Consider the following 230686-nt stretch of genomic DNA (forward strand, 5'->3'; position numbering starts at 1 on the left):
TCTCATGGCTTCTTGCATCACAGCTCGTCATGTTTGTTGTTTATCTGTTATTTTCTAAATATGTTCCAACCCGTGAAGTCAGTTTACCTCAGCAGCTTAAATCGTCTTGGTGGCTTATCGGATACTATGTCATGATGCTGGTTTTCTCTTATACCGGATCTTTCGGAGGAGGACTTGGAATTTTATCCAATCCTCTCGACCTGATCCTGATTGCAATAGGATCACTTGGTATCTTCTATTGGGCAAAATATTCAGGCCTGCCTGAAGCATTGATTGATGATGACGAAACCGATGATGCTGCAAAGCAAGTTCAGCCTGCCAGCCCATAAGAAAAAGGCCTTGCTTTATGCAGGCCGTTTTTTTATGGAGACAGCATGAATTCATCTTGAATCAGAGATGTCATTCAAATTCAATTTGTAAAGCTTATCATCCTTCTTAAACCGTACTGCTCGCCCATCCCTATTGTTCATGACAAAATACATCGCTTCTCCTTCGATAAACACATCCCGGATTCGTCCATATCCATTGATGGCTGTCTTTAATTGTCCGGAGCGGATTGAATAAGACTTCACACTTTCACCGCCAAGCTCACCGAAATAAAGAGTGCCGCCGGAAAAAGCCAATTCGAGCAGGAAACCAGCCATACAAATAGAATGAGACAGCAGAAAGAAACAATTTTCTTCCACTAGATCTACTGTATTTTTCCAATGGGTTTAGGTGGAGAGATTCAAGATAAAAATTCCGCTGGATTCAAGCCAAGCTCGCTGCAAATTTCTGCTACCGCCTGTTTTTCTGAAGGATCGAAGTTTCCATCAGCAAAACCGATTGCCACACAGTACCGGACAACAAGCCTTCCTACTTCAGGCTTGCTTCTTACATTTCCAAGAGCTCTCATTGCTTCTGCACGTCCAGTCATCCAATCTCTTTCCAGATTCATTACAAACTGGTTGAACCGCTGATTCACTTTCGCTGTATCAAATACACGCAATTCCTGGCTATTATTAAAAAACTCGTTTACCTTTTGCCGTTCGGCTGAAGAAATATGCCCATCCGCCAAACTCACTAATGCACAGCCTGCTACAATGGCGTCCATAACATCCTGGCTTTTAAAGCGCTGCAGGAGCTCCTGTGCATTTCGCTTCTGTTCATTGGCCCAGGCCGCGAAATCCTTCTGATCAGGAGACCATTTATGCATACATTGGTTGCAGTTAAATTGCACTTTGCCGCCGCCGATAAAGCCTCCGAGCAATCCAACCGGTCCAAGCACGAGCCCGCCCAGTGCTGCTTTCCCGATACCAAAGCCTTTCTTTCCGGCAGCTACATTTTGGGAGTGGCATCTTGGACAAGAAGTGGTCCTGCCTGCAGTATGAACCTGTCCGCCTGGATAAGAAGACTGCGGAGCCACTCCATAGCCTTGTGAGCCAGAATACGTCTGTGCTGATGGAGACCCTTGCTGATATGGATTGGAACTGATGCCCGGTGACTCTTGATAAACGCCGGAAGAATAACCTCTACTTTGATTATACTCAGGCTGCGGCTGGAAGTTTTGCTGGAATAATCCTTGCGGTGGATGATTCGGCTGTATGTATCCTGATCCTTGAGGCTGGCTATATCCCGCTTGGGTAGCCGGTTCATCATCTATAGTCACACCAAAATTTCTGCAAAGCGCTGACAGACCCCCGCCAAATCCGCTCCCAATTGCATTGAATTTCCATTCATTCTGATGTCTGTAAAGTTCTGCTGCCACAATTGCTGTTTCCACTGAAAACTCTTGGCCCAGTTGATATCGGATAAATTCCATCCCGGTATCTTCGCTGAAAATGCGGACATAGGCATTGGAAATTTGACCAAAGTTCTGTCTTTTTTCCGCAGCATCATGGATAGTGATGGTAAAAGCGATTTTTTGGAGATTTTGCGGTACCCGGTTAAGATCTATAAGGATTAGCTCATCATCCTGCATTCCTGCGCCCGTCCGATTATCACCGCAATAAAGAACTGAGCCCGATGCACCGTTTGGATTGTTATAAAATATAAAGTCGTTATCAGAAGGGACCTTTCCATTTTCCCCGAGCAGAAAGACGGATGCATCTAAATCAAACGCAGAGCCCCCCATCTGATTAATGTCCCATCCTAAGCCGACAGCAATTTTTGAAAGACCGGGGTTTGTCTTTGTCAAATCTACTTTTTGTCCTTTTCTCAAGCTTACACCCACAGGTACCTCTCCCTTTCTTCATAAGGTATATTATCTCTATCATTCTACCATTATTTCATTCCATCCCCAAATTATTACAATAGTCTTAATCAAAAAACCAGCAGGATTCACTCTGCTGGTTCGATAACCGGTTACTTATGAGAGAAAGGGCATTTTCCCTTTATTGGTTCAATATCATCCCCGATGAAATACTGTTTCCACTCATTATGATCCACATCACCGTAATGACTGATGTCAGGATGTGTCGGAAGCTGATCCCACTTTTCAACTCGCTCTCTCACTTTTTCCCTGGACATAATTCCTCCCTTTTCCGTTCCTTCAAGACCTTCAAAAATCATCCTTGGCTGAAACCCCAATACGAGACTGTTTCCAAGGTGCCTCGTTTTCCTCTGCTTGTAGGCAGGTGCATTTCCAAAAATGAAAAATGGTTCTCCATTAAAATGAAAATCCCATAAATGATGATCTGGATCCTTAGGCGCTTCTGCTGGCCATGGCTTCGGATCATGTTCATGAAGGTACTGCAAAATATCCCAAAAACGTTTCCTATATAAATCAAGTTCCCCTTCCTCTTTTTCAGGTTCCATAAACACGAATAGACCGTGCCGCGTATACGGCGGTTCTTTAAAGAGGGTTAAAAACTGCTCAACGGCCTTAGGAAGGTTTGACCAATCCTCTCTTGTTATGTATGCATACCGCAGCTCTCCTTTTTTTTCGGCCTTCATTCCGAAATAGCAAGGAAAAGTTGCGTCTGTAACTACGCCATGAAAGGTCTGATATTCATCGATCACCCATTGAGGCACAACTTCGGGATTCGTCATATCCTCCTTAGTCAAAAGAAAAGATGAAATAGTTTGCATGATAAGCCTCCTTTAAAATACTCAATACACCATTCCCTGTTTAGAAAAAAGAGAAACAATGAATGCATGCTTCTTGCTTATTGGCTTTCTATTGTGGCATCCTACAAAAAACAAGATGAAGGAAAGGAAATATATATGAAACTCAGCATACTCGACCAAGTTCCGGTTTCTAAAAACATAAGCGTTACCGGAACGTTTCAGCAGACAGCAGAACTTGCTCAGCATGCTGAAGACCTCGGATACACAAGATACTGGTTTGCCGAACATCACGGGACAAGAGGGCTTGCCAGCACTTCTCCTGAAATTCTGATGTCCTATATCGCTTCCAAAACCTCAAGGATCAGATTAGGCTCAGGCGGAGTGCTTCTTCCCCAATACAGTCCCTACAAAATAGCGGAAAACTTCCGGCTGCTCGAAGCTGTATTTCCCGGAAGAATCGATCTTGGCGTCGGCCGCTCACCTGGCGGCACTCAAAAAGTGAGACAGGCGCTTTTGGATGGTGCGGCAAGAGGCTTGAGTGAATTTCCAAGGCAGCTGAAGGATCTCATTTATTATATAACCGATTCATTACCGTCAGACCATCCATCTCATGGAATCAAGGCTGCTCCTCTTCCTGAATCCGTCCCGCCGGTTTGGATCCTTGGGCTCGGGGAAAACAGTGCACGGCAGACAGCGCAACTCGGACTTAATTATGTGTTCGGCCATTTTATAAAACCTGATAGAGGACAAGAAGCTTTTCAGGATTATCGGGAAAATTTTGTCCCAACTTCATTTTCCGCTGCTCCGCAGTCTCTCGCAGCCGTTTTCGTCATTTGCGGAAAAGACGACGATCATGCTGAAGAACTTGCATGGAGTCAGGATCTATGGCTTCTCCGGGTAGAGAAAGGGCTTGACAGCCGGGTACCAAGCATTGAAGAAGCCAAGGCAGCGGTTCTGTCCGCTGCAGACCGAGAAAGAATGGCAAACAACCGAAAGAGAATGATTATAGGCGGCCCTGATAAGGTGAAGAAGTCAATATACGAGCTATCCGAGCGGTACGAAACGGATGAAATCATGATTTTGACTAATGTCTATTCTTTTGAACAGAAAAAGCACTCCTATTCAAGACTTGCAGAACTGTTTTTATAGAGATTATCGTGCATGCAGATTTAATCAGGTGACATACTAACCCTAAATGTAATACCTTGATGCGGGTTTCACTTCCTTTTTAAATGGACAGACTAAGGAATCGCTTGGGCGGGGAGTTTTCTGTGTGCTGAAGAAAATCATAATCATTCTATTCGTATCTGCCGCCGCTTTGACAGGCATTGGCTTTACGGCCATAAACGATGTGAAATCAGGGGCAGAATCCTATAATAAGCAGCATCCGATTTTCGCGTCTCCAATTTCATCCGGAGACGCGAGTCTTTTTACTGACGGAAAAACCCTGATTCGTTCTTTATATAAAGACATCAAGGAAGCCCAGAGTTTTATTTATATCCACTTTTTTATCATCCGGGACGATGCCGTCAGCAAAGAATTTTTTGCTATTCTTCAAGAAAAAGCGGAGCAAGGCGTTGATGTAAAGCTTTCGGTTGATGCAATCGGCGGAAACGACATCACAAAATCAATGATCCGAAGACTTGAGAAAAGCGGCGTGCAGTTTGCCAAAAGCAGACCGCTTGCCTACCGGCATTTTTTTTACCGGTTAAATCACCGCAATCATCGCAAAATCGCTGTTATAGATGGAAAGGTTTCGTATATTGGCGGATTTAATATTGGAGAAGAGTACCTGGGAAATGATCCGAGATTTGGGTATTGGAGAGATTATCACGTTCGGCTTTCCGGCTCTGGGTCAAGAGAAATAACCAAACAGTTTTTGAAGGACTGGAAGGAAGATACGGGCAAAACCGTTCAGCCTCTCATCACAAAAATTCAAGACACTGGCTCTGATCGCTATCAATTTGTTTTCTCAACCGGGGATGATCTCGAAAAGAAAATAATTGGAATGATCAATCATGCAAAAAGCAGCATTATGATTGCTACTCCCTATTTTATTCCAACCGATGAGCTGATGAAATCTTTGCTTGCCTCTTTAAAACGAGGGGTTAAGGTTGAACTGCTGATACCTGATAAGCCAGATTACTGGTATACGAAACCGCCGAGCTACCCAAGAACGAAGAAGCTTCTAAAAAAAGGGGCTGTCATTTATTTATACCGCGAAGGTTTTTTTCATGGGAAAGTTATGGTTATTGATAATGAATTGGCGGACATCGGCACAGCAAACTGGGATAAACGGAGCTTTTTTATTAATGATGAAGCGAACTGTCTGATTTACTCCAAATTATTTATTTCAGAAACAAAAAAGGAGCTCCGAAAGGATTTCTCCTCCAGCCGCATCCTTACAGAAGACATGTATGATAAAATTCCGTTCTGGGAAAGATTACTTGAACATACCCCTGAATGGATTTACGAGCTATTCTAAGTTTTCATCTTCAATATATTTTTCCTCTTCTTCAGAAGACAGCAGACGGTTGGCCTTCCCGATGGTTCCCCCCTGCAGGGACCAAATGGAATTGTGATCCTTTACTGCATGAGAGAAATCACCGGATTCCCAGCGAGACAAAATGTCCTTATAAATATCTGCATGTTCGAGATCAGAATAGTGCTTATCTAAAGAATCAGTCAATTTAGCAATCCGTTCGTCTGTAATTTTTATGGCTCCCCATTTTTCAGGGGCACCTACTTTCTGATGCGACATGTAATGAAGGACCTGCTGAAATGCCTCATCATCCCATTCCCTGCTGGCGGAAAAATACTGGAAAGCCGGATTCCCCTTCCCACTCACTGCCGCCTTCGCATGCTGCTCTGGATTTTGAACAGGCTCTCCAAACAAATAGAAGTATAAAGCTCCTGCTAAACCCAATGATGCTGCAGAAATAGCAATGAAGGACAGTCTTCCTTTAGCGGCTCTTTTTACCGTTCTTTTTTCAGGCATATAAACCCCTCCCTTAATCCTGATTGTACCACTTTTTCCATGTTTTATGTAAAGGAATGTGAGGGGTTTCTTTCATTATGGTTTAAGCAAAATTTTACCTGTGCTTTTACGGCTCTCCAGAAGTCTATGAGCATCTGCACCTTTTTCCATTGGAAATGAACGCGGGGGCTGAATTATGATATGGCCATCTAGTATCCATTTTAACAGCTCTGAGGCACGGCTCTGGCGTTCTTCACTTGAAGTGAGAACATTCCACAGGTCCCCGCCTGTAAGCGTCTTGGATTGATCCATCAGCATTCTCGGGTCAACAGGAAGAGGATCCCCGCCGGCCATTCCATAAAAAATGACGGTGCCTCCAATGCGGACGGCGGAAAAACTTTCATTTAGGGTGGAGCCGACAGACTCATACACGGCATCTGCACCTTTCCCGTTTGTATAGGCAATCGTTTTCTCCGTCCAATTTTCATGATAAAGGAATACTTCATCTGCCCCTGCCTTTAAAGCGGCCTCTCTTTTTTCTGCAGAGGAAGTTAGGCCAATAACTTTTCCTCCCATCATTTTAATAATTTGAACCAAAATTTGTCCGACACCGCCAGCTGCAGCATGAACGAGGATTACATCTCCCTCTTTGACCTGATAGCTGTCTTTAGTTAAGTATTGGGCAGTCAATCCCTGAAGAAGGACAGATGCAGCTATGTCAGAAGTAATGCCGGCAGGCAGCGGGATGGCTTTCTCAACAGGGACTGCAGCATACTCAGCATTTGCATAAGGCACATCTGCAAACGCAATTCTGTCCCCGGGTTTGAATTCAGCGTGATTCCCTGCATCCTCGACAACACCCGCTCCCTCATAACCCAATATGTACGGCGGCTTGCCTGCTAAATGATAATTCCCTTTTCTTCGGTAAACATCTGCAAAATTCAAACCGGCTGCCTCAATACGGACCATAATTTCATCGGTCTTTAAAACGGGTTTGCTGATCTCCGCGTACTTTAATACCTCAGGTCCTCCAAACTCTTCAAACACTAATGCTTTCATATCAAATCTCCTTATTTTCACGAATGACGACACTTCCGTTGACTCCCGTAACCACAACATTTGGATGCTTTAGAAACAGACCGTGCTCTACAACGCCTGGAAGCTGTTTTAACATGTCAGCAAACTTACCTGGTTCTGCAATCTCTTTCAAATGCAGATCATAAATGACATTTCCGCTGTCTGTATAAAATGTCTTACCGTTCTCCTTTTTGCGAAGGACCGGAACTAAATTATTCTTTGCAAGGAGGCGTCCTGTATGTTCTGACCCAAACGATATGACCTCGACAGGAAGAGGAAATTTTCCGAGCTTTTGAACCAATTTCGTGTGGCTCGCCACCCATACGATTTTATTAGAAGCATTTGCGACAAGCTTTTCACGAAGAAGAGCGCCTCCTCCCCCTTTAATTCCATTAAATTGAGGATCAATTTCATCGGCTCCGTCAATCGTCAGATCTATTATTTCTGTTTCGTTTAAATCGATTAAAGGAATGTGCATGCTTTCAGCAATCCGGGCGGTATTAGTGGATGTAGCTACTCCTTTTAGCGTCATTCCCTGTTTAACCAATTCACTGATTTTGGCAAGCGTATAATAAACCGTACTGCCTGTCCCTAAGCCAATCGTCATTCCATCTTTTATATATCCTGCCGCATATTCACCAGCTTGTTTCTTCTCATTCATAGCATGCACCTTCCATACGATAAAGCGGCCAAGTTCTTAACAGCAATTGACCGCTTCATTAATTAGTAATTAAGCTGTTTTAATTGGGAAAGAATTTCTGAAGGCTCTGCCCGATCTTTATAATCGGCTTTTGTATACTCATAAATAATATTCCCGCTTTGGTCGGCAATGTAGGTAGCGGATACAGGAAGACTCCAGGTTTCATCTCTATTGTGCCCTGGAACATCCAATCCCTTTTCCTTATAAATTTCAATTAAATATTCAGGCATCCGGTAAACAAGATTAAAATCCTGTGCTGTACTGTTTTCTTTGTCACTTAATACATGAAAGGAAAGTTCATTTTTTTCTTTCGTACTTAAGGATGCATCAGGGCTTTCCGGACTGATGGCCACAAGTTCTGCTCCCGCTTCATGAATCTCATCCAGAATGGACTGATACGCTTTAAGCTCCATATTGCAATAAGGACACCATCCGCCTCTGTAAAATGTTATAACAGCAGGTCCTTTTTTCAGAATATCCGTAATGCTGATTTCCTTTCCTCTGGCATCCGGAAGAACGAAATTGGGAACTTGATCACCAACCTGAAGGCCCTTTCCTTCTTCAGAATCCTCAAGCTCTTGGATCGCTGTCTCCATTTTCTGCTGAGTTTCTATTGGAGTATTTTTCTTGAACTGCTCCAGATATGCCTTAAAGCCTTCACGAAGCTGTACTTCAGCCATTTCAAATCCTCCTTCATATTCTATACTTGAAACCATGGTATCAAGTTTTGGCCAGTCTTGCTCCTTATATGCTTAACTGGACGATGAAAGCAGATCTTCCCTGTTGAAAAGCTGGCTCAAAACAGCAGAAAGTTCATCAGAACTCAGCTTAAAATCCGATTGATAAAGAGTGGACCTCAGCCTGAAGCCGTCAAGCAACAGCATGTACAGCTCCGCTGCCTTAGCAGGATCCAGCCCACTAGGGATTGTCCCATTCTGCTGTCCGGAACGTATCCATAATAGAGCAAACTGATAGAGGCTGTCATAGAAATCATCGAGGGCATCCCGTGCAGTTTGATGATCTGTTCGTGAAACTAAATAAACAAATATCTTCCCGATAATTTGTTCCGGATCTTCCATCACTCTGATTTGTTCTGCTAATACGTCCGCTGGATCCAGCATGGCTTTTTGGCCTTCAGACAGCTTGTAAAAAAAACGGTCGTTGCTTTCTTCCAGAAGATTCTGCAGAACCTTTGCCATCAGGTCGTCTTTGCTTGACACGTAATGATAAATAGCACCTTTTGACAGACCTGTCATCTTCATTAATTCAGCAAACGTTGTCTGGTGGCAGCCTTTTTGTGCAATAAGCTGTTTAGCCGATTCTGCTATCAATTGCTCTGAACGAATACGTCTGGCAAGCTGTTTCACGACATCCCTCCCCTCATTATTATAAAAACCGACCAGCGGTCTGTAAATACGACACCATAAAATTACCCGATCCTTTAAGGATCGGGATTGTATTAATCATCGTCATTAATAAATCGCTTTAATGTGAGGGGTTCTGCAAGTATTTTTTTAGCCGATGCGAAAAAAGTCTGGAAGTGTTCTGATCGATTGTGAACATCGATCGCATGCTGATCTTTCCATTGCTCAAGCATAACAAACTGGTTTGAATTGCTTACTTCTTCAAATAGGCGGTAACTAACATTACCTTCTTCTTCTCTTGTAAGTTCAACTACCTGCTGCACTTTTTCAAGAAACACTTCCCGGTACTCTGGTTTCACATTCATATAGGCTGTAATGCTGATCATTACGACTCCTCCTCTTCAATCACAGACTGTTTCTGTTTATTCGTGAAATATTGCACGTGTCATTTAAATTTAAAGTAGCATGCTTTTGTTAGTCTATCAACGTATTTGCCTTTCATAATTCAGGCTGCGGTTCCTGTCACAAAAAGTTCGGTTTATCTTGAATGGACTATTTGATATTCTGTTGCTAGATAGGCTAAGCATGTTTAAAAAGATGAAACCTTTTATTTAATACCCCGTATACATGATATCGAATGAAAATGGAGAGGTTAAAATATGCTATTGAGAAAATGGATGTCCCGTCTTGGGATTGGCGCAGCTAAAATTGATCTTGTTTTAGACAGCGAAATCTATAAACAAGGAGACGTCATACATGGACGCTACGATATTTATGGGGGAACCATTGAACAAAAATTGAAAAGAATTGAATCCGATCTTGTTCAAACGCAAAATGGAAAAGAAACCCACATTTTGAATAACTGTATTTACACTGCATCCACCGTCATGGCAGATGAGAATCGGGCGATATCCTTTAAATGCAGATTACCTGAGCATTTACCTCTGACGGATGAAAAGACAAGCTACAAGTTTGTCACAAAACTCATTTTTGATAATGGGACGGACAGTCTGGATCATGATGAAATCAGGGTCATCTCACTATAAACCGTCCGCTTCAAGCTTAACGAAAGGATCGGCCCAAGCATCCAATACCTTTGAACCGGCTAAAAACGGGAAGCTGTCAATCAGCCTTCCCGTTTTTTTATCCTAAAGAATGGGTAACCGAATGAATCCAGGATTTCGCCATTAGCAGATTACCCGTCGAAGTCATATGAACTCCATCTGTGGTTAAAGGAATGCCCTCATTTATCTGAAGAACTTCAGTGAACGCCTGGTGGGCCGGAACTAAAATTGCGTGATATTTCAAAGCAAGTTCATTTACTGTATTTATGTAAGGAACCAGCTTCTTATTCCCCTCTGATTGAAGATCTTCTTCAATCACTGTAGGCTGCATCAAGATAAGCCTGGCTGTCGTTTTTTCTATCGCTTTATTTATTATTTGTTCATAAATTTCTTTAAATTCATCAGGGAGCACCTGTTTCTTGCCTGGCTGATCGAGCTGTCTCCAGACGTCATTTATCCCAATGGATACCGAAAGAAAATCGGGCTTCTCATTTATAACATCCCTTTCCCATCGTGTAGCAAGATCCGTCACACGGTTGCCGCTGACTCCCCTGTTGCATATCTCTATTTGGCTGCTCATTCCTTCTGATACATAGTAATCTCTTATTAACCGCACATATCCATGTCCAAGGTTTTCAGGATCGGATTTTCTCCCGGAATCCGTAATACTGTCTCCAATAAAAACTATTTTTCCAACTGGCAAGTTTTTATGTGCAAACACTGGCGTTCGCTCCTTTTCATGCGATATAGTGATAGCAATTGTATGATTATCATTCTATCATAAGAGCCTGGAGGCATACTCATGAAAACTTTTATTATTACAGGTACATCAAGAGGTCTTGGGGAAGAGCTGGCCTCTCAATTACTGAAAACAGATCATTATGTTATCTGTCTATCAAGATCAAAAAGCGGCATGCTCAAGCAGAAAGCAGAAGAGAGAAAGGCTCCGCTCCTCGAAATTCAAGCAGATTTAACGGCAGCAGATTCCATTCCGGATCTTATGGAACATATTTTTTCTTCCATTCCTGCAGAAGGTCTGCAAGGCATTTATTTACTGAATAATGCGGGTACCGTTCAGCCCGTTGCACCCGCAGAACTTGCATCAGCAGGTGAAATGGTTCAAAACATATCCATCAACCTCATAGCTCCCATGGTATTAACGGCTGAATTTATAAAAAGAACGGCTGATATCCCTGCTGAAAAGAGAATAATGAATATCTCATCCGGCGCTGCCAGGAATTCCTATGAAGGCTGGAGCAGCTATTGCTCTGCTAAAGCTGGTCTAGATCATTTTTCGCGCTGCATCGCTGAAGAACAAAAACATAGAGAAAATGGGATTAAATGTGTCTCGATCGCTCCAGGTGTCGTTGATACAAGTATGCAGGAGCATATCCGCAGCCTTGAAGAAGGCAGGTTCCCTCAGCAGGCCAAATTTATTAAATTAAAAAAAGAAGGAAAGCTTTATTCGCCTACTTTTGCCGCTGAGAAACTGCTCACAGTACTCTTTGATGATCAATTTGGCAGCGAGGTGATTATGGATATCCGCGGCGTATGAACTATACCCCTGTATCGGGTTCAAGAGAAAGGGCATCATCCCTCCAAGTACCCTGTCGGCTAACCGATGTATATGATCAAAGAACCCGCTTACTCAAGTAAGCGGGTTCTGATCATTTATTAGCTTTTCACCGTCTGTGCTGCACTCAATACTTGAATGGTCATGGATCCATTTGCTTCATCAACTGTCGAACGGATCAAAACAGGGAAATCCTTGCTGTTCTCAAATTTAAAATCCGGTCCGCCCCATGAAACCGTAGCATCTTTATCCTTAGGCACATATCCAACCTGTTTGGAATGGTGGTGCAGTTCAATAATTTCAAGTCCGGCATTTTCTACAGCGTTGTAAAGAGTAGAGGATGTCTGGCAGATTCCTCCACCAACCCCTTCGACAAACTCTTTATTCACGATCTCAAGTGCTTTTTGATAGCCTCTTGCTTCCGTTCTTTCGCCAACGATTAAATTGTAGTAAAAACGGTCTCCAGGACCAAGCACAATGTTATTAATCGAGTTTGAAGACAGCTTAATATTATGGACCCGGCCTTTAACCGCAGGATTAAAAGCTGTTTTGTATTCACCGATTACTTGATTGGTAATCCCGCTTATGTCTTCTGCTTTTACATTCGGGACACTTTCTTCAATTGGAAGAGTAATTTGGCTTTCATAAGCACTTAAGTTTTGAAGCATGCCAGATGTTTTTTCTTCATCGAGGACTACTCTTTTCTGCCCCTCTGAAAACTGTCCGTTGGCGCCTAACTTTGCCGGCACCATGGGCTGGTCGATTTTCTTTGCAAGGTCATCTGCGATTGAATCTGCATCTATATCACCATTCGAGGAATCGTACGTATAAAGAACATCATTTGTTCTGGAATCAATTAACTCCACTTTGCGGTTGAAATTTTTTGCTTCGAGAACTGTCTCTTTTGTCATTAAATCTTCCGCCTTGGTTACTTCCGCTGTGTCCCCCCTGCTGCTGCACATCCTCCAGCAAACAATAGTCCTAACACAATGACTGTTTGTTTTAACAATTGCTCTCTCTCCCAATTCACTATTTATTTCTTGCTCCCCTATAAAACGTTTAAACCATGGAAAATGTTTCATATTTTAATAGTAGGCTCCAAACTTGGCTGTTGATCTCTGCTGGCAATCGTTTTCCGCGGGCGGGCGGTGAGCCCGAAGGAGTCTCATGCCTTCCGCTCCAATTAACAGGTGTTAAATAAACAACATAAAGCTTTAACAAAACCTAATAATAAGAGAATATTAAATCCATTCCTTGGATGAATCCAATAAATTATGGAATGAACACCTATAGATTTTACCACTTAAGAGAAATGACACATGTGTATATAGTACCATTTTCACCAAAAAACTAAACTATTCGGCTTATGATGGAAAGAGGATAAAAGAAAAAAGAAGCAGTGTCACGATTCAGGTTAATGATATTAGTGACTGAATCGGCCTGCTTCTTTTTTCAAATCAATCATACCGGGGCTGGCTGTAACGGCCAAACCACTTGAACCGGCTTGTAGATACTTTAGAGTAAAACATCTCTGCTGCCTTTATCACGAATGGAACATACATAATGATGCCAAGCGGCTTGGTAAGTGGCATGGATAGAAAAATCTTCCTTAATGCATGCGCTCCGGCCAAGACCTCTTCATCTTTTGTAATCATATGAATTTTTTCAAGTAAAGGAAGATCTCTCAAGAATGCAAAGGGAGTTTCTTCTATCGTTTGTATAGAAGACCATTTAATTCTGCAGCGCCAGTCTAATGAGGAAAGGGATTTTTTTAAATGAAAACATAATGGACACTGTGCATCATAAAACACGACATGCTTCAAAATATCTCCTCCTATACCTGTTCATTACCACAATGCGAAGCAGCTTAAAACGAGGATTCCCTGGATTTTTCATATAGTTTTAAATTTGAGTAAACAGCCTGCAAATTCGGAACTGATACACCTGTCTCACTTGCCATACTATAAAGATATCCGTGCAGATGGTCTGCTTCAACATTTCCGTGTTTTTCCATGTCTCTTTGCATAGAAGATTTCATTGTATAGCTTATCTGATCGATTGTTTGCATATGTTTCTCTGTAATGTGTCCGGATAGAGGTGCATATGCCTGTCTCATTACAGATTCCAATTCTTTAAACAACCGCGCTAGAAATTCTCTCGATTCATGCACCTTTCTAATCGGCCCGATCGGCTGTCTGAAAAGTGTCGTTACACCTGACATAGCTGCGATAAAAAGATACTTCTCCCACATGTCCTGCACAATCGAGCGGCTTGCTTTAGCATCACTTTTGCTTCCATCAAATGCATGCTCGACATCCCGAACCCTTTCCGGCATACTCCCATCCCATTCCCCAAAAACGAAACGGTGGGTCTGGCTGGTCTGAATAATGAAACCCTCCGGTGAAAGGTCAGACTCAATGAAACACAGGCCCCCTAGCACCTGATGAGCAGAAAAACGCTCTTTCAGCTTATGTATATGATCCATCCCATTCAGCATCGGAATAATTACCTTATTATCCTGAACGTACGGCTCAATATCGGATAGCGCCTGATCAATCTGGTAGGCTTTTGTACTAAGAAGGATCACATCGTATGCTCCTTGATCTCCGCTTAGGATGGTTTTTGGCTGAAAGCTGAAATCCCCGTGAACACTTTTTATAATCAGGCCTGTTTCAGCAAGCTGCCGATTCCGTTTTTCCCTTACAAGAAACGTTACATCCTGTTCGTTTTCGGCCAGTCTTCCTCCAAAATATCCCCCAACAGCTCCTGCTCCAACAACCAAAAATTTCATTTGTTACCTCCCCCTTCATTCCCCGTTACTCAAATTATACACGAACATGGAAAAAGAAGGAAAAATCCGGACTGTATTCAAGCAGGCTGTTTCTTATTCATCCAAAAGACACCAAGAAGAATCATAACCCCCCCTGTTAGTGCTGAAACTGCCATTCTTTCTTGCAGGAGGACTGCTCCTGCAGCCAAGGTAAATAGAGGCTCAATATACAGAAAAGCGGCCACGCTTGAGGCATTCATCCTTGATAACGCCTTTCCCCAAAACCAATAGGCGGCTGCAGAAACAAAGATTGCCAGAAAAAGAAGGTGCGCCCATTGATGTTCAGGCATTGTAACTAAAGCATGCCAGCCCCCATTTCTTATCGTAAACGGAAGCATCAGCAGAGAACCAATGACACTCGTGTAAAACGCAATCGTGATTATTGGGTAAGGCACAAATAACTTTTTTAATAAGATGGAGTAAATCGCCCAATTAAGTGTACTGAGCACCATTAATGCAACACCTGCATTAGATGAAGCTTTAAATCCCTCACTATAAGCGACAAAAAGTACACCTGCGAGGGCGGCAGCCATCCCGAACACTTTGCTTTTCGTCATGTTCTCCCCTAAAAGTGCGGCCGATAGTATGACGGTAAAAACCGGGGAACAGGCAATCAGCCAGCCTGCGGAAACGGCATCAATGTATTGAAGAGCCAGCACTTGAATCCACTGATGAATGAACACACCGGAAACACCCAGGATTACAAGCTGGGGTATATGCTTCAATCTGATAGCTAAAGGGATATTAAAAACGGCACCTGCCAGTCCAAGAAGTAAAGAAGCCAGTCCGAATCTTGACGCCACGATTGTATAAGGATCCAGGTTCTGAAGCAAAGATTTACTGGATACAAAGGAAACTCCCCAAAAAGCAACCGCTGCTAATGCATATAATTTAAAGACAAATCCCTCTCGCAAAACTATACCTCCAGAGTAAGACCTGTCCTTATATATATGCTGTTAAGGTTTGTTCAGCACAAAATCGCCAATTCCATATAAGACTCCCATGACTTCATTTGCTCTCTTTTTCCGTTTTACCAAATTCGACCGTTTTTATATCTCCCAGCACAATCGTATAAAAGAACAGTCCGATAGCAAGAACCGCTCCTGCAATCATGAAAGATAAATTAAAAGAACCCGTTTTATCTACAAGGTATCCTGTAAGGGCAGCCGCTATGATTCCTCCGAATAAATTATTCGAGAAATTAACGATAGAGCTTGTCTGCCCCTGTGCACCGGGTGGAGAAATTTTGGATGCAATTGTCCATCCGATTGGTGCCGTGGCAGATATTCCGGCGAGACCAACGGAGATAAATACCATGGAGAGAATCGGATTGCTGGTAAAAATGGCGCCAAGGAATGAAAAACCAATCAGCATTCCGATTATAATGACACCTTTGTACACCCGATCCGGTTTATGCCCTTTTTGAATCAGCCGATCAACGAGCCATCCTCCCACCGCTACTCCTGTTATAGAAGCGATTAGCCATGGAATAGCGGTCAGCAAAGAGGACGATAAGAGGTCAACCTGGAATTCTTCTTTAAAAAAGGTAGGGAGCCATAGTAATAAAAGATTAAACGTATAGCCGTATCCGGTAAAACCAATGGTCACTCCCCATACCTTTCTGCTGGCAAAAAGCTTTTTCCACACATCTTTCGCCCGGTGCACAGGGATATCCGAAGCATCTGCTCCATACTTTTGAATGTAATTGATTTCTTCTTCTGAAATTTTTTTATGTCTCCCCGGTTCGTCATAATAGCTCCAAAAAACCAGTGTAAAGATGACATTTATGATTCCTAAAACCAAAAAGGCAGTGCGCCAGTCATAAAATGTAATTAATAGTGCAACCAGCGGTCCTCCAATTACATTCGAAAATTTAGCAGCGGAATCAAATAATGAATTAGCCAGACCCCGTTCATGATATGGAAACCAGTTAGCCGTAGCTTTAGAAGCAGCAGGAAAAGCAGATGCACTCATGACTCCGGTAAAAAACCTTAATATGTAAAGGAGCAGCTTTCCGCTTATAAATGCGAAAATGATGGTTAATATGCTCCATACCGCCATACCGATTCTTGTAATCCATGATACTCCCCATTTATCCAGCATTGTTCCTATAGGCAGCTGCATCATAGTATAAGCATAATTATATATCGAAAAAACAATACCAATCTCAGTAGCGGACAGGTTGAAGCTGGCCTGCAGCTCAGGCGCCGCGACCGCGATCGCAACCCGGTCAAAATAATTGAGGATAATTATGCTGCATAAGAGGGAAGAAATAGCCCATCTCGTATTTTTCCCCTTCGGTCTTTGAATCGCTGCATCACCCATGAAATCCTCTCCTTCATTTGCCTGTTAAACCCCTATTAACCTTCCCCGCTGCCTATTCTGCTACCCTTTTTTTCTCAAATGGTTTTCAACTTTAAATAAGGGGAACATAACGATTAAATACAATTTTTAAAATTGTCTTTTCATGTACAGGCAAACATACTATACTGTCCTTATTGCATAAATGTACTTCTACAGAAATGGGGTTTTCTTTTTGCTTTTACAGCCGCTTTTGATTTTCGTCCTGCAGATTCTATATGTTCCAATCCTTACTCTTCGGACAATCTTTTTAGTTAAGAATCAAACGAGAGCAGCCGCTGGCGTTGGATTAATGGAAGCTGCGATTTACATCGTGGCGCTTGGAATTGTTTTTCAGGACCTTTCTAATATTTATAACATTATTGCCTATGTTCTGGGCTTCAGCGTTGGGTTATATTTAGGCGGCAAACTTGAAAACAGGCTGGCAATCGGCTACGTTACCCACCACGTTAATCTTAATGAGCGTTCTGACGAATTAGTTCATGCGCTAAGAAACGCCGGCTTCGGAGTTACGGTTTTCACCGGACAAGGCTTAAACTCCATGCGCTACCGTTTGGATATTGTCGCCAAACGATCAAGAGAGCAGGAACTTATGGAAATTGTAGAGGAAATTGAACCGAAGGCGTTTATGACTTCCTATGAATTGAGATCATTTAAGGGCGGTTATATGGTTAATTCCATGAAAAAAAGAGCTAAAAAGTTTAACAGTGAAAAAAATCAGGAACAAGCTAAAACGGGCGATTCTCAATGAATCGCCCGTTTACCTTTAAAAATTATCTTTAATCGCTTTGTCAATAAGCCCCTGACACCGCTCAAGTTCTACCTTCAGCTGCTTTTTATAGAGCATCGCAGCGTCAAAATCCTTAAACTCATAAAAGACAACTTCCTGCAGTTTCATACCCTCTTTCTTTTTCTTAACCTGCTTTAATACTCCATCATCAATTAATTCATGAAGAGCTTTATATACTTCAGAATGATTAGGCTTATAGCCGAATCTTCTGAATTCATCTCTCATATTATCCAGCAGCTTTAGCCCATAAAGTCTTTTCTGGTCTGTCAGTGTGATCATATATAATTTAAGAAATGCCCGCTGTTTAAGCAGGAAACCGCTGCTGTTTCTCGATTCTTTCATTCTGTCCCCTCCTATTGAAAGCATACTACTCCTTTCGCTAATAGAACATGATTTCCTTTTTGAATTTTTAAAATGATCCTTTTTACATTTTATTACGGGCTTGTTTTATAGTATGATTATTTAGAACATAGTTCAACTAGAAAGTTTTTTGTCTGTTGTCTGTGCAGCACAAAGTTGATTATTTAGAACATAATTCTTTTAAAATTTGTTTACATAAGATGGTTATTAAATTCAATTTCTCCAAAAAAAAACTGCCGGATGATTTCCGGCAGTTTTGACGTTTATTTATTTTTGATCCCTTTGTAATCTCCACGGTATCGCTTGTCGAAGCCACTCTTTCTCATTAAGCCATTATGACATTCATTATTGCGTGTGCTACACCATCATCGTTATTGGAAACCGTTTCTCTGTCACAAAGTTTCTTTACATCTGGATCTGCATTTCCCATTGCAATGGATAATCCAGCGGCTTCCATCATCGGAACGTCATTAAAGTTATCACCAATGGCCACAGTGTCCTCCATTTTAATTCCTAAATGGGACGCCATGATTCGAAGACCCTGTCCTTTATGCCCGTCTGGATTCATGATTTCGATATTATTTGGTCCTGATGAAGTCGGAGCAATCCCATCGATGCTCTCAAGGGCTGGGAGCAGCTCCTCTTTTAAACCTTGATCGAGAGTTAAAATAAAGAACTTTTGAATGGACAGCCCTTCCATACTCAGCAAGTCTTCAACCGAGTCAAACAGCTTTACTGCTCCATCCGCTTTCGGCTGTTCAGTGATTCTTTTATATTCTGATTCAGAAATGGAATGCCTGCCATCCATAGCTTTTAATGCGGCGGTAGTCCGTTCCGCCCAGCTGTTCAGCACATAAATGCCTTCGCTTGTATAAATTTTATATGGTACATTCTTTTGATCGAGTAAAGCGGCTGATTCCCTGACTGCCCCTTCACTGATTGATACCCTTGATAGCAGCTTTCCTTTTGAGTAAACGACTGTGCCATTGCTGCCTGCAAGATCACATTGCAAATCAAATTCCTTTAATACCGCTTGAATATCTTCTGGAGCCCGGCCGGAGCAAATCATGACATGATGTTTTTCCTGTGCTTTTAAAATTGCCTTTCGGTTTACGTCAGAAATCTTCAGCTGCGATGATAACAGTGTTCCATCTAAGTCAATTGCAATCAGTTTCATTATGTATGTCTCCTTTATATTCAATCTTCCTTGGTGCATATCTATCTTACACGTATTATGCTCGTTCGTCATGACTTTGCTTATTTTGAAGCTCTGTTAAACTTGTCTGTTGGGCAGCCCGCAGAGGAAAACTTCAATGGAAAAGACTTAAGCCTATCTGACGTACGCACCATCCGCTCCAGTCAACTTAATACAGTTTTTCGTCATAAGAACCGATATAAAAACAGCCATCTTTAAAAAAAAGCCATTTAAAATAGCCGGCTCCGAAAATGGAACCGGCTGGTGGATGCTATCTGATTTGACCATTCCCTTTAAGCTTAAGCTTTGTTGTAGTTAATGCCGGAAGACCCATCGGACCTCTTGCATGGAGCTTTTGTGTCGAGATGCCGATCTCTGCTCCAAAGCCTAATGCACTCCCATCAGTGAACCGTGTTGAAGCGTTGTGATAAACAGCTGCTGCGTCCACCCTGTTAAGAAATTCTTCGGCGGAATCTGCATCCTCTGTAATGATTGCTTCGGAATGCTTCGTTCCATACCGGTCAATATGATGAATCGCATCATCCATATTTTCAGCTGTTTTCACAGCAACATCCAAGCTTAAATATTCATCTGCCCAGTCCGGCTCTCCGGCTGCCGCGGCTCCATCCAAAACATTCATTGCCGCTTGATCAGCATGAACTTTAATCTGATTACTCTTAAGTGTCTCATCCAATATGTCTTTATTAGCAAAGAGCCACTCTTTATGAACAATGACCGTCTCAGCAGCGTTACAAACAGCAGGACGATCTGTCTTTGCATTCACGATAATGGATAATGCTTTTTCAGTATCTGCATGCTTATCGACATAAATGTGACAGTTCCCGACTCCTGTTTCCAGCACAGGTACAGTAGCATTTTCCACGACGGCATTGATTAATGCTCCGCCTCCGCGCGGAATTAGAACATCAATGTATTCTTTCATCGTAAACAGCTCCTGTGCTGCTTTACGGTCTGTGCTTGAAATAAACTGGACTGCGTCTTCCGGAATATCCGTTTTGGATAATCCCTGATGCAGAATATTTACAATCGCTTGATTGGAGTAAAGAGCAGAGGAACCGCCTTTTAGGACAATCGCATTGCCTGATTTAAGCGCAAGCCCTGCAGCATCGGCTGTTACGTTTGGTCTAGCCTCATAAATCATCCCGATTACTCCTAAAGGAACGGAAACTTTCTCAGCCGATAGTCCGTTTTCAAGCTCCCATTTTTCCTGTATTATACCTGCGGGATCTTCAAGATCGATAAGCTTTCTTAAACCGCTGGAAAAATCTTTAATTCTTGATTCACTCAATTTTAAACGGTCCATATACGCTTCGTCGTACCCTTTTTTTCTTCCCGTCTCCAGATCTTTTGCATTTTCATCTAAAATGTACGGGATGTTAGCTTCTAATTCATCAGCGAGTTTTTCCAAAGCACGGTCTTTCGTTTCCGTATCCAGCATCTTTAAAACATTTGCTGCTTTTTTTGCCTTAATCGCCTGGTCCTCTACTGTTTGACTTTCCATTAATAAAGTCATCCAATTCCTCCCATCAGATTATACGCCCGCTGGCATAGGAAAATCCAGCCGGCAAACTAAGCCTTCGCTGTCCACTATAGCTTTTGCATCCTGATCCATTCCTGTTACATCCAAGCCTCGGAAATTTGAAAGCTGTTCAGATGAATAGTTGACGATACCGAGTCCTATTTCCTCTCCCCGATCATCTTTAAGTCTCACAACAGCGCCATGCTTAAACCTGCCTGATACTTTTATGACGTGCTGAGCATGCAGTTCACCCGAATGCTCTACAATAGCGGTTTTTGCTTTGTCATTGACGGTCACGCTTCCCTCTGGTCCTGAGTTAAAGGCAATCCATTGCTTGCGGTGATCCAAACCGTCTCTTTCGGTGCTTGGATTGAAATACGTTCCTCGTGCAGTTCCGCTGACTGCGTTTCCAATCAGTCCTTTTATTCCTGATTTTCCTAGAAAAGCCGGGATTCCTGAAGCCATCGTGATTTTAAATGCTTCAATTTTAGATTTCATCCCGCCTGTTCCTACGCCGCTCCCTGGATCGCCGGCAGAATCCTCAATCTCGGATGTGATTTCATGCACATTTAATAGAAGTTCTGCATGCGGATTTTTCCTGGGATCACTGTCATATAAACCGTCTATATCCGACATGATGATTAGCTGATCTGCATCTACTAAACCTGCAACCTTAGCGGAAAGAGTGTCATTGTCTCCGAACTTCAAACGGTCGATTGTAACGGTATCATTCTCATTTACAATCGGGACAATGCCTCGATCCAGCAGGATTTTTAATGTATTTCGCGCATTCATATATCTTTTCTCATCTGAAAAGTCACTTCTCGTTATGAGAATTTGGGAAGCCACATATCCATGGGATAGGAAGTATTCCGAGTAGGCCTCCATCAGCAGGCCCTGACCAATGGATGCTGCTGCCTGCTTTTCTGTTAATGCAGTCGGCCGGTCTACACAGCCAAGCTTGCGGTATCCTGCTGCTACTGCTCCTGAAGATACGAGGAGAACTTCGTGTCCTTCTTCCTTTAATTCCACAACTTCCTCTACAATTCTTTTCAGCTTCCTTCTGCTGATTTCTCCGTGAAGACTGGTTAAAGAGCTGCTTCCAATTTTGATGACAATGCGTTTTTTATTAGTCAACTGTGATCACTCCTAAAAATACTGGTATGATTACTTAACCAAAATCGCTTCCTGTAATTGTTCACTCATTTCCTTAGACCGTTCAGCGGCTGATAAAATCGCTTGTGAGATTGCATGGCCGCCTCCGTTAAATTTAAGGGCTTCAAGTCCGGCTGCTGTTGTTCCATTTGGGGACGTAACATTTTCCCTCAGCTGTGACGGTGTTTCCTCCCTGCTCATCATCATTTTCGCTGCCCCTAAAATCGTCTGGGCTCCTGCTTTCCTAGCCATTTCAGGGTCCATTCCATTTTCTTCTGCTGTTTTTTCAATGCTTTCCATTAGATAATAGAAGTAAGCGGGACCGCTGCCTGCTATTCCGGTGAACAAATCCATCTGGCTTTCTTTAATGACAAATACTTTTCCAATGGCAGCCATCAATTCCTCTGCCATCCATACGTTTTCCATTGAAACGTTAGGACTTGGTGATAAAGCGGTGGCTGACTCTCCTATCATGCTCGATGTATTCGGCATCACTCTGATTACCTGCTGTCCGCTGTGAAGGCATGCTTCAATAAAATGATTTGATATTCCTGCGAGAACCGACATAATGGTTTGTTCCGGCTGGATTTTTTCTTTGAGCGGCTTCATAGCTTTTTCTGCATCCTTAGGCTTCATAGCCAGGATAAATGCATCTATTTCTTCATATGGCAGCTCTTCTGTATGCATGGCTTTTATTCCGTATTTCCGGATTAATTCATGCCTTCTATTTAGATTGCTTCTGTTTGTCACGTAAATATTTTCTTTTTTAACTGTGCCTGATTCTACTATGCCGGATATCATAGCTTCAGCCATGGAACCTGCACCAATAAATGCAACTTTCAATTCCTTCATTAAGAAGACCCCCTATTTAAATGATCTTTTAATATTTGCGCACTTCAGGATTTGTAAATCGTTGTTTAAGAACTCGTTTCATTACAACAATTATTTCATGGTTTTGGTGTGCGGATCACCTTATATATGGACACCGCCGAGGGTGTAAATCCGCTGTTTTTACTGTTCGTATTTTGTTCGTATTTTTATTTAACGTTACCTATCGTAACATGACCTCAACCAGTGTCAAGCGTGCAGAAACTCTTGAAAAACCGGTATTCTTTTGAGGGGTGCGAGAGTAAGCGTTCTCAAAGAACGGTTCAATTCTAAATTTTCAGATATTTTTTATAAAAAATCGCTCATTTGAAGTTTTCTGTGGATTTCCACTCCAGGATGCTCGATTTGCGGTCAGCCTGCTATTCGCCTCTGCGTATTTGGCACGCTCTTCGATCCATTCAACCTATACAGGTGTTTTTCAAAAAACACCTGTACGAAAAACTAAAAAAAACCTGAAACCCCACAATATGCTTTAGATAAGCAAAAAAAAAACGGCCGCATTGGCCGTTTATTTTCTTATTAAAAGGATGAGCATGGATTGTCGACTACTTGAAGCTCTTTTGTCTGGGTAGCCATTGGGCTTTTACAGATCGGGCATAACGGCTCATCACTGCTTTTAAAGTTATCCCGAACCCAGCATTTGCAATTGTCAGCTGTACAAGTCCAGATTTTCGTATCTTTTGTAATAATTTCCTCAACCGGTTTTTTATTATACAAGTACAAAACCCTCCTTTTATACCTCTAACTAAAAAGCTACCCAAAAAAGGCAGCTTTTATTACTCGCAATTTCCGCAATACGTGAGATTATGAAGCGGCTTCTTAGACTGGAGAATAAATCTCCAAAAACCAAAACAACGAAAGCCCTGCCTCTCTTTCATCCTTACGGCTCCTAGGCCGTGCCAGTATGAATCAGTTGTTTGGATAAACCAAAAACATCATTTTGAAAAAGGTTTCTTGTTAAGCAGATAAACTGAAGATAAGCTCTTGGAGGGAAAGAATGCGGTGAAAAAAGAATACTTCTTCGTTTATTTTCTAATATCGAACTTAACGTACTCTCAAGTCTAACATCGAGTCGATCAAAACTTATTATATACCTGAATCCTGAAAATGTCAATAGGCCGATAAGCTTCACGTAATTACGCACTTCATCTGCCAGGTATATTACGTTAACGATTTTTTGTTTACAGCAGTAATCGCATTCTTAATCATGGTTGTGTATCCCCGTTCCTCTAATACTGCGATTCCCTCGGCGGTCGATCCTCCAGGGGTCGTGACTTGTTCCCTTAAAGCAAAAGGATCGCCATTTTCCTTCAGCATGGAAGCAGAACCGGCAATCATCTGTGTGACAAGTTTTTCTGCCTTGAATTCAGATATTCCGTACTCCTTCGCTTTTTCAATCAGCACTTCGGCAAACAAATAAACAAATGCAGGCGCACTGCCCGTGATTGCTGTTAAATGATGTATTTCCTCCTCCGTGCACTCTTCAGCCTGTCCTATTGCATCAAGGAGCAGCTTGAGACTTTTTTCCTGAAGGGCTTCAAGCGGCTTTTTCCCTTTGCAGTACAGAGACATGCTTTCTCCAATAGAAGAGGCCGTGTTTGGCATAATCCAGCTGACTGCTGAACCGGGCAAAGCCTTCTCCATTTTTGATGGACCGATTCCAGCGGCAATCGTAACGATCAATTGGCCGCTGACAAGACTTCGGAGCTTCATAAAAACTTCCTCATGTTCTTCTGGAGGCATAGCCAGTACGACAGTGTCTGCTTCGTGAATCTTCTCCTGCCATTGGAAGACTGTTTCTGCATAATACTGTTTTTTTAGCCTCTCCAGCCTCATAATATTCGATTGGTTTGAAACAATAATCCGCTCTATTTCATTTTCTTTTTTTGCTCGTAATCCAGCAATTATGGCCTCAGCCATTCTCCCCGCTCCAATAAATAAAATAGTCGGTTTTTCCATTCATCCCACTCTCTCTTCACATTTGTAATTGTTGAAAAAATTATATCATGAAAGCGTCTGAAGGTCACCGGCTGTATAAATTGATACAGAAAACATTCAATTAGTAATACAGATTTCAGCTGTTTCACTTAAATATAAACAACAAGAAAACAAGGGTGCAACAGCTAAACAGCCGTTCTTTATAACTAACGCTTTTCCACACTTAGCCAGCCGATGTGAATAACCTTAGATTAATAAATATTTTTATAAAATATTTAAAAAAAAGCCCCTAAAAGGGCTCAATTTGAGGATTTAATGGCTGCCACACTCTCTCTTCTAATGATCTCATAGCCTGATACCATTTTTTTCTGAACGGACTTTCCTTCAATGAGACTTACTATAGAAAAAGCTGCATTCAAGCCGACATCAAAATAATGAAAACTGACTGTTGTAAGTCCCGGATGGACCATTTCTGAAATCCGGTATCCTCCAAATCCTGCCACGGAAAGGTCTGCAGGTATTGTAAAATTCTTTTCTTGTATAGCTTTCATTGCTCCTAGTGCCATATTATCTGTAGAACAGACAATAATGTCAGGGATACCTACCCTTAAAGCTTTATCTGTTTCGATTCTGGCTCGTTCCATGGAAAAGTCAGCTTCTAAAGCTTTTACCGAATGGGGACCGCTGTCTTTCAAAGCGTCCATAAACCCGCGTTTTCTCTTTAAGCCAACCGCTTCATCCTGTTCGCTTACTCCAAGAAACAAAATTTTCCGGTGACCATTTTTATATATAAATTTTCCAAGGTCATATCCTGCTTCATAATCTGCATGGATGATGGAATGATAATTGGTACTTTCCTGCCCAATGACTAATGTCGGAATTCCTGCATATTCAAACGCTTCATTGTGTTCTTCTGTTATGTTTGTAGCCATTAAAATAATACCGGCCACTTTTTGCCGTGAAAAGGCATAGATATTTTCGATTTCCCTCTCCTGTACCTGATCGGTATTGGCAACAAGCATTTGAAACCCAAGTTCCTTGAGTCTTTCATCAATGCCCATCAGCATTTTGGTCATCGTATAGGAATCGAGCCTTGGGATAATGACTCCAATAAAATTAGTTTTCTTTTGTTTCAAACTTTGTGCAAACGAATTTGGTTCAAACTTCGTTTCAGTTATGGCGGTTTGAATTTTCTTAGCTGTTGCCGCGCTTACGTAGCCGCCATTTAAAAACCTGGAGACGGTACTTTTTGATACTTTCGCCATATTGGCAATATCGGATATGGTCGTTCTCAAATACTCCCCTCCCCCTTTTTTTAAATGCTTTCTCATAAACGTGTATTTTATATCATTCCCAGGGAAAAAGACAAGTACCCATCACTTGTCTTTTGTTTACATAATTAAATTATGTATCACTTAAATACTTCAATAAAATTTGATTACAATACGTATATGCTTCTCTTTTTTTACCGCTATAAAATAATAGACTACGATTTAACCAGTGTATATCCAAGTTTTTCCCACACATAACTGATGCCTTGTTTAAACGATGGAAAGGCTTTAATGGAAAGTCCGTAGCCTCTGCTGATCATTTGCCGGGCCATGTCCGGCTTTAATCCAACGCAAATCGCTTCCGTCCCCATCAGATTTAATGCCTGCACGAGCTGTTCAAGCTTATCAATAACAGCTTCATCCGGCACAGAATACATTTCAGAGAAATCAAACAGCATGTATTCTGCTTGATTAGCACCTGCAAAGGACAATATTTTCTCTGTCATATGCTCGATTCTGTGCTCGGATAAAAATCCCGTAATGGCTGCAAGAAAAGTGTGATCAAGCATTGTCCCAATGATTGGAGTGTATAATTCCTCCATTAGCTTCCTGCCTGAAAGCAATTCCTTTTCGTAATCGGTTACATCTTTCCATGTGAGTATATAGCCCCTGCTCTCCGGAAGCCTGTCAACGACAATATGTGCAGAAAACGTTTGAAACAGATGAATAGTAGAAGTATAAGGGAGAGGTCCATGTTCAATTATCCGGATTTGATCTGCCCTGTGAAACGATTTTAAATTAACTCCCAGAAATGAATTTGCATCAGCAAGATTAATATGCGGAGCGACAGTATTTAATAAATCTCTTGCACACTCGTTAAACCAAGATATATTTAGTTCATCATCAGTTAAAATTAATGATTCTCCTACTCGGTTCAGGAGTTCAATCGTGTTAACGCCTTCCAGAAAACCCCTCTTTGGCTCCACCTGCTCAATTCCTCTCTTTCATATAGCTGTTTCCTTTTAAAAAGAAAGTGGATATATGTATGTATTACGCCTCTTTAAAGTAATCCTTGTAAAATCCGCTTACTTTTCCCGAATTATCCACGACAAAATAAAACTCTTCGGTTTCGTTTTTCACTTCATAGCTCCGGCCTTCTGTTAATGCACGATTTACGATGTATTTCTCTGCGTTTGTGTGAATGCATGTCACATTTTTTATCGTTTTTTTGTCCTGCCAATTGAGATGATTCATAGCTGATCCGCTCCTTCGATATATGTACTTCATATGTATATTTTATTCTTATTTCAGCTGCAAGGCAAACCCCTGCAGCTTTAAAATTGAATATATATTCCGGTCATATCATCATGCTGTAAGCCATTCATGTGCTCCATGTATCTTAACGCTTCTGCATATGATTCAAGACCAATTTTTGAAATCTCTTTATGTACTTCCTGAAGACTCCATTCAGGATGAAAAAAACCGTCACTAATTAATAAAAGGCTCTTAATATCCTTTAAATCAGCTTCCCCTGCCTGAATAAAATCTATCAGCTCACGGTCCCCGTTCACGACAGAATATCCTCCGCTCCGATTGGCCAGCTGCCGGTGATCTTTCATCCTTTCATGAGGGTGATCAAGAAACCAGCTTTCAGGCGGAATGGCAAGCCCTTCTGCTCTTTTGCTTTCCCGGAAATGTCTGGCCCTTTCTGAAATGCCTTCAACAGAGTTAACAGTAAGCGGAGTAACCAAACCATTAAAATCTTCCTTTAAAATCATGCAGTCCCCGCATTGGACAAAAGCCGCCCGACCTCCGTCAATCCTTAAAACAGCTGCGCAGGATGCCCACCTTAAATGCCTGTCTTCAATTTTTACAGCAGCTGACTCCATTCTTTGCAGAAGGAGCGCATTGGATTCAACCAGCCATTCTATTAAACTCTTATCTTTGTATAATGGGAGACCGAGGGTGGAAGCGAGCATATGTGAAGCAAGAAAAGCACCATTATGGCCGTTGGCAAACAACATGCCGTTCATCGGTGTAACACCGTCGAATACACCAAAGGTCTGGCAATCGTCTGAAATAAAAAAAGCATCTTCTATTTCAATTTTGCTTGGACTTTTATGACTCAGTAAGGATATGTTCATCAAAAATCACCCCTAATTCTCCCGGTATGCTGCTTTTTCAGTATAGCATATAATGGAAAAATGGTGAATGAACCGCGGATTAGACATTTCCAATCGATAGACCGTGCGGCAGCCTGGTGGAGGATTTTATATTGGCATCCAAAAGGACCTTTCCGTTTCATAGATTAAGGGTGGAAGAAGACCAAAAAGGGAAGAACGCTTTCGCTTCATTGAAGAACCAATAAGCCAAACAGCTTCCCATTGATTATTCTCCATTCCGGTTCTTTAGTTCCGCTAAATGAGATATGAGATTGACCACAGCGTCCAGCCATTCATTTAGCGTTTTATAAAACACATTGATATCAATGGCAAAAATGCTCTCATCCAGAATTACAGCTGCGATTGCATTTCTAAATGACTGAATTGTCATATTCAAATACACTGCCGGCCAATTATCATCTAATAATTGAGAGAGGAAAGCCTCTAGGTTTTCTGTGCGTTTTTTCTGAAAGTCAGTAAAATAGGAAAACAGAGTCTCAAAAATTTGATTATTTTTCTCAGTTTGATCAAGGTACTTAGCATATTCATTTTCCCCTCTTATTGTCAGCTCATTATTCCATACAGACTGAATTCGCGTTTTCCCTTCAACTGCTCCTCGGATCATCGTTTGAATCATACATGGCCCCTCCGCTTCCTGCTTCTGAAATATTAAAGCAACTGCACTTCAACCAAACTTTTTCAAAACATTACCCATACTAATATAGCATTTATTGAAGGTTAGCCAAAATTGAAAAAGACCTATTCCAAGCGGAACAGGCCTTCTATCAAAAAAGTCTAATTATCCCTCCAGAAGAAGTGACTCAGGGTCTTCAAGCAAATCTTTTACAGTAGCAAGGAAGCTAACTGCTTCTTTTCCATCAACAATACGATGATCATATGATAATGCAATATACATCATTGGACGATTTTCCATTCTTTCCTGATCAAGTGCAATCGGACGCCATTGAATTTTATGCATCCCAAGGATCCCTACTTGAGGTGCGTTCAAAATTGGTGTGGAAAGCAGGGAGCCAAAAACTCCGCCATTTGTAATTGTAAAGGTTCCGCCTTGAAGCTCATTAAGCGCAAGCTTGTTGTCTCTTGCTTTTTTAGCAAGGTTGGAAATTTCCCCTTCTATTCCTGCAAAGCTCATGCGGTCTGCATCACGGACTACAGGTACGACAAGACCGTCCGGAGCAGCTACAGCAATACCGATATCATAGAATTTTTTCAGCACAAGTTCAGTTCCTTGAATTTCTGCATTTAAAAGCGGGAATTGCTTAAGTGCAGCCACCACGGCTTTTGTGAAGAATGACATAAAACCAAGACGAACATCATGCTGCTCAAAAAACTTATCTTTGCGGCGCTTTCTAACATCCATGACAGCTGTCATATCTACTTCATTGAATGTCGTAAGCATGGCAGCCGTTTGCTGCACTTCAACCAAACGGTTCGCAATCGTTTGTCTGCGGCGGGACATTTTCACGCGCTCAACCGGTTTAGCCGGATTATCTGCCTGCGCTTGAGGAGCTTTTTCAGCAGGTTTCGCTGCTTGCGGCTGCTTAGGCGCGTTTTGGTGATTTTCGATATCATGCTTGCGCACTCTTCCAAGCGGGTCGGAAGCATTCACAGAGCTGAGATCAATTCCTTTTTCTCTCGCAAGCTTTCTTGCAGAAGGCGAAGCGATTGTACGGCTCTTAGAATCCGCTTGTACAACAGGCTCACTTTCTCTAGATGGGATGTGATCTGTTTTTGGTTCTTCTTTCTTGGATTCCTCTTTAACAGGCTTTAGCTCAGCTTGTTCCTGGCTTCCTTCATTTGTGCTTTGTCCGCCGCCCGATTCTTCTTTCTCATCGATCGTTCCGATGATTTCACCTACTTGAACGGTATCCCCAGCGTCCTTCAGCACTTCTTTCAGTACTCCGGATTGTTCTGCTGTCAATTCCACATTGACTTTATCTGTTTCAAGCTCTAGCAAATACTCGCCCTGCTCAACAAAATCACCAGGCTGCTTTAGCCATTGTGCAATTGTTCCTTCCGAGATTGATTCTGCCAGTTCCGGTACTTTAATTTCAGCCATGATCATTTCCCCCTTAGTTTCGTGTGATCGCCTGTGTTATGATGCGTTCCTGATCTTTTTTATGGACAGTTGGATCTCCCTCTGCTGTACTGGATCTCCTTGTTCTGCCGATATAGGATACGTCAGCTCCTGATGGGGCTGATTCGCGAAGTTTAGGTTCTATATACGTCCATGCACCCATATTTTGAGGCTCTTCCTGAACCCAGATGATTTCTTTAAGATTTTCGTATCTGGACAATATGGATTCCACTTCTTTTTGCGGATATGGATAAAGTTCTTCCACTCTCAGAACGTGAAGCCAATCTGTATTTTCTTCTGACTGGCGTACTTTATCTGAAATATCAATGGCAAGCTTCCCGCTGCAAAGAACAACGCGTGTAACGGCCTTGTGCTCTCCGCCCATCCCTGATTGCTCAAGCACCTTTTTAAAGGATCCGCTGCTTAGTTCCTGAACATCCGAAACCGTGTTCGGGTTGCGAAGCAGGCTCTTCGGAGTCATAATAACGAGCGGTCTGACTTCCTCCATTTGCAGGATTTTAGCCTGTCTTCTAAGGATATGGAAGTATTGGGCAGCACTTGTAAGGTTAGCTACTGTCCAGTTGTTTTCAGCGGCAAGCTGAAGATAGCGTTCCAGTCTTCCGCTTGAATGCTCTGGTCCTTGTCCTTCATAACCATGCGGAAGCAGCATCACGAGCCCGGATTTTTGACCCCATTTTGCACGGCCCGCAGAGATAAACTGGTCGAAGAATACTTGAGCAGCATTCGCGAAATCTCCGTATTGGGCTTCCCAAAGGACTAATGTTTCAGGAGAGAATACGTTATAGCCATATTCAAAGCCGATGACAGAGCCTTCAGAAAGCGGGCTGTTATGAACCGCGAAGGATGCTTTCGTCTGATTAAGCTGATGAAGCGGTGAATACACGCTGCCTGTTTCACTGTCATGCAATACAAGATTTCGCTGTGCGAAGGTTCCCCGCTCTGAATCCTGCCCGCTTAATCGGATTGGTGTGCCATCAAGCAAAATGGAACCGAATGCAAGAGCTTCAGCAAGTCCCCATTCTACCTTGTGATCCTCTTCAAGAACACTTGCACGTCGTTCGAGGATCCGCTGCAGCTTCCCGAATACCTTAAAGTCTTCCGGCCACTCTACTAGAGCACGGTTAATGGAACGGATATCGCTAATGTCAACAGCCGTCTCGATTTGAGGGATTCCATGAGAAATTGTTTCCGGAAGCTGAATCTCATGTACCTGTGTCACCTTTTTATCAGGGACTTTTTTGTATGCAGTCTCAAACTTGTTCTGTACTTCCTCTTCCAGGGCTGATACTTCCTCTTCTGAGAGAACCTGATCTTCAGTAAGAGATTTGGCGTAAAGTGCCTTCACTGTATCGTGCGCTTTAATCTTGCTGTAAAGCTGCGGCTGAGTCGTCATCGGTTCATCCATTTCGTTATGTCCGAAACGGCGGTACCCGATTAAGTCGATAAGGAAATCTTTTTTAAATAGTCGTCTGTATTCAGATGCCAGATAAGCTGCAGCAAGACACGCTTCAGGATCATCGGCATTTACATGGATGATCGGTATTTCATACCCTTTCGCTAAATCACTCGCATAGCGGGTTGATCTCGAGTCGGAGCTTTCTGTTGTAAAGCCGATCATGTTATTTGCAATAATGTGAATGGTTCCGCCAGTCTGATAGCCTTTCAGCTGACTGAGGTTGAGCGTTTCAGCTACAATTCCTTCACCAGGAAAAGCTGCGTCACCGTGAATAAGAATGGCAAGAGATTTGCTTGTATCGATTTCAGGAAATCCGCTGACTTTCCGGTTTTCCTGTGCAGCTCTCGTGTAGCCCTCTACGATTGGATCAATATATTCCAGATGGCTCGGATTATTTGCAAGTGTAATGCGGGCTCTTACCATGTTCTCTTCTTTAATCTGCCTGTCTGCGCCTAAATGATATTTTACATCTCCGCTCCAGCCGTAGTTAATGCCTGTCGATCCTTCAGAAGGGACGAGGTCTTTATTTGGTGCATGCTGGAATTCCGAAAAGATGATTTCATACGGTTTGCCAAGTACGTGTGCAAGCACATTCAGGCGTCCCCGATGAGCCATACCGATATTAATGGTTTTCGTGCCGTTCTCAACTGCGCTTTGAACCATTTCATCAAGCACCGGCACAAGCATATCCAGTCCTTCAATGGAAAACCTTTTTTGCCCTACAAATGTTTTATGAAGATATTTTTCAAATCCGTCTACCTCAAATAGCCTTTTAAGGAGTGCTTTGCGTTTTTCTTTGGAGTGCGGTTTGAATAAATCTCCCGTTTCCACCATGCGCTTCAGCCAATTTTTTTCTTCGAACCGGTGAACATGATCGAATTCGAAAGACAGTGATTTTTTATAGCTTTCTTTTAAGTGAAGAATGGCATCATATCCGTTCTTCACACTGGATGGAGCGTCTTCGCATAATACAGAATACGGGATTTCTTTCAAATCCTCTTCTGAAAGACCGTATGCCTCAATGCTTAGCAGATCCTGTCTGTCACCCATTCCTTCAATTGGAAAAATGGAAGCATTTAAATGTCCATACGTACGAATATCCTCAGCCAGTTTTACAGCTGAAGCAATTTTTACGATTTTTTCAGGACCGAAATCCGCGATTGACTGCTTGGACACTGGAGCTGCTTGAACTGAAACAGCGGTTCCCTTATCCGGCGGGTGGCCCAATTGTTGAAATAGTTCCTGCAAATCAGCGTCGACCGATTCAGGATTTTCAGAAAATTGATCATACAGATCCATGACATAGCCAAGGTTAGGGCCATGGAAGTCTTCCCATGTAACGTTGAGCTTTGACTTGGTTTGCGACATTTCACACTACCCCCAACTAATAATTACCGAATGTAAATAATAGGATATTATTCTGGTATATATATTTATGCTGACCGCGTTTTATGTAAATTGGTTAAAACGCTTCCATAGATATTTTAACACTACCATTTATTCTTTCCAACAATTATCTATCGAAAATTGTAAATAATATTGAAAAACAAAAAATTGTGGCGAATCATGGGAAAAAGCCATTCAGTGCAAATTTTCCGCCAGAATTCCTTGCACACCATCGGTTTTCTCTTTCTATTTGTTCTCCATTGCTGCGACTCATTTAATATAAATGGTTAAAAGTAGAGTCCCTGAAGAATAGGATTATCATGGTTCGTGTCGATTTTTGTATTTTTTTCTGCTGAAAGGGAATGGCTTCAGGCACTCATCTAAGATGGCGGTTTTCGTGCTCTGCCCGATCTTTTCAACCAGCAGCCAAACGCCCTTCCGCTTCATTACAGATAGAGCAGAAATCAACATTGAGCTTTAATGAACCTATTAGAAAAGGACACCATGCATCTGCCGGGTGCCCTCCTCTTAATTTTTGGCTCTGTTAAAGCCTGATGTTGATTTTTAACACCTGTTGATTGGAGTGGAAGGCGCGAGACTTGAGCTTTAGAGCAGCGGGACAGGTGAGACCCCGCAGGCGCAAAGCGGCGAGGAGGCTCACCGCCTGCCCAAGGATAAGCGAGCGCCTGCAACGGAAATCAACAGCCAAGTTTAACAGAGCTTAATTTCTAGCTGTTTACGCTGAAATTGCTGTTAAGAAATAGTAAGGATAAGTTTGATTTCCTCGCCCGGCGCTCCAATCATCCGATGTTTCCTAAGCAGAAGTGATTACAAGCTTTGAATGCTTTTCTTTAAAAGCTTTCTCAGAAGAGGAAACAGTACATCAGGCAAATCGCTGACATTCGGCACGATGATACTGAATTTCCCATAGATGTTCTGAATGGTTTTGACCTGGCTTTCCTCTGCTTCCCCATTGGACAGGAAGATGTTGATCACTTCGATCCCTCTTTTTCGTGCTTCAATGACCGCTTCATGAGTATCGACAATTCCTTTTTGCTCATAATCCATTGCTGCTGGTTCTCCATCTGAAAAAACGATTAAAAACTTTTGTTTTTCTTGTCTGGCCGACAATTCCTTCGTCATATGACGGATTGCAAAGCCATCCCTGTTATCTTCTTCAGGATTCAGCTGCATGATAGCCGGACCGGCACTTTTGTTCAATGAGCTGCGGAACGGGATGATGCGGTGAAAATAATTGGGCTGGCTGACTGCAGACGCATCATTCGTATCCTCCCAGAATCCCGTAACCTGATGGACGACCCCTACTGATTTCAGTGCCTCATGGAAAAGGGTAATTCCAAGCTTGGTGTCATCCATTTTATCGTGCATAGATGCGGAGCAGTCGACAAGTAGAGTAAACACGGCATCAATTTGGATTGATGGCTCCTGCTTTTTATAAAAAAGTCTTGGATTATCGTCTGTGATCCACCGCAGCAGTTTTTTGCCAAGTCTGCCGGTATGAAGATCTGTTCTTGGATTGGTCTTTTTATGCTCAAGTGTTTTTTGAATCATCTGCTTTAATTTTTTTTGATAATGAGAAATAATGGCTTTATTCCGGCTGTATTGCTGATAGTGCTCAGGAGAAGCAGGGTCCGGTGTCTTTTGGACAGCAAAAGCAAACTTATTTTCTTTGCCAAATGCATTCTGGCTGCCGTTTGTGTTTCCATCCTGGCGGTTTTCAAGAACCTCTGATTGAGCATAATTATTTTTCTTCGATTCTCTTGCCGATCCTTGAACGGTCCCCATGGCCTGATCCCCGTCCTCACCTTCACGCAGACCATTTCCCATTAAGTCCGTTTTGGAACCGTGTTCGAGATCATATTGAAGAAAACTGTCTGTCGCCTTGCTTGTCTCCCTGTGCCACGTCGGCATTTCCTGGTCATGGACGTCCCGCTCTTCTTTACGGTCAAGCTCAAGAGAATCATCATTATCCAGTTTGTTTGTCCTTTTCAGATCTTTAAAGGTAAGGCCCGTCCCCTCTTCAAATCCATGTTCTGGAAGAAAAAAGTATGTATTGAGCATATCCTTTTCCAGGAATTCTTCTATGGTTTCACTAATTCTGAGCGCAATCCTTGCAGTCTGTTCTGTCCCTGCACTTTCATAAGCATATTCAAGCTCCCTTTGAAGAAAGGGCAGCATTCTTTCAAAATCTTCGTTTATAGCCGGCACCGCCTCAAGCGGCGATTCAGCGGTCAGCTTTAAAAATAACGCATTAAACAAAGCATCTGTCTTGATATTGCGTTCAAGGTGAATGGTCAGCTGAGAACGGAAATACATCCGGTACATTTCTGTGCGGCGTTTGAAAAACTTCTTTGTACCCGGCCGTTCCCTTTTGATAATTTCTTCGGTTCGGACATCTTCAAGCAGTGAAAAAAGCTGCTTCGCAAACTCAGGGATTGATAGTCTTTTTGTCTTCTTAATAAAATCATTCGTTTCTCGAGGGCTGCTGTGAAAAACGTGCCCTGTTGCATGAAGGTAAACATCACTTTTCAGCCCGCTAATCTGATCTGCAGCAGGCCGGTGATCCCAAAAATGGGTTAGATAGATTTTATTTTCAGCCGGATTCAAATAAGAGTACGGAGCATACTCCATCTCCAGGTCCGGATTTTTAGAGAGTGTTTTTGCAAGGTCTGACAGTTCCATAAAAAGGAAGGAATCGATTTGGCTATCGTTGAATTTTATAAATCTCATAAGGAGGCCTCACTCAAATAACGTTTCTGCAATATTGCGGATGGCCGCTTTTTCCCGTTCATCCTCGACCTTTTCTGCAATTCCACGCTCAATTGCGCGCATAGGAGGGATGAATGCAGCAAGGTCGCACGTATCAAGAAGAGCCCTTATGGAAGCAGCTTCTTCTGATACCTGGCCATTTTTAACCTGAGTTATTAAATCTGCAGAAAGCCTGACAAATAAGCTGATGAGGACCGGATCCTTCAGTCCTGATTGATTCGTGATAATTTGACGGAGCTCTTCCCCTTGGATATAAGGAACGTCAATGATAACAAAACGGTTCTTTAATGCTTCATTTAAAGGAACCGTTCCTACATACCCTTCATTAATCGCTGCAATGACTCCGAATGCTTCAGACCCTTTTACCACTTCACCTGTAAATGGATTCGTGATCATTTTGCGGTAATCGAGAACACCGTTCAAAATTGGCAATGTCTCAGGTTTTGCCATGTTGATTTCATCTATGTATAGGAATTGTCCTTTTTTCATTGCATTGATTACGGGTCCCGGAACAAATTCAATCGACGTGCTGTCCCCTTTTGTGAAGATTGTTTTATAGCCTAATAGCGCTTCTGCATCAAGATCTACCGAACAATTTATGCTGTGCATAGACCGGTTGAATAAGTGAGAAATCGTCTCTGCCAGCTTTGTTTTTCCTGATCCGGTCGGTCCTTTCAGCAGGATATTTTTCCCGAGGGCCAGGGCGATGACGGCGTCCTCTATTATAGAAGAATCTCCTGTGATGAATCCTCCTCCGCCAATTAGTGAAGCATCCATTTCAGATAATGCAGATGTTTTTTGTATTTTAGCCCGAATGGCTTCAGGCAAATTCAATTTCATTTCATTCATACAATCAAACCTCTTTTCAGCGTCTCATTTTCTTATATCAGTATACAGAAAAAAGACGTACATCACAAAAAATCCTTACCCGGCTGACAGGCCGGATAAAGATTCCTCTCTTTTACATTGATTGGTTCTCTTTATGAATCACACCGCAGGCAATTCTTGCACCGGCATTACCAGCCGGATCAGTTTTATAATCATCTTCTTTCTCGTGTATGACTAATGCGCTCCCATCTTCATCAAGCACCTGAGAAAATTCTGCAAGAGGTGCGGTTACATCTGCAGTAATCTTCCCGTCTGAACCAATGGTGATGTTCGGAATGTCTCCTGCATGGGGCCCATGCGGATTTTCGAAACCGTGTTTTTTTGCAAACGGATTCAAATGGGCACCGGCCGACGTGAAATCAGGCTTTACGCATGACCCCGTTTCATGAATATGAATTGCTCTTTTCCCAGGAGGAAGGTTTTCTCCCTCCAGATGAATGTTTACCCCTTTTATCGTCTCTGTAATAATAGCTTTTCCAGCAGCCTCTCCTTTAGATGTGATCAGAGATACTGTTATCTCCTTTTGATTTTTTTCAGATGCAGTTTCCAGTCCCTCAGCTTCCGGATGGTGATGTTCGCTCATCCCGCTCGAACATGCGTTTAAAAATCCTGCAAGCAGCAATAGGATTCCTGCTTTGACTATGTTGTTCATACCATTCCTCCGTTCTTTGTTTTTTTGCCTTTCATTCGCATTTTCTCCAATTGTTACAGCATACAAACCCGGAATTATTGAGCATGAACATCTATTATCAGCTGATTTTTCAGTGAATTCTTCCGTGAATATTCCTCCCTGATTTGCGCACTGCAAAATGCAAGGTTCTTTATCCATTAGGCAAAAAAAAGAAGCCAGCGGCCTCTTAGAAGTAGCGCTTAGCTCCGAGATAATGACTTTTCCAATACGAATTGGATAAATTGGAGACGGTAATCCCTTGAGACCCGCTGGCGTGTATGAAATCTCCGTTGCCCAGGTAAATTCCCATATGCGAAGGTCCTGCCTTATACGTGGTGAAGTACACGAAATCTCCTCGTTCAGGCTCTGATACAGGTTTCATTATGCTGGAGTAGCCTGCAGCGCTGAGACGGGAAACCGAGGTTACCTTGTTCATCACATAATAAACAAATCCGCTGCAATCGAATCCTGAAGGTGTGTTTCCGGCCCATTTGTACGGAATCCCCATCAATCGTTCAGCTTCATTGATCATGGCTTCCGTTTTGCCTGTATCGGCCTGGCTGTTATCAGGAGCAGAAGGAGCTGGATTGGATTCCGGCTTTACCTCACCTTTCAGCTTAAGTACTTGATTAACATAAAGTGTGTCGTTTTTCAGCTGGTTGGAGACCTTCAATTCAGCAATCGTTAAATTAAACCGGTTGGCAATCTTCCAGAGGGAGTCGCCTGGTTTTACCTGGTATGTATTCTGGCTGCTCGTGTCTTTATCCTCTGAAACAGGCGTTTTAGGCGGGGCAGGCGGAGTAACCGCCGGTTTCACAGGATTAGAATTCGAATTAATCTTTAAAACCTGTCCAAGAAAAATCGTATCTTTTTTAAGTGCGTTCAGGGTTTTCAGTTCATTAACGGTCATCCCGTACTTTCTGGCAACCAGCCATAAGGAGTCGCCTTTTGAAACCTTGTATGTATCTTGTGTGCCTGATTCTTTATGCGGCTCTGTGCTGGCATTTTTGATTTGAGTCCCTGTACCTGGAATCTGAAGAACCTGTCCAGCAAAAATCGTGTCGCTTTTCAGCTGATTGGCTTCCTTTAATGCCTTTTGGGAAACCTTGTACTGATTCGCAATCTTCCAAAGCGAATCTCCGCTCTTAACCGTTACGCTCTCTGCAGAAGCAGCGGTTGCAAAAAATGAAGCACCTGCCACTGCGGTTACCGTCAATCCGAGTACTTTATGGTTCATTAACAGAGCCTCCTCTACTTTCACCATTTATTTTACTTCAGTTCCTAAACTTAGACTACTAATTTTGTAAAAAATAAGTAGTTTTTGCAATAGATGAGTCGATCTTTGACAGCAATCTTTATATATATCGGATATTTTTCTATTTATTTAACATGGAAAGGGCGAATTTTGCAAAAAAAAATTTAATAGAATGCAGATTTCCTTTCCAGTATGCTGGTTTTGGGCTGCGGGTAAGCAGTCTGGCGTAAGCGGGATCTCTTCCCTCCCGCCGTTCACGCAAGATTCAAAGACCTTTAGCTTCAATCAGCTTAAAAACCTTTTGTTCTAAAACTAATTTTTTAATAAAGTTGCTATTTCATTCAAATAACGATCTTTTCGTTCGAAATGTGCGTGAATGCAGGGATTTATTACACCTTGGAAAGTTCCGCGTCTCCTATCAGCCTCCTTCTTATCCTTCACCTTCCTTCCCTTCTGTCCTGCAAATGAAACTGGAATAAAAAAACAGCCCTGATGGACTGTTCAGCTTCTAACTTTTTTGGGTTCAGAAAATGCGATAAGATCATCCTTCTTGCCCAAATTTCTCAGCTGCCTGCTGCCGTAAATCATTACAAGAGCAAGGGATCCTGCACCGAACACGACAACCATGTATTTCAGGCCGATGGTATCGAGCAGGAGTCCGGTTCCCAGCAAAACAACCTGAAACATGATCCGGTCCAGCATATTCCGGAACGAAAAGAAGCGGCCATGATATTCTTTGTCGATTTTCGTTTGAAAAATCGTAGAAGCAATCGGGAAAAAGCAGCCGACGCTTAACCCGAAAAAACCGAATGATACGAGCGACATCCAAAAATGGTCACTGAAAAACAATGAAAGATGCGCAATAGAGGTTAAAAAAGAGAACAAAATCATTAACGCAATATGGTTATAACGGTCAGATAGCTTCTTAACGAGTAAGGCTCCCAGCATGAAGCTGAGTCCTTCCACTGTGTAAAGCAGCCCCTTTACGGCTGTACTGTCCTGAAGCTCGCTGATGTTAATAACCATGAGGTTGAATCCGCCAATAAAGAGCATCGGAATGATGGTCAGGATCAGGGCAGTCAGTGCGATAGGAGCAGCTTTTAGAATGGGCATAACCTCTAAAAATCCTCCTTTTTTCCCTGTCTGCTTTTGACTGCTTTTTTCCTCTTCTTCCAAGTGCAGAAAAAACGTCGCAAGGAGCAGAACACCATAAGCCGCCATTGACATGGCGTACAGCATACTCAGGCTTAAATATGCGAGGAGGATACCGGCGAGTGCCGTTCCGATGACACGGGCAAGTGTCGCAACATTCATGTGGACACCATTCATTTGTACCAGTTCTTCTTCCATAACGATCAAAGGGATAGCGGCCTGCAGAGCAGGAAAATAAAAGGCAGCAGATAGCTGAATCCCGATTAAAAATAGTAGCATGAGCCATACCGAACCGAAGGAAATGGCGGCAAACATAAAGATAACACTCAGCATTCTTCCTATTCCGGAAACAATCAGGACCTTTTTTTTTGAACGGCTGTCAATCATTCTGCCTGCCATTGGGCCTACCGCGACTCCAGCTAAAAGTCCGGCAATCAAAAGAAGCGATTTTAAAAAATCAGAGGGAATGTAGGTCTGCATAAACTCCAGATTTCCGATGATTCCCATCCATAAACCGAGACCTGCGATAAACTCCCCGGCTAAAATAATCCAAACATTTTTATTTTTCCACATGAGCATTCTCCATTTATTGTATGATGCATTTACTATAGCACCGCCCGAGATATTTCGCCACCCGAAATTTCACAAAAAAAAAGCGCGAGCGCCATGAAATAATGAAGTTCTGCTAAGTGCGCGACGTCCCGCGTCCTGTGGCCCCCGCCGAATCAGGGGCTTAAGACCTCGAGGGGCCAGGCGCTGTCGCTGGACGAGGATATACCGAGTTATATTTTTCCACATTCCTAAACAACAAAAAAATACAGGGCAATTGCCCCGTATTCAGCCTATTAAAAAGAAGTTAATGATAAATGCTGCTGAAATCAGATACATGAGCCAATGCAGTTCTCTTGCACGTCCGGTGAAGAGTTTGATCAACGTGTAAGAAAGGAATCCAAAGGCCACTCCCTCAGCTATTGAGTAAGTGAGGGGCATCATGATTAAAGCAAGGAATGCAGGGATTAATTCTGTTAGATCATCGAAGTCAACTTCTTTCAGCTCAGTCAGCATAAAAGCTCCGATGATTATGAGCGCAGGGGCTGTCGCGACACTCGGAATAAATTGAATAAGCGGTGCGAACAGCAGTGTAAGCAGGAATAAAAGTGCAGCGAAGATCGCCTTTAAGCCAGTTCTTGCTCCTGCTGCTATCCCGGTAGCATTTTCAACGTACGTATTCATGGCTGTACTTCCAAGCACTGCACTTACCATCGTTCCAAATGCCCCTGTTGTAAGAGCACGGTTCATATTCGGTACGTTCCCATGTTCATCAGTAAGGTTTGCTTTTTTCGTCAATCCAATAAGAGTGGCGAGGGTATCAAACAGTTCCACAATTGTAAAAGAGAAAATGATTGAAAGGATTCCGTACCCAATGGCAGCCTTAAGGTCCATTGCCATAAACGTCGGTTCAATTGATGGAATCTGAAAGGAGAGAAAATCGGTAATTCCTTTAGGCGATGGAGAATTTCCCAGCAGGATGGATGCAGCTGAGATGATCAGGATGGACAAAATGATTCCGCCCCTTACATTCAGCGCTGCCAAAACAGCTGTGAGAACGATTCCTGCAATCGCAAGAATCGTTCCAATATTCGTCATATCTCCTAATGCAACAAGAGTGGCTTCATCCGGTACGACAATTCCGCCATTTTTCAATCCTATAAAGGCAATAAACAAACCAATACCTGCTGTAATGGATGCTTTGAGCGTTTTAGGAATGGCTTTAACCACTTTTTCACTGATTCCGAAAATAGAAAGAAGGAAGAAGCAAAGCCCGGAGATAAATACGGCACCAAGAGCTGTTTCCCATGAAAGACCCTGCTTTAAGACGACGGTATATGTAAAAAATGCGTTGAGACCCATTCCTGGTCCGATCACGATTGGGAGATTCGCCCACAATCCCATAATCAGACTGGTAATGACAATTCCGTAGATGGTCGCAGCGAGGGCCGCTTCTTTAGGGATGCCTGCCTCAGATAAAATAACCGGGTTTACAAGGATAATATAGCTGACGGTCACAAATGTCGTAAGGGCAGCAAGAAATTCTCTCCGTACGGTCGTTTTGCGTTCCGTTAATTTAAAAAATTGATCAACTAGCCTGTTCAACCTCTTACCTCCTCAATTGAAAACATATCCGCCATTATATCTCACATTTAATAGGGATGAAAGAACTTTATAAAAGGTTACAATTTAAAGATTATTTGTACTTATCGGATAAATCGTTCCATCCTTCGCAAATGACATTTTCCCTGTTTCCTCCGAAACAATCAGCACGACGGCATCCGTTCTTTCTGTCAATCCCAAAGCCGCTCTATGCCTCGTCCCAAGCTTGCTTCCGCCTGAAGAAATTTCAGACAGCGGAAGGACATTGGCGGCTGAAACAATCTTATCTCCCTTAACAAGCATGGCCCCGTCATGAAGAGGATTCCCCGGATAAAATATGCTTTCAGCAAGAGAAGCAGAAAGCTCCGCCTGTACGTGTACCCCATTCCGGATGAAAGGAGCCACTGGTTCCCCCCTCTCCACGATGATTAATCCTCCATGATGTTTGTTTGACAAATTTTGCATAGCGGAAGCAAGAGCATGGAAGCTTTCTGTATAGGCTGACAGGTACACTTGGAGATAAAAGGTGGATGCCGATGATTGAATCATCTGAAAGCGTCCATTGATCTCATCCAGTTCGCATAACAGACAGCTCTCACTGTTCCCAAGCTCCCTGAGAATTTTTTGGGAGCCGGCTATAATATCGTTCAAATTGCGTTCAATGCTGTTCTTTATTTCATCTATAATGACGATTTCCTCTGATTTGCTCATACATTTCGCTCCTTTCTTATATGGTTAGCATCCTGCGCCCGAACATGAAAGCGAATTGGATGGAAAATGGTGGTACATACTAACACCGTACAAAAGATAATGAAAAGGAGCATGATCGATGACAGCTGCCAAAATCTTTCAATACCTATTTTCTCTGTCAGGTACAGCTATTCTTGGATGCTTTTACTACAGGATGTTTAAAAGGGATTCTTCAAAGGATCATAAACAAAAGCAGTAGCCATCTCTTCGATTCGTGATATAATTCCTTCATTATGTCAATGAACAGAAGAGGTTAACTAATGCTATCTGCACCTGCATATTCAGAAAAACTAAAGCAATTCAGCATCATCCTGTTTCCTATTCTTATTACCCAGCTTGGTCTTTACTCCATGACGTTTCTTGATACAACGATGTCAGGCAAGGTCAGTCCGGAGGACCTAGCAGGAGTGGCCGTTGGTTCAAGTATTTGGGTTCCGGTTTATACGGGATTAAGCGGAATCTTTATGGCTATCACGCCGATGGCCGGGCAGCTTGCAGGGGCTAAAAAGACAAAAGACATTCCCTTTACCGTCATTCAGGGGCTTTACCTGTCCATTTTCATGACAGCTCTTATTATTACGGCAGGATTTTTCATTCTTAATCCTTTGCTATCTTTCCTCCCTTTGGAAGAAAAGGTGGAAGTCATCGCAAAAAATTATTTAATTGCCCTTTCCTTCGGGATTCTGCCTCTTTTTCTTTACGGAGTTCTAAGGAGCTTTATTGACTCACTCGGCATGACACGGATTACCATGTGGATCACGCTGACAGCACTCCCGGTAAACTTTGTCTTGAATTATTTGTTTATTTTTGGAAATCTTGGCTTCCCCGAGCTTGGAGGAGCTGGAGCCGGAGTTGCCACTGGTATTACCTATTGGATAACAGCCATCATAACAATCGCTATTTTAACTCAACACCCTTCTTTGGCTTCTTTTTCCCTCTTTTCGCATTTTTATAAAGTGTCTTTGCAAAAATGGAGAGAAATTTTAGCGATTGGAATGCCGATCGGATTTGCTATTTTTTTTGAAACAAGTATTTTTGCAGCGGTAACACTGTTTATGAGCGAATACAATACAGTCACAATTGCTTCCCATCAGGCAGCAATGAATTTCGCCTCATTCCTATACATGATTCCGCTCTCCATTTCAATGGCGTTAACTATTGTCATAGGGTATGAAGCCGGGGCAAAAAGATGGAAGGATGCAAAGGAGTACAGTTATCTCGGAATCTTAATGGGAATTTGCCTGTCTCTTTTGACCGCAGCCGTCATTTTCTTTTTCAGAGGGTTTATCGCTTCGATTTATACCGAAAATGCTGATGTTCTCCAGTTAACGAAAACATTTCTGATCTATGCGATTTTCTTTCAAATGTCGGATGCGATTGCTGCACCGATTCAAGGAGCCCTTCGAGGTTATAAAGATGTCCAATTTACCTTTTATACTGCCCTGATTTCTTATTGGGCAATCGGACTTCCACTTGGATATGTGCTTGCCCAATATACCAGCCTTCAGGCGTTTGGGTATTGGATCGGTCTGATCGCGGGGCTTGCTTCAGGGGCAATCGGGCTTTCACTTAGACTTGGAAGAACCCAAAAGCTTGTTCAGGACACCCCTTCGAAAAATTTGCAATAACAAAAACCAGTCCGGTATGTCCGGACTGGTTTTTTCATTTCTTACCATTGATAATGCCAGTAGGTTTCTGTCTCAAACCAGTTCATGACTTGAGGCACGCCTTTTTTAAAGTTTTCTTCCATTTGCCTGATTAAGCCTTCTGTCTGAGAACGATGGGCTTTTAATGCTTCCATTTTTGTTTCAGCCACTTCCCTGATATCCAGTATTATATCAGGAGCACCGAGAACGTTTTCTCTATTTTTCGTAATAGCCAGGCAGTATGTTTCCGGGCGCTCTTCAGCAGGCATTCTTTTTAGTGCATGGATAACCGCTCTGCCTGTAGCATCATGGTCTGGATGAACGCCATGATCCGGATAAAACGTGACAATCAATGTCGGTTTTACCTCTTGGATGATACTTTCAATGCGGTCTGCGAAAAGATCGATATCTTCGAACTCAAGTGTTTTATCCCTCATGCCAAGCATTCTTAAATCCGTAACATCCATTGCCTTGCATGCATCCTGCAGCTCCCTTTTTCTAATAAGCGGAAGTGTCTCGCGGTTAGCGAATAATGGGCTTCCCATATTTCTTCCCATTTCTCCCAGTGTTCCGCAGGCATATGTAACTGGTACCCCTGCTTTTCGCTTTAACGCAATTAAACCGGCAACCCCAAATGATTCATCATCCGGATGCGGCAAAACAACCAATACATGTTCATTCATATTAAAAAACTCCTTTTATTCAAGATGGAAATGGCACTGTACTGATTTGCAGCGCAATGGCAAGTTTTCCGTCAGGGTGATGTCCAGCAAGAATCAAACGGTTTTGCTCATCGATGGTAAAATCCGTTAATCCTTCTGCATAAGTCCAGCCTTCCTCCATTTTCAATCCTACTCTGAAAGGTCCAAAACCGGTGATTTTCGCAAGTGAGTAACGGAACTTGACGTTTCTTATGAACGCCACAACTGTCATGCTGTTTTCATTTTGGTGAGCATTGTATGCGCCGGTTGTCGTTTCAAGATGAATGTATACGTCTTTATTTGCATGCTGATCCAGGTACGTCTGGACCTCACTAGGTATAATAGGTTTCATACTGAAGCTCCTTTAGTTAATCATTTCTTTAGGCTGTTTTCGCAAACATTGCCGCTGTACAATTTCAGAATGGCTGGGTTTGCTCCAGGATGCGCTTTTCCCCTCTGCTCCCGCTGGAGTTGGAGTCTCACGCCCTCCGCTTCAATCAATAGGTGTTAAAAATCAGCGTTATACTTTTAACACAGCCTTTTTTTTAATATGGCCAGCACCGCAGCGTAGGCTGCAGCAAGCTCCATTTTCTCCTCATCTTTTAGTGAGGATTCTGTAACCCTGCTGACCGAAATGTCATATTTTTGATCCAGACTTTTTCTGACCCTTGGATGGGTTCCTTCATCAAGCAGATCTCTTCTCATGGCATCTTCGAGTGCTGCTCTTGCAGGAAGATCAGAACCCAGCTTTCGATTGTGCCAAATCTTTCGATAGCATTCAAGCAGGTGCTTATCCTCCATTTTACCACTCCCATTATGTTAAATATCCGCTGAATTATTTTTCATCCTTTTAAGCTGGACGCTTCTGGCTCCTTTACTGTTAGAGAAAGTAAAAACGGCGAGGGCAGACCAGATAAATGTAAATGTAATTAGATCTACACTGGTAAAGGATTCATTAAAGATGGCGAGCCCGGCGATGAGTGTCAAGGTAGGAGCAATGTATTGAAGAATCCCCGTCATGTAAAGAGGTATTCTCTGTGCCCCGCTTGCAAAAAGAAGAAGCGGAATAGCGGTTACGACTCCAGCTCCGATCAGCAGGAGATCCACGGAAAGGCTTCCTGCTAAAAATGATGCTTCGCCTTTTTGTGAAAGGTGCAGCAGATAAATCACTGATACTGGCATAACGGCTAGGGTTTCAAAGGTCAATCCAATGGAGGCATTCAGCTTCGTAACCTTCTTAGTAAGACCGTATAACCCGAAGCTTAAAGCGAGAATGATGGAAATCCAAGGGAAGCTTCCAAAGTGAAAACTTGAAATCAGAACACCGGTTAACGCCAGCACGAAGGAGAGTTTTTGCCAACCATTCAGCTTCTCTTTCAAAAACACCATTCCAAGGAGGACACTGATTAACGGATTAATATAATATCCAAGACTGGCTTCTAAAATATGATGGTTGTTCACGGCCCATATGTATACAAACCAGTTGGTGCTGATAAGCAAGGAAGATAAGATAAGGGATCCGATTAATAGCGGACGTTTCTTCATTTCACGCAATGTCTGGATCATTACCGGCCAGTTCTTGCCGGCTGTAATCACCAGCAGCATAAAAATAAAAGACCAAAAAATCCGATGTGCCAGGATTTCTTCTGAACTTACTGAATCAGCTGCTTTCCAGTATAGTGGAAGAATACCCCATAAAAAATAAGAACCGGCTGTCAGCAGAATTCCGGTTTTGTCATGTTTTACATGTTCGTGCAAGTTACATTCACGCTCCCTGTTACTCCAAGCACATTATACTCTTCCCCCCTAAAGCTTCACAAGCAAAAGGTTTTGACTCCGCATATACTGCATTATCGCCCGCCTAAACGAAAGGATGATCATATGTTTCCATGGAATAAGCAATATCCATTTAATCAGCAGAAAATGCCTGATTTTTTTAAGACAATGAATCCCAATCAAGTTGAAAACTACGTTCAGGAGGTAATGGGCCAGGTATTCGGCCAGGATCAATCCGCCGGATTCCCCTACCAATTTTCCAAAAATAAAGAAGAAAAACAAGCTCCTCCTTCCGAAAATTGGTATGAAGCAACAGACCGGATTTACTTTAAAATAAATATTCCTTCAAAGATAGCGAGAGATGTCAAAATCCAGCACAACAGTCATCAGCTGACGCTTTTAAATTTCCCTGAAAAAGGAGAAAGAAAAACCTTTCAAATTCCCTTTCTCGTAAGGAGAAAAGGAACGAAAGCGACCTATCAGGATGAAGAACTGGAGCTGTCCTTTTTAAAGAATGAGGATTTAAATGTTACGGAAATTCATATTCCGGAAGAAGACATTAGGAGCTGAAACCCTATCAGCTTCTTTTCTTTAGGAATATTTTGTTAAACCTGTCCGATGAATGATGCTTGAGGCGTCCAAAAGAGCTGGCTGGGCAGCCCCATTATGAGTCTCATCCGCTCCAATTAAAAAAGGTTCTTCAGCGTATCATTCGAATAAGACAGAAAAAAACCGCCTTCCTGCTTGAAAGCGGCATACCTTTTGTCTTAAAGTGGACGTCCAATTCAATAAGTTCCTGGATAGCCTGGGTAACCGCCGCCGGCAAATCCTCCGGGATAGCCTCCGGGATAGCCTCCTGCATATCCCCCTCCGAACCCCACGCCGGGATAGCCTCCATAAAATCCGCCGCCGTAATACGGATAATAAGGCGGTTGAGCCAAGCCTCCGACAATCGCGCCTCCAAGCAGTCCGCCCAGCAGCCCTCCGACAAATGGAAATCCGAATGGGATAAACCTCGGGTATGGTCCGCCGGGATTTCCGCGCATCATATAAGGGTACATGTTTAATCCTCCTCTTCGTTAGCCTGCACTCATAGGTTATTCACCTAGCATGGACAACGAATGGGCCACTACCCATCAAGGAGATTAATTAATTGTTTGATCCCGGGATCCATCCTCTTTGTATACTGTAATGGAAGCATGTTGATTTTGAACCAGCTCTCTTGCTTTTTTTATGGCATCTGCTTTTGTATCAAAAGTGAAGCTTGCCCTTTTGCTATCTTCCTTCTCAAGAACCCATTTTTCTTCTCTTTTGTGGAGTTTATATGTTTGGCCAGGCTCTTCTCTGCCGTCTGCCCATTTTTCCGCCTGAGAAGTTGCAATAGCGATCGCTCTGCCTTCTTCGTAATCCTCCTCCAGCAGGGCGTTGGCAATTCCGATGGCCTTTTCCCTGGTTTTGTCAGGAAGGTTTTTCATCGAATCCGGATAGTCCTGTTTGCTCCACGGCATGATTATTTTGCCTCCTTAATGTTCGTAAATCATCTTGCGTGTCATTCCGCCATCTATGACAAGGTTCACACCATTTACAAAGCTGTTTGAAGCTTGAGTGAGGTAAAGACAGGCACCTGCTATGTCAGAAGGTTCACCCACTCTTCCTGAGAGATGCTGGGAATGATCAACTTCTCTAAGATCTTCTAAATTACCTGTGTGAATCCAGCCTGGTGATATAGCATTTACTGTGATGGAATAGTCCGCAAACGAAGCAGCCAGGGCATGGGTCAAAGCAACGATTCCACCTTTGGATGCTGCATATGCCTCTGAATGAGGCTCTGACATTTGTGATCTTGTTGAAGCTATATTGACTATGGAACCCCCGGTTCGGTCCTTCATATGCTTAGCTGCCTCTCTTGAAAATAAAAATACGCTTCGCAGGTTTGTGGAAAGAATGTTATCCCACTCATCCACGGAAAGTTCAAGGGGATTCTCGAACGCGACTGCGCCTGCATTATTAATCAAAACATCAATTTTGCCGAATGTTCGCACCGTCTCTTCCACACAGCCAATGATATCCTCAGGATTCCTGACATCTGTTTTTAAAAATAATACGTTGTCGTTTTGCTTTAGTAAATCCGCTTCCAGCTTTTTCCCCTTTTCGGAATCATAATCAGCTAATACAACATTAAATCCCTCTTTGCAGTATGCTCGTGCAACCCCTTCTCCAATCCCGTTTGATGCTCCGGTTACAATAACTGTTTTTGCATCCATAGTTGAGTGACCTCCTAGCAATAACGATTGCCCCATATTTGAACTTCCTTCATTACGTTCTCTAATGCCATACCCTTTTCGGTCAACTTATAAATCACTTTTACAGGAGTTTCAGGATATACAATCCGCTCAATCATATCAGCGGCTTCCAATTCTTTTAATCGTTCAGCAAGCATCTTTTGGCTAATACTAGGAATGATTTCAGAGAGATCTTTAAAACGCTTCGGCCCGTCTATTAAAACGTGGACAATCATTCCGTTCCATCGTTTCCCAAGCAGCTTAAAAGCAAATTCAACATGCGGACAATTTGGAAATTTCATAACATCGCCACCTTTTCAAGCCTCATTCTTGACAATTGTTTGAACATCGTTTTATGATAGACAACGTTCGACAAACTTACAATAAGTGAGTGTGTTACTTTTTGTCCATTATAAACGACAATCCATCATTTTACAAAAGGAGGCTACACCATGGCAACAACCATTGCAGATGATTTGCTGACACTTATGGGTGAACGCACATCCGTCCGTCATTATGACAAATCTGAATCCATATCAAAAGAAGATTTAACTGACATCCTGGAATCTGCTGTTAAAGCTCCATCAGCGTGGAACCTGCAGCACTGGAACTTTTTAGTATTCCATAGCGCAGAATCAAAAGAACGCCTTCTGCCAATCGCATACAGCCAAAATCAAATTGTTGAATCTTCAGCAGTTGTCGCGATTTTAGGCGACTTGGAAGCAAACAAAAACACAGACCAGGTATACAATCCGCTTGTAGATGCCGGTTATATGTCCAAAGAAATTAAGGAAACGCTTGCAGGCCAAATCAATGGTGCTTATACTAACCCTGTATATGCCCGTGATGCCGCTTACAGCAACGCTTCTCTAGCAGCTATGCAGCTTATGCTTGCTGCAAAAGCTAAGGGTTTCGACACATGTGCCATCGGCGGTTTCAACGGAGAAGAACTAATCAAAGAATTCAAAGTATCAGAAAGATATGTACCGGTTATGCTGATTTCCATCGGAAAAGCGGCAAAACCTGCTCATAAAAGTGACAGAATCAACCTTGATCAATTATCCGTCTGGCTCTAACCTGAAAAGCGGGCATCCCCCCGCTTTTCGTTTTGTTTTTGTTCTTTTTTTCGTTTTTTCAATACTTTTGACGGATTTGAGGAACAGTATACTTATATTGGAACAAGGAGATAGTGCTTATGTTTAGTATCATACTCGGTTTAATTCTGCTGATGGTGCTTGCCTACTTTGGCTGGTCCATCATTTGGATAGCACCGCTCATATCTTTGCTTGTCGCAGGGATTGAAGGGCTGGATTTATTGCCTGCCTATACCGAAACCTATATGGAGGGCTTTGTAGGCTTTACAAAGAAATGGTTCCCTGTCTTCCTGCTTGGTGCAATATTCGGTAAATTAATGGAAGAAACAGGTATGGCTCAGGCTGTAGCTTATAAAATCACCGATTTTATCGGCAAAAAAAGAGCCATACTCGGAGTACTGATCGGTGCAGCTGTCTTAACGTATGGAGGAGTTAGTCTTTTTGTTGTGGTGTTTGCACTCTACCCGTTAACGGTTGCATTATTTAAAGCGGCAGACCTTCCTAGGAAGCTGATCCCTGCTACACTCGTTTTGGGTGCATTTACTTTTACGATGACAGCTATCCCGGGAACACCGCAAATTCAGAATATCATTCCTACCGAATACTTTAAGACGACCCCTTTAGCCGGACCGGTTACAGGGATTGCCGCAGGACTCATTATGGCAGTCGGAGGATATTTCTATCTCGCCTGGCGCGGTAAAAAGCTGCAGGCAAGAGGAGAAGGATACACGGAGCCTAAAGGCGGCAGTGAGGTGAAGGAAGTAGACCCTTCCAATCTGCCTAATCCATACATGTCCATCATTCCGCTCGTTGCGGTCGTTCTTTCATTAAATGTCATAAAACTTGATATATTACCTTCTCTTTTAATTGGTATCATCATCATTATGCTATTGAGCCTGAAAAAGGTTAAGTTGTTTATTAGTGCTATTAACGGCGGAGCATCCGGTTCTGTCATGGCCATAATTAATACAAGTGCTGCTGTTGGATTTGGAGCAGTTGTGACAGCAGTCCCTAGTTTTTCACATATCACAGATATGATTATGGGGTTTGGAGGAAACCCGCTCATCTCAGAAGCAATTGCTGTGGAGCTGCTGGCCAGCATTACGGGTTCCGCTTCCGGAGGAATGGGAATTGCCCTCCAGGCACTAGGTGATCAATATTACCAGCTTTCACAATCAACAGGCATTGCACCTGAGGCATTTCACCGCATTGCAGCCGTCGCTTCCGGGGCTTCCATTCTGCCCCACAACGGAGCACTGTTGACACTGCTTACGGTTACTGGACTTAAGCATAAAGAATCCTATATGGATGTTGCCGTTGTGGGACTGATCATCCCTATTATCGCTTTGATTGTTTCCATTCTGCTTGCATCTGCAGGCATTTACTAATCGTCTGAAATTAGGAGCTTTCAAACAAAACTCTCTAATTTTAAATAAATTTTTAAGTAACGGAAGGAGAAATAAAACATGGTTGAAAATAAAGTTGTTTTTATTACTGGAGCCGCACAAGGAATTGGGTATGAAATCGGGGAAAAATTTGCTGCAGAAGGCGCTAAAGTCGTTTTGACGGACCTTAATGAAGAAGGCGTTAAAAAAGCAGCAGAAACCCTCGCACAAAATGGACAGCAAACGCTTGGCCTTAAATGTGATGTAACGAACGAAGAGGAATTGAAAAATGCAATTGACGAGACCATTTCCCACTTCGGCAGACTGGATATCCTAATTAATAATGCAGGAATGCAGCACGTATCACCAATCGAAGAATTCTCAACCCAGCGTTACGAGCTTCTTGTTAAAATCATGCTGACCGCTCCATTCATGGCCATTAAACATGTATTCCCTCACATGAAAAAACAAGGCTTCGGACGCATCATAAATATGTCTTCCATCAATGGGCTCATTGGATTCGCAGGTAAAGCCGCTTACAATAGTGCAAAACACGGCGTAATCGGTTTAACCAAGGTTGCAGCTCTTGAAGGTGCAGAACAAGGCATCACGGTTAATGCTCTTTGCCCGGGGTATGTTGACACTCCGCTTGTGCGCGGTCAAATGCAGGACTTGGCTAAAACACGGAATGTTCCTCTTGAAAAAGTTCTGGAAGAAGTTATCTACCCTCTAGTACCGCAAAAACGTTTGCTCAGTGTTGAAGAAATTGCTGATTATGCAATCTTCCTTTCCAGCGACAAAGCTCGCGGAGTAACAGGACAAGCTGTTGTACTGGATGGCGGCTACACAGCTCAATAAAAACGTTTAAAAAAGAAGACCTTTGCGAAATCATGCAAAGGTCTTCTTTTATTTTCACTGCCGCGGCTGCGGCCTGAGAGAGAAGATTTACTTTCGGATCTATCTCATTCCTCAAAAGGATGAGCCTCAATAAACTCCAGACTTTCTTTTCGGTCTTCCCCTATTTCTTTCAGCATGGTGACGGCATTTTCGATATAAAGGCCTTTATTCAGCATCGTACACGCAGCTTTATAGGACCGATGGGCATCAACGATTTCAGGGCGGCTTGCCATTCCGTTTTTTGCAAGCGACGCCAATACTTCTGTTGCATAAATGAGCGGTGTCTGTGAATGAAAGCAAACACTCATCACATCATCCTGCAGCCGTCCAAGCTTTTCAAACCCTGCTTCCACAGCAAGATCCCCTCTTGCAGCCATCACCCCGAAACCTTCGTGCTTAAGCCCCTCTGAAATAATGGAAGGAAGATTTTTAACTGCATATTCCGTTTCGATTTTCGCTGTAATCGGCAGGATTTTACCTGCTTTTTCAAGCATTAAATTTTTTAAAAACTGCAGATCCTCTTTCGTATGTACAAAGGAAAGACCTACAATATCCGCGTGGCGAAAAATGAACGCACTCTCGTTTATATCCTTTTCAGACATGGCGGGAAGGAGGAGAAAGGATAATGAATCCGGGAGATTGATTCCATCATTCATCTTAATGGAAACACTTTTTTTCAAGTAATGATGGACGTTTGCAACGATGATCTCCTCCGTCTTGTAAACAATGATGCCTTGTATCTTCCCATCATTTATTAAGAGACGATCCCCTTTTCTTGCATTGCGGAAGGCTTTTGGCATATTGGTAGAGAACATTCCACTCATCTTCTCTGATTCAGTTAAAGAGATACGAATCGCCTCGCCGGACTGCATTTTGACGGTCGATAGGTTATTTGGGAGTTTGGTTATCCGTATTTTAGGTCCGCTTAAATCCATATAGATTCTGCAGGGAAGATGAGTCATTTCGGTGGCTCTCTTTACTCTTTCAATAATTTCCTTCCATTCCTTTACACCGTCATGACCGCAATTAACCCGTGCAATGTCCATTCCGCTTTCCAGAAGACCTGCGATTTCTGCTTCCTGCAGGCTTTTATCCATGGTTACCATAATCGAATGGCCGCTCTTGTTTAAAAGGGATAGAATCCTCTTTTCGGTTAATTTCTTACTCATCTTCTCATCTTCTAAGGAAGCACCGCTCTGTGTGTGTGCAGGGATCGTCAATTCGCCCCGTCTGGAAGATCTGTTTTTTAAGTAGGCTTGCATGGACTTTAAACTATATAGGCGATCTTTTTCGACCTGATTATTTTCCACCATCTTCACTCCATCTGCCCTCATTTTCATAATTCCATTGTATGCTGGAGGGTGATGGAAATGAATAGGGGTCTATGAAAGACCCCCCGCATCTTATATCATATTCCGTTTTTGACCGCTGCTGCGATCATTGCCGTACGTCTGGCCTGATGTTTGACAGCTTCCTGAACATCTTCCTGTATGCTGCCGTCCTGTCCGACTGTCACACTGTTTCCGTATGGATTTCCTCCGGATGTGAATGCAGATTGGTCGGTATAGCCTGGTGCTGCTACGATTGCTCCCCAGTGATACATAGTTGCATACAAGCTTAAAATGGTTTGCTCCTGGCCTCCATGAGGGTTGCTTGCTGAAGACATGGCGCTGACTACTTTATTGGCAAGCTTCCCCTGGAACCATAATCCGCCTGTAGTGTCCAAATACTGCTTCATCTGAGACGGAACGTTTCCAAAGCGTGTCGGTACACTGAAAATGATGGCATCTGCCCACTCCAGGTCTGCAAGTGAAGCTTCAGGTACATTTGCTGTTTCTTCAAGGTGTGCTTTCCATGCCGGATTTGATTCAATTGCTTCCTTAGGCGCAAGTTCTTTCACTTTCAGTACCTTTACTTCTGCACCGAACGATTTAGCTCCCTCTTCTGCCCATTTAGCCAGCTGATAATTTGTACCAGTGGAACTGTAATAAATAACCGCAACGTTTACATTGGACATTTGAATCTCTCCTTTTAATGGTAGTAAGCAACTGCTTCAGCGTCAAACATCTCAGTTTCAAATAAATTATACGGCTGAAGCGCTCTATGCGTCAAATGATAACTTGAAAATATGTAAAAAAGGCGGGTCCGGAAACTAGGATTGGTTTGGGCAGATTGCTCAAGCTGCAGTGGGGCGGACAGGTGAGCCTCCTAGGCGCAAGTGCCTGAGGGGTCTCACCTATCCTTCTGCTCCCACAGGAGTCGCGCATCTTTCGCTCTAATCATACTTGCCAATTATGGATAAAGCACAATGTTAAAAAATAGAAAACAAAAACCCGAAAACGCTCATGCGTTTCCGGGTTTTCATATTATTGCATTATGGAAGGCTTTATAAACAGGCTCATTCCTTTATTTCTTTAAAGCCTCGATTGCTTTGTTCATTTGCGTATCATTTTTCTTAACCAGCTCCTGCAAAGAAGTCAGCATGGATATGGCCGTATCCTTTTCAATGATTCCGGTTTGTTTAAGATCATGATCTTTTTGATAGTTCATAACGGCTTCTTTCATCTTAGGATCAAACAATCCGTTTTCTTCTGTTCTATATCCAAGAGCGTTTAAGAAGGCTTGTGCGGTTTTCACTTCTTTGGATGCATCGCCTGGTTTCAACGGCTTGGAAGGGTCTAAATAAGGCAGTTTTGCATAAGAGGGAAGAGAAACCTTTTCTCCTGGTTCAATTCCTTTTTTATGAACCCATGTCCCTCCCGGTGTGAGCCATTTTGCAATGGTAAATTTAATGGATGACCCATCCTTGTATTGTTCTGCCGTCTGTATCGTCCCTTTTCCAAATGTTTTTTCACCGAAAAGCGGTATATCGGCTGATTCATTAAGGGCAGCTGCCATAATTTCACCGGCGCTTGCCGTTCCTTCATCCACTACTACGGCAGAAGGAATGGTAACGGGATCTTTATTTTCTGAGCGGTAAGCTTCTCTGGAGCCGTCTTTATTTTCAACCTGCAGAATGTTTTTTCCTTCCGGGATAAACATCTCGCTCATCTTGATAGCCTCGTCCATCAAACCGCCTGGGTTTTGACGGAGGTCGATTACAATCCCTTTTACTTCTTTTTCTTCAAGATTCTTTACAGCTTTGCTGAAGTCAGCAGCTGTTTTTTCTGAAAAAGTGGTCACTTGTATGCGGCCTATATTGTCATCGGTAACATTTGTATAAACAGTTTCAATCGGGATCTCATCTCTTGTAATGGAAAACTCAAGCTGCTGTGAGCCGCCGCGTTCGATTCCGAGTTTAACGGGCGTTCCCTTTTCTCCTCTGATTAAGGCGACCGTATCATTTACGGTCTTTCCCTTTACACTTTTTCCGTTAACTTTGATAATCTTATCTTTCGGCTTTAATCCTGCTTTTTCAGCAGGAGACCCTTTGATTGGGGAAACAATCATGACTTGTCCATCAATTTCCTGAAGTTCTGCTCCGATTCCTTCAAAGGAAGATGAAATAGTTTCATTAAAACTCTTCGAATCTTCCGCATTCATATAAGCGCTGTAAGGATCACCGAGAGATTCCACCATTCCGTTGATTGCTCCGTCAACCATTTTTTCCTTATCTGTTTTCTGATAATATTTTTGTTCCAATTTTTCATATGTATCCACTAATTTTGCAAAATCCGGATTTTGCTGCACTTCTTTTTCTTGAACGATTGTCTCTGGTTTGGCAAGAGTCAGAGTCAACCCTGAGCTTATAACGGCTGTTAAAATAATAATTAATAACAGCTTTACATTTTTGTTCAATTCATCATCACCTCATTATGAATTTTATTATGTCCGAGTCCCGTAAAAACGTCAACTAAACAGCAAATAGAAATGGTTTATGTTCATAAAAAAAATTTTTAAAATGTTTCGACACTATTTTCATGACTTCTTTGTAAATTTTGTGTAAATTTTATTACAAAGCTTAATTATAAAAGATTGTTGCTTTCCAGACTGATTAATAACGGTGCAGATAAGGCTGGCTGATAGAGGCTCATCGCCAGCCCCGGGCAAAGCGAGCAGCCTGGAGCCGTAATTAGCTGCTTCAAGCTGTTTGTCAAAAATAAATAATGTTATAGAAAACAGCCTATTACAAAGATAAAAAGGAGGCGCTCATCATGCTTCTAAATGACTTCATGATGGATACGGACAGAAAAATGATCAGCTTCTCATTTTCATTATTAAATGAAGTGAATGAGAAAATACAACGGAAAATCCTCTTTTACGAAAATCAGGTTTTAAGCTATGTCCAGAATCAAATCGATTATTTTATTAAATCACTGAATATAAGCAAAACCCTTCAGACGATATGCCGGTCTGAGCTGTCAGCTCTGATTAAATCAAAACTTAACATGATGCTCGCCCAATATTCCTTATTCAGGAGCTGCTAAGGCATCTGTCTCCCCCATTGCATATGGTAAGAATATAGAAATTGATTCTTACATGCAAAGGAGATCTCAAATTGCCGGACTATTTAAATATGATTTCGTCACTGGGCATCGCCGGAGCTCATCCAGGCGGCCTGCAGCTTACCAAACAGTTTCTTACTGAAATAAACCTTCCCTTTCCCTGCCGTATTTTGGACGCCGGGTGCGGAACGGGGCAGACTCTCTCCTACCTAGCCGGATTAGGATATGAGGCTGCAGGGATGGATGCTGATCAGCGAATGGTCCGAAAAGCCAAAAACAGACTGTCAGACGATTCCGTTTCTATCGTTCATGGCAGTCTTGAACTGATGCCCTTTGAGAGCGGCACGTTCGATGCAGTGTTTTGCGAATCCGTTTTATCCTTTACAAATTTGAAGTCTTCATTAAATGAATGCCATCGTATCTTAACAGACGGAGGCGTTCTGGCTGCCGTGGAAGTCACGCTTGAACAGCCCGCCGATCCAGTCTCTTTTAAAGAAATAACCGGCTTTTATGGATTTCAAGCTCTTCAAACGGAGGATGAGTGGATAAAGCAGTTTGAAATTAGCGGATTTAAAAACATCCGGAGCATGACAGGAAAAGATTTCTCATTTGATGAAGAAGATCCTGATCATGATGTGGATATGGATGATAAAATAGAACCTGCCACATTTGAGGTACTCAGCAGACATCAGGAGATGCTGCAAAAATACGTTCACTGCCTGGGTTACCGGGTGTTTTTAGCAAATAAATAATACAACCGTGATATTCGTACAAACTATTGCCCCCCTCCATTCATACGGTACAAGGTAAGGACTAATAATGGAGGGATCCCAATGAGTCAAAACTATTATAATATGTGCTGTCAGCACCACGGCAAGAATGTTCGAATCACCGACCGTTTCGGAAATGTCCACACAGGAAGAATCGTCAATGTGACACGCAGCAGAGTATTCATTCAGCCAAATGGGCCGCGTCCTCGCGGAGCATTCGGAATGGGCTACTATGGCAGAGGCTATGGATATAATTCATATTTCCCTGCTTACGGCATCGGATTAGGATTTATTACTGGTTTTGCAGTCGGCAGTCTGCTGTTCTTTTAATTGAATAGTTTCATTGAAAGGACCTGCTTTTTTTGTATTATAACCATTGAAAAAACTGCATTTTAGATCAATAAGCTGCCATTAAATAAAGGCTATGTTAAAGCAGAATAATGTTGTTTTTAACACACTTGTTGATTGGAGCGGAAGTCAACAGCCAAATTTAATAGAGCTTTAATAAAAGGCTCTGTTAAAGTCTAATGTTGATTTTTAACACCTGTTGATTGGAGTGGAAGGCGCGAGACTCCTGCGGGAGCAGCGGGACAGGTGAGACCCCGCAGGCGCAAAGCGGCGAGGAGGCTCAAGCAGCCCGCCCCGAGCAAAGCGATCGCCTGCAACGGAAATCAACAACTAAGTTTAATAGAGCCTAATAAAAAAAGAGACTGAATTCAGTCCCTTTTTTTAATATACTCGTTCATCACTTTGTAAATGGATACAATTTCTTCGGTCTTCATCCGTACAAGTCCACTTGAAGAAGGTGCAGCAAATTCCTTTACTCCGCTGATTAGCGGATCTTTTTGGAATCCCCATGGAGCTTTTTTCGCTCTTCTGTACTGAAGATAAACACCTTTTCCCACAAAACATACAATGCCAGGCTGATAGGTTTTTATTTTCTCCATCAATTCCAGCCTGCCTTCTGCATATTCCTGCTTCGTAATCTCCATCGCATTTTTTGTGGGCCTGTGTACAATGTTGGTAAACCCGAATCCTTTTTTTAAAAGAGTATGATCCTCTTCCGGCTGATAGATCCTGTCAGTAAGGCCTGCTTCAAAAAGAATTTTCCAGAAGCGGTTTGTCCGATTGGCATAATGATGTCCGGTCAAACCCGATTGAATACTGGGGTTAAATCCTGTAAAAAGAATCGTCAAGCCGCAGTCCAGCAAATCCATCGGTCTATCCATCTTTTCACCTGCTATATTTTTTTAACTTGTTCAAAGTATTCCTCAAGCGTCAGGTTTTTGTCATGAAGGGTTTTTGCCGTTTTCTTCCCAACGTATCGCAAATGCCACGGTTCGAATTTATATTCAGTAACGGCAACTTTATCATTCAAGTATCGAACGACAAACCCGTACTTATAAGCATTCTCCTTGACCCATTTTCCTTCAGGGGTATCTCCAAATTCCTTCACGAGCTCCATATTTACACTTTTGCTGGATATATCCATTGCAAGACCTGTTTGATGCTCGCTTTGACCAGGGAAAGCAACAGCTTCTTCCGCTTTCTCTTCTCCTTTAGCTGCAATTTCCTGGTTTAAAATATTCTCCTGTCTTTCATAGGAGCGGTATCCGGAAACCGCAAATAATTCCAAATTACTGTCCTTTGCGCCCTTGAACAGCGATTCAAGAGCCCTGGCAGCGGGTTCTCTCACATATTTCTGGGGAATGTCAGCATCACCGAACGAAAACGGCACATTAGGGACAGTCAAATCCTTAGGTTCATAATGTCCGGGAAGAGTGTTGTGCTTATTTACTAAAACGAGAAGATTGTCAGGATTAGAAATCACTTTTTTCCCATTCACTGCTTCAATCGCATTAAAATATTTTCCTTCGAGTACCATTTCATCAGAGGTCTGGCTTTTGGTATTTGAAGAAGGTTGTTCCACTTTTTCAGCCTGTTTGTTATCTGCCATCGGAAATGTGCATGCACCTGAGAAAATAACCAGCGGTACAATTGCATAGGCGAGCCTTTTTTTCATGTCTTACTACCACCCTAGATTCGTAAAGTTTCTGTTTTCAGCAAAGTCCATTGTATCATTATTGCCAAAAAAGAAAAAAACTATATTTGCCAAATAAAAAGATGCCCCTTGTGAGGGCACCTTCACTCGTTTCTATTTTTGAATAGCAGCCTCCAAGGCTACTTCAATCATTTCATTGAACGTAGTTTGACGCTCTTCAGATGTCGTTTCCTCACCTGTTATAATATGGTCGCTTACGGTTAGAACAGATAGAGCTTTCCGTCCGAATTTAGCAGCAATCGTATAAAGTGCTGAGGATTCCATCTCCACTGCCAGTATTCCGTATCTCGCCCATTTTTCCAATTCGGCATTTTCATTGTAGAACATATCTGCTGTAAATACATTTCCAGCGCGAAGCTTAAGTCCTTTGGCCATTCCTGCATCATATGCTCTCTTCAGCAGCTCAAAGTCTGCAGTTGGCGCATAATCCACTCCGCCAAACGTGATCCGGTTCATTTGTGAATCAGTAGATGCACTCATTGCGAGGATTACATCTCTCACTTTTACGTCCTTTTGAATGGCGCCGCATGTACCCACACGAATGAGCTGCTGCACGTTATAGCTTGAAATCAATTCATTGACATAAATCGATATCGAAGGGACTCCCATTCCTGTTCCCTGAACTGAAATCCGTTCTCCTTTATAAGTACCCGTGAACCCAAGCATGCCGCGGACTTCATTGTAGCATTCCGGATTCTCAAGGAATGTTTCTGCAATGTATTTAGCCCGAAGCGGATCGCCCGGTAGCAGGATCGTTTCTGCAATTTGTCCTTCTTTTGCTCCTATATGTACGCTCATGTAAAATCCTCCTCTATTCCAACTGTAGCATATTCTGCTATATCCACATTGTACTTTGATTAAGCGAACTATGGAAGCTGTTTTCGCGAAAGGTATTTAGGCTTTATGACAAGGACATTTCCTCTTACAATGTACTTTTTCATGCTTTTTATATATTTCTCGAAGATCCAGACAGAGAGAAAATAAAATGGAAGGTAAATCATTGAAATCTTAATTATCTCAAAGAAATACATGGAGAATCCGTTAAAATCATGAAACTTCCGAAAGAAGACAATTTCGGAGAAGCTAATGAGCATACTAACGAAGTAAAGGTTCAGCAGATGGAAAAAGAACTGGCTACTGCCTTTATAGAACAGTTTTTCGAGTTCCTTTTTCACTAAAAGGGCTGAAAGCGTTGAAATGGCGCCAAGTATGCATATAATCGCGAGAAGCATTACCATATCCCCTTTATTTGGAGGTAGACTAATGGGTAAAAAACACAGAAACCGCGTAAACGCACCGAAGAAAAACAATCATATTCCGGAATCCGCTATCGAAGCGGAAGAATCAGCACACGGAAAAGAACAGTCGGCACAAAACAGGGAAAACGGCCCTGGCCATCATCTATAATGTGCACAAGCAGCGAATGAAACATGCGCTGCTTGTCTTTTTTATCTAACATGGATCCGGTTGATCCTTTTCCATCCTCCGGAATGAAGCCTATAATATTCCTGTCCCTTTCTGCCTTCATCTATAAACAGAATATCTCCTGTTTGAATAAACCTGGCGTTATAATCAGCAGGGACCGTATCCTGGACATTAAACATCTTAAAGGTTTTCTCCAAAGCATCCATATGATCCTTCGCCTCAGCTCGATAGCTGTAAACCCTCCTATATCCTTTTACATCACCTGCCGCCTGAGTCTGAAAAATAGATATGTCCATCATGCGCAGTTTTCTCTTTATCATAAGCAGCTGATCTTTCATCTGAATCCCTCCGCATCATTTTCACTACTAATTAGCGATTAGATGTCGAAAGTCCTTCATCAAAAACAAACTATTTTTGTCGAAAATTAAGGATTGCGCGTTCATATAATCTTTTCACTACTAAAAACCAAATCAGTCCTGCACAAATACCTGCTGAGATATCTGATACATAATGAACTCCGATGTACACCCTGCTTATCGAAATACTTACGACAAAGAAAATCATCGCTGTGACAATTAGGAAGCGGTACCTCGGAAAGAACCGAATAAGGAGATAACCTGAAAATGCAAAGATGGCCGCTGAATTCATAGCGTGGCCGCTTGGGAAGCTGTAAGTATTTTCTTCCATTAAAGGATTGAAGGATGGTCTTTCCCTGTCAAATCCGTTTTTAAGAAGCCAGTTAAACAATCTTGAACCGATAAAGCACAAAAATAAAAACATCGCTTCTAAAGCCCGCTTTTTATAGGCGAGGACGATAGAAAGGACGATCAATAATGGAAATATGGTTTTCCCTGAACCAAATTCGGTAAAGAAAATAAAATAATCCGTGTATAATGATGCACGGTTTAGTTCAAAAAATTTGACCATCCATTGATCGGCAGGTGTATACCAGCTCGAGTCATAAATAACGGCGAGCAGAATAAAGATAATGAGCAAAATTGCAGTATTCCTGATGTCTTTCATGAGCAAGCGACCTTTCATATGTCATTATTCCATTACGATACCCACATTTTTGCATCGGTAAAACAAAAAAGCCAGCTTTGCCGTATGAGCGGCAAAACAGACATATAGGCATTAGACAATGTATTAGGGGCTGTCCAAAAAGCAGTTTTCCGCTGAATGCTCGCTTCATTCTGTGCAACCCAATATTGTCAGAGCGAATAGTGAAAAACCAATCATTATCAAGCAGCGGAAAACAAAAACCCGGAAATGCCCTGCCAATTCTGACAGCGATTCCGGGTTTTTATAATACTCTAAGCAGGTATTTTAGACAGTCTTGACTCTCATTTAGCTGAAACGCTGGATCGTTTGTGTCAGAATATTAGCCAGCTGAGGAAGATCATGTTTTGTTACCGTCACTCTCACAGCTGTTTCATCCGTCTCAAGCATTTCGGAAAACAGTCCGGACAGCCCTCTTGCTCTCCTGTCAATTTCAAGTACCATTTCAACCCGTTCTTCCGTCACATCGGAAAAAACGACTTCCAGCTCATCCAATTTGCCTCTGAATGAACCTTGAGTCGGGTAAAATTCGAATTCCTGAACGAATGGAAGCCTTCTTCTCATTCTTGCTGAAGCCGCTTCGTTTTCTGCATTTCTTAACTGGAAGCCAAGCTCTCCAAAGGCATCAAATATTTTCTGCTGCAGGGGACCCGGGTGTACATGGATGGCATCCTGGTCACTCGGATCGACCGCATTTTTTATTTCCAGGCCTGTGTGAATCCAAATTTTCGACTGGCCGTATGTAACAGGAGTATCTGATGGCAGTACAAAGCGGAATGGAATTTCTTTATGTTCATCCGGCATGATGACGAACGGTTCATTGATTTTCACCTTTGAAATGACTGCTGTCTGAGTGTATTTTTTGTCATCTGATTCCTTTACGTAATTTGTCATGACGGAAAGGTAGATTTCCGCAATCTCTTGTTCTGTTTTGCCTCCTTTAATCGCCACAATTCCCTGAACCTCTTCCCCTGCTCTGACGTTTACATCATGCAGACGGGTATCAACTTTTGCAGCTCCAATTCCGACGCTTGCAAATACTTTATTAAAAAAAGACATCCTGACTCCTCCATTACTTCTTATTTTGTAAATCGTTTTGAAGCTCATCTATCCTTTCATACGGAAAATCAAGCTGGAGCATTCTCCGCAGGATATGCCGGGTTTCAGGAGTGATATCCAATTCCTCTTCCCAAGGTTTTTCTTTCTCCTCTTTAGCAGAAAAGCCGGAATAAAGCAGGAAAAGAAGAAAGTGCCCTAAGCAATAGAAATCACTTTTGAAAGAGATCTCTCTAAATCTTTTTTTCTTTCTTGATAAACACAATTTCCGTTTATCTCCAATGTTTCTCGCCAGCCCAAAATCGATTATATGAATATCGCGGCCGTCGAGTAAAATATTCGGAATCCGTAAATCCCTGTGAACAATTCCGCGCTCGTGAATGGGGGCTAAAACCGCCGTGATTTTTTTTAACACTGCTATCGACTCGGCCTCCGAATATACAGCGTCCTCATCAAAAATCAATTCTTCGAAGGTCCGCCCATTTTTATATTCCATTGCAAGATAAATATGCCGGTCCACAATAAATTGCTCATACAGCTGAGGGGTCTGGAAATTTCCCATCGAGCTTAGAATAGAAGATTCCATTTCAAAGGAATGATTCGTTTTGCGCCTTCTGTTTCTAGCCTGCTTAATGAGCACAGTCCCGCCATCCTTTATTTGCTGCGCTTTATAGGCGATTCCGTAGCCGCCCTCCCCGGCTTTTGAAATAATTTCATATTTACCATTCAGCACAAACCCTTTACTGAGCTCATTTCCCTTTCCGGTCATCGTCAGCTGCTGTATGAACGGGAGCCGCTTGAGCGGTGCTTTTTCTTATAGTAGTGGTGGCCTTGCTTGGACGGATGCTGGCCGAATTTGCCTCGTTTGTATCCGCTGCTTGAACCGTGCTTATGTTTGTTATTTTTGGATAAAAGAGAATCTAATATTTTTTTTAACATGATCATTCTCCTTTCTATATCCTTAATACGGAGCAGAGTGAACCTAAGTTTCAATTTTATCATACATTATTTCAGGGCGGCGAAGCAGGGCAAGGAGGGAAAAGACATGAATAGATTTGAGAAGCGCTATAAGTTTGATGATGAAGATAAGGAAAACCTGTACAGCATTCTCCATAATCAGCTTAACGCAGATCAAATGCCTCTCATTACCGATGGTGACGAGAGAAAGCTGATCCAGAGAATCAAAAGTGAAACGGCTCTAAACAACAAGTCTAATTTGACACGCACACAAAGTTACCTCGCATTTCATTGCCAATATCCTGAGGTCCATTGGGCGCTGCTTGCCCATCTTGTATCAAGAAACGGCGGATACAGTATGACAGACCTTAAATCTTCCTACATAGGGCCTTTACTTCACCCAAACGAAAAAAACGAATTGTTTCACCTGCTTGAGCTCATTAACGCCGCAATTTTTTTGGATGCTTATCCTCAGCTTCTTTTATATGAAGAAAGCAAAAAGAAGAACAGGAACTTTTTTCATCTCCTGCCCGCTTTTCGCGTCTCTGCTTTTATGAAACCGATCTGGTCCTGGTTTTTGCAAACCGGAAATTCTGCTGTGCTGACTATGGCCCTAATTACAAATGAGCAGTCCATGATTGAGGAAAACATCCTATCAGACCAGACCGCATCCATCTTTACTAATCTAAAATTTTCATTTCAGGAGAAATGGGGATTGACGAATATTCTTTTTCCATATAAAAAACACCATAAGCAAAAGCAAAATTCCGTTGCCGGACTAACAGTTACTGGCTTTCAATCCCTCCCGGAGCGAATCAAAACAGGAAAAAAACTGTATTACCTGCTTTTCCATCACCGGAAAATTCATGAGTCTATTTTAGCTTTCTGCAAATCCTCCGCTCACACAGCTTCGAGGAGCGACTATTGGCCGCATCTGTTTTCAGCTTCACCGGATCCCTTCAAACTGACAAGTCCATATCTCGCCGATGCATGGCCTATCATCCCTGCTCCGGAATGCATAAAGAAAGATTGGTTTGTTAAGCTTGGGAATCCCGACGGATTTGAGCTTCCGGAAACAGAAAAATTACAGGATCTAACGAATAAAGTAATGGCCGATCTTCTTAAACTTGCCCCTATTTCAGCCATAAGCAAAAAACTGTTCCGCTAATCCAACGGGGGCTGCTGCTCATCTTCAAAATTTTCATCAATGATGCATTTGACGAGAAGGTAATCAAACATGATATCAGCTAGGACTTCCAGCTCTTCTGCTCCCGGTATGTAGCCTCTTTTAGTTAATTCCGAATAGAAGAACTCTGCAATTTCCTCCGTATCAATCACTACTTCAATTTCTTTCATTGTCTCGCCCCCTTTCTATTTCATATGAAAAGAAGAGCAAGCTTATGTCAGAATTAGAACAAGATTTTTGGAATAGAGCAGCTTTCCCCTGCATATCTTTTTGACAGGACAAGCCTATGAGGGGGAAAATGGATGAACAGAATATTAGATTGGGCCGATGGTGAACATTTTGATAGAATTCTGATTGCGGGGGTACGCATTTTATTTACAATTGCTGTTGTTGGCTGCCTGCCCTTTATTGGATGGAAAATTGCAGTTTTGCTGCTGAATTCATTATGAGTTAGGCCGGAATCGTTTGAGACTGTCCATTACCATTTGCATCATTTCCTTATACTCTGAATCTCCAAACTGCATATGCAGAAGTTTGTAGTCATTGTATATATCAAGCAGGTCATTAATCAGCTGGCCTGGTTCTCTCTTTTTTTCGGGCTTTTCTAAAGAATATGAAAGCCCGCCGGACTTCGAACCCATGGCCTCTTCCTGCACCTCGCCTTCTGCACCCTCTTTATTGAGCATAAGCATAATTTGATGAAGAGATTTTTCTGCCTCATTGTTGCTCATCACAAGCACCAATTCTTCCTCCGCAGCCTCCAGCCATTCCCCATCAGCCACCCTCATCAATTCATACACCATATCCTCCCAGCCGTCCTCCAGGTATCTCCATATCTCTGTTCTTAATCCCACAATTTTAAATAAATCATTTCCGTACCCGCTTACATGGACGAGGTCCCCGATTGCAAATTGATATTCCACTTCAATCCGTTCAATTTCAAAGATTTTCCCCTCGTATTCTGTATAAAAAGAAAGGGCACTCTCAAAGAAAAGAACATCCCCATGGTTGACCTCATAAAGAAATGACTGGTTCAGCTTATAAACATTTGTAACGGTGCCGACTGTTCCGTATAGAACGATTACAACGACTTCTCCCATTTTATACTTAGGATATTTTGAGGTCATGCCCATTCTCACTCCCGCACTCTGAAAAGTTATGATAGTATATGCGGGTGTTTCGTATTCGCATGGGCAGTTCACACAGGGTCCAACGGTTTCATTTTTTAACTTCCTGTACTTGTATAATTTTTCAAACCGAGCAGCCAAAACAGATAGGCTGCAATCATCGCAGCCGCTGCTGTAACGGGTGCTGCGATGGCTACCGAATCATAGCCTTCTCTATCCAGAAACCATGCGGCCGGCAAAAAGGCAGTGAATCCGTATGGAATGATCCAAGTCAGGAAAAACTGCAGTCCTTTATGATAAATGGTCAACGGGTATTTGGCGAATTCGCTTAGGTTAAAAACCGCCCATAATACCGGCATACTGTCTGTCATCCAAAAAGAAAGGGCAGCAAAAAATAGATTGATGGCTACGAAGATGACACCGCTTGAAACAACCATCACCAGAAGCATGATAATTTCAAGAAAACCCCAGGAAAGGTTTAAATGCGGAATCGCCGTCCCGAGAATAATCCATCCTATAAGCAACTGCCCAAAACCGTCCTGCTGCAGTCTGTCTGCACATACGTGGAAAAAAGGATTAATCGGACGAATCAGCAGTCTGTCCAGCTGACCGGGCTTGATATACTGCCAGCCGAGCGTCCACAAATTATCAAAAAAGATATGATGGATCGCCCTCCCGCTTGCCGCAATACCATATATAAAAAGCAATTCATGAAACGACCATCCGTTTAATTGTTGAATATGTCCAAAAACCACTGCCAGAAAAAATACGCCTGCAAATTGCTGAAGTGCGACAGAAACCATTCCGATCAGAAAATCAATTCTATACTCAAGCATCACTTTTATATGACTTTTAGCAAACAAATAATATAGCTTTGCGTACCTTTTCATTGAAGCCTCCTATCCGCCGAAAATGGTCACTTTTTTAATCGCCTGGTTCCATAAAACTTTAAGCAGAATATACAATGCTGCAGCCCAGGCCGCCTGAACTGCAATCGTCCAGTATACGTCCGTTCCGGTAATCTGTCCTGTGTAAATGGCAACCGGTGAAAACACCATTGCCTGAAACGGCAGAGCAAACGAAATAGATTGAAGCCATGCAGGAAACAGCGTGATAGGAATAAGAGCACCTGAAAAAAACGTGATCACACCTTCCTTTAACACTTGTACCCCCCATATATTCACTGTCCAAAATGCCAGGATTCCGATCAGCATGTCAAAAAAAGTACCAATCCATAATCCAAAAGCGGCACTGGCGAGAAACAGGAGAAATTGTACCAGGCTGCCTGGCGGGTTTATTTGAATGACGAGAAATGCAATAAGTCCCATTGGAATCGTTTCCCTGATAAAAAAAGACGCTTTTTGACCAAAATCCATAAAAATCATTTTAAAAAGATAATCGTAAGGCCTCATTAATTCAACAGCGATTTGCCCCTGCTTAATTTCTCTGGCGAGTTCATTTCCTGCCCCTGAAACAAATCCCTGCACAAACATCGCAACAATGATATATGTAAGCATATCCTTCAAGTTCAGCTGCCCAATCGATGATTGATTTTGATAGACGGCATGCCAGAAATAAAACATAATCAGCAGCTTCAAAATAACTGTGGCCATGCTCGCCCAATACCAAGCGCTGTATGCAGCACTTATTTGCATAGAGGATTTAGCAAACATCCAATACTTTCTCATTTGGGTGCACCTCCTTTAAAGCCCACGGTTATAAATTTCTTCAATAATGGTTTCAATTTTAGGATCCTGAATCGATAAATCGGTAATTTTATTATCTTTTAATACTTCTGCAATGACATCCGATCCTTTTATTTCGTTATTTGAGAAGGATACAATGGCTTTCTTCATTGATTCGTCCTCCTCAAGCCTGCAATCAGCAAGAATACGCAGTGATTCCGGAAGTGCAAACGATTGCAATTGATCCAGCTCAAAATGAATCTCTCTTTTTGCTGAAAAACGCTCTTTGATTTCGTTCAGACCCCCATCATATAAAATCGTTCCTTGATCGATAATGATAATCCGGCTGCAAATCTCCTCAATATCCTGCATATCATGGGTCGTGAGCAGGACGGTCGTCCCCCATTTTTCATTCATATCCCGAATGAATTTCCGGATTTTTACTTTAACGGCTACATCCAATCCGATTGTCGGCTCATCTAGATACACAACTTCAGGACGGTGAATGAAGGCAGCTGCCAGTTCACAGCGCATTTTCTGCCCAAGAGAAAGCTGCCTGACCGGAATTCCAAGCAGGGAATCAAGCTGCAGAACATCTGTAAAAAGCTCCATCGTTTCATTGAATTGCTCTTGCGGAACCTCATAAATCTCTTTTAGCAGTTCGAAAGATTCACGGACCGGAATATCCCAAAAAAGCTGTGTTCGCTGCCCAAATACAGCTCCAATCTGCTTTGCATTTTCTTTTCGTTTAATGTATGGAATAATCCCATTGACCTTTACTTCTCCAGATGATGGAGTCAGTATCCCGGTCAGCATTTTAATGGTTGTGGATTTCCCGGCACCGTTCGCGCCGATATACCCTACCATTTCTCCTTTTTGGATAGAAAAGCTGACACCCTTCACCGCTGTCTTCTTCTCATACTTTCGGTTGAAGAGTGATTTAAAAGCACCTCTTAAGCCTGGATCCCTTTTTACCAATAAATATTCTTTTTCTAAATTTGTTACATGTATCATCTAATCCCTCCGAACACACCTTCTGCTAACGCTTACAAATTATAAGATTAGTTCCTTTTTTTGTAAACGAAAAAAGACCGCAAATTTGCGGTCTAACAACGGATTATTTGGCTGTTTCCAATCTATAAAGGTCCCATGCTTCATCAAAAACCGACATATTCTCCATATATTCTGCACTGAGTTCCAGATAGTCGGAAATCTCATGATAGACATCGGATGATTTTGGAAAACTATGATCCATATAGGCATGGTTTGCAAAGCGGCTGATTTCATCCTTTGGTTTAGGATGCCTGAACTTCATCAGGTAGTGGTAAAAAGACTTCATACATTCTCCCCCGCAAAATTGGCTGATTGGATTTTATTATATCCTGTTCAGAGAGGGAGTCAATCTTTCTGATTTGATGCTAACTGAAGTCAAAGTAGTTTTTCTTTAAAATTTTAGGCTCTGCCATAAGCTGCTTATAGTCAATTGAATCACCCAAATTTGATGTCCGGATGAGAAACAGCTGATTTTCAATTTCCTTCACGACTTTCTCTTCCTGATAGACCATATGGCAGGCGAGGCAATTAACCGATGGAGCATTTGTAATCTCTATTGATCTCGTTCCATCAGGCAATTCCCAGTAAACGGGGAGTTCAGCTGTTTTCGTTTTGTCAGAACCGCACCATTCACACGTCATCGCGTTCACCTTGTAATATAATTTTTTGCTGTTGTGACTGGAATTTTCTCTCCCTTAGTTCATTCCGTTTTTCCCGCTTGTCTTTTAAGGTCTGGTGGGCTGGATTGCTGCTGTATTGGTTCCTTCTTTTTAGTCTGGATAAATCAGCAGGGGTAAGAGTCAGATACGCTTCCTCATGAATTCCCGCTATGCCTGCTATCGATTTTTTCTTATCCATGCTTCCGTAAATAGACTCGAAGTACTCATCTGCCGTTCCTTGTACATAGTTCTCAGGCTCGGGATAAGACGTAATGACCCCTTCAAAATTGCGAAGAACCGTTTTGGAAGGACTTTGAGAAATCAGGTAGTTTGGCTGAAGTGTTATTTTCCCTCCGCCACCCGGGGCATCAACTACAAAGCTTGGCACGGCATATCCGCTCGTATGCCCTCTCAGTCCTTCTATAATTTCAAGACCTTTGGATACAGGTGCTCTAAAGTGCCCGATCCCTTCAGAAAGGTCGCACTGATAAATATAATAGGGCCTTACCCGGATCATCACGAGATCATGCATAAGTTTTTTCATGATTGAAACGCTGTCATTGATACCTTTGAGGATGACTGCCTGATTGCCAACAGGCACCCCTGCATCCACGAGCATTTCACAAGCCTTTTTGGATTCCTCCGTGATTTCGATGCTCGTATTAAAATGTGTATTCAGCCAAACAGGATGATATTTTTTTAAGATTCGGCAAAGATTTTCTGTAATCCGCTGGGGGAAAACAACCGGGGCTCTCGTTCCGATCCGGATGATTTCCACATGCGGAATATCTCTTAAATTTTTTAGAATGTATTCAAGAATGCTATCGTTAATTAATAAGCCATCACCGCCGGAAATCAATACATCCCTTACTTCCTGGGCAGAGGCGATATAAGCAATCGCGTTATCCAGCTGCTTTTTCGGAACGCCCATTCCGATCTGGCCGGAAAATCTCCTTCTTGTACAATACCTGCAATACATAGAGCATTGATTGGTTACAAGAAAGAGAACGCGGTCAGGATACCGGTGAGTAAGGCCTGGTACAGGTGAATCTTCATCTTCATGAAGAGGATCTTCCAGGTCATATTTCGTTTTATTCAGCTCGATTCCGATTGGTACGGACTGCATCCGAATCGGGCATTTAGGGTTATCACGATTCATGAGCCAAGCATAATAAGGCGTAATATTTAAAGGAATGGTTTTTGCTGAAATCCTGACGCCTTCTTCTTCTTCTGGAGTCAGGTTTATAACTTGTTTTAAATCATCTGCCGTACGGATCGTATGGGTGAGCTGCCATAGCCAGTCATTCCACTTTTCTTCCGGGACGTCTTTCCACAGGCTGATATCCTTCCAGTGCCTGTTTGGCACATAGAGCTGCTGAGCCATTGTTTTCCCCCCCACTTGCTTTTATCTGCAATAAATGCAGGATCATGCATAAAGCAGCTTAATCTCTGAGAACTACCTTGATAGATCCTTCCACCATATGTTCATATTTTCAATCGACGAATAGATATAGCAATTATTTGCAAGGCGTCCGCCATATGTGTAGCCGCATTGATATAAGGAGCGGTTCATTCCAAAGGAACTTGCCCGGGAAAGAGAGTATGCTGAATAAATTCCGTTTTTCAAAAGCTTTTCCTCGAGCGCACAAATCAAATGCTGAAGGTGTCCCTGTTTACGATAGGGAGGCAGTGTTCCGCAATCGGTTATTTCCGCATTTAAATGGTTTTCATCCATTTCAGCGGAAGCAGCACTCACGATAACGCCTGCATCTTCAACGAGCATATATACAGAAGACGACCTCATGGATTTTTTTATATAATCAGGGTCTGCAATCGGGACAGGGTAAACGGGGAAAAGCCCTCCGTAAAAAGAAGCAAGCTCTTCTGCATCCACTAAGGCAGCTTCCCTTAAGCCATCCGGCGGCAAGGGGATGCCCCGATTATGCGCCTTATGGAAAACCTCCTCAAGCATCCTGTCTTCATTTATCCATTCATCCGTTTTTCTTCTTGTTTCCGAGAAAAATTTTGAAAAAAACCAGCATGGCTCTCCCCTGAAATAAGAACCTGCGGCACCTTCAGCCTCCATTCCCAGTCCAAGCGCCTGGAAGCAATCCGAAGCCTTTACCTTCCAGATCAGTTTTTTAACAGATTTTTTTCTGCATTCATCAACCAGCTTGTTATATAAAAAGGGAAAATTTCCTGCGTAATCGTCGACTCTGCACCTTTCATTAAATACATCAAATACTGCCGTTGCGTTTCCCTTCAGTCCTGCCTCAATCACTTCTTTCAAAAGAATATCCCCCATTTACCCGGCTTTGGCATTCCATCCCTGCTTCCTCCTAAGGAGAAAAATGAAGGTGCTTCAATTCCCGAAGCCCTTTACAAAAGAACCACCCTTTAAGGCGGCTCAGTTTTCGTACAGAACAGCGTTTATGACTTCAAGACCCTCGATTAATTCTTCATCAGAAATCACAAGCGGACAAAGGAAACGAATGACATTGCCCCATAGTCCGGCGCTCATTAGGATGACACCGCGCTCGTGAATTTTATTAAGGAGATTGACAGTTAGGGGTTTATCAGGTTTCGCGCTCCCTGGTGCCGTTATTTCTATGGCAGCCATTGCTCCAAGTCGTCTTCCTTCTCCTATAAATGGCAATTCTTTAGTCCATTTCAGGTAGTACGATTCAATGATTTCGCCGATCTTTTCCGATCGTTCAAGAAGCTTTTGATCTTTTATCATTTTAATAACCTCTAATGCCGCCCTGCATCCAAGAGGACTGCCTCCATACGTACCTCCGATTTCTCCGACTTCCGCAGCGTCCATCACCTCCGCTCTTCCTGTAACAGCACTAATCGGAAAGCCGGCTGCAATAGATTTGGACATCGTCACAATATCCGGGATGACGCCAAAGTGCTCCATCCCAAACCATTTGCCCGTCCTTCCGAATCCTGTTTGAACCTCATCGGCAATAAAAAGAATTCCGTTCTTTTCACAAATATTATTAACCTGCTGAACAAAATAAGCAGATGGAATGACAAAACCCCCTTCTCCCTGAACAGGCTCCATAATAAAAGCTGCTATATCCTCCGGGGGAACCACCGTCATAAAAAACGTCTCAATCTGCTCGATTGCCTTGGCATCAACTTCTTTTTGGGATTGGCCATCTGAATGAAAGTAATAGGGAAACGGAAGTTTATAAACATCGGGAGGGAAAGGGCCAAAACCATTTTTGTATGGCTTCACCTTGCTCGTAAGACCCATGGCCATGTAGGTTCTTCCATGGAACCCTCTTTCAAAGGAAACCACAGCCCTGCGTCCGGTAGCCCTTCTCGCAATCTTTACCGCGTTTTCGACTGCTTCCGCTCCGCTGTTGAGAAAGAACGTTTTTTTATGGTGGTCTCCCGGTGCAAGACGGTTCAGCTCTTCCGCCAATTCTATATAGGATTCATAAAGCATGACGTGAAAGCTTGGATGAATGAACAAATCAAGCTGCTCCTTTAGCGCGTTTACGACCCCATCCGGGCAATGCCCGGCATTTAATGTCCCAATACCTCCTGCAAAATCCAAATACTTATTCCCTTCCGCATCTGTAACCTGCGCCCCCTTAGCATGAGTGATGAACTTGTTCATCACATGAAAAGGACCTCTTGGCACATGCTGATTTCTTCGTTCCATAAGCTTTGCAGTTGCTGCGCCGGAAGCAGCTTTAAGCGAAATAAATTTTGTCACATTGACTCCCCCTTCGCCGTTCTGCACCATTTTAATGCAAAGAGAGCCATTATCTTCGCAGCCTCCATGACATTTTTGACTGGAATGTACTCATTGGGGTGATGGGCTGTTTCCGTGATGCCGGGTCCAAACACGATCGAGGGGATGCTGCCTGACGCCGAAATCATTCCTGCATCGGTTCCCCACGGTGAAGCCTCCATGACTGGTTCCTCCGCTGTTACTTCCTTATAGCTTTGAATGAGGCAGTCAATGAGCGGGTGATCCGGTTCCAGCTCATTTGGAAGCCATCGCGCCCCATACCATTGCAGCTCTGCAGGATGATTCGCGAACCATGGATCAAACTCAGCGAGCCGCTCTAAATAATCCCGCATCTCATTTTGAACCTCTTCCATTTGTTCATGCGGTGCAACCCCGCACCTTCCTATAAGAATGACACGGTCCGGAACGGAGGATGGCCAGTTGCCTCCGGTTATTTTTCCGATATTGATTGGAATCGGTATCGGGGTGGAAGCATAAAGGGAATCTGTAATCCGGTCATTCCTGACTTTTTCAAGTTCACGAATATGGTTCATGACAATCATCGCCTTCTCGATTGCAGAAACGCCTTTATACCTGGTACCCCCGTGGGCAGATTTACCGTGCACAATCACTTTAAACCACATCGAACCCTGCTGCTTCGGGAAGATTTTCATGTTTGTAGGCTCAGGGATGATGGCTGCATCCCCTCCCCAGCCCCTTAAGATAGCATCCAATGTACCCGCTCCGCCGCTCTCTTCTTCAATCACACTTTGAAAAATAATGTCTCCTTTAAGAGAAGCCTGACAGCTTGCAATGGCTTCCAAGGCCATGAGCATCGAGACATTTCCGCCTTTCATGTCTGATGTCCCTCTTCCATAGACGTTCCCATTCTCAAGCTTCGGAAAGTAAGGTTCCCGATCCCACTGCTCCAGATCCCCTTCAGGCACAACATCTATGTGGCCGTTGAAAATTAGGGATTTTCCGCCTCCGCTGCCTTTCAGGACGGCCGCAATATTGGGGCTTCCTTTAAAATTTGACCTTGTTGAATAAAAGTGCCGGTGCGATTTCAGCTTTTTCCCGCCAGGCTCCCATATATCAATGTCAAGTCCGATCTGCCTGCATTTTTCCAAAACAATTGCCTGGGCAGAGGCTTCGTTTCCCTGGGTGCTTGGCTGTTCCACTAACTTTTGCAGCAATTTAACCGCACGATGCTGATTTCGATCCAGCCACTGGCAAATAGCCAATTGCTCCTGATCCATGCAATCATCCTTCCTACGCTTTTAATTTTGGTGAAATAAGTAAAGAAGCTCCTGTGCTGCAGATGACCTCCTCTACTGAAAATGATCCCATTACTTCCTTTAGCATAAGCCCTGAATCTGTTACATCCAGCACAGCCATTTCCGTAATGATCCGGCTGACGCATTTTTTTGCTGTGATCGGCAAGGAGCATTTCTTCACGATCTTTGGCCGGCCGTACTTGTCTGTATGGCTCATCACAACGAGAACCTTTCTCGCCTTTTGAGCAAGCTCCATCGCCCCGCCCATTCCGGGTACCGTTTTTCCAGGTACGATCCAATTGGAAAGGTCACCGCTTGAGCTTACCTCGAGAGACCCCAGTATGGTCATATCAATGCAGCCGCTGCGGATCATTCCAAATGCCTCTGCAGAATCAAAGTAGGAGATTCCTTTTCCTTCCGTAACCGGAAACCCCGCGGCATTGCAGAGCTCCCACTCCTCTTGCCCGGGCGGAGGCTCAGGACCCATCCCCAAAATTCCGTTTTCCGCCTGAATCATGACCGGAAAGTTTTCAGGCAAAAAATTCGGCACGAGTGAAGGAATGCCAATACCCAAATTGACCACCATTCCTTTTTCCACCTCTTGTGCGGCTCTCCTGGCAATGCTCAGCTTTGTTTCTCTTCCCATACCCATTTCCAATTCACTCCCTTGCTTTGCACAACCGTCTGTATAAACACACCAGGCGTTATGACCTCATCCCCATTCATATCCCCGGCCTTTACCAGTTCCTCCGCTTCAGCAGCCGTAAAGTCAGCCGCCATCGCCATAAGCGGATTCATATTCCGTGCGCTTTTGCAGTAGCTGAGATTACCCCAAGTATCCGCTTTGCCGCAATGCAGGATGGCTGTATCGGCTCGAATGGCCGTTTCCAGGAGATACGATTTCCCTCCTGACTCAATCAGCTGCTTTCCATTTCGCACGTAATCATTCTCTAAACCAATATCCGTTAAGATGCCTCCAAGGCCTGTACCCCCTGCGCGGATTCTTTCGGCAAGTGTTCCCTGCGGCGAAAATTCAACCTCCAGCTTCCCCTCGGTCATAAGCTTTCCGGCAATGGGGTTCGATCCAATATGGGAGGCTGTAAGCTTCCTTGCTCTGCCTGCGGTAATCAACCTGCCTGCACCGATATCGGGAAATCCGGCATCATTGCAAATAATATGGAGATCCCGGACCCCTTTTTCTAAAATGGCTTCAATAAGGAGGGGAGGCGAACCTACTCCTCCAAACCCGCCAATCATGAGAGAGGTTCCGTCTTTCACTGTTTTTATCGCTTCCTCTGCCTGGCTGATCTTACTGTATTCCTCCATCCCTTACGCCTCCTTTTGCCATTGAACAAAATGATTGCACGCTCTTCTGAAGCGCTTAAGCAAATCTGCCGTTTCCTGACTTGTAATGGTGAGCGGCGGAGCAATAATTACAGCATCTCCGTCCCCGCCCTCTTCTCCTGCACTCGCTGGATACAGAATCAGGCGATTCCTGAATGCAAGCTCAACCAATTTGGCCCCCGCTTTCAGCTGCTTAGGAAAAGGAGCCATGTCATCATGATTGTTCAATAATTCAATCCCGATCAAAAGCCCGATTCCCCTCACCTCTCCTATAAAAGGGAAGGATTGCTGCATGCCATTCAGCTGCTCCCGCAGCTGCTGGCCCTGCCTTGCTGCCTGTTCAGCAAGGCTATGCTTATCCATATATTTCAGAACGGCTAAGGCGGCTGCCGCTGACTGAGGATTTCCGCTATACGTATGGCCGCTCATGATTACACGGCTCCCTTCCTGAATAGGCTTCATGACTTTATCGGAGGCAACCGCCGCCGCAATCGGACTGTAGCCGGCACCCAGCCCTTTGCCAAGCACTACGATATCCGGCAGACAATCCCAGTGCTCAATAGCCAGGACCTTCCCGGTTCTTCCCATCCCCGTCATAACTTCATCTGCAATAAACAGGACATCATACCGGTCGCAAATGTCCCGGATCCGTTCATAATAGCCAGGAGGCGGAGTTAAGCAGGCTCCAGCCGCACCAACGATTGGTTCTGCGATAAACGCGGCAATATTTTCCTCTCCCATTCTCTTAATTGAACGCTCCAGATCGTCCGCACACATGAGATTGCAAGAAGGATAGGATTGCTGAAATGGACAGCGGAAACAGTAGGGTGCAGAAACATCCGGATTTGAAGCAAGATGGTCCGTAAATCTCACCCGGCGTTCAGGGTATCCGGAAAGTGACAGGGCTCCCATCGTAATGCCGTGATAGCTCCGCCAGCGTGATAAAACAGCCGTTTTAGACGGCCTCCCCTTTTCCTGCCAATACTGTATCGCCATCTTCATTGCCGTTTCCGCTGCCTCAGACCCGCTGTTTACGAAAAAACTCCAATTTAAATCCCCCGGCAGCAGCTCTGCAAGCTTATCCGCCAGTCCCTCGGCGGCCTTGCTTGTAAAATGGGAACGGTATACAAACGAAACCTTCTTCGCCTGTTCATTCATTGCATCTGTAATCTCTTTTATCCCATGACCAATGCTGCACGTAATCGCACCTGAAGATCCATCCAGATAGTCCTTGCCATCCGCACCATATAAAAAAATGCCCCTCCCAAATGCAATTTCCGGCAGCTGTTCATCTAAAAGAGGCTTAATCAGGTAGCTTCTCTTCACCCTTCATCCCTCCCGATCGCCAAACCTTCTATTTATACATTGTATGTGTGAATTCAGCCGTTTATATCAGAATGCTAGGCGGATTTTATCAAGGAATTTGATGCTGGAAATTAGAGTTTTGCCCGGTTTAGACAAGAAAACGTTATTTTTCACACGGCTTCTCATTCAAATGCTCTGGATTACAATCAGGACTCAATCATTTACCACAAAAAAGACCCGCTGGATGAGGATCCGGCGAGTCTAAGTCCTATTCAGTATTTTCGGATGCGAAAGACTCCTTGCAGCAGTTCCCGAATGATCATTATCCAACTGAAATAGCTGAATAGCTTCTTCTTTGGTCAATTCTTCATTCGTGTACAATTTTTTGCTCCTCCAATCCAATTCAATGAAATCCCCAACTCATCTTCCTTCCATCGTAAAAATGGAAACTTCTATATGTAAACATAATTTTATTAAACTTTAAGCAGCTTTAACATATAAACGATGGCTGTATTCGCTAACTTTGCAATGTTTTCCGCTACACTATGCTCGGCTTCCGCCCCGAATCAGCCTAAACTAGAAAAAGAAGCGGGTTTTTCCCGCTTCCGATTAAGCAAATATTTCTTCTTTTTTAATTGTTTCTTTTTTATTCGCTATATCCCGGGCAATCCATACCCCGCAAGCCCCTGCCTGTGCAAGTCCTCTTGTAATCCCCGCTCCGTCGCCGCCTACATAAAGACCGCCGATTTCAGTTTCAAATCTGTCATTCAGTTTTGGCCTGGCAGAGTAAAATTTGGCTTCTATTCCATAGAAAAGGGTGTGTTCAGAAGCAAGACCAGGTGTTACTTTATCAAGAGCTTCTGTCATTTCAATCAGACTCTTCATTGTGTTATAAGGCAAAGCGAGACCTAGATCGCCAGGTACTGCTTCTTTTAGGGTTGGTTCTAAAAATCCTTCTTTAATCCGGTTTGCCGTTGACCGCCGCCCTTTTAAAATATCTCCATATTTCTGTACAATCAACCCGCCGCTTGACAGGCTGTTCGCAAGTCTTGAAACTTCATGGGCATATTCATTCGGCTGATCAAACGGCTCAGAAAATTTATGGGATACGAGCAGGGCAAAATTTGTATTGCCGCTTCCAAGCTTCGGGTCTTTGTAGGCGTGTCCATTTGCAAGCATCGTACCGGAGTGATTTTCAACGACCACGTGACCGGAAGGATTACTGCAAAACGTTCGGACTCTCGTTCCTACAGAGGTGTTGAAGATGAATTTTCCTTCATACAAATGCTCATTAATTTCCTGCATGACCACATTGGACGTTTCAACACGTACCCCTATATCTACTTGATTGCTGATCATAGATAGACGACGCTTTTTCATGATGCTTCCAAGCCATGTTGACCCATCTCTTCCAGGGGTCACTATTACTTTATCTGCCAAAACTTTTTCACCATTTTTCAGTATAATCCCTTTTACCTGATGGCTTCCGTCAGCCTTGACCGTAATCAGATCTTCTACTTCTGCTTTGAACTGCATCTCAATTTTCGTGGAAAGATGTTCATAAATACTTTTCAATATTTCCAGGTTTTGTTCTGTTCCAAGATGGCGGACTTGAGCTCTAAGCAGTTTTAACCCTGCTGCATACCCTCTTCGCTCGATATCTTTCACTTTATCTGTCAGAGGATCAGTTATCGTATCAGTCGCACCGTGGTTTAAATTAATTTGGTCAACGTATTTAATCAGATCAATAACTGTACTTTCAGGAAGGTAATCCGTCATCCAGCCCCCGAATTCACTTGTTATGTTAAATTTCCCATCTGAATAAGCTCCCGCTCCTCCAAAACCATTTGTAATTGAACAAGCTGGGAGACATCCAGAGAAGTCCTTTTTCCCCGCAGGCGGAGGACATTTCTCAATTTTTTTCTGAAGAATCGGACAATTTCTCCGATAAATATCGTGTCCTTTATCAATCAGCAGGATTTTGAAGTCCGGCATCAGGCTGGAAAGTTCATAAGAAGCAAAGATGCCGGCCGGCCCGGCTCCTACGATAATTACGTCATACATACGGTTCAAGGAAAATCCCTCCGTTTTTGTTTTTCAAACATCCTTGGTAAATATACCAAAGCAAACCGCTTCCGTCAACAAATAAAACGAACTATAGGGTGTATTTTTTATAAAACGTTCGTGTTTTGCTTATGTAATAAAAAAAGAGGCGTTAGGCCCCTTTTTACAAATCAATAGCCGATATAGGCAGCTCCTACGATAATCAGCAAGATAAACAATACAACGATGAGTACGAAGCTGCTTCCATAACCGCCGTGTCCATGACCATATCCTGGGTAGCAATACATAATGCAATCCCTCCATTTGTTGTGAGTCAATGATAGCCTATGCAGAACCCAGGTTGTTTCGTTTGTGCGAATGCCTATTTTTTTTTTCGTTTCCGAATCCGTTTCTGTATTAGCATCACTTTTTAGGCTTAGCGCAACATCATTTAACAAATTTTCACTATACACTTCCTCGATGGCATCCCCATTATCTGGAAGAATTCATCAAAAGTATCTTTACTATCCTTCGTCTAAGGTACGGCTGTTTGATTATTATTTAACCTCTAAAGAAATCCGCTATGTTCTGACTAATAGCAGTCTTTCTCCAGAATCCATTTGTACTTAATTACAAAAAAGACAATTCACCATATAATTCAAAATTATGACCCCTAAGTTTGCAAGTAAAAGTCCAATGTATCTGACAAAGAATCCTCAAATGAATAGCGGGGTTTCCACCCAATATCTAATAAACGTGCGGGATTGCCCATTGAATTTGCTTCTGCCGGCAGGCCTTCCTTTGCTTCAATTTCAAAAGGAAAAGGGGTAATCATTTTATATCCCTCTGCCACGTCCTGGATTGATCGGTTTTTACCGGAACAAACGTCGTATGTTTCTCCGGACAAACTGAAGTTCAGCAGAATTTCATAGCCCGCCATTGCATCCCTTACATCTAAGAAATCTTTTTCAGCAATAGGATTGTCAATTGTAAGCTTCCTATCGGTTCCGTTTTTTTGCATGTTCATAATCGCTTTTGCAAATGCAGCACATTCTCCTTCTGAATATCCGGGTCCTATTAAATTAGAGGGTTTAGCAATTACCGCATCAAGCCCATATAACTTGCCCCATGCTAGTGAGCAGAGCGTTTGAAGTGGTTTACTTAGGTGATGGGGAATCAACTCCAAATGCAGCCGTTCTGCTTGCAAAGCAGACACGGTAATGAGGGTCTTTGAGTCCGGATTTTTTCTTGAAAGAGCATCAAGTAAAAGAATGGTGGAAAGCATATTTGCTTTTAAATTACTAATGGTATATGTCCCTTTTTCTCCTGCATACCCTATCCCTTCTAAATGAAGAAGGCAGTCTGGTTTAGTTTGGTTTATTAATTCTGTCACGGCATTCTCATCTGTTAAATCACAAAGCCTCATGTTGAAATCTTTAAAATCTCTGTTATTTTCAGATGGCCAACTTGCTGTTCCGATTACTTCGTATCCTTTTTCAATAAAGTGCTGGCAAGCATGCCTTCCTGTAAAATCATTTGCTCTTGTAATCAATATTCTTTTACTCATTATCTTCAGTCCATTTTAGTGGCTGCACTTCACAAACCGGAACGTACTTGAGGGCAGCATCTCCCTTTCTTTGTTCCATAAATATAACATCAAAATACAATTCCTAATTCCCTCCAAACTTGATTTTAAGCCGATTGTTTGCCCTTGTCCTCATGCATTCCCCCTAAGATATGCTCTTTCCAGCTGATCTGCATAGGCAGTTCTAATAAATCAGGAATCATTTTCAGATAAAAGTGTTTACACCGGCTTTTAATCTTTGTAAAAAAACTCCAATTTATTGAAGGTGGTTTTTCTATTTTCTCCTTAAGAGTAATAAAGCTGGTAATATTCGTCCGCAGTCAATAAATAAAAAAACAAGGCTGCCTGTAAATCAGGCAGCCTTGTTTCATTAGTCAAATAAAACGCTGTAACGCTCGTACCCTTTTTCAGCTAATTCACTCTTTGGTATGAACTTCAATGCTGCAGAATTAATGCAGTACCTGAGTCCATTTGGTCCCGGTCCATCATTAAATACATGGCCCAAATGAGAATCTGCGGATTTGCTGCGCACCTCTGTCCGCACCATACCGTGAGTAAAATCCATTTTTTCATCGACCTCTTCTTCATCAATCGGCTTCGTAAAGCTCGGCCAGCCGCACCCGGCATCGTATTGCTCTGTCGAACTGAAAAGAGGTTTTCCGGAAACGATATCCACATATATACCCTCTTCTTTATTGTCCCAGAACTCATTGCGGAAAGGGGGCTCTGTTCCGTTATTTTGCGTGACTTCGTATTGCATTGGAGTCAGCGTCTTAATAATTTCTGCTTTTTCATCATTTTTCCAATGATCTTCAATAAACTTTGCACGGCCAGATCCTGTTTTGTACCGGTTGTAGTGCGCTGAATTTTTTTTATAGTAATCCTGATGGTATTCTTCAGCAGGGTAAAATGGGGAAGCCGGTTTTATTTCCGTTGCAATCGGCCTGCTGAATTTTCCGCTGGCTGCGAGTTTTGATTTCGACTCTTCTGCAAGCCGTTCCTGCTGCTCGCTGTGATAAAATATAGCGGTTTTATAAGACTCTCCGCGGTCAAAAAACTGTCCGCCTGCATCTGTAGGATCGATTTGCTGCCAAAAAAGTTCAAGGAGTTTCTCGTAAGGGAAAACGTCCGGCTGAAATGTTATTTGAACCGCCTCATAATGACCGGTCTGATTGGAGCATACTTGTTCATAGGTAGGATTCTCCATCGTGCCACCCGTATAGCCTGAGACTACCCTTTCAATTCCAGGCATCTCATCAAAAGGCTGGACCATGCACCAGAAGCACCCTCCGGCAAATGTTGCCAATTCTGTTTGTTTCATTATCAGACACCTCGCTTTAGATTCATATTTCTATTATACCACCTGCTATCCGCAGGAAAAGAAACTTGCTTTACACAAGGACTGTCTTCTAAAAAATCCCAGATTGTTATTCTTGACAAAAAGAAGGAAAGTACTTAATCTAATTAATAGTTCAGTTACTTAAGTATTTTTCAGAAAGCAGGGAAAGGGTTTGAACCATAAGGAAGAGCTTCTATATGAAATGGAAGGCCTGCTGCGGAGCGTATTCCGCCAGCTCCGCCAGGGTGTTAACAGCATATTGGAAAAGGAAATATCAAGGAATGAATTCTTTATTCTAAAAGCACTTCACTGCGAAGGAACGTTAAAAGCATCCGATTTATCCAAAAAGCTGGATGTATCAGCAAGCCATATTACATCTATGGCGGATTCACTCGTCGGCAAAGGATTAATCGAACGGTCCCGAGCGGAATCCGACCGCAGAATCATCAACATTGGCATAACTGATGCAGGTACAAAGAAATTAATGGAGCTGGAAAAAAAGAAAACTGAATATCTTTTTGAACGGTTCGAAAGCCTAAATCAGGAAGAGCTTCAAACGCTTGTGCATTTATTTAAAAAATTAGATACAGATTTGGATTAAAACTTGATAGCTAAGCTCTAATACAGGAGGAACAAAACAGAATGGAACATTTAGATCACCGCAAAAAAGTGACGATTATGATTGCGATCATGGCCGCTATGCTTTTTGCCGCATTAAACCAGACGATTGTCGGTACAGCACTGCCTAAAATTGTGGCGGAACTGGGAGGCTTTGAATATTACAGCTGGGTCTTCACAATTTTCATGCTGACTTCCAGTATAACGTCTGTCCTAGTTGGAAAACTGTCTGATATTTATGGACGGAAACCTTTTATCTTAATTGGAATTGGCGTATTTATGGCCGGCTCATTAATGGCAGGATTTTCTCAATCAATGATTCAGCTTATCATCTTCAGGGGAATCCAGGGCTTCGGGGGAGGCATGATTATGTCTACTTCCTTTACAGCCGTCGGTGACCTTTTTTCACCAAGAGAACGGGGACGCTGGCAGGGAATCCTGAGCTCTGTTTTTGGATTGGCAAGTGTGTTCGGTCCAACCTTTGGAGGCTGGATCGTTGATAATGCCAATTGGCAGTGGGTTTTCTGGGTATTTCTCCCTTTTGGAATTCTCGCATTTATTTGCATCATGGCCCTATTCCCAAGTACACCTAGAAAGCAGGCAGAATCCATTGATTACTTAGGATCAATTTTGGTCACTTCGGTTATCGTTCCGCTGCTTCTGGCCTTCACATGGGCAGGAACTACGTACGATTGGACTTCCCTGCAAATCATTGGTCTTTTTGCTTTAACCGTCTTATCTCTTATTCTTTTCGTTTATGCTGAAAAGCGTGCGAAAAGCCCGGTTCTCCCATTAGAACTTTTCCGCAATAGAATCTTCACATTATCTAACATTGCCGGCTTCATTTTAGGTGTCGGAATGTTCGGAGCCGTCATGTATGTTCCTTTCTTCATTCAGGGAGTTATGGGCGTATCGGCTGCTGTTTCAGGTCTCATCATGATGCCAATGACGTTATCTATGGTCGCTGCAAGCAGCATCACCGGTTCTCTTATTACGAAAACAGGAAAATATAAAATATATGCTTTAATTGGACTGGCAATTATGGCAGCTGGAATGTTTTCATTGTCATTGATGGATGAAAACACATGGATTGCCGTAGCGGTCATCAATAATATGATTGTTGGGGCAGGCCTGGGGATGAGCTTCCCGATCTTCACTTTGACTGTTCAAAATGCAGTTGGACACCAATATCTCGGGGTGGCTACTGCCTCCTCCCAGCTGTTCCGCCAAACGGGAGGGACTGTGGGAGTTGCGATTATGGGCCTTGTCCTGAACAATAGTATGCATCACGCTGCAAAGCCTGATGTGCCGACAGACCTTCCTTCGGGCAAACTGGAGGGTCTCATGAATCCGCAAGCACTCATGGATCATGCAAAATTAGAGAAAATTCAAGAATCTGTCCCTCCGCAATATCAAGATGCCATCAGCAAAATAATTGACGGAGTTAGAAATACTCTGGAAGCAGGACTTAGCAATGTATTTCTCATTTGTTCAGGTGTCATTTTGATTGGTTTTGCATTAACCTTCTTCCTTAAACAAATTCCGCTTAGAACAAGCAACAAGGATGAGAGCACCGAAAAAGACAAGGAAGATCAGAATCTTGCTGTAAAAGAATCGTAAAACGACATTTGCACAAGTGAGCTGCAGGGTTTTTTCGAATAATATTCTCTACTTGAGATATGCTAATGGTATTCAAGCATGGAGGTGTTTTCATGATTGCTCCGTATCTTTGTCCAAATTGCAAAACAAATCGCTCAAGGTATCACCTTTTAGAACAGAGTCCTCAAGCTGTTAAATTGAATCCTCAATCAGGTGAAATTATGGAACAATATGATTCGTCCTCTCTGGATCCCTTTCATCTTCCCTATAAAGGAACGTCCAAGCGGGTCCAGTGCGGATCATGCGGATTGATTGAGGATGAACAATCCTTTGTCAAATTTGCAGAAAGCCATCCTGCAAAACTGCAATGAAAAAGACTGCCATTCGGCAGTCTTTTTCATTTATTCCTTCGGTTTTGGATGAACAAAATTCTCAAGAAAATCTTTTAATACATTGTTAAAAGCATCAGACTCCTCAAGCATCCCCATATGGCCGGCTCCGTTCAGGACAGACTGGTAAATATGAGGCCCTTTAGCTGTAAAGGTTTTTTCCGGTGCTACGACCTCATCCTTTTCTCCTGCAAGCAGAAGTACAGGAACATCCGACGTTTCAAGAATGCTTCTTCTGTCCGGTCTGTTCTTCATGGCTTCAAGGGCAGCAATCGCACCTGTAGTAGGCGTATGATAACCGATTTGTTTGGCGAAATCCGCTTCGTCCCCACTCCTGTTTTGTTCTGCAAACAATTTTGGAACCAAATTATCGATAAAAGATTTTATTCCCTCTTTCTCGATTTTTTCCATACCCGCTTCCCTGCCTAGTTTTGCGTCTTCGCTGTCCGGGAATCCCGTGGAATGAACCAGACCAAAAGAGTTAAGACTGTCCGGGTACTTTTCAGCAAAAGCCAGGGCGACATATCCTCCGAGTGAATGTCCGAAAATCGAAGCACTTTGAATCTTCAAATCATCCATAACAAGCTTGATATCTTCCGCCATTTCCTCTACTCCATAGCTTTCTTTCACTGTGCTCGATCCGCCGTGCCCTCTTAAATTCACCGCGAGCACCCTATGCTTTTCAGCCATTTCAGGAATCACGTATTTCCAATATTCCGCACTCCCGCAAAATCCGTGAATGAGAATAACAGGATCCCCTACTCCTTCGTCAATATATGTAATTGTCCGATCATTTTTCGTTAATTCATACTGGTTCATAATCATCCTCCTCTTCGTACCTATTTTTTTCCTTAATACTATCCGTTCAAACATCATATAGGTGAATAGAGAACAATTACACCCTTCAGTTAACATAATAATATTACGTATAGTACAATCTATCCTGATTCCCGCTAAACCGGCTGATGAAAACTTACAGAATGGAGTGTTTCAAAATGGCGAATGATCAGAACAGCCTCTGGCAGGCAATGGTCTATGACTTGTATGCCTCCTACTATAAATACCGGAATCCTCAAGCACATATTATGTATTATCAAAAGCACATCCAGGCTCTGCAGGCTGCCATGCAAACCCGAACAGGCTCTGGCCAGCCTCAGGGAACTGCTGCTATCGCTCCTGGCATGACCATGATCAGAGTTCTTCACGCCTCACCTGATGCTCCAGCTGTTGATGTTTATGTGAACAGACGGTTAGTGCTCTCAAATGTATCCTTTAAACAGATTAGCGATTATATGCAAATTCCGGGGGGACAGTACAGGTTTGATATATTTCCGGCAGGCAATCAAACGACACCTGTGCTATCTGAAAATTTCCTTCTGATGCCGGGAATTACGTATACGCTGGCAGCAAGCGGCATGCTTTCAAAACTAAAACTGATTCCCATTGTAGACCGCCCTTTCGTTTCGGCAGGTGAAACGAAGGTAAAATTCGTTCACTTATCTCCCGATGCCCCGTCAGTGGACGCGGCGGTTAAAAACGGAGAGGTGCTTTTTGCGAATGTCTCTTTTACTAAAGCTACCCCATACAAATCAGTGCCTGCCGGCAAGATTGACCTTGAAGTAAGAATAGCAGGAACGGATACCGTTGCCCTTAACGTTCCTAAAGTTCAATTTAAATCCGATACCGCCTACACCATTTTTGCTCTTGGGCTTGCGAACGGAAATCCTCCGCTGGAGGCAATGATGGTGATCGGCTAACAGGATCGGATTGTAAATAGATTATGAATTTTGTAAAGTTTATTTTATAAAACGGTTAAAACATCCAATTCCTCTCTGAATTTTACTATTATGATTGTAAGAGAAATCATTTCATATTTTACAATCAAAGGGGGAGCTGACATGCGTTTTACAAAGAAATTGAGTATATCTCTTATTATCCTTTTCTTGCTTGCCGCATAATGCTTCTTATCTGAATATAAAAAAATGAGAAGGCAGTCCGCCTTCTCATTTTTCGTCTGTACGTTTTAATTTTTCGTCTTTTAAATGAAGCATATAAACAGTAATGCAGAAAAACAATGCACTGTATGCAATATTCGTAAACACGATGTCCATGTTCTCTTCTACTTTTTCATCCATAAATTGAATTCCCGCAATTCCTGCAAAGTATAGGCCGACCAAAAGGAAAATAACGCTGCCTAATATGTATTTTCTCTGATCCATGCATATCCTCCATCCTTTTATGACTGCAGAGGGAGCCAGTCCCTGCTTTTTATCTCTCTATTGTTAAGTTCTCGTAAATGCTGTCATAAAATATTTACATTCTTAGGTTCATATTATCAGGCAAATGGCCTATTTCGTCAACCCTTTGCGCACTCTGAAGTTTTAATCCAGCGGGACAAACAAATCAAAACGGATTTCATCATTTTTCAAATCAAATTTTTCCGCCTTTGCACGGTAATTGTTGCTCAGCTCAATCTCCGTAAGATCCACATCTATGGAATGATTTCTTTCATCAATATGGACAAATTCGGGAAGGGTATAGGATGTACTGATATAATTCAATACAAATGATACCGGAATATCCAGTTGTCCGATTGAAAGGTCCTCTACAATTAATCTCATATTTCCATCCTTCTTAACGACGGGAGCAAATGTAATTTTCGCATCAATGTCCTTGCCGAACGCCTTAATTGCCCCTGTAAAATAGACCTTGTCATCTAAATATACTTTGTAATTATACTGATCGGCATTTGCCTCTTCCTTCAAATAATGATCGATGAGCTGGTTAAGCGCATCTTTTTTGGCACCAACATTCAGTGCCACAGCTTTTCCCTCTTTAATATCATTTTGAGTTGGAGCATTATTATCAGCCGGTGCAAAAAGCAAGAAAGCGGCAATAGCGACCGCCGCTGCATTAATTGCAAGCAAAATAATAAACGCCCATTTCCATTTCTTCATCTGCGTCCTCCTATCTCGATCCATCTTTCCTCATAATCGCTTCAAAAACTCTTTCTCCGATTAATGAATACCCTTGAGTGTTTGGATGAAACGCATCTTTATAAAGAAGTCCGTCATCTTTTTCTTGATAAAGGTCTGCCACTGGAACAAATTCTGCATTTCCGTCAGCCTCGATCAATTTTTTGGCTGCCTCATTCCATTTAGCGACTACAAGGTCAATTTCAGATAGCTGCGGCAGTACAAACTTAAAGGGATTATATAACCCTGAGTAGACGATTTTTGCATCGGGATTATATTGCCTTATCGTTAGCAAAATGGCTGCTAAACGCTGTTCATATCCAGTCTGCTCTCTTTCAAAGGGCTGAAGAGTCAAGTTAAAAACATTCTCCTTTACGACCTTCATGATGTCATTTCCGCCAATGGTCAATAATATGATATCCGACTGTTTCAGCGCATTCTGCACTTCTTTTTTATCCAATTTTTTTATTAAGTCCGTTGTCTGGTTACCATGCACCGCATAATTGTTAACCGCTATGCTGTTTGTCGATTCCAGGCCGGATAACTTATTTTTAACGATTCCCACGTATCCGCCATTTTTCGTATCATCACCAACACCTGCGGTCAACGAATCACCAATTCCTGTTATCGTTAAATCCGCTTTTTTCACTTCATCTAAAGGCTTTTCCGTTTTCTTTACCTCTGCTTTTTTGGGAGCAGGTTCTTGTGATTTAAAGGTGAACTGATCGCATCCAGCCAGAAGGACCAGAGCCGACGTCAGCAAAATCATTATTTTTTTCATCTTTTTTTGGTCCCTCCTTTGCAATAATTTAGTCATTTCCATCATCTCTATGCTATTAGCATACCGATTTATCCGCTTCCTGTTCAATGGTTTTGCCTATATCTTTGAAACTTTGATGAAAAAAAAGGATTGTGCATGGCTGATTTTTGCTTCATGATGCTCGCTTTCCACACGGCGGTCGCTTTCTGTCCAGTCTGTCTGTTCCGATTGCTACTGGCACCTTCCGCTGGAATCAGACTTCTGACAGTTTTTAATCAATAACCGTATAAAAAAAGAGACATGCAGGATTATTGCTGCTGCAGCCTCTTTATATCTTGCATGATCTCATCGTATGGAGGATTTTCTACCCCGCTGTATGATTTAACGACGTCTCCCTCTTTATTTATTAAATAAAAGGAAGTTCCGTGGATAACCTGATCCTCATTTTCCGGTTTTTTCACTAAAGACTTGAAGCTGTTAAGGGAAAATTCCTCAATTTGCTTCTGTGAGTACCCCGTTAGAAAATGCCAATTTTCAAATGAGCTGCCAAATTGGCTGCCAAACGTTTTTAATTTTTCAGGTGTATCAACCTTTGGATCTACACTGAATGAAACGATCTCAAATGGGAGGTTCTGCTCGGCTCCCATACTTTGCAGCTTCTTCATATGCGCCGTCATTGGAGGACAAACCGTTGTACAGCTAGTAAAAATAAAGCTCGCAATCCAAACCTTGCCCTTAAGCTCGGCAAGGCCGAACCTCTCTCCTTCTTGATTCTTATACTGAAAATTTTCTACAGATGAAATGGTTTTAAAACCGGATGCGGCAGAGACGCATCCAGATAGCAAAATAAAAGCCGCAGCGAGCCATATTAAACCTGTCTTTTTCAAAGAAACCACTTCCTGTATTTTCTTTTGGGATCGCCGGTTCCTACTCCGTAAAGTACATAAATCCGATAGCACCCGGTCCGGTATGAGTAGACACGACAGGAGTCGTAAACGAAATATCAATTGGCAGATCCGGACGGATTTGAAGCAGTGCTTCCTTCAGGTTATGAGCGAGCTCAAAGGCGTCTGCGTGCGCGATTCCGATTGCCTTTGCCGTTTTCCCCTTCAAATCTTCCCCAAATTGCTTAGCAAGGTATTTGACGATCTGAGAATGGCTTCTTACTTTTGCAACCGGTGTATAAACACCGTCCTGCAGACTGGCGATTGGCTTGATATTCAGCAGGGAACCGATCATGGCCTTTCCCCTTCCGATTCTGCCGCCCTTTACCAGATTATCAAGAGTATCAACCGTAACAAATAGTTTCGTAGCCTCCTTAATAGAGGAAATCCGTTCTATTATTTCTTCTTTAGAGGACCCGCTTTCAGCCATTTTAGCCGCTTCTAATACCTGGAATCCAAGCGCTTTTGATATAAACTGAGAATCGATAACCGTAATATCACCGCCAGCCATCGCAGCAGCGCTTTCTGCAGTCTGGAATGTTCCGCTCATCCCTGAAGTCAAGTGAATCGAGATAATTTGATCAGCCGTTTTATGAAGCTCGGTGTAAGTTTCAACAAACTTCCCGATGGCAGGCTGGGAACTTTTCGGCAATTCGTTTGCACCCGCCATTTTTTTCATAAAATCTTCAGGTGTAATATCTACTCGATCGGTGTACGTCTCTCCATCTATATGTATCGTTAACGGAATTACTTCAATTTTGTATTTTTCAATCATACTTTGATCAAGATCTGTTGTTGAATCGGTTACAATCACAATTTTTTTCATCTTGTCACTTCCCTATCTCTCTCATTAAGAAGTATTATACAGATTGTGCAAATGGTTTCAATAAAAAAGAGTAAAAATTAAGGGTTTATTGATTATTATAGTCATAAAAATTCCTTAACTAAAAGATTTATCTTTTTCAGAAAACTGTTTTCACAAACTATGATTCCATAATTTGGATCACCTGGATGCTGCTCGCGTTTCCGGTGCGTGCACAGAATTTTCCCGGCGCACAGTTGCCGGGGGCATCATCTGCCCCGCTGCTGCTGCGTTCTCGGTCCAGCCAGCCTGCATCGTTTTTAGTCAATGAGTATTCATAAGGCTCTTTTCGTAAATATTTTGGATATCTTCCAGTTCCCTTATAATAGCTGTAAGAACAAGTGTACGGGAGGGTTTCAAATGTGGGAAGATGTGTATCAAACTTACTTTGTTTTACCTGATGATGAAAAGGAAAAGTTTATACGAGGAATAGAGCGAGATAAAACTGCCACAGTTCTGATATTGCTAAACTAATTTCCAGCATTCGAGAAACCCGTTTCAGTGAAGGAGTGGGGTGCGTTCACTGCGGTTCAATTGCGGTAGTCCGACACGGAAAGTACCGTGGTCGCCAACGTTTTCAATGAAAGGATTGCAGCAAAACATTCAACGATATGACAAATACTCCAATCGGCGGCACACATAAACCTCATCTGTGGCTCAATTTTATGGAATTGATGGTGGAAGGATATACCCTTCCCAAAATCGTAAAACACCCTGATATTCATATTTCTACTGCTTTCTACTGGAGGCATAAAGTGTTAAACGTTGTTCGCTCAATCGGGGAGAGTGTTCTTCAAGGTGTCATTGAAAGTGATGATACTTATCTTCTAGAAAGTATGAAAAGAAGTAAGCATATCACTCACCGGGAGCCTCGTAAGCGTGGTGGAGTTGCTCCTGAAAGAGGGATTAGCAAGAGTCTTAACACCTGTTGATTGGAGTGGAAGGCGCGAGACTCCGAGCTGAGAGCAGCGGGACAGGTGAGACCCCGCAGGCGCAAAGCGGCGAGGAGGCTCACCGCCCGCCCCGCGGAAAGCGAGCGCCTGCAACGGAAATCAACAGCCAAGTTTAACAGAGCCATTATTTAAAAACCACAATATTTTAGAAAACAGGCATTCATAAAGAAAAGAGAGATCTGTTAAGATCTCCCTAGGCATTATTCTGTAATACTTCAGATTGAAAGATTGCTTCATAATCCGGCCATTTTAAAATCTTCTTGAGATAGTCGCGGAAAGAATAGACGCTTTTCGGTTCAGGCTCTGCATTAATCCTTGTTAAATAAGCCTGCAGTCTTGCCTGAATCAAAAAAGCATAACTGTGGTCTTTTCCCATTACCGGTATCTCAATAACCTTTACCTTCTGTCCATCCAACCGTTTGAACTCTAGGCTTTTGAATAGCAAAAATATCAATCCTCTTTTTCACCCGTTTGCTTTATTATACTCCATAATCCTATCGAAGTCTGTCAAATTATGCTCACAGCTTTAAAAATTTTCACACCGGAAAAGTACAGGACGCTTCGTTTATAGCAGGTGAGTTAATTTTCGATGAAACCTGATAAGCTTTCATTTCTTTTTCAGGAATAGGAAGCAGTTTTTCAACCGCCTTCTCCTTATTCATATCCAGCCAAGCGGAAGCTGTGCAGTGCTTAAAAATAACCGGCATTCGATCATGCACCTCATGAACAAGTCCATTGGCTTTCGTTGTAATGATGGTGCATGTAACAAGGTCCTTCCCATCTTTACGCCACCTGTCCCATAAGCCTGCGAAAGCAAACGGTTCCTCGGAACGAAGCAAAAAACGGTACGGGATTTTTCCAGTCTCAGAGTTTTGCCATTCATAAAAACTGTCTGCCAGAATCAAACATCGTTTTCTGTCAATTAGGTGCTTAAAACTGGGCTTTTCAGTAACGGTTTCCGCTCTCGCATTAATAATTCCTGACCCTTTAAGCGCTGACGTCCAGGAGGGTACAAGACCCCACTTCAAATAACCAGCTTTATACTTCCCATCTGATCCGGCAATAGCTAAAAGCTTTTGAGTGGGAGCTGCATTGAACGTTTTTTCAACGGTTAGATCTCCACTGTTAAAGACAGGAAAATAATCAAAGACATTCTCATCGAACGTTTGTGTAAATCTTCCGCACATATCCGGTGCCTCCGGCTAAATTAGTAAGTTAAAGAGCTGTTCATCCTTATTCACTTCTGTGTAATGAAATCCCTTTGAATCCATTCTGGCAATCAGCGTTGCGTAGTCCTTTTTATCCTTTAATTCAATTCCCACAAGCGCAGGACCGTTTTCTTTATTGTTTTTCTTTGTATATTCAAACCGGTTAATATCATCTGCCGGACCGAGTACATCGTGCAAAAACTCTCTCAGAGCCCCTGCCCGCTGAGGAAAATTAACGATGAAATAGTGCTGCAGTCCTTCATAAATCATGGATCTTTCTTTGATTTCCTGCATCCTTCCAATATCATTGTTCCCGCCGCTTACAATACATACCACATTTTTCCCTTTAATTTCATCACGGCAAAAATCAAGCGCGGCAATCGGCAATGCACCTGCAGGCTCTGCTACAATCGCATTATCATTATACAATTCCAGAATGGACGTGCACACCTTGCCATCAGGCACGAGCACGGTTTCGTGACAGAAGCCATTGGCGATGGCAAATGTCTTCTCTCCCATGCGCTGAACGGCAGCTCCATCCACAAATTTGCTGATTTTAGGCAGCGTGACCACCTCCCCGGAAGACTTCGCTGAAGTAAACGATGCAGCAGCTTCCGGTTCGACCGCCATAATCTTCGTATTCGGGGAAACCGCCTGAAAATATGTACCTAAACCTGAAATCAGCCCGCCTCCCCCGACACTTGCAAAAACAAAATCAATAGGCACATCCGTATCATTCAAAATTTCAACTGCCACTGTACCCTGACCTGCAATTACTTCTTCATCATCAAACGGATGTATGAATGCCCTGCCCTCTTCCTCACAGCATTTAACTGCTTCATGATAGGAATCATCAAATGTATCTCCGCACAAAATAATCTCAGCATTACCATTTGCGAATTTCTCCACCTGGTTCACTTTTTGCCTCGGGGTGGTGCTTGGCATGAAAATTTTCCCTTGAACCCCAAGCGCCTTGCAGGAATAAGCTACACCCTGCGCATGATTTCCGGCACTGGCACATACAATTCCATTTTCAAGTTCTTTGCTGCTCAGTGATTTCATTTTGTTAAAAGCCCCTCTTATTTTGAACGACCGGACAAGCTGCAAATCTTCCCTCTTAAGGTAAACATTGCACTGATATTGCTCAGAAAGCTGACGATTCAGCTGCAGCGGGGTATGAATTACCACTTCTTTAAGAAGATGATGAGCTTTTAGAATCGATTCCACATGGACAATTGACGATTGATTTCTGAGAGCTAACGGATTCATGGCAAAATTCCTTTCTATACCTCTATTTAATTTGCCATTATATCACGAATATTCAAAATATAAAGTCGTTTTCAGCAATTCAGGATTGAATTCCTTAAAAACGGGAAAAATTTGAAAATAGAGGAGGAATAACTATGGAGTATTTGCTAAAAAGCAAATCAAGCGCTATCCCTTGTCTTATTGAAGCAGACCCTGACAGCAACCTGTATATAATTCGCAGCGCTGACACCAGCGGCCAAAGTTTCAACACGAAAGAAGAGCTTATCCGCTGGGTGGAAGAAAACTGGAATGCGGACGATTTTGAAGACCCCGAGAAGCTGAGACAGGCGATCAAAAGCATTTCAGCGTACTGAATGAGCTTTAGACTCCTAATCCAGATTAGGGGTTTTTTTATTATGGGCTGTCAGTTGAACAGGATAATACCACTGTCCCCTTTTACAGCCCCATAATATGAAGCATTATAGACTTTCTCAAAAACTAAAAGCAGCAATGCTTATTCAAATGTCCCCTTCACTATGACTTGCCCTTCCTTCATCATAACCTGTCCTTTGGCTATAACCGTTCTGATTTGCAAGGTTTCTTTATCAGCAAGAACGAGGTCCGCATCCTTACCTTCTGCAATTATGCCCTTTTGGGTTAGCTTGAGAATGGCGGCCGGATTCGAAGTAATCACTTTAATTGCTTCTTCGGCCGGGATGTTCTCTATCAGTATTGCGTCTCTTACTTCATTAAAAAGTGAAGTAATATTTCCGATCTGCAAACCCGTCAGCTCCCCGGCTGAATTAAACTCAGGCAGACTTGCCTGCGCGTCGGATGTGAAGGTGATGTTCTCCGCAGGTACCCCCTCCTCAAGCATCCGTTTTAATCCCGTGCTGCATTTTACTTCTCCCTGGTCCAGAAATCGCTGTACAGTGCTAGTGGTAAAGTCAACAAGGCCGCCGTTTTTGGCAAACTCAATGCCCGCCGCAAACAAGTGGGGATTGCGGTTGATATGGGTGGGATGAAAAATTTTGATCGGGATGTCCGTTTCTTCGCAAACCTTCTGAATTAAATCCAGCTTTCCCTTGCCATCGCCTAAATGAATATTGACGATCCCTGCTTTACCTGACAGCATTCCGCCGATTCTCGCAGCAGAAGCAATTTTAGCCAGCTCTTGCCATGCAGGCTGGGACGAGCGGTGATCACTGATTGCGATTTCACCGCAGCCGATTATTTTATCGATGAGAATTAAGTCATCTTCAATTTTGCCTGTGAGGGTCCGGACAGGAATCTGGTAGCTGCCGGTGTGAACATAACAAGTTATCCCTTCCTCTTCCAAAGCCCTTGCTTTCGCAAGCAAGCTTGGCATAGTTCTTGTTGTTCCGTCCGTCCCTATGACCCCGACAATTGACGTCACGCCGCCTTTGATTGCTGAGCTTAATTTCAGTTCGGGAGTCCTCGTTCTATAGCCGCCTTCTCCTCCGCCCCCCATAATATGTACATGTGAATCAATAAACCCCGGAAAAACCGCCTGGCCATCTGCATCAATGGTTTCTGACAGGTATTCACTTGGAAAAGAACATCCAGGTTCCTTTATAAAAGCTATTTTTCCGCCGGCAGTGATCACATCTTTTTTCCCTAAATATTCAGGAGCGTATAGTTCTCCATTTTTTATTAATTTAAGCAAATCTGTTCCTCCTTCATATCGTTTCACTATTTTCAAGCAAGAATCATGCCATGTTGTAATCCCCTAGGAGAATTAATTTCATTCTGCTCATTTTATTTTATTGGGTTCAATTAGTTCCATTTGGGTGTTATAATGCAATTATAGTTACGAGACAGGAGCGAATGCTATTGAGTCCAGGAAAATTAATTTTACTAACCGGAACTGAACAAACGAGAAAAGCTCTTCACGGGCAGCTCCTTGAACTGTTTAATGAACTGATTTCGATTGAATCCTTTTCTATGGATGAAGGTTTGCCTGACACTTTTGCTCCCGGTCCGATATTGATTTCTTCTCGAGATTTAAAAAATGAAATCGAACCATACCTTTCCCCTGACGCCGAAATCATAGAAGCAATTCGAACAATTAATGTTGAGAAACTGGAAAAGCTGCTGCTTATGCCAAAAGGCTCCAAGGTTCTTGTTGTCAGCGATACACATGAAACAGCAGCTGAGCTGATTCATCAGCTTATAGAACTTGGAATACAGCACGTCCGATTTGAGCCTTATAAAAAAGAAAACACTGCTTTTGATGCAGACCTGATCCTTTCTCCCGGGGAAATGATTCTTGCACCTAGCCATTCAGCAGTCAAATTGGATATAGGAGTTCGCCTCATCGGCTCCCCTACCATTCAGGAATTGGCAAATCGGTTTGAGCTTTTCTCCCTGAACTATATATTAACAGAACGGCAAATGAAGCACGCCGTCAGCCAGCAGCGGCTGCTGACTGAAGCGAAAACTTCAGCTATGCTAGCAGAAAAAAATCTTCGGCTTGTCGTTGATCAGGTGAGCGAGGGTGTGATTGGTGTCAGTGCTTCTGGAATCATTACGGCCTTCAATTCCGTGTGCGAGCTGATTTTCCAGCTTGACAGGGAGGACGTTGCCGGAAAATCCATTCACCTTTCAGGACTTGATGAAGACGTGATTTCCTATATAGCGGCAGGAACGGAACCCTTTCAGCTTTTCAGCATTAATGGAATGGAAGCGGCCATTTACCGGAATGAAACGAACGGAATCATTACAGCTACCATCAGCAGGGTCAGCAAAGCTTCAGAGATCAATGCTGCGGCAGCAGAATGGGCAAAAAAAGGATTCACGGCCAAATATACGTTTGATCAAATAATCGGCAGCCATTTAAGCATGCTGGATACAATTGGCACCGCAAAAAAACTGGCACTTTCCGAATTGCCGGTTTTGATTGAAGGAGAAACCGGAACGGGTAAAGAGTTGTTTGCGCAAGCGATACATAACGGCTCCGGCAGACGCTCAGGACCCTTTGTTGCCGTTAACTGCAGCGCCCTCTCGGCTTCCCTTTTTGAAAGCGAGCTATTCGGCTACGAAGCAGGAGCCTTTACAGGAGCACAAAAAGGCGGAAAAAAAGGGCTGTTTGAACAAGCAAACGGAGGCACCCTGTTTCTGGATGAAATCGGAGACATTTCCGGAGACCTACAGGCAAGCCTGCTTCGTGTTCTTCAGGAAAAAGAGATCCGCAGAGTAAGCGGAACCCAAAATATCGCGGTGGATGTAAGGATCGTTGCCGCCACTAATATGAATCTGAGAGAAAAAATGGCGGACGGGGATTTCCGTGCCGATTTATTCTACCGCTTAAATGTTTTTTCCATTCAAATCCCGCCTTTAAGAGAACGGAAGTCAGACATTCCTATTCTTGCAGAAGAATTTCTGAAAAGAAGCGGAGCTGTCACCCGGATGGATTCAAAGGTAATGGATACGTTAATGAGAGAAGAATGGGAAGGAAATGTAAGGGAATTAAAGAATTCGATTGACTATATGCTTGCCGTATCCGATGGAAAAACGATTCAGCTTCATGATTTTCCCGGAAAAACGGTCAAAAAACAAAAGAAAAAAGAAAAAGAAGCAGCCCCGCTGCAGCTTACCCTCATGGATAAACAGGAATTTGTGTTTATCCTTGAGACGATCCGGATCTCCAATGAAAGCGGAGAGCCGGCAAGCAGGAGAATTATTTCGGAAATCAGCAAAACGGGTACCCATCCTCTTACGGCACAGCAGGTCCGCCATAGGCTGGACTTTCTCGAAAAGCATAGCTATGTAACGAAAGGACGCGGACGGGCAGGAACTAAAATTACTCTAGAGGGAATGGATTTCCTCCACTCGCTTAAATCTCATCTCGGAAACCATTAAAAGGAGCTGGAACGAATGGAATTTACAATAAAAGAAGAGATTGCCAACGCAATTACCCATGGCATCGGTGTGCTGCTTAGCATTCCCGCTTTGGTGTACTTGATTTTGTTTGCTGTATGGTACGGGGATACAATCAGTGTGGTCAGCTTTTCAATTTTCGGAGCATCGATGATTTTACTTTATTTATTCTCGACGCTGCTTCATGCAATCCAGCATAAAAAAGCGAAGCACATCTTTGCTATTCTCGATCACTCTGCCATTTATATACTGATTGCGGGAACTTACACCCCGCTCCTGCTTGGGCCTCTCAGAGGAACCTTCGGATGGACCCTGCTCATCATCATCTGGAGTCTGGCGGTTGCCGGAGTGGTGTTTAAAATCTTTTTTGTAGACAGGTTTGTAGTATTATCCACACTCTTTTACATTCTTATGGGCTGGCTCGTTATTATTGCAGCGAAGCCGCTCTATGAGTACTTGTCTATGGAAGGATTCATGCTTCTTCTCATTGGCGGGATTCTCTATACGGTCGGCTCTATTTTCTACGTATGGAGGAAGATCCCTTATCATCACGCCATCTGGCATTTGTTTGTTCTAGGCGGCAGTGCTTCCATGTTTTTCTGTGTGCTGTTTTACATCGTGGATGTACCCTACATTTAAACACGGCTGTTCGAATTCCCATGCTAAAGGTTGAGTTTTACTCGCTTTTTGCAGAGCGGAAGCTTGAGCTTTACGTTTAAGAATCTCGCATTCTCGCCTTTCACAAGAGAGCCTGAAACAAAGAAAACCCGCATCGAAAGTCCTCGATGCGGGTTTTTTTAGTTTCTTTCCAGTGTAAGAAATTCATAATTATACGGATTTTTTTCATCCTTTATTCCCTGTTCTTTTAAAGTCGTGCGCCATTCACTCTCGTCAAATTCCGGAAAGAACGTATCTCCGTCAAAGGTATGATGGATGATGGTCACATACATTTTCGTGCAGTGCGGAAGCATTTCTTCAAATATTTTGGCTCCCCCAATAACAAACAGCTCTTCCCCCTCTTCCTCAAGAAGAGAAATCTCCTTTACAGATTGGAGAATTTCGCACCCTTCGGCTTCAAATTCAGGATTTGCAGAAACCACAATATTTCTTCTGCCGGGAAGAGGCTTGCTTCCCATCGATTCAAACGTTTTTCTGCCCATAACGACAGCAGATCCAAATGTAATTTTCTTGAAATGGGCCAGATCAGCCGGAAGTTTCCATGGAAGATCATTGTTCTTGCCAATCGCCCGCTGTTCATCCATTGCATAAACAAAAGAAATCATACGCTGACAGCTCCTTTTATATGAGGATGGGCTTCATAGTTTTCGAGCGTGAAGTCCTCGTATGTAAAATCAAAAATGGATGTCACGTCAGGATTCAGCTTCATTTGCGGCAGCGGTTTAGGATCTCGTCCGAGCTGAAGGTTTACTTGTTCCAGGTGATTTTGATAAATATGTACGTCTCCAAAGCTGTGAATGAATTCTCCGTATTCAAGACCCGATGTATGTGCCATCATCATGGTGAGAAGAGCATAGGAAGCGATATTAAAAGGAACGCCAAGGAAAACATCTGCCGAACGCTGATAAAGCTGGCAGGAAAGCTTCCCGTCTGCCACGTAAAATTGAAACAGGCAGTGGCATGGCGGCAATGCCATGTTCGGAATGTCTGACGGATTCCAGGCGCTGACGATTAACCGTCTAGAATCAGGGTTATTCTTCAGATCATGAACTACGTTTGCAATTTGATCGATCGTTTCTCCCCCTGCGCCTGCCCAAGAACGCCATTGCGCCCCATACACAGGACCCAGTTCCCCGTTTTCATCGGCCCATTCATTCCATATCCTTACTCCATTTTCCTGAAGGTAGGCAACATTTGTGTCCCCTTTTAAAAACCACAGCAGTTCATGAATAATTGATTTCAAATGCAGCTTTTTTGTCGTAACCATCGGAAACCCTTCGCTGAGGTCAAATCTCATCTGATAGCCGAACGTGCTGATTGTTCCCGTCCCGGTTCTATCGCCTTTCGCTTTACCGTTTTCCAGCACATGCCTGCATAGATCTAAATATTGTTTCATCCTGTCACTTCCTTTTTCTTAACATTCGATTCTTCATTTTAACATATTATGAAGTATGGAAGGGGTCAAATTCGTGCAGGATGAATAGTATTCATCAAACCGCTAAGGATGTGACATCATGCGAAAAAGACCTGCAAAGGAAGAAGTCGAAAAAGTAATTGAGTATATGGGGAGCACTCGTTTTCTGGTAGCTGATGGCTTGGTCAGCGGTGGCTTGATTATTCTCTTTCTATATTTTTTCCATTAAAAAAAACGCCGGAAGCGATTCCGGCGTTTTTTATTAATTCGTTTTTTCCTGACGGTTGTTTTTCATTTTATGAATGATAAACGTCCCAATGAACATAACGAGTATTAAGACGAAAAATACCCAGTGCTCCATGTGTACTCCCGCAACACTTAAAGCCATTTTCGCTGCAATAAGTAAAATCAGCACATATGCTGTTGTTTCAAGTTCAGGAATTCTCTCAATCAGTTTAACAAATACTCCTGCAATTCCACGCATCATAAGTACTCCGAGCATCCCTCCGAGAAGAAGAACCCATACTTGTTCACTAACTCCAAATGCTGCAAGAACACTGTCAACGGAAAATGCAATATCCATTAATTCAACAGCTGCAACTGTACCCCAGAACTGTCCGAAGAGGCGGGTAAAAATGCTGCCTTTTGTAAGCTTCGCTGCGTCTTCCGCATCATCTCCGCCAGACTCATTCCGTTTATCAATGAAGTATTTAATAGCCAGCCATGCTAGGTATGCTGCTCCAAGGAGCTTAACCCACCAAAGCTTTATAAGGAATACTCCGACTCCAATTGCAATAAACCTGAAAACATACGCCCCTATTAAACCATAGAAAAGTGCTTTCTTTCTTTGCTCCTCAGGAAGCGGGCGGACCATAACTGCAAGAACAAGCGCATTGTCAGCAGATAATAGCCCTTCTAAAATCACCAGGGTAAGAATTAATCCCCAGCTTGTAGGGCTTGTCAGTACTTCGCCCCACATCTGCCAGTCAAAAAACTGGGCATACGTGTCTACAAAAGCATTTAATATTTCATTCATTGTGACGACATAACCTCCTAAGATTCGAGCAATACTTTAACTAGTATACAAGATTTGGGCTCTCTTGTTAAGCAAAAAGGCAATCTAGCTTCCTATCATCTGCTCTGACTGATCTTCCTCTTCTTTATCACGGCTTCGATGGGCCATTCTGCTCGCTGCCGCTGCAGCCAATGCAGCCACAATATCATCAAGGAATGTATTGACCCGATCATCTTTATGCTCATCCAGTTCTTTAATAATCCCGAATTTCTCTTTATCAAGAAATCCGAAGTTGGTCAGTCCGATCGAACCATATACATTGACGATTGAAAGGGGAATGATTTCATCAATTCCATATAAAGGCTCGTCCGTTTCTACGAGATGCTGCAGCGGCTGGGGCAGCAATTTCTTTTCAGCTAGTTCATCCAAAGCAAGTCCGGTTAAAACGGCGTGGACGATTTCCCTTTTGCTTAGCACCCGTTCTACATTATAGACACAGTCTTCATGGGTAAGCGCCGGTATGTAGCGTTCCTGAAGCCGGAAGACGATATCGGCAATATCAGCTATCGTTACTCCCCTGTCTTTCAGCATATCAATGGTAATTGCGGTCATTTCTTTCATCGTGTATTTAGCCATTAGACTGATCGCCCCTTTTTAATGAGTCATCCAAGCGGGTGGAGTATTCCGGTCCCAATAAATGCTGCCCAGTTCATGATGCTGTTCAAATGAATCTCTGCTTAAATGGTAATGAAAATTGAACCAGTAGCCCTCTCCGGGAGGATGATCCACACGGACGTGGAAACGAATTACATCTTTACCGGAATTCCGGTCGTAAATATGAAAGATTTTTTCGCTTCTCCCTGAACCGGGTTTCTCACTGATTACAAGATTTGAGGATTCTTCTAATGTCAGCTCTCTTTCCATTACTTCTTCGATTTTTGGCAGGATCATCATATCGAATTTCGATTCAATTACCGGGCCAATTCTGTCCCCGAATTTTTGATGCGTTTGCTCTTTGGCCATCTGTTTAAAATATTGGATATCCGGTTCAATAATTTGCGATTTGTGGGAATCTGATTGCTCGGGAATGATGGTTTTAGAAAAGTCTTGAGAATTCTCTTCTGCGAGCAGCACAGCGGGAGGCGAAACCATTCCCAGTGTGACAATTGAGAACAAGGCTACGAGCGATTTTTTAAGCCATTTATTCATGGTTTTCCTCTCTTAAATGTATTCTCTATTATTCTATCATAGCCCTTGACAATTCTCCTTATTAAGTTAAAGAAAACGCTTTTATTGCCAGCGCATTTCCTTTACAATAAATGTATTAAGATACGGGAGGCTTGTTATGTACGAAGCACTGCTTATCACTGCAAGTTTCATTACCCTCATTTATATGATTTTCATGGAAATAACAGATTAAAAGCCCGGAAATTAATCCGGGCTTTCTCTGCGTATAAATGGGCAAGCTTCTCACATTTTTTTCGCTTTGGATGATGCAGAGCTTTTTTGTTTTCCTGCTTCTTGATTTGTCGTTCCCTGTCCTTCTGTCTCAGGCGAACCAAGCTGTGATTTCGACGGATCTGCTTTTTTGCGTGACATTCCCTTCACCTCCGAGTCCTAGTTTTGCCTAATCCCCTTTTTCTATAACCCCGAAGTGAAAGGAAGCTGAACGGCGTTTAATTTGGCTGAAGCCCCATTTTTCAAACCTTCCGCTCGTCCAATGATCTTTTAAGACCACCCGTTCCTTTGCTACCCTTTTTGCCTGGGCGATTACTTCTCCCCTCAAATCATCATAATTGGCAATTTGCTTTAAGGGCACCATTCCCTCAGAGGATAGCGCTTCTTCAAACATGGGATCGAAATAAACAATGTCAAAGGAACGGTCCCCGCACGTTTGGAGGAATTCCAGGTGATCGGCATAAACCACCTCCACTCTTTTCATCGCTTTTGAAATTTCATCATTCCCAGCATCCCACTTCTTCAGTCCCTCGCCTACAATCAGCGCCATTTCTTTGTTGCCTTCAATCCCGCAGACCTTTCCTTCTTCTCCAGCCGCATAGGCGGCGACAATGCTGTCTGATGCCAATCCCAGCGTACAATCTAATATGGTTTTTCCTTTTTCGATCCCGGCTGCGTCTACAAATGGATCATGCTCTCCGTCAAGCAGTCTTTTAATCCGGAACATAGCGGAATTCGGATGGAAAAAGAACGGCTTTTCGTCCGGTGCACTGTAAAGTTCCATTCTCTCGGTGCCTATTACAAGTACCGCTTCACCTTTTTGCAGCAGGGAAGTAATCGACTTCTTGTTTCTTGGAACATACTGGCTGTTCATAGAATGTGCAAGTGCTTTTGCAGCCGTTTCTGCTTCTTTAAAATTTTTCATAACAGTAGTAATAATCACGTCTTCAACGTCCTTTAACAAAAAATCGGGATGGCTGCATCTATCAGCCATCCCGTTCGACCTTATTCAGCAGTGCTTTTCAAAAGACTGCTCCAGATTCGTCATGATCTCTTCGATTGTAAAGCCTTCGATTTCGTGCCTTGGGATGAAATGAACCACTTCTTTCCCTTTCAAAAGTGCTATAGAAGGAGAAGAAGGCTCAAATCCTTCAAAGTACTCTCTCATTTTAGCTGTTGCCTCTTTATCCTGCCCTGCAAAAACGGTAACAAGATGGTCAGGTTTTTTGTCAGCATTCAATGCAGATTGAGTTGCAGCGGGTCTTGCCAGTCCAGCAGCACATCCGCAGACAGAGTTTACAACGACAAGTGTTGTTCCCTCAGCTGATGCCATATAATCTGCAACCTCTTCTTCTGTAAGAAGCTCTTGAAATCCAGCTCTTGTCAGCTCTGCCCTCATCGGCTTAACCATTTGACGCATGTATTCTTCATATGCCATAGACATGTTTTAATACCCTCCTGAAACAGTCACTTAGGGAGGCCGGTGAACATGGCCATCATTCCCTTTCTGAGTTCAAGAATACTATAGAAAAATGACGGTGGCAAACGTTTAGAGCTTTACATGTTCCTTCGATGGTTCGAACAGATCGGTTACAGCTCCTTTAGAGGAACAGGAAACCGTCCTTGCGTATTTCCCAAGGACTCCTCTTAACGTTTGAACAGGTGCTTTCCAGCTTGATTTCCTTTCCTGAAGCTCTTCCTCGGAAACATGCATGGTCAGCTCTCTTTTCCCGCTGTCAACTGTTACAAGATCACCTGTTTTTAAGAGAGCAATCGGACCTCCATTCTGGGCTTCCGGGGCAATGTGGCCGACGACAAGACCATGAGTCCCGCCAGAGAATCTACCGTCTGTAAGCAGGGCAACCGATTCACCGAGCCCTTTTCCTACTAATATCGCTGATAATGAAAGCATTTCAGGCATACCCGGTCCTCCTTTCGGACCTTCATAGCGGATGACAATGACATCCCCATGAGATACCCTTCCTTCAAGTACAGCGTCTGTTGCCTCCTCCTCACTGTCAAATACTTTAGCAGGACCAGTAAGACTTGTTACTTTCAGGCCGGAGACCTTTGCTACAGCTCCATCCGGTGCCAGGTTCCCTTTCAAAACAACAAGCGGGCCTTCTGCGCGCAGGGGCTTTTCAATAGGAACAATGACCTTTTGATTTTCATAAAGATCATCCATCTCTTTTAGATTTTCAGCAATTGTTTTTCCTGTTACAGTCAAACAGTCTCCGTTCAAGTATCCATTTTCAAGAAGCAGCTTCATGACACCCGGCACTCCGCCTGCTTCATGGAGATCCTGCATGACATATTTGCCGCTTGGCTTTAAATCTGCAATATGCGGAACTTTTTTCTGAATGCGCTCAAAATCATCCAAAGTCAGGTCCACTTCAACTGCATTGGCAATCGCCAATAAATGAAGCACGGCATTTGTGGATCCGCCAAGAGCCATTACGAGGGTAATCGCATTCTCAAAAGCTTCCTTCGTCATAATATCTTTCGGGTAAATGTCCGCTTCCAGAAGACGGAGTACAGCTTCTCCCGCTTCATAGCAGTCCTTAAGCTTCAATTCTGATTCCGCCGGGTTTGATGAGCTTCCAGGAAGACTCATTCCAAGCGCTTCAATAGCGGAAGCCATTGTATTCGCTGTATACATGCCGCCGCATGATCCTGCACCTGGACATGCATTGCATTCAATCTTATGAAGCTCTTCCCTGTCAATATCGCCTTTATTATACTGGCCGACTCCTTCAAATGCCGAAACGATATCAATGTCTTTACCGTTCAGTTTCCCCGGTTTAATTGTGCCTCCATATACAAACACAGAAGGAACTTCTGATCTTGCCATCGCGATGAGGCAGCCCGGCATATTTTTATCACATCCGCCGATTGCGACATAGGCATCCAAATTTTCTGCACCTACAACCGTTTCAATGGAATCAGCGATAACATCCCTGCTGGGAAGAGAATAGCGCATTCCTCCCGTACCCATCGAAATTCCATCTGATACGGTAATGGTATTAAAGATAAGACCTGCTCCGCCTGAATCTTTAATCCCTTCTTTTGCCCGGATAGCGAGCTTATCAATATGTATGTTGCATGGTGTCACTTCACTCCACGTACTTGCTACGCCGATCATTGGTTTTTTAAAGTCCTCGTCCTGGAAACCGACGGCGCGAAGCATGGCGCGATTAGGCGCTCTTTTGGGGTCCTCACTCAGCTGTTTGCTCTTAATTCTCAAATCTTTGCTCTCTTTGCTCATATTAGATTCCCTCCTGCAATAATTGATTGTGTATTACTATAGAACTTTGATCGTCATATTGCAATAATATTCTTAAAATTTTTAATTAAATGTTAGTTTACCCGGATAAAAAAAGCACACCTCCAATTCTTGCAAGGTGCGCTTTTTTTAGTAAGAATTATTTGCTTGATTTACGGCTCTCAGTCATCTGTTTCCACACTGAACCCATTGCTTCTTCTCCGCCTTCAATTCTTCCTATGGCGAGCCTGATTTGCATACTGACCTCGAATTCAGGATCATCCTGAGCTTCCTGTAAGGCCTGGAGCGCCTGCTCATCTCCGACTTCATATAAAAACATGGCTGCACGCCACCGGACGAGCTTATTTTTATCCCCCAGTGATGCAATCATGGCTGGAATTGCTTTAGGGTCTCCAATATCCGATATACAGTCCCCTGCCGTCCTTCTGACTGTGACGGATTTGTCTTCAAGCGCTTTATAGAGAAGCGGCAGCACAGCAGGATCTTCAATCATTCCAAGATATACGACTGCAAGCCTTCTGATCGACGCTTTTTCATCATTTAGTGCTTTATCCAGTACATCCAAATCTTCTAATGAAGGGTTCATTTGATCCAGGTGGGCATACCTGGCTGTCCATTCCGGCTCATCCATCATTTCTGCTGTCACTTTATAGGAGGACCGGCTGATTTGCTGAACGCCTTCGTCCTTATTGATCAGCTGCTGGGCCATCCTCTTCAGCCGATCATTGTGATAGGATGCAGACAGCTCATCTACGATATCCTTTCCAATGTCCTCCATTTCCCCGTAACGGACACCATGATCCTTCCATTCACGGTCAAGCACTACGTTCGATGCATGCTGCTGAACACTGAAAATAGAATCCTGGAATCTTTGAGGAAGTGCAAACCGCTTTTCTTCCAAACCATCTGTCAGCTTCACCTGCATCGGGATGCCGTTAAACATTTGCACAGACGCTTTTATTTCTCCGAATGCTTCATCCGCAGGTCCGCCGCCGGCTCTCTCTGAAGGGGTTTCTCCGAAGCACTCCCGGACGCTTGTTAAAATATCTTTCCAATCATACTTGGAGTTTCGCTCAACCGCTAAAAAGTCGGCTACATGGTAAACTCCCTTAACCCCTTCTATTTGGAGGATATCCTGGATAACCTGCGGGGCATGCCCGGCTTGATCAATTTTATAATTATTGCTTGTCCCTTTTGGAAGTTCCTCCGTCAAGATAATTTTCATTGTATTGGGACTTGGTGTAGGTTCAATGGTTTTAATATTCAGCACAGCTAACCCTCCTGCTTCGCACATTTTTCTTTATTCTAACATAGCGGATCAGGCAGTGTTCACTATCACGGTCTACCTATCCCATTCCTTAAAAAAAGTTTCGAGATACACTTCCATGAACCGGTGTCTCTCTTCTGCCTTTTTTCTGCCGGCATCTGTATTCATCAGTCCTTTAAGCTTAAGCAGCTTATCGTAAAAGTGCTGAATGGCAGAATCACTTCCGTCCGGCTCATAAACCGGTGTGCCTTTGCTTCCTGCATAGATAAAAGTACGTGCTATTCCAATCGCTCCTATCGCGTCAAGCCGATCGGCATCCTGGACAATTTTGCCCTCGATTGTCTCAGGAATCGTCCTTCCTGTTCCCTTAAATGAAATGGTATCGATAATATGCATGATTTGGGTGCGTTCATCATCTCCGACCGATAATGAGGTCAGCATGGTTTCGACTTCCAATCTGCTCATCCTTCTGTCATCGGCTAATTTACGGTCTGGAAGATCATGAAGCAAGGCAGCGAGTTCCACAATAAATTCATCTGCCTCTGTTCCTTCCGCCAGCTGGATGGAAAGCTTCCTGACCCGGTCAATGTGAAGCCAGTCGTGACCGGACCCTTCATTTCCAAGACGTTCCTTAACAAGCCGCTCAGCATCGGTTTTTATCATTATTTTATTCACACATTCACGTCCTCAATAGAAGAAGCTGATCTCCAGGGATCAGCCGCCTTAACATTGTATGGATGCCGTCTGCTCAGAAAGCAGCTGCTTAACCGGCTCCTCTAGATCCTTCGGGTTCGTGTTCGGAGAGAACCGGTTTACAGGCATTCCGTTCCGGTCAACCAAAAATTTAGTAAAATTCCACTTTACGCCCTCTGAACCGAGCATACCAGGCAGCTCTTCTGTTAAATAGCTGAATAGAGGATGGGCATCCTTCCCGTTGACATGGACTTTTGCAAACATCGGGAAACCAACTCCATAGTTTCGTTCACAAAACGCTTCAATTTCCTCTTCACTTCCAGGCTCCTGATTCATGAATTGGTTGCATGGGAAACCGAGAATCTCAAGTCCCTCTGATGAATACTTTTCATAAAGCTCCTGAAGACCTTTTAATTGCGGAGTAAACCCGCATTTACTTGCAGTGTTTACTATCAGAAGCACTTTGCCTTCATATTCGGAAAGTGATTGTTCAATCCCTTTGATCGTTTCAGCCTTAAAGTCATATATGCTCATATACCGGCTCCTTTTTCATCATTAATTCTTTGCAATGTCTGCAATACAGATTCTACAAGTCTTTCAAGATCTCCTGCATGCTCCTCTGTAATCAGCGTGCTGAAAGAAAGCGAGAATGTTTGCCTGTGCGCTTCATGGAGGGCAAACGGATTAAATGAAACTTCCGCTTTTACAGAGGCATCTTCTCCCCATATTTCCCTGATGACCGTCAGCACTGCCATGCAGTTCTCAACAGGAGCCGCAAGCCGGGTAAAATGAATCCGAAGGCGGCATCCTGCATACGCTGTAGTTTTTTTCCATTCTGCTTGTAGCTGATCCGCCACGATTGAGAGTTCTATTTCTGCAGCCGCTCCCTCCTGCAGGCGGGTTTCCTGAAAATCGATGCTCCAGGATCTTGACATATCAGCCAGGTTGACAAGATCATTCCTGGATTTAACTTCAATAGATCCTTCAAGATCCAAGTCATAGACAGCTCCCTCAAGCACAACCTTTAAATTATCGAAAACCGTTGGATCAAACATCAAAATAATCCTTTGGCGCGGCCATCTGCATCTACATCCATGTTTAGGGCAGCCGGTTTTTTCGGCAGACCAGGCATCGTCATAATTTCTCCCGTGAGTGCGACGAGAAAGCCTGCACCTGCTGACGGCTTAATTTCCCTTATCGTAATTGAAAAACGATCGGGTCTTCCCAGTTTTTTTGGATCATCTGAGAGAGAATACTGTGTTTTCGCCATACAAAGAGGCAAATCCCCCCAGCCGTTCGCTTCAATATCTGCCAGCTGTTTTTCCGCTTTAGAGGTAAGAAGGACCTCATCTGCCCCATATACCTTTTCCGCAATAACTCTTGCTTTTTCCTTAAACGGAACTTCCAATTGATAAAGCGGAGAAAAATCGGAGTCTCGATCAGCAAGTCTAGTGACGATTTCTGCAAGCTCCACTCCTCCTTCTCCTCCTTTTTCCCATACCTCGGTTAAAGCACATGGGTGGCCATGATCGCCGCACCACGATTGCAAGGCATGAATTTCCTTGTCCGAATCTGCCGTGAACCGGTTAACGGCTACTGCATACGGCAACCCGAATGCGCGGATTGTTTCAATATGCTTTTGCAGATTTTCACAGCCCTTTATCAAAGCTTCAGGATTGGAAGCACGCAGGTCATTTTTCGCAATGCCTCCGTGCATTTTCAGCGCCCGTATGGTTGCAACGATCACAACGGCTGCAGGTTTCAATCCTCCAGCCCGCGCTTTAATATTCAGAAATTTTTCTGCACCGAGATCTGCACCGAATCCTGCTTCTGTTACTGCATAATCTCCCAATTTAAGTGCTGCTTTTGTGGCAATCAGACTATTGCATCCATGAGCAATATTGGCAAAAGGGCCGCCGTGTATTAATGCCGGAGTATGTTCAATCGTCTGAACTAAATTCGGTTTGACCGCATCCTTCAGCAATAGCGTTAAAGCTCCTTCAAAACCGAGATCCCCGACCGTAACCGGCTGTTTATTTTTTGTATATCCAGCCACAATGTTCGAAAGACGCTGTTTCAGATCCTGAAGATTTTCTGCCATGCACAAAACAGCCATGATTTCAGATGCAGCTGTAATATCAAACTGATCTTCCCTGGCCAAACCGTTTGATGCACCACCAAGTCCCGTAACCACATTGCGCAGAGCCCGGTCATTGATATCCAGTGCCCTTTTCCACACGATCTTTCCAGGATCAAGCTCCAGCTCATTTCCCTGATGGATATGGTTGTCGATAAAAGCAGACAAAGCATTATTGGCAGAGGTGATGGCATGCAGGTCGCCAGTAAAATGAAGATTTATGTCATCCATAGGCAGCACCTGGGAGTAACCGCCCCCCGCTGCTCCTCCTTTAAGTCCCATAACCGGTCCGAGTGACGGCTCCCGCATAGCAATTACCGCCTTTTTGCCGATCCGGTTCAGCGCCTGCCCTAAGCCTACTGTCACTGTTGACTTGCCTTCTCCGGCAGGTGTAGGATTAATGGATGTAACAAGGATCAATTTTCCATCCTGCGCTGTACCGAGCCTTTTTAATAATGCATCGGACAGCTTTGCCTTATATGTACCGTATAATTCAAGCTCTTCTCCTTGAATGCCGATTGATGAAGCTACATCAGCAATCGACTTCATGCTGGAGTTCGAAGCGATTTCAATATCAGATTTACCATTCTTTTCAGCAGCCATCAAACCATCTCCATTCCAAAATTCATGAATAATCAAAAATCTTAGCCTTTACCAGCTAAACATTGGACATTGTATCATATTCCATAAGCCCAAGATGGCTGAAGTGTTTTATAATGAGAGAAAAATGCCGGTTTCGGTTCTTACCCCGGCTTGAATCCTTTATGATTGGAGTGTTCTTCTTGCCAATTAATATCCCCTCAAATCTTCCGGCTAAAGCGATACTTGAAGCAGAAAATATTTTCATTATGGATGAACACCGGGCTGCGGCTCAGGACATCCGTCCGCTTGATATTTTGATTTTGAATCTAATGCCGCAGAAGGAAAAGACCGAAACGCAGCTGCTGCGATTGCTTGGAAACACTCCGCTGCAGGTGAACATCACGTTTTTGCATATGAAAACCCATAAGTCCAAAAATGTTCAGCCGCAGCACTTAGAAGAGTTCTATACAACGTTTGATCATGTTAAACATCGTAGTTTTGACGGATTGATTGTGACAGGGGCTCCTGTCGAGCAGCTTCCATTTGAGGACGTATCCTATTGGGAGGAACTGCAGCAGATTTTTAAATGGAGTTCCGAGCATGTAACTTCGACTCTTCATATATGCTGGGGGGCACAAGCTGGCCTTTACTATCACTATGGTGTAGAAAAAATACCGCTGGAAAGCAAATGCTTCGGAATTTTCCCCCATACGGTAAGTGCCCCATCAGAAAAACTCGTACGCGGGTTTGATGAGGAATTCTATGTTCCCCATTCCAGGCATACAGATATATCAAAAGACCAAGCTGCCGCCCATAAGGACCTCCTTATTCTTTCTGAATCCGAGGAAGCCGGCGTATGCCTGCTGATGTCCAAGGACGGAAAGCGGGTGTTTTTAACGGGACATCCTGAATATGACGCCTATACCCTGGATGAGGAATATAAAAGAGATCTCGAACGGGGAATGCCGATCAGCCAGCCCCTCCATTATTACAGAGGCGGCAAGCCAAAGAACGGCCCTTTATTCAGATGGAAGTCCCATGCGAGCCTTCTTTTCTCCAACTGGCTCAATTATTACGTCTACCAGGAGACTCCATTTATCTGGCAAAACGAAGATGGGAATTAAAGGGAAATAATAAAAAGATGTTCCACGAAATTCCTGTATTTGTTAAAATGAATACGAGAATAGATTAAAATCAGCGAATATAACAAAGAATTAACATTATTTTTATAAAAGCAAGATATGAATATGTTACTCTATATAGTAAATTGAATAGGAATAAAGCTAAATAAAGAATGCGAGTGTTTTTATTTTGATTGAGGTGAAAACGTTGAAATCCAAACAAAAGGTTTTGATTCTGACGGCCAAGTATGGAAATGGGCATGTTCAGGTAGCAAACACATTGGTGAATCATTGCAGAAATATGGGGATTGAAGATGTGATTGTTTGTGATCTTTATAATGAATCACATCCTGTTTTTTCTGAAATAACCCAGTATCTGTATTTAAAAAGCTTCTCAATCGGAAAGCAGTTTTATCGTTTGTTCTACTACGGTGTAGACAAAATGTACAATAAACGAATGATGAATCTCTATTATAAAATGGGGCATAAAAGACTTCATGAAATCATTTTGAAGGAAGATCCCGATATCATTATCAACACCTTTCCGATGATTGTGGTTCCTGAATACCGGAGAAGAACAGGAACCGTCATTCCGACGTTTAATGTCATAACCGATTTCTGCCTTCATAAAATCTGGGTGCACGAAAATATTGATAAATATTATGTGGCAAACCACCATGTAAAAGAAAAAATCGTCCGGCTGGGGATTCGTCCTTCTGCTGTTAATGTTACAGGAATCCCGATCCGCTCTCAATTTGAAGAAGAAATGGATCAAGGCCAGCTGATTGAAAAATACGGACTCGATCCCAATAAAAAGACTTTGCTGATCATGGCTGGGGCCCATGGTGTTCTGAAAAACGTCAGGGAACTGTGCCAGTCCTTTCTCCAATATGATCATTTGCAGACGATCGTCGTTTGCGGGAAAAACCAAGTGCTAAAAGACAGCCTAACTCCTCTGGCCAATGCCTATCCGAAGCAAATTAAGGCGCTTGGCTATGTTGAGCGGGTGGATGAGCTGTTCCGCATTTCTTCCTGCATGATCACGAAACCCGGAGGTATCACTTTAAGCGAAGCAGCTGCTATCGGGCTTCCTGTCATCCTTTATAAGCCGGTGCCTGGACAGGAGAAGGAGAATTCGATTTTCTTTGAAAACAGCGGTGCTGCAGTAGTAGTGAACAAGTACGAAGAAATACAGGAGAGCGTCGATTATCTTATGAATAATGAACACCTTCTTTCCAGTATGAGCAGCAACATTAAGAAACTTCACAATTCAAGTTCTGCTGATACGATTCTGCATGACATTTTGAAAGAAGCTGTTGTGATTACTAAAGAGAATGAGAAAAAGATGAAGGGTTCTGTAAATTATTAATTACTCCCCTTCCTAATTGGCTTCTGGATGCGGGGGAAAACTTGCATCTCGGAGGGAAACCATGGATACGAGCACACATATTGCAATGGGCTTCGGACTTGCCGGCCTCGCATCTCTAGATCCGGCGGTAGCCGCCGATCCCGCCCTTGCACAAGCCGTTTTAGCCGGTACACTATTGGGTTCAAATGCCCCTGATTTTGATTACGCAGTTAAGCTGGCCAAAGGACAAGGCATGTATTTGCGGCATCATCGCGCAGCTTCCCATTCTGTTCCAGCCTTATTTTTATGGGGAATACTTCTGACAGCCTGCATTTGGCCGTTTTTTGCAGGGATATCGGCTGCCCATCTTTTCGGCTGGACACTTGCTGCCGTTCTCATTCATGTATTTGTGGATTTGTTTAATTCCTATGGAACTCAGGCTGGCAGGCCTTTTTTGAGAAAATGGATCACCTTTGATGCCATCTACATTTTTGATCCATTTATTATGGCCCTTCACGTAATCGGATTTGTATTATGGGGATCAGGATTCCCTGCAGGAACCGTATTTGCTATTATCTATTTTATTATGATTGGATATATGGTGCAGCGAGCCTTTGCATCAAAATCGGTAAAAGAAAAAGCTGCATCCGGGATTGCTCCTGAATATACAAAGGTAAAAGCCATTCCCACCATCAGTTGGGGAATATGGAATGTTTGCGCCGAATCTGAATCCTCTTTCATAACAGGAGAATATCGGAACGGAAAGATTGAGTGGATCCATCACTTTGAAAAAGATGACCTCTCCTCCCCTGTTATACAAGCATCTATACAGGATCAGAATGTACAGCACTTTCTCGTGAACGCAGAAATGGCTCACCCTCTGTTCTGGAGAAGATCAGATGGATATGAAGTCAGATGGTTCGACGTCCGATACAGAACGAAAAATCATTATCCCTTCATGGCCATCGTTAAATTGGATCATGAAGGAAACATTTCAGAATCTGCAGCCGGATGGCTGCACCATGTCCAGACACTTGAAAAGCCGGGATCCTTAAATGAATCTGTTTCGCATTGAAGGGGCTGTCTAAAAAGTACTGCTGTGAGAAAATGTATTGAAATTGAAACCCCCGGGACGCTGGTCATAGAGCATTCCGGGGGTTGTGTTTTTATATAGGAATTTTGAACAATTATGGTTAGGCTGATTGGAGCGGAAGATGCGCGACTCCTGCGGGAGCAGCGGAAATCAGCCCAAACCAAACTAATTTAAACAGAGGAAGCAACTTTTATAGCTGCTATCTGGACAGTCCCTTTTCTTTTCTTCAGCTTTGCTGACTCATATAAATCTCTTCAAAAGGCTGTACCACAATAAAACCATCTCCATCAAACTTCATTTGAATAGATTCCCCGCTTCCTCTGCCAAGAAAGGTTTTTAACGAGACATCCGTTACGAATTCAGGCTGAAGCCCGCCGGACCACGCAACAGTTGCATTCGGATCGGTATAGACCGGTTTTCCCCGTTCTGCAAAGAGAGTAAGAGGTTCATAATGAGATGTGATAGCAACGAGCCCCTTCCCGCTTAAATGAATATTAAAAAGCCCGCCTGAAAGCATACCTGCGACCTTTCGCATTAGCTTAATATCCCATTCGATTGCAGGATCAAATGCCAGAAGATCATTGCCATTAACGGTAATCGATTCATTATTTAATGAAAGAATGGTAATCTTTTTCCCTTGATCGGCTAAATACAGCTGACCGGATCCATTTGCTTTCATCAGGGAAGAACCTTCGCCAGTAAAAGCTTTTTTTAAAAATTTCCCCATGCCGTGCTCCAGAATGCCTTCTCTTTCAAATTTGATCTGTCCCTTATAAGCGATCATCGCCCCCGCTTTTGACCATACAAGCCCGTCAAGATTCACTTCCAGCATCCTCGGCGTCTCCAACTCAAAGAAACCCTGCTTTCTCTCCGATTGCTTCGTGGCGGAAATAAATTCATTGATAGAATAACGGTCTTCCATTACTTCATCTCCTTTTCATTTTTAAACATGAAAAGAGTCAAAAAAGAAAGGGCTTGCTTTAATTCTAAGCTTAGCGATCCGGCCATCTCCCGTTTAACCCCATCTTTATATACGGATTGCTGATCAAGAAGTTTCCATTTATTTTCTTCGGCAAGCCTTGCAAATTCCCATGGCATCATTGTATTGCAAATAGCAGGCTCCCCATTCAGCCTTGGATAGCTGTTGCTTCGGGGTCCTGCTGTCGGTCCCAAAACAGCAATACAGGCAGCCCCGCCAGGTTTAAGAACCCGGACCAGCTCCAGCAATGCTTGTTTAGGTTCCTGCACCCACTCTAAACAGTTAATAACGAGCAGCGCGTCCGCTTGGTCATTTTCAAACGGCAATTTCATCACGTCTCCACGCTCAAACTCGAGACCGTTAAGTATAGCCTCCCTTTTTGCAATGGCGATCATTTCTTCCGAAAAGTCAATTCCCTTCACTTTATAGCCAAGCTGTGCAAGCTTCAGCGAACCATATCCATCTCCGCAGCCAATATCGAGAATCAGACCTGCCTGGCCAACGTGTTTTGCAAAGAAAGGAATAATCTCCTTCCTGCTTCCGTTCTCCCACATATCCCTGCTTCTTGAATGCCAATTACCGGAATTGGAGTTCCAAAGATTTTCTGCTTCCATGCTCCAGTTAAAATCCCTTGCTTTTGCCAAATGGAAATCCCTCCTCTCTCCTATCATTTCTCCAGCCCTTATCCTTTTCCCTTTGGACCATAAGAAAAAGCAGCATTCACTGCTGCTTTTTTTCCGGTTCCTCGTTAATAACCAAGGGTGCTGCTTCGACATTATACATTCCATGAGTACGGACTTTAGAATCATTTTTTAAAGCATCCTCAATATCATTGTTCGCTATATAGGATTTCCTATTATTATCTTTGTCCAATTAGATCTCTTCCTTTCCGCAGCTTTGTTATTAGTATAAACGAACGGCAGCAATTCATTCCAAAGGCAGGATCATGTATTTACAAAATAAAGAAGGGTTCTTGAAGTAAATACAAGAACTTTCAGAAAGTTTTGTATAAATGTCTTTCCCCTTCTTGACGGCATTCCATTTTTTTTGTATATTAAAAACATCATTAGGCTATGTGTGAAAATTAAGCTTATAAATGGATGCTTCATGCGTTTGGCATAATGGTGAATACTTTTTATAGCGCTCTCATAGCGCTACAGAAATTAGGAGGATTATGTAATATGCAAAATGGCAAAGTAAAATGGTTTAACAACGAAAAAGGTTTCGGATTCATTGAAGTTGAAGGCGGAGAAGATGTATTCGTTCACTTCACTGCTATTCAAGGCGAAGGTTTCAAATCATTAGAGGAAGGTCAGGAAGTTTCTTTCGAAATCGTTGAAGGAAATCGTGGACCTCAAGCTGCAAACGTTACAAAACTGTAATCCAATACGGTTCATGAACCACCAATAGATTTTAAGAGACCGGACTTAATCCGGTCTCTTTTTATTTCATCAAATATTCGATTGCTTTCACATTTTGTTTAATTTTCCTCTCAACACGTGTTATTTCTAAATGATTGAAAACATTGTGGTTGTTAGCAATATAAACCAGCTTGTCCAGATCCTGATATATTTCGGCGAATGCCTGCCTGATATGCTCTTCAAGGTGTTTATTTTTCACTCTCCCTCTAAGCTCCCTTCTAGTTCGGTTCAGGTACGTTCCTTCTTTTTACAAAAACTCGTTCTTATGAACTATTTTTATCCGTTATAACGAATATAACAGGATTCTTTTACTTTTGCACTCATTATGTCCAGATTTTGAATATTTTTTTATTCTATGCCCCATCCTATGGGTTGGAGGTGCTTATTAAATGGATAATTTCAGCAAAGAAGAACCGGTTAGCGGATTAAATGACCTTGCCCAGCTTGAGCTTGCCGTTGAGGCTTCACAAAAAATGACTGGCTCAAGCACTATGAGCATGGATCCTGAAGCATTGAGCCAGGCACAGAAATCAATTGAGGATGCGAAATCCCATCTTGAACAGGTCAAACTCACTGGAGTGGACCAGGGTTTCCTTGAAAATCAAAAAAAGCTGCTGGATCAGTGCCAGCATCAGTTAAACGAAGCTAGGAAATAGCTATTGGATGACTGATATCCGCTTCTGAATGCTCGCTTTCCACGGTGCAGACGCCGAGACTCCTTATTGTACCGCCGCTTCCGCTGGTGTCTCACAGCTTTCATTCCAAACAGCTAAAACAGGCTTTGGATCAAAAAAAAACGAAATATATAGAAAAAAGGTCTGACAGTATTATGTGTCAGACCTTTTTTCATCATGAAAGCTTTTCACCAAGCTCCTTCAGCTTTAAACCAACAGTACATTGACTGATGCAAAACGAATGGGCATAAGTTTTACCATATTCCTTGCGAAAATGCTGCTTCAGCAGGCAATCCACGCAATACGTATCCAAAAGCTCCCCTATTTCATCCAATTTTTGTTTTCTATTCATTCTAGCCCACTCCAATTAATCCAATTTAATCTGGCTGGTTACATCCATACCTTGAATCGCCTGTTTGGACAGCTGGTCAGCTTCCTTGTTCTCTTTTCTTGGAACGGATTCATAGTCACCCGTCACCTTCAGCTTAGACAATACTTCCTCAATTCGATTAATCCATACTTGATGCTGTTCCTCATAGCACGGCCATTCTCCTGAAAGCTGATTTACGACCACCAGTGAATCGCCCTTGAATCGCACATTCTGTCCGGTAACCCCAAGCTCCTCAAGATAATTGGCTCCGAGAAGCATTGCCGCAAATTCTGCCTCATTGTTCGAGGACAGTTCATCAAGATTCCGGTTAATTCGAACCCTGTAGTTTTCTTTGCCGATTTTATAATAAATCGCAGCTCCAGCACCGCTTTTTCCTGTTTCTTTATCAAAACTTCCATCAAAATAAACGATGACAGAAGAAGGTTCCTCTTCAAGCTCTTCCATTAATTTAAGCATTTCCTTCTTTGTCCAGGTTACTCCCCGGGTATCCTCAAACTCAATGGTTTTTGTTCTTCCCGTCCGTTCCAAATCGTCAGAAAGCAAAAGCGCTAAATTGGCCTCCAATTCATCTGATTGAAACAATGCGGTTTGTTTTTTAGGGGATTGATACGTCCAATTAATCCTGACTCTCATCCTGCGCCTCCTGCATGCAGCCTAAAATCTTATGACTTATATTATATTCTTATGCTACACTATTAAAGTGTTTTGCATGCCGCATTTTTACATTTTAACATGCTTTGCATAAGAAATGTATGCTGAAGTATTCCTTTAAAGAAAGGATGACCCCCATGATTGAAGTGTATATTGATGGAGCCAGTGCCGGCGATCCAGGCCCTTCCGGTGCTGGAATTGTTATCAAAGGAAATGGCGCTGCTGAGACCTTCTCCTACCCGCTCGGTACGATGTCCAATCATGAAGCAGAATTCCACGCCTTGATCCTTGGATTGAAGCTATGCGTGGAAAAGCAGTACAAAACCGTCTCATTCCGGACCGACTCCCAGCTGGTCGAACGAGCCGCCGAGAATCGATATGCTAAAAACAAGCTGTTTGCCCCATTATTAGCAGAAGCAGAGAGCCTGATTGATCAGCTCGATTTATTTTTTATCAAATGGATCCCTTCTAAAGTCAATCCTGCAGACCAAATAGCAAAGGAAGGCATCCGAAAAAATGAAAAATAGCCAGCGTTAGCTGACTGAATACATATCCTCTTTATCCTGTTTTATAAAAAGCAGGCTTTTCTGCTTTATACGAGCAGCCGCAGCGAACGCACCTTTTCCAATGCCATCGCTTTCGTCATTACTTCTCCCTCTACAAAGATCTCAAGAAGCGACATAAAAAAAGATCCTTCAAACGACTTCTGAATTTTAAGCGTCAGCTCTATAGCGGAAATAACCTGGCTATCAACCGCACCGGTATAGCTTTTTCCAAAATAGATAAACCGGATGGTCTCATCCCCAAATTTAAAGCCTTTCGCATATAAACGATCGAGATACTCTGCTAGATCGCAAGTCATACCCTGACATCCCGCCCTTACAAAGCAAATAGTAACCTTCTCAAATTTTACGCCAATTTTCTCCAAAATTCCAGATAAAAATTGTGAACATTTGTTTGGGGTCCAGGTTTCTTTTTTTATACCCTGAATTGCGGCGATTTTATAATTTCTTTGTGATGCCTGGCAAACAGCCTTCTCCCTGCAATGCCTGACATTCTTGCCTGGCAAACAGCCTCTTCCCCTGCAATGCCTGGCATTCTTGCCTGGCAATCAGCCTCTTCCCCTGCAATGCCTGGCATTCTTGCCTGGCAAACAGCCTCTTCCCCTGCAATGCCTGGCATTCTTGCCTGGCAAAAAGCCTTTCTCCCTGCAATCCTTGGCATTTTTGCCTGGCAATCAGACTTTCTCCATGCAATGCCTGGCATTCTTCCCAGGCAATCTGACTTTCCCCCTGGATTGCCATAAATTCTTATTCTAAATGGGATTTTCAGCTCTCGTATAACAAATTAAAGCCTGCCTTAGTCTCCCAAGGCAGGCTTTTAATAACTTTGTATTACACAGCTTTCAATTCTGCGGCTCGTTTGATGAGACTGTCTACGCCTCTAATCTCAGCGTGCAGGAGCCATTGCTGGGCAATGGCGAGATCGATGTTCAGAACTGCTTCTTCGATTGCGAGCTCCAGCGGTACTTCGCAATGAATTTCAGCGAGACTCCTGGATAGATGGAGCATCTCTAAATCTTCTTCAATCTTTTTCCTTTGCGATGGTGTCAGCAAGTGAAGGCTTTCGAGAATTCCTTCAATTGAAGTGTGCTCCTGGATGAGCTTGTAAGCCGTCTTTTCACCGATTCCTCTCACACCTGGGTAATTGTCACTTGAATCTCCCATCAGTCCTTTAACATCGATTAGTTTGGACGGGTGAATGCCCTTTTCTTCCTGAAACAGCTCGGAGCTGTAAATTAAATATTGTCCCATGCCTTTTTGAAGCAGGACCACCTCCACGTTATCATCAAGAAGCTGCAGGAGATCGCGGTCTCCAGTAAGAATTGTGATATTCATGGATGATTTAAATTGGCACGCAATTGTTCCGATGCAGTCATCCGCCTCGTAACCGGGGACCCCAATGTTCGGAATTCCAAGTGATGCAGCGGCTTCTTTCGCCATTTCAAATTGCGGAAGCAGTTCAATGGGCGCTTCGCTGCGGTTTGCTTTATAGTTTTGGAAGGATTCTGTTCTGAAGGTTTTGCTGCCCATATCCCAGCAGCATATGACTTGCTCAGGTTTGAACGCATCGATGCTCATCAGGAGATGCTTTAAAAAGCCGCTGACGGCATTTGTAGGTGTACCTTTGCTGTTTATCATGAAATTGCCATGTACAGATGTGGCAAAAAATGCACGGAATAATAAAGCCATTCCATCTACAAGTAATAGGTCTGTTTTTCGTTCCATCGTATTCTCTCCTTTATTTACATAACATTATCCTACCATATCCAAGCTATGGTGCGAAACGGTAAGTGAAGGAATCATTCAGGATCGGATCATGGAAATGAAAAGACTGAACCCGTCAGGATTCAGTCTCTTTTTTGGAGCTATCAAGTTTTGCAGCCTCTGCTTCTGCATACGAAGCAAATTCGTGTTCAAAACCGTTTTTCTTTTTTGCGTTGTTATTAGCCATTGCGTTCGAATTAGCTGGTTTCGTTTTGCCCATTGCTAAACCGCCTTTCATGGGGGATCAAGCTTTATCATGTGCAAAACGGAGATGAAACTTACCCTTTATTCTTCCTTTCCACAAACTCCCTTACCATCTCCGATGTTACAGATTGGCGGAGTGGAAGGTTCACTTTCTTTGCCATTGTGTTCATTTTGCTGGTTACTTCATTAATCTCAGATACAGAAAAAGGTTCTTTGTTTTCGCATTTGGTGATTACTTCTTCTATTTTTTGTTCTCTTGCTGCATCTAATAGGATAAATGTCCGCACTTCCTCATGCTGTCCGTGTGAGTGCCTGCTTATTGCTCTATGAACTTCTTCCATCGTCTGATTCTCCTCTTTTTTCCATTATCTTAATAACTTCTATCTTAGGGTCCCAGCAGTTAAATGTGTAGTCAGGTCTCGTTTGAAACCCGAGCCTTTTACAGAAATACTTCATTCCTTTGCCATTAGCTGCTTTCTCCGCATGAAAATGTTTACAGGCAGCACAGCAGTGATACCTGCTCATAAAGCCTCATAAAGCTCTGTGCATTCTTTATATGCCGTCTTCAGAATGTCAGCCGATCTGTTATCCTGATAGAGCTCCAGGAGCCCGCTGAAATAATTTTCTGCATCCATTCGCAGTTTTTTCGTGAGCACGCCGGCCATTTCCGTGAGACGTGACCGATAAAATTCAGCAAATTCCTGTTCCCGCTCAGATAAGCGGGACGATATTTCTTTTTGCATCGCCTCCCATACCGCCCCGCTCATTTTTGTGCGCTCATTTTTTTCGAAGAACGCCTTTGTATTCGAAAACATGCTGAGCTCACGCTGGTAAGCAGAGGCGGAGTGAGTCAGAACCGCTGAAACGGCGGGGGTATCGATCGGCTGAAACTCGGGCGCGGTGAGTCCTTCCAGCTTCATAATGGCGAAAAGGCCCTCGGAGAGCTTTTCTGCCATATTGATCAGCTGCTGTTTTAGCGTATTTTCGCATCTCAGCGTAATCGCCTGAAGTTCTTGTACAAGTCTGTAATCAGCCGCTTGAATCAGCTCATCCATCTGCACATGCAGAATCGTTTTCGCACTTCCATCCTGGTTGAAAACGCCGGGGTGGAAGTGCTCCCGGAACATTTCCGGAAATTGAAGGCCCATTCGCTGAATTAAATAGTAAAATTGCTCCGTTATTTCCTGATTGACTCTCTTGATAAAGTTCTCGCAGCTTTCTGTATTCAGATAGTGCACGGCTTCTGATAGTTCCTGCTTTCTCTGATTAAGCGCCGCTTCTTTTTCCTCTTCGCTTTTGTCCGTTTCTTCTATATAAGAGGATAGCTGGCGCAGCAGTCCGTTCATCTCGCCCTTCAAAGAAGAAACAGCCGTTTGAACAAGGTCTTTTTCGATAAAAGCAGCTAAATCTTTCTTAAAAAGAGGATAGTCTGATTGCACGTCCATCGGTATCCCTGCTAATTCATGCAAGCTGGAAATCCCGTACATTCTTGGACTGCGGACCCCTTCTTCTAAAAATTGCGATTCAATATAGTCTTTTACCAGGTCAACCTCCTGATTGCTTTTAGCCAAGTCAATCGCATTAATAAGAAAAAACATTTTATCGAGCGAAAAGGAATCTTTCACCCTTCCAAGCTGCTGGATAAATTCTCTGTCTCCTTTAGAAAACGGGTGATTGTAATAGGTCACATACAGCAGCGCATCCGATTGCTTGATAAATTGAAAAGCCACATTCGTATGACGTTTGTTTAAGGAATCAGCTCCTGGTGTATCCACGAGAGTAATTCCTCTCCTAGTCAGCGGGCAGTCATAGTAAATGACCGCTTCCTCTGTTAAAATAGCCAGGTTTTCCTCGGACACATACGGAGCAAAATGATCCAAATCGGTCCAATGAACAGCTTCTTCTCCCCATTCATTCCATTTGAGGCCTTCACTGTACATCGTTAAAACGGTCTTTTGGGAATCATTGAGCCCGCTGTCAGACAGAGCCCGGGCGATCGCGTCCAGCAGTTCCGAATACTGATTGCCTTCAAAAGGGATCTCCGGATAAATTTCTTTAATTTCAGTCACAAGCTTCTGAACGGATTTCCTTTTTACCGCGACGCTTCCATGAACATGCTCATTTGTAACCGGAACAATTCTGTTTATGGCCGCTGTTGTTGGATTGGGTGAGGATGGCAGTACTTTTCCTCCAAGCAAAGCATTTGCTGCTGAAGATTTGCCTGCACTGAATGCTCCAAACAAGGCGATGGTAAAGGTCCGGTCTTTGAGGCGGCTGGATTTCTCTCTGATTAGACGCTGCCTTCCCTCAAACCCTTTTATGCGGCCGGCAAGATCAGCCATGGCTTCAGCATGCTCAATCACACGTTCGGTATTTACCGAAGCGGATTCAGGAAGCCGTTCTTTAACGGAACGATTGTCAATCTGTTCCTGCTCTTTTCTTTTTCCGTTAACAGGTGCCTGGCTGATTGATGTTCGGCTTTTCTTCCGCAGCTGCCATTCCTTCTCATCCGCTTCTGCAGGAACCTCATGCCGTAGGATTTTGAGAAGATACTCTCTTTGCTCGATAATCTTAATGATTTTTAATAGCTTTTCGTCTGTTTCATTCATTTCGTCCTGAAGATGTTTATGCAATTGCAATTGTTCATTGTCAAAAGAATTGCGCAGAGCTTTATCCATAATGCTGTCCAAAATCGTTTGAGCTTGTTTCCTTGAAGCATTTTTCACATTTTCGGCTATCGCTTTTGTATAGTTCATCACATATTCAGGCGTGGCATCAGCCCCATTTTGAAGCGAGCCATTCGCGATATTCATCAGACCTTCCGCAGCATAAGAGGAAATTTCTCCGTCTGCATCGCTGTCCTGCAATTCTAAAGCTCTGACCGTTTTCGATAAAATATCTTTCACATGCCAGTCAATTTGCGAGGATACAAGCTCGTTTAAAACGGCTGAAAAATCTTCGGTTCTTTTTGAGATTTCTTCCCCGGTCTTTTTCTTTGCAAAAAACAGGCCTGCTTTAAAGCCTGGTTTCATTGCTTCCACGTAAAGCTTCGCCTGCTCCCTCATTTCAAAAGGAGTGATATTGGCATTTGCCAGAATTTTCGCTATTTCTGCCTTAGCATTCGTCCACACATTCGTTATTCTTTGCTTTTTCATCTCAGACTGATTTTGTATCGCCTGAAGCTCTTCAGAAAGCCGCTTCCACTGGTCCTCAGCTGCCGTTTTCTCCTCGGTCCTAACGCCTTCCTGATTTTCAAGAAAGCGGATATGGGCTTGAATAACCAGCTTTCCTTGAGCGGATTCACTCCGTTTATCCCTGTCGCTAAGCTGCTCTTCTACTGTTTTCTTTACTTGATCAAGCTCATTATCGGGATGATTAAGGTCTTTCATCGTCGTGTAGAAAATCCTGCTGCTCATTAGCCCGATTTCTTGAAAGCTTTCTTCAATGCGGGCCTTAAATTGCGAAAAAGGAAGCTCTTCTTCCCGGTGCTTATCAATCTGATTCACAATAAGAGCGGCTTCCTGCCCGTCCTCAATAAGTCTTTTTAAAAATTCAATCGTACCTTCGGACTGAACATGGTTGTAGTCTGTGACATAAAAAATAAAATCAGCCGCATGGAGAGCGGAAACCGTTGATTCCATATGGGATGCATCATTTGAATCTACACCTGGTGTATCAATTAGCGCAACCGCTTCAGGCAGCAGTTGAGAGGGCTTCCAAATATGTATTTTGGCAATTTCGTCTCCCTCTTTGGCATACTGCTGCAGTTCTTCGAGTTCCATATCAGGATTTGCTTCCACCTGTTCGCCTGCATGAGTATCAAGCATAATTCTTTTTTTACCCCGCCTGATATAAACAAGATTCGCACTGGTCGGGATCGGACTCGCCGGCAAAATCTCCTCTTCAAGGAGTGTATTAAGCAGTGTTGATTTACCAGCAGAAAAATGCCCTGTAAAGGCTATTTGTTTTTCTCTGCTGATTGATTTTTCGATCAGGTCATCGAGCTTTGAAGCCGATGTGAAATCATTTGAGCGGCTCATTTCCGTCTGAATGGCAATGAGAGGGTTTATTGCAGAATCCTGTTGAGATACAGCCATGAAAAATACCCCTTTTGAACGTTCTTTTTCTTCTATTTTACTGAAAAATTTACGGATCGGCATCTATTTTTCTTAAAAAGCTTCCGTAACACAAAAAACCGCCGTGAAGGCAGTCCGCTGTCCGTTATTAGCCGGCATCTATTTTTTTCACGATCTTTTTGGCTAAAACAGTGTAAAGAATAATGGTTGCAGCAATCGTTATATAGAGCATATGAATTACCTCCGCCACCCAAATGAGAACTATTGTTATCTGGTCCTAACGATACCATGAATGATAAACGTTTTCAATTGTTATTCAGGTTCAGATTTGCTTTGAAGGCGAAAGGCTGATTGGTAATTCGTATGGGCTTTTAAAGCTCTTTCCTCCGCAGGGATGCGGACTGAGAGCATCATCACATTTAAGATGGTAAACAGGATGGCTGTCCCATAGGCCTGAAAAAGAAGCGGAAAAAAGAGGATTTCAGCTGTTACCGCTAAATAATTCGGATGCCTGAAATATTGATAAGGGCCAGAGATCACCACCTGTTCCTCTGGCATTAAAATAATTTTAGTGTTCCACCTGGTACCAAGGGAAGCAATCGCCCAGTAGCGGATTGCCTGAGAAAAAAAGATGACCGGAATGAAAAATATCCATAACGGTGAAATCGTTCTGTGGAGGAGAACGATTTCACAAATAAGCGAAAGCAAAAAGGCAGCATGCATGAAAACCATGTAAGGGTAATGTTCCTGACCGTATTCGATCCCTCCCTGGCTTTTAAGCTTCTTTTCATTTGATCTTGCAATAATAAGTTCAGATATACGCTGCAGAACAATAACAAACAGCATGATGAGAACAGTCACGACGTTTCCTCCCAGCTGATCAGCAGCAGCTCTGCACAGAAACCAGGACCTAAAGCTCCTGATAAGGAGAGCGGCGGGTTTTTTTGATACGTCTCTTTCATCGCTTTTTCAATTACGTAAAAAACAGTAGCAGAAGACATATTTCCGTGCATTTTCAGGATGTCCCTGCTATGGGAAATCGCGTCTTCATTAAGATTCAATGTCTTTAAATACGCATCAAGTACCTTTTTTCCTCCAGGGTGAGCCAAAAACATCCCGATTTGCTCCGGTTCAATTAGCTGTTCCTGTAAAAACGTCCGGACATTTGGTCCAAGCCAGCCTTGTATAATTGACGGTATATCACGTGAAAAAATGACGTGAAGCCCATCGTTTTGGATATCCCAGCCCATGACCTCCTCCGAGTTTCTCATAAACACTGAACGGGATGCTTCCAATTTAGGAATAAAGCGAAGTTTCGAGTTGTTGACTGCATGTGATCTGTTTCCCGCAATAAGCATGCACGCAATTCCGTCTGCAAAAAGGGAGGTGCCGATTAGATTGCTTTTCGTCAAATCTCCTCTCTGAAAAGTCAGACTGCACAATTCCACAGCCAAAACGAGGACAGCAGCCTCAGGATAGGCTGTGCAGTAATCAAGGGCCCGGGATAAGGCGGATGCGCCCCCCGCACAGCCTAGGCCCCATATAGGAATTCTCTTGACATTTTCTTTAAAAGGAAGTTTATTCATGATTCTTGCATCGATGCTCGGAGTGGAAAGACCAGTTGTTGAGATGAAAAAGATGGCGTCTATCTCCGAATAGTCTACAGGCTCATTTAGAAATTCTCTGCTGGTTAGAGCATTTTCAATTGCATGAACACCGTGCTCTACGGAGTGCTTAATGTAGCGGCTGTTTTTATCGTCAAAAGCGTGATCTCTTGTGTACCAGTCTAAAGGCTCCACAAATTGACGTGATTCGATTTCTCCATTTTGAAAAGCCTTTAAAAGCCTTGGAAGATCCTTAAAAGAACCTTCAAACATTTTTTCGGCAAATTGCGCCCCGGTTTCCTGATCTACATGATAGGGCGGTATGGATGTACCGCATGAAAGTATGTATCCCATAGTTTGCACAACCTTTTATGTCATCTCTTTGTTGAACACTGGTTTATTTTTTCAATATATTTCAGCTGCCCGTTCTCCGGGCGCATTCTCCTTTATGAAAAAAACAGCTGCATGTTCAAACAAGTCTTAGTTAATTAAGGATACTATTTCCAATACCTGTCATATTCATTCAAAAAAAAAAGAATCAGGTTTAACCCGATTCTATTGATAAAGCATCAAAAAAAATAAGCCATATGGATTTCATCATCATATTTTCCATTTAAGTAGACCTGATCTTTTTGAACGCCTTCAATAACAAAGCCAGTTTTTTCATATAGCCTCGCTGCCACCTCATTGCTCTTAAACACTGTAAGACATAGCTTGTGAAGCTGATGAGCTTGACACCATTCCAACGTGTAGTTCATAGCTTCCTTTCCGATTCCTAATCCTTGGACTGAGCTTGTAAGCCAGGTACGGAATAGACCGATATGTCTCTTCATTTTTAATTCCCCTCTGAGGACTCTTGCAATCCCGATGACTTCGCCCTCTAATTCAACTGCAGCATACATATGATCTTTTTCCTTAATTTCCTTAATAAAGTCCTCTTCCTCCTCGAGCGTCCTAACCTGTTCCTTTTGTATGTAAACACCAGACCGGACAACGCTCTCCGCTGCTTTGATAATTTGGGCCGCATCCTCAAGGAGAACTGGACGGATGGTTACGATCCGGCCGTCCTTTGCTGTAAATTGCTTTGTTATTTCTTCCTTTAGCATCGTTCGTCAGCTCCTTACCCATTTTTATATTTACCATAGAGTAAGTGATTTATTATACATTGTTCGACAAATACTTTCAAAAACCATATTCTAACGAGCGCATTGTGTGGTATGATGGATTCGAATATATAAGCCGGAGGAACTATTTTTATGACAGAATATACTTACGACCTCATTATTACTAGTACGTTTGAATCAATAAAAACAATGATCCCCGGCACTTTCCATTATGAACTGGAAAACAGCCGTCCCTTGATGGCCGCTGTTCAGGTCGGCATTATCGGTGAAGTAAAGGGGAGCCTCCTGATTGAGGGTAATGAAGATGTTTTCAAAGATTTTGGACTAAAACTCTACGGTATGGCACTGGAAGGTGAAATGCTCTCCTCTTTTATTGGAGAATTTGCAAATATGGTAGCCGGACAAATGGCCACTCATCTTTCTTCACAAGGGATGAACCTGGATATTACTCCGCCTAAACTGCTTGCTGACACGTTAGGGTTCGCCCCATATACCCATAAACAGGAAGGCCCTCTGAAAGTATCTTTTTCTGAGAGCAGCCTTTGAAAATGATTGCATACAAAAAAGATCCCGCTTAAAACAGCCGGGATCTTTTTTTAGAAAAAGCTTTTTAATTATTCAATGCACTTGCTTCAAATTTCCGTTCCTTGCTTTTCCTGGGGCGGACATTAAGAAGCAGGTTCAGCAGAATTGCAGCAGTACTTCCTGCTACAATTCCGTTGCTTGTTACTATCTTAAGAGCTTCTGGAAGCTTTAAGAACATATCCGGAACGGCTGTTACCCCCATGCCGATGCCAACAGAGCAGGCGATGATCAGTAAGTTTTCCTGAGAAGAAAAGTCCACTCTTGACAGCATTTTAATCCCGTATGCTATGACCATTCCAAACATAGCGACCATTGCTCCGCCCAATACCGGAGAGGGAATAATCGTCGTGAAGGCTGCGATTTTAGGAACAAGTCCCAACAATGCAAGCATAATGCCAGCCACTATAATGACTTTTCTTTTTTTCACGCCTGAAAGCTGAATCAGTCCTACATTTTGCGAATAAGCCGTATAAGGAAAGGCATTGAATAAGCCCCCAAGGAGGTAAGCAATTCCTTCAGCACGGTACCCTTTTGCCAGATCCTTCTCCCCGATTTCCTTTTCGCAAATATCCGCTACTGCGATATAAACGCCTGTCGATTCAATCATACTTACAATTGCGACCAGAATCATTGTGACAATGGGTGCCCATTCAAAAGATGGTGCGCCAAAGTAAAACGGCTGCAATCCTGAAATCCATGACGCTTCATTTACAGCTTGGAAATTGACCATTCCCATAAATGAACTCGCAACTGTACCCGCTGCAAGTCCAATTAAGATGGAGATGGAACGAATGAATCCTTTTGTAAACCGGAACAGCAAAATGATCAGCAGCAGAACTCCAAAAGCCAGAGCAAGATTTGATACAGCGCCAAAATTCTTGCTGCCTTCTCCTCCTGCCATATTTCCCATCGCCACTGGAATCAGGGTAATTCCGATAATCGTAACAACAGAGCCCGTAACAACAGGCGGAAAAAATTGGGCAATCTTGCTAAAAGCACCCGCGAAGAGCAGTACAAACAATCCCGATGCCAATATGGCGCCATAAACCGCAGAAATTCCGTAATCCGTTCCGATGGCAATCATCGGACCTACAGCTGTAAATGTGCAGCCGAGAACGATCGGAAGGCCAATTCCAAAAAAGCGGTTAGTAAGAACCTGAAGGAGTGTTGCCACGCCGCACATGAAAATATCGATTGAAACAAGATATGTCAATTGCTGGCCGCTTAAGCCGAGTGAGCTTCCTACAATCAAAGGTACGATCATTGCCCCAGCGTACATCGCCAATACATGCTGTATCGCCAAGGATGCAGTTTTTCCTGCCGTTAATCTCATACCGTCACTTCCTCAGTAAATGATACTTCCCTATTGGCGAGGGAAGAGATTCTTGCAAGAGATTCCACTTTCACTCCAAGATCTCTCAGCTCTGAACCGCCATCCTGGAACGCCTTTTCTATCACAATTCCAATTCCGGCGAGCTTTGCACCGGATTGCTTCGTAATTTCCATTAAACCCTTTGCTGCCTGTCCGTTGGCAAGAAAATCATCAATGATCAGGACACAATCACTATTTTTCAGATGGCTTCCTGACACCGCAATCGGGTTCTCCTCTTGTTTCGTAAAGGAGTAGACGTTTGCCGTCAGCAGATTCTCAGTTAAGGTAAGTGATTTTCTTTTTCTTGCAAAAACAACCGGTACTCCCAAAAATAAACCGGTCATAACGGAAGGCGCGATCCCTGAGGATTCCAGCGTCAGGATTTTCGTAATCTCTTCATTTTTAAACCGGTACGCAAATTCCCTTCCAATCTCCTGCATCAATACAGGATCTATTTGATGATTCAAAAAGGAATCTACTTTCAGCACCTGGTCATTCAAAACGGTGCCCTCATCTTTAATTTTTTGTTTTAATAACTGCATGTGTGTAACCCCTCTCTATTCATTTGAGGCGATGTATACAAAAAAAAGACATCGCCTACTATGAAGTAAGCAATGTCTATAGAAACCTGAACAGCATTCAGGTTGATCCGCACGTTTGCTTACTCATAGTCGGATTATTTACGGCAATCCGGTAGAAACTTGCAGGCCATATCCCTGCGATTATATGAGTGCAATTGAATTACTATGGATTATAGCATTAATTGTCGAATCTGAAAAGATTTACGAACAAAAAAGATAGCACTGTTTAAATTGTTCGTTTTTTCTAAAAGCTCTTTCATATAAAATTGCTTTTTTTACCGGTTCTTAGAAAAAATCCTCTTCAGGCTGATGAGACGAAACAGCCTTTCCAGATGAACAGAGCTGTCCTGAAAGCACCTGAACCGCCTTAACCTTAAAATCTGGATGATTAGTGGATGGACCGTTCCGTAACCTGCAAGACATTTGGATAGGCTTCCAGTATCTTAATTTGATGTTCTGCAGTACTTACCTTGCCCATGTAAAAATCCCCCGTTCATTTCGTTAATGGATTATAAACGGGACCTTAATATCTGAACATACAAAAACCCCGAATAACGGGGCTTTTTTCAACGTATCCTTTAAACGGGGTATAGTTCAGCGAGCATTCAGGTGGTCTTGTTTTTTAAAAAGAATACCTTGAACAATTATAAGTTTGGCTGATTGGAGCGGATGTGCGAGACTCCAGCGGGAGCAGCGGGACAGGTGAGACCCCGCAGACGCAGAGCGCGGAGGAGGCTCACCGCCCGCCCCGCGGAAAGGGAGCATCCTGGAGCGGAAATAAGCCAGCACCAGTCCAATTTCAAACAGCGTAAGAGCAGCTTTGAAAACTGAATTTCTGTACAGCCTCGCCGCTTAAAGTGAATACAGTTTTGTGTATTTTTCCTCCAAAAAGTTAATCAAATAAGAAGGATTGAGCTCTTCGCCTGTAACTTCCATTAGAAGCTGCAGAGGTTTTTTCGTCTTTCCATGTTGATGGATGCGGTCAGTTAACCATGCAAGAATGCCGCCAAGCTCTCCTCTTTCAATTTGTTCTTCAAGATCCGGCAAGTCTTTTAGCATAGACTCGCGGATTTGCGCCGCATACAGAAGGCCAAGTGCATAGGAAGGGAAATAGCCGAAGCTTCCTCCTGCCCAGTGGACGTCCTGCAGCACTCCTTTTGCATCATTAGGGGGAGTTACCCCTAAATATTCTTCATACTTTTCATTCCAAACGCGCGGCAGATCAGCTACTGCCAGATTTCCGTTAAACAGTTCTTTTTCAATTTCATAGCGGATCATAATATGAAGCGGATACGTCAGCTCATCAGCTTCAATTCGGATCAAAGATGGCTTTGCTTCATTGATGGCAAAATAAAAGTCTTCCAGAGAAACGCTGTTCAGCTGCTCAGGAGAGAATCCTCTTAGCGTCTCATAATGCCTTTTCCAAAAACCAAAGCTCCGTCCCACGAAGTTTTCATAAAACAGCGACTGTGATTCATGGATGCCGTAGGAAGTTCCGCTGCACAGAAGGGTGCCTTCCAGATCAGCTGAAATGTTTTGTTCATACAGGGCATGGCCGCACTCATGAATCGTACCGAAAATAGCGGTACGGAAGTCATTCTCATCATATTTCGTTGTAACCCTTACATCACTCCGGTTCAGGGAAATCTGGAATGGATGAACCGTTTCATCCAAACGGCCAGCTGAAAAATCATAACCCAGTTCTTTCAGGAAAAACTCACTAGCTTTTCTCTGGCCTTCTATAGGAAAGGCTTGATAAATAAAAGATGTATCCGGCTGTTTATCTGAAGCAGCAATTCTTTTAACAAGAGGAACAATTCGTTCTCTTAAACTGGTAAAGACACGATCCAAAACGTCTGTCGACATGCCTGGTTCATAGAAATCGAGTAATGTATTATAAGGAGTTCCTTCATACCCCCAATACGTTAAAAATTTCTTGTTCGTTACAATTAACTTTTCCAAGTATGGTGCAAACAAAGAAAAATCTGACGTTTCCTTCGCTGTCTCCCAAACAGATTCTGCCTTGGTCTGAAGCATCACATACTCGGCGTATTCTTCTTCAGGAATCTTTTCGTACTTCTTAAATTCCTTCATCGCTTCTTCAACAGCTGCCGAGGTTTTCACTGACAGTTCCTCTTGAATGCTAAGCTGATCAAGCAATTCCTTCATTTCACCGGATGTTTTTAAGCGGAAAACTTCAGAGGAAAGGACCCCTATGGTTTTCGAACGCTGGTCCACTGCTTTTTTTGGCGCTCCGGTACGCAGGTCCCAAAACATTACATTCAATGCCTCGTTGTAGCTTTCTATTTTTTGCAGCAGCTCGTAAAAACGATTCTCTACTTGATTCTCGCTCATTCTATGTATCCCCCTTCTAGTGTTGCTGGAAAATTCCCACTATTAGATTAATCGAAAAAAGAAAAGAATGTCAATCTATTCTTCAGGCTGCAGGACTGGGAAAGGCTAATGTAAGCCAAAAATAAAAAAACCCAAGTCCACTCATGAAGCGAGCTTACTTGGGTTATGCGTCACTATTAGCCAATCGTCTTAGGTTTGACGGGCAGGACTTCATGTATTGCTTTAAGTGTATCAGCTGATTGTCCTTCGTCTATAAATATGGCAGCTGAGCCTGAATCAGATCCTGACCGAATAAGCCGGCCCAGACCTTGGCGGAGCCTAAGGATCATATATGGCAAGTCCACTTGTTTAAATGCGTCTTCTGTGTGGTTCCTCTTTGAATCAAATACCGGATCAGCTGGAGGGAATGGCAGTGACCAGATGATCAGGTTTGAAAGTGATTTGCCTGGTACATCAAGACCTTCCCACAGGTTTACCGTGCATAGCACAGAGCTTGCATCTCTTTGAAACTTTGAAACCGTCTCACTTATTTCGTTATCACCTTCGTAATAAATGGGAAAGCTGAATTGTTCCGGGTCTAAACGATCCCTGAACCAGTTCATTTCTTTTACAGATGGGAACAGAATCAATGATTTCCCTTCATTCTTTATCAGCGAAATCCTGACCTTTTCCAGCTTCGCTTCAGCAGTTTCTCCATCATAGATGGAAAGCTCCATTTGTTCTTCATAGTCAAATGGGGAGTCTACCGTAAAGGAAAGGTAGTCGGATATTCCGAGACTGCTTGCCATATAGTCAAATGATTTTCCGCTTGAAAGGGTTGCGGAGGAGAAAATGACCGGCTTGTCACTGCTGAATACTTTCTCTTTCAGGACTTCTTCAACTGTTCTCGGCATGATTACGAGACAAAGATCACCGCCTTGGCTTTCGGTCCATGAAACGGCGTGATTTCCTCTGTTGAATAGCTGAAAGGAATATTCCATCTGTTCAAGGGTTTCTTCCGCTATCTTCAGCTCGAATGGGTCAATTGTATACAGTTCGCCTTCGAACACGAGTGCTTCGCCGATTTGCTCGAGTGCAGACTGCAGCTGTATACTTCTTTGCTTTAATTTAGCGCTGTCTTTAATTTCGAAGCGTTCCGAATCCAATACCTTTATAGAGGAATCCTCAAGCAAGCTGAAGAATTCATCATTAATCATGAGGGCTTCTTCCACAAGGTTCGCAAATTCTTCTCTGATTTCATTTTGCAGGAGTCGTTCAAGGCTTGCCTCAAGCGTACTTTTTCTTACCCTGTATGTCAGAGCTTTTTGCGCTGCAAACTCCAGCAGATGACCTTCATCGAATACGACACTGCTGTGCTCAGGAAGAAACGGCAAATGCCCTTCCCGTTTTCTGGATTCAGCCGTCCACACATGTTCCATATAAAAATCATGGGAGCAGATAATCAAATCTGCTGCTTTCCGGTAATGGTCCCTTGAAAGCGTCAGACCACAGCGCTGGCGCAGCTCGCAAGTCTGGCAGTCCTGGAAGGGATCCCAGGAAATACGTTTCCATTCATCATCCGACACACCCGGATACTGCTTCCGGTCGCCGTATGGAGTATAACGCTGCAAACCGCTTGGCTGATGGACAAAGTCCGGCAATTCTTCGTGTATTTGATCGAATTTCTCGTTATCTTCTCTTTTTACCGTGTCTTCCAGTTTTTTCGCGCACAAATATTGATCCTGCGATTTGCTTAATCTGGCGTCTACAGTCAAATCCAAATGCTTGGCGATCTTGCGGATGTCGCCTTCTTCTTTAACAAGCTGCTCGATCAGCGTTTCATCTGCACAAGCAATGACGGCAGGCTTGCCGGTATATCTTGCATAAGCAATCGTGAATAGCAGGTAGACTAATGTTTTCCCTGTTCCGACGCCCGCTTCGGCAAAAATCGTCTTCTTTTCTTTGAACGCTCTTTCCAGCTGAAAGGCCATGAAGATCTGTTCGTCCCGTAAATCGAAGCCCTTTTCTGGCAATATGTCATAAAAAACGTCACCTATCCAATTGGATAATCCTTCATAGAACGTTTCATCTTTAGATATAGGAAATGGCAATCGAGCAGTTGTCATGTATATACACCGTTCCTCTTTGTGAATTCAGAATTCTAATTTTACCATGCAGCTTCTTTCCCTGCAACTGATATGTATGTTAAAAAGAGGAACCTTCAGTCCGGTTCCTCTTGGGTGTGGATGATTTTGTCAAGATGCCAGACTCAATACTTATCATACAGAGTGTGTATGATTAGTTTCCTCTCCAGGGACGAAGCGTGGGAGATCGCGTGAAGCAAATCTTCCCTTGCCGTTCCGATGGATTGGACTCCTGCACTGTCTGCTGCCTGGTCTGATAGGGATTCAAACGAACGATTCAGCGCATTTGTGATCCGCTGAAATTCTTCATTGCCCAGCATAAACGGCCCCACTCCTTTTTACACAGATACTGCCAGTTTATGCCGGGTACAGGTGCTTTATACATTTCTTGGCGGTTTCGGCCCCCAAAATTGATAATAATCTGTTCGAAGAAAGCCATTGAAAAGCTTGCGTTTTTTCGTTGCCTTTTTCCCGTAAAATTTTTCAAAATCAGGATTGGAAGTAAGCATATAAACAGACCAGGTGTCTATTCCGTTAAAAGCCTGCCCCATCTGCCTGTACATACTCTCTACTTCCTTTTTATCCCCTAAGCGCTCACCATAAGGGGGATTTCCGACAACCACTCCATATTCCAGTGGTGAGGTAAAATCCCTTACCTGCATCTGCTTGAACTGGATTAAATCTGCCAGACCGGCTTCTTCTGCATTTTCCTTGGCGATTTCTATCATCCTGTGGTCAATATCACTGCCCATTATTTCAAGCTTCTGATCATAATTGGCAAGATCTTCAGCTTCCATTCTGGCATCATTCCATACTTTTTTTCCGATCCAGTCCCACTGCTCAGAGGCGAACTCGCGATTGAAGCCAGGTGCGATATTTTGACCGATCAGTGCCGCTTCCATCGGGATCGTTCCGGATCCGCAGAATGGATCCGCAAACGGTTTATCCGGGTTCCAATTCGTAAGCATCACTAGAGCTGCTGCCAGTGTTTCTTTTAACGGTGCCTCCCCTTGTCCGATCCGGAATCCTCTTTTATGAAGACCTGTCCCGGATGTATCAAGTGTGAGTGTACAGATATCTTTATGCAGTGCAACTTCTATCCGATATAGAGGACCGTTTTCGTCAAACCAGCCGGATTGGTTTTTATAATGCTTCTTTAGCTTTTCAACAACCGCTTTCTTAACGATGCTCTGGCAATCAGGTACAGAAAAAAGTTTAGACTTGACCGATTTCCCAATCACCGGAAATTCGGCGTTCTCCGGTATGTAATCGCCCCAGTTTAAGGCTTTCGTTTGTTCAAAAAGATCGTCAAACGTCTCAGCTTTAAATTCTCCAACCTTTATCTTGATCCGGTCCGCTGTGCGAAGCCAAAGATTGGAACGCGCGATGGCCTTGGCGTCTCCTTTAAAAATAACTTTACCGTTTTCCGTTTCATGTTCATATCCAAGATCTCCAACCTCTTTCGCTACAAGCGATTCCAGTCCCATAGCGGAGGTCGCGATCAATGTAACATCCTTCATTATTGCAGCTCCCCATTCCTTTGAAATGGCGGCGCCGATCAGACGTGCGCCCGTTCATATTTTAACGAAAAAGCTCTCCTGTCACAAGGAGAGCCATGCATTCATCATATAGTGGGTAACTTTTACCTAATAACGTTCGATAAGCCATGTTTTGTTCCTTCGTACTGCAAACGGCTGTCGCCTCGTACTCAGGCGGCAATCATCTATCTACAGAGACAAAATGCTCTGTCTTTCCCTTTGTTCAATTTCTCCGGGAAAATGCCCCTACCATTATTTGGGTTTCTCGCTCGAGGGGTTTACCGCGTTCCACTCCTGCAATTTCTTGCAGGACTACGTCACTGTGGCACTTTCAGAGTATTAAAGCCATATTCCAAGCGGAACTTAGGCTTGTTCCCCGCCGTTAGTCCAGAAACTCCAGACTACCCTGGCTTATGAATTCGCCAGGCACGAACACTACGGGCATCTCAGCACCGTGCGAGCATGGACTTTCCTCTGCAGCCCTAAAGACTGCAGCGATTACCTGAACGTCATTATTAAGTTAGCCGCTGTTAACAGCAAAGTAAATTATAACTGGTTATAATACAGAAATCAAGAGCTAGTTTCGGAAGATCGTTCTCAGGTATGTATTAATCGTACAGCTTGCTTCCAAAAACATGTTTCTCAAGATTGGAAAGTCTTTTAAGAATATCAAAATTCGTTGTATTCGTTTGTGCAGGCTGTTTTTTATACGCTTCCTCCAGCTGTTTCTTCAATCGAAGATTTTCCTGCTGAAGCTCTTCAATTTCCTGGTGGAAAGTCTCATAGTCCTTGATGATAAAATCAAGGTATTTATCCACATCTTCTTGTCTATAGCCTCTTACAGAGGTTTTGAATTCTTTTTCAAGTATTTCTTTGGCCGTCAGCTTCACTTTGTCAGAAAGCATCTCTTTCACCCCGATCGAAAATGGTTACTTCATATTTTTTCAGAAATCCTTCCAAATGTCAATTTCCCCATTAAAGTATGTTTTTAAACAAAGTCTGGTTTCTAAAACTTGTTTGCCGGAAAGAAGATTCAGGAATACCTGATTTCTGCTCCAGGATGCCCGCTTTCCGCTGGAGGAGACTTGAGACCAGTGCAGTACCGCTATTCCCGCGCGAGTCGTCGAATTTCGGCTCTTAACAGCCCAAACAGGTTTTATTCTTCAATGAACTCGTTTACTAACAGCCCTCTTTTATTAAAACTCCTGACCAAAGTACTTATTCCCCATCCTGAAGATCCTCAACGATGTTTTGCAGGTCATAAAAGGTAAAGGCCTTAATGGTATATTCGTTTGCAGATTTCATTTTACGGGCGGTTTCCAGCATGAATTTCGGGGAACCCGGTTTTTCTTCATCATAAATGAGCAGCATACCGTCCGTTTTCCGAATGAGAAATTGGTTTTTCATGATAAACTGTTTTGGATTTTCATAGGGGCGTTTTGTTATGCTGTCAACGAAGTCCGCCTCAATGAGGACACTTTCATACTGTTCTTTGTTTGGATCCTTCCATTTCTCCTCTTGATTAAGAAATGGTGTAAGCACGGCAAGATTAAGCTGCGGATACTCAAGCCTCAGCTCGATGACCACTTCCGCTGCCCATAGCTCAACTCCAAGCTGACCGCTGATCACGACCCACTCAAGTCCCTCATCTAAAAGAACCTTCAGTTCTTTTTCAATCAGCTTTTTTATGTAAAAAATAGCCGGATGGCTTTTTGAAAATACGCCCAGCTCATGCGGCTTATATCCCGTAATCACAATTGTTCTCATCTTCATCACCTGTAGAATAAGTAAAGGAGCTGATACAGTCAGCTCCTTCCTGAATCTTTAGCGCGGTCCCGGTCCGCTGCAGTTAAAGTGCTGGTGGGATACCTCGTTCACAGCAGATTGCGTTTGCGGATAATAGTGCAAATGCTGATACATCTGATGGTTAACGTTAGTAGTATGCTGAGGATGAATATGGGGCACTGCCGTAGTTGAACAGGTATTTTGCACACAGCATTGAGTAGGGTGCACGATAGGCGGCATCATATAAGGTCTTCTTCCAAACATTTTCTCCACTCCCTTAGATAAATATCTTGCTTTCCATACAAGTTATGTTAAAGGGAGTATACATGTACTATTACAAATACCTAATTTTTTGTACAAATTAAAGATAAGCGTAAAATGTTTCTTTAAAAGCAGTAAAAACATAGACCGTAACAAACAAAACAATAAAAAACAGGTAGAAAACACCTTTATGCATTGAGCATTCTCCTAACAGATGATTGGCTTACAGTCATCTATTTTACACGGTTCAGCACCGTTCTACAATTAATGTTTTGACTTGTTTGAAAATGTCACACAAATGTTAAAAATTTGGCGGAATTTCTCATTTCCTGCGCTTGCCCGGGGAATAATTACTTAATAATTTCCCATTTAAGCGATTTTTACGCTTATTTCCCTCTGATAAAATGGAATCGATGTTTTTAAGCTTCGCCAATCTATTCAGTTCTTTTGCATAAGCGATGGCAGATTCCGTCCATTTAAGGGCAAGTTCATTATTTTTTTCTGCATGCTCATAATACATAGCGAGCTGTATGGAAGCATCAATTTTTAATTTCCCTGAATCATTTGCTGCAATCTCTTCCCATGCCATAACAGCTTCCGGCCAATTTTTTTCCTTCTTGTGTTTATGAGCCACCTTATATTTCGCGTCAAAGGACTTATTAAACCCCTTTTTTGCAATTGATTCATATTCCTTGAGGGCCGTCTGATGCTCACCTGCAGTTTCATACCATCTCGCTACTTCATATTGCTCAATTTCATCTGCAGTTTGACCAGACCCTATATTTAAAAGGCTGTTTGATAAATGTGTGTAGAGGGTGATCAGTGTCAGTACATCCAGTTCATTGTGCTTTAATATGCCTTCCAGCACAGCTTCATCCTGTGTCTGGACATAATGCTGATAAATAATCGGCGCCAAATATCCAGGCACGTCGTCTTCCCTTTTAATATTGAGCATTTCCGATTCAACATTCATCAGCTTCAACGCATACTCTTTATGCTTCCACAATCTTCTGGAAGCATGATAAAGATCAAAATGGCCAAACGATGGAAGCTCTGGAACAAAATCGCGGATTAGGGTATGCCTCGTTTTTACCTGCGGCCAGTCAAAAGATTTTCCGTTATAAGTGACAAGGGTTGTAATATCTACGTATTTTAAAAAGTCCTTATAAAGAGCGACTTCATGTCCCGGTTTTGGCAATAGGTGCTGCCGGACAGTCACTTCATTTTCCGAAAAAGAGGCATGTCCAAGCAGAAAAATCATGTTTCCCGTTCCGCCGCCAAGCCCTGTTGTCTCTGTATCGAAAAAGAATAAGTCCTCAGGACGATGGCCTTTAGCTGAAAGAGGATGATTTAAGGAACTCTCATTCCATCTTTTCACGGCATCGGCGCAATCCTTCAGTTTGTATAAGCCATGCTGATAGTCCAGCGGATAAGAAATTTCACGGAGCAGGCAGAAATCCTCCCCGTATTTTACCGGTTTTAATCCGGCTGGGTTTAGCTCCGCTTTCGTTTCCTGTTTCACAGGTATAACCGGCTTTACAGGAGACGTCTCGGAGATGATGTGGTTTTTAAGACGGTTCAATTTGTTTTTCAAAGACATGGTTTTCCCTCAAATCTTTTAAAAGAGTGAGCGTATCCAGCTTTTGTGAGTCCATGCTGCCATCCGTTCCTATACAGGATGGACATCCATGTTCGCATGGGCACGCGTATATTAAGTCATGGCTTTCACCTACAAGCTCATGGAATTGTTCAAAAATCTTTTTCGACAGCCCTACTCCGCCGGGATACCGGTCGTAAAGGAAAACGGTCGGCAGCTCATTATGAGATGCTTTCACCTGCGGAACGACATGAAGATCAGATGGATCGCACATTACCTTTAATGGGGCAATATGACGAAAAACGTTTGCCATTCCCATTATAGCCTCTTCCACCCGGTCCTCGGTCCAATCCCGATTGTCCATATTCAGACTGAGCCAGGCTGAATTAGTATGAAGAATTTCTTCGGGAAGTGTGATTGGCCCTGAACCGATATTTTCATGCGTATCAAATTTAATTTTTTTAAAGATGGTTGCCATGGCCTGTACCGCTACATCTCCGAATCCGGTCTCATACTCTTCTTCACTGCCCCTTAAATCTGTTTCAAGCACCTTCAGCTGAACAGCAAGGTTTGCATCTGTATAGTAATCGGTCTTTACTTCTCTGACAAATGCTTTTTTCTCCTCCCAATCCAGAAGCTCTACCTGAAATTGAATTCCCTGGTGAAGATAGATGGCTTCATCATGAAGGAGCGTCATAGCGCTGAACCTATCCATTTCACCGATCACCTTGACCGCTGAAATATCCGACTGATCAATGATGACCACATTTTCCTGGGATGCGGATCTAAGGGAGATATTGTGGGCGGGGAACGAGGCATTCATCCAATGGAACTGTCCCCTGTTCTGTACGAGTACATGTTCTTCAGCCAAATACTCGAGGATCTCCGTAATATCAGAATCTCCAAATGAATCCTGTTCACGAAAAGGGAGCTCAAAAGCTGCGCATTTGATGTGGTCGACTAAAACAATGAGATTATTAGGATCAATGACCGCTGTTTCAGGATTCTGTTCAAAAAAGTAATCAGGATTTTGAATGATATACTGATCCAGTGGATTGGAGCTTGCAACCATGACTATAAAGGCCTCGCCGTGACGTCTCCCGGCCCTACCCGCCTGCTGCCAGGCACTGGCGATCGTCCCTGGATAGCCGGTCATAATGCACGTCTGCAGCTGTCCGATATCCACACCCAGTTCAAGTGCATTCGTACTGACGACGCCAATAATCTCACCGGACCTTAAGCCCTTCTCAATTTCCCGCCTCTGCTTCGGCAGATAGCCGCCCCGGTAGCCTCTGATGGTTTTAGGGCCTAATTTTTTCTTAATCAGTTCCTGCAAATACGTCAGGATAATTTCAACCCGTACCCTGCTTCTTGCAAAAACGATGGTTTGTATGCCATTGCTCAGGAAATGTCCGGCAAGGTCGCGGACCTCGAGAGTAGCGCTTTTGCGGATATTCATCGCTTTGTTCACAATCGGCGGATTATAGAACACAAAATGCTTTCTTCCTGATGGAGCTCCATTGTTGTCAATCAGCTCCATGATGCTTCCTGTAAGCCTCTCCCCAAGTTCTTTCGGGTTGGCAATGGTCGCAGATGTGCAAATAAAGACCGGCTCGCTTCCATAATACCGGCAAATCCGCATAAGTCTTCTTATCACGTTCGCCACATGGCTTCCAAATATCCCTCTGTAGGTGTGCAATTCATCAATCACAATGTATTTCAGATTTTCAAACAATGAGACCCATTTTGTATGATGGGGCAGTATCGCAGAATGAAGCATATCCGGGTTCGTCATGACGATATGTCCAGCCTTTCGGATTACCTGCCGAATTGCCGGCGAAGTGTCTCCATCATATGTATATGAGTTGATGGAAGCATCCATCGACTGTATCAATTCATTCATTTCACTTTTCTGATCCTGGGCCAATGCTTTTGTCGGAAAAAGATACAGAGCCCGGCTTTCGGATTTTTCCAGGACACTTTGCAGGACAGGCAGGTTATAGCAAAGGGTTTTTCCGGATGCTGTAGGAGTAACCGCAACAAAGCTTTTTCCGTTTCTTGCTGCTGCATACGCTGTGCTTTGGTGAGTGTAGAGTTCACGAATCCCTCTCGAATGAAGGGCCTCAAGCAGCTTTGGATGCAAATCTGCCGGCATAGGAGCCGTTTTCGCCTCACGCGGTTCCAGCGTTCTCCAGTGAACAATCTTCTCTTTATAGGCTTCATCCTTTTTCAGCCATTCTACAAGCTGGTCCATGGTTTTTTTCTTAAACAATACGATCACCTCTTTCCTGCTATTGTATCGAATACACGTTCGTTTTCATATACTTTTTAATGAAAAAGGCCCCTTTTCAGGGAGCCTCAGCTATATTTATTTTGCTTTCACTACGAAAATTTTAGTTTTGCCTTCATCCGTTTCCTGAGATTCAGCTTTTTCAACCGATTCCAGAATGTCGCCATTGGTGATCACGATCGGAGTAATGGTACTTGATGCTTTCTCGTTAATTAATGAAAGATCGCAAGTAATAAGAAGGTCGCCTGCAGAAACCTTGTCCCCTTCTTTCACATGCGCTTCAAAGCCTTCCCCGTTCATACTGACCGTTTCAAGTCCGATATGAATAAGGAGCTCCATGCCAGTTTCTGAACGGAGACCAATCGCATGCTTCGTATGGAACAGCTGAATCACTTCACCGTTCACAGGGGCAACAACTTTTCCTTCCGCCGGAATAATGGCAGCTCCATCACCCATCATTTTCTGGGAAAATACCGGATCGGGAACTTCTTCCAGCGTGACAAGCTTTCCCTTCATTGGAGCAAAAACGGTTTCTTCTTTTGAAACTTCTTCTTTTTTACCAAATAGTTTTTTAAACATTTTTATTCCTCCTACCGGAATGGTCCTTATTAAACATACCCGGGAAATCTTCAAATAAACACTTTTTGGCGCCCCGGGCAGTCTAAAAAACGTGTATGTACAGGAATATTAAAGCACAAAGCCTTCCACGAGACAATTTATAACCATTTTTCTTTCCGTGCATATAGTAAGATAGCCCAATGAAGAGAGGTTTGAGATAAATGGATGATAAAAACAAAAAAAATCAGACGCCTGAATTGCTTGGTTTTGACCTGGATCTTTCCAAGGCTGTGGATCATTTTTTTCATTCTTCGCCTGTAAAGCATTTTTTAAGGCAATTTGAAGAAGCTCTCCTTCAGAACGCTTCCTTTCCATATATAGATATGCAGGCATTTGAAACGGAAGACGAAGTGATTGTTGAAGCAAGTCTGCCGCCTGTTACCTTAAATGATATTGATATTGAAGTAAGCGGCCGCACTTTGACGCTCGAAATTGATCATAAAGTTCAGCACTCAGCGTCCAAAGAGGAGGCTTATTATTCACAATCTACCACATACAGCCATTTTTCAAGATCGGTTTACCTTCCTGCTGAAGCAGATGACAGTCAGATGATTACTGCTCTGCATGAAGGAAAGCTGATCATTCGTATGCCCAAAAAATGACGCAGCCAATGCGTCTTTTTTTTGCATGCAGTGAACGCTTCCGCAAATACTACCTAAAGGAGGCGAATTCATATGACAAATTACAATAAGAACATGCCGGATTTTAAACAGCTGAACGATCGATTAATAGCCGAACCTTCCCCCTCCCCTTCCATTGGAGCGGTGATTGGAAATGAGAAGCCTTCTGAACCGCTGTCAGCATTGAAGGGTAAGCAAAGGTCATGAATAAGCCATCCATGCTTAGGAATTTTTCAGACACAGATGCTGAAAAAGTAAAGAGGGCTAACTTGCAATCAGGCTTGTCCTATAAGGAAGTCCTGAATAAACTAGCCAGCGAAATGGAATATAAGAAGCATTAATCATTAAATCCGGCTATCCTGTTTTTAATTAGGAAAGCCGGATTTTTAAGCTATTTGAAAAACCCCGTCACTCCTTTGAATAAGGAACTCATTTGGTTAACAGCACTCATCATTTGCCCTGCCGTATCCATCATTTTATTGTAATCATATTGTCCATTTGATTTTTTGAATTGCGACATGACGTTTTGCATCCCTGAGCCTTGAGGCTGCTTCGGAAAGGGCCCTTGCTTCGGATATGGATAAGGGTATGGAGACTGCGGCTGAAAGGCTGTATTAGGAGTGTATTGAGCAAGATTCTGCAAATACGGGAGTGTGGGCTGGACTGGCTGGTACTGATAAAGCTGCTGATTATAATAAGGATTCGCCTGCTGATAGGCTTCGTATGGATATGCATGCTGCTGATAGACCGGAATCTGGCTTCCCCAGGATGCTTCTCTGCTTGTGCGTCTTCTTTTGACTCTTGGACTGTGCGCTTCACTGCCTTCTGGTCCATATGGATAAAACATAAATACTTCCCTCCTAGTCTGGTTTACCGCTTGTCAGTTCAGTTGCTGAAAGACGGACGGATTGGGCTAATAACCAGTTTATTCACATTCATTGTAAAGGTTCGCCGGAAGAAGAATTACTCATAACACGGAAGGCAAATTCGCATACTAACTGGGAAGGAGGAGATGAAATGGGCAGAGGGCAGCATTTTAACCATAAGCAAAAAGGGCATCAATCCGAACAGCCGGAATACGGACAAAACGTTCCCCCCAAACAGGATGAAAAAAAAGGATACGCCATAGAACCAGTAGCCAGTGAAGGCGATCGTCCAGTTGAGATCAAAGAGTAAGCTCAAATTTTAAAGGGTAGTTGACGGAGCTGTCTAAAATGGCTTGCCAAGTGCAAAAATATGAAAATCCGGAAGTGCTGGCACAGTATTTCCGGATTTTTGATTTCGATTAAGGAGTATGGTGTTTTTTAACATTTTTCTTTCCCCATAATTGTTAAGGCTGATTGGTGCGGGACGTGCGCAACTCCTTTAGCAGGTGCGGGACAGGTGAGACCCAGTTGTAAGCTTGCTCTGCAGAGGCTCCCAGCCCTTCCCGGACTCCAAGCTTTTAGTCTGTATAACGAATAATGTAAAAAGGCTGTCTAAAAAGTCCTGCTGAGAGGTACAATTCAAATTGAAACCCCCGAGATGCTGTGCATTCCGGGGGTTTCAATTTTATATTACTACTTTGAAGTAGCATAGGCAGGCTGATTGGAGCGGAAGGTGCGCGACTCCTGCGGGAGCAGCGGGACAGGTAAGACCCTGCAGGCGCTTGCGCCGCGGAGGCTAACCGCCCGCCCCGCGGAAAGCAAGCAACCCGCAGCGGAAATCAGTTAAAACCACTCACAAATATGAGCCTCTTTTAAGGTTTAGATTTTTCAAGCCACTCAATAACCGAGTTTACGACATAATCAACGGATTCCTTCGTGTTTTTATAACGGAGGGATTTTGCTTTCGGATCAAAGGATTGGAGAATTTGCTGTTCGATATTATCTACAGCCGAATCGAGCTGGGAGGGATGGACGTGTTTAGGGCGATCGGTTTTATACCGTTCCGTCAAAAGGTCCTTCCAATCGTTCGCAATTTTAGATCCCTCTTCAAAAGCAGGCTTAATTTGTGCGTAAAAATCATAGGCTGTTTCTTTCTCTTTACCCTCCATAAATCTTGCCAGGGCTTCTTCATTTATTTGTTTAAGCTTATAAGACAATTCTAATTCGATACTCAAACAGGTTCACCTCTTCGAATATCATAGCAGAACGTGATTATGAATGAAACGATGTATTCAAAACAAAGGAGCCCTCTATTGGCCATTTTCTTCCGGATGAAGCAAGCCTTGCTGTATATTCGATGTTATCCAGTAAATCTGCTGCTGAATTTCCTTTCGCCATTACTGCTTGCTCCTTGCTCATACTCACCGTTAAAATTGCAGAGCCAATCTTCTCTTCCAGCCTTGCCATATCCTCTTCAATGTCTTTAAGAAGCTCCTCAATTTCTTTGCGGTCAATTAGTTTCCCCATGTCCGATCACTCCTTTCATGTTTATAAAAATTCTCTCTTTTTCTGCTCCTCCCTTCCCCGCTGACAAAACTAGAAGGGTTTCGTCAAACAAAGTATCAAGCCCCCTCAATCCACCTCTATTCGACATCCGCAGCCGCGACAAAGAGAATGAAATTTCCCCAAAGGTAAACAATAGATGCTAGGAGGTGCTAATATGAATAAAAATAAGCCGAATACTGAACAGAAAAAACAACAGAGTAAACGTGAAACAGGAGATAAAAAACTGAATGGACAGAACCGTCCATCCGTTTAATGTCAGCAGGCAGGGATTACTTCCCTGTCTTTTTTTGAACCGTCCAGAACTCCTTAAGGAATGAAATCAGCTGCATCTGATTCCGTTTTTTTCTGTGCCAATCAGTCAATTCACTTCGCCCTCTAATAGCAGGAGCGGAATAATACTTGTTTAAGTTTTGCCCATGAAACCATTCTCGCTTTGAAACGTCTATATGATGTGGTACAGCAGGAAATGCCATCCTTAAGATGGGGGTTTGCCGTATTCTTTTATCATCAAAGTACTGTTCATAATCAAACCTGGAGCCCGTGTGGGGAACGGCTGATGCAAATAAGAAGAAGTCATCCTTCCATCTGCTTTGAAAAAGCAGCCAGGCGAGCTTTTTGCCAAGTTCAATCCTTGAAGCTTTCCTTTTAAAGTCATAAACAGAATAACCGTATAGCTCCCCATTTAAAGTTGGAAAAAGAACTGTTGAAAAATGGAACACATCCTGAAAGCGATAAACGAATGATGTAAAGACTTCTTTTTTAAAAACCGGGTGTCTGATAACGGGATTGTGAATTAAATGCTGTTCATTGATAATCAACGAGGTTAGAATCCTCTCTTTATTCCGCTCATCCCAAAACGTTTGCCATTCTCTGATCATAAATGGAGAAACAGAAAAAGCTTTCAGGAGAGAAAAAAGCGGAAAGCCGATGATTTTCGAGTATTCATAAATAAGAAGCTGCGGAAAGGCATCAGAGAAAATCAGCCAATTGGCATCCTCATAGGTCAAAAACAGCTCCCTCCGCAATTTGTGGTCAAGGGCAGCCCTATAACACGATGAATGCAAATCGGTCATATTGTATCCTGCATTTCTGGATACCATGCTGGCCAGAAACGACCATTGAATTTCAGGATTCCGAATATAAAACTGAAAATAGGCATACGTTCTTGAGATATTGTCGTAATTGGCCCGCTCGAGCTGCTTGCGAATCTCACGCATCACGAAGGCTGCCTGCTGCTGATCGAATGCTTCCTTATCCATGCCTTCACCCCGATTCCTATCGTTCCCTGTTACCTTCCCAGTAATCATGGGAAATATCTCATTTTTTTATGCGAGGGATCGATTTTCTGATATGATAGAATATAGTCTTTGCCATGGGAGGGGAAATATGACTTATCGGTATCCTAACGGTAAAATATATTCACCGGTGGAAAAAGAGAAGGATTCTGCAAAAAAAAGGAGCAATCCAATATACAGCAACCGCGGGATGACGCTTGAAGAAGATTTAAATGAAACAAACCAGTTTTATCTGCATCGGGGAATAGCCGTTGTCCACAAAAAGCCTACACCTGTTCAAATTGTGAATGTGGATTATCCCCGCAGAAGTGCAGCTGTTATAAAAGAGGCTTATTTCAAACAATCCTCCACTACTGATTACAATGGGATCTATAAAGGCCGCTACCTGGATTTTGAAGCGAAAGAGACGAAAAACCCGTCCTCCTTTCCGCTCCAGAATTTTCATGAGCACCAAATTACCCATATGAAGCAGGTCCTTGCTCAAGACGGTATTTGCTTCGTGATTTTGTCAGCCTTCGGGAAAATTTTTCTGCTTCCAGCCAGGCATTTAATAGGTTTTTGGGAGCGAAAAGAAAGCGGCGGCCGCAAATCCATTACAAAGGCTGAAATTGAGGAAAACGCCATCCTTATACCTCTCGGATTCAGCCCTAGAATTCATTACATTAAGGTTTTAGACGCTCTTTATTTTAATTAGATTAGTACATGGTTAAAATACAATCATGTTTTTGCAGCGAAAGGTAGAGATCAAATGTCAGATAATTATCAAAGTCGAGAAGAACGAAGAAGGGCCTCAAAACCCGCCAAACCGCAAAAGAATCCTAAAAACCGTAAAAACGGGCCTTTATGGAAAAAAATAGTCCTTGGATTATTAGCAGCATGTGTCGTTTTAATGATTGCAGGAGGCGTTGCCTTCGGTGTAATCGTTGCAAAATCCCCTTCCCTGGACGAGAAAAAATTGAAATCCATCTATACTTCTCAAGTTTTTGATAAAAACAACAAAAAAATATTCGAAATCGGCGGAGAGGAAAAGCGGACATACGTTGCTTATAAAGATATTCCAAAGAATGTGGAAAACGCTTTTCTTGCAACCGAGGATGCCCGTTTTTATGAGCATAGCGGAGTCGACTTCATCAGGCTCGGCGGAGCAGTTCTTGCCAACTTCAAAGAAGGCTTCGGAGCTGAGGGCGGAAGTACCATCAGCCAGCAGGTTATCAAAAATTACTTGCTTACAAACGAAAAATCCGTAGAGCGGAAAGTACAGGAAGTATGGCTCGCATTCCAGCTTGAAAGAAAATTTTCAAAGCAGGAAATCATGGAATTGTATTTAAATAAGCTGTATTACACAGGCAACACATACGGAATTGGCAAAGCAGCAGAGAATTTTTACGGGAAAGATGTAAAGGATTTAACATTGGATGAAGCAGCCATGCTTGCCGGGATGGTTAAGGCGCCTAACAACTACAATCCGCGTGTGGAGCCGGAACGGGCAACTGAACGGCGCAATACGGTGCTTTCTTTAATGGCAAAGCACGGATTCATTACACAGGAAGAAGCGGACAAGGCAAAGAAAGCCGATGTAACGGCTAATATCGCTGCTCCTAAAGAAGATAAAAATCCTTACAAAGCATTTGTAGATAAAATTACGGATGAGATTAAAGATAAAACCGATGTTGAGGTAAGTTCATCAGGTTTAAAAATTTATACAAGTATTGATCCTGCCGCTCAGAATTATGTCAATAAAGTCATGCAGGGGAACGAAGTAAATCTTCCTGAAGGCAATGAATTCCAGGCAGGATTAACTGTAGCTGATACTCAAACAGGCGAAATTAGAGCTCTTGGCGGGCATGGACCTAAAACAGACTTTAACTATGCAACTATGCCTAAACGGTCTCCAGGATCGACGATCAAGCCTGTATTGGATTATGGACCTGCTGTTGAATATTTAAAGTGGTCTACATACCACCAAATTGATGATGAGAAGTACGAATATTCAAATGGGAAATCCTTCAAAAATTTCGGCGACAATTATCATGGACAGGTATCTATACGGCAAGCATTAAAAGGGTCATATAACACTCCGGCTGTTAAGGCGCTTCAAGAGGTCGGGCTGGACAAAGCGAAGGAATTCGCATTGAAGCTCGGAATGCCGAGTGAAAATTTCTATGAATCCTCTGCTATTGGCGGATATGATTACGTATCGAGCATGCATATGGCCGGTGCATACAGTGCATTCGGAAATGGCGGAATTTATATTGAGCCGCATGTAGTAAAATCTGTAGAATTCCAGGATGGAACGAAGATGGATCTTAATCCGGAGCCAGTCGCTGCGATGAGTGATGCCACTGCCTTTATGATTACTGATATGCTTCGTTCGGTTATGGAAAGCGGAGGAACCGGAGAAAGAGCGAATGTTTCCGGATTGGATATAGCCGGTAAGTCTGGAACTTCCAACGATGTAAGAGATTCTTGGTTTGTTGGATATACCCCTTCAACGACATTGTCAGTGTGGACAGGAAAAGATACTGGATTAAACGACACGGAAGACGATATCGCCAAAAAAATCTTTAAATCTGTTATGTCTGAAGTTGCTTCAGATGACACATCCACTTTCAAAAAGCCGGCAAGTGTATCTGAGGTTGAAGTTGTGAAAGGATCGGATCCGGCAGAAGAAGCAGGACCTTATACTCCAGACAGTGAAAAAACCACAGAGTATTTTGTAAAAGGAACAGAGCCTTCTAAGCAATCTCAGCAGTATCAGGAGCCTGAACCAGAAGAAGAGCCAGAACAGCCTCAAGGTGTCTCTAAACCAGAGGTTTCCGTGAATTTTGATCAGGCAGCCAATGCCATCTCCCTCACATGGGGGTATGATCCTGCGGAAAAGGCAAATGTAACGTTTGAGGTGACTCAGTCACAGGACGGCGGCCCTTCACAGGTGGTCACGAGCACTAAAGATTCGGCCTTTACTGTATCTAACCCTCAGCCTGGCTCCACTTATCAGTTCCAGGTTACAGCGATTAGAGACAGCGACAGCACTCGGAGCGAACCAGCCGCGGCATCTGTGACGATTCCGGCAGCGGAAGAGCCTGCACCTGATGAAGGCGGTCAAACCCCAACAGAGCCGCCTGCGGATGGAGAACAGCCGCCAGGTCAGGAACCGCCTCCTGGTCAGGAGCCTCCTCCAGGACAAGAACCGCCTCCGACAGAGCCGCCAGCTGACGGCGGAAATGACGGAGGCACCGGCGGTCAGGATGGCCAGCAGCCCGGTCAGCCTGGCACCCCTCCTCCCGGACAGGGCGGAACCGGAGGTACTGGAGGTACTGGAGGAACCGGAGGAACCGGAGGAACCGGAGGAACCGGAGATGACGGAGACTCTGACAATTAAATAAATAATATAAAAAGCCGCTTGGTCATCCAAGCGGCTTTTCTTTTTTAAATTTTGAAAGAAGCAATTTTTTCTGATGCATTTTTTCCAATTCCAAAAACAGCTCTTTCATTTGAATGAATGCATGGAATTGAAGAGGACTCTCCCGTACAAATTGAAGCCGCTCTGCTGCATTAACTGGCTTAATGTCTAATAGGTCAAGGTTATCAGGTTTTAATGTGAGGACATGCTGGCCATTCATCCAGTGCAGACATGCCATAAAAGCACTATAAGCATATCCCATCAGAACAGCATCCGCTTTTTTCTGCTGCTGCAATCTGTGCTCCTGCTCTTTCCTCTTCCGCTTCCACACAGCAAATAAGACATCAACCGGTTCCTCATCCTGTTCCCATGGCTTATAGGGAATGGGTTCTTTTAGCTCGTGCAGAAGATCGAATGCAAGAGGAAATTCCATGATCGTTTCAAGCGGAGTCCGGGCTAGATCGATGCAGATGTCCGTTCTATTTATATAAGGAGGCAGCAAAAAGCCGGGCGGGATTGGATAAAGCTTATTTGGCATACTGAATAAGCCCCTTTTTCAACCGTTTCCCGCCTTCTCTGCACATATGCAGCAAAGGGCATTCTGCGCACTTAGGGGCCTGTGCTTTGCAGTGATAACGGCCGAAGAAAATCAACCGATGGTGTGTATCAGACCACTCTTCTACCGGTATTTTTTTCATAAGCGTCTTTTCTACTTCCAGAACAGAGTCCTTCCAGCGGCAGAATCCAAGTCTTTTAGAAACCCTCTCCACATGCGTATCAACCGCGATGGCAGGTACACCGAATGCAACAGATACTACGACATTTGCCGTTTTTCTGCCTACGCCCGGAAGTTTGATCAATTCATCTCTTTCCATTGGAACGGTTCCATTGTATTGCTCGAGCAGAATCGCACATAAATTTCGGATGTTTTTGGCTTTATTCCGGTATAATCCTATCGACCGGATATCTTCTTGCAGCTCTTCCAAGGAAACAGCCAGATAGTCTTCAGGCTTTTTGTACTTTTGGAAGAGGTTTTTCGTCACCTTATTTACGAGCACATCTGTACATTGCGCAGAAAGAGCAACAGCGATTACCAGTTCAAATGGATTGGCATGAACCAATTCACAATGAGCATCTGGAAAAAGCTCCCCCATTGTATCAAGTGCTTCTCTCATTTGAATTTTTGTAAGCATGGCAAAACCTCTTTTCAACATGTGACATTCTTAATTTTCAAGCCAGTTATAGAATGGAACCTTTCGCTGATACGGCTCGTCTGTCTGCGGTTCAGGCTGTCTGCTTTTTCCATTGCTTTGACGGAATTGTCTGGAATGGTCTTTAGCCTGTTCAATCGTTTTGATGCCGTTCCGCTTCCATTCAAACAAAATTCTGTCGATGTAACGGAAATTAAGCTTGCCTGAAATAACGGACTCCCTTAATGCAGCTTTGATTATGTCATGATCATGGTGGTCCTGATCCATCCAGATGCCGAGCGTTTCACACTCAAAAGGTGATAGCGGACGGCCGAATTCCTGTTCAAAAACGGAATAAAGGCTTTCTTCCGTTTTTTCAGGCTCGCACTGTTCTTTTTTCGTTTCTGTAAGGAAACGGTACAGTTTATCCCAAAGCGGCTCAAGAGAATACTTTTCAAAGCGGATAGACTGAATATCTTCATCATCTATTTTTAAAAACCCCCTTTGAATCAGACTTCTCAAGCTCATGGAGCAGTCCGGAGATGAAGCAGACATTCTGGCTGCCAGTTCATCAGGTGTCGGAAACGGTTTGCCTTGCTGGATAAACAACTGAACCTGCAAGAGAAGCATCATTTCAGACTCGGTAAGCCCGAGCTTTGGATAATTTAATAATAAAATGCCGGGAATCGATAAAGATCCCTCCATCTGTATGGATATGAACTGTTCTTTATTCATCATATCCCCCCTCTGATGATGATTAGTTGACATAAACGAAACGGGTCATACTGATGAGGTACAGGACAGACCGCCAACCGTCTTGGCTTTTCGCGGTTTCCTGTAGCTAAAAATGCCCGATCATCCAATAAAATGGCTGAAAAAAGTCTCCAATACTGGAGACTCTGGTTTACTGCATGAATTAAGGATACAAGCGGTTGAGCAGTCTTGGAAACGGAATGGATTCGCGAACATGCTCCACACCGCTGATCCAGGCTACTGTCCGTTCTAGGCCGAGACCGAAGCCTGAGTGCGGGACGGAACCGTACTTGCGAAGTTCAAGATACCATTTATAGGCGTCCCTTTCCAGTCCATGTTCTTCCAGGCGCTGCTGAAGAAGTGCCTGGTCATGGATTCTTTCAGAACCGCCGATGATTTCTCCGTACCCTTCAGGTGCAATCAAATCTGCACATAGAACCACGTCTTCACGGTCTTTGGCAGGCTGCATGTAAAATGGCTTAAGAGACGTTGGATAATGAGTGATAAAAACAGGTTTATCAAAGCTTTCGGCAATCGCTGTTTCATGTGGCGCCCCGAAATCATCTCCCCATTGAATGTCCTCAAATCCCTTTTCATGGAGCATTTTCAATGCATCATCATACGTAATTCTCGGGAAAGGAGCTTTGATGTTTTCCAGTTTAGAAACATCTCTTCCCAATGTATTTAATTCCAAGCTGCAATTTTTCAAAACACTTTGGACGATAAATGATACGTAATTTTCCTGGACAATTAAGTTATCTTCGAATTCGTAAAACGCCATTTCAGGTTCAATCATCCAAAATTCAATCAAGTGGCGGCGAGTTTTGGATTTTTCGGCACGGAATGTCGGACCAAATGAAAATACTTTTCCCAATGCCATCGCTGCTGCTTCCATATACAGCTGGCCGCTTTGGGAAAGGTAAGCATCCTCATCGAAATATTTTGTATGGAATAGTTCTGAAGTTCCCTCCGGCGCACTTCCAGTCAGAATTGGGGGATCAACTTTTGCAAACCCTTCATTATTAAAAAATTCGTATGTTGCACGAATGATTTCATTTCTTATTTTCATGACACTGTGCTGACGCTTAGATCTAAGCCATAGATGACGATGATCCATCAGGAATTCTGTTCCATGCTCTTTAGGTGTTATCGGATAGTCCGTTGCTTCATGGATGACTTCTACATTTGTGACACCCATTTCATAACCGAATGGAGAACGCTCGTCCTCTCTGATTATGCCTGTAACATATACAGACGTTTCCTGTGTCACAGATTTTGCTTTCTGGAATACCTCTTCAGGCACCTCTGCTTTAACCACAACGCCTTGCATGAAGCCTGTTCCGTCTCTCAGCTGCAAAAAGGCAATCTTTCCGCTTGAACGTTTATTGGCGATCCAAGCTCCAATGGTAACTTCTTTTCCTGTAAATTTGTGTACTTGTGAAATGGTTGTTTTCAATTCAGTATTCCCTCCACGGACGTCTCGTCCGAATATGTATGTGTTCTATTATACTAACCGCAGTTACAACAGGTCAATATGAGCGGTTTATCATAAAGGGGCGGTATGTGCACCGCCCTTCTTTTATGCTTTATTTTTCTCTGTGTACCGCTTGATTCTGGTAATGGCTTCCGTCAGCAGGTCCTGGGAAGTCGCATACGATAATCTGACGTGCTCCGGCGAGCCAAAGCCTGATCCTGGAACAAGTGCAACCTTTTCTTCTTCAAGAAGCGCTTCAACAAATGCATCCACCGAATTATGGCCAGTCATTTTTGCAGCCTCGCTTGCATTTGCAAAAAGGTAGAAAGCTCCCTGCGGTTTAATGCATGTAAATCCTGGTATTTTAATGAGCTGTTCATATGTTTCGTTTAATCTGCTTTCGAAGGCTTTTCTCATCTCTTCCACGGGCTCCTGTGAACCTCTGTACGCCTCGATGGCTCCATATTGTGCCATGGACGCAGGATTGGATGTGCTGTGGCTTGCCAGGTTCGTCATGGCGCTGATGATTTTTTTAGGACCTGCTGCATAACCGATTCTCCATCCTGTCATCGAGTGGGATTTTGAAACACCATTAATGACAATGGTACGTTCTTTTAATGATGGAGAAATCTGGGCTATCGATACGTGGCTTGCGTCCCCATAAATCAGCTTCTCATAAATTTCATCCGAAACAATCAGCAGGCCGTGTTTCTCGCAGGCATCACCAATTGCTTTAAGCTCTTCTTCTGTATAAATCATTCCCGTTGGATTGCTTGGAGAATTGATGATAACGGCTTTGGTGCGGCTGTTTGCTGCATGCCCGATTTGTTCAGGCGTTATTTTAAACTGATTTTCTTCCGTTCCTTCAATAATGATGGGCACTCCGCCTGCAAGTTTTACCTGCTCAGGGTAGCTTACCCAATATGGAGATGGCACAATTACTTCATCCCCATCATTTAAAATGACTTGAAACAAGGTATAAAGAGCGTGCTTTGCACCAGTACAAACGATAATCTCCGCTGGTGCATAATCAAGGTTCTGATCATTTTTAAACTTCTCAATGATGGCGTCTTTTAATTCCTTCAGTCCACCGGAAGGAGTATATTTGGTGAATCCATCTTCCATTGAAGTTACAGCTGCATTGATGATGGCTTGGGGCGTATTAAAATCCGGTTCTCCCGCTCCAAGTCCGATTACATCATGTCCTGCTGCTTTGAGCTCTTTTGCTTTGGCTGTTATTGCCAATGTGGTTGAAGGTGTTAATGAAGCCGCTCTTTTCGCTAATTCCATTCTCTAAGTCCCTCCTATTTGATTGCAATGTGCAGCATCTTGCCTGTTTTGAAATCAATATAATCATATGTATACCTGTCATAGCTGTCGATATATTTTACTTCCCAGACAGGAATCTGTTTTCCGTCCCTCTGGAGAATGCCCATTTTCGTACGGAACATTTTCTTGGGAGAGTGCTCTTTATTTGCGATCTCCTCTGCTTCTTTCATGGAGATCCCCTCTGACAAAATGGCCATCACCGGTTTTTCATTCAGCCTATTTGCAGCAATAAGCGCAATGGCATCTTTTCCTTTGGGATCTTTTCCATGAACAGCATAAAAAGATACGGGTTTTCCATCTGGACTGGTGTTGGGTCCATTGAATGTGGTTACTTTAGTAACGGATGTAAGACTGCCTTGATCAAGGACTGCCTGTTTAGCGGTATCGTGCCCTTTATTAAGAGCATTCACTCCAGCCTGAATAGAAGAAAACACAAACCAGCCGGCAGCAATTCCTGCCAAAGCCGTTATCAATAATATAAGCCATTTTTTACTCATCAGCCGGCTCCATTATGTACGGTATATCGTGAATACGGCTTTGGTTTTATCTTCTTCGTCAAGTGCCAGTCCAAACATCAGATTTTCTCTTTTTAGCGTCCTGTTCAAAGAATCCACGATTTTGTAAAGATCATCCGAGTGCTCTACTTTAACTGTTGAGAGAATTTCAATTTTACTTTCCATAACAAATTCCTCCTGCGCGCCACAAATATTGTAACTAATATGTATCCGAAGCAAGGATACACTAACAATACAACAGCGAAGATTGTTGTACATGTTCCCATTATAACAATAACCGTTCCATCAAGTGAAAATAATTTCTCCCAAACCCACACCGACTTTTTGACTGGCGATCCCGTTCTTATCAGAACGCATCCCAGTCCTTTTTTTCGTGTTTTAGCCAATCGGCCGCAATATGAGCAAGCTCCGTCACCGGTTTATATTGAACTTCCAGGTCAGGTATTGCTTTCAAAAAATATTTTCCATAACGTGCTGAAACGATCCGGCGGTCCAGCACAATCAAAAGACCTTTATCATGCCGGGTGCGGATCAGCCTGCCAAATCCCTGCTTGTATTTAATAATGGCCTCAGGCAGGGAATACTCGTAAAAAGCGTTTTTTCCTTCATTTTCCATTTTCCTCGCTTTGGCTGAAACCACCGGCTGATCCGGGGGATCAAAGGGCAGCCTGACCATAATAATGGCTTTTAGCTCCTCACCAGGGAAATCAATTCCTTCCCAGAAACTATTCGTTCCAAGCAAAATCCCCTTTTCAGCCTGTCTGAATGATTTAATCAGCTTGACCTTGCTGCCTGCACCCACTCCCTGTCCGAGAATGGTGTAGCCTGTCATTTCCTCGACTGATTTCAATTGATTATACGTATTTTTCAGCATGTCATAAGAAGTAAATAAAACAAGAACTTTTCCATCAATTTCCGGTACGAAGGATATAATGGCCGAAGCTACAGCATATGTGTAGTCCTCTTGGGAAACATCCCTTATACCGGGAATATCGGATGGGACGAAAAGCTTTGCCTGTTCTTTGTAATTGAACGAAGAAGGAAGCATCAGCTGTTTCGGATAAAAATCCTCCAAGCCCATCTGCTTTATTGCATGCCCGAACGATCCGTTAACCGAGAGTGTCCCGGACACAAGAATGATCGAGCGTTTTTTCTCAAAGAGAAAATTGGCAAGCTGATCGGATACGTCTACAGGCCTGCTGCATAGGATGGCCGCATTTTTCGCTCCCTTCGCTTCAGCCTCAATCCAAAATGCTGCATCATTACTGCCGTTTGAGAAAAGATGGCTTATGGCTTCGCTTGCATAGTTAAACCGTTCCGCAAACGAAAAGTATTCATTCATCTTGGCTTGGGTTTTAAGAGGCAGACTTGCCGATGTTAAAAGCTGTTTTTGCTTTTTCATAATCGACAGCAAATCGTGCATGTAAAACCTGATCCGGTCTGCCATCTCTTCGATGGACAGCCAATACGGATTTTGATCTGTATCCTGTGAAATGGAAAAAGAGATTCTGTTGCCGGTGCCACCCTTCTTTTTCAGCACGTACGCATGAAGGTTCGTAAAAAAGTCATTCAGTTCATCCCCGAACTCCTTTAAAAGGACGTCCATTTCCAGACAATAGTCGTATCCGGTTTCGCTTTCATGCTCAAACCAGTCAGCTACAGACGCCAGCAGATCACGTGAATATAAATGACCGATTCGCTGCAGCCATGAGTGCATCGTTACATATTCAAGCCTGAATCCCCATTGGTCGCCGGCGATCCGCTCGAGGTGATGGGCTTCATCGATCAGCAGTTCTTCAAATTCAGGAAGCTGTTTCCATTCAGCTGCAGCATCATGTAAAAGAAGGGCATGGTTTACAACGATGATCGTGCTATGCTCGGCCTTTTTCCTGGCAAGATGGTAGAAAGAGCGCTCCCGGTACGGATTTTTAGGGTGGCTGGACAAATTATCATGGTGGATCCTCATCCACAAGTGCTTTCCGCCTGAAGGAAGGTTCAATTCATCCGCATCCCCGGTGTGTGTTTGGAGCAGCCAGATTAATATCTGCGCTTTAGCGAGATTAGAGTCATAATTATCATCTGTCTCCATCAGGGAAAGTTCAAATTTGTGCGGACATATATAATGGGATTCACCTTTCAAAATGGCTGCAGAAACTGGACGGGAAAGAATCCTGCACGCAAGTTTGACATCGCGGTCGATCAGCTGATTTTGCAAGGTGTTCGTATGCGTGCTATAAACAATCCGTGTTCCATTTTCTATAGCATACTTCATTGCAGGAACCAGCAGACCAAGCGATTTTCCGCTCCCTGCAGGCGCTTCCGCAAGCATATGCTCCCGATTTGCCAGTGCATCGTAAACCCCATTCATCAGCTTTTGCTGCTGAGGTCTGACTTCATATGAAGGCAGTTCGGTTTGCATGAATCGAAAAAGCTCCGGGAAATCAGGGATCTCCCCTTTTTGCAGACTCTCTTCAGAATGATCTTTGGTAAAAACGCCTGAAAATGCAAGCCTGCCGTACAATTCGATTTCCGGATTCCGGTGCTGGTGAAGTGAGGCTTCACCCTCCTCAATCAAATCGTCAAGAATTTCATGCAGATCACTGATAAAAACATCGGAAAGCTTCCTTAAGCTCCTTAATGTCGTGACAGGCAAAGTCTTTAATTTTTCCAAAATGATTCCAAATATTTGAGCTGTAACCTCTGCATCGCTGTCTGCCTGATGCGGACGGTCATGCTGTATGTTCAGTTCTCTGCAGAGCTCTGATAATTTGTAGCTTTCAAATGACGGAAAAACCATTCTCGATAGCTCAACTGTATCCATTAGCCCCCCAATAAACCGGGGGTACCCTGCCTGCTGCAGCTCTGCCTGAACGAATGATAAATCAAAATGAACGTTGTGGGCAACAAAAAAAGCCCCATCAAGCATACGGTAAACCCTCTCTGAAATCTCTGAAAACACGGGGGCGTCTTCCACCATTTCATTGTTAATGCCTGTTAAAGATTCTATAAAGGCAGGGATGGGCTGAAGCGGATTTACATAACTCATAAAGCGGTCTGTAATCTCACCGTTCTCATAAACCACTGCTGCGAATTGTATAATTTTCTCCCCTTTTTTTGGAGAGTTTCCTGTTGTTTCAACATCTAAAACGACGTAACGCCGATGCTCCATTATTGACACCTCAATCAGCTTGCATTCCTGTACATTGTACCATTAACAGCACTAAAACGCTCAAAGCTAAAGGGAAAAGAAAAAGGCCGGCTTGATACCGGCCGGCCTGCTGCACGAGCATTTTTCAATTACATGCGAATGGTGGATGCAGGCTCTGTTCCCAGCATTTCAACGATGCGGTTATTCTCATCCATAATCGCTACCTTTGGTGTATGCATGCGGATATTTTCTTCAGCGATCATAGCGTAGGAGATGATAATTACGACATCTCCTTCCTGAACAAGCCTTGCTGCTGCTCCATTCAGGCAAACAACTCCAGTATCTCTCGGACCCGGAATGATGTACGTTTCAAAGCGGGCTCCATTATTATTATTTACAATTTGCACTTTTTCATTAGCGGTCATTCCAACCGCATCCAGCAAATCTTCATCAATAGTAATGCTTCCTACATAGTTCAAATTGGCTTCTGTTACACGGGCACGATGTATTTTGGCATTCATCATGGTGCGAAACATATAATCTCCTCCGAATAGTTGTTATTTTTCGCTGCGGGTCCAAATCAGGTTATCGATCAGTCTTGCTCCGGAAAACTTAACTGCCGCCGCAGCTATGATTTCACTGCTTTGGTCTGTAACCGGAATTAGCTCTGGATACTGCAAAACTTCGACGTAGTCTACTTCTGCACCCTTTATATCCTGCAATGACGCTAAAATGTACGATCTGATTTCTTCAGCACCTGGCTTTTCTTTCTCGGAAAATAAGCGGCCTGCCTTAAGACTTTTATAGATCTTAGGTGCTTCCATCCGCTCGTCTGCCGTTAAGAAAACATTTCTGGAACTTTTAGCAAGCCCGTCTTCTTCTCTCACCGTGTCCACCGGTATGATTTCAAGCGGAAAGAAAAATTCATCCACGAGTCCTTTAATAACAGCCACCTGCTGAGCATCTTTTTTCCCAAAGTACGCTTTGTCTGGCTGCATAATATGAAAAAGCTTCGTTAATACCGTTACAACCCCATCAAAGTGACCGGGTCTTGACCTTCCGCAAAGTACGTTGGTTCTGGCCGCAGCAGTCATCGTTACGAAGGGCGCATGTCCGTACATTTCTGAAGGATCCGGTGCAAACACGAGATCTGCCCCTGCCATACGGGCCAATTGCAGATCTCTTTCCAAATCTCTTGGATAGGTTTCAAAATCTTCATTCGGTCCAAATTGAGTAGGGTTGACAAATATGCTGACAGCCACTTTGGCATTATCTGCTCTGGCTTTTTTAATCAGTTCAAGATGTCCTTCATGCAAATATCCCATCGTTGGTACAAAGCCAAGTGAACCGCTGGCCTCTGCTTTCCAGGCTGATACGATTTCTTTTGCTTCATGCACTTTATTTATGATAATCATTTCGTAACTCCTCCGTAAAGACCATCGAGAACATCCTCATTCATAGTAAAGGTGTGCTGCTCTGAAGGGAATTTGCGGCCTTTTACATCCGATACATATTGGAATAATGCCTGCTGCATTTCTTCATCAGCGCGTCCATACTGTTTTACAAACTTCGGCACGCGTTCCACACCGTATCCTGTTACGTCATGATAAACGAGTACTTGACCGGCAGTTTCAGCTCCAGCTCCAATTCCGATGACCGGTATGGATAGCTGCTGCTGGATGAGCGCAGCAAGCTGGCGGGGGACACATTCAAGCACGAGCGCAATCGCTCCTGCCTGCTGGCATTGCAAGGCATCTTCTAGTAATTTAGCTGCAGCTTCAGCTGTTTTGCCCTGAACTTTATAGCCTCCAAGGACACCTACGGATTGGGGAGTCAGTCCGAGATGGGCTACAACAGGTATTCCGCCTTTTGTTAAAGCTTGAATCAAACCGGCCACTTCATCTGCCCCTTCAAGTTTGACAGCATCACTGCCAGCTTTCTGCATGAGTACTGCGGCATTCCGAAGGGTGTCTTCTTTTGATATATGGTAGCTCATAAAAGGCATATCCGTTACGATAAACGTGCCAGGAGCGCCCCTTTTAACAGCTTTTGTATGATGAATCATGTCTTCCATCGTAACAGGAATCGTAGAATCGTATCCAAGCACAACCATCCCGAGAGAATCGCCGACAAGGATCATATCCGCTCCTGCTTTTTCCGCTTGCTTAGCAGAAGGATAATCATAGGCTGTAATCATGGCGATTGCTTCGCCCGTTTCTTTCATTTTTTGAAAATCTGCTCTGCTTTTCATCATTTCCCTCCTCTTTTTTCCCAGCGCCCCTGATAAAGGGGTTCACTTTATAGAGGAACAAAGGGATCCATAACATAAAAATTCCTTCTTCTATATTGAGAAGAAGGAATGGACATAACAAATTCGCCGGATCATTCCTCTGTCCCAGTCCTTCGGATCAAGGCAGACTAAATTATTATAAAAATCGAATCATGCTCTTGCGGTGCAGTTCCATGTAAACGGATACTACCCGAGTTAAGTATAACAAAACAGCATAAATTATCAATTAATTTTGCTTTAGGACAATTCTATATCAGCAGAATATATTTTTTCCACAGCACCATCTGCTGTCTCCAGCAGAAGAACGCCTTCATCGTTAATTCCGAGCGCCTTTCCATAAATGGTTCCCTGCAGGGTTCTGGCTATTATTTCACGCCCCAGGCTGACCGCATACGATTCCCATAGAAGTTTGACCGGACGAAAGCCTGCCGCCAGGTAAGTTTTATAAAGCTGCTCGAGATTATACAAAATCGCTTGAATGAGAGCAGTTCTGGAAATGTCAATCCCCGCTTCGAGTTTTAAGGAAGTGGCAATCCTTTTCAGCGCTTCCGGAAAATCGGTGTCCTGCTGATTAACATTAATACCCATACCGATGATGACAGAATGAACGGAATCTGCTTCAGCCTGCAGTTCTGTTAAGATCCCGACAGCTTTCTTCCCGTTGATCAAAATATCATTCGGCCATTTTATCGAAGGCTGAATTCCTGTTGTTTCCTCGATGGCCTGTACGATGGCTACCGCAGTAAGAAGAGTAAGCTGCGGGGTTTGGCTGAGCGGGATTTTAGGCTTTAGTATACAGCTCATCCAAATCCCTGTATTTATAGGGGAGTGCCATACCCTAGCAAGCCGGCCCCTGCCCTCTGTCTGCTCATCAGCAATGACGATGGTCCCCTCAGATGCACCCTCACCCGCAAGCTGGTGTGCGATTTTCTGTGTAGAGGGAACCGATTTTTCGTAATGTACGGCCTGTCCGATAAACGAGGTGCGCAGCGAAGACTGAATTTCAACTGCACTCAATGCTTCAGGTTTTTTAATGAGACGGTATCCCATCCTTCTGACCGCTTCCACTTCATAGCCTTCTTTTCTAAGCGTTTCGATATGCTTCCACACAGCTGTCCTGGAACACCCAAGGACTTCACTGATTTTTTGCCCTGAAACGTACTCTTGATCCGATTCCGCAAAAGCCTCTAATAGCCTTAGCTTTACATTCCTGTTTGATTGCTCCAACGGAGAAACCACCTCTCAATATCGTTTCTGGAGTTGTGAAGCCGCCCTTCAAGCACTTCCAGTTCAATAGCATGCAGCGCTTCTGCTACCCACGGTCCAGGTTCTTTGCCGGCTGTCTGTACGAGCTCATTCCCATTAGTATTCAAATCCGCTCTGGAGTGGATCGGAAGCCGATTGTAGTCTGCTGCCGCCTTTTCAACTCCGGTTTTCACAATCCAATCAGGCTGGGACTCACAGATTGCCTCCGTTAGGCAAATGGTTTTTGCACCCGCTTCATACAGCATCACATCCGTCCACTGTTTTTCCAGTCTTTTAAGGAGAAACAAATAAATAGAATGGATTTGCTGTATTCTTTTGGAGGGCATTTTCCATTTCTTTAGAAATTCCTTTGGCTTATCCGCCTCAAGGTCAAAAAGGAGCAATGCCCACCTTTCCGATAATCCAAGTGAAGCTGGGAGCGTTCTTGATACAAAAGAATCCCAGCCGTGCATTCCCTTTGCTAAGCCTGGCATATAATCAATCAATCCGCTGCTTTGAAGCAGATATAAAGCCGAAGACGCAGCCTTTCCTTTAAGAAGCTTATCAAACTCCGTTAATTTCCGCTCAACTGAAATATGTTTCATCAAGCTTGCGAGACGCTTAATTGCCTCCAAAGAATCCAAAGTGATTTCAAAGTCCAGCTGGCTTGAAAAGCGCAACGCTCTCAGCATCCTTAGCGCATCTTCAGTATATCTGTCTTCCGGTCTTCCAACCGTTTTTATTTTCTTTTCACGAATGGCACTTTGCCCATCAAAATAATCATGCAAATTTCCGTCCTTGTCCATTGCCATCGCATTCATGGTGAAATCCCTGCGTTTAAGATCCTCTTTTAATGATGTAACGAATCGAACCGTCTCCGGTCTTCGAAAATCCTCATATCCTGATTCTGTCCGGAATGTCGTGACTTCATAGGGCTCCCCGTCATACATGACAATAATGGTTCCGTGTGCTGCTCCAACATCTGCCGTTTTTGAAAAAACTGCCTGGACTTTTTCCGGCGGTGCAGAGGTGGCGATATCCACATCATGGATCTCCCTGCCAAGCAAAAGGTCCCGGACTGATCCCCCGACAAAATAAGCCTCATATCCTTCCTTTTCAAGAGCATGAATAATCGGCAAAGCATGTAAAAATTCCCTTTTCATTTGGTTCAATCTCCTTGAAGCAATCCGTAATAAAGATCCTCATATTGCTCCACAATCTGATCGGTTTTAAAAATTTCCCTTGCTGCTGTCATTGCCTGCTCTGAAAACCTGCTGTGCAGGTCCCGGCTGCTTAATAAAGCCACTGCTTTCTCTGCGGCCGTTTCAATGTCCCCAACTTCAACAATGTATCCATTTTCGCCATCTGAAATAACCTCCGGAATTCCTCCGATATTCGTTCCGATACATGGGACCCCGCAGGCCATCGCTTCTAAAAGAACCAATCCGAAGCTTTCTTTCTCAGACATAAGCAGTTTAATATCACTGATCGAATACAGTTCATCCACATTTTCCTGTTTTCCTAAAAACAGAACCTTTTCCCTCAATCCCATTGATTGAACCAGGTCACAGACACCTGACATTTCCGGTCCGTCTCCAACAAGAAGCAGCTTCGAAGCAACTTTGTCTGCAATAAGGGCAAAGGTTTTAATTACATCTTTGACCCTTTTGACTTGTCTGAAATTCGATACATGGATCATGACACGTTCATGATCTTTTATTTTGTAATCCTTCTTTAAATAAGCTGCATCTTTTTTATAATAAACCCGGTCATCAATAAAATTGTAAACGGTTTCGATATGCTTGTTGGGTGCAATAAGGTCATAGGTTTGCTGAACGAGTGCATTTGACACAGCTGTTACCCGGTCAGATGCTTCAATTCCAAAGCGGATCAGCTGAGCCATAGATGGATCCGATCCCAGCACGGTGATATCCGTTCCATGAAGAGTAGTTACGATTTTTAAATGATCACCTGTCATTTGTTTTGCCAAAAAGGCGCATATAGCGTGAGGGATGGCATAATGGACGTGCAATATATCCAGTTTCTCCCTTTCGGCGACTTCTGCCATTTTGCTTGAAAGAGCAAGATCATATGGAGGGTTTTTAAAAACAGAATACTGATTTACTTCTACTCCGTGAAAGTAAATGTTGCTGTACACTTTATTCAGTCTGAATGGGATGCTTGAGGTAATAAAGTGGATCTCATGTCCTTTTTCAGCCAATAGCTTTCCAAGTTCAGTTGCAACAACTCCCGAACCCCCTACTGATGGGTAACAGGTAATGCCGATTTTTAGTTTATTTTTCATTTATTCTCACCTGGCAATTCATTCATTTCGATTGGAATAGGACTTATAAAGCCTTCTGCGAAGGCCAGTCCTGCTGCTTTTCCTGCAAGCTGCTCCCGATTAAATGCGGGATCAATGTATGTATGATTACTGCAGCTCTCATAGGCTCTTAAACTTTCTTCTTTTCTGCTGATTGTACCGGAAATATCGATAATCATATCCGGTTTTTGAAACGGGGCCGTTACATATTGATAAATACGGTTTACAGTGTGAGCAGGCAGGAGGAAACTGTCTTCATATTTATGAATTCCTGCAGAGTATATTGCTTCTTTTACAAGATTTGCACAGCTTTCAAGATCTGGATTTTCCGGATCCCCTGCAGGACAATAAACAACATCCGGCCTGTATTTTCTAATAACAGAAATGAGACGGTCCACATAGGAAGGCGTTATAAACAATCCGCGGTCAGGCAAATCCAGAAAGATCCTCTTTTTCACCCCGAGAACCTTCGACGCGGCAGTCGCTTCTTTTTTCCGTTCAGCTACAGCTCCATTTGAAGAAAGTTCTGCTTCAGTTAAATCACAAATACCGGTTCTAATTTGTTTGTTTGCATATCTCGCAAGCGTTCCGCCCATCCCGTACTCAACATCTCCCGGATGTGGGCCAAATGCCAAAATATCTAATTTCTCAAGACTCATATTACTCTCCTTCTCGCTGATGAATAACCTTTCTCCACGTCAGATCTCCCCTGTTCAGGCCATGAATCAAAATTTCTGCTGTTCCCATATTAGTTGCAAGCGGGATTGCATAAACGTCACACAGCCGAATAAGAGCTGAAACGTCCGGTTCATGAGGCTGTGCAGTTAAGGGATCCCTGAAGAAGATAACAATATCCATTTCATTTCTGGCAATCATTGCTCCGATTTCCTGATCTCCGCCAAGCGGGCCGGACTGGCATCTTGTAATGGATAAACCAGTCGCTTCCATGATGCGCAAGCCAGTCGTCCCAGTAGCAAACAGCTCATGTTCTTCTAAAATACTTTTATAGGCGGTTGAAAATTGAACGATATCATTCTTCTTTTTATCATGGGCAATCAGTGCAAGTTTCATCAGCTATCCCTCACTATTCAATGATATTTTCAAGACCGTAAACGAGTGTATCGAGCTTCATCACTTCTTCGCATGAAAGTTTGACACCTGACATGAAAGATTTCCGGTCGTATGAATCATGTCTGATTTTCAGAGTCTGACCTTCTCCGCCGAATAAAACCTCTTGATGGGCAACTAGACCGGGCAGCCGTACACTATGAATTCTGATGCCTTTATATGAAGCACCTCTCGCACCTTCAAGCGTCTCTTTTTCATTCGGATGGCCCTGCTTTTTCTCTTCCCTTACCGCAGAAATCATCTCGGCTGTCTTCACACCTGTACCGGATGGAGCATCGAGCTTCTGGTCATGATGCTGTTCAATGATTTCGATATCAGGGAAGTATTTAGCAGCCATTTGTGAAAATTTCATCATCAGCACTGCACCTACGGCAAAATTAGGCGCAATAATGACACCGAGCCTGTTTGATTCAGCCAGCTCTTTCAGCTCATTTAAGTTCTCCTCAGTAAAGCCGGTTGTCCCCACCACAGGTCTGACACCCATTTCAAGGGCTGTTCTCGCATGAAGCATCCCGGTTTCAGGTGTTGTAAGATCAATCAGCACATCCGCGTTGGTTTCGAACAAACATTCTTTCAAATCAGTGTAAATGAGGGCATCGCTAGTAAACCCTTCTCCGATCTCGCTTAATTTTTTTCCTCCGTTTTTACGGTCCAATACTCCCGCCAATTCAAAATGAGAGGTTTCTTCTGCTAAAACAACAGCTTCTTTCCCCATTCTTCCCCGCGGTCCTGCTACTACAATTTTAATGGAATCCATTTTTCAAAGCTCCTCTTTTTTTGTCCAGCGGTCACGGTCACGGACTGTAAATTTTTTCATTACCAAATCATGCGCTTCTGCTAAATCGATATTCAGGGAATTAGCCATGCAAACCAGCACAAACAGGACGTCTCCCAGCTCTTCTTCAATCGCTTTATCCGCTTCAGTGGACTTCTTCGGCTTTTCTCCAAAGCGGTGATTGATTTCACGGGCAAGCTCCCCCAGTTCCTCCGTAAGCCTTGCAGTCATAGCAAGGGGACTGAAGTAGCCTTCTTTGAATTGGCCGATGTATTCATCTACTTCTTTTTGTATGTCGTTCATCGTTTTTTCTTTCATAAGGACTCCCGCTTTCTTTATGTATTCATCTTTTTCCAATTATATCATCTGGGGCGCAAATTCAGACTGATTTGCCGTTTTGCCGCTGGTGAACTATAATATTATCGCCATCATAAGCTATTTGGGAGCTGATTTACTTTGAACGGATTGAAAATTCGCAATATCTTCTTCATCCTGCTCGGTTCTGCCATTTTTGCCTTTGGGCTAGTTCATTTTAACATGCAGAACGAATTGGCTGAAGGAGGATTTACAGGAATTACACTTCTGCTTTACTTCATTTTTACGATTGATCCATCCATCTCAAATCTAGTATTGAATATTCCGCTATTTTTCATTGGATGGAAGCAGCTTGGAAGGGTTTCTTTTATCTACACAATAATTGGAACTGTGAGCTTATCCGTATTCCTATGGATTTTTCAAAGGTATCAGCTTGATCTGCATCTCTCTGACGACCTTCTGCTCGTCTCGCTGTTTGCCGGCGTATTTATCGGGGTTGGTCTTGGTATTATTTTTCGATATGGAGGTACGACCGGCGGAGTGGATATCATTGCACGCCTTGTACAGAAGTACAAAGGAATCAGCATGGGTAAAACGATGTTCCTTTTTGATGTATGCGTTATCGGAGTATCTCTTTTAACGTACCTGGATTTAAAAAGAGCCATGTATACGCTTGTCGCCGTCTTCGTCGGCGCCCGGGTCATCGACTTTATGCAGGACGGAGCATATGGCGCTAAAGGCGCAACCATCATATCTTCTAAAAATCAGCAGATTTCCAGAAGGATTTTAGAAGAAATGGACCGGGGGTTACCATTCTTAAGGGACAGGGCTCTTACTCAGGCAACGCTATGGATGTATTATACTGTGTTGTGGACAAGAATGAAATCGTCCGGCTCAAGCAGGTCATCACATCTGTCGATCCGCATGCCTTTGTGGCTGTAACGGATGTTCATGACGTGCTCGGAGAAGGGTTCACACTCGACAGCGAAAAGAATCCGATTCACAAATAATAGAGAGTGGCTTAGGCAAAATTCCCGCTATTCAAAATCAATATAAAGGAATGAATCAAGAAAAAAAGGAAAGCAAGCCGGCTCGGCTGCCTTCCTTTTCTGTTTACCTGTCCCTCTCTCTCTCTACCTGTTTTTCCTTTTCACCTCTGAATTTTCTCCAGCCCGCATACGTAAGTGTCAGGATAATCATTCCTCCGGTCGTAATGATCACCCAGATCAGAGAAGGATCGGCTTCGTCATCCTTAACGCGGTCAAATAGGTTTTTAAATTCGGTTTCCATAGATGTGAGCTGGCTGATCCGCTCTTCTTCAGTCCCGTTTTCCATTAATTCCTCTCCGACTGACGATATGAGCGCCTCAACTTTTCTTACTTGTTTGGGAGGGACATCTACGGAAACAGAGGGATAAATCGTTTCGTATAAAGCAAGAAATTCGTTCCAATCCTGTTCAAATGATGTAGCTTCCCCGATTTCAGCATCCTTTTTTAAATGATTGAAAGAGGTCATCATGCTCGCTTCCATAGAACTCCAGAGCGGCTCATTTTCTGTGAATGCTGCATCCACTACCATATGAAACTGGGTGACAGCCCTCATTTTTGATTCCTGGTCTTCCTGCTGATTCTCGAGCGTTTCCATCGCTTTACCATGAACAGCAGAAATCGTTCTTACCGTCTGGCCGGATACAGCCTGCCTGGCCTCCGGACTTTTTTCAAACTGTTTGGCAAAATATTTAAGCACCTGCAAAGCCTCAGCGGTCCTTCCCTGCTTAGCCAGCTGAAAGGCGCTGTAAGAGGTCTCAGATAAGCTTTTCCATCTATCCGTCTCTTCGCCTTTTGCTTCTGTGCTGGAGAAAAGGAGAAGCAGGATCGTCAAGCATACTACCCATCTTTTCATGTTTGTCCCCCCAAATCATCTAGTAAAAAATATGTAAGGAGGGACAAGATTAGACCACTGGGAATTAGCTTTAAAGGATATCAAGCTTCAATCTTTTTTCTTTTATCACAAACAAGTAAGCGATCCCGAGTGAAAGGATGCTCAGCCAGAAAGTAAAATAACCAATTGCCGGCAAATAATCCATCAAAGAATAATAAATCGGCATTTGTCCGAACACATAATCAATGACATCGTTATGCAGCGTCCAGACAGCAGCTATGATAAGGTGCCTCAGCTTAAAGCGGTAAAACGGAATGTAAAGCAGACCCTGAATCGCCATCGCCGTATGCGAAGCCATCAGCATGTAGCCGGTTGGTTCCAGTTCTCCTGTGGTGATCAGCAAAAGCAAATTCATCACTGTGGCCCAAATTCCATATTTAAAAAGGGTGACAACCGCCAGCGCCTCCATCAGAGGAGACCTTTTCCCGAAAAGATAGTACAGGATAACGATTGTAAAGAACAGACTTGCCGTCGGACTATCCGGAACAAAGATCAGAAATTGCGGAGCCGTGATCACCAGCTGCCCTGTATACCAATAGTATCCATACAGCGTACCAAGCAGGTTGACAGCAAATAATAAAAATAAAAAAGGCTTCCCGGCTAATACATAATATATCGTCTTCATGTGAACAGCTCTCATTTCTATTAAATTTCACCATTCTCATCATATAAAAAAGCTGACAGATTGTCAGCTTTTTACTTGGATGAAACTTTTGAGACGAATTCTGAAAGAACCTTTAATTCCTCATCCGTTCCTTTAAATACGCCTGCAGGCATCCCGCCTTGTCCCTCTTTCGCTATTTTCGCAATTTCTTCAGGCTTCAGTCCGTTGTCGACCAATGAAGGTCCTGCAGCGCCCCCCTGAAGGTTATCTCCATGGCAAGAAACGCAAGTCTGTTCCTGGAATACCTTGTATCCTTCTGAGTTCTTATCGATTTTGGCTTCAGCCTGAATTTTCCCCTGCTGAGCCACCTTTTCCCAATTCGTTGTTGAAACCGACTGCCATGTCAGGAAAATAATCGCCGCTGTCGCAAGAAGCATCATCCCTACAGTTACTGGTCTCTTAGCAGGACGGCGCTCAGGACCTGGATCGAGGAACGGTGCAAGAATTAAGGCTCCAGCCGCAATTCCCGGCATAATCATTGCACCGAGCACCGTGTAAGGACCTGAGGCGTACGTATACTTCAAGAGCTGATAGAGAAAAAGGAAATACCAGTCAGGAAGCGGAATGTATCCTGTATCAGTCGGATCCGCCACCCGTTCAAGCGGTGAAGGATGGGCCACTGTTAAGCAGAGAAATCCGATTAAAAAGACCGCTCCCACCAGCCATTCCTTCAAAAGAAAATTGGGCCAAAATGCTTCTGTTTTCCCTGGAAATTCCGAATAATCTTTCGGAATGTTCGGTTTTCTTACGGCAGGAACACGAGAATCCCCGACGAACTTCATGCCTTTTCCGCGATGCATGAATCCCCCTCCTTTTTAGATGGTTCTGCAGTATTTCGTGCTTTCTTACAGCGGTCCGGAAATTCCCTGCTTTCTGATCATCAGAAAATGGGCAGCCATCAGACCGAATAATGCGGCCGGAAGGAAGAATACATGAATCGCAAAAAATCTTGTCAGCGTCTGTGCACCGACGATTTCTGGATGGCCGGAGAGGAGCACCTTTACCTGAGTCCCGATAAAAGGTGTGGCCTCTGCAATCTGAAGCCCTACTTTTGTTGCGAAAAGCGCTTTCATATCCCAGGGCAGCAAATAACCGGTAAACCCAAGACCGAGCATAACGAAAAAGATCAGTACGCCAACAATCCAGTTCAATTCCCGCGGTTTTTTATAGGCACCCTGGAAAAACACCCGCAGTGTATGAAGAAACATCATAACAATGACAAGACTGGCACCCCAATGGTGCATCCCTCTGACGATTTGTCCGAACGCAACTTCATTCTGCAGATAGTAGACAGATTCCCAGGCATTTTTGATATCTGGAACATAATACATGGTCAGGAACATTCCGGATAATACCTGAATGACCGTAACGAAAAAGGTCAGACCTCCAAAGCAATAAACAAAAGCAGAAAAATGATGGGCAGGGTTGACGTGTTCAGGTACTTCATGGTCGGCAATATCCCGCCATAAAGGAGTAATATCCAGACGCTCATCCACCCAGTCGTAAATTTTATTCAGCATCTGCTACGCTCCTTTCTTCTTGGCTTTACCGAGAAACAAGTAGCCGTCTTTGACCTGCTGTTCAAATACGTCCAAAGGAGCCAGCGGAGGTGTACCCGGTACGTTTTTGCCATCTTTTTCATAACGTCCGTAATGGCATGGGCAGAAGAACTGATTTTTGTTCTCAGGATCCCCGTTCCAGCTGACCGTGCAGCCTAAGTGTTTGCAGACAGGGGATAAGGCAACGATATCTCCTTTATCATCCTTGTAAACCCAGGCAGAACGCGGTTCATCGGATTTGTGCCAGGCATCGACCTGCTTGATCTTAAAATTGAATCGTTTTGGTTCGGCTGTAATTTCATCCACTTTTACCACTTGAACTAAATCCTGGCCTGCAACGGGCCGCAGAACAGGGTCAAGGGCAAAGCGGACCATCGGCATGATCATTCCTGCGGCCATGAATCCGCCTACACCTGTGAGCGTATAGTTAAGGAACTGCCTTCTTGATACCCCATGTTTTCTCTCGCTCATTTTTTTCCCCCTTCTATCCCCTATAGATGAAGTCTGGATGCAAGGTTATAAAAATTTATAGTACTAGGACATTCTAATGATATATCAATCTTTTAAACCGGTCAATATCATCCTTTTATGGAAAAAAGTATAATGACAGGGTTTTCATTTACAATTCCAAAATTGTAATAAAATGTTCATAATTTGCTCCAAATGACTCTCCAGCAATTGGCCTGTAACTTCACGATCCAGATTCTGAAGCGGTATGGAAGGAATCCAAATCAAATGATTCTGAAGCTCCCCTCCTTTTGTCTTCCAGCTGGAATCTGTTGTTAAAAAGAAAATGTGCCCAAAGTCAGCCTCAGCATCCTTTTTCCACTCCAGCAGCCTTGTTAAAGCATCTGCTTCACGAGGCAGATAAGTAAATGGAGGACTTAGCATGATTCTGCCTCTAAGCTGCCTTTCCAGCTCTTCAGACAGCAGCATGGCAAATTCACCTGCCTGGATATTCTCCATCAGCGACGGGGCGGAACCCGCTGGTATTAGCGGAACAACGAGTGTGTCTATGTATTGCTTTTCTTTTTCTAAAGCCAGCGCATCATTGGCAGCCCATTTAATGGTGTACACCCCCTTTAAGAAACATTGAAAAGAAATAAGACAATGGAGACATGCTCCATTGTCTATATATTACACGATTTTCAGCAATATTTTTAGAAAATTTTAATTACTTCCATTTCGTTAAAATTACCGTACCTCCTTCAGACCTAGGCGGGATTTTAATCGTTACTTTTCCATCTGCCGTTTTCTTATAATCCTTATTGGAGTACAAGTCCTTTACAGATGGGAAATTTTTATCGCTCATATTCAGGGTGACCTCTTTTATCTGATTGGTCGTATTGATTCCTACTAGCAGCTCCTGCCCCTCATATTTTCTTGAGAATACGAGATAGCCGTCTTTATTGCTGCCGGAAACTTTTTCCCTGCTTCCTTTTGAAAAGACTTTGGAATAATGCTTTCTCGTTTGAAGAAGCTTGGCGTAATGAACGGTTAAATCATTCCCGCTAACTTTATTCCATGCCATATCATAGCGGTTTTCATTGAATTCGCCTTTATCAAAATCCCCGCCGTGTTTACCGGATAGTCCTATTTCTTCTCCGTAATAGATGACTGGCTGTCCTTTTGCCGTAATTTGAAGAGATGCCGCAATTTTTTGCTTCGAAACATCACCATTTGCATGGGTAATCAGGAAGCCATCCTCATCATGGCTGCTTAAGAATTGCCCAAGTACCGCTGTGTTATTAATCATCTTGTTGCGTTTTTCAAGATTCGCTTCCGTTTCATCAATCTTTCCTTGTATAAACGAAGCGGCATCTGTTTTAAAACCAAAGTCAAGCAAGGAATCCATTTGGCCGCTGTTCAGATAGCCGCCAGCATTATCGGCACTTGCTCCAAAATTCTCTCCGATAAGTTTGAAATCAGGTTTAATTTTTGTCAGCTCATTTTTGAAAGCACTCCAGGTCGTCTTATCCACGTGCTTAACGGTATCGACACGGAAGTAATCAATCGTGTCTCCCCGTTTCGTTTTTGCTCTTTCCAGCCAGTCTGTCTGCCACTTTATCACTTGATTTCTCACAGCTGCGTCCTCCGTTTTAAAATCCGGGAGTCCCGCCAGTTCGCCTTTGATTACATCTGTTCCTCCATCCCTGAACATGTCTTTAAAACGAAGCGAATCTTCAATTGTTGGATAATTGCTGATATTCTTCTGGCCGCCATCCTTCAAACCATAGCCGCCGTGATTCAGCACTACATCCACCATAATTTTCATTCCTTTGTCATGTGCTTTATCAATCAGCTTTTGGAAAGTCTTCATGTCCCCCAAGTGTTCATCAAGCTTAGTGAAATCCTTTGCCCAATATCCGTGGTATGCATATTGAGCTCCCTCTTTGCCCGAGCGGATATTCCAGTCCACATTGTCGACAATTGGTGTGATCCAGATTGTATTGATCCCCATATCCTCCAGGTAATCAAGCTTCTTTGTAATCCCGGCAAGATCACCGCCATGATAAGTTTCAGGATGCTTCTTATCATAGTTTTCTTTATTCGGATCATTGTTGGATGGGTCTCCGTCGTAGAAACGGTCTGTCAGCATAAAGTAAATCCTTGCTTCATCCCAGTCGAACTGATCTTTGCCTGAACCTGATACTTGAATCGGTTTCACTTCAAGCAGTGCCTGTCCTTTATGGGTGTTGCCGTATTGATCTTTTACGGTTATCGGCAATTTTTTCACTCCGGCTGTTATGCTGTCTTTAACGGAAACACTGATTTCGTTAAGAGCCGGATCTATTGGAGTATTCTCAGAACCTCCGATGGCACGCAAATCAATAGTCATTCCCGTTACTTTAACATCTTCTCCAGTTTCGGCAGCTACTGCAATGACCGCATTTTCTCTAGACGATATTTTCTTTGGATAAGCAGATGCTGTAACCTTTATTTTTGGGACTACGTACTTAATCATCGATTTACCGTTTTCATCGGTATTATAAGGATCGCTGATTTCAGTTGTTTGGCCATTCTTTGTCACAAGAAAACTATATTCATAGTTTCCTTCTTTAAGGTCCTCTAATGTATAAGTGAAATACTGGTTCTTTTCGTCATACGCCATTACCGACGGATTGCCGTTTATTTTCACCTGTACACGTTCTATTTGATCTTGAGCACCTGTTTCATAGAGCTCCTGATCCCTGTAGATGAAGGTGAGTTTTCCATTTGCAAGAATCGGACCTTTCACAGGAGGAACCGTTTCAAATGCACCGACGCCGCTCGTTACCGTAACTTTCGTAACAGATTGAGACAAATCCGCTTCGATATATCGATCCTGTCCATAGGCATCTTTTTCAGCCCAGTCCGTTCCCTTCCTTAATACAAAACCAATTTTTGTTGTATCCGGTCCGATTGGGAACTTCGCTACCGCTCCGTTTTCTGTAACCTTTGAGAAACGCTTCTCTCCGTCCTCAACACCTGTTTGCCATGTCCAGATGTTCCAGCCATCATATTGGTTATCCGCTCTCTTATACGTAAATTCTACGAATCTCTGAACATATTTCTTAACTTCTATCTGCTTCTGTGCTGAAACCGAGCCGGTTTTAGCTGTAATTACTGCTTTCCCTGCACTTAGCCCGGTAACTTCACCCGAGGAGGAAACAGAAGCTACCTTCGGATTGGAGGTCGTCCATTCAATTGGCGCTTTTTCTCCCATTACCTGACCAAATTGATTCTTTACCGTGCTTTGAAGCTGAATAGAATTCGATTCATAAACTGAATCTTTTCCTTGCAGTTCAATAGATGCCGGCTGCAGGTCAGCTACCGTTACGGTAATGGACTTCTTAAGAGAGCCGCTTGATGCAGTTATTTCAGTTTTCCCTGTCTTTTTAGCTGTTAGTTTACCGCGTGAATTCGTCTGAACGATTGCTTCATCCGCACTGGACCAGGTTAACGGCTGGTTTGTCATATACCCGCCAAACTGATCCTTTACTTGCGCCTGCAGCATACGTGATTCATTCATATCCATATACAAATTGCCAGTATTGATTGCAAGCGAGGATGGAGTCAATGAATCTGTTCTTTCTTCATCATATAAGACCATCATGGAAAGCGGCTGAACATTGGCCTCTGTTCCATTTATTTGCTCAATAACGCTTGTACCTGACTGTTTATGGTTAACAACCGCTTTCCACCCTGAAGGAGCAGAAGGCAGCGCCACTTTTTTAGCTTCTGTATTCGCATTGTAAATGACTAATATATTTTTCCACTTATCACCGTTGGCATGGTTTTTCAGCTTGTAGGAAACCACGTTATCCTGCTTTTGCAGAATTTCAACATTCGCTTCTACCTGCTGTTTATCTGTCAATTTGAATGCTGGATGACTATTCCGCAGTTTATATAATCCTTGATAATACGTATTAACCTGATCGAAATCCGACACATCATTCCAATTTATTTGATTGATCGCATCGGGGCTTTTATAGCTGTTATGGTCTCCATACTTCGTTCTGAGCATTTCGTCTCCCGCATGGATGAACGGGATGCCTTGAGAGGTAATGGCTATTCCGTTTGCAAGCAGGGACCGCTTTACGGTCTCGTTAGAAAGCTCATCCTCTTTGCTGACTGCATGATGCGGTGTTGCAGCTGCTATTGCTTCTTCTACCGTTTTATATGCGGCCGCATCTTCACCTTGAAGCTTCCCGTCTTTCATATTGACAAAGCCTTCTTTTTCCTCAAGTCCTTGTGTCTTAATGATTTTATCCCACATATTCAAATTATCGTGGGCGGTAACATAGTTGATGGATTCAATTGGTGAATTCGTAAAATCTGTGATGGAACCTTTTACTCCTGTAACGATTGCTTCTTCTTTGCCTTTTTCACCAGTAGCAAATCCTTTTGACGCGTCATCACTTCCGCCTTTGATCGCTCCGCGGATATTATCATTAAAGACCGCGAACCCCCGGTCCTTTTGGGCACCTTTTGTAGTTTGGAGACTTTCAGCAAGCGGCGATCCCCCTGCCTGCCATGGTTCCCCGTAAACGAGCATCGTCGGATCCACTTGCTCTTTCAGCTCTTTAGTCAGCTGTTCCATTGTATTGACATCGATAAGACCCATTAAGTCAAACCGGAAGCCGTCTACCCCGTATTCTTCCGCCCAATATTTAACGGAATCCTTAATATACTTTCTGACCATCGGTCTTTCCGATGCTACCTCATTACCGGTTCCGCTTCCATTTGTGTAGGTCCCATTGTCATTGGTTCTGTAAAAATAGCCTGGCACAATTTTGTTGAAAGGACCGTTTTCAATTTCAAAGGTATGGTTGTATACGACATCCATAACGACTCTGATTCCTTTATTGTGCATAGCCTGGACCATTTCTTTAAACTCGAGAATCCTGGTTTTTGGATTGGATGGATCAGTTGAGTAAGAGCCCTCCGGTACATTAAAATTTTGAGGATCATAGCCCCAGTTAAATTTCGGATCACTCGAAGCGGGATCATCTGCCTTCAATTCATTTACCGTTTTAAAATCATAAGAAGGGAGCAAGTGTACGTAAGTTACGCCTAGATTTTCCAGATGATCAATTCCAGTCTGACCCCCTTTGCTGTTTTTCGTTCCAGTCTCTGTAAATGCTTTAAATTTCCCTTTATTTTTAATGCCAGAATCTTTGCCTATGGAAAAATCTCTGACATGAAGCTCGTATAAAGATGCATCAGCTGGGGTAGTTACCTCTGGCTTGTCCATCGGCTTCCAATTGGATGGATCAGTTTCATCAAGACTTACAATAGCCGATCTTTGGCCATTGGCGCTGACTGCTTTTGCGTATGGATCGACTGCATAGTTTATTTTTCCATCAGCAAATTCGGTTTTGTACATATAAAATTTACCCTTTAGATCACTAGGTGCCACAGCAGACCACACACCATTGTCCGCTCTGTCCATGACTGTTTCTTTACCATCGGAGTGCTGATTGACTGTTCCCTGTTCTGTATATGTACCCTGGGTGTCAAAAAGAACAAGACTGACTTTTTTAGCTGTTGGTGCCCACACCTTGAAAGCAGTGTTTCCGGCAGTGTATGAAGCTCCCAAATCGTTTCCGCTATAATAGAATTTTTTATCGTCCAGCGCTTTTCTAACGATTACTTTTCCCGTTCCAAAACGAGAGCTCTTAACTGCATACGCATTTCTAACATCAATTGAACTTGCATCAGCGATTAGCAGCATGACCTGATTGTCTTTCACTTTTTTTACTTGTGCTGCTATTTCCTTGCCATTCGTTTCATCAACCAGTTTAAACTGATTCAGGTCTTCATCTTTTAAGGAATGAGAGGAACTGACGATGATTCGGTCGAGCGAATCCATTAATGCCGAAGTAAGCCTTTCGCCTACATTTGTTTCCTCTTTGCTGGAGTAAACAGCCGGATCTCCTTCGACCATCCAGGATTCAGAAGTTTTTTGGCCTTCGGGTATTTGAATGGTCCTCGTCATTTCCTGAGATGTCCAATTTCCAGGTCTTGCAATGACATTGATTTTATTGGAAGACGCTTCTACCTTAGCTTGAGCAAATCCATCTGTCACTTCGGTAAAATCTACCTCTTTGCCATCCTTGCCATCTTCCCAAACCCATAAGTCCCAATTTTGAGCCTTTCCATCATACCTGTAATAATTTATGGTGAAACTGTAAGTCTGCTGAGCCTGATCTGCACCTGCACTCTCCAATGCAACCGTTTGCAAATCAGATTGCGCGAATACCGCAGGCGTGCTGATAAATGTACTGAGCACGAGCAGGACTGCTAATAAAGATGATATGATCCCCCTGATTTTCCCTTTCATTGCCTTCCCCCTATATTTCGTCTATGAAACCGCTTGCGCTTGCAAGCGGTTTCATTATTATTTTTACACGTTAATGAGATAAAATCAATCCAATGCAGAAAATTAAGAATATTTTACCACCTTTGGAATTAGCAAGAAAAAAAGCCCTCAATTTATGAGGACTTTTAGCTTATTTTAACGCATTAAGTTTGTTTGTTAAGTCCTTAAAAGCATCTTCATCATGCCGGTCCAGGGCTTCATCAATCAATTGCAGGAGTTTATCCTTTTGGTAATTTTGAATGGCGCTCTCAAGGACCCGCTCGGCAATAAGGCGGTCTTTCTCATTGCCATTAAGATGTTTCGGCATAAACGGGTTCCCTTCCATTACGGCCGCGTAATGCGGGGATTGGTAAGAAGATCTGAAATTGATCTGAATATAAAGCTCTTCTTCGCGATTCAAACGGATATCATGAAAGGATTTCTCAGCATCTGTAGTCATGACATTTTCTTTGTAGAATCTGAAAGGAACCTCTTCCACGCAATGGGTAGACATGATGATTCCCCGGGGACAATATTGTGCCTGTTCTACAAAATGGACCCTTTCCATTAAAGCATCATGACTCATCAGGTAATTCAGAATCCAAACACATTCTCTCCGCTTAAGCTGGTAGTGGTTCAAAAACCATCTGATAAAATCCTTCTTCTCGTGGACAGAAACAGGGGTCATCATTATCGTTCCCTCCTCTGCAAGAACATTTCTTTATATTAAAAATTTCAACACATTGAAATCAAAATCCTGCCTGACTACTGTTTTAATTCGTCTTCCAATTGCATCAATAAGGCTTCAATTTCGACATTCGCAGGGTCAAGCGATAGAATTTTCCTGAATAATTCCATCGCTTTTTGGCGGTTTCCCTCTTCTAAAAGGAAACGGGCATACTCTTCAAGGAAATCGGTCTGGTCTTTAAAAAATTTATATGCGCGATCATAATAGTCTAATGCCAGTGAAAAATTTTCTGTTTCATTGCAGCTTTTGCCAAGAAGCCAAAAATACTGCGGATCTTCTTCTTCAAATTTCATCACTTCTGTAAGCAAATCAATGATTTCCTGGTATTGTTCCTGATGAAGATAGATATTGGCTAGCGTAAGAACCGCTTCTGCGTGCCCAGGGTCGATGGCTGCTGCCTCACGAAGCAATTGGATTGCCCTATCCGGCTGCTGATTTTTCAAAGAAATTTTCCCAGCAAATAAATATAAGTCTTTATTAAATTCATCTTCCCTGATGCCTTCCATAGCCGTTTCCTGGCTTTCCTGAAGCATCCCCTCTTCTTCATAAGCCCTTGCGAGCGGAAGGTAAAGGGATGAGAAGCCTGGATCCAGCTCTTTTAAATTCTCAAGCTGCTGAATTGCGGTTTTTGATTGGCCTGCTCTTAGTGCAGCAAGCCCGTAGCCGAAAACAGAATGAGGCTCTATCTTTTCATTGATTGTTTTTTCATAATAAGGCATTGCAGCCTCAAATTCACCTGATCCGCTCAAAGCATCGGCTAATCGCTGGTTAATATTAACTCCTGCAAAAACTTCGGCAGAAATCGCTGCTTTTTCATAATAAGAAATAGAGGTTTTATCATCCCCGCCATGATAATAAAATTCTCCGAGGGCAAAATCAATCAGCGGTTCATCAGGAAGAAGTTTTTTCGCTTCTTTCAGTTTGATTTCACTAACCTCCTGGAGCCCCTGCAGCTGATATAAATCTGCTTGAAGGAGCAAAGCCTGAGGATAGGCAGGATCATCCTTTGATACTTGATCCAGGATGGAGATGGCTTCATCTTCCTGTTCCATATCGATGTAGGCTTCTGCCATCAAGAGGGATATATCGGTTTCCTGAGGATATAAAAGATGAAGATCTGCAAGTAATTCCAGGGCTTTGTCAGGAAGGCCCCATTCATAATACTTGTCCGCAAGAAGAAACTTTTCTTCATCATGGAGGTTGTTCTGAAGTCTGGAAAGCTTATTCAATCCTTCTTCCGCTTCTCCGTTTTCTACCAGGTTAATTGCTTCTTCTAAAGAGTTTGCCATTTGGCATGTTCCTTTCTATATAAGCGACAGGGGGCGGGCAAATGCGGAACGTATCAAAATGTTCTTCTCTTCTCCGCTGCCAGGATGAAAATAAATACGATCCAGTGCCTTCACCACCCTGCCTCTGTGAATTGTAATGGTTGGAATATGACTATCATAATCGAGAAGCGGTCTCGTTTCAACCGAATCGCTTAAGCCGGTTTTTTTATAAAGATTATAATCCACGTCTCCATCAGGCCGGATCAGTCCCTTTTCAGGATAGATGCCCAAGTTCATCAAATCGGCTGAAGGCAGAGGCTTCAGCGGGGCCAGAGCGTGAGGAAGGACCGGAATGCCAATCTTCTTCATAAATTTGTACCATTGCTTCTCTGCTTTTGGTTCCGTCCCTTTCCAAACAGGAACAATCGTGATGGGATTTAAATAAAGAGAATCCCGCAGCTGCTGCCAGTTGAACTGAGTAAATGGAAGATCGGAGCTGATTTCAGCAAACATGATGGCGATTCCATGTTTTTTTGCTTCATAGATCAAGGAGGGAGTAAGAGCTCTTAACGGACATTTGACGGCGATATAATAGTCGGCAGATGAATTAACCAGAAGCTGCCGCCGCATCTTAACCTTTTGTTTTAATTCACGCACCCTTGAAACAGGAACAGCAGAAATAATAGCGGTGCATCCTTTTGCTAATAGAAGGTCTGTCATATGCTTTTTATACGCGGAAAAAGATATCCCTTCTTCCATTGTGTCGAGAAATACATGGCCTGGAGTCATAATATATTCCTCTAAGTTCATTCGGAGATAAATGCTGCGGTTTAAGTCATCTCTGATCAGCCTGAATCGGTTGTCTTCTACACTTATTGAAACACGGCAAATCTTCCCCTCATTCCACAATGTAACTTGATCTAAAATATACGCCATCTTTTTCCTCCTGCAGCCCCTTTTTAAGACAAGCTATGCAGAGAAAAGGAAAATTATGATTATAAAGAAGGGAGTAGCCAGAAAGCAGTTTTCAACGCTGCTTCCTGTATTTAAAATTAGTTTGGTTTAGGCTGATTTCCGCTCAGATGGCTCAAGCTGTAAGCGTGGCGGGCGGTGAGTCTCCGCGGCGCAAGCGCCTGATCGCACCTGTCCCGCTGCTCTAAGCAGGATCCGTGCATCTTCAACTCCAATCAGCCTAACCATAATTGTTCAAAATACCTATATAAAACACAACCCCCGGAATGCTCTAACAGCGTCCCGGGGGGTTCAATTTCCATACAATCCCTCTCAGAAGGACTTTTTGGACAGCCACCTCATTATTGATTGACCCGTGCCAAATCATTGAAAAATTGAGGGTATGATACATTAATTGCATCCGCATGAGCCAATTCAACTGGTTTTTCCGTTAAACAAGCTGCAATCGATAGCATCATCCCAATCCGGTGATCGCCATGACTGGAAACTTCAGCCCCGCCGATTAATGGTGTTTTTCCGCGGATAATCATGCCATCTTCGGTTGCTTCAATATCCGCGCCGAGTTTTTTCAATTCATTTACGACAGTATCAATGCGATTTGTTTCTTTTACCTTCAGTTCTTCCGCATCCTTAATAATCGTTTTTCCTTCTGCCTGAGTGGCCATTAAGGCGATGATTGGAATTTCATCGATTAATTTTGGAATCAGATCTCCGGATATGGTCGTTCCTCTTAAGTCAGATGTTTCAATCTCAAGATCCGCCAATGGCTCAAACGAAGCTGTTTCCACTTCGGTTACCTTGATGTCAGCTCCCATTTTTTCAAGAACATCCAATATTCCTGAACGGGTCGGATTGATGCCCACTCTTTTTAATACCAATTTGCTATTCGGCACAATCGCTCCCGCTGCTAAAAAGAAAGCGGCTGAAGAAATATCACCAGGTACCTCAATTTGAGCGGCTTTAAGCTTCTGTCCGCCTTTAATGGATACAGTTAAGCCGTCTTCTTCGACATCCGCCCCGAATGACTTCAGCATTCGTTCGGTATGATCTCTAGATTTATGAGGCTCCGTTATACTTGTCCGCTCTCCGTTTGTGCAGAGGCCGGCAAGAAGAATTGCCGATTTTACCTGGGCGCTTGCAACCTTGGATTCATATGAAATGCCGCTTAAGCTGCCTCCTCTAATGGAGATGGGGGTAAAGTTTCCATTTTCCCTGCCATCAATTGAGGCTCCCATTTGCTTAAGAGGATCTGTCACTCTGCTCATCGGACGTTTGGCGATGGATTCATCACCGATCAGGCAAGAGTGGAAGGGAGTACCGGCAAGCAACCCGAGAATGAGGCGCGTGGTCGTGCCGGAGTTCCCGGCATCGAGGATATCAGCGGGTTCCTGAAGCCCATCAAGACCTTTACCGATAACTTCTACATTTGTCCCATCTACGGTTATATCCACCCCCATTTTTTTAAAACAGGAAATGGTGCTTAAACAGTCCGCCCCGTTTAGAAAGTTCGTAATCACGGTTTTTCCTTCTGCCACTGAACCGAACATAACTGCACGGTGTGAAATTGATTTATCGCCCGGGATCTGAATTTCCCCCTGTAAACCTCTGCTCGAATGAAGCTTCATATGATTTCCTCCTAGCCAAAAAACGTTCCATAGCTCGTGTATTTTGCAATACAATTTCTTGCTCTCTCACGGTCTGCTTCTCTTTGAAAGCTTATCCGTAAAACCCCGTTAATATCTTCTCTTGTTTCAATAATTCTGATATTTGTAATGCTTATGTTCTCCTTTGCAAGGTATCCGGTAATTTCTGATATCACACCCGGATAGTCGGGGACATCTATGTACAAATCATAGAAGGATGGAATGGCTCCCTGCTGTTTGACCGGAAGTCCGTCGCGAAATTCTTTTGCTTCATCAAAATACTCATAAATCGCGCTGCTGTCTTCTGCCCCAATGAAATCACGGACGCGCTCCATTTCCTGAGACCACTTATCAAAAAGCTGAAGCATATGTTCTTTATTTTGCAGCAAAATATCCCGCCACATTGCCGGACTGCTTGAAGCAATTCTCGTAATATCCCGGAAGCCGCCGGCTGCAAGCCTTCTTGTAAGCGGATTTTCCTCTTCATGCTGTACGGCCTGATGAACGAGCCCGGCTGCAATGATATGAGGGAAATGGCTGATTACACCTGTTATCAAGTCGTGTTCCTTTGGCTTCATGATGACAAAGTTTGCTTTTGTGCCTGCGAATAGGATTTTTAATTCTTCTATGTATGGTGCGTGCTCGCCGCTTGAATCGCAGAGCACATAAAATGCATTTTCAAAGAGGTGGGCTTTTGCCGCTGAAACACCAGATTTATGAGAACCTGCCATCGGGTGCCCGCCTATGAAAATCATATCTTTAGGAAAAATCTCGTTAGCATGACGGTCAATCGTTTCCTTTGTGCTGCCGACATCAGTAATAATTACTCCTTTTTTCAAAGGCATTTTGCTTAGCTGATCCATAATTAGCAGCGTTTGCTGTACAGGAGCAGAAAGGATAATGCAGTCTGCATTTTTTGCTCCCTCTTCAATCGAAGAAACCGCCTCATCAATGACACCTAGCGTTGCGCCAAGCCGGGCTTGTTCAGATTCAATATCATACCCTGTAATTCTGCAGGCGGGATGTTCTTTTTTTACCGCCATGGCTAAAGACCCGCCAATGAGGCCGAGTCCGATAAAAAATAGCTGGTTTCTCATTTTGGCACATCCTATCGTAAGGTGAAAAATCTGATGATGGTCTTTTTAGAAGACTGTTTCGCAAGCTTTGTTGTTTTTTCATGTTGATTTCCGCTCCCGCCAGCCTAAGCAGGATTCGTTTAAAGAACCAAATTAAAAACAACAGTCTTTATGGAAAGCTTTTTTAAAATTAGCTGTTGATTTCCGCTGCAGGCGTTCGCTTTTCTCTCTAACAACAGGTGTTAAAAAATTCATCATGCTAAACATAGTCTTTAGAAAAGAGCTTTTTATAAAAACTGCAAAAGAGGCTCCCTGCCTCTTTACAGCAGCGTTTTTAATAAATCTATTATTTCACGATTTTGTTCCTCCGACCCCACTGTAATTCTCAATGACGTTGGGAACCCCAGAGCGGCCCCTGATCTGACAATATAACCGCGCTCAAGCAGCTGCTGAAACAGAGTATTTGCATCACGGCTGAAATCAATCAGGATGAAGTTTCCTTCAGAAGGATAGCAGGAAAGCTTCATTTCTTCGCAAAAAGCATAATACTGCTGCAAACCAGCTTTGTTTCGAGTTCGGCAGCTTTCGATGAATTCCTGATCATCCAGTGCTGCAAGTGCTGCAGCTTGAGCAATTCTGCTCGTGTTAAAGGGCTCTCTTGCCGGCTCAATTTTCTGCACCAGGCTTTTGCAGCCAATTCCATATCCGATTCTCAGTGCTGCAAGTCCATAGGCTTTGGAGAAAGTCCGGAGAATCATGACATTTTCGTACGTGTGCAGAAAAGTAAGCGAATCCGGAAAATCCTCTGCTGTTACGTATTCATAATACGCTTCGTCAAGAACGACGAGCACAGAGGATGGAACCTTTTCAAGGAACGCCTCTAATCGGCTTTGATCCACATAGTTCCCTGTTGGATTATTCGGGCTGCAAACCCAGACCACCTTTGTATATTCGTCAATGGCGCCAAGCATTGCATCAAGATCGTGTTCTCCGCCTTTTAGCGGCACCTCTCTGATTTCCGCATTTTCAATGACCGCATTATGACGGTACTGAGGGAATGTTGGAGTGGCCATGACCGTATTGGACTGATGGTCAAGCAGCGATCTGCAAATTATTTGAACAATTTCATCCGATCCATTCCCAAAAATGAGCTGATTCTTATCCACACCAAGAATAGCCGAAAGTTTTTCGCGAAGCTCAGCACTGTATCCATCCGGATACAAGGCAAGCTGGCTCAGTTCCCTTTCAATAGCCTCCTTCGCTTTAGGGGAATACCCATATGGATTCTCATTCGAAGCCAATTTTACGATATGGTCCAAACCGTATTCTTTCTTCACTTCATCAATTGGTTTGCCCGGCTGATAAGGTTTTAAATCAAGCAGCTGGCTTTTTACTTCCATCACAAAACACCTCTCCCTAGACAGTTTGAACGAAAGATCTGGCGAAGGCCTCTATCTTTTGAAGGGCTTCATCACGGTCAGCTTTAGAAATAAGCTGATCATGAAGCTCTTCCACTTGGCGAATAATAGAGCTTCCTACTACAACACCATCACCGGCTTCATTCATTTTTCTGGCCTGCTCACCGGAGGAAATCCCAAATCCCACTGCCACTGGAATCGGTGAGACAGCTTTCACCTCTTTAATGAAATTAAAAACGTTTTGATCAAACTCTTTTCGCTCTCCTGTTACCCCGAGAGAAGAAACACAGTACAGGAACCCTTCAGATGCCTCCGCAATTTTCTTCAAGCGGGAAGAAGAAGTCGGGGCAACCATAGAGATGAAATAAAGATTTTCAGCTTTGCAGCGTGTGCGGATCCGTTGATTTTCTTCAAACGGCAAATCCGGAATGAGCAGACCATCCACGTTATTTTCGCGCATTAAAGCGAAAAAGTTCTCTTCCCCTAATTGTAACACAGGATTGTAATAAGTGAACAGGATGACAGGAATCTCTACTCCATTTTCCCTCATTTTGGGCACAAGTTCCATCGCTTTTACAATATTCATCCCCTGTTTCAGCGCCCTTCCTGAAGCACGCTGAATAACAGGGCCGTCCGCAAGCGGATCAGAGTAAGGAATACCAAGTTCGATCGCTGATGCTCCAGCATTTTGGAGAGATAAAGCAAGGGCAATCGTTGCTTCTGCATCCGGGTCACCTGCTGTGATAAAAGGAATGAAAAGTTTTTTATTTTGCTCCATTAGAGATTGAAAGTAATTCATCTTGATCCACTTCTCCTTTCAAAGCTTTCATAAGGGTATGAACATCTTTATCTCCGCGCCCGGACAAGCATACCAGGATGGACTGTTCCGGGGACATCGTTTCAGCAATTATAAAGGCCTTCGCCAAAGCATGCGCTGATTCTATGGCTGCCAGCAGACCTTCTTCTTTCGCAGTCCTATGGAGCGCATCGAGTGCTTCCTGATCTGTAGCGGAAATATACTGAACTCTTCCTGTGTCTGCCAGATGGGCATGTTCAGGACCGACACCCGGATAATCAAGCCCTGCTGAGATGGAATACGGTTCTATGATTTGTCCAAATTCGTCCTGAATTAAATAAGTTAAGGATCCGTGGATCACTCCATTCGTTCCTTTTGTAATTGTCGCAGCATGAAGCGGAGTATCAATTCCTTTTCCGGCCGCTTCCACCCCAATTAGTTCCACTTCATCATTAAGGAAAGGATGGAACATGCCGATTGCATTGCTCCCGCCTCCTACACACGCAATCACTTTATCAGGCAATCCTCCCGTTCTTTCGGCAAATTGCTTTTTTGATTCCTCCCCTATTACCTTTTGAAAATCTCTGACTATCATAGGATAAGGGTGGGGACCTACTACAGACCCGATCATATAAAAATGGTCTTCACAATGCTGGACCCAGTACCTGATTGCTTCATTAGTTGCATCCTTCAATGTCTTACTCCCTGAATGGACAGGGACCACTTCAGCTCCGAGCAATTCCATTCTGAAGACATTCAGCTGCTGCCTCTCAACATCTTCAGCACCCATGAACACTTTGCATTTCATACCAAATTTTGCAGCGACCGTAGCAGCAGCGACTCCATGCTGGCCTGCACCTGTTTCTGCGATAAGCTGATTCTTGCCCATACGTTTTGCAAGCAGCGCCTGTCCGATTGCATTATTAATTTTGTGTGCACCTGTATGATTCAGATCTTCACGTTTCAAATAGATGGACGCTCCGCCTATTGATTTCGTAAGGTTTTCAGCGAATGTCAACGCTGTAGGTCTTCCTGAGTATTCCTTAAGGAGGCGAACATATTCCTCTCCGAATGCAGGGTCAGCCGCCGCATCCCGGTAGGCATTTTCAAGCTCTTCAAGCGGTTCCATTAACGTCTCGGGAACAAATTTCCCTCCAAAATCTCCATATCTTCCTTTAATGTCCGGATACATAATCAAACACCCTCTTCTCAAAATTTTTCAGCAATCTTTCATCCTTGATGCCATTCCGTTCAACTCCGCTCGCAAGGTCTATTCCTGCGGGATCGATTTTCAAGAGATCTATTACATTGTCCGGGCTGACCCCCCCTGCAATGAAACAGGGTTTGCCCATCTGCTCAGCTTGCTTTATATAACTTCCCGCTAATGACCAGTCAAAGGACACTCCCGTTCCGCCCCATGACCCCTTTACACTGCTGTCGATTAAAAATACATCTGCGGCCGGTCCATAATGAGCCATCTTTCTAAGCGCAGACTCACCGTGCCTGATCGCTTTCCATATTTCCTGACCATTCCTCTGTTTAAATTCTTCCAGCAAAGAAAGTGGTTCTTCTCCATGAAATTGAACAGCATCCAAATTTAAAATGCGGCATGCTTCCTCAACCTCCCCCAAAGTTGGATTCACAAATACTCCGACATGCTTCTTACCGTTTTTTCCAAACTCATCCATCCATTCTTTAACTTCAGATGGTTCGGTTCTCCGTTTGCTTTCAGCGAAAATAAACCCAATGCAGTCCGCTTCTGAGCGGCTTGAAAGTCTGTAATCCTCTCTGTTTTTATTGCCGCAATACTTAAGGAGCGGACGCTTCATTCCGCTTCACCAAACAGATTTTTCACGGCTATCCCCTGGTCTTGATGCCTCATCAGCGATTCGCCAACCAATACGGCATGTGCTCCATATTCTTTAACTAAATCAAGATCGGCTTTTGTATGAATTCCGCTTTCGCTTACTAATAATGAACCCTCTGGGATATATCCTATAAAGTCCCCTGCTCTTCTGATGTCTGTCTGAAATGTGGTCAAGTCACGGTTGTTCACACCAATCAGCTCCGGCGTGATCTCTTTTAAAATTCTCTCAAGAATCTGAACAGAATGGACTTCTACTAAAGCATCCATCCCGCGCTCTCTTGCATGATGATACAGCTCCGCAAGGAAGGAAGGATCCAGCGCTTCTCCAATAAGAAGAATGGCATCAGCCCCGATAAGATCAGATTCTTCTACTTGAACGTGATCGACGATAAAATCCTTCCTCAGCACAGGCAGGCTCGTTTCACGCTTCGCAAGACTCAAATAGCTGTTTTCCCCTTTAAAAAATTTGCTGTCTGTCAGCACAGATAAACAGTCGGCCCCTCCAAGCTCATATTGTTTTGCATGAATTCCGGGAGAAAAAAGATCTTTTATAATCCCTTTTGAAGGGGATGCCTTCTTCACTTCTGAAATCAGTCCGATCGATCGATTCGGGTTTTTTAGCGCTTGATAAAACGGCCGTTTTGGGAGCATTTGATCCTCAGGTTTCTGATAGGCAAGGATTTCTGTTTTTTTATGGTCAAGGATTTGGCTAAGCATATTTCTCCTCCTTTTTCATCTGCAGCCTCTCAAGCTGTACAAGTGCCTTTCCGGATATGAGGGCTTGTTTGGATAAGCGGACGCCTTCTTTCAGGCTGCCGGAATATCCGGCTGTATAAAGGGCAGCGCCTGCATTTAAGGAAATAATGTCTTTTACGGCTTCAGGCCCTTTATTTTGGAATGCCTGGCATATAAGCGAGGCGCTTTCCTGCGGATTGGCTGCTTTCAAGTCAAGCGGATTCCCGCGCTTCATTCCAAATTCTTCAGGAGATATCGTATATCGTGAAATCTTTCCGCCCCTAACCTCCAAGACATACGTTTCATCTGTAATCGTGATTTCGTCAAGTCCGTCTGCTCCTGTTACCAGTAGGGCATGTTCTGTTCCAAGCTCACATATCGCTTTAGCCATTAATTCAGCATACCGATCTGAGAATACCCCAATCACCTGCCTTGAAGCATTCGCCGGATTAGCTAACGGCCCAAGAAGATTAAAAGCAGTTCTAAATCCAATTTCCTTTCTCGGGTTAACTGCATGCTTCATCGACGTATGGTACAGAGGGGCAAACAGAAATCCCATGTGATTTTTTTCAACTTCTGCCGCCGCCTCCTGAGGGGATTCCAGAGGCTTGATCCCTAATTCTTCCAGTACATCAGCACTCCCGCTCTTGGAGGTGAAGGAACGGTTTCCATGTTTGGCTACTTTCACTCCGAAAGATGAAGCTGCAATGGCAGCAGACGTTGATATGTTAAAGGTCGAGGCGTGATCGCCGCCCGTTCCGCATGTATCAACGGCACTCTCCAGTCCTTGGATAACAATCATTTTTTCTTTCATCGCCTCAGTAAAGCCGATGATTTCTTCCACGGTTTCTCCTCTTACTCTTAGAATGGATAAAAAACTGGCAATCTGGCTTGGTGTTGCTTGCCCCTCCATAATTTCAAGCATGGCCTCTTTCGCTTCAAGTCTCGTAAAACGTCTACCTTCAACGGCTCGTGATAGAATGTTTTTCATGTCGGACCTCCTTGCCAAAATGATCGTTTGCCAGTTCGATTGCTTGAATCAATGCGCTTGCCTTGCTTCTCGTTTCCTCATACTCGTTTTCCGGTATGGAATCAGCGACAATACCTGCTCCCGCCTGTACATAAGCCTTATTGCCCTTTACTACAGCTGTGCGGATGGCAATGCATGAATCAATATTGCCGTCGAACCCTATATAAGCAATACTCCCGGCATATTGATTTCTAGGAGTGGGCTCAAGCTCCTGCAGGATTTCCATCGCCCTCACTTTTGGTGCTCCGGAAACCGTACCTGCAGGGAACGAAGCAAGCAATGCATCAGTCGGATGAATATCCTCCCTCAGATGTCCGGTCACCTTGGAAAGCAAGTGCATAACATGTGAAAAATACGTCAGTTCCATATAGTTTTCGGTTTTTACAGAATGATAGGCTGCCACTCTGCCAATATCATTTCTTGCAAGGTCAACAAGCATCAGATGTTCTGCCTTTTCTTTTTCATCAGCGAGAAGGCTTTCTGCCAGGACAGCATCCTCCTGCTCATTCCTGCCCCTCTTCCTTGTGCCGGCAATCGGATGAATTTCCAAATGGCCGTTTTGAACATGAATCAATCGTTCAGGAGAGCTTCCTACGATTTCGATGCCGTCTAATTTCAAATAAAAAAGATAGGGAGAAGGATTAACCTTCCGCAGGATTCTGTATAAATCAAATCCATTTGCCTGAATCGGGACTTCGAATCTTTGGGAAAGGACTGTTTGAAAAACATCTCCGGAAGCAATATATTTTTTTATTTTCCGGACTTTTTCAATGAATTCTTCTTTTTCCATGTTCGATTGGACCTCATCGAAACGGACGTTTGACCTTTGATCATAGCTTAAAAACATTTCTTTCAGCGGCTTTTTCTCTTCCAGCTCCTGCAAAAGACTTTTTATTTTTGCTTCTGCTTTTTGATACCGGGAGGTGAGCTCTGCTTCCTCTTCCTTTCCGTTCAAAAAGGAAAATTCGATAATGTACAGCTGATTCTCGGTATGATCGAGCGCTATATATGTGCTGCATACAGCAAGGCTGCAAACCGGCTCTGCTGGATTCAATCCGGGATGCTTTTTAACTTTTTCAAAAAGACTGACGGAATCATATCCGATGCAGCCAACCGCTCCTCCCTTAAATGGGATGGGAAGCTCGGGCAGCTTAATTTGAAGTGATTCATCAAGGTGCTTGAACAAGTCTGAAAAACTGGAAGACTCATATTTACTTGATCCGTTTTTCTCACGGATAATAAATACACCTCGTCTTTCTTCTATGGTCAAGACAGTATTTAGCCCAATAAAGGAATAATTGGACCAGCTGGATTCACGATCGCTGCTTTCCAGTATATAGACCGCCTGTTTTTCTAAAGCATTAAAAATTTGAATGGGAGTTAATGTATCGATTTTGTAGGTGTGGACGACCGGAATTGTCCGGAAGTCTTTTGCATCATGTAAAAATGAGGTTAAATCTGAATGGTTCATTCCTGTTTCCTCCTCTAAATTTGCAGAGGAGAATGGGATGAGTCGGAGGTTTTTTGACCGGCTATGCATTTTGGGTATGCCTAATAACATAAGCATCTCGCCTATAACAAAATAAGCCCAAAAACACACACGTGTGTCCTTGGGCAGCATAGTCCGAATCATATACAAGAAAGTGATTCCTCAGCTATACTCAATCATTCTCAGCTACCCTAAACTCTTCTCTGCTCTTGCTCTCAACTAATTACTCTCTTGAACTTATTGAATATTCTAGTACGTATGCGATTCTATGTCAACGCTGAAGGGTTTACTGCGATTGAATCAAATCCGGTCTTAGCACTACAGCCCCTTCTAAATAAACATGCTGTACATGATCCTGCTTCAATTCTGTATCAACGTTCATCATAACGCGAATGCATTTTTCCAAGGCTCCAGGGACGTCTATTTCTGCCATGCACATAACCGGTACATGCTTCCATCCATCCAATTCCCTTAGTGCCTTTGCAGGAAACGCAGCATCAAGATCCTTCGTTGCCGTAATAATGACACTTGATACCTTTTCAGGAACGATATTATTATCTGTGGCTATTTTTCTGAAAAGCTGTTCAGAGACGGCCCAAATCGATTCTTTTGTATTGTCAGGAGATGTCGTAGCGCCTCTAATTCCTCTTATCAAACAATCTCCTCCTTTCGAAATTCTTCCAGCAAGGCTTGAAGTCTTTCAGGAAGATAGGAATGGATAACAGGTGTTCCGATTTCTTTCAAAAGCACCATATTCACTTTGCCTGATGCCGTCTTTTTATCAGCGAGCATAAAATTCATCAGTATTTCTGAAGTTAGCTCTTCCGGAACAGCCGCCGGAAATCCAATTTCTTCAAACCAAGTCTTCAGCTTAGTAAAAGACAGGTCTGCACCCAGCTCTTTTTCACTTAGCCAAACAGCAAAAAGCATTCCTGCTGCTACTGCATCCCCATGCGTTATTCTGCCATAGCCAAGCGCTGCTTCAATAGCATGGCCCAGGGTGTGTCCGAAATTCAAATAAGCTCTTACACCCGTTTCCTTTTCATCCTGAGAAACGATGTCTGCTTTAATTTTTATCCCCTCAGTGATCATCCGGACAAGCTGGTCTTCATTTGGATTCATAACCGCAGAAAGATCTTTTTTCAGCCAGGAAAGAAAAGATGCATCAGCAATCATAGCATGCTTGATTACTTCAGCCATCCCTGATCGCATTTCGGCAGCAGGAAGACTTGCTAAAAACTGCGGTTCAAAAAAAACGGCCTTTGGCTGGTAAAAAGCACCGATCATGTTTTTGCCTTTTGGATGATTAATAGCCGTTTTGCCTCCGACAGCGCTGTCATGGGCAAGCAAGGTGGTGGGAATCTGAACAAAAGGAATTCCCCTCATAAAGGTAGCGGCAGCAAATCCTGCAAGGTCTCCTACAACCCCGCCTCCGAGTGCTGCAACCATGCTTTTCCTGTCCAAGCCTTTTTCCAGTGCGTACGTAAGGATAGCATAATACTGTTCAAAGGATTTTGCTGCTTCCCCGCTCTGGACTACAAACACCTCTACAGGAGAAATGGTTTCAAGCCTTTCTTTCACAAATTCCCCATAAAGCCGGTGTACGGTATCATCTGTAATCAGCAGTATTTTTTTGGGAGCTCCTCCCCCATCAGCCAGCACCTTTTCCAAGGAGTCAAGCGACCCGTTTCCAATTAAAACAGGATAAGGGGTTTCTGCTGCTACGGTTACCGATTTCATTAAAATTCCCTCGCACGCTGGCGCATTTTTTCAGCATTTTCCCGGATTAAATCCATACGGTCCTGACCAAATTGCTCTGTTATTGCCGCTGCTAACTCCCATGCAACTACAGCCTCAGCAACAACGCTTGCAGCAGGAACAGCACAGCTGTCAGATCGTTCTATACTAGCTGAAAAAGCCTCTTTCGTTTCAATATCGACGCTTTGCAGAGGTTTATACAAAGTCGGAATCGGCTTCATGACACCCCTTGCGATAATTGGCATACCAGTCGTCATACCGCCTTCGAGTCCTCCAAGACGATTCGTCTTCCGGTAGTACCCCCGATCCTCATCCCAGGCAATTTCATCATGAACCTGGCTTCCAAACAGTCTTCCCGCCTCAAAACCAATGCCGATTTCAGCGCCTTTAAAAGCATTTATACTCATAATCGCCGCAGCAATTTTCGCATCCAATTTCCGGTCATAATGAACATAGCTTCCTACACCCGGAGGCATACCCTCTGCGACTACTTCTACTATTCCTCCGATGGAATCGCCATTTTCTTTTGCCTGGTCGATTGCTTCCATCATTTTAACTGCAGCCTTTTCATCCGCACAGCGGACTGGAGAATCTTCCGTTTTAGCAATTAATTCATCTACGCTCGAGAAGGGTGAATGTTCAGACCGAATTCCGCCAATTTCAAGCACATGGCCGGCAATTTTAATCCCGCAGTCTTCCAGAATTCTCTTTGCCACTGCTCCAGCAGCTACCCTGACCGTTGTTTCTCTTGCAGAAGATCGTTCCAGCACATTTCTCATATCACGGTGCCCGTATTTAATAGCTCCATTTAAATCGGCATGACCGGGTCTTGGGCGGCTGATCTGCCGCTTTACTTCCAATTCTTCACTTTCTTCTATTGGCTCAGCACCCATAATTTTCGTCCAATGCTTCCAGTCTTTATTTTCAACTATTAAAGCAATGGGAGAACCCAGCGTCTTCCCGTGCCGCACACCGCCGGCAATAAAGACCTGATCCTTTTCAATTTGCATTCTCCTGCCTCTGCCGTGCCCTTTTTGTCTGCGGGCTAAATCTTTGTTGATGTCTTCCGCAGTCAGGTGCAGACCTGCCGGAATCCCCTCAAGAATAGCAGTCAGCTGCGGTCCATGTGACTCACCAGATGTTAAATATCTCATCGGCGGACTCTCCCTTCAACGCGTTAACGCTTTTATGTATAAATTGATTATAAGACACTATACCATAAATTTTTTATAAAAAGTAGCATCAGCTTATTTTTTACGGTAGAAAAACGGCTCTGCTGATTCAAATCCATATTTATCAGGATGAAAGATTTGTTCTGTGCTGCCGACGAATAAATAGCCCCCTCTTTTTAATGACTGGCTGAACCTGCTGTAGACGATTTCTTTTGCTTCCTCTGTAAAGTAGATCAGCACATTGCGGCATACAATCAGATCAAGCTGGCTGTCATAAGGATCTGAAAGGAGATTATGCTTTTTAAACTGCACCATTCTTTTAATATCTTCTTTTACTTCAAAAGAATCCTCCTGAGTATGAAAATAGCCCCTTTTTATTTGTTCGGGAACCTCTTTCATGGCCCGTTCAGCATATAATCCTAGCTTTGCTCTCGCAAGAACGTTCTCATCCAGATCCGTTGCAAGGATCCAGGGTTCCTTAATGCCAATATGTTTAGCAATCATTGCAAGCGTGTATGGTTCTTCGCCCGTAGAACAGGCAGCACTCCATATTTTAAGATTTGTTTTATCTGCCGAGAGCTCCGGAAGAACCTTCTTCTCAAGTACCTCCCAGCGCTTACTGTTCCGGAAAAACTCGGATACATTAATCGTCATCCGGTCGAGAAATTCAAGCAGAAGCGCATCATTTTTTTTCAGTTCCTGAAAATAGACGGTAAAGGAAGTGAAGCCTTTTTTTTCATAAAGGGAGGTTAATCTTCTTTTCATTTGTGCCTCTTTGTATAAGGTAAGGTCAATTCTTGTCAGCTGATAAATATTTTTTGCGAAAAGCTGGTATTCATCCATATATCCAATTCTCCTGTTTGCTCTATTCTCTGCTAATTCTTTACAATGAGTATAGCGTATTATGGGCTTAAATTGGGACGGGAAAACAAAAAAAGGCCAGCCTGGCAGGCTGACCGAAAAAATTAATAAATGCAGCTATTCATTAGTTTTTCGTATCCGACAAGCTCTTCCGGCTTGAAGAAAAGACCAATCTCTCTTTCAGCAGCTTCAGGCGAGTCAGATCCGTGAATAATGTTCTTCCCGACAATCACACCATAATCCCCTCTGATGGTGCCCGGAAGTGCTTCCTTCGGATTCGTTTTCCCCATCATCTGGCGGGATGTCTCGATGACATTCTCCCCTTGCCAGACCATTGCAAAAACTGGACCGGAAGTAATAAATTCTACAAGCTCATTATAAAAACTTTTCCCCTTATGTTCCCCATAGTGCTCTTCAGCAAGTTCCTGAGAAATCTGCATTAATTTAGCGCCGGCCAATTGAAAGCCCTTTCTTTCAAACCTTTGCAAAATTTCCCCGATTAATTGTCTCTGAACACCATCAGGTTTGACCATCAAAAAAGTATTTTCCACAATTCTCCACCCCGTCAAATTATGTATGGGTTTTCATTTACCCTTTAGAATCGTACCATTTTTACTATCAATTTACAATCAGGAGTGGAGAAATGAATTAAATTTTTCTTTTTCCAATATATTTCGCAATCGAGTGCATCGTGCTTCTAGCCTTATTGGAGGGCATTTCATTAAGCAGCGCGAAAGCTTTGTCAAGATAGCGGTTGCTTACATCGTAGGATTTCTCAATAGCACCTGATTTTTTTATGGCGTCAATAAGCGGTTTGATTTCATCAGGCTTCGTCTCAGCGCTTATTTTTATAATTTCCTTTCTTAATTCCCGGTCCTCCATTGAAATCAGTACCGGAAGCGTAATATTCCCCTGCAGAAGGTCGCTTCCAACCGGCTTTCCGAGCTCCTTTTCAGAGGAAGTAAAATCAAGAATATCATCTATAATTTGGAAAGACATCCCTACATTATAGCCGAACCAATATAATTTTTTATGCAGCTCTGGAGCCGTACCGGCCGATATAGCCCCGAGCTGGCAGCTAGTCGCAATTAGTATGGCGGTTTTCCTTTTTATTCTCTTCAGGTAGTCCTTCAATGACTGTTCGTATCGATATTTATCTTTAAGCTGCTCGATTTCTCCAATGACTACGTCTACGATTGTCCGGGAGAGAATCTTATGAGCGAGCGGATCTTCGAGTGCCGTCATTTGTTCAAGAGATTTTGCAAGCAAATAATCACCAGTATACATGGCGATTCGGTTGTCCCACCTTGCTTTGACGGTCGGTCTTCCCCTTCGGAGTTCTGCATCATCAATTACATCGTCATGGACGAGAGTCGCCATATGGATGATTTCAAGAGCCACAGCTACGTGCTTGATTTTATCAATATGATAATCTCCGAACATTCCCGATAGCAGCACAAAAACCGGGCGTATCCGTTTTCCGCCTGCCTGGAGCATATCAAGCCCTGCTTCACTAAGCATTGGATAACTGGATTGAACCACTTTTTCAAGCTCCTGTTCAATCACATCCAGATCTTTGTTCAAAAACGTATATAAATTTTTAAATTTCATTCCATCCACCAACAATCAAGTGTGTTATTTAACAGGTTTGGAACCCATATGCATAGCAGCTACTCCACCGGTAAAAGGCTTCACTTCCACGTTGTCCAGTCCTGCTGTCCTGAACATGGCAGCAAGCTCCTTCATTCCTGGAAAGTCCCTTGCCGATTCCTGAAGCCAGGAATATTCCTTGAAGCTTTTAGCAAATACCTTTCCGAAAAGAGGCATAATGTAACGGAAATACACGTAGTAAAGCTGTTTAAATCCAGGCATTTCAGGCTGTGAGGTTTCAAGACAGACCACTTTGCCCCCGGGCTTAACTACTCTCTGCATCTCCTTTAGCACGGTCATGTAATCGGGCACATTCCGCAGGCCAAATCCAATGGTAACATAATCAAATGAAGAATCCTGGAACGGAAGCTCCATAGCATTGCCATGCAGGAGAGAAACGTGTTTCATCCCAGATTTCTTTACCTTTTCATTGCCGACTGAAAGCATATTCTGGCTGAAATCAAGCCCGATCGCTTCCCCTTCCGGACCTACCGCTTCTGCAAGAGCAAGAGTCCAGTCAGCTGTCCCGCAGCACACATCCAAAGCTTTTGCTCCCGGCTGAACGCTCATCCGCTTCATGGTTTCTTTACGCCAAGCCACATGGCGCTGAAAGCTAATTACTGAATTCATTTTATCGTAATGCGGGGAAATTTTCTCAAATACCCCATGTACACGCTCTTCTTTTGACTGCTGCATTATTAAAACCCTTCTTCCGCAAGCTTAGTGGATAAGGTATCTTCATGAAATCTCATATTTTCAAGCCTGCCAAGCAAAGCCTGCTTCATGGTATGTGAGCTTTCTAGGCTTCTCTCAACAAGTGAAACCGCCTCATCAAAGTAAAAATTGCACCGTTTTATTAAATCCGTCCGAACTGTCTCTATATCCTGAAAGGGTCCTTTTTCTGATGAATATTTCCTCATCATCATTGAACTTCCGGATACCATTCTCATTTTCTCAGCAGACAGGCGTTTATAAGAAAGAAATTTCTTGGACACTGCTTTCCACAGATCAATGCCAAAATGGTCTGAAAGATGCTGGCATAATGCTGTTTCGATCACAAGCATGCTTTTGACCGCTTCTTCCATATCCATGTCCGATGCCTCATACAGCCTTATTTTGTGTTCGTTGATTTCTTTTATCGCCGTTGCTAACGTTCGAACCATCCTGACATCATTCATTTCTGCCAGAAGAGCATAATAAAGGCCGCTGTAATAGTCCCCTGCCAGGACCGTAAGCTGCCGTTTGAAAAACTGTCCTTTCTCTACATGAACAGAAGTCGTTACATTATCATGGGTATCAAGGGCAATCTGGACCAGCATAGCTGTGACCGTATAATTTTTCTTTTCCTCTTCTGTTACAGGAGCTTCATCTAAAATTGCATAGAATAGAAGCAATTTATCTTCATCCACTACAGGTGAAGATAAAAAGCGCGCCAAATACGGATGGCTCAATTTCAGATCTAATCGCTCTTTTAATTCCGCCAATGTTTCATAGATGTTCTGCAAAGAAATCACCCTTGTCCCCTAATCATTTAATCGTCCATTCGACCTGCTAGCAAAGACGTAAAAGCCAAGACCGGCAAATATAATTATAACATATTCTGTCCGTTCATTCCCTAAATAAGTATTCGTCCGATGAAGCGCTTAGAGAAGCACACCTTTAAGCCTGCTCCCCATCGCTGAACTTATTTTCTAGGATCGCTTTCCATTTCTCCATGGCTGGTCAGGATCTTAGCATTTCCACGCACTTTTATTGCAGATGTGTGCTCTGTAAATTGGGCAATCATTACTTCGCCTTTATCCAATTTCTCTGAATGATGAAAGCGTGTATCGGAACCGCGTGTCAGTCCAATGACGTGCACACCGTCTTCTATGGCTTTGATGACGACAAAATCATTCGCCGGATTTTTCATTCTGTTCTACCGCCCATCTATTAAGGATAATCAAGAGCTGCGAATGAGGGAAAGCACCTCTGCTCTTGCTGACTGATCATTTTGGAATACACCTCTAACTGCAGAAGTAATAGTTTTTGAACCAGGCTTCTTCACGCCGCGCATGGTCATGCACATATGCTCAGCTTCTACCACAACCATAACTCCATGCGGTTCAAGCGTGTCTAAAATACTGTCTGCTACAGTAGACGTAATTCTTTCTTGGAGCTGAGGGCGCTTCGCTACTGCTTCTACTGCCCTGGCCATCTTGCTCAGTCCAGTAACCTTGCCGCCCTTAGGAATATAGGCAACATGAGCATGACCGTAAAAAGGGACAAGATGATGTTCACACATAGAATAAAATGGGATGTCTTTTATAAGGACGAGTTCTTCATGGTCTTCCCCGAAGATCGTTTTGAAGTGTTCAGAAGGGTCTTCACTTAAGCCTGAAAAAATCTCCGCATACATGCGGGCAACCCTCTTAGGGGTATCCATCAGCCCTTCGCGGTTCGGATCTTCTCCAATCGCTTCCAGGATTAATTTTACAGCATCTTCAATTTTACCGTGGTTAATCTCGTTCATTTAGCTGCCTCCTGCGTACATAACAAAAAATTATTTTCGTTCGTTTTATTCAGATTCTAGCACATCAATGAGTTTAAAAGCAAAAGCTAGAGCCTTCTTGGATGCTCTGTAACGCTTGATTATATATGTATAGATTTTCCAGGAAGATGATTTCCTCCAAATTAAACAGTAAACAAATGAAAAGCCCCTTAAAAAGGGGCTATCTGTGAAGAAACGTGTATGTATTTGCTCATGCCATACACAAATAAAAGAATGTGCTAATTATTTGCCAGCAACAGCATCTTTAAGAGCTTTACCTGGTTTGAAAGCAGGCACTTTACTTGCCGGGATTTCGATTTCTTCACCAGTTTGCGGGTTACGGCCTTTACGGGCTGCACGCTCGCGAACTTCGAAGTTGCCAAAACCGATAAGTTGTACTTTATCGCCGTCTTTCAACGCGTCAAGAATCGTGTCGAATACGGATTCAACTGCTTTAGTAGCGTCCTTTTTAGATAGTTCGCTAGCCTCAGCTACTGCATTGATTAGTTCTGTTTTGTTCATGCCTTTCACCTCCTCCCAAGAATGGGTAGAATAACAGTTAAGCTGTTATTACATTTCTTCACAGAAATCGCCTGAATTATACGTAAAATCAAGCTTTTACTGTTAACACGCTTATCTTAACGGATAATAAAAGAGAATTCAATGATTTTCCGCTTGAAAAGCGCATATTTTAGGCAAATCTGACCATTAGAGAGAAATTATTCTCCCAATGCTGATAGTAGATTATCATAATTAATTTACCTTAGCAAGAAATAACGCTGAAATTCGTTGATATTAAAGGGATTAGGAGCAATAAAAGGAAATTTACTGTCTGATTTTTTAATTATGTAAACAGCAAAGAAAGGCTGTTATACCAGCCTTTCTTAAAGCTTAGTGTTGGTTCCCGCTTCTGCGAATGGAACGGCAAACCCACGGATTTCTGTTTCTTGAACCTTTGCCTGAACGACGGCCAGTTCCTCTGCGCGAGCCTCTGCCGGAACGGCGGCTGCCTCTGCGTGATCCTCTGCCGGAACAGCGGCTGCCTCTGCGTGATCCTCTGCCGGAACGGCGGCTGCCTCTGCGTGATCCTCTGCCGGAACGGCGGCTGCCTCTGCGCGAACCTCTGCCGGAACGGCGGCTGCCTCTGCGTGATCCTCTGCCGGAACGGCGGCTGCCTCTGCGCGAACCTCTGCCGGAACGGCGGCTGCCTCTGCGTGATCCTCTGCCGGAACGGCGGCTGCCTCGGCGCGAACCTCTGCCGGAACGGCGGCTGCCTCGGCGTGAACCTCTGCCGGAACGGCGGCTTCTTCCTGGAGGCATCATTAACATCTCTTCTACCTCTGCTTCAGATGGGTCTTGAAACAAGAATCCTTCAAGACCATTTTCCAAAGCAAGCTGATGAGCATCAAAAATATCATGCTGTGTCATATATCTTCTAACCCCCTTTATTCTTTATGCTCTAGAATACGCTTCAGCGTTTGCGATTGCTTGGTTTGTTGTCCCACACTTTGAAAATATACTCGTGCCCTTTAACAAAGATTAGTTGTCTTTGCATATGATGGGATACCATCAAAAAGGTGTGATGAATATGAGCTCTGCCGAAGCATCCATTAAAAAGCTGAATTGCTCCATCAATCCCCGCCATCTGGGCGAACTTAAACGGGATTTATGGAATGATGAACCTCTCCCTATTACACTTGGCTTTCAGGATCAATCAAAGGTTCATGCCGAAATCGCTTACAGGGGAGCACATACCAGGAAAGCGAAGAAAAAATCATATTTTATTAAACATGCAGGAAAGAAAACGCTGAATGGGGAACGTGAATTTCATTTAAATGCCGAATATTATGATCCTTCTTTTATGAGAAATGCATTGTCATTTAAGTTCTTAGATTTAATCGGACTGATTGTCCCTCACTGGGAATATGTAAAGTTCTATATAAATGGAAAATACGAAGGAATTTATTTAAAGCTTGAGTCTGTAAATGAAGACTTTGCAGAAAACCACAGGCTTAATCCTTGCTCCATCATCTATGCAATTGATGGAGACGCTAACTTTTCACTTCACAGCGACCTTGATAAGTCGCTGAAAAATAACTTGCTGCAAGGATATGAACTAAAAACAGGCAATAAAACAGCGCTTAAGAGGCTAACTGAATTTATAGTATTTATAAATACGGCCACACATCAGGAATTTGAAAAAAGAATTGCTGAATATTTAAATGTCCGGCAGTACTTGACTTGGCTGGCAGGTGTAGTTTGCCTCCAAAACTTTGACGGTTTTGTTCATAATTATGCGCTATTGCTGGATGAACAGACGAATCAATTTAATATTATCCCCTGGGATTACGATGCCACCTTCGGGAGAGATGTGAACGGTACCAATATGGGAGCTGAATACGTCAGAATTGAGGGATACAATACACTGTCTGCAAGACTACTCGCCATTGAATCTTTTAAAAATCTTTATGCTGGGCTAATGTGCAGTTTATTGGATCAATCATTTACTGCCAAAACAGTTGCTCCAATGATTGATGATCTGTTTGTCCAATTGGAACCGGAAGTTCAAGGAGACCCTTATATCGGGAAATATTTACAGGAATTTAGACAGGAGCCCCTCTTCATTAAAGATTTTATTCAGGCTAGAAACGATTTTTTATCCAGGGAATTGTCCAGCAGAGGATGGAAGTAGGCAACAGAACCAATTGTTGCTAATTTGCTAAATTTGGGTTCATATCTTGGTTCAACTTATGCCATGGGTGAGTATAAATGCATTATAAATAACTACTATGGACATTTTCCGAGGAGGAAGAATGATGAAACAAAAGCAAAACTCAAGAAACTGGAAATCTTATGTTGGCGAAACAGTGAAAATTAACCGCGGTGGCCCTGAAGCCAAAAAAGGGTTACTCCTTGATTTAGGTACAGATTTCCTCGTTTTAGCCGTAGAAAAACCTGGTCCTAAAAGTCCGGTTGTTTACTACCAGCTTCACCACGTTAAAAGCGTGACCGCAGAATCCAATGCAGAACAAGAAGTAGATGAAAGAGCAGTTGCAGCTGCTGAAGCTGAAGCAAGATTGGAAGAAGCGGAAGCACAGAAACAAGACGGAAAAGTACAGGAAATTCCTGACTATTACTATTCACGCAATTTCCGCAGCCTGCTTCGCATGCATGCAGGCGAAGCAGTTCAAATCAATCAGGGCGGACCAGATTCCGTAAAAGGGACAATTTTGGACGTAAAAAGTGACTTTGTCATTGTAAAATCCAAAAAAGATGTTCTTTATATCAGCATGTATCATATCAAAAGCCTTGCAGGCATTGTCAGCAAAGAACAGGAAAACGAGCAGGAAAACGAAGGCAAAGAAGACTGCGGCTGCGAGGATGAATACTATCTGGCGCATAGTTACGATAAGCTGTTCCAAGTCCTAAGAGGATCTCAAGTAGCCGTTCATAGCGGAGGCCCCGAAAAAGCAGAAGGCACCTTGTATGAGCAAGGACGCGGCAGATATGTTTTGGAGGGAAAAAAAGAATCCATCGTTATTGAACCAGGACACGTTCGCAGTATTAAAGCCAAATTGTCCAATGAAGAAGAAAGCAATGCAGAAGAAAATCAAAACGGGAACGAAGAAAATAATAACAAATCACAGGATTCAAATAAAAGCAGCCAGGAAGCGAACCAGAATGTTGAAGCGACCCGCGAACGCAGCTACGATAAAGTGTATACTCAAGTAACGAAAACAGTGGATTTCCACTGGAAAAGATAAGTAACACACGATAATCTGCAAGGAGGAGCGACCGTTGACTTACACACAGCTGATCGGAAAACCGGTTGAAGCAGAAATTACCGGCAAAGTAAGATTTTTAGGACAATTAGTAGACGCAGGACTGGATATCATCGTTTTATTCAACGGCACTCAGCACCTTTATATCCCCTTCTGCACGTTCACAGCATCCAGCAGACAACTGAACCGGATTGTTTTGAAGGTGAAGTTCCAGAAAAACCGGTAAAGTCTGATGAGCAGATTTCTTACCGGAAAACGCTGAATCAGGCGAAGGGAATATTCGCAGAAATTTATGTGACCGGCAATAAATCTCTGCATGGATATATTACAAATGTGTTGAATGACTACCTGGTTTTTTATTCACCTGTCTTCAAAAATGTACTGATTTCCCTTCACCATTTAAAGTGGCTGATTCCATATCCCGCTAATACCACTCCCTATACATTAAACAGCCAGGAGCTGCCTGTTACGATTGCAGGACTAAGCGTGAATCGAAATTTAGAGGAGCAGCTTAAGAAACATACCGGCCAAATGCTTGTTTTTGATTTAGCTGAAAATCCTGAAAAAATAGGACTTCTCAAAAACATTGAACAAAACATGATGGAACTGATAAAAGCAGACGGACAGCCCATCTATCTGAAAATCAGCCACGTTAAGGCTGCTCATTTGCCTTAAAAAACACAAACCAATGAGAAGATCTCATTGGTTTTTTACATATTTATGTTGAGGTATATCCAGCCAAGCAGGAAGAAGACGGTTACGACTACTGTTAATGGAATGGTAAGCAGCGTTACCCTCATATAGCTCTTCCACTTGATTTTGATCCCGTTTTCCTTTAGTATATACAGCCAAAGCAATGTGGCAAGCGTTCCGATCGGGGTTACGAGAGATCCAATATCACTGCCGATAATAATCGCCATATAGGAAGCTTTCAAAATTATGGGGCTGAGCTGCAGGTCTGATAGCGCCATCATCATCAGCATTAACGCCGGATGATTGTTTATCAGGTTTGAAAGGGCTGCTGTAACGAGCGCAATTGTCATTGAAGATTCGGCAAGAGGCATACTTTCTATCATACCGGCCATATACTTTGTCAATTCAGCTGTAATTCCCGCATTGTTTAAACCATAAATCAAAATATACATAGCAAACGCAAATAAAAACACGTGCCATGGAGCCTTCGTTAGCGTTCGTCTCATCGATATTTGATATGTTTTTCTAGTGAATAGATATAGAAGCAGCACTCCCGCAATGGAAAGAAAGGATAATGATAAGCCGAGCATAGAGCTGCTTATTAATATAATTCTCATCCCTAGAATAAAGGAGCAGATCATCAGAACATGCTTAGGATTGATTTTTACTGGATTGAGAGGTTTGAGCGGATGATGAAATCGGCTTGAATCCGGAGAGAATGGTTTTGAGACAAATGTTTTTGGAATTTTCTTTCTTAGCAATCCGTACAAAAGAAAAGTTAAAAATATAACCCCAAGCGTAGCAGGAAGGAACATCATCCATACATGTTCATGCAGGGACATGCCGATAATTTTTAGTGCCACTAAGTTCACGATATTGCTGACTCCTATCGGTGCACTGGAAGCAGTTGCTACAAGGGCACTCGTTAAGAGAATCGGAAATTTTTCATGCTTCTTAAATGAGGTGGCATTGAGCAATTTTATTAGCAGAGGGGTTAGAATCAAAATGCATCCGTCATTATTAAAAAGCAGTGTCATTAAATAACTAAGTCCCGCTGTCAGCCAGAACAGTCTTGGTCCTGAATTACGGGATAATCGAATCAGATAATCTGCCACAAGCTGGAAAAATCCAATTCTATCAAGAATCAGAGCGAGAATGAAGTTAGAAATAATGGTAATTGAGGCATCTTCAATTTTGAAGTATATCTCCGCTATATCTGACATGGATACAATCCCTAAAAGCATAACGGTTATTGCTCCTGCGCATGCATAAACAGCTTCATTCAGTTTCATCGGCCTTGTAATAACGAGTATCATGGTAAAAAAGAAAACAATGGTTGCTGCGGCAAAGCCGGATGTAAATATCATTGTTTTTCTCCTCTCTCTATTTATTAAACGCTTGTCTTTTCCCATCATCCGTACTCTATTTATATGAGGCCACTTTCTTTTTGTCTGATATGAATACCTAACGTATTAGAAATCCGCTTAAACCCGCGCTATGCAGCTTACTGGACTGGGCTTATGCCTTCAAAGTTCCCCCGCTATTCGGACAGCTCTCCTTAAATCCCGGCTTTTTGTTTACTGGCTGAATGTCTTTTATGTAAATAAACACAAAAAAACCCGTCTCCTGATTGGACGGGTCAGCTGCTTCTATAAAATAATCGCGATCAGTCCGCCTGATCCCTCGTTAATAATTCGCTCTAACGTTTCTTTCAGCTTGTATCTTGCATTCTCCGGCATAAGGGAAAGCTTTGCCTGAATACCTTCTCTTACAATGGAACTGAGTGAACGTCCGAAAATATCTGAGTTCCAGATGGAGAGCGGATCATCTTCAAAATCCTGCATTAAGTAGCGGACCAGCTCTTCACTTTGCTTCTCCGTTCCGATAATCGGCGAGAATTCTGATTCAACATCCACTTTAATCATGTGTATGGATGGTGCGACTGCCTTCAGCCTCACCCCAAATCTCGAACCTTGGCGGATAATCTCAGGTTCATCCAGACTCATATCGGATAGTGCCGGGGCTGCCACTCCATATCCGGTTTGCTTCACCATCCGCAGCGCATCTGAAACCTGGTCATATTCAGCTTTTGCATAGGCGAAATCCTGCATAAGCTGGAGAAGATGATCCTTCCCTCTAATCTCCACTCCCACCACTTCACGAAGGATATCATCGTAAAGATAATCAGGTGCGTATAAATCAATTTCTGCAATCCCCTGGCCCATTTCAATACCAGCAAGACTAGCCCGTTCAATAAACTCATACTCACTGAAGAAACTTACGACTCTGTCTACATCCCTTAACCGCTTAATATCCTTTACCGTGTCCTTAACCGCTTCCTGGTAGCTTTCGCGAAGCCAGTGGTTTTCCCTAAGCACCATAACCCAGCTCGGCAGGTTGACGTTTACTTCCAGTACAGGGAACTCATAAAGGGCCTCTCTCAGGACATTCATGACATCACTGTCCCTCATGCTTTCCACACTCATTGCAAGGACCGGTATATCGTACTTTTCATTAAGCTGCTGCTTCAGCCTCTCTGTCTCAGGATGGTACGGCTGAACCGTATTGATGACCATAATAAACGGTTTACCCACTTCCTTCAGCTCATCAATGACACGTTCTTCTGCTTCAATATAATCCGTTCTCGGAATTTCCCCAATCGTTCCGTCTGTTGTAACAACAACGCCTATCGTTGAATGCTCCTGAATCACTTTGCGCGTCCCAATTTCAGCAGCTTCATGGAAAGGAATAGGCTCTTCATACCAAGGAGTCGTAATCATTCTTGGACCATTTTCATCCTCATAACCTTTAGCGCCGGGGACTGTGTAGCCGACACAGTCTACAAGCCTGATGTTCACTTCAAGGCCATCCTCCACATGGACGCTGACAGCCTGATTGGGCACAAATTTGGGTTCTGTCGTCATGATGGTTCTTCCGGCTGCACTTTGAGGCAGTTCATCCTGGGCACGCGCTTTGTCCGCCTCGCTGCCGATGTTTGGAAGCACCACTAATTCCATGAACTTTTTAATAAATGTAGATTTTCCTGTTCTGACTGCTCCGACAACGCCAAGATAAATATCACCGCCGGTGCGTTCAGCAATATCTTTAAAAATATCTACCTTTTCCAAGCGATCCCCTCCCGGTTTAGCTATATTGGGATACCCCGATTTTTTTCACATTGTTAAGGACACTTTATGTTTATGATGTTGTCCTAATTGTTTATGCCTGATTGAGAAAAATTTTCTATCTTGGATGTCAAAATAAAAAACCCTTCTATCGGAGTCTATGGGTCTCCAGAAGGGTTCATTCCTTAATTCTTCATAAAAACGGGTTCGTTTTTTTCATTTACGGTGAAAGGTTTGGAAAATGCCGGTACAAACACCGAATCTTTGACAAGAAGCTCCCTTATATCCTCATCTGGTTTAGGATGCTTCCCGGTTTCTTTCAATTTTGACTGAAGGTCGATCCGATAGTCCACAAAAATTTCTCCATCACTGCCAATCAGAAGAGGAAGCTGATTACCTGAAAAAGGACTCGTTACAGCAGGAGCTGTTTTAAGTCCAAGCTTAGTGTAGTCCAAAGTGAACACACCAGACTCAAGGACTTCCTTATATGGAGGGTACTGCTTGGACTGTGTATAGGCACTCAGCCTGATGCGCAGGTCTCTAATTTCTTCGGCCATCCGCAGATCGATTAGCTTAACTGTTGGGTTTTTTTCTGGATAGATAAGTACGTATTGATAAATCCCCCCGTTTTCATAGGAGGTTCCCGGCGGCTCGGGCAGAAAACTTGGTACTATTTTTGAGAAATCAATTGGATATTTTTCATAGATTGGCGTTTTCATATCCTTGTTTTTAATCGGTAAAAGACCGCCCGTATCCTCTCTGTATTTCATGACAGCTTTTTGAACGCTCTCAAGCTGGTCTTCATAGGGAATTTGATTTTGCGTCAGCTCAGCCTGCGGATACAAACACCCGCTTAGCAGGATAATCATGGAAATCCATCCAAAAGCGGCCCATTTCTTCATTTTCTTCACCTCAGTCCTATTTGGATACTGGACCGCTGAATACGACAAAAATCATAAGCAGACCGGCCGAAATCATAAAAAAGTAAGCAGCGGCTGAAACGATCATCTTGATTATTCCGCTCTTCAGCTTATACCTGCTTATGTAAATTGAAAAAACAGCAGCAAACATAAAGGCAATGGATGATAACGCAATCCACATTTTCAAAAGGCCTGGCGTCATTCTTTTTCCCTCCCGGCATCGTTGTGAGCGGTTACAAATTTGCTTGTCCCAATTTTCAAAAAATAGAAACTGAAGTAAAGAGGGGGCTTCCTTACTTCAGCTTAGGGGAAACAGACTAATGATCCCAGTCAAGAGAAACAACTCTTCGAATGCTTCGATTTATTTTATGCGATCCAATGAATGGTTGCATCCTCAAATGCCCATTTTTATGAGTTTTTCATGTAAGGGGGAATCGGGCTAATACGGAGAGGAATGGATAGAGCCTTGAATCTCCAGATATTGTATGCAGGTCCCCCATTAATGAAGCATGGCTATTGCAAACGATTTTCCATAATGTTAACAAGGTCTTCCATTTCGTGAGTTCTTCCTCTGCCCATTAATGAATCCACAGCTTCTTTTGGTGAATGCCCATTAAATAGAACATTATAAAGCGCTTCTGCGATCGGCATTTTAACCTGATACTTTTCTGCAAGCTGATGGGCAGCTTTCGTGGTCCGCACACCTTCAACAACCATGCCCATATTGCTCAGAACCTCATCAAGATCATGCCCTTTACCAAGCATATTGCCGGCTCTCCAATTTCGTGAATGGACGCTGGTACAAGTAACAATCAAATCTCCGATTCCCGTTAACCCGGAAAAGGTGAGAGGGTTCCCCCCATTACACTGCCGAGCCTTGCAATTTCTGCAAGTCCTCTTGTAATTAAAGCGGCTTTCGCATTATCTCCATAGCCCAGTCCATCCGTAATTCCGGCTGCAAGAGCAATGACATTTTTTAAAGCACCGCCGATTTCCACTCCGATCATGTCCGGATTGGTGTAGACTCTAAAATGCTGATTCATGAACAGCTCTTGAACCCGTTCGGCAGCCTTCACATCATCAGAGGATGAGGTCACCGTTGTAGGATGTCTTAAACTGACCTCTTCTGCATGGCTCGGGCCTGATAATACGACAAGAGACTCTAACATGTCAGCAGGCATTTCCTCTGTAATAATTTCTGAAACCCGCTTAAGTGAATCCGGTTCAATTCCTTTGCACACATGGACCATCGTAACCTGTTTATTTATAAGATTCCTTACACTCGCAAGAACTTCACGGATGGCTTTTGAAGGAACGGCAACCACAATCGTCTGAGCATCTGCCAGCGCACCTTGAAGATCGTGGTATGCGGTAATTCCTTCCGGAAGTATGATATCAGGCAAATATTTGCTGTTTTGCTTTTGCATATTGATTTCATCTGCGAGCTCCTGCCTGTGGCTCCATAGTCTCACATCATGACCATTATCAGCGAGAACTAAAGCAAGAGCAGTTCCCCAGCTCCCCGCACCAAGTAATGCAATCTTTTCCATCTCACATACCCCCTGCCCTTTTATCTGCCGTTCAATTATTTACGTGCCCGCGAGAAAATCTTAATTGGAGTTCCTTCAAATCCGAATGCGTCACGAATGCGGTTTTCTAAAAATCTTTCATAAGAGAAATGCATTAACTCAGGTTCATTAACAAAAACAGCAAACGCAGGCGGTTTAACAGCGACTTGTGTAGCATAATAAATTTTAAGCCTTTTCCCTTTATCAGAAGGGGTTGGATTCATTGCTACAGCATCCATGACAACTTCATTCAAAATATTTGTTTGAACCCTTTGAGAGTGATTTTCGCTTACTTTTACGATTTCAGGAACTAACGTATGAATTCTCTGCTTCGTCTTAGCCGATAGAAAAATAATAGGGGCATAGCTTAAGAAAAGAAAATGCTCTCTAATATTTGTCTCGAACGTTTTCATGGTTTTGTCATCTTTCTCGACGGCATCCCATTTATTCACAACGATTATAATGGCTTTACCTGCTTCATGGGCGTAACCGGCAATTTTCTTATCCTGCTCGATAATTCCCTCTTCCCCATTGATGACAACTAGAACAACATCAGAGCGGTCGATTGCCTTCAGCGCTCTCAGGACGCTGTATTTTTCCGTGGATTCGTATACTTTTCCTTTTTTTCTCATTCCGGCCGTGTCTATAATCACGTATTCCTGGCCATTATGCTTGAATGTCGTATCCACAGCATCTCTGGTCGTACCGGCAATGTCACTGACGATTACCCGCTCTTCCCCGAGCATAGCATTAACAAGTGAGGATTTACCGACATTCGGCCTGCCAATCAGGCTGAACTTAATGATTTCTTCATCATAATCCGATTGGCTGATTCCAGCAAAATGCTTGATTACATCATCCAGCATATCCCCGAGGCCAATTCCATGGGATCCTGAAATCGGGAATGGATCGCCAAAGCCGAGTGCATAAAAATCATACATCGCTTCCCGCATATCCGGGTTATCAATTTTATTAACAGCCAGCACGACAGGCTTCTTCGTACGATAAAGGATTTTTGCAACTTCTTCATCAGCTGCCGTAACCCCTTCTCTGCCGTTTGTCATAAAGATGATGACATCTGCTTCATCAATCGCAATTTCTGCCTGATGTCTGATTTGGGCTAAAAATGGTTCATCGCCAATATCGATACCGCCTGTATCAATGATGTTGAACTCATAATTGAGCCACTCGCCTTTGTTGTAGATCCTGTCCCGAGTAACTCCCGGACGGTCTTCTACAATGGAAACCCGCTCTCCGACAATTCTGTTAAAAATAGTCGATTTTCCAACATTTGGTCTCCCTACAATTGCAACTACTGGTTTTGGCATATCTCTTTTACATCCTTTCCAACACGATCCTGCATATCAGCCTGCTCTAAGGCAAGCTTATTCTGCTTGTATTAAACATTTTGATTTATTATTAATACGATCATATCATTTCAATTTTCATTTAGATAAGGGTACGCAGTTTATGTGGACCAATGACGCGGCGCCTGAATTGTGTGCCTGCGTCCCGGCTATTGCAGGCTCCTGCTTTACAATTTCGTTACCTGAAAGCCCGTTAATAACCGTTTATGCGTGATGAAATAAACCCTTCCATCAAATTCCGAAGAAGGGCGTCCAAACTTATCATATCAGCTTTTCTCTTAATTAACAATTTAAGTTCGTACTTCCTGTAAAGTTCTTTTTCCTGTCTGCAGATTAGGCGTTCCGGCTTTGCTTTGCCTTACTTGGCTTTTGGTAGGTTTGATTACCGAGGTTTGAATACCACTCCATCAGCCCCCATATACTAAAACCGGCCATACCGAGCAATGAAAAATCCAGAAACGTTTCCTGGCCTATACTTAGTGCTCCCGAGACGGGGAGGATTATATATTCATACAGCATTTCTCCATTGCAGATTCCAATCAAAAATAAACACACTTTTTCGGGAAAAGATTTACCCAGCAATCCTGCTGCAATAAAAATGATCATGAATAATACAAAAAACGGACTGATCGTAAACCAGACTGGATCAAAAAGCTGCATGAGCTTTATACCGGTATATCCAGCGGTAATTCCAAGGGCGCTCACCATAAACCGAAGAGATCGATGCAATCTGCGATAGGCTGCCGCTCCGCTGCATCCTATGTAAAGCATTAAAAAAGCCGCTCCCATTTCTCCAGCTGGCAAAGAAATATATAATCCTGCAGAAATAATCAGCAGAAGAAGAAAAAATGAAAAAAAAGTCCTGAGATTCGATTTATTCATAAGAAACGTACAAGCGATCCATAAAGCCCAAGAGACCCAGTAAAATAATATCCCCTGCATATACATCCTCTCCCATCCCTATCATTATGGAAGAGATCAGCAGGTTTTAATCAAAATTTAATGGCTGAATAATGAAAATTGATGCAAACTACTTAAAAATAGGGTCTGTTAAACGTACCTGTCGATTTCCGCCTCAGGCCTGCATCTTTTACGGGTGGTGCGGAAGCCGCTTTAGGCCTTTGACTCCTTAACTATGCAGGAGTCCAGCGTCTTCCGCTCCAATCAAAAGGGTGTCAAAATCCTCATTCAGGTTTAGCAGAGTCTAAAATTAGGGGGTGTGTTTTATGGGAAAGGACCGTCAAGAAAAGAAATTGAGGGAAAGCAAGCGTGTCGAATCTGATCGCGATCAAAAACTGGAAAATAACGGAGCCACAAGCCTTGAAAGTACAGAACAATCAAGGGAGAGAAATGAAAGATGAAAAAAAGCCCTGTGCTTGCCTGCTTCCTTTATTAGGAAGTGCGCAAAGCAAGGGCTCTTTTTTACCGCCGGCTGTAAAAAGAGGTTTCAAATCCTCTTTCAGCCAGCCAATGATGGGATGCACCTGAAATGACTATAGGAGCGTTTTGCAAATCCTGAAGCGTTTTCGTTCCTAACGCACACATGATCCATTTAAACTCTTCATGCAGAAGCCTCAGTTCTTCATGCAGCCCTTCTTCACCGTGCTCTGTCAGGACGGAGAGAAGTATTCCTGCCATCCCTGAAGCGGAAGCACCTAACGCAATGGCCTTCGCCGCATCAAGGGAATCTTGAATACCTCCCGAACCGAGGATACTTACCTCGCCGCTTGCGGCATTTGATCCTTCGGCTATGGAGACGGCTGACGGAATCCCCCAGCCGTTAAATGCGTGCAGTGCTCTGTTTCGCCTTGCATTTTCAATCTTTGAAAAGTTCGTTCCGCCGTATCCGCCAATATCGATGGCTGAAACGCCTGCATTTTTCAAACGGATTACGGTATCCCGATCCATTCCAAAGCCTGTTTCTTTCACGATAACCGGTACACCGGCATGCCGGACAATTTGTTCAATCCGGGTCAAAGCACCCGTGAAATCCCGGTCACCTTCAGGCATGACAAGCTCCTGTATCACATTCAAATGAATTTGGATGGCATCCGCTTCAATCATATCAATTGCCTGCTTTGCCTGATCTGCAGTGGCTTCACTGCCCAGGTTTGCAAAAATGATACCCTTCGGATTCACCTTCCTCACCACTTTATATGAGGGCTGCTCTGCCTTGTCCCGGATAGCCGCCATTTGTGAACCTACTGCGATCGCCATGCCGAATGAAGCAGCTGCTGCTGATAGGGCTTCATTGATTTGCTGCGTTTTCTTCCCTCCGCCTCCGGTCATCGCGTTGATATAAATAGGCGAACTTATAGAAAGTTCGCCTATCCTTGCTGACATATCAATGTCTTCAACGGATGAGTCCGGCAGGCTTTTGTGAACAAACGTGATATCATCAAACCCGTTTTCCCTGCTTTGTCCGGTGGACAAAGCATGATTTATATGATCTAGTTTGCGTTTAGCTCTGCTCAAGAATCATCACCATTATTTAAGTTTTTTTAGCTGATCGCCAATCATATCGCCTAACGAGAATCCTGAGGATTCTTCTTTTGGCTGATAATTTTTATAATCGCTCTCATCTGCCTTTTGAGGTTCTTCAAGCTCCTTCATGCTGAGAGAAATCCTTTGCTCATTCTCGTTAACATCCAGCACTTTTACACTCACTTCCTGTCCTTCTTCAAGAACTTCCTGCGGTGTGCCGATATGCTTGTTGGAAATTTGAGAAATATGAACAAGACCTTCTACACCCGGAAGAATTTCTACAAAAGCACCAAAGCTTACAAGACGCTTGACGGTACCGTCTTTGACATCTCCTGCTTTCACTTTTTCAGAAATTTGAGCCCATGGCCCAGGCAGTGTTTCTTTAATTGAAAGTGAAATCCGCTCATTATCGCGGTCAACTGAAAGGACTTTAACCGATACTTTTTGGCCTTCTTCCACTACATCGGACGGCTTATCCACATGAGTATGCGAAAGCTGGGAGATATGAACGAGTCCGTCTACTCCGCCGATGTCAACAAAGGCTCCGAAGTCTGTAAGACGCTGTACGGTCCCTTCCAGAACCTGGTCTGCTTGAAGCGATTCAAGGAGCTCCTGTTTTTTATCGGAGGATTCCTTTTCGATAACTGCTCTGTGAGAAAGAATGACACGGTTTTTTTTCGCGGTCAAGCTCCACTACCATTATCGAGAGTTCTTTGCCTTTGTAGTCGGAAAAATCTTCTACAAAGTGAGTTTCTACTAATGATGCCGGAATAAATCCTCTTACGCCAAGATCCACTACAAGTCCGCCTTTAACAACGTCTTTGATCTCAGCTTCGAATATTACTTTTTCTTCATACTTTTTCTCAAGGTCATCCCAAGCCTTGTCAGCATCCACTGCGCGCTTAGACAAAATAATAGCTTCTTCTTCCACCTTGGAAACCTTAAGTTCCAGTTCATCATCTTCCTTGACTGCATCTGAAGCTTTTTCAATGTGAAGGCTGGAAAGCTCGCTGATTGGAATTATGCCTGTGTGTTTGCAATTGTCAATTTCAACAATTACCTGCTTCTCCTCAACCTTCGTTACTGTGCCTTTAACGATGTCCCCAACTTCAGGTACAGCTACTTCCACGTTATTCATTTCCCCATTGTTCATTTCATCTACCATTCCATTTACCTCCTTGGTCAAAACCTGCACAACTTTGATAATATGTATGGTATTTCATTCGACAAACGAATGAAATGAAAACCCCTCTTTGTACTAACTTCTAATAAATGCTACTTTTTGTCAAGTCAAAACTCTTGTTTAACGATGTTTTTCGAGCAGTTCACTAATTTGTTCCATAATGACCAATGTCATTTCATCAGCAGAGACTTTTCTCTCTCTGTACTCCCTGGCATCCAGAGGTTTGCCAAAATAAATGCGGACTTTCTTAAAAGGTTTATAAGGTCCGATTACCGCGCACGGAACAACCAAAGCATCCGACCGGAGAGCAAAAAATCCCGCTCCCGCGAGTCCTTTTCCAAGCTGTCCGTCTTTACTTCTAGTTCCCTCAGGAAACAATCCTAAAACCTCTCCATCCTTCAAAACTTTTAATCCTTTTCTCAATGCTTCCCGGTCGCTCAATCCCCTTTTCACCGGAAAAGCTCCGACCTTGAGCAGGATCTTCCCCAATACAGGAATTTTAAATAATTCTTCTTTCGCCATGAAATGGACCATGCGGGGTGTACAGGCTCCGACGATCGGAGGATCAAGATTGTCAATGTGATTGCTGCATAAAAGGACAGAGCCTTCTTTCGGAAAGTTCTCCCTTCCATGTACTTCCATTCTATATACTGGCTTAAATAAAACTAAAATAAGGTTTTTCCCAAATTGGTATAAGGACATTCTTATCAAAGCCTCTCTGTCATTAATTCTTTTATGCGGACCACTACTTCTCCTATACTGAGTGAAGTCGTATCGATTTCAACAGCATCCTCTGCTTTCTTTAACGGGGAAACCTCTCTTTCGGAATCCAGTTTATCTCTTCTGGCAATCTCTTTTGCCAAAAGATCAATGCTTGAATCAAATCCTCTAAGCAGGTTTTCTTCATATCTCCGCTTCGCCCGCTCTTCAACTGAAGCCAGCAGAAACACTTTTACATCTGCATCCGGAAGGACATGGGTCCCGATATCCCGTCCATCCATGACCACTCCGCCGGATTCAGCCATTTTCTGCTGCCTTCTCACCATTTCTTCCCGTACTAATCGATGCATGGACACAGCTGAAACGTGATTGCTGATTTCGCTCGTCCGAATCTCCTCAGTAACATCTTCGCCGTTGATCAGAACAAGCTGATTTGGGCCTTCAGGTACAAGCGTAATATCCATAGAATGAAGCAGTTCCATCAGTTCATCCTCATTTTCTGTATCTTTATCATTTCTGATGGCAGTTAGCGTCAGGGCTCTATACATGGCTCCTGTGTCAATATAAACATACGAAAAGTCCCTGGCTACTTGTTTTGCTACAGTGCTTTTGCCTGCTGCGGCAGGTCCATCTATTGCTACCGATAGTCTTTTATTCATGTTCAATCTCCTTCTAAGAGTAATAGATTCATTGCAGTTCGCAGCAGAAAAGAATGCAGACTGGTCATCTGCACACATGATTATTTAAAAGTTTCCAGCCATTCACTGACTGTCTGCCTGTTCACGCCCTCATATCTGATTGCTTTGGAAACATACGGTTTGATCGCGGGCTGCTGCATGATTGCCTGTGCAGCAATTAATGCAGCCAGATGAAAAATAATCAATCTCATTAACATTCTTTCTGCTCGTTTCATATCCCGCTCAGCACCTGACCTTTTTAAGGTTCTGTTAAAGTTGTCTGCTGATTTATGCTTGAATCAAAAAGTGTTCAAAAAAAGCAGGACTGCTTAACATTTCCTTTTTTTAAAGCTCTGTTAAACTTGGCTGTTGATTGCAGCTGGCAGGCGTTCGCTTATCCTTGGGCGGACGGTGAGCCTCCTCTGCGCTTTGCGCCTCCGGGGTCTCACCTGTCCCGCTGCTCCAGCTGGAGTCTCAAGCCCTCCGCTTCAATCAACAGGTGTTAAAAAATCAACATGAAGCTTTAACATAGCTTTTTTAAAAAGTATCGGTCTAAGGAGTTCAACTTATTCAGCGGCAGCTTCTTTTTTCCTATGAAGAATTTGCTGATCAAAACAATAACGGACAATTTTCTGCTGTGCTGTCTCATTCATATTCATAAATTTGATGGTTGCTTTTCTAATACCTGAATGATCCTCTAAAATCCGGACAGACTCTGACTCAACCTTTACATAGTTAATTGTACCATCCTGCAAAGGCAGAGCCATCCAGACGATAAGCTGCTCTTTCTCATTGAGTGCGGCATGCTTCGGAATGATAATACCTGCTCCTCCGGCACTTAAATCGGATGTGACGGTAACAAATGGTTCAAAGGCTTCAGCAGGAGAGTGGACAGCTACATTAACATCTGAATCGATGCGGACATATTGACGTCTTTGTATCTTCAATACGTCTCGATTTTCAGGTTTTTTCAGGAGGATAACGGGAATGTTCTCTTTTCTTCTGCCCATAACGGCTGTGTCGAACTTGTAAGGATTCTGGTCAGAGGCCACAAACAGACAGGAAAGAAGTGTACCGTTCACAATAAAGGCTGTTTTTCCTGTACTTTCATTAAGAGGATAATCAATTGAGATCGTGCCTTCGTCCATAGATACAATTTTGCATTTATACACATCGCCAGACTGATCCAGCGGTTCCAGTGTTATCACATTCCCTATTTCAAGCATTTCATCACTCTTTTCAAATCATATATTCTACTTTGTCCCCACTCTTTATTAAATCACGGAATAAGAAAAAGGAAAAGTCTCGACTTTTCCTTTTTCATTCCACCTTAACACAATTTATGCTCTAAATTATCCTTACACTTCATTAAAAATAGGCTCCGCATTTTTTAGCTTTTCCACCTTTTCTTCCATTCCCGTACTGGCGTTAATAAACATTCTGTACGTATCATCATCAATGGTTCCGAGGAATTCATAACATAGGACTTCTTCACCAAGCTCATTTGTAATAACAGCAAGCCTGCTTTCCTGCACCATGACTTTCTGATTGATTTTCTCCCTCGCCTGCTCTTCCTTTAATCCAGGTTTAGGGATTTGTCTTTTTCTATGGGCGGCAAGAAAATCTTTTGCAGAAAATCCGATAATTTGACCGTCATCCAAAGCTACTTTGATTTTCAGGGTATCCGGGTAAAGCAGAACTCCATTCTCATTTGGAACATATGAGAAAACACCGATTGAATCATATTGCGCACTCTCATTCAAAACCAGGTCTTCCGCTTCGAATCCATGCTCTTTCAAAAAGGATACAGCATTATTTGATGCGTCATTCAAGCTGATGTTTTCCTCTTTTACCTTTCTGCTTTGGATCAGCCAGATTGGATAGCCTCCTTTTTTCGTAATATCCATATACAGATCCGCTTTATGCTTTTTATCGTACATGGATACACTGTAAAATTCGAAGCCGGCTCCCTTTCCGCTTTGTGTTACCTTTAATTTGTCTACATCAGTGGATGCAAATTCTTTTGCTCTTTGCTTCGCCTGCTCGGGTGTAATGTCATTGCCCTTAAGCTGTTCAAACCCTTTTTCAGCAGTTTTCATAGAAGTGAAGCCTGGTCCAAAATCCGTTTCCGAGTATGCACTTACGTTATTTTCTACAGATTTGAATCCATCGACTATGGTATTGTCCTGCTGCTTTTTACCTGATGCCAATGCCAGTTCTACATCCATCCAGCGCAGATTTTTATCAATAACCATATGCTGAACGTTTCTGAGCTCATTTTGAATATCAGCAGATTTTTCATAAAGCGCTTGAAGAGATGAATATTCATCCTTCGATAAAGGTTTATTTTCCAGGTCTCTAATCGCAGCTCTGTAGCTGAAATCTCCTATACTTGCCAGGAATTCTTCTGTCTTATTAAACGGAAGGAGCGTCAGCGGAAGCTGACCGACATCATTATGAGCCTCTGAAGTAATTCTCCATACCTCTGCTAATGCAGGCGAAAGGGATTCTCTCGAATTCATGGCCAGGGTCGTACCGATTTTGTCATGAAGCTGATCCATTTGATAGGATAAATCATGGAACGCACGCTGATAATTGTTCTCTGCATGAATAAGAACCGCGTTTTTTTCCTGATGCTCTTTGTAGCCCCAATAGCCGGTTCCAATAACGCCGATTGCCAGAAACGCAATGATGATTCCGCGTATCACAGGTAAGCCCCCTTCTTATTTACAGAAAATATGTTTTCCGATTTTTTTAATTTGCGGTCTTCCCCAAATCCATCCGCTTGTTGCTGTATCAGGATTGAAATAATACAAAGCGCTCTCTGTCGGATCCCATCCGTTAATCGCATCCAGAACCGCTTTCTTTGCCTGTGCGTTCGGTTCAAGCCATATTTGGCCGTCAGCAACCGCTGTGAATGCTCCTGGTTCGAAAATAACCCCTGCTGCAGTATCCGGAAATGTCGGACTCTCGATGCGGTTCAGGATCACGGCTGCAACAGCTACCTGTCCAACATAGGATTCTCCGCGTGATTCTCCATATACAGCATTCGCCATCAGCTGAAGATCATTTTGAGAATATCCAGCTGGCATATTAACGGCTGTGTTTTTGGATTTCTGCTTTTGTGCGGTTTGTTTTTGATTTTCTTTTGGGGCTGTCTGCTTTTGACCGCCGCCCTTTTGATTTTGAGCTGTCTTTTGGCCAATCCCTTGATTTTTAGCTCTCATTTGAGCTCTGAGTTTTTTAGAAGGACCTGATTGTTTATCAAGCGGAATCCCGCCGTAATGAGTAAAATCTTTCCCTTTAGCCAGCTGGGTATGAACGAAGCGGTCATTAAAGTCAGACTGGTTGACGAGCTTTTGCTTTGTCGTCAGCCCTACAAGCCCATCTACGTTTTCAAGACCGTAATCGTGCTGAAAATTCCTCACTGCCCAGTATGTGCTCCATCCATATACCCCATCGATTTTTCCGTGGTAATACCCTATATATTGAAGCCTTGCCTGCAATTCTATTACGTCGTTGCCGACTGCTCCCCGCTGAATGACCTGCTGAGTAAACGCATTGGCTCTGGGAAGATCTAAGTACCCGTAAGACGACGTTAAAATGAAGGTAACTGATAAAAGTACCATCCATGCAAAACGTATTCTAATCATGATGCTGCCTCCTATGTTATGGATGATTTTTGTTACATGTATTTTTTGTAGTGAATGGCATTTTATTCATGATCTTTTGAATGGGATATAATGGGATGAGAACTTTTGTGCAATCTCTTTGAATGAAGTATTATCTGCAAATGTAGTCAGCGGGACAAATGGGAGGCTCAACAGAAACCTGTGGATAAGCGGAGATCATGAAGGAGAAATGAGAATATGATTTTTCAAAAGCAAATTTTCCATTTTATAAAATAAAAAACTGTCATCGCTTTTAGTATCGGTTAAACTTGTCTGAAAAAATTAATGATTAATGAAAAGCAGCTCGCGCCGCGCGCTCAAAGACGAAAAAGAGCCCGGATATATAAGGACCGGACTCCTGGAATTATATATGTCTGGCAAGCCTTGCCTGCTTGGCTTTATGCAAAGCAAACCACCAAAGAATCAGCATAAATGGCAGCATGATCACAGGCCAGAATTTGTAAGTGAATAATATGTAATCATAAAACCCATGAAGAACAACCGGCATTATTAAGCTGAACACCAGCCATTTCTTTTTATCTTTTGGATTCTGGGTAAATTTACTTTTACCAAGGTAATAACCCATGATGACCCCAAACAAAGCATGGCTTGATACAGGGAAAAAAGCTCTTCCCATTGCAAATTCCAGACCATTGGCAAAAAGAAACAAAATGTTTTCAAGTGTAGCAAATCCTAATGAAACCGCGCTTCCGTATACAATTCCATCGTAATGTTCGTCAAAATGCACATGCGGATAGATGGCTGCAATGAAGATGAACCATTTAAAAAATTCTTCTAAAAAGCCGTATGCAAAAAAGATGCGGATAAAATCGTTTGAAAATACTTTTTCTGCATCCATTATGTATTGTATAAACATAAGAGGAAAAACAAGAACCATACCGAAAATAAATGCGCGAACCACCATGTATATAGGCTCTGTTTCAAATTGGTCTTTCAGGTAAAAATAGCATAATATTGCCAGACCAGGGGCAATTCCTGCAGATACTGCCGCAATCATACAGAGAGCCTCTTTTCAATTTTTGTCAATTGCATCCATTTATATCCTAACACGGATAGCCGCAATTGAACATGCCTCCCGATGTTAGAAATTCTCAAAATCTTCCTGATTCGCCGATCCTTTACTAGAAAGTAAAACTCCCAGCTTGATTCGCGCTTTTTTGCTGTCATAGTCTCCGCCAAGCAATACACCTTTTTGCTGAAGATCCTCTGCACTTCCAGCATAACTGTACGTTGGATGCACTTTCCCCTCTTCTGCACTTGTCGTAACGACAACGGTTACACCTGCTTTGATGGCCTCTTCGATTGCTGGAACCATGAAAGGAGTGACTTGCCCTCTGCCTACACCTTCAATTACAATTCCTTTAGCACCTGCCTGAACAGAAGCTTGAATAAACAAACCATCCTGTCCTGTATGGGATTTAATAATATCGACACGCGGAAACTTCCGAACGAGCTGATGCTGGTCTCTGCGAATCGGTTTTTGGTAAATGAAAACCCGGTCATTATCAATAATTCCCATATAACCATAGCCGAACGATTCAAAGCCCTGGAGATTTGACGCATGTACCTTTTTCACATATTTAGCGGAATAGATTCTTTCATTAAATACAACAACCGCACCTGCATCCGCGAGAGAATCGTTTGCCGCTGCATAAATTGAATTCCGCAAATTCGAATAAACGTCCGTACCTACGTCATGAGGAGCCTTCTGTGACCCTGTTATCACAACCGGCCTCTGATCTTTAATCGTCAAGTCCAGAAAATAAGATGTTTCCTCCAAGCAGTCCGTTCCATGGGTAACTACGATGCCTGAGACTTGAGAATCTTGAAATTCCTTTTCAATTACTTCTTTTAGCGAAGCCATTTTCTCCATCGTAATGTGCATACTTGGAAGCTGCATAACATCTATTACCTTCACTTCAATATCTTCAGGAAGTCTGCAAAGAGCAGCAAGTTCTTCACCAGAAAGCTCTCCTGATGAAAGAAGACCTTCGGATATTTCCTTGCTGGCAATCGTCCCGCCGGTTGTTAAAAGAAGTACTTTTTTCTTCATTTCCCTTCCCCCTTTTTTATATTTTCAGCAATAAGGCCCCCGTGGAATCTTCCGTTTTCTATGAAAATCTCATTAGCGTTGTTGCCTGCCGCCAATACTCCAGCAATATAGAGGCCCTCTATATTCGTCTCCATTGTCTCCGGACTGTAAATAGGCCTTCCAGATTCCTCATCCACTTCAATGCCCATATTTTTTAAAAATTGATGATCCGGATGATAGCCTGTCATGGCGAAAACAAAATCATTTTTAATCCTTTTAATCTCAGTTCCCACCGTGTATATAATTTCGTTTTCAGTAATTTCTGTTGCACATGCCCCAAATTCCATCGTAATCGCACCATTACGGACGAGTGCTTCAAATTCAGGCAAAATCCATGGCTTGACACTTTTTGAATACACATCGCCTCTATATAAAACCGTTACTCTTGCCCCTGCTTTTACAAGTTCCAAGGCTGCATCAACACTGGAATTTTTCCCGCCGATGACGGTTACGTCCTGGTCAAAATAAGGATGCCCTTCAGTAAAATAGTGAAAAACCTTCGGCAGATTCTCACCGGGGATGTTCATATAGTTGGGATGGTCATAATAACCTGTAGCAATAATGACATGATCTGCTCTATATCTTTCTTTAGAAGTCTCCACAGCGAAGGATCCGTTCTCCATCTTCTCTACACGCTCTACTTTTTCAAACGGCTGAACGCGAATGTTTTTTCTCTTTACCACCGACCGGTAATAAGCAAGTGCCTGATTTCGAACCGGCTTGCGGTTTTCCGTAATAAAAGCGACATCTCCAATTTCAAGCTTTTCGCTTGAGCTGAAAAATGTCTGATGGGTTGGATAATGATAAATGGCATTCACAATGTTCCCTTTCTCAATCACAAGCGGGTCGATCCCAATATCTTTTAATGCTATAGCAGCAGCTAATCCGCATGGACCTCCGCCGACAATTAAAGCTTTTTCATTTCGCATAAAATCTCACTCCCGTATAGATAGGACCTGTTTCAGAGAAGTGTTCCCTTAAATCTCTGTCCATTGAACTTTTCTTCAATTAAAAATCTCCTATCTAATGATAGGAGATTTTTTCAAGGCTTGCAACGGATTAAATCCAGCCTCTGAATCTGCTCGCTTCAGCCGTTTTTCGGACACCGACCATGTAGGCTGCGAGCCTCATGTCTACTCTTCTGTTTTGGGCTGTTTCATAAATGTTATTGAATGATTTCACCATAACTTTTTCGAGCTTTTCTTCGACTTCTTCTTCTGTCCAATAATAGCCTTGGTTATTCTGAACCCACTCAAAATAAGATACAGTAACACCGCCCGCACTTGCCAGCACATCCGGCACAAGGAGGATTCCTCTGTCATTCAGGATTTGAGTGGCTTCAAGTGTAGTAGGACCGTTTGCTGCCTCGACTACAATGGAAGCACGGATATTATTGGCGTTTTCTTCGGTAATCTGATTTTCTATTGCAGCAGGAACAAGGATATCGCAATCCAGTTCGAGCAATTCTTTATTCGTAATCGTATCATTGAATAGCTTCGTTACTGTTCCAAAGCTGTCCCGCCGATCCAATAAATAATCAATATCAAGGCCATCCGGATCATACAAGCCGCCGTACGCGTCTGATATCCCAACTACCTTTGCGCCTGCATCATGCATGAACTTGGAGAGAAAGCTTCCTGCATTCCCGAAACCTTGAACTACAACACGTGCCCCTTCAAGGGAAATCCCTTTTCTTTTGGCCGCTTCAAATATACAAATGGTAACACCCTTAGCTGTCGCAGATTCACGTCCATGTGATCCGCCAAGCACAAGCGGTTTTCCAGTAATGAATCCCGGAGAGTTAAATTCATCGATTCGGCTGTACTCATCCATCATCCAGGCCATAATTTGGGAATTTGTAAATACATCCGGCGCCGGGATATCTTTTGTCGGTCCAACAATCTGACTGATTGCCCTTACATAGCCACGGCTTAAACGCTCAAGCTCTCTAAAGGACATATCTCTTGGATCGCAGACGATCCCGCCTTTACCGCCTCCATAAGGAAGATCAACAATTCCGCATTTCAAGCTCATCCATATTGAAAGCGCTTTAACTTCTGTTTCTGTTACATTTGGATGGAAACGGATTCCGCCTTTAGTAGGACCAACTGCATCATTATGCTGGGCCCGGTACCCCGTAAAAATTTTCACGGATCCATCATCCATTCGCACAGGGATTTTTACAGTCATCATACGGATAGGTTCTTTAAGTAATTCATAAACTTCTTCAGGATAACCCAGTTTTTCCAGGGCTTTATGTATCACCGTTTGTGTCGCTTTTAACACATCATGCTTTTCATGGTTACTCTCGGTGTTTTTCTCGGCTACCATAAGTAAACCTCCTAATGTCAATCAATTGATATAGACGGCCTTTCAGACAATAGTATACACCTTCACTGTAGTTATGCAAAGACATAATGGCTGTTTTCCGGGGAAAATTTGACATGAAACTGCGAGCGGTTTCAAGAGCAAATTTACAGGTTATTTTATTGAATTTTCAGACCCTTTTCACCTCATGAGACCGTGAAAATAAAAACCGGCCATACCCTGGTTCACAAGAGCGGCCGGTCTGTTCTCATTGAAAATATTTATTAAGCTGATTGATCGCTTCTTCTTCCATAATCAGCTTTCCATACTCATGCAGCCTGTGCAGAGTAAGCGTAGTGGAACTCCCGAACTCAGCTAATACAGCAATTACCGTTTCTATTTGAGCAGGAGCATATTCATCAAGATGAAGGAAGTATCTCTGATTATAGAAATATACAGCTCCCTGGCTAAGACCTATTTGTTTCAATGCTTTTGACAATTGAATCAGGTCCTCAAAAGCATGAAATTCGTATACAATATCGATGCTTTCATCGAGTTTGACCTGCATTTCAATATAATCATCTGCATAATCTTCTTCTTCTTCCTCTATATCCTCATTGCTTTTTGTAACAATAACAACCATCCCTTGAGCCTGGAGAGAAAACACTTCCACAGCAAGAGATCCGTGAGCCTCAAAGCCAAGTTCAAGGCTTGCTTCATTCATCATATCCTTGAAGAGCTGATGCACCTTGAATGAATCCTTCCAAAGGTCTTCCTTAGTCAGACCGCGATCCATAAGATCGTCAATCGTAAGAAATATCTTGATTTTGTTATAATTAAGGCGCTCCAAACGCATCTCTTTCCCTCCTGCCGTAAAACCCTTACCATGTAATTATTCTATGATTTACAAGTAAGATGGTTCGTTATTTTGTTAACAGTTTACAACGGCAGAGAAAAATAGACAAGTTTATTCCATTCCTACATCGCAAGCTTTTCCTTCAGCCATATTTCCCATTCATGATTTGATGCTCCGAGCAGACAATTCTTATAAATGCGCTTCTTTTCTTCGTCCATAAACTGAAACGCCCCTCCACCAAGCCCCACCTGTAAATCGGGAAATTTCTCTTTCAGTGCATCAACGGTTTTAAGCGTCCGATCTATATTCTCTTCAAGCGTGCAAGCCAGAAATAAAAATTTAGGATGCACCTCTTCCAAAACAATTGGAAGGTCGTCCTCTGCGATACTGGATCCTAGATAGATCACTTCAAAACCTCTTCTGCGGAGGAAGAGGGTAAAAATCAGCAGCCCCATTTCATGCCATTCTCCCGGTCCGCAAACAGCGATGACCTTTGGCAGGAGACCATTCACTGGCAAAGTATGAAGGATCATTCCAATCCTTGAGCGCAGGAAGGCTGTAGCGAAATGTTCATGTGCCGTTGTAATCTTTCCCTGCTCCCATAAATCTCCCACCTTGGCCAGTACAGACCCGAGAATATCAATCATCACTTTATCAATGGAATAAAGGCTGAACGCACGGTTCATCAGTTCATGTGCCAGATTCTCATCAAAAGAAAGCAGTGCTTTAAGCAAATCGTCCATAAGTTCAACAGAACGGTCTGCAGTCTGTTCAGGTTCAATCATTCCTTCATTAACCGGAAGGCCTGTATTTTCAAGTAAGTTAACAGCCTGACTGATGGAAAATCCTTTATTCACTTTGTTGATCAGCCATTTCAGAATCCGAATGTGGTCTTCTGTATACAATCTGTGTCCAGATTCATTCCGGACCGGAGCGATCATTTGGTATCGTCTCTCCCATGCCCGGAGCGTTCCAGGCTGAATGCCAAGCATTTTTGAAACAGCTTTAATATTATATTTACCTTCTTCTGGATTCGGCATTATTTATCCTCCATCACCGCACAATAAAACATATATGCAAAAACTTCTTTTCTAAATTATATCGAAATGAACACTTTGTGTAAACTTTGTATAAGTATTGTTAATCAACTTTATCTGCTGTAATCGTGATGAAGTGGGCTTCTGCAGGTGCACCTAACCGGAGAGGGAGCTGGGTGGTCCCATATCCATTGCTGATCAGCTGGGCACCGTATGTTTTTTTATGTAGTTTTCCTTTTTCATATAGTCCGAATCCAAGCAGCCTTATTTGTCCGCCGTGGGTATGGCCTGATAAAACAAGCCGGATTCCGGTCTCTTCTTTTATTTGTTTATCAATATCAGGGTTATGGCAAAGCAGAATCCGGAAATCTGCATTTTTTGAGTCATTTAATGCCAGGTCAAGCTTGTCCCACCCGAATTTCATTTCACTAACGCCTAGAAGACTAATATTTTTTCCGGATTTTGAAGGAATAGAGAACGCTTGATTTTCAAGGAGCTTAACACGCTCCTGTTTCAATAACCGTTTCAGTTTCAGAATATCAGACTCAGGGTCATTATTTCCCAAGACCATAACAACGGGTCCTTCTTCTCCTAATCTCCGTACATTTCGGCGAATCCTTTCCAACGGTACTCCTTTTTCCGTCAGATCTCCCCCAATGCAAATCAGATCCGGTTTCTTTGGCATTTTAGCAAGCAGTTTCTCTGAAACCCTTCTTCTATGGATATCTGAAATAAAGAGCATATTCAATTCGCCATGATCGTAAGGAAAATCGCTATATTGGAGCTTTTGTCTATCCATTCGATTTCCATGAGCCTTCATAAACATAATCGCTGTCATTATAAGGACCAGACAAGCTCCAGCAAATAGATATATCACGTAATCACCTGATTTCCGCTCATTTGCTTTCGTAAAAAAGATTAATATCGAACTCATTCTTCATCATTTGAAAAACGGACGTTCTTTTCTTCCAATGATATGGCTGAGGCCATAGTTCTCCGCTTTTCCGTATAACCTCGCACCGGAGTGCATGATATTCTGTTTCTGCTTTTACTTCCTTCTTTTTAAAGTAAAGAGCAGTTGCATAGGCACCTGCAATGGCTACAATAAAATATAGATGAAAGGACTCATCTACAAATCTGGACAGCACGATTGACAGGCTGTTTTCACTTGTCAAAACGATAACTTTGTAGAAATAAACCATGAAAATAATCATACATAAGAAGGAAGTGAGCTGAAGGCTCAGCACCTTTTTTTTCAGCCTTTCAAATTTTCTCTTTTTATCAACTAAACTTTGGAGCATTTTTTTCGTCGGCTCATCCGTTATCGGCTCGAGCTGCTCAATCGCTTTTTCCATCTTAATCACCCTGCCTCTGAACTTTACTAATATCTATTCAAAAAGGGGACAGGGTATGAGGAAGAGAAGACAAAAAAAACTTCGTTCGCATGAACGAAGATTATCACTGCTTCAGCGGAATTTCAAGCACTTGTCCGGCATACACCTCATTGGCTGCGATCTGGTTGTAGTCTTTAATGATGGCTTCGCCTTCCCTGCTTTTATAATATTTAAGAGAAATGCGGTATAAGTTCTCTTTAGGTTTCACCACATGTTCAACGACCTTTCCTGCCGGCTTGTCCTCTGCAGGAGGAGCTGCCGGTTCAGACTTCTTTACATTTTCAGCAGATGCAGTTTTAGACGCTTCCGATGGCACCGGTTCGTTTTCAGGCTTTTTCTCTTGAGGCGGGGCCGCTGAATTTGCAGGTTTTTCAGCTTTCTCCTCTGGTTTAGATGCTACGGCTGCATCTTCAGATAAATCGGCATCCTTCCCAGAACTGCTTTCTTCAGATGCATCTGCCGGCTCTGAGTTTTCAGGAGCTTGACTCTTTGATCGATTATTATCAATAATAATCGACTCGTAATCTTTAAGTTTCTGCCCGTTATCCAGCGTCGTCCCATCTTTTTCATAATAATAAGTAAGCGTCAGGAATAATATAGGAAGAAGGATAAAACATAAGGCCAATAAGCTTATAAGCGGATATTTCAGCTTTACTTTTTTCTTGGTTTCCTTCGCGCGCCGCCTTGATCTGTGGATTTCGCTTCTTGTAGGATACTGTCCATTTTCATCTTTAAAATCCGCAGTCATTTGCTCCTTTACCTGATCGATTTTTCCTGAATGATTCATTCGCCTGCTCATGGGGTTAAGATTCACCTCTATTTAGATACTTTAATCTGATTTGGATACCAAACACTAAATCAATCAGAAAATGGGCAATAACAGCAGCCAGCAGATTACCGGTGAGTTCAAACAAAACACCAATCAGTACACTGACTGCCGTAACCATTATAAATAAGAGAAATTTTGATAGATAGCGAATATGCAAGATCGAAAAAACCAGGCTTGCAGCAATCAATCCGAATTCTGTTTGTAAAACCCCTCTGAATAACCATTCTTCCACAATGGCAATAAGGGCTGTCATCAAAGCAATATGAGGAATCGAACAGCTTCTGAAAAGCTTTTCGTTTATTCCCCCGTCATCATACCATGCTGCGGGAGCTGTTTTCATGATAATGAAGTCCAATAGAATAACAGCAGCTGCTGTACCTGCTCCGCCTGCCAGGCTTGTTATAGTAAAATTCATTTTCTCTGCAGGAACAAACAAACCGCCCAGAAAAAAATAGGAGCCTGCAAGGCCTGCAATAGCCAATAGAAGCTGAGTCAAATAAAGCTGCTGAATCATTTGACGATCTGTCAGTGTATGAATCAGATCATTTTGTCTTTTGAACAATCGGTTCACTCACTTTAAACATCAATTTAAGCTCGTTTTTCCATCCCTCTGCCGCTTCATAGCCTAATGAAGCCTTTGTCTGTCCATAATAGGGAGCAAGTTCCATTCCGCAATAATCACAGCAGAAGCGTGTAAAGGATGGAGAGTCGCTTTTTTCACCGAAATGCGCCAGGATTCCGCTTCTTCTGCACGTTTCTGTCGAATACCATTTTACCATATTCCATAGCTTTTCGGTTTTATTTTGCTGGCGCTCCTGGATTATTTTCCAGATTTGATCTGTTTTCTCGTTCCAATCTTTACTCTTTAGTTTTTCAGCATGATGAAGGATAAATCGCTCATGTGTTTCCTCAATCTCAAGCTTAAAAGATGGATCTATTTCTATTGAAGACAGGTATGCTTGCAGTTCATCCCGCACAGGGAATTCTTTTTCAATCATAAAGAGCGGCAGCTGGACATCCTCAGGATCATACAATGTAATCGCTATGGCAGGCAGACCATCGCGGCCTGCTCTTCCGATTTCCTGCATATAGGCGTCCATTCTGGCAGGCATATGAAAATGGATGACGTAACGGATGTCGTTTTTATTTACACCCATCCCAAAAGCGTTTGTACAGCAAACAAGATCAAGCTGTCCATTAATAAATTGCTGCTGAATCAGCATCCGCTGTTCATTCTCCAATCCTCCATGATAGAAGGCGATCCGCTTTCTTCCGGTTTCTTTTAAATAAGAGACTGTTTTTTCAGTCCATTGCCTCCCTGCACAGTAAATCAGGCCCGGCCCTTCCAACCTGCTTACAAGCTCTGATAATTGGCTGAGTTTATCCTCAAGACCTCTTGCTTCTTTAACCATGATCGATATGTTCGGCCTATTTACCGAGTATACATGCAGGATAGGTTCTGTCATATACAAAGACGATTGAATATCCTTAAGAACTTCTTCTGTAGCTGTTGCTGTCATAGCCAGGCATGGAGCTTTATTCAATTTTCTTCTTGCATGACCGATTAATGAATAGTCCGGTCTGAAATCATGGCCCCACTGTGAAATGCAATGAGCCTCATCAACTACAAACAGCGAAATATGAATTCTTTTCAATGCATCCAGGACCCTTTCATGCATGAGACTTTCAGGGGAAAGAAATATAAACCGATATTCTGACAGATGAAAAAGAGCTGACTTTTTCTCATCAAACGATAGAAAACTGTTTAGGGCAATCGCTCGTTTTTCTCCGTTCATCTTAAGCTGGGCAACTTGGTCTTCCATTAAGGCAACCAGGGGAGAAATGATGACTGCAGTCCCCTTAAGAATATAACCCGGCAGCTGATAGCATAGCGATTTCCCTCCTCCGGTCGGAAGCATGGCAATGGCATCCCGTCCATTGACGAGGTCCTCCACAATCTCCTTTTGCCCTTCCCTGAAAGAATCGAACCCAAAATGTTTTTTCAAAACGCCGCTTAAGTTCTCCATATTTTTTTCACCTCTTTGTGACAGCCATTCCGAGTCTGATCTGGAAATAGGTATATTTATTATCTAAGTTCTCTTTTATATTTTTCAGCTGCTTTGTTTTCAAGCGTCCAATGGCTTGGGCTATTTCATCTTTTTCGTCCGGAAGCAAATAAGGATTCAGGTCAAAGCTGCGGTCATGCATGGCAATTTCCACAATATGATCTTCAATCGTACTCATCTTCAGGTTCCTGATTTTACAGGCGTCACCCTTGCTTTTTCCCTGTTTCAGCAGCATTAGTGTTCTTTTGGCTGATTGGGTGAGCGGGAGGGATTCGGGCCCCTTTACGATGAGCTTTGAAAGGAGTACAGCGTTTGATGTCACGGCATTTTCCAGTAAATCATGCATTAAACTCCAGAAACACAGCTCCAAATAAACAGGATCCTTCCCGAGTTTCTCTTCCAGCTGAACATAGGTTAACCCGGCCCGCTTCGGTGTCGTTAACCGGAAAACAAAAAGTTCTGCCATGAAATCTTGTTTAGGTGTTAGAAATAAATCCAGCTCTTCGTATAATCTGAAAGCAAGATCTATTCTGTCTAAATTTGATTCTGCCAGAAATGATTTCACCCATTGTTGTGCCTCTTCGTCAGAAGTAACCGGCAGAAATCGGGACTTATTATGAATCAAATGGGTAGCGGTTTGAATGAGAAGAGAAAGTCTTGTCCATGCTTCCCGCCCTCCCCTGCCATGCTTCCAGGAGTTCAGCTCTTTTGGAATAGGCAT

The 230686-nt window shown here is 43.1% G+C and carries 242 protein-coding genes, 1 other RNA gene, 6 pseudogenes and 1 riboswitch (2 of these 250 cut by a window edge); of the genes and pseudogenes, 44 read left to right on the forward strand and 205 right to left on the reverse strand.

Annotation, left to right across the window (positions count from 1 at the left end):
* A protein-coding gene (locus J9317_RS10575) for an APC family permease (protein ID WP_211558403.1) crosses the window boundary here: on the forward strand, window positions 1-329 show its 3' portion. The gene continues 1273 nt to the left of window position 1, outside the view; 329 of the gene's 1602 nt are visible here — the last part of the coding sequence; its start codon lies off the left edge, out of view; its stop codon occupies window positions 327-329.
* A 51-nt stretch (window positions 330-380) separates the two neighbouring features.
* Here the strand turns inward: J9317_RS10575 and J9317_RS10580 are convergent, their stop codons facing one another.
* The 3 genes from J9317_RS10580 to J9317_RS10590 all read right to left on the reverse strand — a co-directional run bounded on the left by J9317_RS10580 (window position 381) and on the right by J9317_RS10590 (window position 3069).
* Window positions 381-686, reverse strand: a complete 306-nt coding sequence (locus tag J9317_RS10580; RefSeq protein WP_211558404.1) for a hypothetical protein — start codon at window positions 684-686, stop codon at window positions 381-383.
* Window positions 687-727: 41 nt separating this feature from the next.
* Window positions 728-2212 carry a TerD family protein gene (locus tag J9317_RS20825; protein WP_211558406.1) on the reverse strand — a complete coding sequence of 495 codons (1485 nt, stop codon included), beginning with the start codon at window positions 2210-2212 and terminating at the stop codon, window positions 728-730.
* A 131-nt stretch (window positions 2213-2343) separates the two neighbouring features.
* Complete coding sequence (locus J9317_RS10590) at window positions 2344-3069, reverse strand: YqcI/YcgG family protein (RefSeq protein WP_211558408.1); 726 nt, start codon at window positions 3067-3069, stop codon at window positions 2344-2346.
* A gap of 135 nt (window positions 3070-3204) precedes the next feature.
* Here J9317_RS10590 and J9317_RS10595 point away from each other — a divergent pair, with 135 nt between their 5' ends.
* The gene (locus J9317_RS10595; RefSeq protein WP_211558409.1) at window positions 3205-4197 is read left to right on the forward strand and encodes an LLM class flavin-dependent oxidoreductase; all 993 of its coding nucleotides are present in this window, start codon (window positions 3205-3207) and stop codon (window positions 4195-4197) included.
* A 124-nt stretch (window positions 4198-4321) separates the two neighbouring features.
* Window positions 4322-5533: a cardiolipin synthase gene (gene cls / locus J9317_RS10600; protein WP_347880523.1), complete on the forward strand. Its 1212-nt coding sequence runs from the start codon at window positions 4322-4324 to the stop codon at window positions 5531-5533.
* Here cls and J9317_RS10605 read toward each other — a convergent pair.
* The 6 genes from J9317_RS10605 to J9317_RS10630 all read right to left on the reverse strand — a co-directional run bounded on the left by J9317_RS10605 (window position 5525) and on the right by J9317_RS10630 (window position 9552).
* Window positions 5525-6046: a DUF6241 domain-containing protein gene (locus J9317_RS10605; RefSeq protein ID WP_211558410.1), complete on the reverse strand. Its 522-nt coding sequence runs from the start codon at window positions 6044-6046 to the stop codon at window positions 5525-5527. The genes cls and J9317_RS10605 overlap by 9 nt on opposite strands.
* A gap of 75 nt (window positions 6047-6121) precedes the next feature.
* Window positions 6122-7084, reverse strand: a complete 963-nt coding sequence (locus tag J9317_RS10610; RefSeq protein WP_211558411.1) for a quinone oxidoreductase family protein — start codon at window positions 7082-7084, stop codon at window positions 6122-6124.
* Window position 7085: 1 nt separating this feature from the next.
* A complete protein-coding gene (gene rpiA / locus J9317_RS10615; protein ID WP_211558412.1) occupies window positions 7086-7763 on the reverse strand; it encodes a ribose-5-phosphate isomerase RpiA in 678 nt (225 codons plus the stop codon).
* 62 nt (window positions 7764-7825) lie between these two features.
* Window positions 7826-8482, reverse strand: coding sequence for a peroxiredoxin-like family protein (locus J9317_RS10620; protein ID WP_211558413.1), 657 nt, complete (start codon window positions 8480-8482; stop codon window positions 7826-7828).
* Window positions 8483-8554: 72 nt separating this feature from the next.
* Window positions 8555-9169, reverse strand: a complete 615-nt coding sequence (locus J9317_RS10625) for a TetR/AcrR family transcriptional regulator (RefSeq protein WP_211558414.1) — start codon at window positions 9167-9169, stop codon at window positions 8555-8557.
* A gap of 92 nt (window positions 9170-9261) precedes the next feature.
* A complete protein-coding gene (locus J9317_RS10630) occupies window positions 9262-9552 on the reverse strand; it encodes a putative quinol monooxygenase (RefSeq protein WP_211558416.1) in 291 nt (96 codons plus the stop codon).
* A 273-nt stretch (window positions 9553-9825) separates the two neighbouring features.
* On the opposite strand from J9317_RS10630, the gene J9317_RS10635 reads away from it, so the two are divergent.
* Entirely contained in the window at window positions 9826-10212 is a 387-nt protein-coding gene (locus tag J9317_RS10635; RefSeq protein WP_211558419.1) for a sporulation protein, read from the forward strand.
* A 97-nt stretch (window positions 10213-10309) separates the two neighbouring features.
* Here the strand turns inward: J9317_RS10635 and J9317_RS10640 are convergent, their stop codons facing one another.
* Window positions 10310-10951 carry an SGNH/GDSL hydrolase family protein gene (locus tag J9317_RS10640; protein ID WP_347880524.1) on the reverse strand — a complete coding sequence of 214 codons (642 nt, stop codon included), beginning with the start codon at window positions 10949-10951 and terminating at the stop codon, window positions 10310-10312.
* An 81-nt stretch (window positions 10952-11032) separates the two neighbouring features.
* On the opposite strand from J9317_RS10640, the gene J9317_RS10645 reads away from it, so the two are divergent.
* Complete coding sequence (locus tag J9317_RS10645) at window positions 11033-11785, forward strand: (S)-benzoin forming benzil reductase (protein ID WP_211558421.1); 753 nt, start codon at window positions 11033-11035, stop codon at window positions 11783-11785.
* Between the two features lie 119 nt (window positions 11786-11904).
* On the opposite strand, the gene J9317_RS10650 is transcribed toward J9317_RS10645, so the two are convergent.
* From J9317_RS10650 to J9317_RS10670, 5 genes are all read right to left on the reverse strand, one after another.
* Entirely contained in the window at window positions 11905-12714 is an 810-nt protein-coding gene (locus J9317_RS10650) for a VanW family protein (protein ID WP_211558423.1), read from the reverse strand.
* A gap of 546 nt (window positions 12715-13260) precedes the next feature.
* The gene (locus tag J9317_RS10655; protein ID WP_211558425.1) at window positions 13261-13626 is read right to left on the reverse strand and encodes a thiol-disulfide oxidoreductase DCC family protein; all 366 of its coding nucleotides are present in this window, start codon (window positions 13624-13626) and stop codon (window positions 13261-13263) included.
* Window positions 13627-13670: 44 nt separating this feature from the next.
* Window positions 13671-14594: a ketopantoate reductase family protein gene (locus J9317_RS10660; RefSeq protein WP_211558427.1), complete on the reverse strand. Its 924-nt coding sequence runs from the start codon at window positions 14592-14594 to the stop codon at window positions 13671-13673.
* 77 nt (window positions 14595-14671) lie between these two features.
* Entirely contained in the window at window positions 14672-15547 is an 876-nt protein-coding gene (locus J9317_RS10665) for a DMT family transporter (protein WP_211558428.1), read from the reverse strand.
* A 94-nt stretch (window positions 15548-15641) separates the two neighbouring features.
* Window positions 15642-16958 carry an MFS transporter gene (locus J9317_RS10670; protein WP_211558430.1) on the reverse strand — a complete coding sequence of 439 codons (1317 nt, stop codon included), beginning with the start codon at window positions 16956-16958 and terminating at the stop codon, window positions 15642-15644.
* Window positions 16959-17169: 211 nt separating this feature from the next.
* Here J9317_RS10670 and J9317_RS10675 point away from each other — a divergent pair, with 211 nt between their 5' ends.
* On the forward strand, window positions 17170-17745 hold the full coding sequence (locus J9317_RS10675; protein ID WP_249292134.1) for a DUF2179 domain-containing protein: 576 nt from the start codon (window positions 17170-17172) through the stop codon (window positions 17743-17745).
* Window positions 17746-17760: 15 nt separating this feature from the next.
* Here J9317_RS10675 and J9317_RS10680 read toward each other — a convergent pair whose 3' ends face one another.
* From J9317_RS10680 to cdaS, 21 genes are all read right to left on the reverse strand, one after another.
* Complete coding sequence (locus J9317_RS10680) at window positions 17761-18126, reverse strand: replication termination protein (RefSeq protein ID WP_211558434.1); 366 nt, start codon at window positions 18124-18126, stop codon at window positions 17761-17763.
* Between the two features lie 343 nt (window positions 18127-18469).
* The gene (locus J9317_RS10685; RefSeq protein WP_211558436.1) at window positions 18470-19321 is read right to left on the reverse strand and encodes a Cof-type HAD-IIB family hydrolase; all 852 of its coding nucleotides are present in this window, start codon (window positions 19319-19321) and stop codon (window positions 18470-18472) included.
* Window positions 19322-19610: 289 nt separating this feature from the next.
* Entirely contained in the window at window positions 19611-20873 is a 1263-nt protein-coding gene (locus J9317_RS10690; RefSeq protein ID WP_211558438.1) for a glutamate-5-semialdehyde dehydrogenase, read from the reverse strand.
* Between the two features lie 18 nt (window positions 20874-20891).
* Entirely contained in the window at window positions 20892-22016 is a 1125-nt protein-coding gene (proB, locus tag J9317_RS10695; protein ID WP_211558440.1) for a glutamate 5-kinase, read from the reverse strand.
* Between the two features lie 30 nt (window positions 22017-22046).
* The gene (proC, locus tag J9317_RS10700) at window positions 22047-22886 is read right to left on the reverse strand and encodes a pyrroline-5-carboxylate reductase (RefSeq protein ID WP_211558442.1); all 840 of its coding nucleotides are present in this window, start codon (window positions 22884-22886) and stop codon (window positions 22047-22049) included.
* A 555-nt stretch (window positions 22887-23441) separates the two neighbouring features.
* A complete protein-coding gene (locus J9317_RS10705; protein ID WP_211558444.1) occupies window positions 23442-23639 on the reverse strand; it encodes a cold-inducible protein YdjO-related protein in 198 nt (65 codons plus the stop codon).
* Window positions 23640-24083: 444 nt separating this feature from the next.
* Window positions 24084-24881, reverse strand: coding sequence for a pyrroline-5-carboxylate reductase (gene proC, locus J9317_RS10710; protein ID WP_211558446.1), 798 nt, complete (start codon window positions 24879-24881; stop codon window positions 24084-24086).
* 278 nt (window positions 24882-25159) lie between these two features.
* Window positions 25160-26155 (reverse strand): LacI family DNA-binding transcriptional regulator, encoded by a 996-nt coding sequence (locus J9317_RS10715; RefSeq protein WP_249292135.1) that lies wholly within the window; start codon window positions 26153-26155, stop codon window positions 25160-25162.
* 191 nt (window positions 26156-26346) lie between these two features.
* On the reverse strand, window positions 26347-27117 hold the full coding sequence (locus J9317_RS10720; RefSeq protein WP_211558450.1) for an STAS domain-containing protein: 771 nt from the start codon (window positions 27115-27117) through the stop codon (window positions 26347-26349).
* A 64-nt stretch (window positions 27118-27181) separates the two neighbouring features.
* Window positions 27182-27385, reverse strand: coding sequence for a DUF6501 family protein (locus J9317_RS10725; protein ID WP_211558452.1), 204 nt, complete (start codon window positions 27383-27385; stop codon window positions 27182-27184).
* Window positions 27386-27465: 80 nt separating this feature from the next.
* A complete protein-coding gene (locus tag J9317_RS10730) occupies window positions 27466-28275 on the reverse strand; it encodes a protein phosphatase 2C domain-containing protein (RefSeq protein ID WP_211558454.1) in 810 nt (269 codons plus the stop codon).
* A gap of 244 nt (window positions 28276-28519) precedes the next feature.
* Window positions 28520-28930, reverse strand: a complete 411-nt coding sequence (locus tag J9317_RS10735; RefSeq protein WP_211558456.1) for a globin family protein — start codon at window positions 28928-28930, stop codon at window positions 28520-28522.
* A gap of 162 nt (window positions 28931-29092) precedes the next feature.
* Window positions 29093-30373 carry a 2-oxoglutarate dehydrogenase complex dihydrolipoyllysine-residue succinyltransferase gene (gene odhB / locus J9317_RS10740; RefSeq protein ID WP_211558458.1) on the reverse strand — a complete coding sequence of 427 codons (1281 nt, stop codon included), beginning with the start codon at window positions 30371-30373 and terminating at the stop codon, window positions 29093-29095.
* Window positions 30374-30386: 13 nt separating this feature from the next.
* Window positions 30387-33236, reverse strand: coding sequence for a 2-oxoglutarate dehydrogenase E1 component (gene sucA, locus J9317_RS10745; protein ID WP_211558460.1), 2850 nt, complete (start codon window positions 33234-33236; stop codon window positions 30387-30389).
* An 846-nt stretch (window positions 33237-34082) separates the two neighbouring features.
* Complete coding sequence (locus tag J9317_RS10750) at window positions 34083-36005, reverse strand: vWA domain-containing protein (protein ID WP_211558461.1); 1923 nt, start codon at window positions 36003-36005, stop codon at window positions 34083-34085.
* 9 nt (window positions 36006-36014) lie between these two features.
* The gene (locus J9317_RS10755; RefSeq protein ID WP_431190677.1) at window positions 36015-36893 is read right to left on the reverse strand and encodes an ATP-binding protein; all 879 of its coding nucleotides are present in this window, start codon (window positions 36891-36893) and stop codon (window positions 36015-36017) included.
* A 112-nt stretch (window positions 36894-37005) separates the two neighbouring features.
* Window positions 37006-37584: a superoxide dismutase family protein gene (locus tag J9317_RS10760; RefSeq protein ID WP_211558462.1), complete on the reverse strand. Its 579-nt coding sequence runs from the start codon at window positions 37582-37584 to the stop codon at window positions 37006-37008.
* A gap of 205 nt (window positions 37585-37789) precedes the next feature.
* Window positions 37790-38839 (reverse strand): C40 family peptidase, encoded by a 1050-nt coding sequence (locus tag J9317_RS10765; RefSeq protein WP_211558463.1) that lies wholly within the window; start codon window positions 38837-38839, stop codon window positions 37790-37792.
* A 519-nt stretch (window positions 38840-39358) separates the two neighbouring features.
* Window positions 39359-40582, reverse strand: coding sequence for an MFS transporter (locus J9317_RS10770; RefSeq protein WP_211558464.1), 1224 nt, complete (start codon window positions 40580-40582; stop codon window positions 39359-39361).
* 264 nt (window positions 40583-40846) lie between these two features.
* Window positions 40847-42163, reverse strand: coding sequence for an NCS2 family permease (locus J9317_RS10775; protein ID WP_211558465.1), 1317 nt, complete (start codon window positions 42161-42163; stop codon window positions 40847-40849).
* A gap of 84 nt (window positions 42164-42247) precedes the next feature.
* Entirely contained in the window at window positions 42248-42871 is a 624-nt protein-coding gene (cdaS, locus tag J9317_RS10780; RefSeq protein ID WP_211558466.1) for a sporulation-specific diadenylate cyclase CdaS, read from the reverse strand.
* A gap of 299 nt (window positions 42872-43170) precedes the next feature.
* Here cdaS and J9317_RS10785 point away from each other — a divergent pair, with 299 nt between their 5' ends.
* Window positions 43171-44538, forward strand: coding sequence for an MATE family efflux transporter (locus tag J9317_RS10785; RefSeq protein WP_211558468.1), 1368 nt, complete (start codon window positions 43171-43173; stop codon window positions 44536-44538).
* A gap of 41 nt (window positions 44539-44579) precedes the next feature.
* Here J9317_RS10785 and bshB2 read toward each other — a convergent pair whose 3' ends face one another.
* The 4 genes from bshB2 to rarD form a co-directional block, all read right to left on the reverse strand.
* Window positions 44580-45239 (reverse strand): bacillithiol biosynthesis deacetylase BshB2, encoded by a 660-nt coding sequence (gene bshB2 / locus J9317_RS10790; protein ID WP_211558470.1) that lies wholly within the window; start codon window positions 45237-45239, stop codon window positions 44580-44582.
* Window positions 45240-45258: 19 nt separating this feature from the next.
* Complete coding sequence (locus tag J9317_RS10795; protein ID WP_211558471.1) at window positions 45259-45609, reverse strand: YojF family protein; 351 nt, start codon at window positions 45607-45609, stop codon at window positions 45259-45261.
* A 176-nt stretch (window positions 45610-45785) separates the two neighbouring features.
* The gene (locus J9317_RS10800) at window positions 45786-46058 is read right to left on the reverse strand and encodes a hypothetical protein (protein WP_211558473.1); all 273 of its coding nucleotides are present in this window, start codon (window positions 46056-46058) and stop codon (window positions 45786-45788) included.
* A gap of 18 nt (window positions 46059-46076) precedes the next feature.
* On the reverse strand, window positions 46077-47015 hold the full coding sequence (gene rarD, locus J9317_RS10805) for an EamA family transporter RarD (RefSeq protein ID WP_211558475.1): 939 nt from the start codon (window positions 47013-47015) through the stop codon (window positions 46077-46079).
* 123 nt (window positions 47016-47138) lie between these two features.
* Here rarD and J9317_RS10810 point away from each other — a divergent pair, with 123 nt between their 5' ends.
* Window positions 47139-47603, forward strand: coding sequence for a spore gernimation protein GerT (locus J9317_RS10810; protein ID WP_211558477.1), 465 nt, complete (start codon window positions 47139-47141; stop codon window positions 47601-47603).
* Window positions 47604-47818: 215 nt separating this feature from the next.
* On the opposite strand, the gene J9317_RS10815 is transcribed toward J9317_RS10810, so the two are convergent.
* The 4 genes from J9317_RS10815 to J9317_RS10830 all read right to left on the reverse strand — a co-directional run bounded on the left by J9317_RS10815 (window position 47819) and on the right by J9317_RS10830 (window position 49617).
* Window positions 47819-48094 (reverse strand): hypothetical protein, encoded by a 276-nt coding sequence (locus tag J9317_RS10815; protein WP_211558479.1) that lies wholly within the window; start codon window positions 48092-48094, stop codon window positions 47819-47821.
* Window positions 48095-48178: 84 nt separating this feature from the next.
* Window positions 48179-48541 carry a DUF2188 domain-containing protein gene (locus J9317_RS10820; RefSeq protein ID WP_211558481.1) on the reverse strand — a complete coding sequence of 121 codons (363 nt, stop codon included), beginning with the start codon at window positions 48539-48541 and terminating at the stop codon, window positions 48179-48181.
* 15 nt (window positions 48542-48556) lie between these two features.
* Entirely contained in the window at window positions 48557-49297 is a 741-nt protein-coding gene (locus J9317_RS10825; RefSeq protein ID WP_211558483.1) for an SDR family NAD(P)-dependent oxidoreductase, read from the reverse strand.
* A 14-nt stretch (window positions 49298-49311) separates the two neighbouring features.
* On the reverse strand, window positions 49312-49617 hold the full coding sequence (locus J9317_RS10830) for a winged helix-turn-helix transcriptional regulator (RefSeq protein ID WP_211558485.1): 306 nt from the start codon (window positions 49615-49617) through the stop codon (window positions 49312-49314).
* Window positions 49618-49767: 150 nt separating this feature from the next.
* On the opposite strand from J9317_RS10830, the gene J9317_RS10835 reads away from it, so the two are divergent.
* The 3 genes from J9317_RS10835 to J9317_RS10845 all read left to right on the forward strand — a co-directional run bounded on the left by J9317_RS10835 (window position 49768) and on the right by J9317_RS10845 (window position 52652).
* The gene (locus J9317_RS10835) at window positions 49768-50391 is read left to right on the forward strand and encodes a nitroreductase family protein (RefSeq protein WP_211558487.1); all 624 of its coding nucleotides are present in this window, start codon (window positions 49768-49770) and stop codon (window positions 50389-50391) included.
* A 119-nt stretch (window positions 50392-50510) separates the two neighbouring features.
* On the forward strand, window positions 50511-51797 hold the full coding sequence (locus J9317_RS10840; protein WP_211558489.1) for a GntP family permease: 1287 nt from the start codon (window positions 50511-50513) through the stop codon (window positions 51795-51797).
* A 78-nt stretch (window positions 51798-51875) separates the two neighbouring features.
* A complete protein-coding gene (locus J9317_RS10845) occupies window positions 51876-52652 on the forward strand; it encodes a 3-hydroxybutyrate dehydrogenase (protein WP_035406342.1) in 777 nt (258 codons plus the stop codon).
* A gap of 104 nt (window positions 52653-52756) precedes the next feature.
* Here the strand turns inward: J9317_RS10845 and J9317_RS10850 are convergent, their stop codons facing one another.
* The 3 genes from J9317_RS10850 to J9317_RS10860 form a co-directional block, all read right to left on the reverse strand.
* The gene (locus tag J9317_RS10850) at window positions 52757-53860 is read right to left on the reverse strand and encodes a pyruvate kinase (protein ID WP_211558491.1); all 1104 of its coding nucleotides are present in this window, start codon (window positions 53858-53860) and stop codon (window positions 52757-52759) included.
* 239 nt (window positions 53861-54099) lie between these two features.
* Window positions 54100-54708: an NAD(P)H:quinone oxidoreductase gene (wrbA, locus tag J9317_RS10855; protein WP_211558493.1), complete on the reverse strand. Its 609-nt coding sequence runs from the start codon at window positions 54706-54708 to the stop codon at window positions 54100-54102.
* A 389-nt stretch (window positions 54709-55097) separates the two neighbouring features.
* Window positions 55098-56489 (reverse strand): S41 family peptidase, encoded by a 1392-nt coding sequence (locus tag J9317_RS10860; protein WP_211558495.1) that lies wholly within the window; start codon window positions 56487-56489, stop codon window positions 55098-55100.
* Window positions 56490-56845: 356 nt separating this feature from the next.
* Here J9317_RS10860 and J9317_RS10865 point away from each other — a divergent pair, with 356 nt between their 5' ends.
* The 3 genes from J9317_RS10865 to J9317_RS10875 all read left to right on the forward strand — a co-directional run bounded on the left by J9317_RS10865 (window position 56846) and on the right by J9317_RS10875 (window position 58236).
* Window positions 56846-57118, forward strand: a complete 273-nt coding sequence (locus J9317_RS10865; protein WP_211558497.1) for a hypothetical protein — start codon at window positions 56846-56848, stop codon at window positions 57116-57118.
* Window positions 57119-57189: 71 nt separating this feature from the next.
* Window positions 57190-57888, forward strand: coding sequence for a class I SAM-dependent methyltransferase (locus tag J9317_RS10870; protein WP_211558499.1), 699 nt, complete (start codon window positions 57190-57192; stop codon window positions 57886-57888).
* A gap of 81 nt (window positions 57889-57969) precedes the next feature.
* Entirely contained in the window at window positions 57970-58236 is a 267-nt protein-coding gene (locus J9317_RS10875) for a hypothetical protein (RefSeq protein ID WP_211558501.1), read from the forward strand.
* Between the two features lie 386 nt (window positions 58237-58622).
* On the opposite strand, the gene J9317_RS10880 is transcribed toward J9317_RS10875, so the two are convergent.
* From J9317_RS10880 to deoD, 3 genes are all read right to left on the reverse strand, one after another.
* Entirely contained in the window at window positions 58623-59135 is a 513-nt protein-coding gene (locus tag J9317_RS10880; RefSeq protein ID WP_211558503.1) for a mismatch-specific DNA-glycosylase, read from the reverse strand.
* A gap of 11 nt (window positions 59136-59146) precedes the next feature.
* Window positions 59147-59929, reverse strand: coding sequence for a M15 family metallopeptidase (locus tag J9317_RS10885; RefSeq protein WP_211558505.1), 783 nt, complete (start codon window positions 59927-59929; stop codon window positions 59147-59149).
* A gap of 132 nt (window positions 59930-60061) precedes the next feature.
* Window positions 60062-60766: a purine-nucleoside phosphorylase gene (gene deoD, locus J9317_RS10890; protein ID WP_211558507.1), complete on the reverse strand. Its 705-nt coding sequence runs from the start codon at window positions 60764-60766 to the stop codon at window positions 60062-60064.
* A 251-nt stretch (window positions 60767-61017) separates the two neighbouring features.
* Between deoD and J9317_RS20830 the strand changes: the two genes are divergently transcribed.
* Both J9317_RS20830 and J9317_RS10895 read left to right on the forward strand, forming a co-directional pair.
* Window positions 61018-61146, forward strand: a complete 129-nt coding sequence (locus J9317_RS20830; RefSeq protein WP_284143272.1) for a hypothetical protein — start codon at window positions 61018-61020, stop codon at window positions 61144-61146.
* An 85-nt stretch (window positions 61147-61231) separates the two neighbouring features.
* Window positions 61232-61375, forward strand: a complete 144-nt coding sequence (locus J9317_RS10895; RefSeq protein WP_211558509.1) for a hypothetical protein — start codon at window positions 61232-61234, stop codon at window positions 61373-61375.
* Window positions 61376-61416: 41 nt separating this feature from the next.
* Here the strand turns inward: J9317_RS10895 and J9317_RS10900 are convergent, their stop codons facing one another.
* The 5 genes from J9317_RS10900 to J9317_RS10920 form a co-directional block, all read right to left on the reverse strand.
* Complete coding sequence (locus J9317_RS10900) at window positions 61417-61731, reverse strand: YodL domain-containing protein (RefSeq protein ID WP_211558511.1); 315 nt, start codon at window positions 61729-61731, stop codon at window positions 61417-61419.
* Window positions 61732-61801: 70 nt separating this feature from the next.
* On the reverse strand, window positions 61802-62416 hold the full coding sequence (locus J9317_RS10905) for a phosphatase PAP2 family protein (RefSeq protein ID WP_211558513.1): 615 nt from the start codon (window positions 62414-62416) through the stop codon (window positions 61802-61804).
* A gap of 324 nt (window positions 62417-62740) precedes the next feature.
* Window positions 62741-63511 carry a sporulation protein gene (locus tag J9317_RS10910; protein WP_211558515.1) on the reverse strand — a complete coding sequence of 257 codons (771 nt, stop codon included), beginning with the start codon at window positions 63509-63511 and terminating at the stop codon, window positions 62741-62743.
* Between the two features lie 13 nt (window positions 63512-63524).
* Window positions 63525-64277, reverse strand: a complete 753-nt coding sequence (locus tag J9317_RS10915; protein WP_211558517.1) for a serine/threonine protein kinase — start codon at window positions 64275-64277, stop codon at window positions 63525-63527.
* Window positions 64278-64279: 2 nt separating this feature from the next.
* Window positions 64280-64447: a hypothetical protein gene (locus tag J9317_RS10920; protein ID WP_211558519.1), complete on the reverse strand. Its 168-nt coding sequence runs from the start codon at window positions 64445-64447 to the stop codon at window positions 64280-64282.
* A 106-nt stretch (window positions 64448-64553) separates the two neighbouring features.
* On the opposite strand from J9317_RS10920, the gene J9317_RS10925 reads away from it, so the two are divergent.
* On the forward strand, window positions 64554-65633 hold the full coding sequence (locus J9317_RS10925; protein WP_211558521.1) for a DUF2515 family protein: 1080 nt from the start codon (window positions 64554-64556) through the stop codon (window positions 65631-65633).
* On the opposite strand, the gene J9317_RS10930 is transcribed toward J9317_RS10925, so the two are convergent.
* Window positions 65630-65821: a YozD family protein gene (locus J9317_RS10930; RefSeq protein WP_211558523.1), complete on the reverse strand. Its 192-nt coding sequence runs from the start codon at window positions 65819-65821 to the stop codon at window positions 65630-65632. The genes J9317_RS10925 and J9317_RS10930 overlap by 4 nt on opposite strands.
* A 132-nt stretch (window positions 65822-65953) precedes the next feature.
* Here J9317_RS10930 and J9317_RS10935 point away from each other — a divergent pair, with 132 nt between their 5' ends.
* Window positions 65954-66100, forward strand: coding sequence for a hypothetical protein (locus J9317_RS10935; RefSeq protein WP_211558525.1), 147 nt, complete (start codon window positions 65954-65956; stop codon window positions 66098-66100).
* Here J9317_RS10935 and J9317_RS10940 read toward each other — a convergent pair.
* The 17 genes from J9317_RS10940 to msrA form a co-directional block, all read right to left on the reverse strand.
* Window positions 66095-66778: a hypothetical protein gene (locus tag J9317_RS10940; RefSeq protein ID WP_211558527.1), complete on the reverse strand. Its 684-nt coding sequence runs from the start codon at window positions 66776-66778 to the stop codon at window positions 66095-66097. The genes J9317_RS10935 and J9317_RS10940 overlap by 6 nt on opposite strands.
* A 98-nt stretch (window positions 66779-66876) precedes the next feature.
* Complete coding sequence (locus J9317_RS10945; RefSeq protein WP_211558529.1) at window positions 66877-67668, reverse strand: ABC transporter permease; 792 nt, start codon at window positions 67666-67668, stop codon at window positions 66877-66879.
* A gap of 9 nt (window positions 67669-67677) precedes the next feature.
* Window positions 67678-68466 carry an ABC transporter permease gene (locus tag J9317_RS10950; RefSeq protein WP_211558531.1) on the reverse strand — a complete coding sequence of 263 codons (789 nt, stop codon included), beginning with the start codon at window positions 68464-68466 and terminating at the stop codon, window positions 67678-67680.
* 15 nt (window positions 68467-68481) lie between these two features.
* A complete protein-coding gene (locus J9317_RS10955; RefSeq protein ID WP_211558533.1) occupies window positions 68482-69477 on the reverse strand; it encodes an ABC transporter ATP-binding protein in 996 nt (331 codons plus the stop codon).
* Window positions 69478-69580: 103 nt separating this feature from the next.
* Window positions 69581-69802 (reverse strand): YozE family protein, encoded by a 222-nt coding sequence (locus tag J9317_RS10960; protein ID WP_211558535.1) that lies wholly within the window; start codon window positions 69800-69802, stop codon window positions 69581-69583.
* Window positions 69803-69881: 79 nt separating this feature from the next.
* Window positions 69882-70157: a YokU family protein gene (locus J9317_RS10965; protein WP_211558537.1), complete on the reverse strand. Its 276-nt coding sequence runs from the start codon at window positions 70155-70157 to the stop codon at window positions 69882-69884.
* On the reverse strand, window positions 70147-71559 hold the full coding sequence (gene kamA, locus J9317_RS10970) for a lysine 2,3-aminomutase (protein WP_211558539.1): 1413 nt from the start codon (window positions 71557-71559) through the stop codon (window positions 70147-70149). The genes J9317_RS10965 and kamA overlap by 11 nt, the downstream gene beginning before the upstream one ends.
* A gap of 72 nt (window positions 71560-71631) precedes the next feature.
* Entirely contained in the window at window positions 71632-72456 is an 825-nt protein-coding gene (gene ablB / locus J9317_RS10975; RefSeq protein ID WP_347880556.1) for a putative beta-lysine N-acetyltransferase, read from the reverse strand.
* Window positions 72457-72582: 126 nt separating this feature from the next.
* The gene (gabT, locus tag J9317_RS10980) at window positions 72583-73935 is read right to left on the reverse strand and encodes a 4-aminobutyrate--2-oxoglutarate transaminase (protein WP_211558543.1); all 1353 of its coding nucleotides are present in this window, start codon (window positions 73933-73935) and stop codon (window positions 72583-72585) included.
* Window positions 73902-75182 (reverse strand): peptidase, encoded by a 1281-nt coding sequence (locus J9317_RS10985; protein WP_211558545.1) that lies wholly within the window; start codon window positions 75180-75182, stop codon window positions 73902-73904. Before J9317_RS10985 ends, gabT begins: the two co-directional genes overlap by 34 nt.
* Before the next feature lie 13 nt (window positions 75183-75195).
* The gene (locus J9317_RS10990; protein WP_211558547.1) at window positions 75196-75852 is read right to left on the reverse strand and encodes a 3-oxoacid CoA-transferase subunit B; all 657 of its coding nucleotides are present in this window, start codon (window positions 75850-75852) and stop codon (window positions 75196-75198) included.
* Window positions 75825-76526 (reverse strand): CoA transferase subunit A, encoded by a 702-nt coding sequence (locus J9317_RS10995; protein ID WP_211558549.1) that lies wholly within the window; start codon window positions 76524-76526, stop codon window positions 75825-75827. Before J9317_RS10995 ends, J9317_RS10990 begins: the two co-directional genes overlap by 28 nt.
* 3 nt (window positions 76527-76529) lie before the next feature.
* Complete coding sequence (locus J9317_RS11000) at window positions 76530-77870, reverse strand: aspartate aminotransferase family protein (RefSeq protein ID WP_211558551.1); 1341 nt, start codon at window positions 77868-77870, stop codon at window positions 76530-76532.
* Window positions 77871-78458: 588 nt separating this feature from the next.
* A complete protein-coding gene (locus tag J9317_RS11005; RefSeq protein WP_211558553.1) occupies window positions 78459-79922 on the reverse strand; it encodes an NAD(P)/FAD-dependent oxidoreductase in 1464 nt (487 codons plus the stop codon).
* A 161-nt stretch (window positions 79923-80083) separates the two neighbouring features.
* Window positions 80084-80200, reverse strand: coding sequence for a YjcZ family sporulation protein (locus J9317_RS11010; RefSeq protein ID WP_211558555.1), 117 nt, complete (start codon window positions 80198-80200; stop codon window positions 80084-80086).
* A 365-nt stretch (window positions 80201-80565) separates the two neighbouring features.
* Window positions 80566-81459 (reverse strand): NAD-dependent epimerase/dehydratase family protein, encoded by an 894-nt coding sequence (locus J9317_RS11015; protein WP_211558557.1) that lies wholly within the window; start codon window positions 81457-81459, stop codon window positions 80566-80568.
* A gap of 388 nt (window positions 81460-81847) precedes the next feature.
* Entirely contained in the window at window positions 81848-82798 is a 951-nt protein-coding gene (gene msrA, locus J9317_RS11020) for a peptide-methionine (S)-S-oxide reductase MsrA (protein WP_211558559.1), read from the reverse strand.
* Between the two features lie 190 nt (window positions 82799-82988).
* On the opposite strand from msrA, the gene J9317_RS11025 reads away from it, so the two are divergent.
* From J9317_RS11025 to J9317_RS11035, 3 genes are all read left to right on the forward strand, one after another.
* The gene (locus tag J9317_RS11025) at window positions 82989-83417 is read left to right on the forward strand and encodes a MarR family winged helix-turn-helix transcriptional regulator (protein ID WP_211558561.1); all 429 of its coding nucleotides are present in this window, start codon (window positions 82989-82991) and stop codon (window positions 83415-83417) included.
* A gap of 41 nt (window positions 83418-83458) precedes the next feature.
* Window positions 83459-85054: an MDR family MFS transporter gene (locus J9317_RS11030; RefSeq protein WP_211558563.1), complete on the forward strand. Its 1596-nt coding sequence runs from the start codon at window positions 83459-83461 to the stop codon at window positions 85052-85054.
* 92 nt (window positions 85055-85146) lie between these two features.
* Window positions 85147-85404, forward strand: a complete 258-nt coding sequence (locus J9317_RS11035; protein WP_211558565.1) for a DNA alkylation repair protein — start codon at window positions 85147-85149, stop codon at window positions 85402-85404.
* Window positions 85405-85434: 30 nt separating this feature from the next.
* Here the strand turns inward: J9317_RS11035 and J9317_RS11040 are convergent, their stop codons facing one another.
* On the reverse strand, window positions 85435-86241 hold the full coding sequence (locus tag J9317_RS11040) for an alpha/beta fold hydrolase (RefSeq protein ID WP_211558567.1): 807 nt from the start codon (window positions 86239-86241) through the stop codon (window positions 85435-85437).
* Between the two features lie 176 nt (window positions 86242-86417).
* On the opposite strand from J9317_RS11040, the gene J9317_RS11045 reads away from it, so the two are divergent.
* A complete protein-coding gene (locus J9317_RS11045) occupies window positions 86418-87179 on the forward strand; it encodes a DUF4397 domain-containing protein (protein ID WP_211558569.1) in 762 nt (253 codons plus the stop codon).
* 246 nt (window positions 87180-87425) lie between these two features.
* On the opposite strand, the gene ypmT is transcribed toward J9317_RS11045, so the two are convergent.
* From ypmT to J9317_RS11070, 5 genes are all read right to left on the reverse strand, one after another.
* Window positions 87426-87641 carry a protein YpmT gene (gene ypmT / locus J9317_RS11050; protein ID WP_211558571.1) on the reverse strand — a complete coding sequence of 72 codons (216 nt, stop codon included), beginning with the start codon at window positions 87639-87641 and terminating at the stop codon, window positions 87426-87428.
* Between the two features lie 162 nt (window positions 87642-87803).
* Window positions 87804-88379 carry a YpmS family protein gene (locus J9317_RS11055; protein ID WP_211558573.1) on the reverse strand — a complete coding sequence of 192 codons (576 nt, stop codon included), beginning with the start codon at window positions 88377-88379 and terminating at the stop codon, window positions 87804-87806.
* A gap of 10 nt (window positions 88380-88389) precedes the next feature.
* On the reverse strand, window positions 88390-89178 hold the full coding sequence (locus J9317_RS11060) for a GDSL-type esterase/lipase family protein (protein WP_211558575.1): 789 nt from the start codon (window positions 89176-89178) through the stop codon (window positions 88390-88392).
* A gap of 287 nt (window positions 89179-89465) precedes the next feature.
* The gene (locus J9317_RS11065; RefSeq protein ID WP_211558577.1) at window positions 89466-90053 is read right to left on the reverse strand and encodes an SCO family protein; all 588 of its coding nucleotides are present in this window, start codon (window positions 90051-90053) and stop codon (window positions 89466-89468) included.
* 31 nt (window positions 90054-90084) lie between these two features.
* On the reverse strand, window positions 90085-90927 hold the full coding sequence (locus J9317_RS11070) for a DegV family protein (RefSeq protein WP_211558579.1): 843 nt from the start codon (window positions 90925-90927) through the stop codon (window positions 90085-90087).
* Between the two features lie 494 nt (window positions 90928-91421).
* Here J9317_RS11070 and J9317_RS20625 point away from each other — a divergent pair.
* A pseudogene (locus tag J9317_RS20625) lies at window positions 91422-91877 on the forward strand (transposase); the annotation flags it as partial.
* A 232-nt stretch (window positions 91878-92109) separates the two neighbouring features.
* Here the strand turns inward: J9317_RS20625 and J9317_RS11075 are convergent.
* The 3 genes from J9317_RS11075 to ilvA form a co-directional block, all read right to left on the reverse strand.
* Window positions 92110-92361, reverse strand: a complete 252-nt coding sequence (locus J9317_RS11075) for a DUF2535 family protein (RefSeq protein ID WP_035406211.1) — start codon at window positions 92359-92361, stop codon at window positions 92110-92112.
* A gap of 91 nt (window positions 92362-92452) precedes the next feature.
* Entirely contained in the window at window positions 92453-93103 is a 651-nt protein-coding gene (locus tag J9317_RS11080; RefSeq protein WP_211558581.1) for an SOS response-associated peptidase, read from the reverse strand.
* A 15-nt stretch (window positions 93104-93118) separates the two neighbouring features.
* Window positions 93119-94393 carry a threonine ammonia-lyase IlvA gene (ilvA, locus tag J9317_RS11085; RefSeq protein ID WP_211558583.1) on the reverse strand — a complete coding sequence of 425 codons (1275 nt, stop codon included), beginning with the start codon at window positions 94391-94393 and terminating at the stop codon, window positions 93119-93121.
* Window positions 94394-94527: 134 nt separating this feature from the next.
* Here ilvA and J9317_RS11090 point away from each other — a divergent pair, with 134 nt between their 5' ends.
* Window positions 94528-94746 carry a hypothetical protein gene (locus tag J9317_RS11090; RefSeq protein WP_211558585.1) on the forward strand — a complete coding sequence of 73 codons (219 nt, stop codon included), beginning with the start codon at window positions 94528-94530 and terminating at the stop codon, window positions 94744-94746.
* Between the two features lie 140 nt (window positions 94747-94886).
* On the opposite strand, the gene iadA is transcribed toward J9317_RS11090, so the two are convergent.
* Complete coding sequence (iadA, locus tag J9317_RS11095) at window positions 94887-96059, reverse strand: beta-aspartyl-peptidase (protein WP_211558587.1); 1173 nt, start codon at window positions 96057-96059, stop codon at window positions 94887-94889.
* A 167-nt stretch (window positions 96060-96226) separates the two neighbouring features.
* Here iadA and J9317_RS11100 point away from each other — a divergent pair, with 167 nt between their 5' ends.
* Entirely contained in the window at window positions 96227-98254 is a 2028-nt protein-coding gene (locus tag J9317_RS11100; protein ID WP_211558589.1) for a sigma-54 interaction domain-containing protein, read from the forward strand.
* Window positions 98255-98269: 15 nt separating this feature from the next.
* Entirely contained in the window at window positions 98270-98911 is a 642-nt protein-coding gene (trhA, locus tag J9317_RS11105) for a PAQR family membrane homeostasis protein TrhA (RefSeq protein WP_211558591.1), read from the forward strand.
* Between the two features lie 158 nt (window positions 98912-99069).
* Here trhA and J9317_RS11110 read toward each other — a convergent pair whose 3' ends face one another.
* Both J9317_RS11110 and J9317_RS11115 read right to left on the reverse strand, forming a co-directional pair.
* Complete coding sequence (locus J9317_RS11110) at window positions 99070-99555, reverse strand: dihydrofolate reductase (RefSeq protein ID WP_211558593.1); 486 nt, start codon at window positions 99553-99555, stop codon at window positions 99070-99072.
* A complete protein-coding gene (locus J9317_RS11115) occupies window positions 99552-100346 on the reverse strand; it encodes a thymidylate synthase (protein WP_211558595.1) in 795 nt (264 codons plus the stop codon). The genes J9317_RS11110 and J9317_RS11115 overlap by 4 nt, the downstream gene beginning before the upstream one ends.
* A 118-nt stretch (window positions 100347-100464) precedes the next feature.
* On the opposite strand from J9317_RS11115, the gene J9317_RS20835 reads away from it, so the two are divergent.
* A complete protein-coding gene (locus tag J9317_RS20835; protein WP_284143273.1) occupies window positions 100465-100593 on the forward strand; it encodes a hypothetical protein in 129 nt (42 codons plus the stop codon).
* Between the two features lie 33 nt (window positions 100594-100626).
* Here the strand turns inward: J9317_RS20835 and J9317_RS11120 are convergent, their stop codons facing one another.
* The 12 genes from J9317_RS11120 to J9317_RS11175 all read right to left on the reverse strand — a co-directional run bounded on the left by J9317_RS11120 (window position 100627) and on the right by J9317_RS11175 (window position 110820).
* Window positions 100627-101400, reverse strand: coding sequence for a TerC family protein (locus tag J9317_RS11120; RefSeq protein ID WP_211558597.1), 774 nt, complete (start codon window positions 101398-101400; stop codon window positions 100627-100629).
* Between the two features lie 84 nt (window positions 101401-101484).
* A complete protein-coding gene (locus J9317_RS11125) occupies window positions 101485-102015 on the reverse strand; it encodes a phosphatidylglycerophosphatase A family protein (RefSeq protein WP_211558599.1) in 531 nt (176 codons plus the stop codon).
* 18 nt (window positions 102016-102033) lie between these two features.
* Window positions 102034-102588, reverse strand: coding sequence for a YpjP family protein (locus J9317_RS11130; protein ID WP_211558601.1), 555 nt, complete (start codon window positions 102586-102588; stop codon window positions 102034-102036).
* Between the two features lie 261 nt (window positions 102589-102849).
* Window positions 102850-102978 (reverse strand): YuzL family protein, encoded by a 129-nt coding sequence (locus tag J9317_RS11135; RefSeq protein ID WP_211558603.1) that lies wholly within the window; start codon window positions 102976-102978, stop codon window positions 102850-102852.
* Window positions 102979-103006: 28 nt separating this feature from the next.
* Window positions 103007-103780 (reverse strand): class I SAM-dependent methyltransferase, encoded by a 774-nt coding sequence (locus J9317_RS11140; RefSeq protein WP_211558605.1) that lies wholly within the window; start codon window positions 103778-103780, stop codon window positions 103007-103009.
* 66 nt (window positions 103781-103846) lie between these two features.
* Window positions 103847-104281, reverse strand: coding sequence for a BrxA/BrxB family bacilliredoxin (locus J9317_RS11145; protein WP_211558607.1), 435 nt, complete (start codon window positions 104279-104281; stop codon window positions 103847-103849).
* A 105-nt stretch (window positions 104282-104386) separates the two neighbouring features.
* Window positions 104387-106102, reverse strand: a complete 1716-nt coding sequence (gene ilvD / locus J9317_RS11150) for a dihydroxy-acid dehydratase (RefSeq protein ID WP_211558609.1) — start codon at window positions 106100-106102, stop codon at window positions 104387-104389.
* 157 nt (window positions 106103-106259) lie between these two features.
* Complete coding sequence (locus J9317_RS11155) at window positions 106260-107387, reverse strand: conserved virulence factor C family protein (RefSeq protein ID WP_211562300.1); 1128 nt, start codon at window positions 107385-107387, stop codon at window positions 106260-106262.
* Between the two features lie 75 nt (window positions 107388-107462).
* On the reverse strand, window positions 107463-108062 hold the full coding sequence (locus J9317_RS11160; RefSeq protein ID WP_347880525.1) for an HD domain-containing protein: 600 nt from the start codon (window positions 108060-108062) through the stop codon (window positions 107463-107465).
* Window positions 108063-108110: 48 nt separating this feature from the next.
* On the reverse strand, window positions 108111-108614 hold the full coding sequence (locus J9317_RS11165) for a glutathione peroxidase (protein ID WP_211558611.1): 504 nt from the start codon (window positions 108612-108614) through the stop codon (window positions 108111-108113).
* Window positions 108611-109135, reverse strand: coding sequence for a hypothetical protein (locus J9317_RS11170; protein WP_211558613.1), 525 nt, complete (start codon window positions 109133-109135; stop codon window positions 108611-108613). Before J9317_RS11170 ends, J9317_RS11165 begins: the two co-directional genes overlap by 4 nt.
* The gene (locus tag J9317_RS11175; RefSeq protein ID WP_211558614.1) at window positions 109135-110820 is read right to left on the reverse strand and encodes a formate--tetrahydrofolate ligase; all 1686 of its coding nucleotides are present in this window, start codon (window positions 110818-110820) and stop codon (window positions 109135-109137) included. Before J9317_RS11175 ends, J9317_RS11170 begins: the two co-directional genes overlap by 1 nt.
* A 179-nt stretch (window positions 110821-110999) precedes the next feature.
* Here J9317_RS11175 and metA point away from each other — a divergent pair, with 179 nt between their 5' ends.
* The 3 genes from metA to J9317_RS11190 all read left to right on the forward strand — a co-directional run bounded on the left by metA (window position 111000) and on the right by J9317_RS11190 (window position 114343).
* Window positions 111000-111923 carry a homoserine O-acetyltransferase MetA gene (gene metA, locus J9317_RS11180; protein WP_211558616.1) on the forward strand — a complete coding sequence of 308 codons (924 nt, stop codon included), beginning with the start codon at window positions 111000-111002 and terminating at the stop codon, window positions 111921-111923.
* Between the two features lie 205 nt (window positions 111924-112128).
* A complete protein-coding gene (locus tag J9317_RS11185; protein WP_211558618.1) occupies window positions 112129-113289 on the forward strand; it encodes a diglucosyl diacylglycerol synthase in 1161 nt (386 codons plus the stop codon).
* 61 nt (window positions 113290-113350) lie between these two features.
* Window positions 113351-114343, forward strand: coding sequence for a metal-dependent hydrolase (locus J9317_RS11190; RefSeq protein ID WP_211558620.1), 993 nt, complete (start codon window positions 113351-113353; stop codon window positions 114341-114343).
* Window positions 114344-114587: 244 nt separating this feature from the next.
* On the opposite strand, the gene J9317_RS11195 is transcribed toward J9317_RS11190, so the two are convergent.
* The 3 genes from J9317_RS11195 to J9317_RS11205 all read right to left on the reverse strand — a co-directional run bounded on the left by J9317_RS11195 (window position 114588) and on the right by J9317_RS11205 (window position 116213).
* Window positions 114588-115283, reverse strand: a complete 696-nt coding sequence (locus J9317_RS11195) for an AIM24 family protein (RefSeq protein WP_211558622.1) — start codon at window positions 115281-115283, stop codon at window positions 114588-114590.
* On the reverse strand, window positions 115283-115954 hold the full coding sequence (locus J9317_RS11200; protein WP_249292457.1) for a class I SAM-dependent methyltransferase: 672 nt from the start codon (window positions 115952-115954) through the stop codon (window positions 115283-115285). The genes J9317_RS11195 and J9317_RS11200 overlap by 1 nt, the downstream gene beginning before the upstream one ends.
* Window positions 115955-116060: 106 nt before the next feature.
* A complete protein-coding gene (locus tag J9317_RS11205) occupies window positions 116061-116213 on the reverse strand; it encodes a hypothetical protein (protein WP_211558626.1) in 153 nt (50 codons plus the stop codon).
* 308 nt (window positions 116214-116521) lie between these two features.
* Here J9317_RS11205 and cspD point away from each other — a divergent pair, with 308 nt between their 5' ends.
* Window positions 116522-116722, forward strand: coding sequence for a cold-shock protein CspD (gene cspD / locus J9317_RS11210; RefSeq protein WP_211558628.1), 201 nt, complete (start codon window positions 116522-116524; stop codon window positions 116720-116722).
* 61 nt (window positions 116723-116783) lie between these two features.
* On the opposite strand, the gene J9317_RS11215 is transcribed toward cspD, so the two are convergent.
* On the reverse strand, window positions 116784-116960 hold the full coding sequence (locus tag J9317_RS11215) for a hypothetical protein (RefSeq protein WP_211558630.1): 177 nt from the start codon (window positions 116958-116960) through the stop codon (window positions 116784-116786).
* Window positions 116961-117150: 190 nt separating this feature from the next.
* Here J9317_RS11215 and J9317_RS11220 point away from each other — a divergent pair, with 190 nt between their 5' ends.
* Window positions 117151-117417: a DUF2564 family protein gene (locus tag J9317_RS11220; RefSeq protein ID WP_211558632.1), complete on the forward strand. Its 267-nt coding sequence runs from the start codon at window positions 117151-117153 to the stop codon at window positions 117415-117417.
* A gap of 193 nt (window positions 117418-117610) precedes the next feature.
* Here J9317_RS11220 and J9317_RS11225 read toward each other — a convergent pair whose 3' ends face one another.
* Window positions 117611-117787: a zinc-finger domain-containing protein gene (locus J9317_RS11225; protein ID WP_211558634.1), complete on the reverse strand. Its 177-nt coding sequence runs from the start codon at window positions 117785-117787 to the stop codon at window positions 117611-117613.
* Between the two features lie 15 nt (window positions 117788-117802).
* Window positions 117803-118459 (reverse strand): reverse transcriptase-like protein, encoded by a 657-nt coding sequence (locus J9317_RS11230; protein ID WP_211558636.1) that lies wholly within the window; start codon window positions 118457-118459, stop codon window positions 117803-117805.
* A 155-nt stretch (window positions 118460-118614) separates the two neighbouring features.
* Here J9317_RS11230 and J9317_RS11235 point away from each other — a divergent pair, with 155 nt between their 5' ends.
* On the forward strand, window positions 118615-119004 hold the full coding sequence (locus tag J9317_RS11235) for a reverse transcriptase-like protein (protein WP_211558638.1): 390 nt from the start codon (window positions 118615-118617) through the stop codon (window positions 119002-119004).
* Window positions 119005-119069: 65 nt separating this feature from the next.
* Here J9317_RS11235 and J9317_RS11240 read toward each other — a convergent pair whose 3' ends face one another.
* The 9 genes from J9317_RS11240 to J9317_RS11280 all read right to left on the reverse strand — a co-directional run bounded on the left by J9317_RS11240 (window position 119070) and on the right by J9317_RS11280 (window position 127794).
* Window positions 119070-119339 (reverse strand): DUF6123 family protein, encoded by a 270-nt coding sequence (locus J9317_RS11240; protein ID WP_035413563.1) that lies wholly within the window; start codon window positions 119337-119339, stop codon window positions 119070-119072.
* Between the two features lie 116 nt (window positions 119340-119455).
* Window positions 119456-119743 (reverse strand): hypothetical protein, encoded by a 288-nt coding sequence (locus tag J9317_RS11245; protein WP_211558640.1) that lies wholly within the window; start codon window positions 119741-119743, stop codon window positions 119456-119458.
* 128 nt (window positions 119744-119871) lie between these two features.
* Entirely contained in the window at window positions 119872-120765 is an 894-nt protein-coding gene (locus J9317_RS11250) for a 5'-3' exonuclease (protein ID WP_211558642.1), read from the reverse strand.
* Window positions 120766-120880: 115 nt separating this feature from the next.
* Entirely contained in the window at window positions 120881-121024 is a 144-nt protein-coding gene (locus J9317_RS11255; protein WP_211558644.1) for a hypothetical protein, read from the reverse strand.
* Between the two features lie 58 nt (window positions 121025-121082).
* Window positions 121083-121349 carry a DUF2533 family protein gene (locus J9317_RS11260; protein ID WP_211558646.1) on the reverse strand — a complete coding sequence of 89 codons (267 nt, stop codon included), beginning with the start codon at window positions 121347-121349 and terminating at the stop codon, window positions 121083-121085.
* Between the two features lie 180 nt (window positions 121350-121529).
* Complete coding sequence (locus J9317_RS11265; RefSeq protein ID WP_211558648.1) at window positions 121530-125105, reverse strand: dynamin family protein; 3576 nt, start codon at window positions 125103-125105, stop codon at window positions 121530-121532.
* Window positions 125106-125396: 291 nt separating this feature from the next.
* Complete coding sequence (locus J9317_RS11270; protein WP_211562304.1) at window positions 125397-125930, reverse strand: isoprenylcysteine carboxyl methyltransferase family protein; 534 nt, start codon at window positions 125928-125930, stop codon at window positions 125397-125399.
* 11 nt (window positions 125931-125941) lie between these two features.
* Entirely contained in the window at window positions 125942-127042 is a 1101-nt protein-coding gene (locus J9317_RS11275) for a type III polyketide synthase (protein WP_211558650.1), read from the reverse strand.
* Window positions 127043-127257: 215 nt separating this feature from the next.
* A complete protein-coding gene (locus J9317_RS11280; RefSeq protein ID WP_211558652.1) occupies window positions 127258-127794 on the reverse strand; it encodes a GNAT family N-acetyltransferase in 537 nt (178 codons plus the stop codon).
* 150 nt (window positions 127795-127944) lie between these two features.
* Here J9317_RS11280 and J9317_RS11285 point away from each other — a divergent pair, with 150 nt between their 5' ends.
* Window positions 127945-128358: a chemotaxis protein CheX gene (locus tag J9317_RS11285; protein ID WP_211558654.1), complete on the forward strand. Its 414-nt coding sequence runs from the start codon at window positions 127945-127947 to the stop codon at window positions 128356-128358.
* Between the two features lie 64 nt (window positions 128359-128422).
* On the opposite strand, the gene J9317_RS11290 is transcribed toward J9317_RS11285, so the two are convergent.
* The 13 genes from J9317_RS11290 to J9317_RS11350 all read right to left on the reverse strand — a co-directional run bounded on the left by J9317_RS11290 (window position 128423) and on the right by J9317_RS11350 (window position 142878).
* Window positions 128423-129730 (reverse strand): nucleobase:cation symporter-2 family protein, encoded by a 1308-nt coding sequence (locus J9317_RS11290; RefSeq protein ID WP_211558656.1) that lies wholly within the window; start codon window positions 129728-129730, stop codon window positions 128423-128425.
* Window positions 129727-130311, reverse strand: a complete 585-nt coding sequence (locus tag J9317_RS11295; protein ID WP_211558658.1) for a xanthine phosphoribosyltransferase — start codon at window positions 130309-130311, stop codon at window positions 129727-129729. Before J9317_RS11295 ends, J9317_RS11290 begins: the two co-directional genes overlap by 4 nt.
* Before the next feature lie 106 nt (window positions 130312-130417).
* Window positions 130418-130519: riboswitch (purine riboswitch) on the reverse strand.
* A 683-nt stretch (window positions 130520-131202) separates the two neighbouring features.
* Window positions 131203-132705, reverse strand: a complete 1503-nt coding sequence (locus J9317_RS11300; RefSeq protein ID WP_211558661.1) for a carboxypeptidase M32 — start codon at window positions 132703-132705, stop codon at window positions 131203-131205.
* 176 nt (window positions 132706-132881) lie between these two features.
* On the reverse strand, window positions 132882-134810 hold the full coding sequence (locus J9317_RS11305; protein ID WP_211558663.1) for an ATP-dependent DNA helicase: 1929 nt from the start codon (window positions 134808-134810) through the stop codon (window positions 132882-132884).
* Window positions 134811-134953: 143 nt separating this feature from the next.
* Complete coding sequence (locus J9317_RS11310) at window positions 134954-135148, reverse strand: hypothetical protein (protein WP_211558665.1); 195 nt, start codon at window positions 135146-135148, stop codon at window positions 134954-134956.
* 57 nt (window positions 135149-135205) lie between these two features.
* Window positions 135206-136348: a THUMP domain-containing class I SAM-dependent RNA methyltransferase gene (locus J9317_RS11315; RefSeq protein ID WP_211558667.1), complete on the reverse strand. Its 1143-nt coding sequence runs from the start codon at window positions 136346-136348 to the stop codon at window positions 135206-135208.
* Between the two features lie 135 nt (window positions 136349-136483).
* Window positions 136484-136876, reverse strand: an RNA gene (gene rnpB, locus J9317_RS11320) — RNase P RNA component class B.
* 98 nt (window positions 136877-136974) lie between these two features.
* A complete protein-coding gene (gpsB, locus tag J9317_RS11325; protein WP_211558669.1) occupies window positions 136975-137271 on the reverse strand; it encodes a cell division regulator GpsB in 297 nt (98 codons plus the stop codon).
* A 313-nt stretch (window positions 137272-137584) separates the two neighbouring features.
* Window positions 137585-138133 carry an SLOG family protein gene (locus J9317_RS11330; RefSeq protein ID WP_211558671.1) on the reverse strand — a complete coding sequence of 183 codons (549 nt, stop codon included), beginning with the start codon at window positions 138131-138133 and terminating at the stop codon, window positions 137585-137587.
* 57 nt (window positions 138134-138190) lie between these two features.
* Window positions 138191-138415 carry a CotD family spore coat protein gene (locus J9317_RS11335; protein WP_211558673.1) on the reverse strand — a complete coding sequence of 75 codons (225 nt, stop codon included), beginning with the start codon at window positions 138413-138415 and terminating at the stop codon, window positions 138191-138193.
* A gap of 319 nt (window positions 138416-138734) precedes the next feature.
* Window positions 138735-140012, reverse strand: coding sequence for a ribonuclease H-like domain-containing protein (locus J9317_RS11340; protein ID WP_211558675.1), 1278 nt, complete (start codon window positions 140010-140012; stop codon window positions 138735-138737).
* Window positions 139981-142263 carry a DEAD/DEAH box helicase gene (locus J9317_RS11345; protein ID WP_211562306.1) on the reverse strand — a complete coding sequence of 761 codons (2283 nt, stop codon included), beginning with the start codon at window positions 142261-142263 and terminating at the stop codon, window positions 139981-139983. Before J9317_RS11345 ends, J9317_RS11340 begins: the two co-directional genes overlap by 32 nt.
* A gap of 114 nt (window positions 142264-142377) precedes the next feature.
* Window positions 142378-142878: a PTS sugar transporter subunit IIA gene (locus J9317_RS11350; protein ID WP_211558677.1), complete on the reverse strand. Its 501-nt coding sequence runs from the start codon at window positions 142876-142878 to the stop codon at window positions 142378-142380.
* Between the two features lie 200 nt (window positions 142879-143078).
* Here J9317_RS11350 and J9317_RS11355 point away from each other — a divergent pair, with 200 nt between their 5' ends.
* Window positions 143079-143519 carry an Hsp20/alpha crystallin family protein gene (locus tag J9317_RS11355; RefSeq protein WP_211558679.1) on the forward strand — a complete coding sequence of 147 codons (441 nt, stop codon included), beginning with the start codon at window positions 143079-143081 and terminating at the stop codon, window positions 143517-143519.
* A 72-nt stretch (window positions 143520-143591) separates the two neighbouring features.
* A complete protein-coding gene (locus tag J9317_RS11360; RefSeq protein WP_211558681.1) occupies window positions 143592-143744 on the forward strand; it encodes a hypothetical protein in 153 nt (50 codons plus the stop codon).
* A 184-nt stretch (window positions 143745-143928) separates the two neighbouring features.
* On the opposite strand, the gene J9317_RS11365 is transcribed toward J9317_RS11360, so the two are convergent.
* On the reverse strand, window positions 143929-144384 hold the full coding sequence (locus J9317_RS11365) for a YppG family protein (protein WP_211558683.1): 456 nt from the start codon (window positions 144382-144384) through the stop codon (window positions 143929-143931).
* Between the two features lie 170 nt (window positions 144385-144554).
* Between J9317_RS11365 and J9317_RS11370 the strand changes: the two genes are divergently transcribed.
* On the forward strand, window positions 144555-144713 hold the full coding sequence (locus J9317_RS11370; RefSeq protein WP_211558685.1) for a hypothetical protein: 159 nt from the start codon (window positions 144555-144557) through the stop codon (window positions 144711-144713).
* Between the two features lie 562 nt (window positions 144714-145275).
* On the opposite strand, the gene J9317_RS11375 is transcribed toward J9317_RS11370, so the two are convergent.
* The 3 genes from J9317_RS11375 to J9317_RS11385 form a co-directional block, all read right to left on the reverse strand.
* Entirely contained in the window at window positions 145276-145638 is a 363-nt protein-coding gene (locus J9317_RS11375) for a DUF1798 family protein (protein ID WP_211558687.1), read from the reverse strand.
* A gap of 37 nt (window positions 145639-145675) precedes the next feature.
* On the reverse strand, window positions 145676-145930 hold the full coding sequence (locus J9317_RS11380; RefSeq protein WP_211558689.1) for a hypothetical protein: 255 nt from the start codon (window positions 145928-145930) through the stop codon (window positions 145676-145678).
* A 308-nt stretch (window positions 145931-146238) separates the two neighbouring features.
* Window positions 146239-147276 (reverse strand): DUF2515 family protein, encoded by a 1038-nt coding sequence (locus J9317_RS11385; RefSeq protein WP_249292141.1) that lies wholly within the window; start codon window positions 147274-147276, stop codon window positions 146239-146241.
* A 79-nt stretch (window positions 147277-147355) separates the two neighbouring features.
* Here J9317_RS11385 and recU point away from each other — a divergent pair, with 79 nt between their 5' ends.
* Both recU and J9317_RS11395 read left to right on the forward strand, forming a co-directional pair.
* Entirely contained in the window at window positions 147356-147958 is a 603-nt protein-coding gene (recU, locus tag J9317_RS11390) for a Holliday junction resolvase RecU (RefSeq protein ID WP_211558691.1), read from the forward strand.
* Between the two features lie 54 nt (window positions 147959-148012).
* Window positions 148013-150646, forward strand: a complete 2634-nt coding sequence (locus J9317_RS11395) for a PBP1A family penicillin-binding protein (protein ID WP_211558693.1) — start codon at window positions 148013-148015, stop codon at window positions 150644-150646.
* A 25-nt stretch (window positions 150647-150671) separates the two neighbouring features.
* Here J9317_RS11395 and J9317_RS11400 read toward each other — a convergent pair whose 3' ends face one another.
* The 18 genes from J9317_RS11400 to J9317_RS11485 all read right to left on the reverse strand — a co-directional run bounded on the left by J9317_RS11400 (window position 150672) and on the right by J9317_RS11485 (window position 167155).
* Complete coding sequence (locus tag J9317_RS11400; RefSeq protein ID WP_211558695.1) at window positions 150672-151205, reverse strand: YpoC family protein; 534 nt, start codon at window positions 151203-151205, stop codon at window positions 150672-150674.
* Complete coding sequence (gene nth / locus J9317_RS11405; RefSeq protein WP_211558697.1) at window positions 151195-151860, reverse strand: endonuclease III; 666 nt, start codon at window positions 151858-151860, stop codon at window positions 151195-151197. The genes J9317_RS11400 and nth overlap by 11 nt, the downstream gene beginning before the upstream one ends.
* Before the next feature lie 30 nt (window positions 151861-151890).
* Entirely contained in the window at window positions 151891-152592 is a 702-nt protein-coding gene (locus J9317_RS11410) for a DnaD domain-containing protein (protein ID WP_211558699.1), read from the reverse strand.
* Between the two features lie 181 nt (window positions 152593-152773).
* Window positions 152774-154066, reverse strand: coding sequence for an asparagine--tRNA ligase (gene asnS, locus J9317_RS11415; protein WP_211558701.1), 1293 nt, complete (start codon window positions 154064-154066; stop codon window positions 152774-152776).
* Between the two features lie 123 nt (window positions 154067-154189).
* Complete coding sequence (locus J9317_RS11420; protein WP_211558703.1) at window positions 154190-155374, reverse strand: pyridoxal phosphate-dependent aminotransferase; 1185 nt, start codon at window positions 155372-155374, stop codon at window positions 154190-154192.
* Window positions 155375-155388: 14 nt separating this feature from the next.
* The gene (locus tag J9317_RS11425; protein WP_211558705.1) at window positions 155389-155910 is read right to left on the reverse strand and encodes a PepSY domain-containing protein; all 522 of its coding nucleotides are present in this window, start codon (window positions 155908-155910) and stop codon (window positions 155389-155391) included.
* Window positions 155911-155922: 12 nt separating this feature from the next.
* Window positions 155923-156093, reverse strand: a complete 171-nt coding sequence (locus J9317_RS11430; RefSeq protein ID WP_211558707.1) for a YpmA family protein — start codon at window positions 156091-156093, stop codon at window positions 155923-155925.
* 181 nt (window positions 156094-156274) lie between these two features.
* The gene (gene dinG, locus J9317_RS11435; RefSeq protein ID WP_211558709.1) at window positions 156275-159097 is read right to left on the reverse strand and encodes an ATP-dependent DNA helicase DinG; all 2823 of its coding nucleotides are present in this window, start codon (window positions 159095-159097) and stop codon (window positions 156275-156277) included.
* A 128-nt stretch (window positions 159098-159225) separates the two neighbouring features.
* Entirely contained in the window at window positions 159226-159612 is a 387-nt protein-coding gene (gene panD, locus J9317_RS11440; protein ID WP_211558711.1) for an aspartate 1-decarboxylase, read from the reverse strand.
* A gap of 21 nt (window positions 159613-159633) precedes the next feature.
* Window positions 159634-160491 carry a pantoate--beta-alanine ligase gene (gene panC, locus J9317_RS11445; RefSeq protein WP_211558713.1) on the reverse strand — a complete coding sequence of 286 codons (858 nt, stop codon included), beginning with the start codon at window positions 160489-160491 and terminating at the stop codon, window positions 159634-159636.
* Window positions 160488-161327 carry a 3-methyl-2-oxobutanoate hydroxymethyltransferase gene (panB, locus tag J9317_RS11450; RefSeq protein ID WP_211562310.1) on the reverse strand — a complete coding sequence of 280 codons (840 nt, stop codon included), beginning with the start codon at window positions 161325-161327 and terminating at the stop codon, window positions 160488-160490. Before panB ends, panC begins: the two co-directional genes overlap by 4 nt.
* A 276-nt stretch (window positions 161328-161603) precedes the next feature.
* Window positions 161604-162593, reverse strand: coding sequence for a biotin--[acetyl-CoA-carboxylase] ligase (locus tag J9317_RS11455; RefSeq protein WP_211558715.1), 990 nt, complete (start codon window positions 162591-162593; stop codon window positions 161604-161606).
* Complete coding sequence (locus J9317_RS11460) at window positions 162569-163774, reverse strand: CCA tRNA nucleotidyltransferase (protein WP_211558717.1); 1206 nt, start codon at window positions 163772-163774, stop codon at window positions 162569-162571. Before J9317_RS11460 ends, J9317_RS11455 begins: the two co-directional genes overlap by 25 nt.
* A gap of 5 nt (window positions 163775-163779) precedes the next feature.
* Window positions 163780-164916 carry an N-acetyl-alpha-D-glucosaminyl L-malate synthase BshA gene (gene bshA / locus J9317_RS11465; protein ID WP_211558719.1) on the reverse strand — a complete coding sequence of 379 codons (1137 nt, stop codon included), beginning with the start codon at window positions 164914-164916 and terminating at the stop codon, window positions 163780-163782.
* Window positions 164913-165593 (reverse strand): bacillithiol biosynthesis deacetylase BshB1, encoded by a 681-nt coding sequence (gene bshB1 / locus J9317_RS11470; protein ID WP_211558721.1) that lies wholly within the window; start codon window positions 165591-165593, stop codon window positions 164913-164915. The genes bshA and bshB1 overlap by 4 nt, the downstream gene beginning before the upstream one ends.
* A 1-nt stretch (window position 165594) precedes the next feature.
* Window positions 165595-166005 (reverse strand): methylglyoxal synthase, encoded by a 411-nt coding sequence (mgsA, locus tag J9317_RS11475; RefSeq protein ID WP_211558723.1) that lies wholly within the window; start codon window positions 166003-166005, stop codon window positions 165595-165597.
* A 13-nt stretch (window positions 166006-166018) separates the two neighbouring features.
* Window positions 166019-166819, reverse strand: coding sequence for a 4-hydroxy-tetrahydrodipicolinate reductase (dapB, locus tag J9317_RS11480; protein WP_211558726.1), 801 nt, complete (start codon window positions 166817-166819; stop codon window positions 166019-166021).
* A 3-nt stretch (window positions 166820-166822) separates the two neighbouring features.
* The gene (locus tag J9317_RS11485; RefSeq protein ID WP_211558728.1) at window positions 166823-167155 is read right to left on the reverse strand and encodes a nucleotide pyrophosphohydrolase; all 333 of its coding nucleotides are present in this window, start codon (window positions 167153-167155) and stop codon (window positions 166823-166825) included.
* A gap of 138 nt (window positions 167156-167293) precedes the next feature.
* Between J9317_RS11485 and J9317_RS11490 the strand changes: the two are divergent.
* Window positions 167294-168162 (forward strand): annotated as a pseudogene (locus J9317_RS11490) (YitT family protein).
* A gap of 103 nt (window positions 168163-168265) precedes the next feature.
* On the opposite strand, the gene ypjB reads toward J9317_RS11490, so the two are convergent.
* The 31 genes and pseudogenes from ypjB to J9317_RS11645 all read right to left on the reverse strand — a co-directional run bounded on the left by ypjB (window position 168266) and on the right by J9317_RS11645 (window position 200601).
* Complete coding sequence (gene ypjB / locus J9317_RS11495) at window positions 168266-169054, reverse strand: sporulation protein YpjB (protein ID WP_211558730.1); 789 nt, start codon at window positions 169052-169054, stop codon at window positions 168266-168268.
* Window positions 169055-169124: 70 nt separating this feature from the next.
* Window positions 169125-169718 (reverse strand): lipoprotein heptaprenylglyceryl N-acetyltransferase LhaT, encoded by a 594-nt coding sequence (gene lhaT, locus J9317_RS11500; protein WP_211558732.1) that lies wholly within the window; start codon window positions 169716-169718, stop codon window positions 169125-169127.
* A 71-nt stretch (window positions 169719-169789) separates the two neighbouring features.
* Window positions 169790-170557 (reverse strand): menaquinol-cytochrome c reductase cytochrome b/c subunit, encoded by a 768-nt coding sequence (locus J9317_RS11505; RefSeq protein WP_211558734.1) that lies wholly within the window; start codon window positions 170555-170557, stop codon window positions 169790-169792.
* A 45-nt stretch (window positions 170558-170602) separates the two neighbouring features.
* On the reverse strand, window positions 170603-171277 hold the full coding sequence (qcrB, locus tag J9317_RS11510) for a menaquinol-cytochrome c reductase cytochrome b subunit (RefSeq protein WP_035408687.1): 675 nt from the start codon (window positions 171275-171277) through the stop codon (window positions 170603-170605).
* 3 nt (window positions 171278-171280) lie between these two features.
* Window positions 171281-171787, reverse strand: coding sequence for a QcrA and Rieske domain-containing protein (locus tag J9317_RS11515; RefSeq protein WP_211558736.1), 507 nt, complete (start codon window positions 171785-171787; stop codon window positions 171281-171283).
* Between the two features lie 144 nt (window positions 171788-171931).
* On the reverse strand, window positions 171932-172393 hold the full coding sequence (locus J9317_RS11520; protein ID WP_211558738.1) for a DUF2487 family protein: 462 nt from the start codon (window positions 172391-172393) through the stop codon (window positions 171932-171934).
* A 112-nt stretch (window positions 172394-172505) separates the two neighbouring features.
* Window positions 172506-177974, reverse strand: a pseudogene (gene pulA / locus J9317_RS11525) (type I pullulanase); the annotation flags it as partial.
* 337 nt (window positions 177975-178311) lie between these two features.
* On the reverse strand, window positions 178312-178851 hold the full coding sequence (locus J9317_RS11530; RefSeq protein ID WP_211558741.1) for a ReoY family proteolytic degradation factor: 540 nt from the start codon (window positions 178849-178851) through the stop codon (window positions 178312-178314).
* Between the two features lie 74 nt (window positions 178852-178925).
* Entirely contained in the window at window positions 178926-180197 is a 1272-nt protein-coding gene (locus tag J9317_RS11535) for a tetratricopeptide repeat protein (RefSeq protein WP_211558743.1), read from the reverse strand.
* A 15-nt stretch (window positions 180198-180212) separates the two neighbouring features.
* A complete protein-coding gene (locus J9317_RS11540) occupies window positions 180213-181112 on the reverse strand; it encodes a hypothetical protein (protein ID WP_211558745.1) in 900 nt (299 codons plus the stop codon).
* A gap of 377 nt (window positions 181113-181489) precedes the next feature.
* A complete protein-coding gene (aroA, locus tag J9317_RS11545) occupies window positions 181490-182773 on the reverse strand; it encodes a 3-phosphoshikimate 1-carboxyvinyltransferase (protein ID WP_211558747.1) in 1284 nt (427 codons plus the stop codon).
* 11 nt (window positions 182774-182784) lie between these two features.
* Window positions 182785-183888 carry a prephenate dehydrogenase gene (locus tag J9317_RS11550; RefSeq protein ID WP_211558748.1) on the reverse strand — a complete coding sequence of 368 codons (1104 nt, stop codon included), beginning with the start codon at window positions 183886-183888 and terminating at the stop codon, window positions 182785-182787.
* 299 nt (window positions 183889-184187) lie between these two features.
* On the reverse strand, window positions 184188-185267 hold the full coding sequence (gene hisC, locus J9317_RS11555; protein WP_211562312.1) for a histidinol-phosphate transaminase: 1080 nt from the start codon (window positions 185265-185267) through the stop codon (window positions 184188-184190).
* Between the two features lie 16 nt (window positions 185268-185283).
* Window positions 185284-186084: a tryptophan synthase subunit alpha gene (trpA, locus tag J9317_RS11560; RefSeq protein WP_211558750.1), complete on the reverse strand. Its 801-nt coding sequence runs from the start codon at window positions 186082-186084 to the stop codon at window positions 185284-185286.
* Entirely contained in the window at window positions 186050-187273 is a 1224-nt protein-coding gene (trpB, locus tag J9317_RS11565; protein ID WP_431190678.1) for a tryptophan synthase subunit beta, read from the reverse strand. The genes trpA and trpB overlap by 35 nt, the downstream gene beginning before the upstream one ends.
* A complete protein-coding gene (locus J9317_RS11570) occupies window positions 187257-187910 on the reverse strand; it encodes a phosphoribosylanthranilate isomerase (protein ID WP_211558754.1) in 654 nt (217 codons plus the stop codon). The genes trpB and J9317_RS11570 overlap by 17 nt, the downstream gene beginning before the upstream one ends.
* Window positions 187907-188665 carry an indole-3-glycerol phosphate synthase TrpC gene (gene trpC / locus J9317_RS11575; protein WP_211558756.1) on the reverse strand — a complete coding sequence of 253 codons (759 nt, stop codon included), beginning with the start codon at window positions 188663-188665 and terminating at the stop codon, window positions 187907-187909. Before trpC ends, J9317_RS11570 begins: the two co-directional genes overlap by 4 nt.
* Window positions 188658-189674, reverse strand: a complete 1017-nt coding sequence (gene trpD, locus J9317_RS11580; RefSeq protein WP_211558758.1) for an anthranilate phosphoribosyltransferase — start codon at window positions 189672-189674, stop codon at window positions 188658-188660. The genes trpC and trpD overlap by 8 nt, the downstream gene beginning before the upstream one ends.
* A complete protein-coding gene (gene trpE, locus J9317_RS11585) occupies window positions 189646-191184 on the reverse strand; it encodes an anthranilate synthase component I (RefSeq protein ID WP_211558760.1) in 1539 nt (512 codons plus the stop codon). Before trpE ends, trpD begins: the two co-directional genes overlap by 29 nt.
* A 304-nt stretch (window positions 191185-191488) precedes the next feature.
* Window positions 191489-191857, reverse strand: a complete 369-nt coding sequence (gene aroH, locus J9317_RS11590) for a chorismate mutase (RefSeq protein ID WP_211558762.1) — start codon at window positions 191855-191857, stop codon at window positions 191489-191491.
* The gene (aroB, locus tag J9317_RS11595) at window positions 191854-192942 is read right to left on the reverse strand and encodes a 3-dehydroquinate synthase (RefSeq protein WP_211558764.1); all 1089 of its coding nucleotides are present in this window, start codon (window positions 192940-192942) and stop codon (window positions 191854-191856) included. The genes aroH and aroB overlap by 4 nt, the downstream gene beginning before the upstream one ends.
* A complete protein-coding gene (gene aroC / locus J9317_RS11600; protein WP_211558766.1) occupies window positions 192942-194114 on the reverse strand; it encodes a chorismate synthase in 1173 nt (390 codons plus the stop codon). The genes aroB and aroC overlap by 1 nt, the downstream gene beginning before the upstream one ends.
* A 93-nt stretch (window positions 194115-194207) precedes the next feature.
* Window positions 194208-194975, reverse strand: coding sequence for a CheR family methyltransferase (locus J9317_RS11605; protein WP_211558768.1), 768 nt, complete (start codon window positions 194973-194975; stop codon window positions 194208-194210).
* A gap of 122 nt (window positions 194976-195097) precedes the next feature.
* A complete protein-coding gene (gene ndk / locus J9317_RS11610; RefSeq protein WP_211562314.1) occupies window positions 195098-195547 on the reverse strand; it encodes a nucleoside-diphosphate kinase in 450 nt (149 codons plus the stop codon).
* A 94-nt stretch (window positions 195548-195641) separates the two neighbouring features.
* A complete protein-coding gene (gene hepT / locus J9317_RS11615) occupies window positions 195642-196604 on the reverse strand; it encodes a heptaprenyl diphosphate synthase component II (protein ID WP_211558770.1) in 963 nt (320 codons plus the stop codon).
* 24 nt (window positions 196605-196628) lie between these two features.
* Window positions 196629-197339 (reverse strand): demethylmenaquinone methyltransferase, encoded by a 711-nt coding sequence (locus J9317_RS11620; RefSeq protein ID WP_211558773.1) that lies wholly within the window; start codon window positions 197337-197339, stop codon window positions 196629-196631.
* A gap of 2 nt (window positions 197340-197341) precedes the next feature.
* Entirely contained in the window at window positions 197342-198148 is an 807-nt protein-coding gene (locus tag J9317_RS11625; protein WP_211558775.1) for a heptaprenyl diphosphate synthase component 1, read from the reverse strand.
* A 179-nt stretch (window positions 198149-198327) separates the two neighbouring features.
* Entirely contained in the window at window positions 198328-198555 is a 228-nt protein-coding gene (gene mtrB, locus J9317_RS11630) for a trp RNA-binding attenuation protein MtrB (RefSeq protein ID WP_035408631.1), read from the reverse strand.
* Between the two features lie 30 nt (window positions 198556-198585).
* The gene (gene folE / locus J9317_RS11635) at window positions 198586-199155 is read right to left on the reverse strand and encodes a GTP cyclohydrolase I FolE (protein ID WP_211558777.1); all 570 of its coding nucleotides are present in this window, start codon (window positions 199153-199155) and stop codon (window positions 198586-198588) included.
* A gap of 261 nt (window positions 199156-199416) precedes the next feature.
* Window positions 199417-199695, reverse strand: a complete 279-nt coding sequence (gene hbs / locus J9317_RS11640; protein WP_035408626.1) for a non-specific DNA-binding protein Hbs — start codon at window positions 199693-199695, stop codon at window positions 199417-199419.
* Window positions 199696-200064: 369 nt separating this feature from the next.
* A complete protein-coding gene (locus J9317_RS11645; protein WP_211558779.1) occupies window positions 200065-200601 on the reverse strand; it encodes a hypothetical protein in 537 nt (178 codons plus the stop codon).
* A 160-nt stretch (window positions 200602-200761) separates the two neighbouring features.
* Between J9317_RS11645 and J9317_RS11650 the strand changes: the two genes are divergently transcribed.
* The 3 genes and pseudogenes from J9317_RS11650 (at window position 200762) to J9317_RS11660 (ending at window position 203630) form a co-directional block, all read left to right on the forward strand.
* Window positions 200762-201865 (forward strand): CotH kinase family protein, encoded by a 1104-nt coding sequence (locus tag J9317_RS11650; RefSeq protein ID WP_211558781.1) that lies wholly within the window; start codon window positions 200762-200764, stop codon window positions 201863-201865.
* A 124-nt stretch (window positions 201866-201989) separates the two neighbouring features.
* On the forward strand, window positions 201990-202937 hold the full coding sequence (locus J9317_RS11655; protein WP_211558783.1) for a DUF2642 domain-containing protein: 948 nt from the start codon (window positions 201990-201992) through the stop codon (window positions 202935-202937).
* A 34-nt stretch (window positions 202938-202971) separates the two neighbouring features.
* A pseudogene (locus J9317_RS11660) lies at window positions 202972-203630 on the forward strand (DUF2642 domain-containing protein).
* A 35-nt stretch (window positions 203631-203665) separates the two neighbouring features.
* Here the strand turns inward: J9317_RS11660 and J9317_RS11665 are convergent.
* From J9317_RS11665 to J9317_RS11695, 7 genes and pseudogenes are all read right to left on the reverse strand, one after another.
* Entirely contained in the window at window positions 203666-205015 is a 1350-nt protein-coding gene (locus tag J9317_RS11665; RefSeq protein WP_211558785.1) for an ArsB/NhaD family transporter, read from the reverse strand.
* 282 nt (window positions 205016-205297) lie between these two features.
* A complete protein-coding gene (gene spoIVA / locus J9317_RS11670) occupies window positions 205298-206776 on the reverse strand; it encodes a stage IV sporulation protein A (RefSeq protein WP_211558787.1) in 1479 nt (492 codons plus the stop codon).
* A gap of 182 nt (window positions 206777-206958) precedes the next feature.
* The gene (locus J9317_RS11675; protein WP_211558789.1) at window positions 206959-207675 is read right to left on the reverse strand and encodes a hypothetical protein; all 717 of its coding nucleotides are present in this window, start codon (window positions 207673-207675) and stop codon (window positions 206959-206961) included.
* Window positions 207676-207691: 16 nt separating this feature from the next.
* Entirely contained in the window at window positions 207692-207895 is a 204-nt protein-coding gene (locus tag J9317_RS11680) for a DUF2768 domain-containing protein (protein WP_211558791.1), read from the reverse strand.
* Between the two features lie 311 nt (window positions 207896-208206).
* A pseudogene (locus tag J9317_RS11685) lies at window positions 208207-209243 on the reverse strand (NAD(P)H-dependent glycerol-3-phosphate dehydrogenase).
* 35 nt (window positions 209244-209278) lie between these two features.
* Window positions 209279-210589 (reverse strand): ribosome biogenesis GTPase Der, encoded by a 1311-nt coding sequence (gene der, locus J9317_RS11690; RefSeq protein WP_211558793.1) that lies wholly within the window; start codon window positions 210587-210589, stop codon window positions 209279-209281.
* A gap of 372 nt (window positions 210590-210961) precedes the next feature.
* Window positions 210962-211570: a YphA family membrane protein gene (locus tag J9317_RS11695; protein WP_211558795.1), complete on the reverse strand. Its 609-nt coding sequence runs from the start codon at window positions 211568-211570 to the stop codon at window positions 210962-210964.
* A 284-nt stretch (window positions 211571-211854) separates the two neighbouring features.
* Between J9317_RS11695 and J9317_RS11700 the strand changes: the two genes are divergently transcribed.
* Window positions 211855-211989: a YpzI family protein gene (locus tag J9317_RS11700; protein ID WP_211558796.1), complete on the forward strand. Its 135-nt coding sequence runs from the start codon at window positions 211855-211857 to the stop codon at window positions 211987-211989.
* A 61-nt stretch (window positions 211990-212050) separates the two neighbouring features.
* On the opposite strand, the gene fni is transcribed toward J9317_RS11700, so the two are convergent.
* The 20 genes and pseudogenes from fni to J9317_RS11800 form a co-directional block, all read right to left on the reverse strand.
* A complete protein-coding gene (fni, locus tag J9317_RS11705; RefSeq protein ID WP_211558799.1) occupies window positions 212051-213103 on the reverse strand; it encodes a type 2 isopentenyl-diphosphate Delta-isomerase in 1053 nt (350 codons plus the stop codon).
* Between the two features lie 12 nt (window positions 213104-213115).
* Window positions 213116-214265, reverse strand: a pseudogene (gene rpsA, locus J9317_RS11710) (30S ribosomal protein S1).
* 150 nt (window positions 214266-214415) lie between these two features.
* A complete protein-coding gene (locus J9317_RS11715) occupies window positions 214416-214997 on the reverse strand; it encodes a lysophospholipid acyltransferase family protein (protein ID WP_211558803.1) in 582 nt (193 codons plus the stop codon).
* A gap of 5 nt (window positions 214998-215002) precedes the next feature.
* On the reverse strand, window positions 215003-215674 hold the full coding sequence (gene cmk, locus J9317_RS11720; protein ID WP_211558805.1) for a (d)CMP kinase: 672 nt from the start codon (window positions 215672-215674) through the stop codon (window positions 215003-215005).
* A gap of 80 nt (window positions 215675-215754) precedes the next feature.
* Window positions 215755-215928, reverse strand: coding sequence for a DUF5359 family protein (locus J9317_RS11725; RefSeq protein ID WP_211558814.1), 174 nt, complete (start codon window positions 215926-215928; stop codon window positions 215755-215757).
* A 330-nt stretch (window positions 215929-216258) separates the two neighbouring features.
* On the reverse strand, window positions 216259-216918 hold the full coding sequence (locus J9317_RS11730) for a flagellar brake protein (RefSeq protein WP_211558817.1): 660 nt from the start codon (window positions 216916-216918) through the stop codon (window positions 216259-216261).
* A gap of 132 nt (window positions 216919-217050) precedes the next feature.
* Window positions 217051-218400 carry a germination protein YpeB gene (gene ypeB / locus J9317_RS11735; protein WP_211558819.1) on the reverse strand — a complete coding sequence of 450 codons (1350 nt, stop codon included), beginning with the start codon at window positions 218398-218400 and terminating at the stop codon, window positions 217051-217053.
* A gap of 15 nt (window positions 218401-218415) precedes the next feature.
* Entirely contained in the window at window positions 218416-219321 is a 906-nt protein-coding gene (gene sleB / locus J9317_RS11740) for a spore cortex-lytic enzyme (RefSeq protein ID WP_249292462.1), read from the reverse strand.
* A 406-nt stretch (window positions 219322-219727) separates the two neighbouring features.
* Window positions 219728-220381: a glutamic-type intramembrane protease PrsW gene (prsW, locus tag J9317_RS11745; protein WP_211558822.1), complete on the reverse strand. Its 654-nt coding sequence runs from the start codon at window positions 220379-220381 to the stop codon at window positions 219728-219730.
* Window positions 220382-220465: 84 nt separating this feature from the next.
* Window positions 220466-221437 (reverse strand): asparaginase, encoded by a 972-nt coding sequence (locus J9317_RS11750; protein ID WP_211558824.1) that lies wholly within the window; start codon window positions 221435-221437, stop codon window positions 220466-220468.
* Window positions 221434-222405, reverse strand: coding sequence for a YpdA family putative bacillithiol disulfide reductase (locus tag J9317_RS11755; protein WP_211558825.1), 972 nt, complete (start codon window positions 222403-222405; stop codon window positions 221434-221436). The genes J9317_RS11750 and J9317_RS11755 overlap by 4 nt, the downstream gene beginning before the upstream one ends.
* Window positions 222406-222535: 130 nt before the next feature.
* Window positions 222536-223807 carry a Glu/Leu/Phe/Val family dehydrogenase gene (locus J9317_RS11760; RefSeq protein WP_211558826.1) on the reverse strand — a complete coding sequence of 424 codons (1272 nt, stop codon included), beginning with the start codon at window positions 223805-223807 and terminating at the stop codon, window positions 222536-222538.
* Between the two features lie 244 nt (window positions 223808-224051).
* Window positions 224052-224639, reverse strand: coding sequence for a genetic competence negative regulator (locus J9317_RS11765; protein WP_211558828.1), 588 nt, complete (start codon window positions 224637-224639; stop codon window positions 224052-224054).
* Between the two features lie 122 nt (window positions 224640-224761).
* Window positions 224762-225679 (reverse strand): MerR family transcriptional regulator, encoded by a 918-nt coding sequence (locus tag J9317_RS11770; protein WP_211558830.1) that lies wholly within the window; start codon window positions 225677-225679, stop codon window positions 224762-224764.
* Between the two features lie 100 nt (window positions 225680-225779).
* Complete coding sequence (locus tag J9317_RS11775; protein ID WP_249292142.1) at window positions 225780-226610, reverse strand: metallophosphoesterase; 831 nt, start codon at window positions 226608-226610, stop codon at window positions 225780-225782.
* Window positions 226573-227031 (reverse strand): YpbF family protein, encoded by a 459-nt coding sequence (locus J9317_RS11780; RefSeq protein ID WP_211558832.1) that lies wholly within the window; start codon window positions 227029-227031, stop codon window positions 226573-226575. The genes J9317_RS11775 and J9317_RS11780 overlap by 38 nt, the downstream gene beginning before the upstream one ends.
* Before the next feature lie 103 nt (window positions 227032-227134).
* Complete coding sequence (locus J9317_RS11785; RefSeq protein WP_211558834.1) at window positions 227135-227857, reverse strand: LysM peptidoglycan-binding domain-containing protein; 723 nt, start codon at window positions 227855-227857, stop codon at window positions 227135-227137.
* A 16-nt stretch (window positions 227858-227873) separates the two neighbouring features.
* Window positions 227874-228461, reverse strand: coding sequence for a CPBP family intramembrane glutamic endopeptidase (locus tag J9317_RS11790; protein ID WP_211558836.1), 588 nt, complete (start codon window positions 228459-228461; stop codon window positions 227874-227876).
* A complete protein-coding gene (locus J9317_RS11795) occupies window positions 228442-229926 on the reverse strand; it encodes a RecQ family ATP-dependent DNA helicase (RefSeq protein ID WP_211558838.1) in 1485 nt (494 codons plus the stop codon). The genes J9317_RS11790 and J9317_RS11795 overlap by 20 nt, the downstream gene beginning before the upstream one ends.
* Before the next feature lie 7 nt (window positions 229927-229933).
* On the reverse strand, window positions 229934-230686 hold the 3' portion of the coding sequence (locus J9317_RS11800) for a YpbB family protein (protein WP_211558839.1). 285 nt of this gene lie beyond the right edge of the window; 753 of the gene's 1038 nt are visible here — the last part of the coding sequence; the start codon falls outside the window, past its right edge; its stop codon occupies window positions 229934-229936.

The sequence above is a fragment of the Metabacillus flavus genome, assembly GCF_018283675.1.
GTDB classification, from domain to species: domain Bacteria; phylum Bacillota; class Bacilli; order Bacillales; family Bacillaceae; genus Metabacillus_B; species Metabacillus_B flavus.

What these genes read in the sequence shown, in the direction of transcription:
- J9317_RS10590 (WP_211558408.1), bottom strand. Translation starts at nt 3,069, where the DNA reads ATGCAAACTATTTCATCTTTTCTTTTGACTAAGGAGGATATGACGAAT.
- J9317_RS10595 (WP_211558409.1), top strand. Translation starts at nt 3,205, where the DNA reads ATGAAACTCAGCATACTCGACCAAGTTCCGGTTTCTAAAAACATAAGC.
- J9317_RS10605 (WP_211558410.1), bottom strand. Translation starts at nt 6,046, where the DNA reads ATGCCTGAAAAAAGAACGGTAAAAAGAGCCGCTAAAGGAAGACTGTCC.
- J9317_RS10610 (WP_211558411.1), bottom strand. Translation starts at nt 7,084, where the DNA reads ATGAAAGCATTAGTGTTTGAAGAGTTTGGAGGACCTGAGGTATTAAAG.
- rpiA (WP_211558412.1), bottom strand. Translation starts at nt 7,763, where the DNA reads ATGAATGAGAAGAAACAAGCTGGTGAATATGCGGCAGGATATATAAAA.
- J9317_RS10620 (WP_211558413.1), bottom strand. Translation starts at nt 8,482, where the DNA reads ATGGCTGAAGTACAGCTTCGTGAAGGCTTTAAGGCATATCTGGAGCAG.
- J9317_RS10630 (WP_211558416.1), bottom strand. Translation starts at nt 9,552, where the DNA reads ATGATCAGCATTACAGCCTATATGAATGTGAAACCAGAGTACCGGGAA.
- J9317_RS10635 (WP_211558419.1), top strand. Translation starts at nt 9,826, where the DNA reads ATGCTATTGAGAAAATGGATGTCCCGTCTTGGGATTGGCGCAGCTAAA.
- J9317_RS10645 (WP_211558421.1), top strand. Translation starts at nt 11,033, where the DNA reads ATGAAAACTTTTATTATTACAGGTACATCAAGAGGTCTTGGGGAAGAG.
- J9317_RS10650 (WP_211558423.1), bottom strand. Translation starts at nt 12,714, where the DNA reads ATGACAAAAGAGACAGTTCTCGAAGCAAAAAATTTCAACCGCAAAGTG.
- J9317_RS10660 (WP_211558427.1), bottom strand. Translation starts at nt 14,594, where the DNA reads ATGAAATTTTTGGTTGTTGGAGCAGGAGCTGTTGGGGGATATTTTGGA.
- J9317_RS10670 (WP_211558430.1), bottom strand. Translation starts at nt 16,958, where the DNA reads ATGGGTGATGCAGCGATTCAAAGACCGAAGGGGAAAAATACGAGATGG.
- J9317_RS10680 (WP_211558434.1), bottom strand. Translation starts at nt 18,126, where the DNA reads ATGAAAGAATCGAGAAACAGCAGCGGTTTCCTGCTTAAACAGCGGGCA.
- J9317_RS10685 (WP_211558436.1), bottom strand. Translation starts at nt 19,321, where the DNA reads ATGAAACTGATTGCAATTGACTTAGATGGAACACTGTTATCATCGCAG.
- J9317_RS10690 (WP_211558438.1), bottom strand. Translation starts at nt 20,873, where the DNA reads ATGACTTTATTAATGGAAAGTCAAACAGTAGAGGACCAGGCGATTAAG.
- proC (WP_211558442.1), bottom strand. Translation starts at nt 22,886, where the DNA reads ATGAAGGAATTGAAAGTTGCATTTATTGGTGCAGGTTCCATGGCTGAA.
- proC (WP_211558446.1), bottom strand. Translation starts at nt 24,881, where the DNA reads ATGGAAAAACCGACTATTTTATTTATTGGAGCGGGGAGAATGGCTGAG.
- J9317_RS10725 (WP_211558452.1), bottom strand. Translation starts at nt 27,385, where the DNA reads ATGAATCATCTCAATTGGCAGGACAAAAAAACGATAAAAAATGTGACA.
- J9317_RS10730 (WP_211558454.1), bottom strand. Translation starts at nt 28,275, where the DNA reads ATGAACATATCCTTACTGAGTCATAAAAGTCCAAGCAAAATTGAAATA.
- J9317_RS10735 (WP_211558456.1), bottom strand. Translation starts at nt 28,930, where the DNA reads ATGATTCAAACGATGATCCGAGGAGCAGTTGAAGGGAAAACGCGAATT.
- odhB (WP_211558458.1), bottom strand. Translation starts at nt 30,373, where the DNA reads ATGGCTGAAATTAAAGTACCGGAACTGGCAGAATCAATCTCGGAAGGA.
- sucA (WP_211558460.1), bottom strand. Translation starts at nt 33,236, where the DNA reads ATGTCGCAAACCAAGTCAAAGCTCAACGTTACATGGGAAGACTTCCAT.
- J9317_RS10750 (WP_211558461.1), bottom strand. Translation starts at nt 36,005, where the DNA reads ATGAGATTTATAAAATTCAACGATAGCCAAATCGATTCCTTCCTTTTT.
- J9317_RS10755 (WP_431190677.1), bottom strand. Translation starts at nt 36,893, where the DNA reads ATGAATGAAATGAAATTGAATTTGCCTGAAGCCATTCGGGCTAAAATA.
- J9317_RS10760 (WP_211558462.1), bottom strand. Translation starts at nt 37,584, where the DNA reads ATGAACAACATAGTCAAAGCAGGAATCCTATTGCTGCTTGCAGGATTT.
- J9317_RS10765 (WP_211558463.1), bottom strand. Translation starts at nt 38,839, where the DNA reads ATGAACCATAAAGTACTCGGATTGACGGTAACCGCAGTGGCAGGTGCT.
- J9317_RS10770 (WP_211558464.1), bottom strand. Translation starts at nt 40,582, where the DNA reads ATGTGGAAAAATAAAAATGTTTGGATTATTTTAGCCGGGGAGTTTATC.
- cdaS (WP_211558466.1), bottom strand. Translation starts at nt 42,871, where the DNA reads ATGAGCAAATCAGAGGAAATCGTCATTATAGATGAAATAAAGAACAGC.
- J9317_RS10785 (WP_211558468.1), top strand. Translation starts at nt 43,171, where the DNA reads ATGCTATCTGCACCTGCATATTCAGAAAAACTAAAGCAATTCAGCATC.
- bshB2 (WP_211558470.1), bottom strand. Translation starts at nt 45,239, where the DNA reads ATGAATGAACATGTATTGGTTGTTTTGCCGCATCCGGATGATGAATCA.
- J9317_RS10795 (WP_211558471.1), bottom strand. Translation starts at nt 45,609, where the DNA reads ATGAAACCTATTATACCTAGTGAGGTCCAGACGTACCTGGATCAGCAT.
- J9317_RS10800 (WP_211558473.1), bottom strand. Translation starts at nt 46,058, where the DNA reads ATGGAGGATAAGCACCTGCTTGAATGCTATCGAAAGATTTGGCACAAT.
- J9317_RS10810 (WP_211558477.1), top strand. Translation starts at nt 47,139, where the DNA reads ATGTTTCCATGGAATAAGCAATATCCATTTAATCAGCAGAAAATGCCT.
- J9317_RS10815 (WP_211558479.1), bottom strand. Translation starts at nt 48,094, where the DNA reads ATGTACCCTTATATGATGCGCGGAAATCCCGGCGGACCATACCCGAGG.
- J9317_RS10820 (WP_211558481.1), bottom strand. Translation starts at nt 48,541, where the DNA reads ATGCCGTGGAGCAAACAGGACTATCCGGATTCGATGAAAAACCTTCCT.
- J9317_RS10825 (WP_211558483.1), bottom strand. Translation starts at nt 49,297, where the DNA reads ATGGATGCAAAAACAGTTATTGTAACCGGAGCATCAAACGGGATTGGA.
- J9317_RS10830 (WP_211558485.1), bottom strand. Translation starts at nt 49,617, where the DNA reads ATGAAATTTCCAAATTGTCCGCATGTTGAATTTGCTTTTAAGCTGCTT.
- J9317_RS10835 (WP_211558487.1), top strand. Translation starts at nt 49,768, where the DNA reads ATGGCAACAACCATTGCAGATGATTTGCTGACACTTATGGGTGAACGC.
- J9317_RS10840 (WP_211558489.1), top strand. Translation starts at nt 50,511, where the DNA reads ATGTTTAGTATCATACTCGGTTTAATTCTGCTGATGGTGCTTGCCTAC.
- J9317_RS10845 (WP_035406342.1), top strand. Translation starts at nt 51,876, where the DNA reads ATGGTTGAAAATAAAGTTGTTTTTATTACTGGAGCCGCACAAGGAATT.
- J9317_RS10850 (WP_211558491.1), bottom strand. Translation starts at nt 53,860, where the DNA reads ATGAGTAAGAAATTAACCGAAAAGAGGATTCTATCCCTTTTAAACAAG.
- wrbA (WP_211558493.1), bottom strand. Translation starts at nt 54,708, where the DNA reads ATGTCCAATGTAAACGTTGCGGTTATTTATTACAGTTCCACTGGTACA.
- J9317_RS10865 (WP_211558497.1), top strand. Translation starts at nt 56,846, where the DNA reads ATGCTTCTAAATGACTTCATGATGGATACGGACAGAAAAATGATCAGC.
- J9317_RS10875 (WP_211558501.1), top strand. Translation starts at nt 57,970, where the DNA reads ATGAGTCAAAACTATTATAATATGTGCTGTCAGCACCACGGCAAGAAT.
- J9317_RS10880 (WP_211558503.1), bottom strand. Translation starts at nt 59,135, where the DNA reads ATGGATAGACCGATGGATTTGCTGGACTGCGGCTTGACGATTCTTTTT.
- J9317_RS10885 (WP_211558505.1), bottom strand. Translation starts at nt 59,929, where the DNA reads ATGAAAAAAAGGCTCGCCTATGCAATTGTACCGCTGGTTATTTTCTCA.
- deoD (WP_211558507.1), bottom strand. Translation starts at nt 60,766, where the DNA reads ATGAGCGTACATATAGGAGCAAAAGAAGGACAAATTGCAGAAACGATC.
- J9317_RS20830 (WP_284143272.1), top strand. Translation starts at nt 61,018, where the DNA reads ATGAAACTTCCGAAAGAAGACAATTTCGGAGAAGCTAATGAGCATACT.
- J9317_RS10895 (WP_211558509.1), top strand. Translation starts at nt 61,232, where the DNA reads ATGGGTAAAAAACACAGAAACCGCGTAAACGCACCGAAGAAAAACAAT.
- J9317_RS10900 (WP_211558511.1), bottom strand. Translation starts at nt 61,731, where the DNA reads ATGAAAGATCAGCTGCTTATGATAAAGAGAAAACTGCGCATGATGGAC.
- J9317_RS10905 (WP_211558513.1), bottom strand. Translation starts at nt 62,416, where the DNA reads ATGAAAGACATCAGGAATACTGCAATTTTGCTCATTATCTTTATTCTG.
- J9317_RS10910 (WP_211558515.1), bottom strand. Translation starts at nt 63,511, where the DNA reads ATGTCTTTTTTTAATAAAGTATTTGCAAGCGTCGGAATTGGAGCTGCA.
- J9317_RS10915 (WP_211558517.1), bottom strand. Translation starts at nt 64,277, where the DNA reads ATGACCGGAAAGGGAAATGAGCTCAGTAAAGGGTTTGTGCTGAATGGT.
- J9317_RS10920 (WP_211558519.1), bottom strand. Translation starts at nt 64,447, where the DNA reads ATGTTAAAAAAAATATTAGATTCTCTTTTATCCAAAAATAACAAACAT.
- J9317_RS10925 (WP_211558521.1), top strand. Translation starts at nt 64,554, where the DNA reads ATGAATAGATTTGAGAAGCGCTATAAGTTTGATGATGAAGATAAGGAA.
- J9317_RS10930 (WP_211558523.1), bottom strand. Translation starts at nt 65,821, where the DNA reads ATGAAAGAAATTGAAGTAGTGATTGATACGGAGGAAATTGCAGAGTTC.
- J9317_RS10935 (WP_211558525.1), top strand. Translation starts at nt 65,954, where the DNA reads ATGAACAGAATATTAGATTGGGCCGATGGTGAACATTTTGATAGAATT.
- J9317_RS10940 (WP_211558527.1), bottom strand. Translation starts at nt 66,778, where the DNA reads ATGACCTCAAAATATCCTAAGTATAAAATGGGAGAAGTCGTTGTAATC.
- J9317_RS10945 (WP_211558529.1), bottom strand. Translation starts at nt 67,668, where the DNA reads ATGAAAAGGTACGCAAAGCTATATTATTTGTTTGCTAAAAGTCATATA.
- J9317_RS10950 (WP_211558531.1), bottom strand. Translation starts at nt 68,466, where the DNA reads ATGAGAAAGTATTGGATGTTTGCTAAATCCTCTATGCAAATAAGTGCT.
- J9317_RS10955 (WP_211558533.1), bottom strand. Translation starts at nt 69,477, where the DNA reads ATGATACATGTAACAAATTTAGAAAAAGAATATTTATTGGTAAAAAGG.
- J9317_RS10960 (WP_211558535.1), bottom strand. Translation starts at nt 69,802, where the DNA reads ATGAAGTCTTTTTACCACTACCTGATGAAGTTCAGGCATCCTAAACCA.
- J9317_RS10965 (WP_211558537.1), bottom strand. Translation starts at nt 70,157, where the DNA reads ATGACGTGTGAATGGTGCGGTTCTGACAAAACGAAAACAGCTGAACTC.
- kamA (WP_211558539.1), bottom strand. Translation starts at nt 71,559, where the DNA reads ATGGCTCAGCAGCTCTATGTGCCAAACAGGCACTGGAAGGATATCAGC.
- gabT (WP_211558543.1), bottom strand. Translation starts at nt 73,935, where the DNA reads ATGGTGCAGAACGGCGAAGGGGGAGTCAATGTGACAAAATTTATTTCG.
- J9317_RS10985 (WP_211558545.1), bottom strand. Translation starts at nt 75,182, where the DNA reads ATGGATCAGGAGCAATTGGCTATTTGCCAGTGGCTGGATCGAAATCAG.
- J9317_RS10990 (WP_211558547.1), bottom strand. Translation starts at nt 75,852, where the DNA reads ATGGGTATGGGAAGAGAAACAAAGCTGAGCATTGCCAGGAGAGCCGCA.
- J9317_RS10995 (WP_211558549.1), bottom strand. Translation starts at nt 76,526, where the DNA reads ATGGAGGAATACAGTAAGATCAGCCAGGCAGAGGAAGCGATAAAAACA.
- J9317_RS11010 (WP_211558555.1), bottom strand. Translation starts at nt 80,200, where the DNA reads ATGTATTGCTACCCAGGATATGGTCATGGACACGGCGGTTATGGAAGC.
- J9317_RS11015 (WP_211558557.1), bottom strand. Translation starts at nt 81,459, where the DNA reads ATGAGTAAAAGAATATTGATTACAAGAGCAAATGATTTTACAGGAAGG.
- msrA (WP_211558559.1), bottom strand. Translation starts at nt 82,798, where the DNA reads ATGAAACAAACAGAATTGGCAACATTTGCCGGAGGGTGCTTCTGGTGC.
- J9317_RS11030 (WP_211558563.1), top strand. Translation starts at nt 83,459, where the DNA reads ATGGAACATTTAGATCACCGCAAAAAAGTGACGATTATGATTGCGATC.
- J9317_RS11035 (WP_211558565.1), top strand. Translation starts at nt 85,147, where the DNA reads ATGATTGCTCCGTATCTTTGTCCAAATTGCAAAACAAATCGCTCAAGG.
- J9317_RS11040 (WP_211558567.1), bottom strand. Translation starts at nt 86,241, where the DNA reads ATGAACCAGTATGAATTAACGAAAAATGATCGGACAATTACATATATT.
- J9317_RS11045 (WP_211558569.1), top strand. Translation starts at nt 86,418, where the DNA reads ATGGCGAATGATCAGAACAGCCTCTGGCAGGCAATGGTCTATGACTTG.
- ypmT (WP_211558571.1), bottom strand. Translation starts at nt 87,641, where the DNA reads ATGGATCAGAGAAAATACATATTAGGCAGCGTTATTTTCCTTTTGGTC.
- J9317_RS11055 (WP_211558573.1), bottom strand. Translation starts at nt 88,379, where the DNA reads ATGAAGAAATGGAAATGGGCGTTTATTATTTTGCTTGCAATTAATGCA.
- J9317_RS11060 (WP_211558575.1), bottom strand. Translation starts at nt 89,178, where the DNA reads ATGAAAAAAATAATGATTTTGCTGACGTCGGCTCTGGTCCTTCTGGCT.
- J9317_RS11070 (WP_211558579.1), bottom strand. Translation starts at nt 90,927, where the DNA reads ATGAAAAAAATTGTGATTGTAACCGATTCAACAACAGATCTTGATCAA.
- J9317_RS11080 (WP_211558581.1), bottom strand. Translation starts at nt 93,103, where the DNA reads ATGTGCGGAAGATTTACACAAACGTTCGATGAGAATGTCTTTGATTAT.
- ilvA (WP_211558583.1), bottom strand. Translation starts at nt 94,393, where the DNA reads ATGAATCCGTTAGCTCTCAGAAATCAATCGTCAATTGTCCATGTGGAA.
- J9317_RS11090 (WP_211558585.1), top strand. Translation starts at nt 94,528, where the DNA reads ATGGAGTATTTGCTAAAAAGCAAATCAAGCGCTATCCCTTGTCTTATT.
- trhA (WP_211558591.1), top strand. Translation starts at nt 98,270, where the DNA reads ATGGAATTTACAATAAAAGAAGAGATTGCCAACGCAATTACCCATGGC.
- J9317_RS11110 (WP_211558593.1), bottom strand. Translation starts at nt 99,555, where the DNA reads ATGATTTCTTTTGTTTATGCAATGGATGAACAGCGGGCGATTGGCAAG.
- J9317_RS11115 (WP_211558595.1), bottom strand. Translation starts at nt 100,346, where the DNA reads ATGAAACAATATTTAGATCTATGCAGGCATGTGCTGGAAAACGGTAAA.
- J9317_RS20835 (WP_284143273.1), top strand. Translation starts at nt 100,465, where the DNA reads ATGCGAAAAAGACCTGCAAAGGAAGAAGTCGAAAAAGTAATTGAGTAT.
- J9317_RS11120 (WP_211558597.1), bottom strand. Translation starts at nt 101,400, where the DNA reads ATGAATGAAATATTAAATGCTTTTGTAGACACGTATGCCCAGTTTTTT.
- J9317_RS11125 (WP_211558599.1), bottom strand. Translation starts at nt 102,015, where the DNA reads ATGGCTAAATACACGATGAAAGAAATGACCGCAATTACCATTGATATG.
- J9317_RS11130 (WP_211558601.1), bottom strand. Translation starts at nt 102,588, where the DNA reads ATGAATAAATGGCTTAAAAAATCGCTCGTAGCCTTGTTCTCAATTGTC.
- J9317_RS11135 (WP_211558603.1), bottom strand. Translation starts at nt 102,978, where the DNA reads ATGTCACGCAAAAAAGCAGATCCGTCGAAATCACAGCTTGGTTCGCCT.
- J9317_RS11145 (WP_211558607.1), bottom strand. Translation starts at nt 104,281, where the DNA reads ATGTCTATGGCATATGAAGAATACATGCGTCAAATGGTTAAGCCGATG.
- ilvD (WP_211558609.1), bottom strand. Translation starts at nt 106,102, where the DNA reads ATGAGCAAAGAGAGCAAAGATTTGAGAATTAAGAGCAAACAGCTGAGT.
- J9317_RS11165 (WP_211558611.1), bottom strand. Translation starts at nt 108,614, where the DNA reads ATGAGCATATATGACTTTAAGGCTGAAACGATCAAAGGGATTGAACAA.
- J9317_RS11170 (WP_211558613.1), bottom strand. Translation starts at nt 109,135, where the DNA reads ATGTTTGATCCAACGGTTTTCGATAATTTAAAGGTTGTGCTTGAGGGA.
- J9317_RS11175 (WP_211558614.1), bottom strand. Translation starts at nt 110,820, where the DNA reads ATGGCTGCTGAAAAGAATGGTAAATCTGATATTGAAATCGCTTCGAAC.
- J9317_RS11190 (WP_211558620.1), top strand. Translation starts at nt 113,351, where the DNA reads ATGGATACGAGCACACATATTGCAATGGGCTTCGGACTTGCCGGCCTC.
- J9317_RS11195 (WP_211558622.1), bottom strand. Translation starts at nt 115,283, where the DNA reads ATGGAAGACCGTTATTCTATCAATGAATTTATTTCCGCCACGAAGCAA.
- J9317_RS11200 (WP_249292457.1), bottom strand. Translation starts at nt 115,954, where the DNA reads ATGGAAGCAGAAAATCTTTGGAACTCCAATTCCGGTAATTGGCATTCA.
- cspD (WP_211558628.1), top strand. Translation starts at nt 116,522, where the DNA reads ATGCAAAATGGCAAAGTAAAATGGTTTAACAACGAAAAAGGTTTCGGA.
- J9317_RS11220 (WP_211558632.1), top strand. Translation starts at nt 117,151, where the DNA reads ATGGATAATTTCAGCAAAGAAGAACCGGTTAGCGGATTAAATGACCTT.
- J9317_RS11225 (WP_211558634.1), bottom strand. Translation starts at nt 117,787, where the DNA reads ATGAATAGAAAACAAAAATTGGATGAAATAGGGGAGCTTTTGGATACG.
- J9317_RS11230 (WP_211558636.1), bottom strand. Translation starts at nt 118,459, where the DNA reads ATGAGAGTCAGGATTAATTGGACGTATCAATCCCCTAAAAAACAAACC.
- J9317_RS11235 (WP_211558638.1), top strand. Translation starts at nt 118,615, where the DNA reads ATGATTGAAGTGTATATTGATGGAGCCAGTGCCGGCGATCCAGGCCCT.
- J9317_RS11240 (WP_035413563.1), bottom strand. Translation starts at nt 119,339, where the DNA reads ATGACTTGCGATCTAGCAGAGTATCTCGATCGTTTATATGCGAAAGGC.
- J9317_RS11245 (WP_211558640.1), bottom strand. Translation starts at nt 119,743, where the DNA reads ATGCCAGGCATTGCATGGAGAAAGTCTGATTGCCAGGCAAAAATGCCA.
- J9317_RS11250 (WP_211558642.1), bottom strand. Translation starts at nt 120,765, where the DNA reads ATGGAACGAAAAACAGACCTATTACTTGTAGATGGAATGGCTTTATTA.
- J9317_RS11255 (WP_211558644.1), bottom strand. Translation starts at nt 121,024, where the DNA reads ATGGGCAAAACGAAACCAGCTAATTCGAACGCAATGGCTAATAACAAC.
- J9317_RS11260 (WP_211558646.1), bottom strand. Translation starts at nt 121,349, where the DNA reads ATGGAAGAAGTTCATAGAGCAATAAGCAGGCACTCACACGGACAGCAT.
- J9317_RS11265 (WP_211558648.1), bottom strand. Translation starts at nt 125,105, where the DNA reads ATGGCTGTATCTCAACAGGATTCTGCAATAAACCCTCTCATTGCCATT.
- J9317_RS11270 (WP_211562304.1), bottom strand. Translation starts at nt 125,930, where the DNA reads ATGCTGTTTGTTATTGTTCTGCAGCGTATATCTGAACTTATTATTGCA.
- J9317_RS11275 (WP_211558650.1), bottom strand. Translation starts at nt 127,042, where the DNA reads ATGGGATACATACTTTCATGCGGTACATCCATACCGCCCTATCATGTA.
- J9317_RS11280 (WP_211558652.1), bottom strand. Translation starts at nt 127,794, where the DNA reads ATGCTAAAGGAAGAAATAACAAAGCAATTTACAGCAAAGGACGGCCGG.
- J9317_RS11285 (WP_211558654.1), top strand. Translation starts at nt 127,945, where the DNA reads ATGACAGAATATACTTACGACCTCATTATTACTAGTACGTTTGAATCA.
- J9317_RS11290 (WP_211558656.1), bottom strand. Translation starts at nt 129,730, where the DNA reads ATGAGATTAACGGCAGGAAAAACTGCATCCTTGGCGATACAGCATGTA.
- J9317_RS11295 (WP_211558658.1), bottom strand. Translation starts at nt 130,311, where the DNA reads ATGCAGTTATTAAAACAAAAAATTAAAGATGAGGGCACCGTTTTGAAT.
- J9317_RS11300 (WP_211558661.1), bottom strand. Translation starts at nt 132,705, where the DNA reads ATGAGCGAGAATCAAGTAGAGAATCGTTTTTACGAGCTGCTGCAAAAA.
- J9317_RS11305 (WP_211558663.1), bottom strand. Translation starts at nt 134,810, where the DNA reads ATGACAACTGCTCGATTGCCATTTCCTATATCTAAAGATGAAACGTTC.
- J9317_RS11310 (WP_211558665.1), bottom strand. Translation starts at nt 135,148, where the DNA reads ATGCTGGGCAATGAAGAATTTCAGCGGATCACAAATGCGCTGAATCGT.
- J9317_RS11315 (WP_211558667.1), bottom strand. Translation starts at nt 136,348, where the DNA reads ATGAAGGATGTTACATTGATCGCGACCTCCGCTATGGGACTGGAATCG.
- gpsB (WP_211558669.1), bottom strand. Translation starts at nt 137,271, where the DNA reads ATGCTTTCTGACAAAGTGAAGCTGACGGCCAAAGAAATACTTGAAAAA.
- J9317_RS11330 (WP_211558671.1), bottom strand. Translation starts at nt 138,133, where the DNA reads ATGAGAACAATTGTGATTACGGGATATAAGCCGCATGAGCTGGGCGTA.
- J9317_RS11335 (WP_211558673.1), bottom strand. Translation starts at nt 138,415, where the DNA reads ATGTTTGGAAGAAGACCTTATATGATGCCGCCTATCGTGCACCCTACT.
- J9317_RS11340 (WP_211558675.1), bottom strand. Translation starts at nt 140,012, where the DNA reads ATGTCTTTGAAAAACAAATTGAACCGTCTTAAAAACCACATCATCTCC.
- J9317_RS11345 (WP_211562306.1), bottom strand. Translation starts at nt 142,263, where the DNA reads ATGGACCAGCTTGTAGAATGGCTGAAAAAGGATGAAGCCTATAAAGAG.
- J9317_RS11350 (WP_211558677.1), bottom strand. Translation starts at nt 142,878, where the DNA reads ATGTTTAAAAAACTATTTGGTAAAAAAGAAGAAGTTTCAAAAGAAGAA.
- J9317_RS11355 (WP_211558679.1), top strand. Translation starts at nt 143,079, where the DNA reads ATGGATGATAAAAACAAAAAAAATCAGACGCCTGAATTGCTTGGTTTT.
- J9317_RS11360 (WP_211558681.1), top strand. Translation starts at nt 143,592, where the DNA reads ATGACAAATTACAATAAGAACATGCCGGATTTTAAACAGCTGAACGAT.
- J9317_RS11365 (WP_211558683.1), bottom strand. Translation starts at nt 144,384, where the DNA reads ATGTTTTATCCATATGGACCAGAAGGCAGTGAAGCGCACAGTCCAAGA.
- J9317_RS11370 (WP_211558685.1), top strand. Translation starts at nt 144,555, where the DNA reads ATGGGCAGAGGGCAGCATTTTAACCATAAGCAAAAAGGGCATCAATCC.
- J9317_RS11380 (WP_211558689.1), bottom strand. Translation starts at nt 145,930, where the DNA reads ATGGGGAAACTAATTGACCGCAAAGAAATTGAGGAGCTTCTTAAAGAC.
- J9317_RS11385 (WP_249292141.1), bottom strand. Translation starts at nt 147,276, where the DNA reads ATGATTACTGGGAAGGTAACAGGGAACGATAGGAATCGGGGTGAAGGC.
- recU (WP_211558691.1), top strand. Translation starts at nt 147,356, where the DNA reads ATGACTTATCGGTATCCTAACGGTAAAATATATTCACCGGTGGAAAAA.
- J9317_RS11395 (WP_211558693.1), top strand. Translation starts at nt 148,013, where the DNA reads ATGTCAGATAATTATCAAAGTCGAGAAGAACGAAGAAGGGCCTCAAAA.
- J9317_RS11400 (WP_211558695.1), bottom strand. Translation starts at nt 151,205, where the DNA reads ATGCCAAATAAGCTTTATCCAATCCCGCCCGGCTTTTTGCTGCCTCCT.
- nth (WP_211558697.1), bottom strand. Translation starts at nt 151,860, where the DNA reads ATGCTTACAAAAATTCAAATGAGAGAAGCACTTGATACAATGGGGGAG.
- J9317_RS11410 (WP_211558699.1), bottom strand. Translation starts at nt 152,592, where the DNA reads ATGAATAAAGAACAGTTCATATCCATACAGATGGAGGGATCTTTATCG.
- J9317_RS11420 (WP_211558703.1), bottom strand. Translation starts at nt 155,374, where the DNA reads ATGGAATTAGCGAAAAGAGCGGCTTCATTAACACCTTCAACCACATTG.
- J9317_RS11425 (WP_211558705.1), bottom strand. Translation starts at nt 155,910, where the DNA reads ATGAGTAAAAAATGGCTTATATTATTGATAACGGCTTTGGCAGGAATT.
- J9317_RS11430 (WP_211558707.1), bottom strand. Translation starts at nt 156,093, where the DNA reads ATGGAAAGTAAAATTGAAATTCTCTCAACAGTTAAAGTAGAGCACTCG.
- dinG (WP_211558709.1), bottom strand. Translation starts at nt 159,097, where the DNA reads ATGGAGCATCGGCGTTACGTCGTTTTAGATGTTGAAACAACAGGAAAC.
- panD (WP_211558711.1), bottom strand. Translation starts at nt 159,612, where the DNA reads ATGTTTCGCACCATGATGAATGCCAAAATACATCGTGCCCGTGTAACA.
- panC (WP_211558713.1), bottom strand. Translation starts at nt 160,491, where the DNA reads ATGATTATCATAAATAAAGTGCATGAAGCAAAAGAAATCGTATCAGCC.
- panB (WP_211562310.1), bottom strand. Translation starts at nt 161,327, where the DNA reads ATGAAAAGCAGAGCAGATTTTCAAAAAATGAAAGAAACGGGCGAAGCA.
- J9317_RS11460 (WP_211558717.1), bottom strand. Translation starts at nt 163,774, where the DNA reads ATGAAAAGGGAATTTTTACATGCTTTGCCGATTATTCATGCTCTTGAA.
- bshA (WP_211558719.1), bottom strand. Translation starts at nt 164,916, where the DNA reads ATGAAAAATAAACTAAAAATCGGCATTACCTGTTACCCATCAGTAGGG.
- bshB1 (WP_211558721.1), bottom strand. Translation starts at nt 165,593, where the DNA reads ATGAGTCTTGAGAAATTAGATATTTTGGCATTTGGCCCACATCCGGGA.
- mgsA (WP_211558723.1), bottom strand. Translation starts at nt 166,005, where the DNA reads ATGAAACTTGCACTGATTGCCCATGATAAAAAGAAGAATGATATCGTT.
- dapB (WP_211558726.1), bottom strand. Translation starts at nt 166,819, where the DNA reads ATGGATTCCATTAAAATTGTAGTAGCAGGACCGCGGGGAAGAATGGGG.
- J9317_RS11485 (WP_211558728.1), bottom strand. Translation starts at nt 167,155, where the DNA reads ATGAAAGAAAAAACGATGAACGACATACAAAAAGAAGTAGATGAATAC.
- ypjB (WP_211558730.1), bottom strand. Translation starts at nt 169,054, where the DNA reads ATGAAAAGATGGGTAGTATGCTTGACGATCCTGCTTCTCCTTTTCTCC.
- lhaT (WP_211558732.1), bottom strand. Translation starts at nt 169,718, where the DNA reads ATGAAGACGATATATTATGTATTAGCCGGGAAGCCTTTTTTATTTTTA.
- J9317_RS11505 (WP_211558734.1), bottom strand. Translation starts at nt 170,557, where the DNA reads ATGCATCGCGGAAAAGGCATGAAGTTCGTCGGGGATTCTCGTGTTCCT.
- qcrB (WP_035408687.1), bottom strand. Translation starts at nt 171,277, where the DNA reads ATGCTGAATAAAATTTACGACTGGGTGGATGAGCGTCTGGATATTACT.
- J9317_RS11515 (WP_211558736.1), bottom strand. Translation starts at nt 171,787, where the DNA reads ATGAGCGAGAGAAAACATGGGGTATCAAGAAGGCAGTTCCTTAACTAT.
- J9317_RS11530 (WP_211558741.1), bottom strand. Translation starts at nt 178,851, where the DNA reads ATGATGACCCCTGTTTCTGTCCACGAGAAGAAGGATTTTATCAGATGG.
- J9317_RS11535 (WP_211558743.1), bottom strand. Translation starts at nt 180,197, where the DNA reads ATGGCAAACTCTTTAGAAGAAGCAATTAACCTGGTAGAAAACGGAGAA.
- J9317_RS11540 (WP_211558745.1), bottom strand. Translation starts at nt 181,112, where the DNA reads ATGGCGTATATTTTAGATCAAGTTACATTGTGGAATGAGGGGAAGATT.
- aroA (WP_211558747.1), bottom strand. Translation starts at nt 182,773, where the DNA reads ATGAAGCTTCATTCGAGCAGAGGTTTACAGGGGGAAATTCAGATCCCG.
- J9317_RS11550 (WP_211558748.1), bottom strand. Translation starts at nt 183,888, where the DNA reads ATGAGAAACCAGCTATTTTTTATCGGACTCGGCCTCATTGGCGGGTCT.
- hisC (WP_211562312.1), bottom strand. Translation starts at nt 185,267, where the DNA reads ATGGAAGTAAAAAGCCAGCTGCTTGATTTAAAACCTTATCAGCCGGGC.
- trpA (WP_211558750.1), bottom strand. Translation starts at nt 186,084, where the DNA reads ATGAATTACTTTCAATCTCTAATGGAGCAAAATAAAAAACTTTTCATT.
- trpB (WP_431190678.1), bottom strand. Translation starts at nt 187,273, where the DNA reads ATGTATCCGGACATTAAAGGAAGATATGGAGATTTTGGAGGGAAATTT.
- J9317_RS11570 (WP_211558754.1), bottom strand. Translation starts at nt 187,910, where the DNA reads ATGAAGCGTCCGCTCCTTAAGTATTGCGGCAATAAAAACAGAGAGGAT.
- trpC (WP_211558756.1), bottom strand. Translation starts at nt 188,665, where the DNA reads ATGCTTAGCCAAATCCTTGACCATAAAAAAACAGAAATCCTTGCCTAT.
- trpD (WP_211558758.1), bottom strand. Translation starts at nt 189,674, where the DNA reads ATGAAAAACATTCTATCACGAGCCGTTGAAGGTAGACGTTTTACGAGA.
- trpE (WP_211558760.1), bottom strand. Translation starts at nt 191,184, where the DNA reads ATGAACCATTCAGATTTAACCTCATTTTTACATGATGCAAAAGACTTC.
- aroB (WP_211558764.1), bottom strand. Translation starts at nt 192,942, where the DNA reads ATGAAATCGGTAACCGTAGCAGCAGAAACCCCTTATCCTGTTTTAATT.
- aroC (WP_211558766.1), bottom strand. Translation starts at nt 194,114, where the DNA reads ATGAGATATTTAACATCTGGTGAGTCACATGGACCGCAGCTGACTGCT.
- J9317_RS11605 (WP_211558768.1), bottom strand. Translation starts at nt 194,975, where the DNA reads ATGGATGAATACCAGCTTTTCGCAAAAAATATTTATCAGCTGACAAGA.
- hepT (WP_211558770.1), bottom strand. Translation starts at nt 196,604, where the DNA reads ATGAAATTTAAAAATTTATATACGTTTTTGAACAAAGATCTGGATGTG.
- J9317_RS11620 (WP_211558773.1), bottom strand. Translation starts at nt 197,339, where the DNA reads ATGCAGCAGTCAAAAGAAGAGCGTGTACATGGGGTATTTGAGAAAATT.
- mtrB (WP_035408631.1), bottom strand. Translation starts at nt 198,555, where the DNA reads ATGAAAAATCCGGCGAATGATTTTGTCGTCATCAAAGCCATAGAAGAC.
- folE (WP_211558777.1), bottom strand. Translation starts at nt 199,155, where the DNA reads ATGAACGAGATTAACCACGGTAAAATTGAAGATGCTGTAAAATTAATC.
- hbs (WP_035408626.1), bottom strand. Translation starts at nt 199,695, where the DNA reads ATGAACAAAACAGAACTAATCAATGCAGTAGCTGAGGCTAGCGAACTA.
- J9317_RS11645 (WP_211558779.1), bottom strand. Translation starts at nt 200,601, where the DNA reads ATGACACAGCATGATATTTTTGATGCTCATCAGCTTGCTTTGGAAAAT.
- J9317_RS11650 (WP_211558781.1), top strand. Translation starts at nt 200,762, where the DNA reads ATGAGCTCTGCCGAAGCATCCATTAAAAAGCTGAATTGCTCCATCAAT.
- J9317_RS11655 (WP_211558783.1), top strand. Translation starts at nt 201,990, where the DNA reads ATGAAACAAAAGCAAAACTCAAGAAACTGGAAATCTTATGTTGGCGAA.
- J9317_RS11665 (WP_211558785.1), bottom strand. Translation starts at nt 205,015, where the DNA reads ATGATATTTACATCCGGCTTTGCCGCAGCAACCATTGTTTTCTTTTTT.
- J9317_RS11675 (WP_211558789.1), bottom strand. Translation starts at nt 207,675, where the DNA reads ATGAAGAAATGGGCCGCTTTTGGATGGATTTCCATGATTATCCTGCTA.
- J9317_RS11680 (WP_211558791.1), bottom strand. Translation starts at nt 207,895, where the DNA reads ATGACGCCAGGCCTTTTGAAAATGTGGATTGCGTTATCATCCATTGCC.
- der (WP_211558793.1), bottom strand. Translation starts at nt 210,589, where the DNA reads ATGCCAAAACCAGTAGTTGCAATTGTAGGGAGACCAAATGTTGGAAAA.
- J9317_RS11695 (WP_211558795.1), bottom strand. Translation starts at nt 211,570, where the DNA reads ATGCAGGGGATATTATTTTACTGGGTCTCTTGGGCTTTATGGATCGCT.
- J9317_RS11700 (WP_211558796.1), top strand. Translation starts at nt 211,855, where the DNA reads ATGGGAAAGGACCGTCAAGAAAAGAAATTGAGGGAAAGCAAGCGTGTC.
- J9317_RS11715 (WP_211558803.1), bottom strand. Translation starts at nt 214,997, where the DNA reads ATGTCCTTATACCAATTTGGGAAAAACCTTATTTTAGTTTTATTTAAG.
- cmk (WP_211558805.1), bottom strand. Translation starts at nt 215,674, where the DNA reads ATGAATAAAAGACTATCGGTAGCAATAGATGGACCTGCCGCAGCAGGC.
- J9317_RS11725 (WP_211558814.1), bottom strand. Translation starts at nt 215,928, where the DNA reads ATGAAACGAGCAGAAAGAATGTTAATGAGATTGATTATTTTTCATCTG.
- J9317_RS11730 (WP_211558817.1), bottom strand. Translation starts at nt 216,918, where the DNA reads ATGCTTGAAATAGGGAATGTGATAACACTGGAACCGCTGGATCAGTCT.
- sleB (WP_249292462.1), bottom strand. Translation starts at nt 219,321, where the DNA reads ATGGTACTTTTATCAGTTACCTTCATTTTAACGTCGTCTTACGGGTAC.
- prsW (WP_211558822.1), bottom strand. Translation starts at nt 220,381, where the DNA reads ATGATTGCGGCAGTATCTGCAGGAATTGCCCCTGGTCTGGCAATATTA.
- J9317_RS11750 (WP_211558824.1), bottom strand. Translation starts at nt 221,437, where the DNA reads ATGAAGAAAAAAGTACTTCTTTTAACAACCGGCGGGACGATTGCCAGC.
- J9317_RS11755 (WP_211558825.1), bottom strand. Translation starts at nt 222,405, where the DNA reads ATGCGAAATGAAAAAGCTTTAATTGTCGGCGGAGGTCCATGCGGATTA.
- J9317_RS11760 (WP_211558826.1), bottom strand. Translation starts at nt 223,807, where the DNA reads ATGGTAGCCGAGAAAAACACCGAGAGTAACCATGAAAAGCATGATGTG.
- J9317_RS11765 (WP_211558828.1), bottom strand. Translation starts at nt 224,639, where the DNA reads ATGCGTTTGGAGCGCCTTAATTATAACAAAATCAAGATATTTCTTACG.
- J9317_RS11770 (WP_211558830.1), bottom strand. Translation starts at nt 225,679, where the DNA reads ATGCCGAATCCAGAAGAAGGTAAATATAATATTAAAGCTGTTTCAAAA.
- J9317_RS11775 (WP_249292142.1), bottom strand. Translation starts at nt 226,610, where the DNA reads ATGAGTTCGATATTAATCTTTTTTACGAAAGCAAATGAGCGGAAATCA.
- J9317_RS11780 (WP_211558832.1), bottom strand. Translation starts at nt 227,031, where the DNA reads ATGGAAAAAGCGATTGAGCAGCTCGAGCCGATAACGGATGAGCCGACG.
- J9317_RS11785 (WP_211558834.1), bottom strand. Translation starts at nt 227,857, where the DNA reads ATGAATCATTCAGGAAAAATCGATCAGGTAAAGGAGCAAATGACTGCG.
- J9317_RS11795 (WP_211558838.1), bottom strand. Translation starts at nt 229,926, where the DNA reads ATGGAGAACTTAAGCGGCGTTTTGAAAAAACATTTTGGGTTCGATTCT.